The sequence below is a fragment of the Flavobacterium sp. WC2509 genome (assembly GCF_052683105.1).
Genome location: NZ_JBQZFG010000001.1, coordinates 1,038,086 through 1,268,771, shown reverse-complemented (window position 1 = coordinate 1,268,771; position 230,686 = coordinate 1,038,086). Strand labels below are relative to the sequence as shown.

Annotated in this window: 224 protein-coding genes, 4 tRNA genes and 1 riboswitch (2 of these 229 cut by a window edge); of the genes, 143 read left to right on the top strand and 85 right to left on the bottom strand. The window is 32.4% G+C overall.

What is annotated here, in order from left to right; genetic code table 11:
• From gmd to ACUN3A_RS05095, 23 genes are all read left to right on the top strand, one after another.
• Nucleotides 1-636, top strand: the 3' portion of a protein-coding gene (gene gmd / locus ACUN3A_RS05205; protein WP_445550281.1) for a GDP-mannose 4,6-dehydratase. Its footprint begins 459 nt before the window's first position; 636 of the gene's 1,095 nt are visible here — the last part of the coding sequence; its start codon lies off the left edge, out of view; the stop codon is at nucleotides 634-636.
• A 111-nt stretch (nucleotides 637-747) separates the two neighbouring features.
• On the top strand, nucleotides 748-2,277 hold the full coding sequence (locus tag ACUN3A_RS05200) for a hypothetical protein (RefSeq protein ID WP_445550280.1): 1,530 nt from the start codon (nucleotides 748-750) through the stop codon (nucleotides 2,275-2,277).
• A gap of 166 nt (nucleotides 2,278-2,443) precedes the next feature.
• The gene (locus ACUN3A_RS05195) at nucleotides 2,444-3,043 is read left to right on the top strand and encodes an acyltransferase (protein WP_445550279.1); all 600 of its coding nucleotides are present in this window, start codon (nucleotides 2,444-2,446) and stop codon (nucleotides 3,041-3,043) included.
• Between the two features lie 120 nt (nucleotides 3,044-3,163).
• On the top strand, nucleotides 3,164-4,183 hold the full coding sequence (locus ACUN3A_RS05190; protein ID WP_445550278.1) for an acyltransferase family protein: 1,020 nt from the start codon (nucleotides 3,164-3,166) through the stop codon (nucleotides 4,181-4,183).
• Complete coding sequence (locus tag ACUN3A_RS05185) at nucleotides 4,173-5,003, top strand: hypothetical protein (RefSeq protein ID WP_445550277.1); 831 nt, start codon at nucleotides 4,173-4,175, stop codon at nucleotides 5,001-5,003. The genes ACUN3A_RS05190 and ACUN3A_RS05185 overlap by 11 nt, the downstream gene beginning before the upstream one ends.
• Nucleotides 5,003-6,004 carry a hypothetical protein gene (locus tag ACUN3A_RS05180; protein WP_445550276.1) on the top strand — a complete coding sequence of 334 codons (1,002 nt, stop codon included), beginning with the start codon at nucleotides 5,003-5,005 and terminating at the stop codon, nucleotides 6,002-6,004. Before ACUN3A_RS05185 ends, ACUN3A_RS05180 begins: the two co-directional genes overlap by 1 nt.
• A gap of 11 nt (nucleotides 6,005-6,015) precedes the next feature.
• The gene (locus ACUN3A_RS05175; protein ID WP_445550275.1) at nucleotides 6,016-7,041 is read left to right on the top strand and encodes an acyltransferase family protein; all 1,026 of its coding nucleotides are present in this window, start codon (nucleotides 6,016-6,018) and stop codon (nucleotides 7,039-7,041) included.
• Nucleotides 7,038-8,270: a protoporphyrinogen/coproporphyrinogen oxidase gene (locus ACUN3A_RS05170; RefSeq protein WP_445550274.1), complete on the top strand. Its 1,233-nt coding sequence runs from the start codon at nucleotides 7,038-7,040 to the stop codon at nucleotides 8,268-8,270. The genes ACUN3A_RS05175 and ACUN3A_RS05170 overlap by 4 nt, the downstream gene beginning before the upstream one ends.
• Before the next feature lie 272 nt (nucleotides 8,271-8,542).
• Nucleotides 8,543-9,121: a serine O-acetyltransferase gene (locus ACUN3A_RS05165; protein WP_445550273.1), complete on the top strand. Its 579-nt coding sequence runs from the start codon at nucleotides 8,543-8,545 to the stop codon at nucleotides 9,119-9,121.
• 56 nt (nucleotides 9,122-9,177) lie between these two features.
• Nucleotides 9,178-10,119: a hypothetical protein gene (locus tag ACUN3A_RS05160; protein ID WP_445550272.1), complete on the top strand. Its 942-nt coding sequence runs from the start codon at nucleotides 9,178-9,180 to the stop codon at nucleotides 10,117-10,119.
• An 18-nt stretch (nucleotides 10,120-10,137) separates the two neighbouring features.
• Nucleotides 10,138-11,358 carry a glycosyltransferase family 4 protein gene (locus ACUN3A_RS05155; protein WP_445550271.1) on the top strand — a complete coding sequence of 407 codons (1,221 nt, stop codon included), beginning with the start codon at nucleotides 10,138-10,140 and terminating at the stop codon, nucleotides 11,356-11,358.
• A 113-nt stretch (nucleotides 11,359-11,471) separates the two neighbouring features.
• Nucleotides 11,472-12,728: a hypothetical protein gene (locus tag ACUN3A_RS05150; RefSeq protein WP_445550270.1), complete on the top strand. Its 1,257-nt coding sequence runs from the start codon at nucleotides 11,472-11,474 to the stop codon at nucleotides 12,726-12,728.
• Nucleotides 12,729-13,490: 762 nt separating this feature from the next.
• Entirely contained in the window at nucleotides 13,491-14,774 is a 1,284-nt protein-coding gene (locus tag ACUN3A_RS05145; RefSeq protein WP_445550269.1) for a hypothetical protein, read from the top strand.
• Between the two features lie 2 nt (nucleotides 14,775-14,776).
• Nucleotides 14,777-15,637: a glycosyltransferase family 2 protein gene (locus ACUN3A_RS05140; protein WP_445550268.1), complete on the top strand. Its 861-nt coding sequence runs from the start codon at nucleotides 14,777-14,779 to the stop codon at nucleotides 15,635-15,637.
• Entirely contained in the window at nucleotides 15,604-16,491 is an 888-nt protein-coding gene (locus ACUN3A_RS05135) for a hypothetical protein (RefSeq protein ID WP_445550267.1), read from the top strand. The genes ACUN3A_RS05140 and ACUN3A_RS05135 overlap by 34 nt, the downstream gene beginning before the upstream one ends.
• Before the next feature lie 40 nt (nucleotides 16,492-16,531).
• Nucleotides 16,532-17,422: a hypothetical protein gene (locus ACUN3A_RS05130; RefSeq protein WP_445550266.1), complete on the top strand. Its 891-nt coding sequence runs from the start codon at nucleotides 16,532-16,534 to the stop codon at nucleotides 17,420-17,422.
• Nucleotides 17,423-17,721: 299 nt separating this feature from the next.
• Entirely contained in the window at nucleotides 17,722-18,396 is a 675-nt protein-coding gene (locus ACUN3A_RS05125; RefSeq protein ID WP_445550265.1) for an acyltransferase, read from the top strand.
• A gap of 26 nt (nucleotides 18,397-18,422) precedes the next feature.
• A complete protein-coding gene (locus ACUN3A_RS05120) occupies nucleotides 18,423-19,487 on the top strand; it encodes a glycosyltransferase family 4 protein (RefSeq protein WP_445550264.1) in 1,065 nt (354 codons plus the stop codon).
• Between the two features lie 104 nt (nucleotides 19,488-19,591).
• Nucleotides 19,592-20,707, top strand: coding sequence for a glycosyltransferase family 4 protein (locus tag ACUN3A_RS05115; RefSeq protein WP_445550263.1), 1,116 nt, complete (start codon nucleotides 19,592-19,594; stop codon nucleotides 20,705-20,707).
• Entirely contained in the window at nucleotides 20,700-21,440 is a 741-nt protein-coding gene (locus ACUN3A_RS05110) for a WecB/TagA/CpsF family glycosyltransferase (protein ID WP_445550262.1), read from the top strand. The genes ACUN3A_RS05115 and ACUN3A_RS05110 overlap by 8 nt, the downstream gene beginning before the upstream one ends.
• Nucleotides 21,441-21,591: 151 nt before the next feature.
• Entirely contained in the window at nucleotides 21,592-23,013 is a 1,422-nt protein-coding gene (locus ACUN3A_RS05105) for an undecaprenyl-phosphate glucose phosphotransferase (RefSeq protein WP_445550261.1), read from the top strand.
• 181 nt (nucleotides 23,014-23,194) lie between these two features.
• Nucleotides 23,195-23,953, top strand: a complete 759-nt coding sequence (locus tag ACUN3A_RS05100; protein WP_445550260.1) for a polysaccharide biosynthesis/export family protein — start codon at nucleotides 23,195-23,197, stop codon at nucleotides 23,951-23,953.
• 58 nt (nucleotides 23,954-24,011) lie between these two features.
• Nucleotides 24,012-26,408: a GumC family protein gene (locus ACUN3A_RS05095; RefSeq protein ID WP_445550259.1), complete on the top strand. Its 2,397-nt coding sequence runs from the start codon at nucleotides 24,012-24,014 to the stop codon at nucleotides 26,406-26,408.
• A 1,093-nt stretch (nucleotides 26,409-27,501) separates the two neighbouring features.
• On the opposite strand, the gene ACUN3A_RS05090 is transcribed toward ACUN3A_RS05095, so the two are convergent.
• The 6 genes from ACUN3A_RS05090 to ACUN3A_RS05065 form a co-directional block, all read right to left on the bottom strand.
• Nucleotides 27,502-28,428 carry a nucleotidyl transferase AbiEii/AbiGii toxin family protein gene (locus ACUN3A_RS05090; protein ID WP_445550258.1) on the bottom strand — a complete coding sequence of 309 codons (927 nt, stop codon included), beginning with the start codon at nucleotides 28,426-28,428 and terminating at the stop codon, nucleotides 27,502-27,504.
• On the bottom strand, nucleotides 28,419-29,195 hold the full coding sequence (locus ACUN3A_RS05085; protein ID WP_445550257.1) for a type IV toxin-antitoxin system AbiEi family antitoxin domain-containing protein: 777 nt from the start codon (nucleotides 29,193-29,195) through the stop codon (nucleotides 28,419-28,421). Before ACUN3A_RS05085 ends, ACUN3A_RS05090 begins: the two co-directional genes overlap by 10 nt.
• A gap of 325 nt (nucleotides 29,196-29,520) precedes the next feature.
• Entirely contained in the window at nucleotides 29,521-30,531 is a 1,011-nt protein-coding gene (locus tag ACUN3A_RS05080) for a DNA/RNA non-specific endonuclease (RefSeq protein ID WP_445550256.1), read from the bottom strand.
• On the bottom strand, nucleotides 30,518-31,366 hold the full coding sequence (locus tag ACUN3A_RS05075) for a hypothetical protein (RefSeq protein ID WP_445550255.1): 849 nt from the start codon (nucleotides 31,364-31,366) through the stop codon (nucleotides 30,518-30,520). The genes ACUN3A_RS05080 and ACUN3A_RS05075 overlap by 14 nt, the downstream gene beginning before the upstream one ends.
• 2 nt (nucleotides 31,367-31,368) lie before the next feature.
• On the bottom strand, nucleotides 31,369-32,022 hold the full coding sequence (locus ACUN3A_RS05070; RefSeq protein WP_445550254.1) for a hypothetical protein: 654 nt from the start codon (nucleotides 32,020-32,022) through the stop codon (nucleotides 31,369-31,371).
• 30 nt (nucleotides 32,023-32,052) lie between these two features.
• Complete coding sequence (locus tag ACUN3A_RS05065) at nucleotides 32,053-32,967, bottom strand: helix-turn-helix transcriptional regulator (RefSeq protein ID WP_445550253.1); 915 nt, start codon at nucleotides 32,965-32,967, stop codon at nucleotides 32,053-32,055.
• A gap of 139 nt (nucleotides 32,968-33,106) precedes the next feature.
• Between ACUN3A_RS05065 and ACUN3A_RS05060 the strand changes: the two genes are divergently transcribed.
• Both ACUN3A_RS05060 and ACUN3A_RS05055 read left to right on the top strand, forming a co-directional pair.
• Entirely contained in the window at nucleotides 33,107-33,322 is a 216-nt protein-coding gene (locus ACUN3A_RS05060; protein ID WP_445550252.1) for a hypothetical protein, read from the top strand.
• A gap of 60 nt (nucleotides 33,323-33,382) precedes the next feature.
• Nucleotides 33,383-33,634 (top strand): hypothetical protein, encoded by a 252-nt coding sequence (locus ACUN3A_RS05055; RefSeq protein ID WP_445550251.1) that lies wholly within the window; start codon nucleotides 33,383-33,385, stop codon nucleotides 33,632-33,634.
• A gap of 56 nt (nucleotides 33,635-33,690) precedes the next feature.
• Here ACUN3A_RS05055 and ACUN3A_RS05050 read toward each other — a convergent pair whose 3' ends face one another.
• The 8 genes from ACUN3A_RS05050 to ACUN3A_RS05015 all read right to left on the bottom strand — a co-directional run bounded on the left by ACUN3A_RS05050 (nucleotide 33,691) and on the right by ACUN3A_RS05015 (nucleotide 41,527).
• Entirely contained in the window at nucleotides 33,691-34,776 is a 1,086-nt protein-coding gene (locus ACUN3A_RS05050; RefSeq protein WP_445550250.1) for a hypothetical protein, read from the bottom strand.
• 72 nt (nucleotides 34,777-34,848) lie between these two features.
• Nucleotides 34,849-35,598, bottom strand: a complete 750-nt coding sequence (locus tag ACUN3A_RS05045) for a hypothetical protein (RefSeq protein WP_445550249.1) — start codon at nucleotides 35,596-35,598, stop codon at nucleotides 34,849-34,851.
• 85 nt (nucleotides 35,599-35,683) lie between these two features.
• Nucleotides 35,684-35,914, bottom strand: coding sequence for a hypothetical protein (locus ACUN3A_RS05040; protein WP_445550248.1), 231 nt, complete (start codon nucleotides 35,912-35,914; stop codon nucleotides 35,684-35,686).
• A 132-nt stretch (nucleotides 35,915-36,046) separates the two neighbouring features.
• Complete coding sequence (locus ACUN3A_RS05035) at nucleotides 36,047-37,303, bottom strand: PDDEXK-like family protein (protein WP_445550247.1); 1,257 nt, start codon at nucleotides 37,301-37,303, stop codon at nucleotides 36,047-36,049.
• 16 nt (nucleotides 37,304-37,319) lie between these two features.
• The gene (locus ACUN3A_RS05030) at nucleotides 37,320-38,267 is read right to left on the bottom strand and encodes a hypothetical protein (protein WP_445550246.1); all 948 of its coding nucleotides are present in this window, start codon (nucleotides 38,265-38,267) and stop codon (nucleotides 37,320-37,322) included.
• Nucleotides 38,268-38,283: 16 nt separating this feature from the next.
• On the bottom strand, nucleotides 38,284-40,119 hold the full coding sequence (locus ACUN3A_RS05025) for a DUF262 domain-containing protein (RefSeq protein WP_445550245.1): 1,836 nt from the start codon (nucleotides 40,117-40,119) through the stop codon (nucleotides 38,284-38,286).
• A gap of 35 nt (nucleotides 40,120-40,154) precedes the next feature.
• Nucleotides 40,155-40,559 (bottom strand): exonuclease domain-containing protein, encoded by a 405-nt coding sequence (locus tag ACUN3A_RS05020; protein ID WP_445552812.1) that lies wholly within the window; start codon nucleotides 40,557-40,559, stop codon nucleotides 40,155-40,157.
• Nucleotides 40,560-40,627: 68 nt separating this feature from the next.
• Nucleotides 40,628-41,527, bottom strand: a complete 900-nt coding sequence (locus ACUN3A_RS05015) for a helix-turn-helix transcriptional regulator (protein ID WP_445550244.1) — start codon at nucleotides 41,525-41,527, stop codon at nucleotides 40,628-40,630.
• 162 nt (nucleotides 41,528-41,689) lie between these two features.
• On the opposite strand from ACUN3A_RS05015, the gene ACUN3A_RS05010 reads away from it, so the two are divergent.
• Nucleotides 41,690-42,775 (top strand): AAA family ATPase, encoded by a 1,086-nt coding sequence (locus ACUN3A_RS05010; protein WP_445550243.1) that lies wholly within the window; start codon nucleotides 41,690-41,692, stop codon nucleotides 42,773-42,775.
• A 348-nt stretch (nucleotides 42,776-43,123) separates the two neighbouring features.
• Here the strand turns inward: ACUN3A_RS05010 and ACUN3A_RS05005 are convergent, their stop codons facing one another.
• From ACUN3A_RS05005 to ACUN3A_RS04990, 4 genes are all read right to left on the bottom strand, one after another.
• Nucleotides 43,124-44,515, bottom strand: coding sequence for a hypothetical protein (locus ACUN3A_RS05005; protein WP_445550242.1), 1,392 nt, complete (start codon nucleotides 44,513-44,515; stop codon nucleotides 43,124-43,126).
• A gap of 8 nt (nucleotides 44,516-44,523) precedes the next feature.
• Nucleotides 44,524-46,530: a DUF4365 domain-containing protein gene (locus tag ACUN3A_RS05000; protein WP_445550241.1), complete on the bottom strand. Its 2,007-nt coding sequence runs from the start codon at nucleotides 46,528-46,530 to the stop codon at nucleotides 44,524-44,526.
• 189 nt (nucleotides 46,531-46,719) lie between these two features.
• A complete protein-coding gene (locus tag ACUN3A_RS04995) occupies nucleotides 46,720-47,742 on the bottom strand; it encodes a hypothetical protein (RefSeq protein WP_445550240.1) in 1,023 nt (340 codons plus the stop codon).
• A complete protein-coding gene (locus ACUN3A_RS04990) occupies nucleotides 47,739-49,682 on the bottom strand; it encodes an AAA family ATPase (RefSeq protein ID WP_445550239.1) in 1,944 nt (647 codons plus the stop codon). Before ACUN3A_RS04990 ends, ACUN3A_RS04995 begins: the two co-directional genes overlap by 4 nt.
• A gap of 168 nt (nucleotides 49,683-49,850) precedes the next feature.
• Between ACUN3A_RS04990 and ACUN3A_RS04985 the strand changes: the two genes are divergently transcribed.
• From ACUN3A_RS04985 to ACUN3A_RS04975, 3 genes are all read left to right on the top strand, one after another.
• The gene (locus ACUN3A_RS04985) at nucleotides 49,851-51,743 is read left to right on the top strand and encodes an ATP-dependent nuclease (RefSeq protein ID WP_445550238.1); all 1,893 of its coding nucleotides are present in this window, start codon (nucleotides 49,851-49,853) and stop codon (nucleotides 51,741-51,743) included.
• A gap of 2 nt (nucleotides 51,744-51,745) precedes the next feature.
• On the top strand, nucleotides 51,746-53,641 hold the full coding sequence (locus ACUN3A_RS04980) for a UvrD-helicase domain-containing protein (protein WP_445550237.1): 1,896 nt from the start codon (nucleotides 51,746-51,748) through the stop codon (nucleotides 53,639-53,641).
• Nucleotides 53,642-53,893: 252 nt separating this feature from the next.
• Nucleotides 53,894-55,498 (top strand): hypothetical protein, encoded by a 1,605-nt coding sequence (locus ACUN3A_RS04975; protein ID WP_445550236.1) that lies wholly within the window; start codon nucleotides 53,894-53,896, stop codon nucleotides 55,496-55,498.
• Nucleotides 55,499-55,593: 95 nt separating this feature from the next.
• On the opposite strand, the gene ACUN3A_RS04970 is transcribed toward ACUN3A_RS04975, so the two are convergent.
• Genes ACUN3A_RS04970 through ACUN3A_RS04945 form a run of 6 tightly spaced genes read right to left on the bottom strand, consistent with a single transcriptional unit; the run spans nucleotide 55,594 to nucleotide 65,712 of the window.
• Complete coding sequence (locus ACUN3A_RS04970) at nucleotides 55,594-56,544, bottom strand: hypothetical protein (RefSeq protein WP_445550235.1); 951 nt, start codon at nucleotides 56,542-56,544, stop codon at nucleotides 55,594-55,596.
• Nucleotides 56,545-56,554: 10 nt separating this feature from the next.
• Nucleotides 56,555-58,552 (bottom strand): AAA family ATPase, encoded by a 1,998-nt coding sequence (locus ACUN3A_RS04965; protein ID WP_445550234.1) that lies wholly within the window; start codon nucleotides 58,550-58,552, stop codon nucleotides 56,555-56,557.
• A gap of 12 nt (nucleotides 58,553-58,564) precedes the next feature.
• The gene (locus tag ACUN3A_RS04960; protein ID WP_445550233.1) at nucleotides 58,565-59,140 is read right to left on the bottom strand and encodes a hypothetical protein; all 576 of its coding nucleotides are present in this window, start codon (nucleotides 59,138-59,140) and stop codon (nucleotides 58,565-58,567) included.
• A gap of 23 nt (nucleotides 59,141-59,163) precedes the next feature.
• Nucleotides 59,164-60,969, bottom strand: coding sequence for a restriction endonuclease subunit S (locus ACUN3A_RS04955; protein WP_445550232.1), 1,806 nt, complete (start codon nucleotides 60,967-60,969; stop codon nucleotides 59,164-59,166).
• Nucleotides 60,962-62,587 (bottom strand): HsdM family class I SAM-dependent methyltransferase, encoded by a 1,626-nt coding sequence (locus ACUN3A_RS04950; protein ID WP_445550231.1) that lies wholly within the window; start codon nucleotides 62,585-62,587, stop codon nucleotides 60,962-60,964. Before ACUN3A_RS04950 ends, ACUN3A_RS04955 begins: the two co-directional genes overlap by 8 nt.
• 50 nt (nucleotides 62,588-62,637) lie before the next feature.
• Complete coding sequence (locus ACUN3A_RS04945; RefSeq protein ID WP_445550230.1) at nucleotides 62,638-65,712, bottom strand: type I restriction endonuclease subunit R; 3,075 nt, start codon at nucleotides 65,710-65,712, stop codon at nucleotides 62,638-62,640.
• A gap of 382 nt (nucleotides 65,713-66,094) precedes the next feature.
• On the opposite strand from ACUN3A_RS04945, the gene ACUN3A_RS04940 reads away from it, so the two are divergent.
• Together ACUN3A_RS04940 and ACUN3A_RS04935 are read left to right on the top strand one after the other, a co-directional pair.
• Nucleotides 66,095-66,385 (top strand): AlbA family DNA-binding domain-containing protein, encoded by a 291-nt coding sequence (locus tag ACUN3A_RS04940; RefSeq protein WP_445550229.1) that lies wholly within the window; start codon nucleotides 66,095-66,097, stop codon nucleotides 66,383-66,385.
• Between the two features lie 98 nt (nucleotides 66,386-66,483).
• On the top strand, nucleotides 66,484-67,482 hold the full coding sequence (locus ACUN3A_RS04935; protein ID WP_445550228.1) for an ATP-binding protein: 999 nt from the start codon (nucleotides 66,484-66,486) through the stop codon (nucleotides 67,480-67,482).
• Between the two features lie 77 nt (nucleotides 67,483-67,559).
• On the opposite strand, the gene ACUN3A_RS04930 is transcribed toward ACUN3A_RS04935, so the two are convergent.
• From ACUN3A_RS04930 to ACUN3A_RS04920, 3 genes are all read right to left on the bottom strand, one after another.
• A complete protein-coding gene (locus tag ACUN3A_RS04930) occupies nucleotides 67,560-68,807 on the bottom strand; it encodes a relaxase/mobilization nuclease domain-containing protein (protein WP_445550227.1) in 1,248 nt (415 codons plus the stop codon).
• Nucleotides 68,808-69,042: 235 nt separating this feature from the next.
• Nucleotides 69,043-69,300, bottom strand: coding sequence for a hypothetical protein (locus tag ACUN3A_RS04925; protein ID WP_445550226.1), 258 nt, complete (start codon nucleotides 69,298-69,300; stop codon nucleotides 69,043-69,045).
• A 107-nt stretch (nucleotides 69,301-69,407) separates the two neighbouring features.
• The gene (locus ACUN3A_RS04920) at nucleotides 69,408-69,815 is read right to left on the bottom strand and encodes a helix-turn-helix domain-containing protein (protein ID WP_445550225.1); all 408 of its coding nucleotides are present in this window, start codon (nucleotides 69,813-69,815) and stop codon (nucleotides 69,408-69,410) included.
• Between the two features lie 169 nt (nucleotides 69,816-69,984).
• Between ACUN3A_RS04920 and ACUN3A_RS04915 the strand changes: the two genes are divergently transcribed.
• The 5 genes from ACUN3A_RS04915 to ACUN3A_RS04895 all read left to right on the top strand — a co-directional run bounded on the left by ACUN3A_RS04915 (nucleotide 69,985) and on the right by ACUN3A_RS04895 (nucleotide 73,839).
• The gene (locus ACUN3A_RS04915; protein ID WP_445550224.1) at nucleotides 69,985-70,860 is read left to right on the top strand and encodes a hypothetical protein; all 876 of its coding nucleotides are present in this window, start codon (nucleotides 69,985-69,987) and stop codon (nucleotides 70,858-70,860) included.
• A gap of 3 nt (nucleotides 70,861-70,863) precedes the next feature.
• Nucleotides 70,864-71,409, top strand: a complete 546-nt coding sequence (locus ACUN3A_RS04910; RefSeq protein WP_445550223.1) for a hypothetical protein — start codon at nucleotides 70,864-70,866, stop codon at nucleotides 71,407-71,409.
• A gap of 74 nt (nucleotides 71,410-71,483) precedes the next feature.
• On the top strand, nucleotides 71,484-72,035 hold the full coding sequence (locus ACUN3A_RS04905; protein ID WP_445550222.1) for a hypothetical protein: 552 nt from the start codon (nucleotides 71,484-71,486) through the stop codon (nucleotides 72,033-72,035).
• 54 nt (nucleotides 72,036-72,089) lie between these two features.
• Nucleotides 72,090-72,431: a hypothetical protein gene (locus tag ACUN3A_RS04900; RefSeq protein WP_445550221.1), complete on the top strand. Its 342-nt coding sequence runs from the start codon at nucleotides 72,090-72,092 to the stop codon at nucleotides 72,429-72,431.
• 931 nt (nucleotides 72,432-73,362) lie between these two features.
• Nucleotides 73,363-73,839, top strand: a complete 477-nt coding sequence (locus tag ACUN3A_RS04895; RefSeq protein ID WP_445550220.1) for a hypothetical protein — start codon at nucleotides 73,363-73,365, stop codon at nucleotides 73,837-73,839.
• A 7-nt stretch (nucleotides 73,840-73,846) separates the two neighbouring features.
• Here the strand turns inward: ACUN3A_RS04895 and ACUN3A_RS04890 are convergent, their stop codons facing one another.
• A complete protein-coding gene (locus ACUN3A_RS04890) occupies nucleotides 73,847-74,089 on the bottom strand; it encodes a DUF6922 domain-containing protein (protein ID WP_445552811.1) in 243 nt (80 codons plus the stop codon).
• Between the two features lie 251 nt (nucleotides 74,090-74,340).
• Between ACUN3A_RS04890 and mobA the strand changes: the two genes are divergently transcribed.
• The 4 genes from mobA to ACUN3A_RS04870 all read left to right on the top strand — a co-directional run bounded on the left by mobA (nucleotide 74,341) and on the right by ACUN3A_RS04870 (nucleotide 78,825).
• Nucleotides 74,341-74,778 (top strand): conjugal transfer protein MobA, encoded by a 438-nt coding sequence (gene mobA, locus ACUN3A_RS04885; RefSeq protein ID WP_445550219.1) that lies wholly within the window; start codon nucleotides 74,341-74,343, stop codon nucleotides 74,776-74,778.
• Between the two features lies 1 nt (nucleotide 74,779).
• Entirely contained in the window at nucleotides 74,780-76,075 is a 1,296-nt protein-coding gene (gene mobB / locus ACUN3A_RS04880) for a conjugal transfer protein MobB (protein WP_445550218.1), read from the top strand.
• A 636-nt stretch (nucleotides 76,076-76,711) separates the two neighbouring features.
• Complete coding sequence (locus tag ACUN3A_RS04875) at nucleotides 76,712-77,557, top strand: hypothetical protein (RefSeq protein ID WP_445550217.1); 846 nt, start codon at nucleotides 76,712-76,714, stop codon at nucleotides 77,555-77,557.
• A gap of 155 nt (nucleotides 77,558-77,712) precedes the next feature.
• Nucleotides 77,713-78,825, top strand: coding sequence for a tyrosine-type recombinase/integrase (locus ACUN3A_RS04870; RefSeq protein WP_445550216.1), 1,113 nt, complete (start codon nucleotides 77,713-77,715; stop codon nucleotides 78,823-78,825).
• Between the two features lie 355 nt (nucleotides 78,826-79,180).
• Here the strand turns inward: ACUN3A_RS04870 and ACUN3A_RS04865 are convergent, their stop codons facing one another.
• Both ACUN3A_RS04865 and ACUN3A_RS04860 read right to left on the bottom strand, forming a co-directional pair.
• Nucleotides 79,181-79,744, bottom strand: a complete 564-nt coding sequence (locus ACUN3A_RS04865; RefSeq protein ID WP_445550215.1) for a hypothetical protein — start codon at nucleotides 79,742-79,744, stop codon at nucleotides 79,181-79,183.
• Between the two features lie 22 nt (nucleotides 79,745-79,766).
• Nucleotides 79,767-80,195, bottom strand: a complete 429-nt coding sequence (locus ACUN3A_RS04860) for a helix-turn-helix domain-containing protein (RefSeq protein ID WP_445550214.1) — start codon at nucleotides 80,193-80,195, stop codon at nucleotides 79,767-79,769.
• A 64-nt stretch (nucleotides 80,196-80,259) separates the two neighbouring features.
• Here ACUN3A_RS04860 and ACUN3A_RS04855 point away from each other — a divergent pair, with 64 nt between their 5' ends.
• The 21 genes from ACUN3A_RS04855 (at nucleotide 80,260) to ACUN3A_RS04755 (ending at nucleotide 90,882) form a co-directional block, all read left to right on the top strand.
• On the top strand, nucleotides 80,260-80,583 hold the full coding sequence (locus ACUN3A_RS04855) for a hypothetical protein (protein WP_445550213.1): 324 nt from the start codon (nucleotides 80,260-80,262) through the stop codon (nucleotides 80,581-80,583).
• Nucleotides 80,576-81,043: a hypothetical protein gene (locus ACUN3A_RS04850; RefSeq protein ID WP_445550212.1), complete on the top strand. Its 468-nt coding sequence runs from the start codon at nucleotides 80,576-80,578 to the stop codon at nucleotides 81,041-81,043. Before ACUN3A_RS04855 ends, ACUN3A_RS04850 begins: the two co-directional genes overlap by 8 nt.
• Nucleotides 81,044-81,045: 2 nt before the next feature.
• The gene (locus ACUN3A_RS04845) at nucleotides 81,046-81,246 is read left to right on the top strand and encodes a hypothetical protein (protein WP_445550211.1); all 201 of its coding nucleotides are present in this window, start codon (nucleotides 81,046-81,048) and stop codon (nucleotides 81,244-81,246) included.
• 124 nt (nucleotides 81,247-81,370) lie between these two features.
• Complete coding sequence (locus ACUN3A_RS04840) at nucleotides 81,371-81,559, top strand: hypothetical protein (protein WP_445550210.1); 189 nt, start codon at nucleotides 81,371-81,373, stop codon at nucleotides 81,557-81,559.
• A 93-nt stretch (nucleotides 81,560-81,652) separates the two neighbouring features.
• Nucleotides 81,653-82,138, top strand: a complete 486-nt coding sequence (locus ACUN3A_RS04835) for a hypothetical protein (RefSeq protein WP_445550209.1) — start codon at nucleotides 81,653-81,655, stop codon at nucleotides 82,136-82,138.
• A gap of 4 nt (nucleotides 82,139-82,142) precedes the next feature.
• A complete protein-coding gene (locus tag ACUN3A_RS04830) occupies nucleotides 82,143-82,520 on the top strand; it encodes a hypothetical protein (protein WP_445550208.1) in 378 nt (125 codons plus the stop codon).
• A 91-nt stretch (nucleotides 82,521-82,611) separates the two neighbouring features.
• The gene (locus ACUN3A_RS04825) at nucleotides 82,612-83,694 is read left to right on the top strand and encodes a reverse transcriptase domain-containing protein (protein ID WP_445550207.1); all 1,083 of its coding nucleotides are present in this window, start codon (nucleotides 82,612-82,614) and stop codon (nucleotides 83,692-83,694) included.
• Nucleotides 83,681-83,977 carry a hypothetical protein gene (locus ACUN3A_RS04820; protein WP_445550206.1) on the top strand — a complete coding sequence of 99 codons (297 nt, stop codon included), beginning with the start codon at nucleotides 83,681-83,683 and terminating at the stop codon, nucleotides 83,975-83,977. Before ACUN3A_RS04825 ends, ACUN3A_RS04820 begins: the two co-directional genes overlap by 14 nt.
• Nucleotides 83,978-83,990: 13 nt before the next feature.
• Nucleotides 83,991-84,410, top strand: a complete 420-nt coding sequence (locus ACUN3A_RS04815) for a hypothetical protein (protein ID WP_445550205.1) — start codon at nucleotides 83,991-83,993, stop codon at nucleotides 84,408-84,410.
• 2 nt (nucleotides 84,411-84,412) lie between these two features.
• Nucleotides 84,413-85,120: a hypothetical protein gene (locus ACUN3A_RS04810; protein WP_445550204.1), complete on the top strand. Its 708-nt coding sequence runs from the start codon at nucleotides 84,413-84,415 to the stop codon at nucleotides 85,118-85,120.
• A gap of 11 nt (nucleotides 85,121-85,131) precedes the next feature.
• The gene (locus ACUN3A_RS04805) at nucleotides 85,132-85,452 is read left to right on the top strand and encodes a hypothetical protein (RefSeq protein WP_445550203.1); all 321 of its coding nucleotides are present in this window, start codon (nucleotides 85,132-85,134) and stop codon (nucleotides 85,450-85,452) included.
• Nucleotides 85,406-86,221: a hypothetical protein gene (locus ACUN3A_RS04800; protein WP_445550202.1), complete on the top strand. Its 816-nt coding sequence runs from the start codon at nucleotides 85,406-85,408 to the stop codon at nucleotides 86,219-86,221. Before ACUN3A_RS04805 ends, ACUN3A_RS04800 begins: the two co-directional genes overlap by 47 nt.
• Complete coding sequence (locus ACUN3A_RS04795) at nucleotides 86,208-86,663, top strand: hypothetical protein (protein WP_445550201.1); 456 nt, start codon at nucleotides 86,208-86,210, stop codon at nucleotides 86,661-86,663. The genes ACUN3A_RS04800 and ACUN3A_RS04795 overlap by 14 nt, the downstream gene beginning before the upstream one ends.
• A gap of 13 nt (nucleotides 86,664-86,676) precedes the next feature.
• Nucleotides 86,677-87,366, top strand: coding sequence for a helix-turn-helix domain-containing protein (locus tag ACUN3A_RS04790; RefSeq protein WP_445550200.1), 690 nt, complete (start codon nucleotides 86,677-86,679; stop codon nucleotides 87,364-87,366).
• Nucleotides 87,366-88,898 (top strand): replicative DNA helicase, encoded by a 1,533-nt coding sequence (locus ACUN3A_RS04785; RefSeq protein WP_445550199.1) that lies wholly within the window; start codon nucleotides 87,366-87,368, stop codon nucleotides 88,896-88,898. The genes ACUN3A_RS04790 and ACUN3A_RS04785 overlap by 1 nt, the downstream gene beginning before the upstream one ends.
• A gap of 2 nt (nucleotides 88,899-88,900) precedes the next feature.
• Nucleotides 88,901-89,236 (top strand): hypothetical protein, encoded by a 336-nt coding sequence (locus ACUN3A_RS04780; RefSeq protein ID WP_445550198.1) that lies wholly within the window; start codon nucleotides 88,901-88,903, stop codon nucleotides 89,234-89,236.
• A 110-nt stretch (nucleotides 89,237-89,346) separates the two neighbouring features.
• Complete coding sequence (locus tag ACUN3A_RS04775) at nucleotides 89,347-89,808, top strand: P27 family phage terminase small subunit (RefSeq protein WP_445550197.1); 462 nt, start codon at nucleotides 89,347-89,349, stop codon at nucleotides 89,806-89,808.
• A gap of 188 nt (nucleotides 89,809-89,996) precedes the next feature.
• Nucleotides 89,997-90,197, top strand: a complete 201-nt coding sequence (locus ACUN3A_RS04770; RefSeq protein ID WP_445550196.1) for a hypothetical protein — start codon at nucleotides 89,997-89,999, stop codon at nucleotides 90,195-90,197.
• A gap of 58 nt (nucleotides 90,198-90,255) precedes the next feature.
• Entirely contained in the window at nucleotides 90,256-90,438 is a 183-nt protein-coding gene (locus ACUN3A_RS04765; protein WP_445550195.1) for a hypothetical protein, read from the top strand.
• Between the two features lie 26 nt (nucleotides 90,439-90,464).
• Complete coding sequence (locus ACUN3A_RS04760; RefSeq protein WP_445550194.1) at nucleotides 90,465-90,710, top strand: hypothetical protein; 246 nt, start codon at nucleotides 90,465-90,467, stop codon at nucleotides 90,708-90,710.
• Nucleotides 90,711-90,717: 7 nt separating this feature from the next.
• Nucleotides 90,718-90,882 (top strand): hypothetical protein, encoded by a 165-nt coding sequence (locus ACUN3A_RS04755; protein WP_445550193.1) that lies wholly within the window; start codon nucleotides 90,718-90,720, stop codon nucleotides 90,880-90,882.
• A 74-nt stretch (nucleotides 90,883-90,956) separates the two neighbouring features.
• On the opposite strand, the gene ACUN3A_RS04750 is transcribed toward ACUN3A_RS04755, so the two are convergent.
• Nucleotides 90,957-91,187 carry a helix-turn-helix domain-containing protein gene (locus ACUN3A_RS04750; protein WP_445550192.1) on the bottom strand — a complete coding sequence of 77 codons (231 nt, stop codon included), beginning with the start codon at nucleotides 91,185-91,187 and terminating at the stop codon, nucleotides 90,957-90,959.
• Between the two features lie 101 nt (nucleotides 91,188-91,288).
• Between ACUN3A_RS04750 and ACUN3A_RS04745 the strand changes: the two genes are divergently transcribed.
• The 27 genes from ACUN3A_RS04745 (at nucleotide 91,289) to ACUN3A_RS04615 (ending at nucleotide 111,874) form a co-directional block, all read left to right on the top strand.
• Entirely contained in the window at nucleotides 91,289-93,055 is a 1,767-nt protein-coding gene (locus tag ACUN3A_RS04745; protein ID WP_445550191.1) for a terminase large subunit, read from the top strand.
• Nucleotides 93,056-93,076: 21 nt separating this feature from the next.
• On the top strand, nucleotides 93,077-93,331 hold the full coding sequence (locus ACUN3A_RS04740; RefSeq protein WP_445550190.1) for a hypothetical protein: 255 nt from the start codon (nucleotides 93,077-93,079) through the stop codon (nucleotides 93,329-93,331).
• 191 nt (nucleotides 93,332-93,522) lie between these two features.
• The gene (locus ACUN3A_RS04735; RefSeq protein ID WP_445550189.1) at nucleotides 93,523-93,675 is read left to right on the top strand and encodes a hypothetical protein; all 153 of its coding nucleotides are present in this window, start codon (nucleotides 93,523-93,525) and stop codon (nucleotides 93,673-93,675) included.
• Between the two features lie 27 nt (nucleotides 93,676-93,702).
• Nucleotides 93,703-93,972, top strand: a complete 270-nt coding sequence (locus tag ACUN3A_RS04730) for a hypothetical protein (RefSeq protein ID WP_445550188.1) — start codon at nucleotides 93,703-93,705, stop codon at nucleotides 93,970-93,972.
• 20 nt (nucleotides 93,973-93,992) lie between these two features.
• Nucleotides 93,993-94,214 carry a hypothetical protein gene (locus ACUN3A_RS04725; RefSeq protein ID WP_445550187.1) on the top strand — a complete coding sequence of 74 codons (222 nt, stop codon included), beginning with the start codon at nucleotides 93,993-93,995 and terminating at the stop codon, nucleotides 94,212-94,214.
• A gap of 13 nt (nucleotides 94,215-94,227) precedes the next feature.
• Nucleotides 94,228-94,413 (top strand): hypothetical protein, encoded by a 186-nt coding sequence (locus ACUN3A_RS04720; protein ID WP_445550186.1) that lies wholly within the window; start codon nucleotides 94,228-94,230, stop codon nucleotides 94,411-94,413.
• Nucleotides 94,414-94,538: 125 nt separating this feature from the next.
• Nucleotides 94,539-95,783 (top strand): phage portal protein, encoded by a 1,245-nt coding sequence (locus ACUN3A_RS04715; RefSeq protein WP_445550185.1) that lies wholly within the window; start codon nucleotides 94,539-94,541, stop codon nucleotides 95,781-95,783.
• Nucleotides 95,764-96,390, top strand: a complete 627-nt coding sequence (locus tag ACUN3A_RS04710; protein WP_445550184.1) for an HK97 family phage prohead protease — start codon at nucleotides 95,764-95,766, stop codon at nucleotides 96,388-96,390. The genes ACUN3A_RS04715 and ACUN3A_RS04710 overlap by 20 nt, the downstream gene beginning before the upstream one ends.
• Nucleotides 96,391-96,394: 4 nt before the next feature.
• Nucleotides 96,395-97,684 (top strand): phage major capsid protein, encoded by a 1,290-nt coding sequence (locus tag ACUN3A_RS04705; RefSeq protein ID WP_445550183.1) that lies wholly within the window; start codon nucleotides 96,395-96,397, stop codon nucleotides 97,682-97,684.
• A 13-nt stretch (nucleotides 97,685-97,697) separates the two neighbouring features.
• On the top strand, nucleotides 97,698-98,201 hold the full coding sequence (locus ACUN3A_RS04700; protein WP_445550182.1) for a hypothetical protein: 504 nt from the start codon (nucleotides 97,698-97,700) through the stop codon (nucleotides 98,199-98,201).
• Nucleotides 98,202-98,211: 10 nt separating this feature from the next.
• The gene (locus ACUN3A_RS04695) at nucleotides 98,212-98,772 is read left to right on the top strand and encodes a head-tail connector protein (RefSeq protein ID WP_445550181.1); all 561 of its coding nucleotides are present in this window, start codon (nucleotides 98,212-98,214) and stop codon (nucleotides 98,770-98,772) included.
• A gap of 3 nt (nucleotides 98,773-98,775) precedes the next feature.
• Complete coding sequence (locus tag ACUN3A_RS04690; RefSeq protein WP_445550180.1) at nucleotides 98,776-99,108, top strand: phage head completion protein; 333 nt, start codon at nucleotides 98,776-98,778, stop codon at nucleotides 99,106-99,108.
• A complete protein-coding gene (locus tag ACUN3A_RS04685) occupies nucleotides 99,101-99,610 on the top strand; it encodes an HK97 gp10 family phage protein (RefSeq protein ID WP_445550179.1) in 510 nt (169 codons plus the stop codon). The genes ACUN3A_RS04690 and ACUN3A_RS04685 overlap by 8 nt, the downstream gene beginning before the upstream one ends.
• Nucleotides 99,610-99,966: a hypothetical protein gene (locus ACUN3A_RS04680; RefSeq protein ID WP_445550178.1), complete on the top strand. Its 357-nt coding sequence runs from the start codon at nucleotides 99,610-99,612 to the stop codon at nucleotides 99,964-99,966. Before ACUN3A_RS04685 ends, ACUN3A_RS04680 begins: the two co-directional genes overlap by 1 nt.
• 15 nt (nucleotides 99,967-99,981) lie before the next feature.
• Entirely contained in the window at nucleotides 99,982-100,401 is a 420-nt protein-coding gene (locus tag ACUN3A_RS04675; RefSeq protein WP_445550177.1) for a phage tail tube protein, read from the top strand.
• A 41-nt stretch (nucleotides 100,402-100,442) separates the two neighbouring features.
• Complete coding sequence (locus ACUN3A_RS04670; protein WP_445550176.1) at nucleotides 100,443-100,760, top strand: hypothetical protein; 318 nt, start codon at nucleotides 100,443-100,445, stop codon at nucleotides 100,758-100,760.
• Between the two features lie 53 nt (nucleotides 100,761-100,813).
• Nucleotides 100,814-101,128 (top strand): hypothetical protein, encoded by a 315-nt coding sequence (locus ACUN3A_RS04665; protein ID WP_445550175.1) that lies wholly within the window; start codon nucleotides 100,814-100,816, stop codon nucleotides 101,126-101,128.
• Nucleotides 101,129-101,146: 18 nt separating this feature from the next.
• On the top strand, nucleotides 101,147-103,771 hold the full coding sequence (locus ACUN3A_RS04660) for a hypothetical protein (protein WP_445550174.1): 2,625 nt from the start codon (nucleotides 101,147-101,149) through the stop codon (nucleotides 103,769-103,771).
• The gene (locus tag ACUN3A_RS04655; protein WP_445550173.1) at nucleotides 103,771-106,524 is read left to right on the top strand and encodes a PKD domain-containing protein; all 2,754 of its coding nucleotides are present in this window, start codon (nucleotides 103,771-103,773) and stop codon (nucleotides 106,522-106,524) included. The genes ACUN3A_RS04660 and ACUN3A_RS04655 overlap by 1 nt, the downstream gene beginning before the upstream one ends.
• A gap of 4 nt (nucleotides 106,525-106,528) precedes the next feature.
• The gene (locus ACUN3A_RS04650; RefSeq protein ID WP_445550172.1) at nucleotides 106,529-106,747 is read left to right on the top strand and encodes a hypothetical protein; all 219 of its coding nucleotides are present in this window, start codon (nucleotides 106,529-106,531) and stop codon (nucleotides 106,745-106,747) included.
• An 8-nt stretch (nucleotides 106,748-106,755) separates the two neighbouring features.
• Nucleotides 106,756-107,136, top strand: a complete 381-nt coding sequence (locus tag ACUN3A_RS04645) for a hypothetical protein (RefSeq protein ID WP_445550171.1) — start codon at nucleotides 106,756-106,758, stop codon at nucleotides 107,134-107,136.
• Nucleotides 107,137-107,141: 5 nt separating this feature from the next.
• The gene (locus ACUN3A_RS04640; RefSeq protein ID WP_445550170.1) at nucleotides 107,142-108,791 is read left to right on the top strand and encodes a hypothetical protein; all 1,650 of its coding nucleotides are present in this window, start codon (nucleotides 107,142-107,144) and stop codon (nucleotides 108,789-108,791) included.
• Between the two features lie 21 nt (nucleotides 108,792-108,812).
• Nucleotides 108,813-109,370, top strand: a complete 558-nt coding sequence (locus ACUN3A_RS04635; protein WP_445550169.1) for a hypothetical protein — start codon at nucleotides 108,813-108,815, stop codon at nucleotides 109,368-109,370.
• A 35-nt stretch (nucleotides 109,371-109,405) separates the two neighbouring features.
• The gene (locus tag ACUN3A_RS04630) at nucleotides 109,406-110,170 is read left to right on the top strand and encodes a LamG-like jellyroll fold domain-containing protein (protein ID WP_445550168.1); all 765 of its coding nucleotides are present in this window, start codon (nucleotides 109,406-109,408) and stop codon (nucleotides 110,168-110,170) included.
• A 73-nt stretch (nucleotides 110,171-110,243) separates the two neighbouring features.
• Nucleotides 110,244-110,702, top strand: a complete 459-nt coding sequence (locus tag ACUN3A_RS04625; protein ID WP_445550167.1) for a phage holin family protein — start codon at nucleotides 110,244-110,246, stop codon at nucleotides 110,700-110,702.
• A 1-nt stretch (nucleotide 110,703) separates the two neighbouring features.
• Nucleotides 110,704-111,252 carry an N-acetylmuramoyl-L-alanine amidase gene (locus tag ACUN3A_RS04620; RefSeq protein WP_445550166.1) on the top strand — a complete coding sequence of 183 codons (549 nt, stop codon included), beginning with the start codon at nucleotides 110,704-110,706 and terminating at the stop codon, nucleotides 111,250-111,252.
• A 1-nt stretch (nucleotide 111,253) separates the two neighbouring features.
• Entirely contained in the window at nucleotides 111,254-111,874 is a 621-nt protein-coding gene (locus ACUN3A_RS04615; protein WP_445550165.1) for a hypothetical protein, read from the top strand.
• Nucleotides 111,875-111,940: 66 nt separating this feature from the next.
• On the opposite strand, the gene ACUN3A_RS04610 is transcribed toward ACUN3A_RS04615, so the two are convergent.
• Complete coding sequence (locus ACUN3A_RS04610) at nucleotides 111,941-113,167, bottom strand: site-specific integrase (RefSeq protein ID WP_445550164.1); 1,227 nt, start codon at nucleotides 113,165-113,167, stop codon at nucleotides 111,941-111,943.
• A gap of 66 nt (nucleotides 113,168-113,233) precedes the next feature.
• Nucleotides 113,234-113,307: transfer RNA gene (locus ACUN3A_RS04605), tRNA-Met, on the bottom strand.
• Between the two features lie 152 nt (nucleotides 113,308-113,459).
• Here ACUN3A_RS04605 and ACUN3A_RS04600 point away from each other — a divergent pair.
• Nucleotides 113,460-113,852: an START-like domain-containing protein gene (locus ACUN3A_RS04600; protein WP_445550163.1), complete on the top strand. Its 393-nt coding sequence runs from the start codon at nucleotides 113,460-113,462 to the stop codon at nucleotides 113,850-113,852.
• 53 nt (nucleotides 113,853-113,905) lie between these two features.
• Entirely contained in the window at nucleotides 113,906-114,745 is an 840-nt protein-coding gene (locus ACUN3A_RS04595) for an aminotransferase class IV (protein ID WP_445550162.1), read from the top strand.
• Here ACUN3A_RS04595 and ACUN3A_RS04590 read toward each other — a convergent pair.
• The 5 genes from ACUN3A_RS04590 to ACUN3A_RS04570 form a co-directional block, all read right to left on the bottom strand.
• The gene (locus tag ACUN3A_RS04590; protein WP_445550161.1) at nucleotides 114,737-115,297 is read right to left on the bottom strand and encodes a YqgE/AlgH family protein; all 561 of its coding nucleotides are present in this window, start codon (nucleotides 115,295-115,297) and stop codon (nucleotides 114,737-114,739) included. The two genes, ACUN3A_RS04595 and ACUN3A_RS04590, sit on opposite strands and share 9 nt — an antisense overlap.
• A 128-nt stretch (nucleotides 115,298-115,425) precedes the next feature.
• The gene (locus tag ACUN3A_RS04585) at nucleotides 115,426-115,698 is read right to left on the bottom strand and encodes an HU family DNA-binding protein (RefSeq protein ID WP_077375548.1); all 273 of its coding nucleotides are present in this window, start codon (nucleotides 115,696-115,698) and stop codon (nucleotides 115,426-115,428) included.
• A gap of 179 nt (nucleotides 115,699-115,877) precedes the next feature.
• Nucleotides 115,878-116,825, bottom strand: coding sequence for a methionyl-tRNA formyltransferase (gene fmt / locus ACUN3A_RS04580; RefSeq protein ID WP_445550160.1), 948 nt, complete (start codon nucleotides 116,823-116,825; stop codon nucleotides 115,878-115,880).
• On the bottom strand, nucleotides 116,825-118,720 hold the full coding sequence (locus ACUN3A_RS04575) for a RecQ family ATP-dependent DNA helicase (RefSeq protein WP_445550159.1): 1,896 nt from the start codon (nucleotides 118,718-118,720) through the stop codon (nucleotides 116,825-116,827). Before ACUN3A_RS04575 ends, fmt begins: the two co-directional genes overlap by 1 nt.
• Before the next feature lie 52 nt (nucleotides 118,721-118,772).
• Nucleotides 118,773-119,306, bottom strand: coding sequence for an AAA family ATPase (locus tag ACUN3A_RS04570; protein WP_445550158.1), 534 nt, complete (start codon nucleotides 119,304-119,306; stop codon nucleotides 118,773-118,775).
• 306 nt (nucleotides 119,307-119,612) lie between these two features.
• Between ACUN3A_RS04570 and ACUN3A_RS04565 the strand changes: the two genes are divergently transcribed.
• The 4 genes from ACUN3A_RS04565 (at nucleotide 119,613) to ACUN3A_RS04550 (ending at nucleotide 123,022) form a co-directional block, all read left to right on the top strand.
• On the top strand, nucleotides 119,613-119,909 hold the full coding sequence (locus tag ACUN3A_RS04565; protein WP_315199445.1) for a DUF493 family protein: 297 nt from the start codon (nucleotides 119,613-119,615) through the stop codon (nucleotides 119,907-119,909).
• A gap of 2 nt (nucleotides 119,910-119,911) precedes the next feature.
• Nucleotides 119,912-120,619, top strand: coding sequence for a DUF4290 domain-containing protein (locus ACUN3A_RS04560; RefSeq protein ID WP_445550157.1), 708 nt, complete (start codon nucleotides 119,912-119,914; stop codon nucleotides 120,617-120,619).
• A gap of 123 nt (nucleotides 120,620-120,742) precedes the next feature.
• Complete coding sequence (gene murA / locus ACUN3A_RS04555) at nucleotides 120,743-122,059, top strand: UDP-N-acetylglucosamine 1-carboxyvinyltransferase (protein ID WP_445550156.1); 1,317 nt, start codon at nucleotides 120,743-120,745, stop codon at nucleotides 122,057-122,059.
• Between the two features lie 96 nt (nucleotides 122,060-122,155).
• Nucleotides 122,156-123,022: a cation diffusion facilitator family transporter gene (locus ACUN3A_RS04550; RefSeq protein ID WP_445550155.1), complete on the top strand. Its 867-nt coding sequence runs from the start codon at nucleotides 122,156-122,158 to the stop codon at nucleotides 123,020-123,022.
• Nucleotides 123,023-123,101: 79 nt separating this feature from the next.
• Here ACUN3A_RS04550 and ACUN3A_RS04545 read toward each other — a convergent pair whose 3' ends face one another.
• Together ACUN3A_RS04545 and aroQ are read right to left on the bottom strand one after the other, a co-directional pair.
• Nucleotides 123,102-125,567: a DUF5686 and carboxypeptidase regulatory-like domain-containing protein gene (locus tag ACUN3A_RS04545; protein ID WP_445550154.1), complete on the bottom strand. Its 2,466-nt coding sequence runs from the start codon at nucleotides 125,565-125,567 to the stop codon at nucleotides 123,102-123,104.
• 84 nt (nucleotides 125,568-125,651) lie between these two features.
• Nucleotides 125,652-126,065 (bottom strand): type II 3-dehydroquinate dehydratase, encoded by a 414-nt coding sequence (aroQ, locus tag ACUN3A_RS04540; protein WP_445550153.1) that lies wholly within the window; start codon nucleotides 126,063-126,065, stop codon nucleotides 125,652-125,654.
• Between the two features lie 291 nt (nucleotides 126,066-126,356).
• On the opposite strand from aroQ, the gene ACUN3A_RS04535 reads away from it, so the two are divergent.
• From ACUN3A_RS04535 to ACUN3A_RS04515, 5 genes are all read left to right on the top strand, one after another.
• Nucleotides 126,357-126,959 (top strand): outer membrane beta-barrel protein, encoded by a 603-nt coding sequence (locus tag ACUN3A_RS04535; protein ID WP_445550152.1) that lies wholly within the window; start codon nucleotides 126,357-126,359, stop codon nucleotides 126,957-126,959.
• A gap of 78 nt (nucleotides 126,960-127,037) precedes the next feature.
• Nucleotides 127,038-127,934 (top strand): site-specific tyrosine recombinase XerD, encoded by an 897-nt coding sequence (xerD, locus tag ACUN3A_RS04530; protein ID WP_445550151.1) that lies wholly within the window; start codon nucleotides 127,038-127,040, stop codon nucleotides 127,932-127,934.
• 86 nt (nucleotides 127,935-128,020) lie between these two features.
• Nucleotides 128,021-129,523, top strand: coding sequence for a PAS domain-containing sensor histidine kinase (locus ACUN3A_RS04525; RefSeq protein WP_445550150.1), 1,503 nt, complete (start codon nucleotides 128,021-128,023; stop codon nucleotides 129,521-129,523).
• A gap of 102 nt (nucleotides 129,524-129,625) precedes the next feature.
• Nucleotides 129,626-133,300: a hybrid sensor histidine kinase/response regulator transcription factor gene (locus ACUN3A_RS04520; protein ID WP_445550149.1), complete on the top strand. Its 3,675-nt coding sequence runs from the start codon at nucleotides 129,626-129,628 to the stop codon at nucleotides 133,298-133,300.
• A 284-nt stretch (nucleotides 133,301-133,584) separates the two neighbouring features.
• On the top strand, nucleotides 133,585-136,551 hold the full coding sequence (locus tag ACUN3A_RS04515; protein WP_445550148.1) for a sugar-binding domain-containing protein: 2,967 nt from the start codon (nucleotides 133,585-133,587) through the stop codon (nucleotides 136,549-136,551).
• A 484-nt stretch (nucleotides 136,552-137,035) separates the two neighbouring features.
• Here the strand turns inward: ACUN3A_RS04515 and rny are convergent, their stop codons facing one another.
• The 3 genes from rny to ACUN3A_RS04500 form a co-directional block, all read right to left on the bottom strand.
• Nucleotides 137,036-138,598, bottom strand: a complete 1,563-nt coding sequence (gene rny, locus ACUN3A_RS04510; RefSeq protein WP_445550147.1) for a ribonuclease Y — start codon at nucleotides 138,596-138,598, stop codon at nucleotides 137,036-137,038.
• Nucleotides 138,599-138,805: 207 nt separating this feature from the next.
• Nucleotides 138,806-139,099: a cell division protein ZapA gene (locus ACUN3A_RS04505; RefSeq protein ID WP_445550146.1), complete on the bottom strand. Its 294-nt coding sequence runs from the start codon at nucleotides 139,097-139,099 to the stop codon at nucleotides 138,806-138,808.
• A 10-nt stretch (nucleotides 139,100-139,109) separates the two neighbouring features.
• Nucleotides 139,110-139,400 carry a hypothetical protein gene (locus ACUN3A_RS04500; RefSeq protein WP_445550145.1) on the bottom strand — a complete coding sequence of 97 codons (291 nt, stop codon included), beginning with the start codon at nucleotides 139,398-139,400 and terminating at the stop codon, nucleotides 139,110-139,112.
• Between the two features lie 366 nt (nucleotides 139,401-139,766).
• On the opposite strand from ACUN3A_RS04500, the gene ACUN3A_RS04495 reads away from it, so the two are divergent.
• The 3 genes from ACUN3A_RS04495 to ACUN3A_RS04485 all read left to right on the top strand — a co-directional run bounded on the left by ACUN3A_RS04495 (nucleotide 139,767) and on the right by ACUN3A_RS04485 (nucleotide 144,779).
• Nucleotides 139,767-141,464: a M23 family metallopeptidase gene (locus tag ACUN3A_RS04495; RefSeq protein ID WP_445550144.1), complete on the top strand. Its 1,698-nt coding sequence runs from the start codon at nucleotides 139,767-139,769 to the stop codon at nucleotides 141,462-141,464.
• A 21-nt stretch (nucleotides 141,465-141,485) separates the two neighbouring features.
• The gene (locus tag ACUN3A_RS04490; protein ID WP_445552810.1) at nucleotides 141,486-143,942 is read left to right on the top strand and encodes a TonB-dependent receptor; all 2,457 of its coding nucleotides are present in this window, start codon (nucleotides 141,486-141,488) and stop codon (nucleotides 143,940-143,942) included.
• Nucleotides 143,943-144,056: 114 nt separating this feature from the next.
• Nucleotides 144,057-144,779: a hypothetical protein gene (locus tag ACUN3A_RS04485; RefSeq protein ID WP_445550143.1), complete on the top strand. Its 723-nt coding sequence runs from the start codon at nucleotides 144,057-144,059 to the stop codon at nucleotides 144,777-144,779.
• A 168-nt stretch (nucleotides 144,780-144,947) separates the two neighbouring features.
• On the opposite strand, the gene ACUN3A_RS04480 is transcribed toward ACUN3A_RS04485, so the two are convergent.
• The 5 genes from ACUN3A_RS04480 to ACUN3A_RS04460 form a co-directional block, all read right to left on the bottom strand.
• Complete coding sequence (locus ACUN3A_RS04480; RefSeq protein ID WP_445550142.1) at nucleotides 144,948-145,649, bottom strand: DUF2971 domain-containing protein; 702 nt, start codon at nucleotides 145,647-145,649, stop codon at nucleotides 144,948-144,950.
• A 69-nt stretch (nucleotides 145,650-145,718) separates the two neighbouring features.
• Nucleotides 145,719-147,545, bottom strand: coding sequence for an ABC transporter ATP-binding protein (locus ACUN3A_RS04475; RefSeq protein WP_445550141.1), 1,827 nt, complete (start codon nucleotides 147,543-147,545; stop codon nucleotides 145,719-145,721).
• Between the two features lie 79 nt (nucleotides 147,546-147,624).
• Nucleotides 147,625-149,352 carry a phospho-sugar mutase gene (locus ACUN3A_RS04470; RefSeq protein ID WP_445550140.1) on the bottom strand — a complete coding sequence of 576 codons (1,728 nt, stop codon included), beginning with the start codon at nucleotides 149,350-149,352 and terminating at the stop codon, nucleotides 147,625-147,627.
• A 327-nt stretch (nucleotides 149,353-149,679) separates the two neighbouring features.
• On the bottom strand, nucleotides 149,680-150,636 hold the full coding sequence (locus ACUN3A_RS04465; protein ID WP_445550139.1) for a glycosyltransferase family 2 protein: 957 nt from the start codon (nucleotides 150,634-150,636) through the stop codon (nucleotides 149,680-149,682).
• A gap of 3 nt (nucleotides 150,637-150,639) precedes the next feature.
• A complete protein-coding gene (locus ACUN3A_RS04460) occupies nucleotides 150,640-151,182 on the bottom strand; it encodes a DUF4199 domain-containing protein (RefSeq protein WP_445550138.1) in 543 nt (180 codons plus the stop codon).
• Nucleotides 151,183-151,421: 239 nt separating this feature from the next.
• On the opposite strand from ACUN3A_RS04460, the gene ACUN3A_RS04455 reads away from it, so the two are divergent.
• From ACUN3A_RS04455 to ACUN3A_RS04445, 3 genes are all read left to right on the top strand, one after another.
• The gene (locus ACUN3A_RS04455) at nucleotides 151,422-151,673 is read left to right on the top strand and encodes a type B 50S ribosomal protein L31 (protein WP_115814559.1); all 252 of its coding nucleotides are present in this window, start codon (nucleotides 151,422-151,424) and stop codon (nucleotides 151,671-151,673) included.
• Between the two features lie 172 nt (nucleotides 151,674-151,845).
• On the top strand, nucleotides 151,846-153,021 hold the full coding sequence (locus ACUN3A_RS04450; RefSeq protein ID WP_445550137.1) for a GlmU family protein: 1,176 nt from the start codon (nucleotides 151,846-151,848) through the stop codon (nucleotides 153,019-153,021).
• A 191-nt stretch (nucleotides 153,022-153,212) separates the two neighbouring features.
• On the top strand, nucleotides 153,213-154,847 hold the full coding sequence (locus ACUN3A_RS04445; protein ID WP_445550136.1) for an ABC-F family ATP-binding cassette domain-containing protein: 1,635 nt from the start codon (nucleotides 153,213-153,215) through the stop codon (nucleotides 154,845-154,847).
• 52 nt (nucleotides 154,848-154,899) lie between these two features.
• Here ACUN3A_RS04445 and ACUN3A_RS04440 read toward each other — a convergent pair whose 3' ends face one another.
• Nucleotides 154,900-155,202 carry a GNAT family N-acetyltransferase gene (locus tag ACUN3A_RS04440; RefSeq protein WP_445550135.1) on the bottom strand — a complete coding sequence of 101 codons (303 nt, stop codon included), beginning with the start codon at nucleotides 155,200-155,202 and terminating at the stop codon, nucleotides 154,900-154,902.
• A gap of 257 nt (nucleotides 155,203-155,459) precedes the next feature.
• Here ACUN3A_RS04440 and ACUN3A_RS04435 point away from each other — a divergent pair, with 257 nt between their 5' ends.
• A complete protein-coding gene (locus tag ACUN3A_RS04435; protein WP_445550134.1) occupies nucleotides 155,460-156,143 on the top strand; it encodes an alpha/beta hydrolase in 684 nt (227 codons plus the stop codon).
• On the opposite strand, the gene ACUN3A_RS04430 is transcribed toward ACUN3A_RS04435, so the two are convergent.
• Both ACUN3A_RS04430 and ACUN3A_RS04425 read right to left on the bottom strand, forming a co-directional pair.
• On the bottom strand, nucleotides 156,140-156,841 hold the full coding sequence (locus ACUN3A_RS04430) for a TlpA family protein disulfide reductase (protein ID WP_445550133.1): 702 nt from the start codon (nucleotides 156,839-156,841) through the stop codon (nucleotides 156,140-156,142). The two genes, ACUN3A_RS04435 and ACUN3A_RS04430, sit on opposite strands and share 4 nt — an antisense overlap.
• Before the next feature lie 159 nt (nucleotides 156,842-157,000).
• On the bottom strand, nucleotides 157,001-157,516 hold the full coding sequence (locus tag ACUN3A_RS04425) for a DUF2892 domain-containing protein (protein ID WP_445550132.1): 516 nt from the start codon (nucleotides 157,514-157,516) through the stop codon (nucleotides 157,001-157,003).
• Nucleotides 157,517-157,681: 165 nt separating this feature from the next.
• On the opposite strand from ACUN3A_RS04425, the gene rpmH reads away from it, so the two are divergent.
• Together rpmH and carB are read left to right on the top strand one after the other, a co-directional pair.
• A complete protein-coding gene (gene rpmH / locus ACUN3A_RS04420) occupies nucleotides 157,682-157,843 on the top strand; it encodes a 50S ribosomal protein L34 (RefSeq protein WP_008464848.1) in 162 nt (53 codons plus the stop codon).
• 150 nt (nucleotides 157,844-157,993) lie between these two features.
• The gene (gene carB / locus ACUN3A_RS04415; RefSeq protein WP_445550131.1) at nucleotides 157,994-160,849 is read left to right on the top strand and encodes a carbamoyl-phosphate synthase large subunit; all 2,856 of its coding nucleotides are present in this window, start codon (nucleotides 157,994-157,996) and stop codon (nucleotides 160,847-160,849) included.
• Nucleotides 160,850-161,076: 227 nt separating this feature from the next.
• Here the strand turns inward: carB and ACUN3A_RS04410 are convergent, their stop codons facing one another.
• Entirely contained in the window at nucleotides 161,077-161,685 is a 609-nt protein-coding gene (locus tag ACUN3A_RS04410) for a YkgJ family cysteine cluster protein (RefSeq protein ID WP_445550130.1), read from the bottom strand.
• Between the two features lie 104 nt (nucleotides 161,686-161,789).
• On the bottom strand, nucleotides 161,790-162,683 hold the full coding sequence (locus ACUN3A_RS04405; protein ID WP_445550129.1) for a dienelactone hydrolase family protein: 894 nt from the start codon (nucleotides 162,681-162,683) through the stop codon (nucleotides 161,790-161,792).
• 239 nt (nucleotides 162,684-162,922) lie between these two features.
• Here ACUN3A_RS04405 and ACUN3A_RS04400 point away from each other — a divergent pair, with 239 nt between their 5' ends.
• The 5 genes from ACUN3A_RS04400 to guaB all read left to right on the top strand — a co-directional run bounded on the left by ACUN3A_RS04400 (nucleotide 162,923) and on the right by guaB (nucleotide 168,520).
• Entirely contained in the window at nucleotides 162,923-163,942 is a 1,020-nt protein-coding gene (locus ACUN3A_RS04400; protein WP_445550128.1) for a quinone-dependent dihydroorotate dehydrogenase, read from the top strand.
• Nucleotides 163,943-163,998: 56 nt separating this feature from the next.
• Entirely contained in the window at nucleotides 163,999-164,862 is an 864-nt protein-coding gene (locus tag ACUN3A_RS04395) for a hydroxymethylglutaryl-CoA lyase (RefSeq protein WP_445550127.1), read from the top strand.
• 104 nt (nucleotides 164,863-164,966) lie between these two features.
• Complete coding sequence (locus ACUN3A_RS04390; protein ID WP_445550126.1) at nucleotides 164,967-165,518, top strand: hypothetical protein; 552 nt, start codon at nucleotides 164,967-164,969, stop codon at nucleotides 165,516-165,518.
• Nucleotides 165,515-166,918, top strand: coding sequence for a DUF5723 family protein (locus ACUN3A_RS04385; protein WP_445550125.1), 1,404 nt, complete (start codon nucleotides 165,515-165,517; stop codon nucleotides 166,916-166,918). The genes ACUN3A_RS04390 and ACUN3A_RS04385 overlap by 4 nt, the downstream gene beginning before the upstream one ends.
• Before the next feature lie 129 nt (nucleotides 166,919-167,047).
• Complete coding sequence (guaB, locus tag ACUN3A_RS04380) at nucleotides 167,048-168,520, top strand: IMP dehydrogenase (protein ID WP_445550124.1); 1,473 nt, start codon at nucleotides 167,048-167,050, stop codon at nucleotides 168,518-168,520.
• A gap of 113 nt (nucleotides 168,521-168,633) precedes the next feature.
• Here guaB and ACUN3A_RS04375 read toward each other — a convergent pair whose 3' ends face one another.
• The 3 genes from ACUN3A_RS04375 to ACUN3A_RS04365 are packed head-to-tail and all read right to left on the bottom strand — an operon-like array spanning nucleotide 168,634 to nucleotide 171,662.
• Nucleotides 168,634-169,863: an amylo-alpha-1,6-glucosidase gene (locus ACUN3A_RS04375; RefSeq protein ID WP_445550123.1), complete on the bottom strand. Its 1,230-nt coding sequence runs from the start codon at nucleotides 169,861-169,863 to the stop codon at nucleotides 168,634-168,636.
• A 6-nt stretch (nucleotides 169,864-169,869) separates the two neighbouring features.
• A complete protein-coding gene (locus tag ACUN3A_RS04370; RefSeq protein WP_445550122.1) occupies nucleotides 169,870-171,012 on the bottom strand; it encodes a glycosyltransferase family 4 protein in 1,143 nt (380 codons plus the stop codon).
• Between the two features lie 20 nt (nucleotides 171,013-171,032).
• Nucleotides 171,033-171,662, bottom strand: coding sequence for a PIG-L family deacetylase (locus ACUN3A_RS04365; RefSeq protein WP_445550121.1), 630 nt, complete (start codon nucleotides 171,660-171,662; stop codon nucleotides 171,033-171,035).
• A 358-nt stretch (nucleotides 171,663-172,020) separates the two neighbouring features.
• On the opposite strand from ACUN3A_RS04365, the gene ACUN3A_RS04360 reads away from it, so the two are divergent.
• A complete protein-coding gene (locus ACUN3A_RS04360; protein WP_445550120.1) occupies nucleotides 172,021-172,212 on the top strand; it encodes a hypothetical protein in 192 nt (63 codons plus the stop codon).
• A 29-nt stretch (nucleotides 172,213-172,241) separates the two neighbouring features.
• On the opposite strand, the gene ACUN3A_RS04355 is transcribed toward ACUN3A_RS04360, so the two are convergent.
• The 5 genes from ACUN3A_RS04355 to purB all read right to left on the bottom strand — a co-directional run bounded on the left by ACUN3A_RS04355 (nucleotide 172,242) and on the right by purB (nucleotide 178,178).
• Nucleotides 172,242-172,688 (bottom strand): VOC family protein, encoded by a 447-nt coding sequence (locus ACUN3A_RS04355; RefSeq protein ID WP_445550119.1) that lies wholly within the window; start codon nucleotides 172,686-172,688, stop codon nucleotides 172,242-172,244.
• 148 nt (nucleotides 172,689-172,836) lie between these two features.
• The gene (locus ACUN3A_RS04350; RefSeq protein WP_445550118.1) at nucleotides 172,837-173,274 is read right to left on the bottom strand and encodes a VOC family protein; all 438 of its coding nucleotides are present in this window, start codon (nucleotides 173,272-173,274) and stop codon (nucleotides 172,837-172,839) included.
• Between the two features lie 285 nt (nucleotides 173,275-173,559).
• Complete coding sequence (locus ACUN3A_RS04345; protein ID WP_445550117.1) at nucleotides 173,560-175,782, bottom strand: cation:proton antiporter domain-containing protein; 2,223 nt, start codon at nucleotides 175,780-175,782, stop codon at nucleotides 173,560-173,562.
• Nucleotides 175,783-176,023: 241 nt separating this feature from the next.
• Nucleotides 176,024-176,797 carry a polysaccharide deacetylase family protein gene (locus tag ACUN3A_RS04340; RefSeq protein ID WP_445550116.1) on the bottom strand — a complete coding sequence of 258 codons (774 nt, stop codon included), beginning with the start codon at nucleotides 176,795-176,797 and terminating at the stop codon, nucleotides 176,024-176,026.
• A 34-nt stretch (nucleotides 176,798-176,831) separates the two neighbouring features.
• Complete coding sequence (gene purB / locus ACUN3A_RS04335) at nucleotides 176,832-178,178, bottom strand: adenylosuccinate lyase (protein ID WP_445550115.1); 1,347 nt, start codon at nucleotides 178,176-178,178, stop codon at nucleotides 176,832-176,834.
• A 201-nt stretch (nucleotides 178,179-178,379) separates the two neighbouring features.
• On the opposite strand from purB, the gene ACUN3A_RS04330 reads away from it, so the two are divergent.
• The 8 genes from ACUN3A_RS04330 to ACUN3A_RS04295 all read left to right on the top strand — a co-directional run bounded on the left by ACUN3A_RS04330 (nucleotide 178,380) and on the right by ACUN3A_RS04295 (nucleotide 185,820).
• Nucleotides 178,380-179,276, top strand: a complete 897-nt coding sequence (locus ACUN3A_RS04330) for a MerR family transcriptional regulator (protein WP_445550114.1) — start codon at nucleotides 178,380-178,382, stop codon at nucleotides 179,274-179,276.
• Nucleotides 179,277-179,312: 36 nt separating this feature from the next.
• On the top strand, nucleotides 179,313-180,782 hold the full coding sequence (locus ACUN3A_RS04325) for a phytoene desaturase family protein (protein WP_445550113.1): 1,470 nt from the start codon (nucleotides 179,313-179,315) through the stop codon (nucleotides 180,780-180,782).
• Between the two features lie 2 nt (nucleotides 180,783-180,784).
• The gene (locus ACUN3A_RS04320; protein WP_445550112.1) at nucleotides 180,785-181,624 is read left to right on the top strand and encodes a phytoene/squalene synthase family protein; all 840 of its coding nucleotides are present in this window, start codon (nucleotides 180,785-180,787) and stop codon (nucleotides 181,622-181,624) included.
• 36 nt (nucleotides 181,625-181,660) lie between these two features.
• Nucleotides 181,661-182,101, top strand: coding sequence for a sterol desaturase family protein (locus ACUN3A_RS04315; protein ID WP_445550111.1), 441 nt, complete (start codon nucleotides 181,661-181,663; stop codon nucleotides 182,099-182,101).
• Nucleotide 182,102: 1 nt separating this feature from the next.
• Nucleotides 182,103-182,792, top strand: a complete 690-nt coding sequence (locus ACUN3A_RS04310) for a lycopene cyclase domain-containing protein (protein WP_445550110.1) — start codon at nucleotides 182,103-182,105, stop codon at nucleotides 182,790-182,792.
• The gene (locus ACUN3A_RS04305) at nucleotides 182,779-183,261 is read left to right on the top strand and encodes an SRPBCC family protein (protein ID WP_445550109.1); all 483 of its coding nucleotides are present in this window, start codon (nucleotides 182,779-182,781) and stop codon (nucleotides 183,259-183,261) included. Before ACUN3A_RS04310 ends, ACUN3A_RS04305 begins: the two co-directional genes overlap by 14 nt.
• Before the next feature lie 95 nt (nucleotides 183,262-183,356).
• Nucleotides 183,357-184,652 carry a cryptochrome/photolyase family protein gene (locus tag ACUN3A_RS04300; protein WP_445550108.1) on the top strand — a complete coding sequence of 432 codons (1,296 nt, stop codon included), beginning with the start codon at nucleotides 183,357-183,359 and terminating at the stop codon, nucleotides 184,650-184,652.
• Nucleotides 184,653-184,908: 256 nt separating this feature from the next.
• Nucleotides 184,909-185,820, top strand: coding sequence for a TIGR01777 family oxidoreductase (locus ACUN3A_RS04295; protein ID WP_445550107.1), 912 nt, complete (start codon nucleotides 184,909-184,911; stop codon nucleotides 185,818-185,820).
• A 14-nt stretch (nucleotides 185,821-185,834) separates the two neighbouring features.
• Here ACUN3A_RS04295 and ACUN3A_RS04290 read toward each other — a convergent pair whose 3' ends face one another.
• The 7 genes from ACUN3A_RS04290 to ACUN3A_RS04260 form a co-directional block, all read right to left on the bottom strand.
• Nucleotides 185,835-186,374 (bottom strand): YceI family protein, encoded by a 540-nt coding sequence (locus ACUN3A_RS04290; RefSeq protein WP_445550106.1) that lies wholly within the window; start codon nucleotides 186,372-186,374, stop codon nucleotides 185,835-185,837.
• 396 nt (nucleotides 186,375-186,770) lie between these two features.
• On the bottom strand, nucleotides 186,771-187,319 hold the full coding sequence (locus ACUN3A_RS04285) for an acyl-CoA thioesterase (protein ID WP_445550105.1): 549 nt from the start codon (nucleotides 187,317-187,319) through the stop codon (nucleotides 186,771-186,773).
• Nucleotides 187,320-187,323: 4 nt separating this feature from the next.
• A complete protein-coding gene (locus ACUN3A_RS04280) occupies nucleotides 187,324-187,689 on the bottom strand; it encodes a 6-phosphogluconate dehydrogenase (protein ID WP_445550104.1) in 366 nt (121 codons plus the stop codon).
• 8 nt (nucleotides 187,690-187,697) lie between these two features.
• Complete coding sequence (gene rmuC / locus ACUN3A_RS04275) at nucleotides 187,698-189,068, bottom strand: DNA recombination protein RmuC (protein WP_445550103.1); 1,371 nt, start codon at nucleotides 189,066-189,068, stop codon at nucleotides 187,698-187,700.
• A 257-nt stretch (nucleotides 189,069-189,325) separates the two neighbouring features.
• Nucleotides 189,326-191,341 carry a T9SS type A sorting domain-containing protein gene (locus ACUN3A_RS04270; RefSeq protein ID WP_445550102.1) on the bottom strand — a complete coding sequence of 672 codons (2,016 nt, stop codon included), beginning with the start codon at nucleotides 191,339-191,341 and terminating at the stop codon, nucleotides 189,326-189,328.
• Between the two features lie 288 nt (nucleotides 191,342-191,629).
• Nucleotides 191,630-195,115: a T9SS type A sorting domain-containing protein gene (locus tag ACUN3A_RS04265; RefSeq protein ID WP_445550101.1), complete on the bottom strand. Its 3,486-nt coding sequence runs from the start codon at nucleotides 195,113-195,115 to the stop codon at nucleotides 191,630-191,632.
• A gap of 603 nt (nucleotides 195,116-195,718) precedes the next feature.
• Complete coding sequence (locus tag ACUN3A_RS04260) at nucleotides 195,719-196,696, bottom strand: helix-turn-helix domain-containing protein (RefSeq protein ID WP_445550100.1); 978 nt, start codon at nucleotides 196,694-196,696, stop codon at nucleotides 195,719-195,721.
• Between the two features lie 769 nt (nucleotides 196,697-197,465).
• Here ACUN3A_RS04260 and ACUN3A_RS04255 point away from each other — a divergent pair.
• From ACUN3A_RS04255 to ACUN3A_RS04245, 3 genes are all read left to right on the top strand, one after another.
• The gene (locus ACUN3A_RS04255; protein WP_445550099.1) at nucleotides 197,466-198,032 is read left to right on the top strand and encodes a pseudouridine synthase; all 567 of its coding nucleotides are present in this window, start codon (nucleotides 197,466-197,468) and stop codon (nucleotides 198,030-198,032) included.
• Between the two features lie 26 nt (nucleotides 198,033-198,058).
• Entirely contained in the window at nucleotides 198,059-198,511 is a 453-nt protein-coding gene (locus ACUN3A_RS04250) for a tRNA (cytidine(34)-2'-O)-methyltransferase (RefSeq protein ID WP_445550098.1), read from the top strand.
• Nucleotides 198,512-198,917: 406 nt separating this feature from the next.
• Nucleotides 198,918-199,352 carry a hypothetical protein gene (locus ACUN3A_RS04245; RefSeq protein WP_445550097.1) on the top strand — a complete coding sequence of 145 codons (435 nt, stop codon included), beginning with the start codon at nucleotides 198,918-198,920 and terminating at the stop codon, nucleotides 199,350-199,352.
• Here ACUN3A_RS04245 and ACUN3A_RS04240 read toward each other — a convergent pair.
• The 3 genes from ACUN3A_RS04240 to ACUN3A_RS04230 form a co-directional block, all read right to left on the bottom strand.
• The gene (locus ACUN3A_RS04240; RefSeq protein WP_445550096.1) at nucleotides 199,345-200,124 is read right to left on the bottom strand and encodes an ABC transporter ATP-binding protein; all 780 of its coding nucleotides are present in this window, start codon (nucleotides 200,122-200,124) and stop codon (nucleotides 199,345-199,347) included. The two genes, ACUN3A_RS04245 and ACUN3A_RS04240, sit on opposite strands and share 8 nt — an antisense overlap.
• 76 nt (nucleotides 200,125-200,200) lie before the next feature.
• Entirely contained in the window at nucleotides 200,201-201,229 is a 1,029-nt protein-coding gene (locus ACUN3A_RS04235) for an iron chelate uptake ABC transporter family permease subunit (RefSeq protein WP_445550095.1), read from the bottom strand.
• The gene (locus tag ACUN3A_RS04230) at nucleotides 201,230-202,372 is read right to left on the bottom strand and encodes an ABC transporter substrate-binding protein (protein ID WP_445550094.1); all 1,143 of its coding nucleotides are present in this window, start codon (nucleotides 202,370-202,372) and stop codon (nucleotides 201,230-201,232) included.
• A 96-nt stretch (nucleotides 202,373-202,468) separates the two neighbouring features.
• On the opposite strand from ACUN3A_RS04230, the gene ACUN3A_RS04225 reads away from it, so the two are divergent.
• The 8 genes from ACUN3A_RS04225 (at nucleotide 202,469) to ACUN3A_RS04190 (ending at nucleotide 210,566) form a co-directional block, all read left to right on the top strand.
• Complete coding sequence (locus tag ACUN3A_RS04225; protein ID WP_445550093.1) at nucleotides 202,469-202,831, top strand: DUF5522 domain-containing protein; 363 nt, start codon at nucleotides 202,469-202,471, stop codon at nucleotides 202,829-202,831.
• A gap of 17 nt (nucleotides 202,832-202,848) precedes the next feature.
• Nucleotides 202,849-203,358 carry a bifunctional adenosylcobinamide kinase/adenosylcobinamide-phosphate guanylyltransferase gene (gene cobU, locus ACUN3A_RS04220; RefSeq protein WP_445550092.1) on the top strand — a complete coding sequence of 170 codons (510 nt, stop codon included), beginning with the start codon at nucleotides 202,849-202,851 and terminating at the stop codon, nucleotides 203,356-203,358.
• A complete protein-coding gene (locus ACUN3A_RS04215; RefSeq protein ID WP_445550091.1) occupies nucleotides 203,359-204,006 on the top strand; it encodes a Dph6-related ATP pyrophosphatase in 648 nt (215 codons plus the stop codon).
• Between the two features lie 119 nt (nucleotides 204,007-204,125).
• On the top strand, nucleotides 204,126-205,802 hold the full coding sequence (gene cobT / locus ACUN3A_RS04210; protein WP_445550090.1) for a nicotinate-nucleotide--dimethylbenzimidazole phosphoribosyltransferase: 1,677 nt from the start codon (nucleotides 204,126-204,128) through the stop codon (nucleotides 205,800-205,802).
• Nucleotides 205,803-205,938: 136 nt separating this feature from the next.
• Nucleotides 205,939-206,736, top strand: a complete 798-nt coding sequence (locus ACUN3A_RS04205) for an adenosylcobinamide-GDP ribazoletransferase (protein ID WP_445550089.1) — start codon at nucleotides 205,939-205,941, stop codon at nucleotides 206,734-206,736.
• Nucleotides 206,721-207,257: an alpha-ribazole phosphatase gene (gene cobC, locus ACUN3A_RS04200; RefSeq protein WP_445550088.1), complete on the top strand. Its 537-nt coding sequence runs from the start codon at nucleotides 206,721-206,723 to the stop codon at nucleotides 207,255-207,257. The genes ACUN3A_RS04205 and cobC overlap by 16 nt, the downstream gene beginning before the upstream one ends.
• A 103-nt stretch (nucleotides 207,258-207,360) precedes the next feature.
• A riboswitch (cobalamin riboswitch) is annotated at nucleotides 207,361-207,619 on the top strand.
• A gap of 31 nt (nucleotides 207,620-207,650) precedes the next feature.
• Entirely contained in the window at nucleotides 207,651-209,504 is a 1,854-nt protein-coding gene (locus ACUN3A_RS04195) for a TonB-dependent receptor plug domain-containing protein (protein WP_445550087.1), read from the top strand.
• 6 nt (nucleotides 209,505-209,510) lie between these two features.
• Nucleotides 209,511-210,566, top strand: a complete 1,056-nt coding sequence (locus ACUN3A_RS04190) for a YncE family protein (protein WP_445550086.1) — start codon at nucleotides 209,511-209,513, stop codon at nucleotides 210,564-210,566.
• A 221-nt stretch (nucleotides 210,567-210,787) separates the two neighbouring features.
• Here the strand turns inward: ACUN3A_RS04190 and ACUN3A_RS04185 are convergent, their stop codons facing one another.
• Nucleotides 210,788-212,233 (bottom strand): S41 family peptidase, encoded by a 1,446-nt coding sequence (locus ACUN3A_RS04185; protein ID WP_445550085.1) that lies wholly within the window; start codon nucleotides 212,231-212,233, stop codon nucleotides 210,788-210,790.
• Between the two features lie 201 nt (nucleotides 212,234-212,434).
• Between ACUN3A_RS04185 and ACUN3A_RS04180 the strand changes: the two genes are divergently transcribed.
• The 3 genes from ACUN3A_RS04180 (at nucleotide 212,435) to ACUN3A_RS04170 (ending at nucleotide 214,031) form a co-directional block, all read left to right on the top strand.
• Complete coding sequence (locus ACUN3A_RS04180; protein ID WP_445550084.1) at nucleotides 212,435-212,713, top strand: hypothetical protein; 279 nt, start codon at nucleotides 212,435-212,437, stop codon at nucleotides 212,711-212,713.
• An 81-nt stretch (nucleotides 212,714-212,794) separates the two neighbouring features.
• The gene (locus tag ACUN3A_RS04175) at nucleotides 212,795-213,364 is read left to right on the top strand and encodes a DUF4252 domain-containing protein (protein WP_445550083.1); all 570 of its coding nucleotides are present in this window, start codon (nucleotides 212,795-212,797) and stop codon (nucleotides 213,362-213,364) included.
• A 130-nt stretch (nucleotides 213,365-213,494) separates the two neighbouring features.
• On the top strand, nucleotides 213,495-214,031 hold the full coding sequence (locus ACUN3A_RS04170) for a DUF4252 domain-containing protein (RefSeq protein WP_445550082.1): 537 nt from the start codon (nucleotides 213,495-213,497) through the stop codon (nucleotides 214,029-214,031).
• A 255-nt stretch (nucleotides 214,032-214,286) separates the two neighbouring features.
• On the opposite strand, the gene ACUN3A_RS04165 is transcribed toward ACUN3A_RS04170, so the two are convergent.
• The 3 genes from ACUN3A_RS04165 to ACUN3A_RS04155 form a co-directional block, all read right to left on the bottom strand.
• Nucleotides 214,287-214,369, bottom strand: a tRNA-Leu gene (locus tag ACUN3A_RS04165).
• Nucleotides 214,370-214,410: 41 nt separating this feature from the next.
• Nucleotides 214,411-214,483, bottom strand: a tRNA-Lys gene (locus ACUN3A_RS04160).
• 38 nt (nucleotides 214,484-214,521) lie between these two features.
• Nucleotides 214,522-214,594, bottom strand: a tRNA-Lys gene (locus ACUN3A_RS04155).
• 127 nt (nucleotides 214,595-214,721) lie between these two features.
• Between ACUN3A_RS04155 and ACUN3A_RS04150 the strand changes: the two genes are divergently transcribed.
• On the top strand, nucleotides 214,722-215,240 hold the full coding sequence (locus tag ACUN3A_RS04150) for a shikimate kinase (protein WP_445550081.1): 519 nt from the start codon (nucleotides 214,722-214,724) through the stop codon (nucleotides 215,238-215,240).
• 189 nt (nucleotides 215,241-215,429) lie between these two features.
• On the opposite strand, the gene ACUN3A_RS04145 is transcribed toward ACUN3A_RS04150, so the two are convergent.
• Both ACUN3A_RS04145 and ACUN3A_RS04140 read right to left on the bottom strand, forming a co-directional pair.
• Complete coding sequence (locus tag ACUN3A_RS04145; protein ID WP_445550080.1) at nucleotides 215,430-215,930, bottom strand: phosphoribosyltransferase family protein; 501 nt, start codon at nucleotides 215,928-215,930, stop codon at nucleotides 215,430-215,432.
• Nucleotides 215,931-216,021: 91 nt separating this feature from the next.
• Complete coding sequence (locus ACUN3A_RS04140) at nucleotides 216,022-216,411, bottom strand: RNA-binding S4 domain-containing protein (RefSeq protein ID WP_445550079.1); 390 nt, start codon at nucleotides 216,409-216,411, stop codon at nucleotides 216,022-216,024.
• Nucleotides 216,412-216,492: 81 nt separating this feature from the next.
• On the opposite strand from ACUN3A_RS04140, the gene ACUN3A_RS04135 reads away from it, so the two are divergent.
• Nucleotides 216,493-217,521 (top strand): FKBP-type peptidyl-prolyl cis-trans isomerase, encoded by a 1,029-nt coding sequence (locus tag ACUN3A_RS04135; RefSeq protein ID WP_445550078.1) that lies wholly within the window; start codon nucleotides 216,493-216,495, stop codon nucleotides 217,519-217,521.
• Between the two features lie 250 nt (nucleotides 217,522-217,771).
• Here the strand turns inward: ACUN3A_RS04135 and ACUN3A_RS04130 are convergent, their stop codons facing one another.
• The 8 genes from ACUN3A_RS04130 to ACUN3A_RS04095 all read right to left on the bottom strand — a co-directional run bounded on the left by ACUN3A_RS04130 (nucleotide 217,772) and on the right by ACUN3A_RS04095 (nucleotide 224,439).
• Nucleotides 217,772-218,725, bottom strand: coding sequence for a transketolase family protein (locus tag ACUN3A_RS04130; protein WP_445550077.1), 954 nt, complete (start codon nucleotides 218,723-218,725; stop codon nucleotides 217,772-217,774).
• A gap of 74 nt (nucleotides 218,726-218,799) precedes the next feature.
• A complete protein-coding gene (locus ACUN3A_RS04125; protein ID WP_445550076.1) occupies nucleotides 218,800-219,654 on the bottom strand; it encodes a transketolase in 855 nt (284 codons plus the stop codon).
• A 440-nt stretch (nucleotides 219,655-220,094) separates the two neighbouring features.
• Nucleotides 220,095-220,634, bottom strand: coding sequence for a hypothetical protein (locus tag ACUN3A_RS04120; protein WP_445550075.1), 540 nt, complete (start codon nucleotides 220,632-220,634; stop codon nucleotides 220,095-220,097).
• A gap of 375 nt (nucleotides 220,635-221,009) precedes the next feature.
• Nucleotides 221,010-221,597, bottom strand: a complete 588-nt coding sequence (locus ACUN3A_RS04115) for a hypothetical protein (protein ID WP_445550074.1) — start codon at nucleotides 221,595-221,597, stop codon at nucleotides 221,010-221,012.
• Between the two features lie 230 nt (nucleotides 221,598-221,827).
• Complete coding sequence (locus ACUN3A_RS04110) at nucleotides 221,828-222,412, bottom strand: hypothetical protein (RefSeq protein ID WP_445550073.1); 585 nt, start codon at nucleotides 222,410-222,412, stop codon at nucleotides 221,828-221,830.
• 107 nt (nucleotides 222,413-222,519) lie between these two features.
• A complete protein-coding gene (locus ACUN3A_RS04105; RefSeq protein ID WP_445550072.1) occupies nucleotides 222,520-223,017 on the bottom strand; it encodes a hypothetical protein in 498 nt (165 codons plus the stop codon).
• A gap of 216 nt (nucleotides 223,018-223,233) precedes the next feature.
• On the bottom strand, nucleotides 223,234-223,599 hold the full coding sequence (locus ACUN3A_RS04100) for a hypothetical protein (protein WP_445550071.1): 366 nt from the start codon (nucleotides 223,597-223,599) through the stop codon (nucleotides 223,234-223,236).
• A 342-nt stretch (nucleotides 223,600-223,941) separates the two neighbouring features.
• Nucleotides 223,942-224,439 carry a hypothetical protein gene (locus tag ACUN3A_RS04095; RefSeq protein ID WP_445550070.1) on the bottom strand — a complete coding sequence of 166 codons (498 nt, stop codon included), beginning with the start codon at nucleotides 224,437-224,439 and terminating at the stop codon, nucleotides 223,942-223,944.
• A gap of 718 nt (nucleotides 224,440-225,157) precedes the next feature.
• Between ACUN3A_RS04095 and tgt the strand changes: the two genes are divergently transcribed.
• The 5 genes from tgt to dnaB form a co-directional block, all read left to right on the top strand.
• Nucleotides 225,158-226,288: a tRNA guanosine(34) transglycosylase Tgt gene (gene tgt, locus ACUN3A_RS04090; protein WP_445550069.1), complete on the top strand. Its 1,131-nt coding sequence runs from the start codon at nucleotides 225,158-225,160 to the stop codon at nucleotides 226,286-226,288.
• Nucleotides 226,289-226,362: 74 nt separating this feature from the next.
• Nucleotides 226,363-227,451: an LptF/LptG family permease gene (locus tag ACUN3A_RS04085; RefSeq protein ID WP_445550068.1), complete on the top strand. Its 1,089-nt coding sequence runs from the start codon at nucleotides 226,363-226,365 to the stop codon at nucleotides 227,449-227,451.
• Nucleotides 227,438-228,319, top strand: coding sequence for a DMT family transporter (locus ACUN3A_RS04080; protein WP_445550067.1), 882 nt, complete (start codon nucleotides 227,438-227,440; stop codon nucleotides 228,317-228,319). Before ACUN3A_RS04085 ends, ACUN3A_RS04080 begins: the two co-directional genes overlap by 14 nt.
• A 133-nt stretch (nucleotides 228,320-228,452) precedes the next feature.
• Nucleotides 228,453-229,406, top strand: a complete 954-nt coding sequence (locus ACUN3A_RS04075) for an acetyl-CoA carboxylase carboxyltransferase subunit alpha (protein ID WP_445550066.1) — start codon at nucleotides 228,453-228,455, stop codon at nucleotides 229,404-229,406.
• A 139-nt stretch (nucleotides 229,407-229,545) separates the two neighbouring features.
• Nucleotides 229,546-230,686: the 5' portion of a replicative DNA helicase gene (gene dnaB / locus ACUN3A_RS04070; RefSeq protein ID WP_445550065.1), read on the top strand. 401 nt of this gene lie beyond the right edge of the window; 1,141 of the gene's 1,542 nt are visible here — the first part of the coding sequence; its start codon is at nucleotides 229,546-229,548; its stop codon lies beyond the right edge, outside the window.

Below are 230,686 nucleotides of genomic sequence, written 5' to 3'. Positions count from 1 at the left end.
TATGATGAAAACTCACCATTCTACCCTCGTTCTCCTTATGGTGTAGCAAAAATATATGGTTTTTGGATAACAAAGAACTACCGTGAAGCTTATGATATTTACGCTTGTAATGGTATTTTGTTTAACCATGAGTCACCAAGAAGAGGAGAAACTTTCGTAACTCGTAAAATTACAATGGCTACAGCAGCTATAGCGTTAGGAAAACAAGATTGTTTATATCTAGGGAATTTGAACTCACAAAGAGATTGGGGTCATGCAAAAGATTATGTAGAAGCCATGTGGAGAATCTTGCAACAAGATGTAGCCGAAGATTATGTGATAGCTACGGGAGTAACTACCTATATTCGTGATTTTGTACGTTTGTCTTTTGCTGAAGTAGGTATTGAACTGGCTTTCGAAGGAGAAAATGAAGCTGAAACTGCAAAAATTATAGCTTGCAACAATCCTGAATACCAATTGCCAATAGGTACAGTAGTAGTTAGAGTTGATCCACAATATTACAGACCTACCGAAGTAGATTTGTTAATTGGTGATCCAAGTAAATCTAAAAAATTGGGTTGGAAACCTCAATATGACCTAGCTGGATTGGTAAAAGAAATGGTGGCTAGTGATTTGGAAATCTTAAAAAGAGGCTAACTGGTTAGGGTTAACTGGTTAATTGTTTTAAAAAAAAATTAATCGAGTAAATAATTAAACAAATAACCGATTAAACAGTTAACCAATTAACACTACAATCTCAACTAAAAAATGCAAGCAGCACATCGTGTAGCCAAAAATACTGGAATTCTTTATGCCAAGATGGTGATTACCGTTTTCATATCACTATATTCGACCCGATTGATTTTAGCGGCTTTGGGAGTGACCGATTTTGGTTTGTTTAATGTGGTGGGCGGTATAATATCTATGCTGAGTTTTTTAAATGCCTCTATGGCGGGGGCTACCCAACGGTTTATGTCCTATGCGCAGGGTGAAGGTGATTTGGAGAAAGTAAAACGTATTTTTAATATGAGTACTGTTTTGCATGCGGGAATAGCGGTACTAATGGTAGTGGTATTAGAAATCGCGGGTTACTTTTTCTTAAATGACGTATTGAATATTGCTCCTGACCGACTAGCGGTTGCCAAAATTATCTACCATTTTATGGTGGTCAGTACTTTTTTCACAGTCCTGTCTGTGCCTTATGAGGCTGTGGTTACCTCTCATGAGAATATGCTTTTCTATGCTATTGAAGGAATTATAGAAGCGGTGATAAAATTAGGGATTGCCTTATATATTACCTACAGTGCTCACGACCATTTGGTTGCCTATGGTTTTTTGATGGCGGCTTTGTCCATTTTTTTATTGATTTTACGCCGTGTTTATTGTCACCACTACTATGCGGAATGCGTGTTGGATTTTCGTAAATACTACGAAAAAACCTTATTGAAAGAGATAAGTAGTTTTGCAGGTTGGTCGCTTTTGGGATCGGGGAGTAGTATGTTGGCTAATTATGGGCAAGGTATTGTAATTAATATGTTTTTTGGAACTGTGGTCAACGCAGCACAAGGAATAGCTTTACAAATGGGTGGACAATTAGGTGCTTTTGCAAATACTATGATGAAAGCTTTGAATCCTATAATTGATAAAAGCGAAGGTGCTGGTAATAGATCATTAATGCTAAAAGCTACTATGTCTGGAAGTAAAATTTCATTTTATCTCTTAATGTTTTTTTATATTCCTTCTATAATAGAAATGCCTTATATATTTAAATTATGGCTCAAAAACGTTCCAGAATATGCGATATTATTTTGTAGATTGGGGCTGATTCGTAATTTAATTGACCAATTATTTATAACATTAACTAGTGCGATAGCGGCAGTTGGGAATATAAGAAAATACCAAATTTATAATTCAATATTAACCTTCTTTCCTTTAGTTATATCTTATATTTTGTTTTTATTAGATTTTCCGGTTCATACAATATATGTAGTATTTATAATTTATTCCCTAATGAGTGGAATTCTTACTTTATACTTTGCAAAATCTGATTGTGGTTTATCAATTTTCATTTATTTAAAAAATGTAGTTGTACCTTGTGTAGTTTCATTCGTGTTAATTATGTTTTTGTCCTATATTCCTTTACTTTTTAATTTTAATCAAAATATAAGATTATTATCTGTTATTGCCATAAGTTCAATATCCTTTTTAATTGTGTTGTGGTTTATTGGTTTAAACACGCAAGAACGTGTAATCATTAAGCCATTATTAATTAAATTGAAATTAAAGAATAATAAATAATAACAGTACTTCTTTTTGATGAATATATTTATAGGTTATTATTCGTTTTAGGACTATTAATAATTACTTTTTAATTATTATTTTATAAAGTTGGTTTTACAAACATTGAGATAAATAGTGCTAATATCAAATTACATAGTAGTATAAAAAAATAATTAGAATTTAAATGAAATTTTCAGATATTAAGCAAATCTTAAAAGATGGAATAAATGGATTTAGACTATCTTATTTTTCATCTAATAGGTCTAGATATGGGCATATAGACAAATCAGCAGTTGTATTGCTCCCTGGTTTATGTATAAAAAACAATGTTTTTCTATATAAAAATACAGTCATACATGAATATCATAAACTGATTACACCCAAAGGGAGATTTATCATGAAAGATAATTCAATAGCTGCAGCTGGTTTAACAGTTATAACATTTAATCATGGTTATTATAATGTTGGAGACATTCCTAACGGACAAGGATGGACTGATTACTTTGTTGATGATGTAATTGTAGAAGAACATGTTTGGATTGGTGCAAATGTTACTTTGTGTCCTGGAACCCATTTAAATAGAGGGATTGTTGTGGCTGCAGGGTCTGTTTGTATTAAGAATATAGAATATCCCCCTTATTCAATTATTGGTGGAAATCCAGCAAAATTTATAAAATTCAAATTTACACTTGAACAGCAAATTGAACATGAAAAATTGTGTTTTATTGAAAAAGATAGATTACAAATTTCAATATTACAAAACAACTTTGATCGTTTTAGATAATAGCTGATAAAATATTTTTAAATTTTGTATAAAAACCCAAAAAGATATTGAAATTCTTAAGCAAAAAGTATTTTATTAATCTGATAAAAAATATAAGTTTTTGCTAAAAAAAATATTACAATGAGTCTTATAATAAATAATAAATCATCTTCTCGTTTTTTTGAATTAGATGCACTTAGGGGATTAGCAGCAATGGCAGTAGTACTTTTTCATTATACATATGGAATAGATAATGGTAAGAATACTTTTTCAGCGAATAAGTTTTATTTCAGTTATGGCTATTTGGGTGTAGATTTGTTTTTCTTAATTAGTGGGTTTGTAATATTTATGACATTAGATAGGACTAAAAGACCATTTGATTTTGTTGTTTCTCGTTTTTCAAGACTATATCCAGCTTATTGGGCTGCCATTATTACAACAATAACTTTAACATCATTATTAGGCGCTGGTGATTATTCATTAAAACAAATAGTTGTAAATATAACAATGTTTCAGTATTGGTTAAAGATAAAAGATATTGATGGTGCATATTGGACTTTAGCAGTTGAACTAACTTTTTATTTAATAATGTGGGTTTTATTTGTGTGTAAAAAGCTAAATTATATTTCATTTATTTCTATAGTTTGGTTGTTTATATCTGCTGTTTTTGCATTATTCGATGTCCCTTTCGAAAATTATATAAACGTTGTTTTTATATTAAAATATGCACCACTTTTTATAGGGGGTATAGCATTTTACAATATGAAAACTGATGAAAAAAATATAACAAATCACATTTTAGTAATATTAAGTTATATTTCAATTTGTATTGTATTCTATTCTATCCATTCAGATTTAGTAGTTTATCCAATTGTAGCATTGTTTTACGTTATTTTCTACCTTTTTGTTTATGAAAAGCTATTTTTTCTTAACAATAAGGTTCTGTTGTTTCTAGGTTCAATTTCTTATTCAGTGTATTTAATTCACGAAAATGTTGGGATAGCAATAATAAAGCATCTAGAAAATATTATTGATAATCAATTGTTTTATTTGCCTATTACTCTATCAATAATATTAATAGCCGCTACAATTATTAATAAAGCAATCGAAAAACCAGCATTAAAATGGATTCGTAATCAATATAAAAGTCATGCAAAATAAATATTCTATTTTAATAAACACCTGTGACAATTTTGAAGATTGCTGGATTCCATTTTTTAAATTGTTTACGGTTTATTGGCCTGATTTTGAAGGTACAATCTATTTAAATACCGAATACAAGGATTTCAGTTATCCAGGTCTTGATATTGTGTGTACTAAAGTATGTGAAGTAAATAAAATACCACATAATGTACGTGCCACTTGGAGTCAATGTTTGAGATGGGCATTGGAAGCTATTGATACTGATATTGTATTGTATATGCAAGAGGATTATTTTTTAAATGGGAGTGTTAAAACCGTTTGGGTAAATCATTTTTTTGATTTGATAAATACGAATTCTAATATACCTTGTATTCAATTGACTCAAGCTGGAATACCCGCTTTAGAAAAATCAAAATACGATAAATTATTTACGAGCACTCCAGATTATTTTAGTTATGTGTCTTGCCAAGCTTCGTTTTGGCGCAAAGGGGTAATGACTTCAATCATTCGGGATCACGAAACTGCTTGGAATTTTGAATGGTGGGGTAGCAAACGAGCAAAATATATGGGTTACGAATTTTTAGTACTTGATCCTAACTTTTTCAGTCCCAACGAAAGTATTTTTCCTTATGTACTTACAGGAGTTGTTGGTGGTAGATGGTATAGAGAGGTTGTTGCACTTTTCAAAAAGCATGAAATTAATATTGACTATAGTAAAAGAGGATTTCTAGAGGAAAATACTAAGCCCACTATTAGTAAACGAATAAAAACAAAATTAAGTATTTATAAATTGCAAAGTGTAATTGAGATAATCAAAATAAAATATTTTTTGAAATAATGAAAAAGGAAACCTTCTTACAAAAAGTAAATCGACGAGCTTGGTTTGAATTGCAAAGCCGATTGAAAGGCAAAGTTAATTTGTTGATTTATGGTTCATACTGGAATTATTGGATAAATGGATCTAAGTCAAGAGCTGTAAATACAAGTAGTTATTATGCTGCTCGCCCCAATTTAGGAGCAGGTATAGGGCACCAAATGGCTAACTGGATCGCTGGGTATTGGTACGCTAAACAATTTGGGTTACAATTTGCCCATATGCCATTTTCTAATCAAAAATGGGACGATTTTCTTGGTTTTGGAGAGGGAGAGCCAAAAATAACAGATTTAGTTGCTAAAGGTTATAAAAAAGTAAAACTACCTTTATTTAATGAATTCAATGAAGCGGAAGTTAATTTACAAAAAAAAATTATTGCTTCCTATTCCAATCAAAAAGTAGTCTTTGTAGCAGAGCAAGACCAAGGTTACAAAGATCAGTACGGTGTAATTGACTCTATTAAGGATAAATTCAATAATTCTCCTGCTCGCTTAGGTGAAAAAATAATCTATGAGAGTAGTCGTTTTAATATAGCGGTACATGTCCGAAGAACAGTTATTATTGATAACAAAGTAATTTTAGAAGATGAAGCTGCACGTGCAATGCGTTGGTTGTCTAATGATTATTACGAAAAAGTATTGAAGCAGGTTGTTGAAAATCTAAGCATAGCTAAACCCATCAGTGTTTATATTTTTTCAACAGGCAAACCTGATGAATTTGCTGAGTTTGCAAAATATGGAGATGTACATTTCTGTTCGGATATGGATGAGTATGCTACGTTTTTGCATTTGATACGAGCTGATTTATTAATTACTAGCAAAAGTTCATTTTCCTACAAACCTGCTTTAATAAATAATGCTATCAAAGTGTGTCCACGTAATTTTTGGCATAGTTATCCGAAATCAAAAGATTGGATTTTAGTAGAAAATGACGGGAGTTTTGATGTAAATAAATTGATGTTTTAGAATCTGTTTTTATGAAAGAGCACATTGAATACATTGATTTTCAGAAAGGAATCTGTATTTTGTTAGTTGTTTTTGGACATCTATTACAAGCCAATACAACTGAATCATGTCACCATCCTATTTTTAGTTTTGTATATTCTTTTCATATGCCTTTATTTATGTTTGTTAGTGGTTATATTGGATATAAAACGTACAACGTTAACAATATATGGGAGGCAATTTCCGGTCTAGTCAAAAAAACAAGATCTCTTCTCCTGCCATATTTTATTTGGCCTTTAATTGTCTATAACTTGTTTCTGGTGAATGAGTATGACTTCAATATATGGACACAGTTTATTGATTTGTTAACTAGATGGAGTCCATTATGGTTTCTGTGGGATTTATTTTTGTTTTATGTGCTTTACACTATATTTTTGTTGATCTACATAAATGTTAAATTAAAAAAAACAATTTTTATTGATTTTTTTGCTTTTTTTTTGTTTATATCCATGTTGCTCGCCTTAAGGTATTTTCAATTGCCATTTTTGACTGATTTGGATTCATATATATTATATTGTTTGTTCTTTTTTGGCGGAATGTTTGTTTCTAAATATACCTTGATTTCTAAATTGATATTGAATAAATCTGTGTTTTTTATAAGTTTTACCCTTTTTTTAGTTATGGTTGGAAATTATGATTTTTTTGATTTAGGGATGAAGAACAAGCTGATAAAAATCATTATCTCTATTTCTGCTATAATTTTGATTTATAATTTATCCAGATTATATACGGAAAACTCAATATTGCAGTGTAGGTTAAAACATTATGGTAGACATTCATTGGTTATATATGTAACTCACTTTAGCATGTGGACTCTATTGGCAAATACAGCAATTTTTTCTAATTTGAGTAACTTATACACAATAATTGTTATAGTAGCTATGTCGTTGGTGCTTATTGAAACTTGTATTTTGATAAAGAAGATTGTCACTTTCTCCCCTTATCTTGATTTTATTTTATATGGAGAAAAAATAAAAAAAACAAACAGTAAATTATGAAAGTAGCAGTAATCGGAGGTGGTATTTCGGGTTTGTCGATAGCGCGTATGTTAGAAGACAGATCCGAGGTCACAGTGTTTGAAGCAGCAGACCAACCGGGTGGATTGATAAAATGTGAGCGGGTAAATGGAACACTTTATCATATGGTTGGTGGACATGTGTTTAATTCCCGACGGCAAGATGTGTTGGATTGGTTTTGGGGTTTTTTTGACCGTGAGGAAGAATTTACTAAGGCTACTCGAAATGCCATTGTTTATATGGGAAGACCTATTGGGTATCCTATTGAAAATCACATCTATCAATTTGATGCGGAACTACAAAAGAAAATAATTACTGATTTATTGAAAATAGCCCAAAATAAAAATGTTGAGCCGACTAATTTTGAGGAGTTTTTGAAATTTCGTTTTGGAGAAACATTGTATAATGTCTATTTTAAGCCTTACAACGAAAAAGTTTGGAAGCGAGATTTATCACAAGTACCTCTAACTTGGTTAGCTGGAAAGCTACCTATGCCGTCTGTAGAGGAAATTATTTTTGACAATTTTAATAAGGCAAATGAAACGACTATGGTACATAGCACTTTTTATTATGCAAAGAACAATGGATCACAATTTTTAGCTGACCGATTAGCAGAAGGATTGAACATCATTTATAATGCTAAAATTAAAAAATTAGAAAAGAAGGGTGATAAATGGAGTGTAAATGGAATCGAGTTTGACAAGGTAGTGTTTTGTGGCAATATTAAAGATTTGCCTTCTATGCTAGAAGGAGTAATAGAAATTTCATCCTTTACTAAGCCAATTGAGGCTCTTGAATATCATGGTACAACTTCTGTTTTATGTGAAATTGATAAGAATCCTTTCAGTTGGATTTATATGCCCGATGAGACCCATCATTCACACAGAATTATTTGCACTGGTAATTTTTCAGAAACAAATAATGGTCATGATGGATTAACGGCAACTATTGAATTTACTGATGAAGTTGATAAAAATGCTATTTTAGAAAATCTTAAAAAAATACCTTATTCTCCTAAATATCTTAGCCATCGTTATACTCAGTATACTTATCCTATTCAAAATGCTTCGACTAGGGAGGTAATTAATAACCTAAAAGAATTACTGGAGGCAGAGGGAATTTATTTATTGGGGAGATTTGCAGAATGGGAGTATTATAATATGGATGCAGCTATTGGGGCAGCTATAGATTTAAGTAAAACAATTCAATAAATAAGTGGGATTAACAAAAATCATATTGTAGTTTTTTTTGTAAATTTGATTTCATTACTAAAAAGAAAGATAAGTGAATTATCTCATATTTTAATCCTATATTGGATGATTTTATTTTAGTATATGATAATATTATTTTTTAAATTAATAGATTAAAAATATAATTCGTGCAATATATTTTTATAATTTCTCTTAAAATATAAAGTGTTTTTTTAATATAGATGTATCAACTAGCTTATTAATAACTCTCAGATATAATCCTTTTTTTTTAAATGATAAACTCAAAAAAAACATATAGTTTCTATTTAAATGAAGATAAAAAAGCATTAGGTATAAAGAAGTTACCTTTAATGCTTTTTTTTAACCCATTTGATATTGATTTGGAGATATGGTTGTTTCAAAAGGCTTTAAGGAAATGTGAATATTTATATAATGTTGACAAAAAAACTTTTTTTTGGAAATTGCAAAAGTTTATTGCTGCCAGAAGGTTTAAAAGACTATCATGTAAATTAGGATTTACAATTGCCCCTAATAGTTTTGGTCCAGGATTAAGAATTGTTCACAGAGGTACAATAGTTGTGAATGGGCAATGCAAAATAGGAGCAAATTGTACGATAAATGCTTGTGTAAATATTGGAGCTAAAGCTGGTTTTGACGAGCAAGTACCCAAAATAGGAAATAATGTTTATATTGGGCCTGGAGCAAAAATATTTGGTGATATTATTATTGCTGATGGTTGTGCTATTGGTGCCAATGCAGTTGTTAATAAAAGCTGTTCTAAGCCCAATCTGATTTTAGTTGGAGTTCCAGCTATTGAAAAAGGCAAAGTATCAATTAGCTTGTTAAAATAATTTTAAAAAAACGGATAAATTTGAAAATAAATAGATTCATTTTAAAGGTTTTGTCAGTGTCTTATAGGAAGATTATTGGAACAAAAACTTTGGTAAATACAAATAGAGAAAAAGATCCTAATATTATTTCTCAAAACATTTTAGAATTATTAAATGGGGAAAGGTCCGTAATGATAGCTCGTTACGGTGCAACTGAATTAATGTGTATGGTAAATTATTTGGGTGTAAAAAAGAAAAGCACAAATTTTATTTCGTACATACAAGGTAAAGAATTAGATTGGTGGTGGAATAAGTCAAGTTTAAAGCAAATAGAGCAATGGAGTGGTTTTTTTCCTGCGACGGTTCCAAATGTAGAATGTTTTTGTGAACTTATGATTCAGAATTCTGAGAATGTTGATATTCTTGCCTCATGGTTGAATGATGAGTTTTATTTTAAAAAGGAATTGGTAAATGCAAAAAGAATTCAAGGTTTATTTTTAGATCCGTTTTGGAGTGAAATACCTTGGACAACAGCATTAAAAGGTAAAAATGTTTTAGTCATTCATCCTTTTGAAAAGGATATAAAAGCGCAATACAAACGTAGAGAATTATTATTTGCCAATTCTGATGTTTTACCTGAATTTAATTTAATAACAATTCGAGCTGTGCAAAGTTTAGGAGGAGATTGTGAATTTTCATCTTGGTTTGATGCCTTAAATTATATGAAAGCTGAAATTAACAAAGTGGACTTTGACGTTTGTTTAATTGGAGCAGGTGCTTATGGATTTCCTTTAGCCTCTTATGTAAAAGAAATTGGGAAAAAAGCTGTTCATGTCGGAGGTTCTTTGCAATTATTGTTCGGGATAAAAGGTAAAAGATGGGAAAATCCTTTGTACGGAGAAAAAGAATTAGGTATTCAAGGTAAATATCCTGCTCTTATGAATAAATATTGGATTTATCCAAGTGATGATAGCAAGCCTAAAAATGCTAATGTTGTAGAAGACGCTTGTTATTGGTAAATTATAAAATAATCATCTATGCATATTGCAATTTTAGCTCCTTCCCATCAATCATTTATTGTTAAATTTTTACCAGGTCATAATATTAATCAATTACCTGAAGGGGTTTTGACAGCTCCTTTTATCGGAACTATTATCGAAGAATTATTATTAAAAAATCACATAGTCACAGCCATTACAACAACTGTTGCACTCGATGGTGATTATAAAATAAAAAGATTTAAATCAGGAAATTTCGAATGGATTGTTGTTCCATACAGACCTAGATCAGTGAGATTTAATGGAAAAAAAATTGGTAGAATTCTTGATTTATACGATTTAGAGCAACGTAATATGGCTAAATGTATCAAGGAAGTATCTCCTGATATTGTTCATGCGCATTGGTCTTATGAATATGCGGGAGCGGCTGTTCAGTCAGGATTTCCACATTTAATAACCATTCACGATAACGCTTATAGAGTATTTTGGTTTTTTAAAAAAATGTTTTGGTTTGGCCGTTTGATAATGTCTGAGCTGATACTTAATAAAGTTGAATTTGCTTCAACAGTTTCGTCTTATATGTTACCTTACGTTCAGAAAAGATGTAAATCCGTAAAAATTATACCAAACCCTACAATAGTTAGTCAAAATATTTCAGAAATCGAATCAACAATTTTGATTAAATTAGAATCTTTGTCAAATCCTCGCATTATTATGATTAATAACGGATGGGACGTTCGTAAAAATGGAAAAGCTGGCTTGTTAGCTTTTCAACAATTACAAAAAAAAATACCAGACGCAACTCTCCATCTTTTTGGTAATGGATCTGAACTTGATGGCATTGCATATCAAGAGGCATCAAATTTAGGATTGCAAAATGTTTCTTTTTATGGTCTAGTTGGTCATCAACATTTAAAGGAGGAATTAAAAAAGGCTCATTTATTGTTACATCCTTCTTTGGAAGAATCTTTTGGTGTGATTTTGATTGAGGCTATGTCTTTTGGAATTCCAGCAATTGGAGGCATTAGGTCTGGTGCCGTACCATGGGTCTTAAATGACACAAGATTATTGGTAGATGTTTCCAATCCTAAAGAGATTGGTGATAAATTACAAGAATTGTTAACTAATGTAGCATTATATAAACAAATTGCAATGGTCGGATTTGACAATGTCTTATCTCGATTTTCTTCAGAATCTGTTGTAGAAAGTTACATTAAATATTATAATGAAATTCTAAATAACCATAATTCTAAATGTTAATTTATTGGCAAATCGACAGTACATTTTCTATTGAAAAAATATGGACATAAACACAAAATGAATAGGAAATATAGTACGAATTATGGAAAAGTTTTAAAAACAACTTTTAAACTATGAAGTATCTTCTATTTGTTGGAATACTAATTTATATGTTTTTAACTACAACTGTAGCTGTTAAAATTGGAATAAAAGAAGTGGGTACTTATTCCTCATTTATACTTGCTATATTGTTTTTCATTAAATTAATAGGTGATGTTAATAATCTGTTGATTGCTAAATTTAATGAAGAGTTTCGTATAATTTTATTGGCTTTAGTCATTATAGTTATTAAAATATCTTTAGGGCAATTTATTCAAATACAATCAGTATTATTCTTTTTTTTAATTCCTATGATTCTATCGATTATCTTGGGTACTGAAAATAAATCCAATAAAAGAGTAATTCAATATTTGATTCTTGTTTTTTTTATAGTAGAGTGTTTTTTGGCAATTTATGAGCGGGTATTTTTTACAAATATATTCTCTGAAGGTGCAGAAAGTTTTGAATATTTTGGCGAGGATTGGAATTTCAGAAGTACAGCTTTATTAGGCCATCCTCTAAATAACGCATTGTGTATATCAACGATAATGGGGTTTATAGTGATAAGCTCAATTAAAATTCACTATAAAATGTTATTATTGATACTGGGATTTATTTCTTTGTTGTGCTTTAACGCAAGAGGAGCAACTCTTATTTGGATTTGCTTAGCCGTGATATATATAATCAGTCTTGTGACAGCTAAAAAGACAAAAAATGGAATAAGATTTTTGTTGTTAGTTTTTTTATTAGCATCTGCTTATTTTATTAGTTTAGCAGTGGTTAATTATGGATTGGGAGGAAGGCTGGTTAATGAAAAAATTAGTGGTGAGAGTTCTCAGGCAAGGGTAGATGTATTTAAAGCTTTTACATATATTGATGAAAATGAATTTTGGTTAGGAAATTCAGAAAAATATCTTCCCATAATGCATAAATTAGGCGCTGGTGGTATTGAAAATTCTTACATTGTATTTATTATTAATTATGGTATAGTTTTATTTATTTTTTTATGTATAGCTTATTACTTTTGGTTTAAGCGGTTTTTAAAATTATATACTTTATTCAATAAATTTATAATACTTAGCTCTTTTTTATTGGTAGGTTCTACAAACAACGGATTGATAGATTCTGAACCGTGGGGGTTTTTAATATTAGGTTTTTATTGTTTTCCAATAATTGAAAAAAAGCAGAAAAATAATCGGTTCTTTAATAGAAATAAAATTATTTCAGTAGAAAGAGAATCTCTTTTAGTAAGTGAAGTTTCTTCTGACCCTTTGATTAACAATACTCTTTAAATTCTAATGTCATCTATTCCAATAATAGCAGTTTTGCTTACCTGTCATAATCACAAGGAGAAAACCCTACAATGTATTCAGGCTTTATAAGGGCAACAAGATCTGGAAGTAAATTTACAATATTGAAGTTTTTTTTAGATGACGATTCTACCGATGGAACGGCTAAAGTTATTAAGCCTCAATTTCCTAAAATAAATATTATAAGTTGTTATGGTAATCTCTACTAGAATTGTGGGATGTATTTAGCTTGGCAAAAAGGCAGTGAATACTAAAATTAGGATTATTGTTTATGGTTAAACGATGATGTTTTTTTATTTGTAAATGTGATAAAAATGCTTTTAAATGATGCCTAATTATCAAAAAATAAATCATTAATTTGTGGTAGTAGACTTTATCTAGAAAGTAATACTATTTTTTGTGGAGGCTTTTCTAAAGATTCTGAAATTTTAATTCCTAATGGACAATTACAAGAGGCTTTTGTTATTAATGGAAATTGTGTGTTGACCAGTAAGTTTGTTTTAGAAAACCATTGGGATTGTTTATAATCTGGATCCCTTATCAGAAATAATAAACCATTGGATAAAATGCCGCTCTTAAAAAGAGGTTTTTATAGATAATAATGTGTTTATTGGGAGACACATTCAACTCTTTTAAAAGGAGTTTCTATTGGCAATAACTCTGTGATAGTAGCTTCGTTTAACAAAGGATATTCCCGAAAACGAAATTTGGGTAGGGAAAGCTATAAGGTTAATAAAATTCTTCATGATTAATAAAAAAAATATATTAAATTTACTGCCTTATTGTATAATGTTGATCACCCTAAATTCTCATGGTTCAACCATGCAATTAGGGAATACTACTTTTTGGTGGGGTATTCAGTTTTTTATGCTTTTTTTATTTTGGGAAATAAAAAAAAAATACACTTCTAAATTATATAATACTCAACTCTACTTTTTAAATATATATGTCCTATATGTTCTCATTTCATTTGTTAGAGGTATTTTTATAATTGATGGGTATTGGGATTGGAAAAATTTGATCAGTAATACGATGTGTTTATTGATACCTATAGTAGTTTTTGCGATGGAAAGTAAGTTTTTATTGCAATATCTTATAAAAAAATATATTTTTTATACAGCTCCATTATTTTTGATTGTTCAATTTTTTATAGGCAAGGATGAGTTTGGATTTTATTTGGCTCCTTTTTCCTTTCTGTTGATATTTCTTCCAATACTCTCAAAAAAATGGATATTAATACTGTTAGCGATAGCTACATACGTTATTTTGGCAGATTTTGGAGCAAGAAGTAATTTGATAAAATTCATTATACCTATTATAATGTCTTTAATTTATTATTTTAGAAAAATTTTTAGCGTTAAAATGTTTGAATTCCTTAGGATAATCCTAATTGTTTTACCATTTCTCTTTTTTACCCTAGCCGTATCTGCTTCTTATAATATATTTAACCCGAAAGGAGATAAACATAAGGCATTTATAGATAAAAAAAGAGACAGTAATGGCAATATTATTGAAGAAGATTTAATGGCTGACACCAGAACAGCCTTATATGTTGATGTGCTTGTAACTGCTGAAAAATACAATTCATGGGTTTTTGGCAGAAGCCCTGCTAGGGGAAACATTTCTGATTCATTTGGAGAAATTGATATGAATAAGCGTAATGAAAGAAATGGGAATGAAGTCTCAATATTAAACTATTTTATATGGTTGGGATTAGCTGGAGTTGTATTAATTTTTATTTTGTTCTACCAAGCATCTTATTTGGCAATTAATAAGTCTAATAATATTTTTAGTAAAATAATGGGATTATTTATAGCTTTTAGATGGACCTATGCTTGGGTAGAAGATATAAATAATTTTTATATTCAATATGTGGTTTTGTGGTTTTTTATTGGGTTTTGCTATTCTAAATCTTTTAGAGAAATGACAGATAGTCAAATGAAATATTGGGTAATGGGGATTTTTGAAAAGCAAAAAAGAGTTACAAGAAAAATGATGTATAATTTGCCTAATCAGACTTTTAAATGATAATGACATCAATTCCGACAATAGCAGTTTTACTTACGTGTCACAATCGTAAGGAGAAAACTTTACAATGTATTCAGGCCTTATATGAGCAAGAAGATCAAGAAGTAAATTACATTATTGAAGTTTTCTTGGTAGATGATGCTTCTACTGATGGTACGTCTGAAGCTATAAAATTTCAATTCCCTAAAATAAATGTAATAAGAGGTAATGGTAATCTCTACTGGAATCGTGGAATGCATTTGGCGTGGGAAACGGCAGCTGATATTAAAGATTATGATTATTATTTATGGTTAAACGATGATACTTTTTTATTTAAAAATGCAATAAAAATGCTTTTAAATGATGCCCATCTATCAAATAAGAAATCTGTAATTTGTGGTAGTACAATTTCTTTAGAAACCAATACTATTTCTTATGGAGGTTTTTCTAAAGATTCAAAGATGTTAATTCCTAATGGAGAACTCCAAGAGGTTTTTACCATTAATGGAAATTGTGTGTTAATCCCTAAGTTTGTTTTTAAAACCATTGGAATTCTAGATAAAAGATTTCCTCATGCTATAGGTGATTTTGAATATGGGTTGAGAGTAAGAAAAAACAATCTCACTTCTCATATCTCAGGAGATTTTATAGGGAGTTGTGAAGGAAGTGAAAAATTACCGATTTGGTGTTCTCCTTCAGTTTCTTTGTATAAAAGAATTCAAAATTTATATTCCCCATTAGGTAATAGTCATCCGTATTATTATTATTTATTCGAACAGGAGTATTATGGTTCCCTAATAGCAGTAAAACACTTATTAACAATTCATTTGCGATTATTATTTCCAACTTTATGGATAAAAAAGAACCGTTTATTTTCCAAATAGACTCTCCTGCTGTTTTAAAAGCATTTGAGACTAAGAATTATTGTATCGAATATAATACTGAAGAAAAATGTGACTCTAATCTATGTGTTATTTATTTTAGTAGTAATGAAATATATTATCCTAATACACTAAAATCGTTCGATTATTCTATTATTGAAAGAGATAAATACGAATGGAAAAGAAACAAGCACCCATATGCGGGAAAGCATATTTTTATCAGGGATATTCGTAAGCAATGGTATATAGGTGGCATCAATTCTAAATTGGACACTCCTTTAAAACTGACTGATTTTCTAAAAAAGGAAACAGAAGGATTTAAGATTTATACTATAGGAAGTTCGGCAGGAGGGTTTGCTGCAATTTTGTTCGGTAGTTTGTTAAAAGTCAAAAGGATATATGCTTTTAATTCACAGCTAAATCTAGAAGTCACTATGCAAAGTTCAAGTGCTTTAGTTGATCCTATTCTGTTTGATAAAGTTAAAGATAATGAAGTAAAATCTTACTTTGATTTATCCAATTTCATTACTGATAGTGTCGATTATTACTATTTTCAATCTTGCTATTCTAAAATGGATACGGATCAGTACAATTCAATTAGTTCACATTCCAAAAAACATTTGAGAATTATTCGATTCAAAACCTCTAACCACGGCTTCCCTTTTTTAAGAATTAATTTGCCCTACATATTGGCTTTTGACAAAAATAGTTTAGAAGATTTAGTCGGTAAATCTTTTAATCTTATATTTTTTTCTATTCGTTTGATTGGTTTCATTGCTACTATTCAGTTTCTCTTTAAAGCATTAGTTGATAGATATCATAAAAAGAGAATAGAAGCCAGTTTAAAAAAAAAATAGATTACTAAAATGGAATTGCAATAATAAAAAATATTAAGAAATGAGCGGTAAACTATCTAAATTAGCACACAAAATCATTAAAGATGTACTTTATGTGCCGCCAATTGAGGGTGCTATTTGTACTTCTATTATTAGAGAGGAATTAGAAAAAGACAAGCCGTCAATGATTGCTAGATTTGGCTCTACAGAAATTAAAGCTATTTTATACCCTAAAATTCCAGTAATTATTCAGCCATTGATCAAGAATACAGTTTTTACAAATATGCAAATGCTTTCAGGTTTTTTTCCTTCTAACGAAAAAAAAATTCGGCAATTTTCTGAAATGATGTATGAAGATATGAAATTGTTGGATATTTTGGGCTGTTGGCGTATTGAAGAACGATTTTTGCAGAAGGAGTATCCATTAGCTAAAAGAGTAGAATTGTCAACATTGGAATCTTATTTACAAGAAGATCCATGGACATCCGTTTTAGAAAACAAGAAAGTTTTAGTGATCCATCCGTTTAATAACACTATCGAAAGACAGTATAATACTAATAGGGAATTTTTATTCAAAGACAAACGCGTTTTACCTCTTTTTAAGTCACTCCAAACGATTAAAGCAGTGCAGACTGTAGCGGGTAATGATTCTATGTTTTCTGATTGGTTTGAAGCACTCGATTTTATGAAAACTGAAATAGATAAAAAAGATTTTGATATTGCTATTATTGGTTGCGGTGCGTATGGTTTTCCATTAGCGGCTCATGTAAAACGCATGGGCAAAAAAGCAATTCATTTGGGAGGCCCAACACAAATGTTGTTTGGTGTTAAAGGTAAAAGATGGTTGGATTTTGATAATTTTAAAGACATCATTAATGATTATTTTGTATTTCCAGATGATGAAGATAAAATAAAGAATGCTACTAAAGTAGAAGGTGGCTGTTATTGGTAATTAAAAAACTTACAGTCGATTGGTTGATTAAAAGTAATATAAAATGAATTGCGCTACTATAATTTATTTACCTATAATCGGGTGGATATATTCTAAAGTTGTCTTGCCTCTTCACAAAAATGTCGAGGAAGTTCTCATTCGGATTTGATTATTGTTTTAGGTATTTCAAAAATAGTTGATATACTATAAAGTTTTGAAAATATAAAACTTAAATTCCTAACGATAAATGAACATTAATTTAATCAACTTTTTTATTCTACTATTTTATAATTTTATTTTCCTTTTAAAACTAATTACACATGAGAAAAATATTGTTAAATACAATAAAAAGCAATAAATCCATATTGTTCTTAATTTCTTTTTTATATAGTTTATTTTCTATTTTGAATATTAAAGGTGGTTTTGGAAACTCCATACTTTTAAAAGGTGCTTTTTTAAAAAAAACTAAGATTAGGATTAATGGGAAAAATAATAGTATAATAATTCACCCTGAGAATAGGTTGTCTAACTGTTTATTGCATATTTCTGGAAATAATTGTGACGTAATAATTGGAAAACATTGTACATTATCTCGTACGGAGTTATGGATTGAGGATGATGGAGGTAAAATTCAAATTGGATATCGTACAACGATGGAAGGAGGTCATATTGCCGCGACTGAAGGACAGTCTATTTCCATTGGTGAAGACTGTATGTTTTCGCACAGTATTGAAATACGAAATGGGGACAGTCATGTTATTTATGATGAACAATCAAAACTAAGAATCAATTCAGCTGAATCGATATTAATCGGGAATCATGTTTGGTTAGGTGCTGATTCAAAAGTTTTAAAAGGTGCAATTATTGGAGACAATTCAATTGTTGCAACAGGTGGCATCGTGACAGGAAAATGTGAGGAATTAAATACTATTTACGGAGGAGTTCCAGCGAGGAAAATAAAAGGGGGTATAGTGTGGATTAGAGAACGCGTTTAATTAATGAAATTTATAAAAAAAAGTTAATGGCTAAAGTGGTGTTGCTAACGAATATTCCTGCTCCATATAGAGAAAAAATGCATGAATTGGTTTCGGAATATTTTAAGGGTTTTTATACGGTTGTTTATTGTGCAGAAAAAGAATCAAACAGAAAATGGGAAGTTCAATATGGAAATTATGACAAACAAGTTTTATCAAAAATTAATGACAATGCTATTCATAACAATCCTGAAATAATAAAGTCCTTAAATAAACTAAACCCTGATGTGGTTGTTATTATGGGGTTTTATCCATCAATGCTTTATGCTTATTTATGGACGATTTTTAAATCTAGAAAACTAATCGTTTTTACTGATGGGACTTTAATTTCAGAATCTTCTTTGTCGATTATTCATAAAATTGTTCGCAAAATAGTTTTCAAAAAAGCCAAAGCTTTTATTGGGCCAAGTAATGGCTCTGCTGAACTCTATGAAAGTTATGGCATTGATAAAAGTAAATTTTTCAGAACCTATCTTGCCATAAATAATTCATTATTCTTGAAGGAATCTTCTAAGGAAAAAAAATTTGATTTGATGTTCTCGGGCCAATTTATAGACCGGAAAATGCCTCTTTTTTTTGTGGAAATTGCAAGAATTGTTAAGGAACAATATGGCAAATGTAGTGTTCTTATTTTAGGAAATGGGATCCTAGAAAGAGAAATTGTTCAACTGTTAGAAAGTTATAGTATAGAATATAGTTATCCAGGGTTTATTAGTCAAGAAGATTTACCTAGTTATTATACACAAGCTAAATTATTTTTATTTCCTACAAGGAATGATCCTTGGGGCGTTGTTGCAAACGAGGCAATGGCATCAGGTTTGCCAGTCATTACTTGTATGAATGCTGGTGTAGCAAACGATTTGGTGGTTGACGGCTTTAATGGTTATGTTCTTCCATTGTCGGAAAAAGTATGGGCAGACAAAGTTATTTCAATTTTTAATAGTCAGGACGAATATAAAAGACTATCAGAAAATGCCTTGAAACATGTGCAAATTTATAGTTCTGAAAATGCAGCCAAAGGAATATTTTTAGCTGTAAATAGTGTTATTTGAATAAATTGGGGTATTTATATTTACAATCTGTTTCTTTAATTCCAATTTAGTAGTTATGATAAAAAAAAACACTAACATTAATCATTGTCAATAAAAAACACAAAATGAAAATTTTTTTTGATTTTTACGAGATTGCTTTAAATAAAGGTAAAAGTATTGGTATATACAATTATAGTTTGTCAATATTGAAAACGTTAGCAAAAGAAAATGATGGAAATATTGAAATCGTTGTTGCCTGTTCAGGAGAGAACTTAGATGAAATAAAAGAAATTGCAAATATAAAACTAAAAATAGTTTCGATAGAATATCCCAATTTTAAGAAAAGACTTCTGTGGAGATTGGTCAATGCCATTCGATTGGCTAAAAAGCAAAATGCTGATATTTATTTTTCGCCAAAAGGTTTTGCACCTAGTTTGTTTAAAAGAAAAAAAAAGCCTTTTATTGTGCTTACGGTTCATGACATGATTCCATTTTATTACTTGTCTAATTATCCTAATTATTTTAGTTTTTTTGAAAATCACTTCATTACTCAATCTTTAAAACATTCATTAACTGTAGCAAATAAAATAATAACCATATCTGAATTCTCCAAGCAAATGATTTATCAACACCATGAACGGAGAGAAGATATTTATGTAGTTTACAATGGAGTATCAATTTTTACAAAGAACATTGAGTCAAAGAAGATATCTCCATATATTTTTGCAATAACATCAAAGTTGCCCCATAAAAATATGATTAATTTATTGAAAGGGTATACGAAATATAGGGAATTAGTAACTAATCCACTACCATTGGTAGTATGTGGTATAAGGGATTATGAGTTAGTTGGTTTTGAAGAATTTAAGCCGTTTATTGAATGTGTTCATTTTGCAGATGAAAATAAATTTACCACACTTTTTTCAAATGCTACTTTATTTTTGTTCTTGCCAAAAATTGAAGGATTTGGTTTCCCTCCATTGGAATCATTAATGTACGGTGTGCCTAATATTGTTTCAGATATTCCTGTTTTAAGAGAAGTATTAGGTGACTCTGCTTATTTTGTTGATGCTGAAAATCCTGAAAAAATTGCTAACAGTATTATTTCGGTATTGTCAAATCCAATAGTTGGACAAAATATTCTTGCAAGTGGTAAAAAAACAATTTTAAATTATTCATGGGAAAAATGTTGTGACCAAATTTTAAAAATTTTTGAGACTATAAATAAAAATAATGATTAACATATTAAACACCATTCCTTTAATGGACTATTCCATTTATAATGGTAATTTAAACCAAGTAGGGTTTGCCGGCAAGACCCTTATCAATACCATCAACCAATATTCCTTTTGCATTGCTGAAAAGGATGCCGCATTTAAAGCGTCCTTGCAGGGGTCTGATATTTTATTGCCAGATGGTATGGCTGTAGTAGCAGCATTGCGGGTACTTTCGGGAAAAAAAATAAAAAAAATTGCCGGAGCGGATATTCACCTTCACTTGCTCCAAGAATTGGAGAAAAAAGGAGGGAGTTGCTTTTATCTAGGGTCATCTGAAAATACCTTGTTGAAAATCAAGCAGCGAATCGCTATTGACTTTCCTAATGTACGGGTAGGGACTTATTCACCACCTTTTAAGACTGAATTTTTCCATGATAAGAAATCAAAAAAAGTTGCTGAGGTTAATGCTTTTCAGCCTGATGTGTTGTTTGTCGGGATGACAGCCCCTAAACAGGAGAAATGGGCTTACTCTCATAAAGAATATTTAGATACCAAAATCATTTGTTCCATAGGCGCTGTTTTTGATTTCTATGCAGGTACAGTGAAACGACCTAGTCCGTTTTGGATTAAGTTACGGCTGGAATGGTTCATCCGTTTGTTAAAAGAACCCAAACGCATGTGGAAACGCTATTTGTATTATGGACCTGTTTTTGTAGGATTAATTTTGAGAGAGAAGTTTGGTTTGAGGAAAGGTTAATTGGTTTGCTTTTTAAATTTAAATTAAAAAGTCTAGAGTAAAGAGTTTCTCTATAAAAAAGCGGTGCAAATTGTAAAATAGGTATTCAAATAACTACTAATTTGTATTATCCAATAATAGAACAATAAACAATAAACACATTTTAATTAATATGTCAATTCTAAAAATACTCGCCACTTACCGTTTTTCCCGCTACTTCAAGCTTGGTTTTTTGGTTTGGGATTTGGTGTTGTTGAATACTTCCATAGTGGTTTCTTTTTTGTTTGTATATGGGAATTTTGAAAAAGTTGATGTCAAGGGAAGTAAAGCCCTCTCCTTGTTGGCTAACATTTTCTGGATTTCATTGTTGCTGTACAAAGACTCCTTTCGGATTGTCCGAACCGAACGTATCGAAGCCATTCTCTATAGAACCATCCGAATTCTGATGATTCACTCAGCAGTCATTGCCTTGTTTATCGTTGTTTTGGATTATGGAGAAATTTCCCGTTTAAGGATGGTTTATTTCTATTCCACTTTTTTTATTTTATTGATGATATTCCGCATACTGTTTATGAAATTGTTGAAGTATGTTCGATCTCGTGGCTTTAATTTTAGGAAAGTGGTCATAGTTGGCGCCAATCCGATGGGAGAACGTATGAATCGGATATTGTCCAAAGATCTGACTTATGGATACCGAGTGATGGGTTTTTTTGATGATGAAAGCAATGAAACCGAGTTAAAAGCTCCTGTTTTGGGTAAGTTTGAAGATGTGGAAAACTATTTAAGTTCAAATCAAATTGACGAAATGTACGTAGCCCTACATATCAACCAAATTGAAGTGATTAATAAGCTTACTGCCCTTTGCGAACGTTATATGGTTAGAATTAGGTATATTCCTGATTTTCAACAATATACTAAAACAAATAGAGTTGAAGTTGTTTTTTATGGAAACGGAAATATCCCCGTTTTAATGTTGCGAAAGGAACCTTTAGAAATTAATTTTAATCGTATAGTCAAACAAATTTTCGATTTTTGTTTTTCTCTACTTGTTATTGTATTGGTCTTTTCATGGTTGTTTCCTATTTTAATTTTCCTAATTAAAATTAACTCTCGCGGACCTGTTTTTTTTGTGCAAGAGCGCTCAGGTAGGGACAATAAAGCATTCCCTTGTTTTAAATTTAGAACTATGTATGTGAATCATAATGCAGATAGTTTGCAAGCCACTAAAAATGACTCACGTATTACCAAAGTGGGTGCATTTTTGCGTAGAACCAGTATGGATGAATTACCTCAATTTTTGAATGTTTTATTGGGAAATATGTCTGTTGTAGGGCCAAGACCTCATATGTTATCACATACTGAACAATATTCGGAATTAATAAATAATTTTTTAGTGCGTCAATATACTAAACCAGGTATCACCGGATGGGCTCAAGTCAATGGTTTTCGTGGAGAAACAAATCAGCTTTCAGACATGGTAGGTAGAGTAGAACACGATATTTGGTATTTAGAAAACTGGAGTTTTTTACTTGATTTAAAAATTGTATACCTAACAGTAGTGAGTGTATTCAGGGGAGACGAAAATGCCTATTAAAAATTAGTATTTTGATGTTAATATTTTTAATATAAAACTAGAAAGGTTACGTAAAAGTCTCAATACGTTAAAAACAATAATTATGAATTAAAATACTTGCAAACGACCAATAGTTTTAATTAATTTGCAAAAGATAAAAAATCAAATGAAAGTAAATAAATACCTATTAAAAGCAATAATCATGTTTGCAATATTGCTTCAAAGTTGTGGAGACGCCAAGGATGTAGTATACTACCAAAATTACGAAAATAATAAAGTTATTAGCAGCACAAATTCATATGAGATAAAAATAAAACCTGATGATTTATTATTGATTGTAGTTTCTGCTGAAGATCCAGAAATTGCTATGCCGTTTAATTTGACAACCATTTCAGTCCCTAATCCAAATAATTTAAATTCGATAGGAGGACAAGAATCTTTACAATCCTATTTAGTGGATCAAAAAGGAATGATTGATTTTCCAGTTTTAGGAAAGTTACACGTGGGAGATATGACCCGTACCGAGGTAACAGGAATGTTGTATGAAAAAATTAGCAAATACATTAAAAATCCAATTATCAATATGCGTATTACTAATTTTAAGGTTTCAGTTCAAGGAGAAGTGACAAATCCAGGAACATTTGACATTAAAACAGAAAGAGTAACTTTGCCTGAAATCTTGAGTATGGCAAACGATTTGACAATATATGGTAAACGAAATAATATCTTAGTTATTCGTGAAGTTAACGGAGTAAAAACGTTCAATAGGGTTGATATTACTCAATCTGATTTTGTGAATTCCCCTTTTTATTACTTGTCACAAAATGATGTTGTGTATGTGGAACCCAATCAAACTAAAGTAAATGGAACAAAAGTGGGACCTAATACAGGAGTTATTATTTCAATTACATCTCTTTTAATAACTGTTATGACTTTAATTGTTACATCAGTAAATAAATAATACTATAAAGAAGTCAAAAAAACGAATAAATTACATAGCTCCAAACAACCCTAAAAAAATGAATACAAAAGAGTTTTACGACGATGATTTTGAGAACAGCGAAATGGATTTTTCAATTAGAGAACAGCTGGATAAGTACTTGATTTATTGGAAATGGTTTATTTTGGCAGTAATTATTGGCTTGATGTGTGCATGGGTTTATTTGAAGTTTACTACAAACCAATTTCAGGCATCAACTACTGTATTAGTAAAAGACGAAAAAAAAGGAGGGATGATGTCTGAATTAAGTGCTTTTGCTGATTTGGGTTTAGTAGGAAAAGGGGTAAGTAACGTTGATAATGAAGTTGAGATTTTAAAATCCCGTACTGTTATTGAAAGTACCGTACGTCAATTACAATTGGATAAACAGCTATTGGGTATAGGTAATATTAAAGATGAAGAAATTTACAGCAATAAACCCTTTGATGTTGTTTTTGAAAAGCCATTGTATGTTACTAATGGGGAAACAATCATATTAGAAATAAGTGATTGTACGAATCATAATTTTAAAATGCAGATAAATAAGATAGGTAAAGATGGAGAAACTATTTTACAACCATCAAAAAACTATGCTTTTGGAGAAGTTATTTCTACGGTCTTTGGTGGTTTGAAAATTAATAAATTAGTAGTTGAAAAAACGGAAGAAGAATCAAAAATAGAGACTTATAAATACATTATTAGCCCTTTTGATTTAGTTGTGCAAAGCTTTAAAGGTCAGTTAAGCGTAGAAGCATTAAGTAAAACTAGTAGCGTAGTAACACTTTCTATTACAGATGCTGTGCCACAAAAAGCGGAAGATTTTTTAAATGCCTTAGTTGCTACTTATAATCGTGAAGCGGCTGCCGATAAAAGTTTCATTACTAAAAATACGTCCAGTTTTATTTCAGATCGTTTAAAATTAATTACAGTAGAGTTAGAAGGTGTTGAAAAAGATGTAGAACAATTTAAAAAGTCTAATAAGTTAACTGATATCGATTCAGAAGCTACTTTATATATTGAAGGAGCTAATGAATATACTAATAAAAGTATTGAAGCCGAAATTCAGTTAAACGTTGTACAATCTTTATTGGACTTTATGAAAAAAAGCTCTAATTCAGATTTGTTACCAAGTAATTTAACAACAGATAATAACAAAGAAGCATCAGGATTAATTGCCCAATATAATACCTTAGTTTTAGATCGTAACCGTATTTTAAAATCGGCAACTATAGAAAATCCTACTGTAGTTAAATTGGATGCACAGATTAATGCTATGAAAGCAAACGTAACATCTGGTTTGCGTCGTTTACAAAGTAATTTGATTATTGAAAAAAGAAATCTAAATAATCAGGAAGGTGTGTTTAGTGGAAAAATTAATAAAATCCCTCAACAAGAACGTCAATTCAAAGTTATTGCGAGACAACAAAAGGTCAAAGAGGAATTGTATTTGTATTTACTTCAAAAAAGGGAAGAAACGGCTATTACTTTAGCTGCTACAGAACCCAATGCACGTGTAATTGATCAAGCAAGGGCGGATTTAAATCCTGTATCACCTAAGAGAAGAATTGTATACCTAGCAGCTATGTTACTTGGTTTGTTAGTGCCGTTTGGTATTATTTATGGAAAAGGCCATTTGGATAATAAAATCACTAGTATTATAGATTTGCAAAAATTAACCAGTGTTCCTTTTGTTGGTGATTTACCGAAATCTGAATCGCCAAATGAATTGATGCAAAAAAGTAGTAGATCTAGTTCAGCTGAAGCTTTAAGAATTATTCGTACGAACTTAGACTTTATGATTTCTAATTCTATAGATAAGAAGGCTAAAACTATTTTTGTTACGTCTACTTTTCCAAAAGAGGGAAAAACATTTGTATCGGTAAATTTAGCTGCAACTTTTGCCCTTTCAGACAAAAAAATCCTACTAATTGGAATGGATATTCGTAATCCAAAATTAGGAGATTATTTACCTATAGCTCCAAAAGGTTTAACTAATTACTTGTCAAGTACAGATACTGATATAAACCCGTACATTATAAAGCACCCAGATTTTGATCAGTTCTTTATTTTACCATCAGGTATTATTCCACCAAATCCGACAGAGCTGTTAATGAATCAAAAGACTAGTGAGTTACTAGAAAAACTTAAAAATGAATATGATTATATTATTGTAGATACGGCTCCTGTTGGAGTAGTAGTTGATACGTTAGTTAATGCTAAACATGCAGATTGTTTTGTTTATGTAGTTCGTGCCAATTATCTTGAAAAACGAATGTTACATATAGCTAATACGTTTTACAAAGATAAAAAATTACCAAATATGTGTATGATGCTTAATGATACTGATTCGGCCAAAGGTTATGGCTATGGTTATGGTTATGGGGTTGATGAAGAAACAAAGAAAAAATCATGGTATAAAAGATTAGGCAAGAAATAATTTAAAATTAAATTTTTAATATAAAAAAGAGTTTATGAAGGCGTTTTCCTTTGTAAACTCTTTTTTGTTTTAGACAATGTCTCCCATGTGAAACAGGAATACGTTAAAAGTGGATGTGCTTGACTTGGTGAGACTTATTAGTCAAGAGTGAAATCTTAATTTTATACTAAGAAAGAAAAGCGTTAAACTTATGGTTGTATTTTCAAAGAGAAAGGAGTTTTATTTAGCTCCGAAAGGTTAGTGTTCCGACTTCTTCAATGGAATTGTAATAATAGCTGTATTACTTTATAAATGGCATCAAAAGTTGTTAAGAATTTTGGAAGAGAAGTTAGATTGTTCAAAACTATATTCTGAACAAGAAAAATCCATGAACTTGAGGTAAAATTATAAGTAGTAGATTAGAATACGATATTTTAAAAAGGTATCAGAGGTTTTTTCTAGAGAGCTTTATGATATATCTTTGGATAAGAGATGATAAAAAACGACTTTTTATATGTTTTTAAACTAATCTCTAAGTAGTAAATAGAGTTTGAAATTTTTTGAATACATTGAGTTTTGTATAATAAAAAAGAAAGCATCTTTTTTAAACGATAAATTATAGAATAATTTAAGTGATTGCAAAAAAATAGCTTAACTTTTCCCCTGCTTTTTGAATGCATATCCATCACTTATTTTTATTAATCTCAGAGCGAGTTTTTGGTTTTAATTTTATTGAGTTGAATATAATAAAAAACCCTTAATCAATTGATGATTAAGGGTTTGTTTTTGTAGCGAAGACGGGAGTTGAACCCGTGACCTCAGGGTTATGAAAACTGAAATTTGATCTTTTTTGTTTTATAATATATTGATTTACAATATTTTATGATTTTTTAAAATTTGGTTTTGTGTTGTTTTTTGGGTTTTCCTCACTCGAGTTCCTCACTTGAGTATTTAAGCAATCCCGATTATTTTTTACCTTTGTGATAAATGGTTTTATTAACATGACATTTATAACGTGTTAACTTTTTTGGCTTTTTCTAACATGAGAATTTAACATGTTAATTTTTTTAAATATCATTAACATGAGCTAAAAAAAACATTTTAACTTAAGCTATTAAGGGTATAAGACCTTTTTTAATTTATCATAAGCTTCTTTATGCTTTTGTTCTGGCATCCTATTTAAATTTATCATTTTCCAAAGTACAGAAGGAAGATTTGCAATTATTTCAATATTCTCCATTTCTAGTAAACTCCAATCGGGAGTTTTATTTTTAAATGATAAAAGAAATTGCTTTTCATTATCTGTCATTTGAGAATTGATTTGATGAATTAGATCTTCTCTAGTTTCCTCTAATTGCATCAAGGGGACATCTACTTCTGCCATTTGTCTAAATTCCGTTTCATAAATGTCACTGATATCTTTACGATGTGGATCTAATAATTCAGACATTGGTCTTTGGTGACTTATTAGAAATATTAAAAATGTTTTTCTCAAATCATCCGTTAATCCTTCATTTTCCAAAAGAAATTTCACATCAAATAAATCTCTAGGATGTTGCCTATCTAAAGCGGCACATAATTTACCAGCATATAAATCAGGATGCGAAGCCAATTGCATTTCTACATATCCAAATTCTGCTTCTACTTCTTCAACTACTTCCTTTCTTACTTCTGGAAAAACAGTTCCTCTTATAACAGGAGACAATTCTACTTTAATACGTATTTCGCCATGGCTTACAATTAGTCTCAGAGCATCACTTTGGTCATGTGCATCTTGTACTCTGGTTCCAGGTATTCTTTCGTGTATAAGTTTGCTGATTCTAGATAAAGCTGCTCTAATATTGATTAATGCGGTATCGCGATCATCCATCGGAATGTATAATAAATCGATGTCAACCGAAAGGCGGGGAAGTGCTCTGTAAAATAGATTAATTGCAGTTCCTCCTTTTAAAGCGAAACATTTTTCTGTGTCTACTAATGGCAAAATACGAACTAAAAGCTGTACTTGTTTACGATAAATTTCTTTTGCACCTAAAGCCATTCTGGAACTGTTATTTTATATTTAGTATTTAATTTTCCACCCTTTATTATCATACGGTTCCCTGAGCCTAAAGATATTGTTTCTTTATTCAATTTGTCTAACCAAACATAATTTTGACGTTCTGCGAACCAAAAGAAAAGGCGCTTTACTTTTATGTTTTTACAAGATTGTAATGCCTTTTGAAGATTTCGAGGAGACAAAGTTGTTAATCCCTGCATTAATTGATCAGCGTGTTCAAAAGTTGTTTTTTGTGGAACTTCTAATAATACTTCGAGATAAGCTCTTTCTGGCGAGGATATTATTACTTTTCTGTCATCATTATCCCAATCTCTTTTTAATGTAAATTGGTGCATTTCTTGATCTTGTTTTGTAAACAAATTATTACTTGTGTGTCTCACAAATTTCACATTCATGTCTAAATTTTTAACCCATTCAGGAATTAAATCATTACCAAATAAGTAGACTATTTTATTTTCTGAAAGTGATAGGTAATGTGATAATCCCTGCATTTCAAGTGCAGTTAGACCACCAACTACCAAATCTGTTTTTAGTATTGATTGTAACGAAAACACTATCGACTGCCAAGATATTTTGGAAATATTTCGAACATACACACCTTTGCTTATGGATTCCAGTTGATTGCTTTTGACCAAATTGTCTATTGCGTGACGAGTGAAATTATTTTCCATAAGCCACTTATGAGTAGTTATTAAACCCTCTGGCATTATTTCATATAATTCTTTTCGTCGTATTACATTTGTTGCCATAATTTAAATATTTGTCATATTGCGGTGTTTATCGCCGTTATACAAAGGTAATTTAAATTACTTAGTTTGCAAAATATTGTTTTAACGGCGTTTATCGCCGTTATTTTTATATTTATTAAATTTTTAGACTAAGCGTATTTAAAAAAATATAAAAAATATCTACCTAAACTTTTAGTAAAATAGTTAGTTTAGTTTAAAAGGAAAAGAGTTTCAGGATATTATAAAAGTATAAAACTAAATGTTTTGCTATTTTAACAGGATATCACTTTTAATCATCACATTCAAAAGTGTTAATGATTTTAATATTGTAAAATATCAATATAAATTAGTTATTCATAATTTGTTTAGAATAATATTGACCATCAATGTAATATGAAACTTTAAATTTATCTGGTCTACCACTTTTTCCAGTAAATTTTGGAGAGACTGTATAATCTTTTATAGTCTTGCCTTCTGAGAGGGCTTTGGATATTTTATTTTCAATTGCCTTAAAGTGAATTTTATTGGCATCATTAGTCATTGGAAGTACATTTATTTGTTCCGAAATACCTCCGTGAGTATTTGCCAAAAGATGCCCGCCATCATCGCTATATCTATAATATCCTGCTTTAACCTTAATTGGATTTCCAAATTCATCTAAGATAATTCTACCATCTTTAAGTTTTTTGGAAAGACCTTGCTCAATACCACTTCTTGCTACTTTGGTTTCATTAGACATTAATGGACAAACCATTTTTTTAACTCTTCCAAAAGCGTCACTATAAGTAGAATTATTTCCAATCTTATAACGTGTATTAGGCATTAAAGGATGGATGTTTAATAATGGATTTAATTTATTTCCTCCTTCTCCAGCAATAGCTGTAATTCTATCTTTTTCAAATGTGCCTAATAATTTATTGGTTTTCGAGTCTATAAGTTCTACGCTTTGGCCTATTTTTTTAAATGAATACTTTTCTTGATCTATTGCACTATTAATCCAACGTATTTGATTTGGATTTGAAGCAAATTTAGTTTCAGAAAAGGTTTTCCAAGTATTTATAAAAGCAGGATTACTTTTTGCATATGTTAAAAATTTTTTGTTTTCAGAAGCGAGTTTTAAAAATTGTTTAGTTAAATCATCATCAAAATTTTTAGCTACAAATTCAGTAACTTCTTTTGATAAACCTAATTCAGATAATTCCTTTGCTGAATTTTTAGTTATTTTTTCAATAAGTTCTGTGCTAACTTCTTTTAAAGCTGTTTTTTCAAGAATTTCAGTAGAAGTTTTTCTGCAAGATGAAATTAAAAGTATTAGCGATAGTAAGAATATCAGTTTAGTGCTATTAATTAGTTTCATAATTTATTTTTTGAAGTTGAGAATAATAATCAATTGTATTTTTATTGAGTAGGTCTAAATAATCAATTTTAGTGCTGTTTATAGTTTTATTACATTCAGTTTTTAAAATTTCTCTAATTTCATTTTGACGATTATGTGATCTTATCCAAAAAAAAATTGCCAAACAAGCGCCAAATACTATGGGTATTGACAAATGAATCTTGATACCTTTACAAGCTCCAAAAAAAACTAGTATTCCTACTATTATTTCCGGAGAAAAACCTAAAACCGCATCTGCTAATTGCTCAATGATTTCTGTATTAATTTTAGTAATAATATTTTCAACTGTTTCATTTTTAGTGTTGAATGAATTTGATTCTATTATAGGTAGATTTAAATTAGAGGAATATTTTACGTTTAATATTTTAGAAATTCCATTTTCTCGTTGATTATTAACTCCGTCTGTATAAATAGTAACTTCCTTTCTGATATAGGCTAAATATGCAGTGGTTCTAAAATAACGTTCAATTTTTAATTTCCAAAGTGTTTTTCTTTCATTTTCTGATTTAAAAGGGCTGTCCCATAATTCGCCAAATAATTTAAAAAAGCCAGTCTCTTCATCAATAAAAGTTTCAATCACATTGTTATAGTATTCTTTAGATTTTATTTGTAGATCTTTCTGGAATATTTCATTGTATTTTAATTCAAATTCTTGTGAATTTTCAATTAAATTTTCAGATTCTTCAGTATTTACAATGTTTTTTGTATGATATGAGTTTTTTATTACCTCTGTTTGCTTTTGTTTACAAGAAATTACAATGGCTATGATAGCTAAGATTAAAAAGATCTGCTTCATAGTTATTTTAACTGCTCCCAAATAGGGTCAAAAGAATTTACAAATAAATCCTTGTAAATAGTTTCAGTGGACAACCAACCAATTATTACCAAGATGAAATAAACTAAAAGTATTGTTATTATTGCTAAAATTCCAAGACCAGTTAATGGATAAGATTTATCATCATGATCAATGCCAAATCCGAGTGCTGTTTTATCTGTTGATGTTGATGGAAAAACTAACCCAATTATGATAAGACCTAAACATATTAACCCAATTTTAATGTAATTTTGTTCTATTAATCTTTTTATTTTAAATTTTAATGGTTTGTATTTAGGATCTAATTCATCCAAAGTTTTGTCTTTTGTTATTAAAGTTTGATTTAGTACATTTTTAAATTGGTTTTCAGCTTCAGAAGTAGCAAATGTTTCACTCTCTAGGATTCTTTTTAAAGAACTCGGAGAACATTCAAATATTCTTGCTAGTTGATTAATATCATTGTCGTTTTTAATTAATAATTCTCGCAAGATTTCTTTGCTCGACATTGTTTCTAGTTTGTCTTCTATTAAAGATTCTGTTCCATTGTCTTTAGAACAGGAAATCAATATTAAAAAAAAGAGAGTAGTTAATAAGTAGAAATTGAGCTTTTTTGTCATCTTAAAATTTTTAAGTTTCAAATGTAATATTTTTTAACGAATTGCCTTCAATTAATACCCCTCAAACCCCTTCCTCAACTCCTCCTTAATCTCCACCACTAACCATTTCGGTTCAACGACCTTAACCAAACTCCCATACTTCAAAACCTGCTGTCTAAACTCAAAATTGGGATGAATACTTAGCTCAATATCAAAATTGTTTTCGTTATGCGTGATGATTTCCTTTTGAGAATGATGTAAAGGTAGCGAGACAATATATGGTTTTTGTGAAATGTGGAAAGACAGTTGTATCTTTTCCATTTTATGATCAACATAATTTAAACCGATTACATTTCTAAATTTATCTATGGCTTCTTCAGTTTTTTGCTTAAATTTTTTAGTGCCTACTGTAATGTCTTTTAATCGATCAATTCCAAAAGTGCGATACCCTTTCTCAGTTTCACCAATAACGTACCAGCGATTTTGATATTGCTTTAAAAAATATGGCTTCAATGTATAATCTTCCTCTTTTAAGTGGTAAAAACTATAGTGCCCAAAACTAATAGGTAAGGCTTGATGAATAGCTTCCAAAATAACTTTAAAATTTGGAATTGAGGAAATGGTAGCTTTGTTTTCAAATTCAACAAAAGCTAATGCATTATTTGTTTCGTTAAAGCTGGACTTAATTAGTTCAGCTGTTGATAGAATTTCAATATGACTCAAAAAAGATTCGATATTTGCTGATTTTTCTTCGTCTAACCAGTAATGGTTAGTGCTTTTATTAAGCGTGATAATGATACCATAATCTTCATTTAATGTTTTTACATATCGTTGTATTGTACGTACCGATAGATTCTTATTTTCTTTAACAGATATTTCTTTTATAAGAATGTCACGATCCATTGATTGGTGTTTTCTTAATAATTCGACTAGGATTTTAGTGCGATATACTTGCGGTGAATTCAGGTGCGTTTGATTTTCTTCCATTTTCTTTTTTTGATATTTCAAAATTAAAAAACAAAAACGACAATTAGTGTCGCTTGTTACTTCTTTCAAATAAATAATAAGCGACACTAATTGTCGCGTTTGGGCAATAATTTAGCTCCGAAATTTTAAAACAAGAATTATGAAAAATTTATTTAAAAAGAAAGACAGCGAATTAGACTTTAGTAGTCTAGGTACCATTTTAAGTACAAGTGTGGCAACCGGAGTTGCGATTGCTAATTATTCAGGAAAAAATCCTAAAACAGCAGGAATAATAAGTGCTGGGATATCTCTATTGGTTACTGGTTTAATAAGAGCTTTAGATGATGATACTTTTTCCTCGAATTATAAAAGCTAAGATACATGTTTTTTAAATTAATTAATTTTTAATCAGACGCAAGTCATAAAATCAAAATCTATGTTATTTCAAGTATTATTAAATATTGTGGCATTTCTTATAAAATGTATTGTTTGGATAGCTGTAGCTTTTCTTGCAATTCCATTTGGAGTTTATTATTTTCTTTTGAGCTACTTCCGTGAGTTTACATTAGCTTATGGCTTTTCTTTTTGGGCAGTATTTTCAATATTATCAATCATTGGCTTTGTTATATTATGGAAACCAATTATCTGGACAGTTGGTGTTATTCAAACATTAGGCGCTGGAGCATAGTATTCGAAAAGGTTTTGGCTGTATAGGCCGAAACCTTTTTTTGTTATAGGTTTAAATTATTCAGAATCTAAGATTTCGTCAGTTTTATTGATCAGGGGATCCAACCAGTCTGCTTTATCGCTTGCCCATTTTATCCACTCTAATTTTTCGAGGGTTAAATCGTTATGTGAAATTGCGTATTGATGCTCTGCTTTAATATATTCTCTAATTAAAAGAGATTGGTTGTATTGCTTGGAAAGTTCGACAAGTTTATTAAATTTTTGAATTTCCTCATCTTTTCGTTTTTTTATTTGATTTTTTCGCTCTTTTTCTTCTTCATATCTCAGCCAGTAAATTCGAGATTCTTCCTTTCGAATTATTTCTTTGTCGGCATCGATTTCGAGTTTTGCTACTATTTTTGCTATTTGATTTTCAAGTTTAATTGATCCGTCTTTCCATTCTTGAGCTCTAAAGCTTTCTCCAATTTTTAAAACTAGGATACCAGTTGAAAGATATGTTGAACTATATGAATTTTTTTCAGGTGGAATTCTTTTTTTTGCTTCTCGCATGCTAAAAGGAAAAGAAATTTCTTTTATAATGATATGAGGTCCATCGCCATTAATGTCTCTTTTGAATGAATGTCCTCTGTAGCGTAGTAGTTTTACGAACATGTCCATTATTAAGAATGCTCGGTTGAGATTTTCTTTTTCAACTCCATATATTGATAATAAGTCTATTTTACTTGTTCTGTAATTGTAGAAATTATAATCGCCTTTAGATTTTGAGTCTTTTGTCTGGGTTATTAAAATGTCAGGTTTTGTTAGTTTTTCGGCAACTTTCAGGGGAGCATTTTTATCACTCAGAATTTGTTTTGTCAATATAGTTAAGGGAGTTTGATCAATATTGATAATACTTCCTACTTCTCTAATTGTAAACTCAATTTTATTATCTCCATTGAAATCTAAATTGAGTATCTTTTTTTTGAATGGTTTATTGTGTTTTAATTTAAGCCAGTATCCATTCTCGGGGAGAGGGATTTCATACTTTTTGCAAATTTTCTTGAAGCCATCATTTGACAAAGCATATTTTTCTAATATTTTTGAAATAGTGGTAGACCAAACTAAATCATATAATTCTTTTCTAGTCAGCTTAGTAGTTTCCATTTGTCAACATTTTACAAATAAAAGTACTCATAAATTTGATAAGTGGTAAAGGATAATGGTATTGATAAATAACTAGGTAGAAATTTTTTTATGAATAATTTTGTTCAGTTTCTCAAAACATTGTTTTGTATTTAATATTGCATCTAGTTCAATTGTAGTTTCTTCTGATTCTTTTTTATTTTCTAATTCGAACTCGATCATTTTTATTGTTACTGGATTAACAAGTTTTTTAAGGGATTGAATGAATTCTGAACCTGATTCTATAGACTTTAGTTTTTCTTGTAAGTTTTCTATTTTGCATGTATAATAACTATGGAAAAAATCTACTATCAGATTATAATTAATTACTTGCTTACCATTAATTTTTGCATTCGAAAGTAGTATTGCATTAGCTAGTTCAAAATGAATTTCCTCCATTTTAAATATTAATTTTTTTATTTTTTCTTTTATTGTGAAGGCATGATTTAAACGTAATGCTGAAAAAATCCACAAGTCATTTTTTAGTTCATCATATTCCGTTATAAGTTGCATTAAACAATATATTAAATCATCTGCAATAGTTTTAGTTTGATAAAACTTTTTCAAAGACTTTAATTTTGGATTATACAATTTGCTTTCAAGGTAGCGGTCTTTAATTTTCTCTTCATAATATCCGATGTAATTTAGAATCTGCAATTCTATAAGCTGTTTTTGTGATAGGACAATTTTTGCCTTCCTAAAATTTAGATCATAAATCTGCTTTTGTTGTTCTGTTTTAAGTTTAGGAATTTGCTTTTCTATGTTTTTTATGCAAATCATTAGTTCATCATAATTTCGTATCATTGGAAAAAAGGTTAATTTACTATTGAGTAAAAATAAAGCGACACACTGTCAAAGTGCGTCGCTCATAATAATTGTAACAGATTCTTTAATTTCTCTTATGCCAACTTCTTCCGTTGGTAGTTGAATAATAAAGACCTTTTGAGGTACTTGCTAGTATTTCTTTACCATTATCTGTTAAATCTTGAAAATTCCCATATGAAGATCCAGAATACCTTACATGCCATGACCTGCCAGAGGTAGTTGAGTATTCAATTTTATTGCTGTTAGTAGGGTTGATCCTAATTAATTCTTCTCCTTTGGTAATCATTTGTGACATAATTTTTATTTTTAGATTGATTGCCTACTTTTTATGGTTTTTCGGCTTTTCCAAGTACAAAGAAATTAGACTAGTGTGTCAAAATGTGACGGTAAGAAAAGTATATAATAAAAAAAAGCAATCCGCCTCTTTTTATGATTTTTCAATTTCAATAATTTCATTTATTGACGAAATTATTTCCTTGTAAGTTTCTCCAGTTTTACCTTTTGATACGTCTGCCCATATATCGGGTGAATCACCCCAAGTGGCATTTTTAATCCATTTGTAGATCCATCCATTGTGGATTTCAAATCCTGATGCTAAATATTTATCTATATTAGATTGCAATATTTCACCGTTAATTTGATATCCACAAGAAACACTATCGCAGTAATCTTTATCTTTTCTTTTGCCAAAAAGGACTCTTATTTTATTTTCGAAAAGAACATCGACCCCGTAATAGTCTTTATGATCTGTTTCAACAATATCAAATCCTTCATTGTTATTTTTTAAATTATTAATTAAATCATTATACAAACGTTTTTTTAAATTCCATATGGTGCCTGAAATTGCAAAAGCACTTTCTATATTTTCTGTCGTTTCGTTTGAATCGTTTAAGATTGTGTTAACTATATCTTCTTTCATTTCTTCACTTATAGTTTGAAAAGTTATTTTTTTTATTAAAGCTAAATATTGTTTAAGTATCGTTTGAAGAAAAGGGCTATTGTCTGTTTTTTCAATACATCTTGTAATCCAGTCTCGAATGTGAATTTTGTATGAGATAGGGAAATATAAACACTTGAAAAAATTCCCTTTCCTTAAAGTGTTTTCATATGCTTCTCTGTTTTTATAATTGAAATTTTGACCTTCAATATATAAGCCACCTTCACTCGTGTATGGTTTTTCATGTTCTAAGTTTTTGCCATCTAGTGTTAAGTACAACAAAGTATTTTTTTTATCATTTTTGGTTTCTGCGTAATTATTGTATCTTATCAGCTGGTATTCTTGATCAATTGCATCTAATTTATTTTCAATGATTAATAGACTGCGGTAATCTTCGATAATAAGATCAATTCTTCCCCCAGATACATTTTCCCAATTTATTTCTTTTGTTATTGTACGTTCGCAGATCTTATCTCGTACCAAGGGACCAAAATCATCCAATTCAATATCAGAACCGAATGAATTGCGTATTTCTTCAATAAAAAGATCCAAGAAGATTCGTCCTTGGCCGTGCGTGCCATTAGGGTTTAGTAAATCGCCAATAATTGAGGAATGGGTGTTGACTTCACTGCGTTCCATATTCATTACAGTAAATATGTTGTAATTATCTCCAGTTGCCCCCGTTTTATTATCATGCTTACTTTTGATCTTAGTAATTTGATTTAAAAGTTCATTTACTTTATTCATATGCTTGTTATTAGATTCAATTTGAACTTTTATTATTTTCTAATTTCATGTACGCATGTAAGGTTCTTTCTAAAATATCTTTAGTAATTTCATTACTCTCTATTAAAGGTGTTTCATCTTGATCATTGTAGTATGTATTCAAATGAATTTGCTCGTACATTTCGGCAAATCTTGCAAAATTAGTTAATTGGAGCTCTTGATTATGTTCCCAAGCTTTCATGAAAATATTGACCCTTTCAATTGCAAAATTTAGCATTTCTTCATCATCAGAAATTTCATATCGGCTCTTAATGTCCACTAATGAGGAACCGTACTGAAAAGCAAATACATTCGCGTATTCCTCAGGTTTACCCTCACTTAGTGCTTTGTCATATGCGTAAGCATATTCCTCGCAGTAGATTTCATTGAATTCTTCGCAAGATATTAGATCAGCATATTGATGGGCATAGTTTTTTGATTTCCCTTCAGCCAGTTTCTTTTTATAGATTTCAGAATACTTACTAGCTCTTTCTGAATAACGAAAATAATCACAACCTTCTTCAAACTTAGAAATGAAATGTTTTTCAAAAAATTCATCACCTGCATATGATTTGCAAAGAATCAATAGTTCTTTTTTAGCTAATTCTGGATTTGAATTTCTTAAGTTACTGTAAATAAGTATATGGGCACGTTCATCTTCTTCGCTACAATCAGCTATAGCAAATGCCCATTCGTCTCCGTGACCTTTTGTAATTTCTTTCATGATACAGTCCGTATGTAGCATTGTGCTAAAAAGAGCATCCAACTGAACAGATTCTCCTTCAGCAAAATCCTCATCTTTGTACTGCTCGTTCTCTTTCAATAATTCTTTGAAGCGAGTTTTATAATACATTAAAAATTGATCAAAGTATCTTTCAGGTATCCCTCTTTCTTCAAAAATTGCCGTTAATTCAGTTGTAGTGTGCGCTGTTCTTAAATGACTCATGTTATTTTATATTAACCTAGTTCCAAATATCTTCTTTGTTAATTATGCGCTCTTTTACAAACTCTCTAATAGACTCGTTTCTTTCTGTTATTTTTTGAGCAAATTCATTTGGGTTTGTCCAAGTTTCGATTTGTTCTGCGGTTTTGACCAATCCAAATTTTTTGAAAGAATTTAAGTGTTTGCTTGGTGATCTATTTGAATCAGACGAATTAGCACTTGAGGTCGACAAAGAAAGATTTCCGATACCATTGATAACACTATTGATCTCTTTCCATATTATATCTGCGTGGTCTTTATTTTCAAAATAGTTTTCAATTCCTAAGTCTTTCCATTCAATACTTCTAGCAACAATATGGTCTATTGAAATGGAATCTTTTTTGTAAATATTCTTCCTTATATCTTTATAATCTGCGCCATGTTCTATTTCAAATTTATATAGAAAATAGGCAGTTTTATTCCATCCATAAGCATGCTTGACCCATTTCTTTTTCTCAACTTCAAATAACTTATTTGCGTTATTTCCTAAATGCTCCCAATGGTATGAAAATTTTTTTTCTCCTTTGTAGAAGCTTGATAGTAAATCATTACATTTATCTAAATTAGAGCCGTTTTCGATTGCTTTGTAAATACTTTGAAATGTACTTCTGTAGGCTTTTGCGTTATAATAATAACCATTCCAATATATTATTTCATAACAAATTAGAAAATTTTCCCAGCGCTCGATTAATTTATTTTCAGTTGGATTTCCCGATCTGAAAGCTCGCAATAAGAATATAATGCTTCGGTTTTTATCTAATAACATAGCATCGCCAATTAGAGGATTTTCTTCGTCAGCTTTTGGTATTTTGTTTGTAAGAATATCCATTGATTTCTCAAATTGCTCAGCTACATTTATTGCATACTCAACAATTGCAGTCTTTTCATTTTTTTTAGTTAATGCTTTTTTAACATATTCAAATGAACCATTATCGCCAGCTACTCCTTGAGGTAAGCCAAATTCTTCATTTTTATATCCGTCTTCTACAGCTTGTAAATGATACATCAAAATATTGTCTAAAGATAAATCCCCACGTAGCCATACATCACTTGCTTTCTCTTCCATTTCAAAAATACGTGCAAAAGCATTTTGAATTTTCTCAATATCTAAATGTGGATTTTGAGAGTTGATGTAAACATTTTTCATTAATAAAGCTTTCACTTTTTCAGTCTCAGAAAGTGCTATCCCGCGTGTATTATGCAATTCAAAAATCTGTGAAGCAACCGCTTTATCATTATATGTGGCAACAGAACAATGTGCTTTGTCTATTACCTCCACATATTTGTCAATTTCATCAACTTCCAATTTCGGCAACTTTTTCTCTCCTGAAAAAGAATCAATAAATAACTTGATAGCTTCCACCATTCTAATGAAAGACATGGTCCTTGTTTTGGTATCGCTTATTAATTCTGTTAGTTTTATAATTATATTTTCTCCACCTGTTTCTAAGGTATTTATTATAATGTTTAGGCCATCCTTGTCATAAGAAACAGGTATCAAATTAATCTGTTTATAGTATTCGCAATTTTTTTTCAGATAATTGCATACTAACAAAAATAAATAAACAGTAGTAATACGTTGTTGACCGTCTATAATTTCATAATTGTTGGATCCAACTTCTCCTTCCAAAATATAGTGACCCAAATAATAATTTTTATCCTCAGACTCCAGGTCATTAGTTTTATCATAGTATTCTAGTATGTCATTAATGAAAGGAATAAGTTGCTTTTCACCCCAAGAATAAGCTCTTTGATAATCAGGAATGGTAAAGAAATAAGGTTTGATTATCTCTCCAAATGTTTTTTGTTGCTCCAAAATTTTTAGTTGTTTTTATGTTAATGTTTTTTAGTTTAAGTGTTGAAACTCCGCAAATACAGCTCAGCACAAGCCTTAGCATCACTTAAAGCATCATGATGATTAAGGAATATTTGATGTTCTTTGCACAAGTTAGCCAAGTTTGACTTATAAATCTTATAAGTGCAGATTTTATTAAAGTTAGGAATGAGTAAATTATAATAATCTAGTGTTTTTTCCAACACAGGAAAATCAAATCCAAAGCCATTATGTGCCACTACATTTTGATTTTCTATATATGGTCTTATGATATGCCAAACTTGATCAAAAACTGGAGCAGTAACTGTTTGCAGTGATGAGATTCCATGAATTTCGGTAAATCGGCTCCAGTAGAAGTTGCCTGGTGGTTGTGTCAATAAACTAATCTCTTTGATTATGATTCCATTTTCAACTCTAACCAGTCCGATTTAACAAATACTATTTCTATATCCTGTTGCAGTTTCAAAATCTATCGCAGTAAAACTATTCATTAAATATAGAGATTAGCCATTTGTGAAATTTTACTTTTTATTTCATTCTGAAGTCTAATAGGGGAGATTACTTTTACATCTGCTCCGTATTTTAATAGTTCCATTACAATATCATTGGTGGTATGTATATAAATTTCTAAAAGTAGTGTATCGTCATTTTCTTTTATAATCTTTTGAGATTCGTGAAGAGGAAATGTTTTGATATAGTTCCCCTGCTGTTTTGAAAACTGTAAGATTATCTTTTCTGCCGGCGAATACGTTTCGACACCAAAGGCATGTTGGAATTCTTTTTCCACATTATATAGGATCGGTTTGAATTTGGTATTTGTGACAGTTAGGTTTGTTATGCGATCCAATCCAAAAGTTTTTACAATATCGTCTTTTTTATCTAAGGCGACCAAATACCAGCGCTGATGAGATTCTTTTATCGCAATTGGTTTTACTTCACGTACTGAATAATCACTTTCCCAATGTTTTTTATGGGTGAATTTTAGGAGCAACAGATTTTGAATGGCATGTATTATACCGTAAATATGTTCGGTTCCGGATGACTTTCGTTTTTCCAAAAACACACTAGGAGATAATTTGTTTCCTTCTTGTAAGGCATGATGAATAGAAAAGGCATCTATCATTCTGGTAACCGACTGATCTTCTATCTCCTCTTCGTCAATATTATAAGTTTTATCTTTTCGGTTGTAATTTATTACAATACCAAATAATGTTGCAATATCTTTTTTATCACGTTCAAAGGTACGAATCGCGTATTCAAACGTAGTATCAATATCCTCATTTACAAGTTTACGCATTACGTGAACTTGTAAATCTGAGAAGTTACAAGGACGGCTTCTTAGACGATCTATAATGTAAAGATACCTTTTGAAATATATTAGTTTAGACATAATGCTTTATTTGTTTTTCAAAGATAATTTATTTGTCTGCCAATTTATGACGGAGTTTTTAATTTTTCTTAAAATCTTAATTTGTACAAATCAATAATTTATAACGTCATATTTTGGCACTTTGCCCCAGTAATTTTGGTAAGTAAATTAATTATAGATCGTATGGAAAAAAAAATATCAGAACAGGAAGTTCTAAAAGAAATAAGTTTAATAAAAAATAACTTTGAGATTTTGGATGGCCGTGGGTCTTATGTGAATTGCTTTAGAATGTATTTTGGCTATTATAATACATTACCGAACTATATGTCTATTGATAATATTGATATTGTATCTTTTAAGAAGTGGTTTGAAAAGGAATATGAATTTCAGATTATCAAGCAACATTACAGGAAAGATTTTGATTCCGCAAAAAAAGAAATGGAGTTTGTCGATCATTTTTATTTTTTAGATAATGAAATTATGCTTAATGTAGAACTTAGCAATATTTATATTCTATTTGAAAGTGAAGATGAGAAGATCAGTTTGCTTTTCGAAGAATGTAAAAAATTTATAAAAATTCAAAAAAAGTCATCCGATATCAATTTAATTATTGCTCGTGATGGAGATTTGGTGACAAAAGAATTACATATTAAAAAGCCTAAAATTGACTTCAATCTGCATTATAATGAAGATTTTTCATCGATGCATAAAATAATAGTCAAACAGTTAAATAAGATGGATCATACTGGACTGTATCTTTTTCATGGTGATCCAGGTACAGGAAAAAGTACCTATATTAAATATTTAATTCATCAAGTTAGAAAAAAGGTAATATTCATTTCTCCAAAAATGGCAGGAGAGCTTGATAATATTAATATGACGCCGTTTTTACTGGAGAATAGAAATTCAATTTTAGTTATAGAGGATTCTGAAGAACTGATTACTTCTAGGGAGGAGGTTCGCAATTCAAATCTATCGATGTTATTAAATCTGACAGATGGTTTATTAGGAGAGAGTCTCGGAATTCAAATTATTGCTACTTTCAATACAGATGTTAAGAATATTGATAAAGCGCTACTTCGAAAAGGAAGACTTTCTCTAATTTACGAGTTCAAGGCTTTGTCTGTAAAGAGAACGAATATTCTATTGAATAAACTAGGTCATGAGTTGGAAGTAGAGAAGCCTTTATCGGTGGCAGATATATTTAACTTTGAAATCAACACTAATTATGCACCTAAAATAAGAGGAGTTTTAGGTTTTGGAAATTAAATAAGAGATTCATTATTTCGAAAAAAATATAGTGTAGTATTTTTAAACCTAGTACTTTTATCTTGATGGAGAATAAATTAACTGTTTTAAATAGTGGTATTTTTTTACTTTGAAAGAAAGTGTTTCTTGTGCCTAAGCAATAAAAATGGTCATATTTTGGAAATAGATAATACAAGACTAATTGTTTAGGGCTTTTGTGCATATTTGGAGTATAGTTATAAAGTTCACAAGTTTTTGTCACATCTTTTAATAAAATCTATTGAAATTAATGTGCAAACTATATTACTCTAAATTTGCACAATTTTTTTTGGATAATATTTGTAATCAAAATTTCTATAACATATAGACTTAAATGAGTTCAAAGTATTCTAGCTCATTATCTGCATTTGAGTAGTTGTAGAATTTTGCTTGATTAATTACATATCCACTATAACCACAATTCTTTAAAATAAGTTTACTTATTAATGTATAAAGCTTTGCTGTTATATATAGCATATGGTCATCTATCTCTTTGCTGCTCCTAGATATATTAGCATTCATGAGAATATTTCCGTGTAGTAAAGCATTCCGATAATCGATGGCTTTTTCGTCTGAAGCTGAAAGTACGATACCCAACTGGTCAAAGGGCTCACGGAGTTTCATAGCATTGGTAATCTTTTTTGTGTTTATAGGGTGATTCAATGCAGTGAGCCTACGCTTTATTTTAATTATTATTTCTGTATCCAATTTTGCTTTGTATTTGTCCAAAACTTGATTAAGATCACCAATAATCTGTTCTGCCACTTTTTCATCTGATATCAGTTTTGTCTTTATCAACATCGGATTGATAATTACATTGGCTAATGACTCTAATATAACCGAGAGGACGCCAGGCAAAGATACTATTGATTTCATATGTGATACTTCCATCAAAAATAGTATTGCAACAGAAAGTTCTTCATTATTTTTTATTTGAGATACTAATGTGGAGATTACCGATGATGGTAAGACAGTAAGAAGTGTTTCATATTTCTTGGCAATATCCTTATGGTTCTGTAATATTAAAAATGAATAAGGATTTGACATAACTGGGTAATATATTGACTTTAACGCTTCACGTGCTAAACGGTTATACTGAAAATCTGTTCCAGAAAAAATATAATGTTCGCCTCCCGGCATATAGCCACAAAGAAATCCAATTCCTTTCTGGATGGCATATGAATCTTTCTTAAAGCATTCAAGACTTACTGGGTCAAGGTTTTCTATAATTATATAACTAATTTCATCTTGCTTATGTTGAACGATATCATATCGAGACATTTCTATATTTACGCGCGTGCAGTTGAATGCCCCTGGAATTATTCCATCATATTTTGGAGATTCAAGTTTGAAGTGAAATAGATTTGCACTTTTTGACGTGTCGAAGAAAAACATTCGGAACTGAGTCTTTCCATCAACGATGCCTCTTGATATACCGTCAATATCAAAAGTATGCTCGCATGGCACATCATGAAATGGCCTACGGAAAGATGTGTCGAAGTCATATGAAGTGATATTGTATGAGATGCCTTTTATATTTATGTCTACTGCGCCATCAATTGGATATTCAAAAATTCCATTGAATAATAATTTGAACTCCTTATTTATTTTGCTAATATGGGATTTGCCATCCATAGAACTTATTATCACATTTTGTGACAGATTTTCTATTTCCTGTATGGAAGTAATCTCTTGTATAAAGTTTTTAGTTTTTGACTCCATAAATTATATTATAAAGTAATAATATCTGAAAATTCTTTTAATAGAACTTCAATATCAGTATTCGGTCGCGTTTGTCGATTTGATGTTTTTTCACGTAAGATATATGGTGGTGCTGTAATATATGTGGTAGAAAAATTTTGAGTATGTCTCAGGTCCTCGAGTAACTCTATATTTGGATTATTGCAACGTTGGTGAAAAATCTTCATCATTTTTAGGCTATGTATAATATTTACAAGTCTATTTTCCGGAAGTCCATATGCATTCAGCATTTTTTTTGCCATGTCTTCTATTATCTCATCATTGGAGTGCAAAAGTATGGTTCCAGGATCTTGTTTTTTTTGCTCATGAAACCCTGCCAAGTTTGAAATAACTGATTCAAATGTTTGAAAATCATAAGCTAACTCAATTTCTCGCACTATTTTAAGAATATCTTCTGGATTTAAATTGCCAACTAAATTGCCTGAAGACAATAGGCAGAGTTGTTGAATCTCATATGCTGTCGTCAAAGCTTCATGCGCATTTTGAAACATTTGCAAATCTAAAAAACCATTATATCCTATAAGTGCAAGATTATGATAGGCAGAGTACATTTTAATCAATTTAGTCAAATCAATGGCCATTTTATCCTCTGGTGCCACTATCGACAGTGTAGATCTAAGTGATAGAAAATTTTTAGACAACTGATGAGCAGCACTTGCTTTTAGAAGTGGTCTTTTGTTTTTAATACTAAAATAATAGGCTTTTCGAACGGCTTCCTCTGCTGTATTAGTGAGCAAATTGGTTTGTGTTCCACATTGTACTCTTTCAAAATATGGTACAGCTATTTTTAAACTTTCCTTAAGTTTAAAATCATTATAAGTATTTATAAAAGTATGGATAGCAAAATTATGCTGATTCTCTGAATGGAAAACCTTTAATTGGTGCTTCTTTTCAACAGTGAGTTCAGCATTTTCTATTCGTTGTATCAAGCTTGAAATTTTATCTAGAATCTCAGGTTTAAACTTATCTTCAATGACACTAGAGGTAAGCTCAAAAAAAACAATATTAATATCTATGATTAATTGATTTTCAACTCGGTTGGAAGCTACTGATATTTTTTTTAGCTTCTCAAGAAAAGCAATTCGATCAATATTACCTTTCAGAAATTCAATTCTAATTTGTGAGAAGTCAATAATGCTAATTTGCTCTTGACTAAGGGATTCGCAAATTTTCAATGCTTTTCTAATATAATATTCAGCCTCTATAATATTGCCCTGTTGGGTATAAGTGATAGCTGAAAGAAATATTAGTTCTGGACTCTTTAATACATGTTCTTTGTTTACTTTTAAGAGTAATTGAAGTATCCGTTCAAATTCATGCTCGTTATAGAGTACACCGCCAAGTTTTTCTAGAAAATTTGCTACGTCTGCAGAATTATTAATATCTAATTTTAAACTGGTTTGTTGATCCAGAGTATCTAAGACAGGAATATTAAACTTGGAACCATATTCTAACAGTAATAGGTGACTGTTATCATGTCGTACAGTGAATTTTTTATGAATATGTTGTAGCTCATCATCGCTTAATATTTTATTTGGAAGTAGAATTGTTACGCTTTCTTGCTCTCTCCATCCATCACGTGTATCAATATTATCAAGACGTTTAATAATTTCTTCTACATAGTCATAATAACATATTTGAAATTCTTCGTCGTATAAAATAATGATTCCATAGGCTGGCTCTCTACGAGCAAGATAACCAAGGCGTGAGGTTTTAAATTGTAATGTTAAGAATTTTTTTTTACCATATTTAGCGGTTTTCACTGAAGAGGTACTCTTAATTTGAATAGCAAACTTTTTCGAGCTCGCACCTTCACACGAAGTCACGAGTTCTACATCAAAATCAACACCATAGTCAGGGTGTTCTTCACGAGAAATAAATCCTTTTTTTCTTGTAAATAGGCTTTTGACTGCATTTACAGATTCTTCGCTTCGTTTGGAATTTTCATCTACTAATGGATCTTGATAAAAGCTCATGCTATATTAATTTAATAGTTTTTTTATCTTTTGAACTGTACCACTGCATTTGTCAGTAAGTTTAATTGTTTTTCTAACTGAATAGCCCTGTTTTAATAATTTAACTACAACTTTGTATTCTATAAGTAATTACGGGGCGTTTGACACTTAAAAGGTATATTGAGTAAACGCCTCTTGTTAGTATTTTTTTTACAAAACCTTGTCTAATCCAAGATCAAATGCAATATCTCGTGTAAATTTAGCTAAAGTTCTTTTTCCTAATTTTTTTTCTGAAATAAAGCTTCCTAACGCAAATTCTATTACTTCGGTTCGGGATTCAAATAAACTTTTGCCTGTAGCAGTTTTAAATTCAAATAATTCATCAATTTTTGATCGGTCATAATAATAACTTTTCTGAATTATTTCCGCTGCGTAATCTTTATGACCGCTATATAATTCTTTTAATTTAAAAACCTCAGCATTTGCTTTGGCCTTGCGGATTAAATCAATATCAGTGCACACTGCTGATGGTTTTAATGAAATTTCGAACTCTTTAATACCTCCGTCAACAAAATCCACGTTACTTATATCAATAGTAAAATCCAAAACCTCAAACATAGATTCTAAGAAAGGATGAAGATTATTTTCAAACGTAAATTTAGATTTGTTTTTTAAGGAGGAATTGCATGTATAACAGGATGGAATTAAATTGTAAAAAGAGAGTGCGAAGTAAGGATGTTTCCCCTTATCGAAAAAGTGATCTAAGGTAGGTCTGCATTTACCATCTAGCTCCCTAAGAGTAAAAGTATATTGCCTGTTGCAATAAACACAAACATTTATATTGAGATTTTCGGTAAAGTTATATGCATACAAGGCATCTGATTTTTTTATAAATTCACTATAGTCGAAAATTGTAAATATTTTTTCATTTGCTTTTTTTATCGCTGCCTTTTTTTTATTTCCCCATATCCCTTCAGTTTTTTTACTGATGTACGCTTGATAAAGAGGAGTGATTTTTTGTTGTATGATATTTAAGTCTGAGGGCGTACCTACTATGATCTTTCTTAGGTCTCTTTGCAATGCAGAAAAAAGCTTTCTTTCCCAAAGTTTCATCTGTTTGTCATTTAAAAGGACTTCAATTTTATGGGTAATGTTAAAGACACTGTCCAATAAATCAAAATGATTATTGGCCATTTGTTTTATTTCGAAAGGTGATTTGCCAACTTTTATCATAATGATTCTAGATATGAGATTCGTTTTTTCAATATGTGCAATTCCTCTTCTTTACCCAGTTTTTGTATCCATAAGTCCTCTAACTTGCGTTTGATAACAGGCTCACCAATTATTTCAATAATAGAACGGTATTTATTATTTTTTTCGTCTGAAAAATTATTTCCTTTGAGATAATCTATTATTTCGTTTAGGATATCTTTCGAAAAACTTCCTATTGTTGCTCCCTTTAAAAAAAATGCGTCTGAATAAAGCGAGTGAATGTTCGACGCAAAGGTTAATTGATGCTCGCTCAAATCACTAATTTTGGTTTTTTGGTTTTCATCTCTTTCTAGGAAAATGATATTCTCCTTAGGTAAATCGGATGCTAAAAATGGAGAATGAGAAGTAATTATTAATTGTACTTTATTATTTGCAAAGAATTTTTTTATGAAATCTGTAATAAGCTTAAAATATTCTTTTTGCCATTGTGGATGAAAACCTAATTCTCCTTCGTCAATGAGAAATAATATTTCCCTGTTGTCTTTTATATGTTTCTTAATTGAATTAAGCCTTGAAAAAAGAGAGAGAAAATTTCTTTCACCGGAACTCAGCCCATGAAGATCAAACCCAAACATGTTAAGTCTTATCACCCTTTCTTCTTCTTTCCTAGATGTTTTTATCACAAACAAGGGGGCTTGCAGGAAATCTTTAATTATAGACCTGATACTGAATTCAGGTACTGATAATCCATAGTCGCCCTTGCAAATAATTTCACCTGATTTAAATTTTGATTCAAAATAGCTTCTTGCTTCTTGAATTTGTTCAATCATAAAATTCGCATCTTCTTCAGTAAAAACGTCGCCTTTTTTTAAGTATTCATAAATTGACTCATAAAAGCCTAATTTTGGATTATAATTATCTCTTAGATTATTACCTAATCTTTCCAAAGGATATAATTGTTCTTTAGAAAAATTAAAATAATACTTCAACTGATAACTTATAATACAATACATAATTTCTTTTGAAAATTCTGCAAAAAATGCTTCTTCATTATCTAATTGGAAAGGATCAATTTTATCAAAGTCTAATAAGTTACCTATAACTTTTTCTCTATTTGAATTATCGGATACTAAATAATCAACACTATCCCAAAATTTAGAGTTAAATCCTGTAAATCCTATATCAATATTATGGATTGGAAAATTTATGGTCAGATCCAATTCTTTCTCGGTGCTTAAGAAATCCAAAGCCCGCAAGGATTCTAGAAATTTATACGATAGTAATTCGCTTTCACCGGTAATCATATAATCTAAATTATTTTTATGATTATTATAATCACTGACAATAAGTGATTCGGTGGAGATGTCAAAATAGTTTAACTTTTCACTAGGCCAGCGAAAATAGCTGTTTTGCACCCCTTCACTGTTGTAAAAATTGTCCTGATTCAGCGCAGGGGAATAATAGATTAAATATTTTTTTTTAAAGTATGTTTCCATCAAATTACTAGCGATCATTCCGAAAGCTTCACTTTTTTGTACTTTATTTTTGTAGGTATTAATTCTATTAAAATTTACGAGATCTTCTGGTTGGATAAATAATAATTTTTTACCAAATACCTCTTCTGGAAAAGAGATGAAATTTATTTTATCTCTTACTATTATATATTCAGACGTTACTAAAAATCCAAAATTGCGGGTTTGATTGTTCATTATAAAATTGATCAGCCATACAAGCAAATTTGATTTGCCGCTTCCATTTTCTCCTAAAATAGCTTTAACATCAACTATATTTTCAGGGAATATATGTAAAGGGCTTCTTTCTTCTTTTGATAAAATTAGATTTAATGTTCCATCGGGACTGATACTTTCTACCTCAGTGGTAAACGATATTTTACTGGAAAGATCAAAACCTTTATTTTCTATATTCTTATACTCTTTTATCCAAAAATACAAAACATCCATATTTACATTTTATTTTAGAATGACTGCTCTGCAAATTATCAATAAAAAAAATATTTGTAGTTGATCATTAATTTGCATTAAAGATAAAAAAATAGTTCACTTTGCAAGATAAAGCAGACATATTTAGGTTAAATTAGCTATTTTTATCATCTTATCTAACCAACCGCAATGTATTTATCAAAACTTAAGATTAAGGGTTACAAAGCTTTTAATGAAGAATTTCAAATAAAATTCAATCCTGGACTCACCGTTTTAATTGGAGAGAACGGAAGTGGAAAATCAGCTGTAATTGATGCAGTTAGATTACTTCTCAATGAGGACGAATTTGGAAGGATTGGTATAACTGATTCTCAGTTTCATAAGCCAATTACCAGTAAATCTGTTGAAAAAAGTGCTGATTATATAGAAGTAAATGCAGAGTTCTCTGATTTGAAGGATAGTGAGGGGGTTGCTTACTTGCCATGGCTTGATGCATCGGATAATACTAAAGCATACCTAAACAAAAAGATAGCTAATAAACAAAATGGAAGGGGACAGTTCGATCATGCTATTTGGGGCGGGGAATCTACCGTTGGTTTTTTTGAATGGGATCTTCTTAATGCCATTAGTTGTATTTACCTTCCTCCTTTGCGTGATGCCCAAAACAAACTAGAAGCATACAGAGGGTCTAGATTATCACGTCTTTTCAAAAGGCATAAGCCTAAAAAAGGGGAGCAACCGCATAATCTTGAGATACAGTTTAATGCTTTGAATAAAGAACTGCTTAAGGATGATACGATTATAAATGTCAATGATGCTATTAAAAAATATTTAAAAGAAAGTTTAGGCTCCGTACTCGGTCAAGATGCCTTAATTCAATTCTCCGAAGTTAGCTATGACAGAATTGTGGAAAGACTAAGATTACTTTTCTACCCGAGGATTTCAACCGATACTGCACCTGAAAATTTTAGGGATATTTCAGAAAATAGTCTTGGTTACAATAACATCTTATATCTAGCCACTGTTTTGGCTGAGTTGGAGGGATTGGAATTAACCGATACGAAACATAAGATACTGCTTATTGAAGAACCTGAGGCTCACCTTCATCCTCAATTGCAGGTAAAATTATTGCAATACATGGAGGAACAATCAATAACTAATAATATTCAAATTATTCTAACTACACATTCAGCTACCATAACATCGTCTTGTAAATTAAGTTCTTTGAATGTTCTTACAGTAGGGGAAAAAGGAAATCCGTTGGCAACATTAATTTCAGACTGTGAAATCAACAAGGAATCTGCGTACTTTCTTGAACGTTGGCTGGATATAACCAAGTCGACACTTTTCTTTGCGAAAGGTTTAATTTTTGTAGAGGGAATTGCAGAGGCACTGGTTATTAAAGAATTATCGAGAATTGTTATTAAAAATAAATATGCTGCTAGTATGAATGCAAGGTTTTTAGAAGACTTTAGTGTCTCCATTATAAACTTAAACGGAATATATTTTGAGCATTTTATGCAGCCATTCAAAGGATACAAGAATATTGATAATCAGGAGAAAATAAAAAATATTCCATCCATACCCATTCGCTGTGCATGTATAACAGATTGTGATCCGAGGAAAGAAGAAAAACCTACTCAAGAAAAAAAATGTGATTGCTGTAATCCTCAATATTATTTAAAAGAAGAATTTGAAACAAATTCCAAAAACTGCAGAGTTTTTAGTAATCTTAAAACGTTTGAATATGATTTAGCGGTTGAAGGAAAAAATTTATTACCAATGTTAACAATTTTTCTTGATTGGTTAGATACTGCAGGACCGACAAAAACAAAAGTTACTAAATGGAAAGTTGATCTTCTTAAATGGACAGATACAGAATGGAAGGCAAAAAACGAAGAAAAGGCTTCAATCGCCTATGAATTATTGGAGTTCATTGAAACCAGTCAAAATAAGGCTAAACAAAAATTAGGTAAAGGACAATTTGCTCAAAAGCTTGCTTTTAAATTAAGTATTGACAATTCAGGATTTGTTGTCCCCAAATATATAGAAGATGCAATAATGTGGGCAGTAAATCGATAAGGATGGGCAGATTATTAATTGAAGAAAAGCTTAATATCGTGCAATCACGAATAATAAAACTTGATTTGCAGCTTAGCGAAGAACAGCTTGATTTTATCTTGCACCCAATGTTACAAAATTGTTATTTAAGCGCATGTCCTGGAAGCGGAAAAACAGAAGTTGTTGGAATAAAAGCAGCTTATGAAATAGCAGAATGGAAAGATAATTTTTGTGGTATAGCGGTATTAAGCTTTACAAAAAATGCTGCCAAGGAAATTTCAGATAGAATTAAAAAGTATAGCGGTGTGAGTTCTGTACGTCACCCTCATTTTGTCGGCACTATTGATTCATGGCTGCATTCTTACCTTCTTCATCCTTTTGCACATAAGACAGCAAATTATGATAGTAAAAGTGATGATAAAAGCTTTAGAATTATAGACAATGAAGAACGTTATGATTTTTTAACTTCATTCAAAACTGTTCTCTCTGTAAAACCATATAAAGATGCATGGGTTAATGAATATTATTTTGAATGTACTGAGCCGCCCACTCTCCAGTCACAAAGCAGGTATTTAGATTTAAGCAACATATTAAATCCAATAAAAGAAACTTTAGAGAAAAACAAAAAAAAATTACTAAAAGCTGGTCTGGCCACCTATGCGGATGCAGAGTTCCTTTGTTATTACATGTTAAAAAATAGGGCAAGTATTTTATCTTTAATTGTTAAACGTTTTCCTGTGATTTATATAGATGAATGTCAGGACTTATCGCTTAATCAACTGGAAATATTACAGCTCTTAAATGATTCAGGCGCAAAAGTTCACTTTGTTGGCGATCGAAACCAATCAATATACGAGTTTAAAAAAGTATATGTTGAAAAGATAAATAATTTTATTATTAAGAATGGAATGACTGAAATACACTTAACAAAAAATTTCAGGAGCAATCAAAATATAGTAAATGTAGCGATGGGATTGGAGTCTTACAATACTGGTAAAACAGCAAAAAAAATAATCGGACATGAAGTATTACTGACCGAGGAATGTTGTTTAGTATGGGAATACGAACCTAGCGATTTTATCTCTTTACCACAAAACTTCATAAATATCATTAAAGATATAAATCTGAGTCTTAGTGAAGAAAGTGTAAAAATAGAAATTAATAATAGTGTCATATTGGCAAGGGCGCATAGTACACTTTCTTTATTTAAAAATACACCTGGTTCAAAACTTTCCAAAATAGAGCTTATTGCTAATGCCTTAAGTTGCTGGTCCAATACGCCTCGTACTGGAAAGGATATGCAGAATGCATTGCATCAGTTGGGTAAATCGTTATGTATGCTGGGATATAATGGATCAGGAAATCATCAAAACCAATATTGTCCTGAAAATTATACAAATTTTGAATGGAGAGCACTTTTATTTGATTTGATCACAAGTATTAGTACACCTGAAAATAAGATTTTCCCCTTCGATGATGTAAACTGGAAAGACTGGACTGCTTCATTAAAATCCTTCCTTAAAAACTATTGGAATAATCTGCGTGATCCTAATAATTGGGATTCCGTCAAAACAAAAATAAAGTCACCTTCAGGTTTTGCAGACAAACCAGTTGCTGAAACTGTAGCAGCTATACAAAATTCATACACAAATTCGGTTAGGATGACAACCTTTCATGATGTTAAAGGAGAAACTCTGGATGCTGCATTGATTGTATCATCTCCCAATAAAAAAAGTAAAGGTGGGCATTTTGAACATTGGATTAGCCAGAATAGTAGCGAGAGTGAATATGTAAGATTTGCGTATGTTGCAAGTTCGAGACCTAAACATCTTTTAATCTGGGCAATACCTAAAGTCAAAAATAATAAACATTTAAAAAGAATTCAAGAGCTGGGATTTAGCCTCAAATCTTTTACTTAAGCCTTGAGAAAGGGTGCTAACACTATTATAAAATATTAGCATAATGGATATTTTCAAATTTTTTATCTTAACGAAAAAAATATTATGTGACAAAATACATATAGTAAATCTCGAAATCTTATTTTTTCAAAAAATTAAAATATTGATAATTAAGTATTTATAAATTAACTGGATTCTGTTTTTCTTTTTTTTAGCGTGCTTATAAAAGTTATTAAATGAAAAGATAAGGGCAGTGTGACAAATTACAAAATAATGGATACAATAAATAAAAATCAATACGATAAGTATGTGATAGAACTGCTTAAAATAAAAAAGTTTCAGGTTAGCAAAGAGCTGTGTGATTTACTCACTGAAAATTTTTTGGTTACAAATGTATATGCCAGAAAAATAATTGAAAGGGTTGTAAATAAAGGAATCGTAAAGTCCTCATCTCCTCTGACTTTTGGTAAAGGTCAATTTGTTTATTTTCTTGACCCAGAAAAGCTAACTAAAGATACTATAAAGCAAATCGCTAAAAAATATAGACCACCTTTATATCGATTAATAGAAAGTTTAGATATTAATAATGGGGTAATTTCATATTATGAGGCTTTGAAAATTACTGCTTCACCTTTATTAAAAGGAAACTCTAAAAATGATTTACTGGATGACCTGATAGAATTATTGAGAGATAGGGACTTTGTATACATAACGATTGATCAAAATAATATTAAGTATATACTTTATACCAATGTGAAAGAAACAGAAGAACAGTTGATTAAAACCCAGTATTCTAGAATGGTAATTGACTCTCTTTTTGTGAAAGATATTGTAGATTGGCTGTCGAAATCTAATCTTATATTAACTTTAAATAATAGATATAGAAATAAAACAACTCCTTCAATTGGAGCGGCACATAATAATCTTGTATGGGATGCATTCGGATATACAAAAGCAACAGGGTTAAATCCAGTTTCGGCAAGAGTTGCCACAAGTGTAGAAAAACAAACATTAGTTGTAGTTGATGTTGTAATGTCTAGGGAGTATAACCAACTGGATGTAGACGGTTTTTTAAATCGCGTACAAATAAATATTAATTCGGTAACCTCAGGAACGCGTAAAATCATACCCATTGTAATTTATAAAAGTTGCTCTGCGTATGTTTTAAATACTTTAAAAGGACTTGGCTTTTTATGTTATGATATTGGTTCTATTTATGGTTCAAATATTTTTGCTATTCTTGAAAATGTTTCTAAACTACAGTTCAATCAAAAGTTACTGCAAAATGAGGAATTTGAGAAAACGATAGAAGAAACGTTATCCACTATTAAAAATTCGGGACAAGAAGATCAGTTAAAAGCATTAAAAGGTACATTGTTTGAAGTTATGATGTATCAAGTCTTGAAACATCAGTATCCTAATGCAGATATAACTACAAACGTATACTATTCAAAAATGATATTCAATGAGGAAACGAATAAAAATGAAAAGAGAGGATTTGAATATGATTATGTGATTAGGTCGTCAAATCCAAAAGAAATAATTGTCATTGAATTAAAAGGTTATCATTCAGAGTACCAAATTCCTTTAGGTACTTATGAAATTAAAAATACTGTAAAGTGGTTTTTCAATAGGACTTTAACTTTTATAAAAGATAAATTCCAGTTCGAGATAGATAATGGTTATGTATTCAAAGCTGCATATATGACCTCTTGTAAGTTTGAAGACGATGCCTTGGATTATCTAAAAAAATTGAATGAGGGAAATTATAAAGGCAGAAGACTTGATGTTTTTTATGATAGAAAAAAATTAATTACTTTTCTGGAAGCAAATGATTTTATTTCATTAAAAAATATAATTGAAAAGTTTTATTTATAAATGATTCTACAGTTATTTTTTTAGAACAAAAAGTAGTTAATTAGTAACTATTCTTCTTGGCAAATTAGCATGTCAACATTTTTTTTGCGTTAGAATCAAATAATATTTAATTCTGTCAATATATCTTTTTTCATCTTACTAAGAGGTCGTTTATCAAATAAATCTTCTTCAATGTGAGTTCCAAAAGCAAGTCGATATATTTCTTCATCAGAAATATTATTCAATAATATTTTCTTTTTGACCATTTCTAAATATTCAATAGAATAAACATCTCTGATTTTCCGTAAGTCAAGTATTTCATCTTCATGCATCTTGTAGATTTCCTCTAGCTTAAAAGCTTTTGTCGAGTTTTCAGAAAAGGTATTATTATTTATTATTTTAAATGTAAAAGTAGAGTAATCCGTATGTTCAAAACTAAAATTATAAGACAATAGAAGATCAGGATCTGCAGATTTATGGTAAGGATGGAAATGTGTATGAAGTTCAAAAGGTGTGGTACCTTTTGCTCCACTATTACAAATGTTGCAGCTGGGAATTAGGTTTGAAAATGAAAGCGCTAATAAAGGATGTTTACTTTTGGTAAACCAATGGTCGAAAGTAGGTCTTGTTATTTTAGATGGCGATATAACAGTTTTTGTGTAAACTCGGTTGCAATATGGGCAGGTTGGAATATCGAGTTCTTTTGCCAAATGGTATGCATTGTAAAAGTAGTATGTACTTTTAGGATTGTAATCAATCCACATGTCATAATCCAAAAGATTTTTTATGGATGCAATTTGCTTTTTTGTGGTAAATTTATTTTTTATAGTATCTAATTCTTCAGGTGATCCAATCAAAACTTTTTTTAAATTCTTTTCTGCATTTAAAAACCTTTTGACCTCACTATTGATACCATTGACAATTTGTATGGTCTTAATTTCTGGATTAGGTTTAGGTTCTTTAAAATTGGTTCCATTTAATTTCTTTTTAATTACATATCTCATGTATTTGTAATGCAATTCACGTGCAACTTTTATTTTATCCTGCTCGATATCTATGTAATGCATAATTTGGAAATTAATTTAAAGTTTGTCTCTTTTTAATTAAATATTCAATTTCTTGATCGTATATTTTTTTCTGAAAATCTGTATCTCCTTCAATTTCTGAAAGCATTTCAGATAATTTTAATTTGATCACTTTTTCATCAATCAATTCGATTACTTTTTTGTGATAAGCTAATTGTTCTTTAAATAAATCTACTTTTTTTATCCTGCTTTCCTTTTGAGTGTTGATCCAATTAATAGTTTCTTCTATTTTAAGCTTTGCAAAATCTCCTATTAAACCATCACTAATAAAAAATGAGTCCGACAGCAGGTTCGTGATATTAGCACCAAATGTCTTTTTTGGTCTTTCTGGTTCACTTAATGCAAGAACTTTGCTGAATTTGCCATCCCTTTTTAAATAGATTATTGAGTTATTTTGTAAATCTGATAAAGTTAATGGATCATGAGTAGTAAAAATGATTTGTATACTAGGTATAGTGCTCAAATTTTCGAAAAAATAAGGTATTGTATTGATTAGAGATATGATATATTTTTTCTTCCACGTAGGATGAAAACCTAAATCTGCTTCATCCAGTAAGAGGATATAATGTAGCTTGTCTTCTTTAAATTTACTTTTTTCGGTTAAATTTAATTGAATAAAATCGTATAGTTTAGAATAGAAGTTTAATAAGGCATTTTCTCCTGAACTCAATTTTCGATCTGTTGGTCTAAAACTGATGAAGCCATCAATATTACTACTTTGCTGGATAATTCCATCTGTTTTAGGATAGTAATTGAATAAGTCAATTAATACATCTTTGTGTAAAATTAATATCTTTTCAAGATCATTTAAATTTATATGAAATGAACTTTTAGATATATAGCTTTCATCTTTTATATTGTTAATGATTTCAAATATGTAATCAATTAACTCAAAAGATTTGTCATGATTGAAAATTTTAAATTCTGAACCTTTTTTTATATGTCCGAATTCAAGAAAAAATTTAAAAAAATCTAATGCTGTTCCATCCTTTGGTGCTTCTATCTCAATATCATGTTTGAATATACCTTCGTTCAAGAAGGTGTTTTGTTTATTCATTTGTTCGATAATTACAGAGAGAAATGAACTAATGATTTTTCGCTCGAGTAGGTAACAATTGACTTCGGCTTGATTTTTTAGATTATGATTCTCATCAAAAATTCGAACATTTGTCCACAGCTCATTTTCCTCTTCTATTTTTTTAAATATTTCTAAAAAAAAATATTTAAAGTTTCTTGGAACATTCCAATATTCAGGATCAATTTTGTAATCTCTAAAAAACAGAATCCCTTTATTATATTTAGGAATATTAAAAATCTCGCTAAACGTTTTATTATCATTAAAAGTAGGAGAACTTAAGAAATAAATTTGACGCAAGGTATTTTTAAAAACTAATTCTTCAACCGGATGATAAGTGAATCCATTTTCATTCGTGCCTTTTTTGTCAAGATCTTCTAAATCTTTTTCAATAGTTGTATCTATTGAAATGTCGTATTTGTCTAAATCACTGAAATTAAAATTATATTTTAGGTCTAAATGGGGAGAGTAATAGATGGTCTGAATTTTATTGTTTTCAATTGGTTGTAATTCTACAGAATCAGCATCGTCAACTTCATTATTTCTATCAAAATATACAGTGTAATTTGATTCTAAAATTCTTATTTCATCATCTATTTCGACTACAGCGGTTATAATTCCTCCGGGTAAAGCATAAGGGTATTCAATAAACATACTTCTAATACAGTCAAGAATAGATGATTTCCCAGCGCCATTTTCGCCAACAATTGCACTGATTGAATTTAGATTTGATTTTGAATTAGCAATATTGTAAAAAGATTCAATATATTGTTCGTTTTCCTTTCTACTTACAATTATATTTCTTGAATTTCTTTTGCTAAACTTGTATATATACTTCCCGCCAAAATTTATCGTTTGAGGTTTATTATCAAATAGGTATTCATGTTCTTCAATGTATATTGCTGCTAATCTCATATCTACTTTATTTTATTGCTTTCCAATTAACGGATGATAGATTTCCCGTAAAGAACGCTCTATGTGAGGAACTATAAAGTCATAGTTCAATACATCGATCTCTATAGTTGTTACTCTAAATTCTAATCCATGAAGATTAGTTCTATGTCTCAATTTCATGGCATAGGTATTTTTTGTGGGACATAAATCAATATGTTCTTTGATTCGGCCATATATGTCTTTGTTTTTTCCAATGTACAAAGGCAACCACTGCTCATCATAATCTGATCTTAACTGTAATCTCTTTTTAATTACACTTGAAGAAAAGAAAGAATCATTCTTTTTTTTAGACCAAGCTTCTGCAAAATTTTTAATTTTTGTAGCTCTTTTTGTTCCTGTTAAATTTGGACTGTCTAGATTTAATTCAAAAAGATATATGCCTTTTTGTTTATTGTAGGCGAATAATTTTTTACAATCTAACTCATTTGAAACTACAAATCGAATACTTTTTTCTGTATCAAAGGTGATGTTTTTCAGATCATTTTTTAATCTTTCAATATAACTTGATATATCATTATCAAACTCTTCAAGGGTAATTTTATAACTCATACATTCAGATATCTGTTTTGGAATTACTCATTAAGTTTAGTCTTTGGTTCAATACCATTCTTTCTCATCCAAGCCAAAGCTTTTACCAAGTTCTCTTCTTTAAATTTTTCTTTTTCTTTAGACCAGTTATAGAACTTAGTAATTATTAATTTATCGTTGATTAGCTCATTGTTTTCAATAGTTTCTTTCCAACATGCGTACAAAGTAGCGACCGCTTCAATTTGAGTAGAAGTGAAGATTGTAAATTTTTTGATTATGTAATTAATTCCTTCAAGTTGATCTTCAAAATATTTATTAAAATCGTCTTTATGTTTTCCACAATTTTCAAGAGGTTTGAATTTTAATGCCTCTGCTTTTTGATATATAAACCACTTTTTGGTTACAAACTGCTTATCTAATGATCTTGCAAGCTGATTGTCGTAAGGCCCCATAGCTTGTTTTAGAAAGTTCATTGGCAAAGCCATGTTTTCTAATTCTTGACATAGAAATAGCATTTTTTGCAATTTTAAATGACCTAAAGTATAAGTGTCTTTTAACTGGAAAACAATTTCGGCAGCAAGTAATGTTCTTTTGTAAACATCTACAGGGTTTAATTTTATTGCAGTGGTTTTTGCTTTTTTGACTTTTTCGATAATCTTTTTCTCTGTTTTTTCATAAATCTGAGCTGGCTCAGCAACCATACCTAATTCTTCCTCAAGATCTCCAACCGTAACCTGACCATTCATTAACATTGGTAATAACCAATCTCGAAGTGAAGCTAGTTCTTGGTTTTCTTCTTTAATTAATTCTATCTTGTTTATGTAAGACGAAGTTATTTGGTCAAATTTATTTAAAAGATTAGTAGCAGGATATAAAACATCTATTTGAGAAACTTGTGGTGCCGTTAGCTGTTGTTGTACTGAACCAGACTTTTCAAATGGAATATTTTTTATTGTTTCAAATAAATACTTTGTGCTACATGATTCATTTGGAATAATAACAATTAATCTAATAATTGGAACAAACGGATGGTTTCTCAAAACACAAAATCCAATTGTTCCTCTTGCTGAAATGGTTATACTCTGTTTATGAATTTTTGCTTCATTTGTATATCCATATAATCCATCATTCGTTATTCCGTTAGAATAAATTGGAATTGAATAAGTTTTTGATTTTTCATTTGAATAGATTTTCGGTTTATCACCTCCAGCTTTGATTGTTGAAACTTCGCTGATTTTTTTAATCTCCCAACCCTCAGGAATTTCTCTCTTCAACTCTTCATTCCAAACCATTTTCCCACCCGAAGTTTTATACGGTTTTCCATTGTTATCAGGGAAATCAAACTGTACAAACCAGTAATCATAAAGCGTTTTTGCCATCGCCTCAAGCTCAGTATTGATTTTGTTGTTGAGTTCGATTTTGGCATCTAAATCAGAAAGAACTTTAGCTATTTTTTGTTGATCTTCATTTTCTAAAAATGCTCTAACTTCAATAGGATGCAAATGATTCCTGTTCATAGTTGGAACACCAGAGCCACTTTTGTAGTCATTCAAACCTAATGTTTTAATTAGATAATAAATATACCTAGGATTATTTCCTTTGAAATCTTTAATGAATAATGCAGTATTATGAGGAAAGAAGTTTTCTTTTATAAAATGGGGTAAACCAACAGTTCCACTTCTTCCAATTGTTATTCCAGGTCCTTTAACTTTTGATTGATTATGATAGCCTAAAATTCCATTTGACGAGATGACAGGTATTGTACCCTCTTGAAATTGAGATTTTGGCAAATCATATCCTCTTTGAAATTCAACTAAATTGCCAAGAGTTGTTTTTGAAATTCTACTCATATCTCAACCCTTTCAAATTATTATGAATCTCCAATTCCAAAGTTTTACTTTCGTTAAAAAGCTCACTTAAGCTGGTATCAAAAGTTTTCATTTTAGCAGCAAATGCTTCTGGAGTAATATCAGTATATTCTATTTTTACTTCAAAATATTGTCCAGCACTCAACGAGTAGTTTTTAACTTTTATATCTTCATACGAAACGACTACCGAGAAATCTTCTTTGGCTTCGTGTTTATTAAAAGTGTCAATAATATAATCTTCTTCCTGATGTGACAAAAGTGTTTTTTGGTTTTTGCCTTCTTTTACGGTTGTTCCTAGTTTAGATGCATCCATCAAAACAATATCGCCTTTGGTGTTTTCTTTGTCCAAGAACAAAATAGAAACGTTGGTTCCCGTAGTTGCAAAAATGTTTGATGGCATACTTACTACGCCACGCAGCATTTTGCGTTCTACCATTTGCTCACGTATTTTTCGTTCGATACCACTTTGTGCCGTGATAAATCCTGTTGGTACTACAATAGCTGCTTTTCCTTTTGCGGTAAGCGAATACATAATGTGTTGCACAAACAAAGGATAAATGGCCATACTGTCTTTCTTTGCTTTTGGTATGTTTGGCATTCCTGCAAAAAAACGATCGTTGTTTTCTTTGGTATCTAAATCGTTTACATAATCAGAGAAATCTAGTTTAAAAGGAGGATTTGAAACTATGTAATCAAATTGTTTCAATCGTCCGTTTTGCTCTTTATGATACGGTTCGAGAATAGTATTTCCTTTTACAATATTAGGAATCGAATGTACAAGATCATTCAAGATTAAATTCAAACGCAGTAAGTTAGATGATTTTTGAGATATATCCTGAGAGTAAACCGTACATTTTTCTTCGCCAATTTGATGTGCTAAATTCATTAGCAAAGTCCCGGATCCTGCACTTGGATCATAACAAGTTACATTGCTCACACTTTCATCAACTAAACAACGTGCCATGATTTTTGCCACAGCATGCGGAGTAAAATATTCAGCATATTTTCCGCCGCTATTAGTGTTGTAATCGCTGATTAGGTATTCAAAAATGGTAGCGTAAAAGTCAAATTTCTCGTGAAAGATATTCTCAAAACTAAAATTAACCAATTTGTTTATAAGAGCTTTACAAAATTCATCTCGTTTATCGGTTACGTATTTACTAATGTTTTCAAACAAAACAATTTTTTCACCGCTTTCGGTAACAACCGAGAAAACAGCACTGTTTTGTTTAGCAATATCCAACAAAGTATTATCAAATATTTCGGCAAACTTAGGTTCATTTTGACGCTCAAATAGGCTTGAGATCAATTGGTCAGGATGAATGTTAGCTGTGCTTTCACTCATTTGCATGGTCAACATTTCGTAATCATCTGTTGAATAGCTTCGCAAAGTTTTTTCCCAATCATCAGATGCAGCTATTTTTTCATCTAATTGCTTTACTTCATGAACAAATTTATCGTTAAGGAATTTATATAAAAATACTTGGGTAATAATTTTAAACTCATTTCCGTCATTTCCCAAACCATAATTGGCGCATACACTTTTTAAGTCGTCAATTAGTGTTTTGGTTTGCTTTTCAAATTGTATTGTAGTAGTCATTATTATTGTTATTCGTTTTGGGTCTTTGTTTTGTAGAATTAAATGTAGATTTAGGCTGTCCTACCATAAAACTCGTTCATGTATTCTTTTACAACCATTCCATTGATACGTTTAGAAGTTTCAGGATCTAAAGGAATGTTGTTTTTATTTTTGAATTGGTTTATCACAAAGCGGATAATCATTTTCTCAACATAACTCTCATTTTCTAATACTTTTGAGTTTTGTAATAGTTGATCATCGATTTCTTTTTTCAATCCTTTTAAGGCATCAAAAAGTTTACTTTCGCTATCTGTTAATGGATCTTTTTCCATTAGTCGTTTATGCAAACGAGCATATTTCTCGTCATTATCATATTTTGCTCTTAGCAATTGGTTTTTTCTTTCCAATTCTTTGGCTTTGCTATAAATGTGTTCCAATTGTCTGATGTTGGCTTCCATTTCCTCTTTGGTAACTTCGCTTAAATTTTTCTTTTTAAACAAACGTTCCAATTCTTCCCGCAAAGATATAAAAACAGGATCTTTTGGGTCAAAATTGCCACCTAACATTTCGCGTGTTTTTTGCAAGGTCGTTTTTAAAGTATCAGCGAGAACCATTTCTTCTTCCTTAACTTTTACAAAAGCAAAGATCACATCCTCTAAAGCAATGTTTAATAAATTAGTGGTATCAACATTTTTCTCTAGTGCTTCTTTGGTATTAATAAGAGCCAGATGATTGTTAGCTTCCCGAGATAATATCGTTAATTTATGAAAATCAAGACGTTCTAATAATTCATAATTTCCAGACAATCGAATGAGATTATACAAGCTTTTAGCATTATTCAAAACTCTATTAATTTTCAATATTTCGGTTCTATCTTGAATCTGTGAAATTTGCTGCGAAAAGACCTCGGCATTCAAAGTATCGAATGGAAATAGAACTTCTTTAATTTCGTTGATTTCTTCCTTGATTTCCGCTGCTGACTTGAAGATGTTAGAATAATGTTCCATTTCATCTCCTAACTCCGATTGTAACTCGTTAAAATAGTCCTGATTGGTTTTGTCAAACTCTTTTTGAATGTCAGCAAAATCAACTACATATCCGTATCTGAAATCTTTGTAAGTTCTATTTACCCGGGTTAGAGTTTGTAATAAGTTGTGGGCTTTAATTACGCGCCCGATATATAATTTCTTTAATCGGGGAGCATCAAAACCAGTTAGCAGCATATTATAAACAAAGAGAAAATCAATTTTTCCATCTTTGAATTCCTCAACTTTTACCTCACGATCTTTTTTGGTTCCAACATCATGCAGAATTACGGCGGCAGTCGAAACTTTACTTTTGTTTTTCTTCTGATTACCATAACTTTCACGGGGTTCAGCAACCATTTTAAGTATGCTTGAATCGATATTATTTACAGCATATTTAGATTCAAATATTTCAAACAGCATTTTTGCTTGTTCGGATGAATCACAAACCACCATTCCTCCAATCGAGTTGTCATTTGATGCAATACGTGCTTTTTCGAAATCCTGAACTATATAATCCAGCATTGGTTCTACAAATTTAGGATGCGCGTAGACCACTTTTTTATCAGCATTCCCTTTAAGGATTTCAATTTCTTCAAGTGCTTGTTTTAAAGTAAGCTTATAGTTGGTTTCAATCTCTTCGCGAATTAATCGTAAAGTATAACCATCAGCAATTGATGAATTGTAATAGTATTTATGGATGTAACTTCCAAATAGTGCCTTAGAATTATAATCAGATCCTAATAAAGGTGTCCCAGTTAATCCTATTTTTATTGCATTGTTGTCTGATTCATTTAGATTCGCGAGGAAACTTCCTTTTGGGTTGTAACTACGATGAACTTCGTCTAAGAAATATACGCGTTGGATGTTTAAGTTGTAATCTGTATTTCTAATAACATCAGGATCATCTTGGAATTTTTGGATATTCACAACTGTAATTTCAGGCTTTCCAGAATTATTATGAATAACAGATGTAGATTTAATATCTCTGGAGAATTCTTCCCTTGAATTGATATTATGAACCACTAAACCTCGGCTTTTAAATTCTTTTCCAGCTTGAATTAATAAATCTAATCGATCAACGATGAAATAGAATTTTGGAACGATACTTTTCTTTTGAAAATAGTCAGTCAAATATTTGACATTATAGAATGTTAAGGCTGTCTTTCCACTTCCTTGTGTATGCCAAATAATACCTTTTTTGTCACCTTCTTCAAGCTTTTGTTCAATTGCTTTTGTAGCAAATAATTGAGGATAGCGCATGATATGTTTTTGTAAACCGGCACTTTCTTTTACGTATGCTATTCCAAATCGCAATACAAAAGCGAGTCTGTCTTTTTGAAATAGGGAAGTGCATATTCTATTAGTTGGAGTATTATGATGCTTATTAGTAAGGAATTCAGGTGAATTTTTAATACTTAAAAGATTGGTGTCCTTAAGTACAATGTTTTCATCTTGTTCCTCTATATTTTTTAATAAAGTATTAAAATCAAACTTATCTTCTTCTCTAAAATAGTTAAATATTGGTTTGTAATAGGAGGTTGTGGCATAAAAGGCACCTTCAATAGGCAAAGATGAGTTGTCATCATACTCCATATTATTAGAGAATACCATCAATTGAGTAATGTTTACAAATTGGCGGAATTTCTTGTTTTTAAAACGAGTTTGAATGCGTTTATGTTCGGCTATTACACCCTCTTGGTTATTTGGTTTTTTTACTTCGATAAAAACCAAAGGCATTCCATTTATAAGTAAGGTAATGTCGGGACGGAATTCTTCTTCATCCTTTTTATAGGTTAGCTCAGTAACTATATGAAATGAATTATTATTGAAATTTTCAAAATCAATAAGTCGCACGTTTGATTGGTCTACAAGCTTTTCATAAAAAACCTTTCCCAGATCTTCATTTTCAAGACAAAGTGCCACTTCAATATAGGCACGATCAACATCACCTGCTGATAACTCTGGGTTTAGTTGCTTAATTTTTTCGGTGAAGATGTCCGTGAAAATATTGGTAGACTCATCCCATTTTTGATTTGATAATGATAAGTAACTATAACCCAATCGCATTAGGTGCAATATGGTTGGTATTTTAACGCGAGAATCTTCGTTGAAAGCCATTAATATATAGATCTTTAAAATAAGGAGTCGCTAAAATATAGATAAATTATTGAACTTTTTGAATCTTTAGGTCTTTAATTGAGTCTTGGGCATGTATACTGTTTGTTTTTGTTTATATGTTTCTGCTTTTCAAATGTGATCAAGTACTTATGAAGAGGTAATTACTGTCTAATAAAGGATTTTAATCTTTTACAGCAATCTGCAAAACAAACCGTCCTATAAAAAAACATAGCTTTTTATGGGATGGTAGTGGATCATCGCCTTCATTTCGTAAATGTATAAACCCATTATAAAGACTTTTAGTAAATTTTAAATAGTGAAAGAGGCAATATGCTAAAAAGGCACTCAAAAAAATATTACTTTTGAAATTTACTATAACTAGATGCTCAACTCAACAGATATAATTGCAATCGTAAATTCCGGAGAAGGATTCAATGCAGAATTTAAAGTAAATCTTCCCTCTAATCTAAAAAGCATTACTGAAGAAGTATGTGCCTTCGCAAACGCTTCGGGTGGTGTAGTGCTGGTAGGGGTTGATGATAAAAATATCATCAAAGGAGTTAATATAGATAATGCAAAACGTTCAGCAATACAAAACTCGATTGGAGAAATTTCCCCGCAACTGCAATGCGAATTCTACATCATCGAAGTGGATGGTAAAAATATAGGGTGATAGAAGTTCCTTCTGGACAGAATAAACCCTATGTTCTTTCCGGTGCAATTTATGTTCGTCAAGGTCCCAATTCCCAAAAGCTTACAACTGTAGAAGAAATGAGAGATTTTTTCCAGCAGGCTGATCATATTTACTTTGATGAAGCCCCCTGTACAGAAATAAATCTAGCAACCGATCTCGATGCAGAAAATATCGCTGTCTTTAGAAAAGAAGCAGGTTTAAGCGATATCGTTTCAGAAGAGCAAATATTTCAAAATTTAAGGTTAAGCACAAAAGATGGTTATTTTAAAAATGGTGCAGCATTATTCTTCGCCAAAGAGCCAAATTACTTTTTCGAAAAAGCAGTTATCCGTTGCGTTGTTTTTGATGGAACAGATAAACGATACATCATTGACGATAAAGTAATGGCTGGGGCGCTATACCAGCAATTTTTAAAAAGTATGTTATGGCTGAAATCAAAACTTGATATTCGTTACGATATTGAGGGTACAGGTTCTAAACCCAGAGTGGAATTATGGGAAATTCCAGAAACGGTATTCAAAGAAGCAATTATTAATGCACTTGCCCACAGGGACTATTATGATAAAGGCGGGCGCATTACTATTGAATTATTCAATGACCGTGTAGAGATTAGTAATCCAGGCGGTTTAGTAAGTGCTATTTCTAAAAATGATTTTGGAAAAAGAAGTCTAAGCCGTAACCCTTTAATATTCGGATTGTTTGAAAGAATGCGAATGGTTGAACAAATTGGTTCGGGTATCAGCAGAATGCGTGACCTAATGAAAGAAAATGGATTAACCCCACCTGAATTTGATATTGACGGAATGTTTACCATAACATTAAGAAGGTCTTTCGATTTCAATAAGTGGGTGAATAAGTGGGTGAATAATTTATCCGAAAAACAAATAATAATACTTACGGCAATTCATAGAAATAATAAAATTAAAAAATCTGAATTACAACAACTAGTTGATTTTGGTGCCACTACATTGGATAATAATATAGATATTCTTAAGAGAGAAGGTCTATTAGAACGTGAAGGTACAAAAGGAGGAGCTTGGATAATACATTATATCAATCCAAAAATAGGTGAATAAGTGGGTGAATAAATAGATATAAGTTAGGATGTAATTATAGATGTTCTGATATGATACAAGAAGAATTAAAATAAGTATTAGATATTATTAGATAATCCTTTTCTCTTTTTTTTCTTTCTTTTGTTTTTCAATTGATTCGTTATGTAGTCTGACGAATATTCAACGTGTATAAGCATATCCAATGCTTTCACTAAATCAGGAGTAGTAAGAGTATCTTTTTGTTGTTGAAGATTCTCAATCAAGAATTCTTTAGAAGTCAATTTTTCAGAAATCTGACTCCTTTTTCCTTCACCAGCAATCTTTAATCCACAACGTTCTTCAATTGCTTTTGCACTATATTGTTTCCCTAGGCTACTTCCTTTGAAAACGTTTTTTGTTGTATGGTCAATATAGGTAATGCCATAAAGCTGACCTTGGGAACTTCTTCTAAACACAGTGTGAATACCTTCTTTTTCTAATAATTTTGTCAGTTCGTTTATGGATATACGATCTCTTAGTAGAGCCTTGTCAATGATGTTTTTTACTTTTAATTTGTCTGGAATTCTTCTAATTTTATTTTCCTTAAATTTTTCTTCCAAGAATTTCAAAGTCGGTTTGAAGTAAAAATCACTTGCCTTTATCGGTACGCCAATTGGCTTTCCCTGTCCGTCAAGTATTCGATACACTAATCCATTTGCTAAAAATATTTTTGAATTCTCGCTACCACGGTCAGCCAAAATATTATATTGTTTTAGTACAGCATTGAGTTCGTGAAGGCTTGAATACTTGTACTCATTCAGTACCTTATTTAGAACATTGGTTAAGGCTTTCTTTGATTCCATTTTTCCATAGTGAATCCTACCGATAGAAATAGACTGCAAATTAAATGCCTCCTTCTTTTTTCGGCCTTCTGCTTTTACGAGTCCAAACAATTCTTCGATTTCTTTTCGGGCTGGTTCTGATTTTCGAATGCTTAAAAGATGTAAATCTATTTTTTTTCCATTTCGTTGAATATTATTAGTAACTACATGAAGATGTGGATGCCCCGCATCGTAGTTCTGATATACTAAATATGGCTGTTTTCCAAATCCGATTTTCTCCATGTAAGTGTCTGCAATTTCCATAAGCTTTTCTTTAGAATGATTTTCCGAAGGGTCAAAATTCAATGAAATATGCACAGCGTTTCGCTTAACGTTTTCGTTAAGCGAAACCTGTTTTATAAAGCGGTTGAGTTTTAAAGTAAAATTAAGCCTGTCGAGTTCCAGTGTATGGCCGCAAAGCTTCAAAAACGTATTGCAAATTCCAACGATATTGACCACCCAATTCACGCAGTTGCAGATGTCCATATTTAAATTTATTTTCTCTTTTGGCTGGAGAATTATTTAAACTTTTAAAAAAAGTTCAAGAAATTATTTTCAATGTTTTTTGAAAGTGTACGCTTCTTAAAATCATATGAAGCAATAACAGAAAAAAGAAGCGTACTTTTTCAAACAATATTACTTTTGAAATCCACAAAGTTCTGACTCTTTACAGGAAGATTTTTTTGGTTTTCTTAGGGGCATAATGGCAATTAAAAACTTATTAATTCTTTGTGCTAACGAGAGTAATAGTATCGGTGAGATTATGATTTGAAATGTAATCCAAAACAAAGTGTTCCGCCTCTTTTTTATTCTCGGGGGAGGTAGAAAATGAGTTAAGGTAAAAGTCTTCATTTTCATCTGCAATGTGAATGATTTCAGTATACTTTTTAGCAATTAATGCACCTTTTAATTTCAATACTTTAAGCTCGTCACCGTTGCCAATTTCCTTTCTCACACGGAGTTTAATAGTCTTGTCCATTTTGTTGGTTTTTTATTATTGTTGCACCATAAAATAAAATTTTCTGAAACAAAAAAGAGACCCTGTTTAGAGTCTCAATTTTGGAATTAATTTGCCTTCTATAAAGGTTATTTTTCTTTTAGTAATTTTTCCAAATACTCGACTTTATCTTTCTCGGCTTGAACCAAACGTTCGTATAGTTTGATTTGCTGTTCGTGGGATTGGATTAATTTATCTAATGGATTAAATGTGCAGTGATAATTCCCTACAGTTCCCTGACTATTATCGTAAAAATTATTAAAATAGTTGAACACACTTTCTTCCGAAAAATTTTTAATTGCTTCAGGTGTTACACCAAGAGCTTTTGCAACTTCTACAAGTTTTTCTTCATCTATCGTTTCGCTATTCTCCATAGCGGATATTGCCTGTTGGTTTGTTCCCAAAGCCTGCGCCAATGCTTCTTGTTTCATATCTCGAAGTTCACGAATACGGCTGATTTTTCGCCCTATATGATTTGGTTTTGTCAATGTGCTCATAGTTCAAAGATAATAATTCGGAATAAAAAAATAAGCAATCCGTAAAAAACATATTTGGTACTGTACGATACAGAGCAAAATGATTCGGTACAGTACTCATTCTGATTTACTTGCATGTATAAACAAAAATACAATTTTTCAAATAATTATTAACTAAAAATTTAAAATTATGAATGCAATTGAATTTTCACAGCAAAAAGAATTGAAGGAAGTAATTACAGATCACATTAAAACATCTGCTATTTATTGTTTTGGCAAACAGGAAACAGTTTATCGTTCGAGCAGGAAAATTTATCCTGATAAAGAACTACAAAAAGAACATAGTCATTTATATCTCTTAGTTTTTGTACATGAAACCAAAGAGAATGCAGGCAGTGATATAAGTGATAAGATAAACGCAAAGACTCAGGGATCTTTGACCGCAACTGTACTTATACACCATGTACAAAGTCTTAAAGACCCCTGCCAAGACCAGCAGTTTTTCTTTTGGCAGATCATGCAGAACGCAGAGCTGTTATTTCAAGATATTAACAAGCCACCTTATTTAAATATTAGCGAAACTCCAAAAAGAAATTTAAACTCCACATCGCATTATATAGCATGGAGGAATAATAATATTGCTACAATCTGGGGCTGGGTATATAATGATGATGATGCTTCTAGTTCGGATGAAGTAAAAATGTCCGCTCTTCATCAAATAGTGGAGCAAATATGTTTGTCTTTGATCCGTGTCTTTATAGGCTACACTCCCAATCATTTTGCATTGGAGTATCTATTTAATCTCTGCGAATACTTTACTACCATAACTGCAGACTTTTTCCCTCGACAAACTCGGGAAGATAAAACCATATTTAAACTTCTTAAGCAACAGCCCAACACGTTACGCTTTAGTAAGACTAACGATGTTGATTATTTATATTATCAGGTAGTGGAAGAAAGATGTGAAAATTTTAAAAATCAAGCGGAAATTTTGATTCAAAATGAAATCAATCGACAAAATGAAGTTGAAAATGAAGCCGAGAAAACCGATAAAGAACTTGTATAAATTATGAAAAAGAATAGAATATCCTTTGAATCTATTTTTTGGGCTGGTCATGAGATTAAAAGTTCTTCTCAAGTGCTGGAGGCTTTTTTTGACTTTGCCCATCTTGATTGTTATAAAGAGATACTGTGCGAAGCTTTTTTATATGTCCATAAAAAGAAAGTGTATAAAAAAGATTATCCCGGACAGGTAATTGTTTTCTATACTGCTCTGCGCTCTTTTCTTAAAGTTTGTTTTCTCCTGCAGTACAAAAACGAAAAATGGAAAGTGAAAGACTCGTCTAACTGTAAGTCAAAACTTCATCTGGCTTCCCTGACAAAGGAAGAGTATGAGAATCCTTTCCTTGTATTTAAAAAAGCATTTGCCGAGAAAACCATTGATGAATTCGAATTCTTCCTATTTGAAGTTATACACCTGTCACTGTCTCGATGCACCGAAGAATTTGATTATGACTTGATCACACCCTACATCTATTTAATCAAAATGCTGGATGCAAGCCAGCTTATGCGTGAAAGAGGGATTGAAAAGGTCAAAAATAAAGAACAGTCTTAAGGATAATGTCTCCATTAATGAAATAGAATATGCTTTTGCCCATACTAAAATGCACTAATGCTAAATTTTTTAATATGAAAAACAATAAAAATTTTAAGAAAGAAAAAACACTTGTAAAATCAGTAGATCAGGCAAATACAGTACTGCATATGCTCCTGCAGAATTCAAAAAAGAATCTCGAAAGCGGGATTTCAGAACTTCTCAATAAATTGAAAAATCCCAAGCTCGATTTGTTACTTGACAGATATCCCGACCTCCTGCAGGAATACGATCTGGAAGAATTGCTTGCGGGCAGTCTTGAAATCACTGACAGCAAGATGCAGGACGTCAAGACAGCAGGACTGCTGTCGTGCCTGCAATTACTGATACATTTTTGTTATGAACTAAAAGAAAATCCAAATCCAGCTGATAAGCGATTTGATAGTCTCAGGTATATTTTAAAATCCATTACCTGCTGCCAGTTTGTACATGAACTGCTCTTTCTTATTATAATAGAACTGGAAAGCGATCCTGAATTGCATGAACATATTGACCTGATGACATGGTTTGCGTTAGTGAGGCTATTTTTAGAATCGGTTTATTCTTATTTCAATAGTTCTGATAAAAACTTCAAAAACACGACATGATGAAACTTCAAGCAGACCGCTAGATAAATTATTAATCGATTTAAAATATAGATTATGGAAAAAGATAAAATCAAATTAAATGAGTTCATAGAGAACCCAGAGCAATATTTTGTACTGCTCAAGCAGACATTTGAAACAAGAAACGACATACACAATATTGAAATTAGTGTTGAAGGATATAGAGATCTGTTTTGTATGATAATGGATTTGCTTAAAACAGCAAAATTTGCTTTAGACGGAATTGAAGTCAGTACTGAGAGTGCTATACATACCGAAAGATATGTTGGAAGTCTTTTGAGAATAATAGAAACGCTGATTCCATTGGAAGAAGCGGAATTACTGGATATGCTTTACCTAAAATATTTAAATGAAAAAAATAAGAGTGATTCCAATTAACCTGTTTCCAATTGTAATTTTAATAAAACGCCGACTTCGGAGGCGTTTTCCAGCCCCCTGCAAGGGCAAGTTGTTTTGAGATGCAGAAAGTATTTCAAGCATCTCAAAACACAACTTGCTATTTTCTCTCGAAAATATTCTTACCGATGGTTTTAATTGAAAGGGCTTGATGCCCTTTTTTTGTTTTGCTGGTATTTAGGAATGTTATGTACTGTGATTCGTTTGATCAAAATCAGCCTTGATAAGACTGTGCAGAAATAAGATAGTATTGGCAGTCCAGGCTTTAATGCGTTTAAGTCCATAAATTCTAGAGAAATTTAACTGCAATTCTCTGCCGAATTGGAAATATACAGATGTGTACATTAAAATTTAAATACATCTTCTCATGCATATTTAAGTATAAATGCAATTCTGTACGGACGGGCAGATTTACAGATATATTTAATCCTATAAGTAAATGCGCTTGTATAGCTGTATTTATGTACATACGTTTTTACAATTTTACTCTTTTGCATAGGTATGCTTTTACGTATAGAGATGAATGCTCCCTTATGTGAATAAGTAAATAGAGTTTCAGATACGCACATATATCCATATCTAAAAACATAAATATATTTTCAAAAGAAACAGAAAAACCGAAAAAAAGAAAAAGAAAGCAATTTTAAAGGATGGGATGCAGACAGGACAAAAGGAAACGGAATAAGTCCCGAAGGGTGGTTTGTGAGGCACGAGCAAAACATTATGCCGTAGTCTTTTGGACAGGCTGATCCATCACGTCCTACCTTGGTTTTCTTTTTATTATTTCTTTTGGCAGATTATAAAAAGCCATGATAATTAAAAACCTGACATATACTGCCAATCAAAGTCTTAAAGTGCCAAAAAGAAGAATCTAAAAAGTCTTATAATTACCTTTTGCCGTAAAATCAAAATCATGAAAAAAGATAAGCACAAAAATAAAGAGCAGAAAAAAAAGAAAAAGCCTTTTATATCGCCAAAACCTGAGGAGGTAAAAAAGAAGGAAATTAAAAAAAAGGATAAGAACAAAATTCCATTTATACAGGTAGACAGGGGTGGAAACATCTTTACAAATTTCTTCTCTAATTTTCTTAAACAATTTAAAAACCCAACAAAAACAGGACTTGGCGGACTGTTAGATAAGCTATTGATTATTAAAATTAAGGAAAGTGAAAAGAAGCCAGCAGAGAAGCCTGAAAAGCCTTTGGATATAATGGGGTCTGTAAAAACGGTTTTTCGTTATGTAAACAATAATAGCACGGACAATTTAACTCCAAGCGAAAAAGAATCATTGAGACAGCGTACAAACCAGCCACTTAATATTGACATTAAAACCCAGCAGAGTAATGACGAGGAAGTAAATAAACCAAGAAAAACCCGTTTAGGGATTTAGGTATTCACTAAATCCAGTGGTACGGTTTGTTCTTACGGTTCAGGTAGCAGTACATTTCTTCCTTTTTGAGTTCGGGAAAGAATTTAAGGGCATCTTCAATGGAATAATTTGGAAGGAAGTAAATCTCATCCCGGACAGCTGTAATCACTTTTTCAGGACCATAAAAACGGACGATTTCATCAATTTCATCCTGGCCTCCACGCTCTATAATACGAGCAATTACCATTTTATACGAACGTTCCCAATTAATGGAATCAAAGATGAATTACCAAAAGAATGTGGGATGAAGATTGGGGATTTCTTGGTGTTTTTTTGCCTTTTTCATACTATAAATTTAATGATTTTCAGTGGGTTATGCAACGATTTACCTGTGGAAATCGTCCTTTCTTTTAAGAAATAAGAAGCCGATTACTTCCAAATACTTCCACATTGGAGTGTCATTGCTGATAATAAAATATATTAGTTTTTACTTTTTTTAAGCAATACCAGCAATAAAAAATCATGGAAAACAATAGCAAAACCAACCCACACAAAGGAGGCAGGCATCCCAAAAAAGATCCTGCTGTTCACCGCTATTCGATCAGTCTTACCGCTGAAGAAAATGCCCGCTTTCTATCCTTATTTGAACTGTCTGGCATGACTGTAATGGCGCACTTTATTACGGCATGTATTTTCCAAAAAGGCATCACAACAATAAAGGTTGATAAGGCTTCAATCGAATATTATGTGCGCCTGACAGCCTTATTCGGACAGTTCAGGGCTGTCGGGGTAAATTACAATCAGGTAGTGAAGATTTTATACCGTAATTTTTCCGAAAAGAAAGCCTCTGCATATCTCTACAAACTGGAAAAGCAGACTGCTGAATTTGCTTTTTTGTCTCAAAAAATAATACAGCTTACAGTGGAATTTGAAGAAAAGCACCTGGTAAAAAAGTCTTGACATGATAGCGAAAATCGCAAGAGGCACTAATTTATATGGTGCCTTAACCTATAACTATCAAAAGGTTGAGAAAGAAACTGCGCAGGTTTTGTTTGCCCAGAAGATTATCGAAGCTCCCGACGGCAGTAATTCCGTACAACAGCTTACCCGCTCTTTTGAATTATATCTGCTGGCCAATAGAAAAACGGAAAAACCAATACTTCATATTTCACTGAACCCTGACCCGAAAGATAAAGTAAGTGATGCTGATTTTGAAAATATGGCGCAGGACTACATGAAGCAGATGGGGTACGGAAATCAGCCTTTTGTAGTATTTAAGCACACCGATATTGAGCGCACCCACATTCATATCGTGTCGGTCTGTGTGGATGAAGAAGGTAAAAAGATTTCAGATAAGTTTGAGAAAAGGCGTTCGATGGCTGTCTGCCGGACGTTGGAAGAACAGTACAGCCTTACATCTGCTGTGGAGAAAAAGCAAGATTCGCAGTATCAAATATTCAAACCCATTGATTATAGGACAGGCGATATAAAAAGCCAGATGGCATCAGTACTGCGCCATTTACCCCAAAATTATCAGTTCCAAACTTTGGGAGCGTACAATGCCCTGCTTTCCCTTTACAATATTACTGCCGAAGAAGTCAAGGGCGAATATAACGGAATCCCAAAACAAGGATTGGTATATTTTGCACTCAACGAACAGGGAGAAAAAACAAGTAATCCCTTTAAGGCTTCGCTGTTTGGCAAAAATGCTGGCTATACACAACTGCAATCCCAATACGAACAGAACAGGATAAAATTAAAAGATCATCCTGCTAAGGGATCAGTTAAAGACAGGATCGAACGAGTAATGCAGACTGCATCAAACGAATCGCAATTTAAGAAAGAACTGTCGGAACAGGGGGTCAATGTTGTGGTGCGCCGAAATACTGAAGGTCGTATTTACGGCATTACTTTTATTAACCACAAATCCCGCTGTGTGTATAACGGTTCAGAGCTTGGTAAAAACTTTTCGGCAAATGTATTTAATGACTGGTGGAATAACGGTATTAAAACAGACATGCAAGAAAAAGAAAACACGGCTTCACAGAAAAGTGCACATGCAGGCGAACAGATTAGCCAGCCACACAGCCTGTTTGACTTTTTAGGGAAGGAAGAGAAGCTTTACAGCGGGCAGGAAAACAATTTTATTGAAGCATTTGGAAACTTACTGCCCGAAACACAGGGAGAAGATTTTCAGGAAACTGCCTTTGCCAATCAGATGAAACGAAAGAGTAAACACAGAAAACCAAGGCTTTAAGTTGGTCTTTGAGTACGCGTGAAATACAAAAAAAGTATGAAACACGATTTTTCAATGTATCATACATAAAGAATTGATAGGATACATTATTGTAATTTTTTTAATTGTGGGTTATTAAAAAAATGCAATTCCTCGGTTATGTTCCAATGCATCTCTTTAATTTATCCTATTAGATCTCCACCTTATGGTTTTCCGCAATATGAAAACCCACTGTTGGGGTTCAAATTGATTTTACATATACTTTATTGGCAAGTCTGCTGATTGATACTCAGATCTGAAAACCAAAATTGTCTTGAACATTACGACATCAAAAGACAATTAGTGCCGGCAGTACCAATACCACAATAGCTTCAAAAACGCCTTTTTATATTTGTTAGAAGAACCTTATCTCGTCTTTGATATAATGCAGTATTGCCAACAGCTTCGGTTCCTTACCTCCGAAATAATAGAAACCTTACGAAGAAATTATATTGTGCACCGACTGTACTTCACTCCACAAGTTTAATTCAGAGTGAGGTACTGGATCAAAGGGAAGCTGTCGTTGCACTGCAAGACGGGAACTTCAGGAACAGCATTTAGAAGTTATCAAATCATTATATGAATTAGAAGAAATAATAATCTTTAAGCGGTGAGAAAATGAAAAAGATCAGATTACAAATGCAGGAGATCAGACCCGATGTGCCGCTCTCAAAAGAGGAACTTCCTGAGGGGCATAGTCTAAATGACATGAGGGTCAATTATGGAAAGGATGGAATACTGAATCTTTTAAAAAATGCAAAACCAGATAAAGCGGGTATTGGATTACAGATTGTAAACGGCAACGAAATCAGCTTTACAGGAACTGCAGGAGTATTTTATGTTGTAGGCAACATGCCTATGGATTTGGAAAACCTTAGGGTATCACTTCAGATCGTAGCACATACTACACAAAAGAAACACAGGCTGAAAATTAACCTTTTTGACTTTGACAGTGTGCAGAGCCAGTGCGAGGAGCTCTCCGAAAAGCAGGGCTTTGACTTTCAGGAATTGGAAACAGATTTTTTACAGTTAACGGATTTATTGAAACAGCATCGTGAAGAACTTTTTGAAGCTGAAAGAAATTCCGTAACTGAAAACAATCAAGATAATTTAACCAATTTATCAATGCTTACAATTTCAGAGGTAGCTGTTAAATTAAAGTTGACTAATGGTGAAGCGACTAAAAAGTGGCTAGAAAAAAGAGGTATTCAAATTCATAAATTTTCAAAACAAAATTTGGTTTACGAAATTGAAGTTATATGCGAAATCGACAAACCTTTTGTAAAAGGGTTAAAATTAAAATATCCCTTAAAATGGAAAAATATATACAGACGTATAGTTAAAGATTATAATGTGTATGAGCTGTTAATTTTACAATTAGAAGGAGAGTGTGATTACGTTCCAACTACCAAGGTAAAGCGGAATAAAAACGATGAGAAATTATATAATGATTTAATACAATGAGAAAGCTAACAATACCTAAAAATCCATATAAAGGGATTAAGATTTATTGTAAAAAATGTAAAGTAGATAGTCCGAAATGCAATCATTTTGAAAGTTTTACTTACAAAGTAAGAATTCATATCCCTGGAACCAAAAAAAGTGTGAAATCTAAAATCTTGAATTCTACAGTTTATAGTGATGCTGTAACGGAAGCGATAAATTTTGAAAAACACTTAAAATCTAATAATTATGAAACAATAGCAGCTGAGAAGGAAGAAGGAAATGATTATTCTGTTATTGATTCCATAATAAAATATAATCATTATCTAAACGGAGAAAGTGAGTACGCTCAATTTAAAAAAAATGTTACGGTTGAGCATCGAAAGGAATTAATACGATTTTGTAAATATTTCGCAAAGACATTAAAGAAAAATAAAAATATTGAGTTATCTCGGATTAAAGATGTCAATAAGCAAGATGTTTCAAATTTTTATTCTTGGGCTGAGAATCATTACAATCCGAAAACTTTTAATAAATGTTTGAATGGGGTCAAAGGCTTTTTTGATTTCCTGATTGATGTTGAGGAAATTGAAATGAAGAATCCTTTTAGGAAATATTCTAGAAAACAAATACCAAAAACAAATATTAATTCTGTCACTAAAGAAGAGTTTAATGCAATTCTTGAAGCTGTTGATACATATAATCCTTTTATTGTTCTTGGGGGTAAAGGAGAGCGAAAAAATATGTATAAGCCGTATTTGAAAGATGGTTTTAGATTGTTTTTGTTAACTGGTGGAAGGCGGGAGGAAATAGTTGATTTGCGCTGGAGTCATATTTATGTTTCTGTAAGTGGAGTGAAATTTTTTAGAATCCAAAATTTAAAAGTAGAGAGAAATCTTAATATAGATGGATTATACAAGTATATTCCAATAAATTCTGATTTGTTTGACCTATTAGTGGAGATGGGGTATCATGAAAAAAAACAAACTGACGATTATATTTTATTGCCAGAAAGAAAAGTCCAATCAAAAACTATTATGGATTCACTTTCTAAAGCTTTTTCACATTACAAAAATGGGGCTGGTATAGAAAAAGATATTAGTTTGAAAACTTTAAGGAAAACATATATTACATGGGTTCATCAAGTGATGCAAAAAGAAACAGGGGTGCTAACTTCACATTCGACTACAAAAGTGTTGGAATCATATTATATAGACCCGCAAATTTTATCGGTAGTTGAAAAAGGGGCTGTTAAAATAAAAATATTTGGATCAGATTCCTCACTCTAATTCCTCACTTTTTTTCTTTTGGTCTATCTTTTTTTCTAAATTCATACCAATAAAAAACCCTTAAACAATTGATGCTTAAGGGTTTGTTTTCGTAGCGAAGACGGGAGTTGAACCCGTGACCTCAGGGTTATGAATTTAACTTAGTTATTTTTACCAATGTATTTATTGGCTTTGTAAGGTATTAAATTCTATATTTTTACAAAAAACATGTTCAGTTTTATGTTCCGGATTAGAATGATTTTTTAGGTTAATTTTTATTTTTTAATTATTAGTCCGTTTGAGTGAATTAATTCATTTAAACGGATTTTTTATTTATACATCTTTTTAAAGTATTCGGTATAAAGTTTTATTGATGTTATTTGGTAGGTAATTTATTTATTTCGTCTTTTAGTATCAAAAAATGACCTTTTATATACTCTTTAGCGTCTTCTTTAATGATAAAATCTTGAAAAAATTTACTTCCATAAATTCTGATTTTTGATATTTTTTCTTTTGATAATATGTCAAAATTTTCAAATTGCGTGCTTATGGAATCGCTGGAAGTTGCTAAAGTGTATTTAATTGTGTTTCCAGTTTTTTCACATGAAGTATCTGAAAATTGTTTACCTTCTATTGTTTTTCCATTTTCTAATAAGAATATTATTTTACCATCATATTTCGAGAAACATCCTAAATCGTAATTTGAATATAATAGTATGTTAAATAAAAAAATTGATAATTTTTCAGATTCAATATATGATAAATTGAAGTAAACGCTTCCTTTGTCTTGGGAAATATTATCTATCTCTTTGAGTCTTTTTTCTTTAGTTATATTAGTTTCTATGTATCTTACTTTTGTGAATTCGTCGATTTTGTTTTTTATAATGCTTTGTGAGAATCCTGAAAAACTAATTAATAATAACAATGTAATTTTCTTCATAATATTTTTTCATCAAATGTAATTATTTATTATTTGGATCTAAATTGTTTAAAATTTTTATTTCAGCGATATGAGATTGTTTAGCTGTATTTATTAGTTCTGTTTGAATTAATAGTAATTTAAGTATTTCGGTATACAGTTCTTCTTTTTCTTTGTCTTTTACGTTTTGAGAGAGCTTTATTATTTTTTTTGTTTCTTTTATTTTTAAATACACGTTAGATATTTGTTCATCGTATCCATCCATATTTCCATATCCCTCTCCTGGTTCATTTAGTAAATTATTTTCGTTTTTACTTAAAACTTTAAGTAATAATGCTTTTTTACTTTCTGGAATTACTTCTCCACTTTCATAGTTTCCAATTGTTTTTAAGGAAACACCTATTAATTTAGCTAATTCAGCTTGAGTAAGTCCTAGTTTTTTCCTATTTTCTTTAATTTCTAATGCGTTCATTTTTAGTAAGTTAGCTATATTTTATAAAATGTTTGTTAAATATTGCTTATTTAAACATCTATAAATGAGTAATATTACTTATATTTGTATCAATAAACATATATATGTTTTTATTATGGAAATCAAAGATACAAAAACCGTACCTAAATTAACAATTAGGGAAACTGAAACGATAAATAGGTTTGAGACGTTCAATAAATGTTCTGAGATATTACGTGAGTTTTTCCGTATGGGATTTAAATCATTCGATGCTTTAAAATCTATAATGCAGTTTCATTATTCTGATATTGATTTAGTTAAGCTTAAAAGGTTTTGGAATTGCCAGTTGATGGATAAGGAAATTGTTGAGAAAGTAGTAACTGTTTTTGAAAAAATGAAAAATGAGTAATATGACATTAACTGAACGTACTTTGAATCACATCAAATTTCTTGAATCACAAAATAAGTTGATGATAAAATTAGCAACTCCCAAAGGGTTTTATGAGTTGTATAATATAGAATTACAGAAATACGGTTCTCCTGATTTAGCATTTAGGATATGTAATGTTGAATATAGAAGATTGTTTGATACGTATCGCTATGATTCTTTTGAATCTTTTTTAGTAGATATTAAAAAGAATCTTTCTGTGTCTCAATTAAAAATGTCTCCTAAAGATGTTTTAGAACGTGAATTTTTATTGGCTTGGTTTAAGCAATGCGGGTTTGATACATGGACATCATTTAAGGCGGTAGTGCTCCATTATTTCCCTGAAGTTACTGAGGTTAAATTATTGGCTTTTTGGCAAAATACTGCCATCGAGGCTCAGGTTTTAATACGTGTAAATCATGTTAAACAAATACTTGGTTAATCATGCAAGCAGAAACAGCATATGCGGTATTTGAAGCGCTTCCTGAACAGGAAAAGCAACGACTGTTGCGTATGCTGTCGGTTTCGGATGTGAAGGTTAAAAATAAACCTCAAAAAAAACCAATCATTTCTGATGCAGAGGCTCGTGAATATTTGATAAACAAGTTTAAAAAATTTAGTCAAAAATGGAAGGAAAGGAATTGATTACTACTGAAGAACAAAAGCAAATCAACGAGATCGAGGTAAAAGAACCTTGTAGCGAAAAGTGTCCGGTCGGTCGACTGTGTTGTCCAGAATCTTATTTTGAAATGATTGAAATGTGTACGCTATGTGGGAGAATTTTATAAACAGTGAAGTGACGTATTGGGTGCTTTTGGTAGCTGATGTTGTTATGATTTTTGGGGTGTTTTATGGATTTTTTCTGTATGTGGTACAAGAAAAAGAGTATGATAGAAAGTTGGCTGAAAGGCTTAAATATTTTGAGTATTTGGAAACTATTAAAAAAGACAAATTATGAAAAAGTTGCGATTAATTTTTGAAACGGTTTTGATGGTTTTACAGGAATTATCAAAGAATTGTCCTAGAGAAACTAAATTTTAAATAAATATAAATGGAAACACTACAAATTAACAAAGATGCTGCTTTAATAGCGCATGAAAATGCTACCTCGAAAGGGAAGCTGCTTCTTGAAAATCTTTTAGGTAAAAAGGTTTTTGTAAAGTCAATAATGGAAAGAATCACATGTTTTGATGATGTCTTGATTGAATTAAACATCGATAAGCTTGTTTTTGAAAAATCCTGTGAAGGTTTAGAGTCGGATGAAGTTGCTTATAAAATGGCAAAGCTTGTTTCTAAAGCTTTGAATGAAGGTTGGATTCCTGATTGGAGTAATTCAAGTGAATATAAATATTTTGCTTGGTTCAAGATGGGTTCTCCTTCGGGGGTCGGGTTTTCGTCCGACGACTGCGGTAACTGGCTTACGTATTCGCGTGTCGGCTCCCGCCTTGCTTTTAAATCGGCTGAATTAGCGGAGTTTGCTGGTAAGTTGTTTGAGCAATCAATTTACAAACCATTATTAACCATTCAACAGTCATAAGATCATGGATCAAAATGCTACAATAGAACAGATTTTCGAAAGTGAAAATTTAGATGTAAATGCAATTGTTATTTCGGGAATTCCTGAAAGGCACATTGAAGCTGTAAAAGCAATCGCAAAATTAATGGTTGCTACGGATTATCACAATCCAAACTTTCAGCCTGATTTTACAGATTATGATCAGGGTAAATATTCTCCAATTGCTCTCATGGGTTCTCCTTCGGGTGTCGGGTTTTCGTACTACTACTACGGTTTCTGGGATACGCTTTCGGATGTCGGCTCCCGCCTTGTTTCTGAGTCCAGGGAAACTGCAAAACTAATTTTTCAAAATCATGAGGATTTGTATAAAAGATTCATGGTGTACGAAAGGGAAGTAAAGTAAAAAATTAAGGTTGTGCAGTGAGTTGCTGACAGTTCTCCTTCAGGTGTCAGGTTTTCGTACAACAACTACGATAACTGGAATACGAATTCGAATGTCAGCTCCCACCGAGCAAAAAATATTAAATCATTGCAAACCTTGCCAGCATGGCAAAAAATCACATACTAAAAAGGTCGTTGGTACTGCGAGGGAAAACGACCGATTTAAGCAAGGCATGAAAAGAGTAAGTAATTTATACGAAAAGATAATAAGCTTAGAAAATCTCAGAAAGGCTGATGAAGTTGCTCAAAAAGGTAAACAGAATCAATACGGTGTAGTGCTTCATAATCAGAATAAAGAAGCTAATATTTTAAAGCTTCGGGAATGGCTGGTTAATAAGGAATATAAAACTTCTAAATACCAAGTTTTTAAAGTTTACGAACCAAAAGAAAGGGATGTTTTTAAGTTGCCGTATTTCCCTGATAGAATAATGCATCATGCAATAATGATACATCTTGAAAAAGTATTTATGTCTGTTTTTACTGCTGATAGCTATAGTTGTATCAAAGGAAAGGGTATTCATTCGGCATCCAATAATTTGAAGCTGGCTTTAAAAGATGTACCTGGTACAAAGTACTGTTTGAAATTGGATATTAAAAAGTTTTATCCAAATGTAGATCACGATGTTTTGAAAATGCTTCTTAGAAGAAAAATTAAAGATCAGGATTTGCTTTGGTTGTTAGATGAAATCATTGATAGTGCTGAAGGATTGCCGATTGGTAATTATTTGAGTCAGTATTTCGCTAATTATTTTTTGACTGGTTTTGATCACTGGATTAAAGAGAATAAAAAGGTAAAATATTATTTCAGATATGCGGATGATATCGTGATTCTGAATGAAAGCAAAGTTTATCTGCATGCTCTTTTGGGTGATATTAAATCGTATTTGAGCGATAATTTAAAGCTGATTGTAAAGGATAATTATCAGGTGTTTCCTGTTAGTGCGCGTGGGATAGATTTTTTAGGTTATGTGTTTTATCATGAGTATGTGTTGCTTCGAAAATCGATTAAAAAACGATTTGCAAAAGCAGTATCAAAAAAGAAAGATAGAAGTGTTTTAGCATCCTATTGGGGTTGGGCGAAACATTGTAATTCTAAACACTTAATTAAAAAATTAATACCTAATGAAAAATTTTAGTGAATTCAATATTAAACCAATTATCGAAAATTTTGTTGGTGAAAAAATAGCAACATCAAAATTATTGGATAAAGAAATTATTGTAAAAGATTTTAAAATACTGGCTTCAAAATTCGCTGATCGTGGTGATAGGCTGGATATTCAAATTGAATACAAAGACGAAGATAGGATTGTTTTTACAGGTGGTAAATATCTGATTCAAACGATTCAGAAAATAGCAAAAGAGGATTTTCCTTTTAAAACAAAGATTGTAAAAAACGGCGAACATTTAGAGTTTGCATAAATAAATTAAAATTATGGAAAAACAAATTTTACAAAGTGAAAGCCCTGCTGATAGGCTGGAGCAATTAAAAGCGGTTGCTGACAAAAAAGAGAATTTCTCTTATCCTAGGGAATTGTCAGTGGGTGAAATTCAGGAACTGCAAAGCAATTTATCTCAGGATATGATTTTTGTTGATCAGGAAGATCAAAAATTAAAGGTTGCTAAAGAAGTCTTTAAATCGGCAACCAAACCAGTAAAGCAAACCATTGCTAAAAACCTTGGATTAATTCGCTCACAAGTTGAAGAAATCAATGAAGAAGTATATCTGCTTAAAGATCATGCTGAAGGTAAAATGGGGTATTATTCGAAAGATGGGATTCTTCGTTTTGAGAGAAATCTTCGTCCTGATGAAATGCAATATTCAATTAACGAACACTTAAAAAAAGCTAATTAATCATGGAAAATTTTAAAATTGAAATAGGTTCTGAGAATAAAGAACTTGTTATTCTGCAAGGAACTGCTGAACCGGTATTTCATAAAAAAGCGATTGAAGTAAAAGGCGGGGCTATTAATTCGGCTTTAGTTTACTTGTCTAAAAAGGTTGTGAGTGCTGAAATTATTGAGCATTCGAAACTTGAATATTGCTACGATAAATTGTATATCAATTTGCTGTATGATGCCAGGGAAAGAAATCCTGATGTGATTGAAGGTAAATTGAAGCTACATCCCGATTTGGCAAAATTCAACATCAATTCCAGTAAAACCTATTCAACTTTTGAATTGGCAGATTTTGTAAAAATGAATCGCCATTATTTCGAAAACAAAGAGTATGCAATGAAATTGGTTTCGGAATTGCGAAATTTTGAAGGGAAGGTAAATAAGGATATTGAATTAAAAACTGATGATCGTGCGAATAAAAAAGTATTGATTCATCAGGTAGTTGAATCAAATATTCCTTCGGGTTTCTTTTTGGAATTGCCTGTTTTTGTTGGTGAGGGAAATAAACGTTTGGAAGTTGAAATAAATATCACAGCTTCTTTTGAATGTTCGTTGGTTTCGCCTGATTTGAAGCAATTTATTGATTTGGAATCCAAAGCGATTTTGAATGAGCAGTTAGTGAAAATTAATGAACTGCATCCTGAATTAAAAGTTTTTGAATATTAAAAACTAAAAAGATGAAAACAATCACTTTCGATACCGAAAACGCAAAAATAGTAGAGCAAGCCATAAGCTCTGAATTTGGATGTAGAGTGTCGGAAATTGTGAGCCTTCGGGATTCATTGGTAAAGAAAGTGATTGTTTTTCTTTTGTCTAAAACAAAAAAATATGATGCTCGGACTTTGGGTCATAAATACCAAATATCTTATTTGTATGTGCCTACGGTTATTGCTGAAATGGAATATATGATTAAGACAGTTCCAGTTTTTGAAACTAAAATTAATAATGTCTATGAACGAATTGGATTTGAAAGTAAAGAAAAAGCGTGTTCCGCATAATTTGATTGTTCTCACTGAGTTTCAGGAAAAATTTATTCGTAAAAACTTCTTTAAGCTTACTAATCCACAAATTGCGGAAGCTATTGGGTTGAATTTAACCACAACTCGAAAGCATTGTTATAGGATGGGTTTTAAACGGATGGATTTGGAATATTGGTGCGAAACTGCTGTAAGGTTCTTGAGGTTATATTATCGAAAAATAGGCGATACGGAAATTGCAGAAATTTTTACTAAACATTTCCCAAAGGAGAAAAAGTGGACTAAAAAGCATATTGAAAAAAAAAGAAGGTATTTGTTTTTGAAGCGAACTGAAAAAGAAATATCGGCGATTAAAGAAAGAAATAGGGTATTGGGCAGGTTTTCGATGTGTGCAACAAATATGTGGAAAACTAGAGGTGTTGCAAAAATTGGGGATGTTAGGATTTGGAATCATACCAATGGTGTTGAAATGGCTTTTGTGAAACTTGAAAATGGTTTTGTTCCAAGAAATCGATGGTTGTGGGTTCAAGCGTATGGCGAATTGAATGATGATGATATTATACGCTCAAAACCAGGTGCGCCATTGATTGCAGAATTGAGTGATTTAGTAAAAATTGACAGGCTTGAAAATGCTAGTTTGAATAAAATGCTTCCTAGATCAATAGTTAAAACAATGTTTAAAATTAAGGATAATGTATTAGCACAGCAAATCGCTGATGAGTATCCGGAATTGATTGAAATGAAATTAAAAATGTTAACTCTAAATAAAAAAATAAATGGACGTAATTGAAAAATTAACCGTATTACTGACAGGAAAAACTTTTTCGCATAATGGCAAAGAATATTGTTTTCAAAGCTGTAAAAAAGTAGTGTCGAATATTATGATTTTGACAAATAAAGAAACGTTGCAAGTGCCTGAGAGTAGTTTTATCAACTTCTATGAAAAAGTGGAAAAGAACTGCTTTGATGCATCGAATTTGCCTGAAAAACAAAGTTTTGTTCCTGCTGAATTGCCATTGAAGCAACAGAAAGTTATTCTTCCAGAAATGTCAACCACGTATCAAAAATTGAACGCTTCTTTTGATAGCTTAATTGATCAGATTGATAAGGCTACTAATGATGATATCTCTTTTCTTGAAACAAAGGCTAAAATGCTTACTTCGGTGGCGCAAACCGCTATTGGAATGGAAAATAGCCGTGTAAACTTGATTAAAATATTTCAAGGTAAATAATAAAAGAAACGCTATGCAACCAAATTTCTATGCCATCATTCCTGCAACGGTTCGGTATGATAAAAACCTACGTCCAAACGCTAAATTGCTTTATGGTGAAATAACTGCTTTGTGTAATCAGGAAGGCTTTTGTTGGGCTGATAATGCGTATTTCGCCAACTTATATAAAGTTGATAACAAAACGATTTCTCGTTGGATTTCTTCGCTAGAAAAAGGCAGGTATTTGGCTGTTGAGCATTTTCCAAATAATGGAAATACACGCAAAATTTACATAGAGAATACGGCTCAATCCCTAGTGACTAAAAAGTCACTACCTAGTGATAAAAAAGTCACTACCCTAGTGATTAAAAAGTCACTACCTAGTGACGAAAAAGTCACTCCAATATATGAGAATATTACAATTAATAATACAATGAATAGAGAAGAGAAAGCTCTCGCTTTTTTTGAATATAATTCTCCTGAAGCTTGGAATGTTTTTAGGGCTAGGTTTGAAAAACAATTCGATGAAAAAGAGTGGTTAAAATTCAAAGAATTATTCGATTGTAAAGTTGATGAAGAAGGTTTGGAATTCACGACTAAAATTATTGGGGCAAGATTAAACCGATTTGCGATAAATTATTGCGAGAATTTAAGCAAACGAGTTGTTAAAGAAATTTCAATTGAATCAGGAGTTAATCATCCATCAAGAAAAAAAATAGCATAATGGAAGGCAAAGCAAAACAATGGATTGATTATAAAGCGAAAAATACGGCTGTAATTAATTTAGAAAAAGGAAAGTTACCGCCACAAGCGATAGAATTGGAAGAAGCAATTTTGGGAGCGTTAATGATTGATTCTCGTGCAATTGATGAATTGTTTCAGGTGTTTAATGATTCTAATGTTTTTTACAAAGAAAGTCATAAAGTAATTTTTGAAGCAATAGTAGATCTGATTTCTCTTTCACAGCCTGTTGATTTGTTAACAGTGTCAAATCAGTTGAAAATTAAAAAAAGCCTAGATATAGCGGGTGGAGATTTTTATTTGATTGGCTTAACTCAAAAGATATCATCCGGTGCGCACATTGAATTTCATGCTAGAATTGTGCTACAGATGTACATGAAAAGAAAAGCAATCACTTTGGGTAGTCAAATGATTGAAATGGCTTATGATTCGGATATTGATGTGTTTAAGTTGTTTGATTTCATTGATGGGGAAACATTGATGATTAATGATATTGTGGAGAAAGGGAAGTCTGAGTTGAGTTATTCTGATGCTTTGGATTTAGTTGTTGAGCGTGTAAAAATGTTGACAGATAATGAAGGTTGTGTGACTGGTATTGATACTGGTTTCAAGAAAATAAATAAGCATTTTGGAGGCTGGCAACCTACCGATTTTATTGTAATTGGAGCACGTCCGGGAATGGGGAAAACAGCTTTTGTTGTAAATACAATGATGGGATGTGCAAAAAGCGGTCATGCTGTTGGGTTTGTTTCTTTAGAAATGAGTACACAACAATTAGCGACTAGAACTGTTGCGGGTGAAAGTAATTTTCATTTAAATCAGTTGACTAAAAATGGATTTGAAAAGCCTGAGTATTTTTCGGGATTGTTAAGAAAAGTAAAAGAATTGAAAAGTCTCCCAATTCATATAGATGACCGTCCGTCTTTGTCTATTGGGGAGATTAAGAGAAAAGCTAGGTTGTATAAAAGAAAATTCGATATAAAAGTGTTGATAGTTGATTATATACAATTGGCAGGAAGTGATAAAGATGAAGATATTAGAATTAGGGTAGGAAAGATATCGAACGGATTGAAAGCTATTGCTAAGGAGTTAGATATTACTGTGATTGGTTTAGCACAATTATCTAGGGAAGTTGAGAGAACTCCTTACAAAAGACCTGCTTTGCATCATTTAAAAGAGAGTGGTGATATAGAGCAAGATGCAGATGCAGTATGTTTTTTATATCGACCTGGGTACTATGGGATTGATGTTGATCATGATGTGATTGATGATAATTGTAATACTGAATTTATTATTGCTAAGTATCGACACGGTGGTGTTGGAACAATCGGATTACATTATGATGAGAATAAGACTAAGTTCACTGATTTTGAGGGGTCGGATAATGTGAATGGTTCTGATGTTGAGCATAGTAATGATATACAGGATATGCCAAAGATGAATCCTGCTGATGTATTTGGTGAGTCTATAACGAATGATAACAATGATGATAACGATGACGATAATCCTTTTTAATCATGGCAAACAAACCAAACAAAGTAAACAGAAGCTGGGTGCAACCTAGAGTAGCATTCGAGCGTAAGGTAAGTTACCAAAGCTTTTATAACGCTCGTAAGTGGCGCAACACATCAAAAGCCTATCGTGAAGCGAATCCTATTTGTGAGTGTGAAGATTGCAAGCGTGATGATATCGTAAAGAAAGCTGATGTGTGTGATCACATCAAAGGTTTAGGTTATCTGTTGGACAACGGGCTTGATCCGTATGATTGGGATGAACTTCAAAGCATGAATCATGAATGTCATAATAAAAAATCGGGAAGCGAATCACATCGTTCAAAGAGGGGTATGGGGTAAAATCTCTAGAGTTCTGAACATGCGTACATCGCTGTTTAGCTTGAATTTTACTCGGAGTGTTGTTTTGGGTAGGGGGGTCTAATGTATTAATAATTAAGGATATGTCTAATATGAAAATTATAAAAGGTGATAACGAAATTGTTGAAGTAAATAAAAATCTTTACGAGATTTTATACAAACTTCCTGCATCAAATTCGAAAATTACAATGTCTAAAGATCAGTTGTATTGGTATAAATATTTTGGTCAACAATTGGTTGATACAAAAAAATTAACGAAACCTGATTTGATTCATTTAATTCGTTTAGCAAAATCTGTTGATTATTACATTCAGGCTGAAGAAAAAATAAGTGAATTAGGTTTCGATGGTGGTTTGATTCAAACTTTCAAAGGTGGTGCAACAAACGTTTCGGGTTATGTCACCGTTCGTGAAAAAATGATAAAAGAAATTGATGAGTTATCAAAACATTTTGGTTTCAGTTTCAAAGACAGAAGCAAACTTATTGAGCATAAAGAAACTGATACTGGTCAGGGAGATTTATTTAAAGATTTTTTAAACGCTAATCATGGGTAACGTTGATTCTTTGCGAGGTTTTTCGGAGTAGCACAAAACCAAGTTTCGGATTAAGCCCCAAACAAAACAAGTACACAACCAACAATAAATTTATAAACCAAGCCGAAAATCATCGCAAAGAAATTGTTATCGTTTCGGCTTTTTTTCTAAGTATAACTAAAAAGAACAACTAATAAACAACTAAAAAAATGGATTTAGATAAACTAATAAAAGCTGTTGAACAAAAAACAGTAGAAGAAATAGTAGATGTTACTATTCAAAAAACAAATGTATTAGCTAACTTTTTATGTAAACTCGGTTTTCATAAATGGTATGTGAAAAGCGGAGAAGGGCATTTTTGTAAAAATCAATGTTTTAATTGCGGAAAATATGGATTGCCTCCTAATTAGCCGTTCCAACCAAGCTGAACGATAACTATCTGCTACACGTTATAAAAGTATTACAATTATGGAACAATATACCGAAGTTACTACGATTAAGCTTTCTAAAATTCAAAAGCAAACATTAGTTAAATTGAAAGAAATAAAAATCAAAGTGTCTCAATTTATTCGGGATACAATTAGCGAAAAACTAAAACGTGATGTCTCAGAATTAATAGTGAAACCCACTAAAGTATATATCCCTTTCTAAAACCAACTTAGTATAAAATTTAACCAATGGCACTAAAATCAAACAACCCAACAAACGCAATCATAAACCGTAATTTCATCATACGAGTTTTAGAAAACCCGCATGAAAACCATGTTAAAAACACAAAATTAACATCGGCAAACAAGCTTTCGGGGTACATAAAAGACGAAGAACTAAAAATAAAGCTTTTTAATAAAGTATTATTCGGTGACAAAGATAAATACACGTTTGCAATAAGAAGTAGGCTTAAAATCGATTTTCAGTCAAAATAACTAAAAAATGAAAAAAAAGATAAAAATAACAAGCTTAATCGATAAACAAGGTTTTGGAATTAATTTAATTCCAGTGGTTTATATTGGTTATGAAAATTATAGTTATAGTAAAGTACTTATGTTTTATGTTAGTTGGTTTTTTTGGGAATTTACTCTTGAATTACATTACTAAATCGATTTTCAGTCAAAATAACAAATAGTACTAATTATTATATGATAAAAGTCATTTACAACTTAAACTTTAGATTATATGTTTGATTTAACCAACTCACTAACCTCAATCCCTAAAACCTTGCAAATTTTGAAAAGCATCCCGATAGAAGTATTTATTTCACCTCTCTCAATTCGTCCTATTTGACTGGGTTGAAGATCACAGTCGATGGCAAGTAGTTTTTGAGAAATATTTCTAGATAATCTTTTCTCTCTAAGTTTTTTGCCAACGTTCTTAATGAATATTTTTTCGCTATTATCTATCACGCAATAAAATTGCGGTAAACTTTCAAAAGATAAGAGCGCAAATCTGCGCTTTTTTAAACTATTTAATGCAATTTTAATAACCCAAAACAGAATAATCTAAAATGCAGATCACACCTCAAATGCTAGCTTCGATTCCTTTTCAATATGCAAATGATGTGCGTACCGGAAAGATCGTAACCGGAAAAAGGATAAAGCAAGCCGTGGAGCGTTTTTATAAGTGGATAGAAACCGCTGATCAGGATGGTTTTTATTTGGACCACAAAAAAGGAATGCAGATTATAGATTTCTATCCTACATTTTTAAATCACACAATCGGAAAACTAGCGGGACAGCCTTTTGTATTAGCTCCTTTTCAGCAGTTTACAATGTATAATTTGTTTGGTTGGATAAAAACTGAGACAGGAAAACGCCGTATAAAAACCGTTTACGACAAAAGAGCTAAAAAAAACGGAAAAACAGCTGAAATGGCGGGACTAGCTTTGTATTGCTTGTCTTTTGATTTAGAAATGGCAGCGCAAATTTACGTAGGTGCAACCAAAGAAGAACAGGCTAAAATATGCTGGGAACAGGCAAAAATGTACATCGAAAGTCCAGTAGCAAATCCCGCATTGCGAAATATGGGATTTTATTGCCTTCAAAAGATTATCGGATTTAAAAGAACAGGTTCTAAAATGATGGCTTTGGGTGGTGATTCCAAAACACAAGATGGAATTAACTGTCATTTGGGGATAATAGACGAATATCACGCCCATAAAGATGATACTGTCAAAGAAAATTTAGAATCTTCTACAGTACAAAGATCACAGCCTATTATTTACCAAATCACTACAGCAGGTGCAAATGTGCAATCAGCCTGTAAACGTTATGAGGAATCAGTAATAGAAATTCTAGAAGGTCGAAATATCGATGACAGGCTTTGGATAATGATCCATGATATTGATCAGGAAGATTTGGAAGAACCTAAAACCAAAAAGAAAAAAAACAAAGACGAAAAAGAAACATGGGAAAATAAAAAAATTTGGATAAAAGCAAATCCATTACTTGGAAATGGTTTATCGATTGAAGGAATTGAAGACGAATATACCAAAGCAATTAATCAATCAACTAAAATCCGAAACTTCAAAACTAAGAATTTGAATATGTGGGTCGATCAGCAATTCGACTGGATTCAAACGGAAATTTGGAATAAAAATAAAGTTGATGAAATCCCAATGGAAAAATTTTCGCTTTATGGTTCATATGCTGGATTAGATTTGTCTAAAACTAGAGATTTAACCGCATTTGTGGCACTATCGGAACCTGATGAAGATCAAAACCGATATATTAAAATTTGGATGTTTATGCCAAAAGATACAATTGTGATTAGATCTAAAGAAGATAGAATACCCTATCAGTATTGGGCTGATTGTGGATATATTATTGCTACACCAGGGAATGTTGTTGATTATAATGTTGTTGAGGATAAAATCAAATCTGAATGGTTAAATCTTAATATAAACAGAATGGAATATGATTCTTATAACGCTACTCAAATAACCCAAAATCTTTTAGCAGAAGGATATAATGTTTCTGAGTTTAATCAAGGAATTGGAACGATTTCTACTCCAACAAAGGAGTTTGAAAGATTGGTTTTAAAAGGCAAAATAAAACACGATGGAAACCCTGTTTTGGCATGGATGCTTGCATCGTGCGATATATATACAGATGCTAATTTGAATATAAAAGTACATAAAGGACGGTCTTCGATAAATGGAAGGCGTGTCGATGGTATTATTGCGACAATTATGGCATTAGGTGGTTCAATGTCTGAGCCTGAAGAAACTAATGAAAGTTATTACAACCGCGATGATGCGGAATTTGTTTGTTAACCAAAAAAAAGAAAATAAACTATGTTAACACCAGCTGAAGAAAATGCCCTAAGAATTTACGTTGCAAAATTGGAAAAAGAAAACGAAGAAATGAAAAAACTCTCTACCCTGGAGGGATTTTATTCTGTGTTTTTCCAAAAATTAAAAAACGCCCCATCCAACAAATCCGCTTTTGATGAAGTAAACGAAACCTACCATAAACTATTCGGAAAGTATCGCTATTCCGATTTTAATGCATTTCAAACAGTGATGAATCGTAACAATAAAAAAAAATAACAAATGAAAATTTTAGCAATAATTGTACTCACATTTATAATCGCCTTTGTAACCAGTTCGCTTTTAGAACTCGATTTTTTTAGTAAAAATCCCGTCCGGTATGCGTTGTTGGTTTTGCTGATAATTATCGAATTGGCAACAGGGTATTTTTACATAAAGTCCGAAATTAAAAATCTGAAATCATAAATAAAATGTCTGAAAACCTAAAAGCCGAAAATCTAGCCAAAGCAATAAGATTGCTCCCAATTGCCAAAACCTATCCACCAAACGTAATAACTGTAGCAGTTGGAAAGCTAAAATACACCTTCGAAAAAACAGACAAGGATTGGTATTTTAAATTTTAGTATTAATTTTATAAAAAAAATATAAATATGGGAAAGTCTGTTTTACAAAGAAAAATAAAAAAAATTATTGTAGAATTTGAGGATTCAGATAATTTGGAATTAGATTTTAATAATAATGAATCATTTATTATTTCTGGTACAAATGGAAGTCATGTTATTCCTGGGAAATTTAATGAAATGGAAAGGGTGTCTAATGGTTTGTCAGTTATGAATATATTGATAGGTCCTGATTTTGTTATTAATCCTTTGAGTGTATCTTTTAATAATGAAATTAGTATGAGTTTGAATAATTATTAATTTTATAAAAAAAAAACAAAATGGATTTTAATCTAATAAATGAAATTAAGTTAGAATTACCTGATGCTAATAGTTACGAATTAAATGAATGTCATTTTCCGTTAATGAAAGCTCCTGAAATTATTGCGACCAATTCTGTTTATTCCTCACAAGAAAAGAAAAATGATATTTATATATTTGAAAAAAGATATAATAGAGATCACGGTTTTTTTTGGGAATTCAAGAGAATTGAAAAATTTTAAAATAAAAAAAAAGATGAAACCTAAAAAAATAGATATTGATATTTCTCTTCCTGAAATACCAGGAGAAAATGAAATGTTAGATTTTTTTATTAAAAACATTTCACAAGATATGATTTCAGATATTGACGAAATGATGGAAAAGACAGTAGAATCAATATTGAATAATAAAGAGCCAGATTTAAGAGGTCTTTTTAATTAAAAAAAAAATAAAACATCAAATCCCTTTCCTATTCCGAAAGGGATTTTTCTATTTAAAGAAATACAACAATGTAGTATATTTAAGAAGCACCGTTAAAATAATTTTACCCAAAATAAAAAGGTAAAATGAGTTTAAACGGTGCTTTTAGCGAAATGTTCACACCTCAAAAAAGAAGTGCATCAGATGCTTCTTATTTTAGTGGGTTTAGCAGTTTCTTCTCTACAGGCAACGGAAATTTTTCCTCAATGCCATACAAAAAAGCATTAACGCTAACAGCGGTCTTCAATGCAATAGAGCAAATCTCAAATGACATAGCGAAAATCCCTTTTTCGGTAAACCGTAAAGTGGGAAATAACAGGGAGTCGCAACCGAATCACCCGGCACATCGATTGATTTCGTATGCGCCAAATTCGCTAATGACAACCTTTATTTTCCGCAAAACAATGGCAATTTCTTTGTTAACCCGTGGAAATGCTTTAGCTAAAATTGTTTATGACAGTATAGGAAACCCGATAGAAACCATTTTTATTGACTGGGGCAAAGTAACAGGCATTCGCGTAAAAAACGGTGAAAAGGTTTTTGATGTAACCGGTTACGGAACCTTATTAGCTTCTGAGGTTTTGCACTGGATGCATTTCACACTCGATGGAATCGTTGGAGTTGCACCAATAACTTATGGAGCGCAACAACTAGGATTAGCAATCGAGGTGCAAACCTATTCTGCAACAAATTTCGCAAACAAAGGAGTTCGTCAAGGAGTTGTTGAAAGTGATAAGACGATTACTAAGGGGAAAGATCAAATTATTGCTGGTGTAAAAAAAGCATTCTCCGAAAAAGACCCAACACGTGTAGCGGTTTTGGATGAAGGTATGAAGTGGAAAGCAATTACTATTACTCCACAAGAATTGCAGATCATCGAAACGGCAAAATTTACAGTCGAAGAAATCGCCCGTATATTCAACATTGCACCTCATAAAATCAAGTCTTTAACACAATCTACGGACAACAATATTGAACAACAGTCATTGGATCATCAGTCTGATACAATACAGCCATATGTTACCAATATTGAACAGGAATATGCTATAAAACTGTTTACTAAAAAAGAAATCGAAAACGGATACTATGTTCGTGGAAATATGAATGTTTTGCTTCGGGCTGATATTAAATCGAGGGCAGAATATTATTCAAAAGCAATAAATGCAGGTTGGAAAAACAGACAGGAAGTTCGTCAGTTAGAAGATGATAATGATGGTCCCGAATTCTTGAATGAATTTTTAACACCAGTTAACACTTTTACAGAACAGCAACTTAATGCTAATATTCAAAATACCTTAAAAAATACCAAAGATGGAAATTCAACTAAATAAACCCGTAATCCGTGAAGCGGTTGTTCGTGCTTTATCCGATAAAAATAAAGAAAACCGTGAAGCTGAATTTGTGATTTCAACTGAAGCACCTGATACCTACGGAACAGTTTTTAAAATTTCGGGTTGGGATTTAAAACGATACGAAAATAATCCGGTTGTTTTTTATGCACACAAATCCTATTCTGATAATCCTGATATGGTGATCGGAACGTCAACAGTTCGTATAGAAGATAATCAACTAGTGGCAATCGTTCGTTTCGAATCTGCTGAAATTAATCCCGTTGCTGAAAAAGTATTTCAAAAAATACAAGCAGGAACTTTAAGAATGGCTTCTATTGGTGCGAACCCAAAAAGAGGTCATTGGGGTGACGAAAAACTAGGTGAAGATCGTGACGTGATTTATTTCGATGAACAGGAATTATTAGAATGGTCTATTGTGCCAATAGGTTCAAATCCTGAAGCATTAAAAAGAGAATCCCAAACCATTGACGAGATTCGAGGTATAATCAAAAAAGAAAATCCTGTAATCGAAGAAGTTCGAACAGATGAAAATAAAGAGTTCCAAACTTTTGAGGCTCAATTAATTATTAACTCTAATTTATTATAAGCAAATGAAAAAATCTGCTGAATTAAAACAAGAACGAGCCTTAAAAATTAAGGCTCAACAAGATTTAACAGCTTTGGCAACGACTGAAACTCGTGCGCTGAATACTGAAGAAGCAACCGCTTTTCGTGCGGTTCAAATAGAAATTGATGATTTAACAGGTCAAATCGAAATAGCTGAAACTGCTGAAAGAAACCAGCGTTCTTTAGAAGGTTCTCAGCCTACTGGTTTTGTGCCTGAAGGACAACAAAGACAAGCTGAAAAGCCTGTATTTTCCTTACACCGTGCTATCCGTTCTCAAATGGTTAACGGTGATATGAAGCTGGAAGGTCCTGAATTAGAAATGCATCAGCGTGCTTCTAAAAGAGGTTTGGCGTTGGGTATAGCTGTTTCAGGTTTTGCAATCGAAACTAGAGCGACATCACAAACAGTTACAGGAAATTCAGGTGCTGATGGTGGTAATTTAGTTGCTACTGATTTACAGTCACCAATTGATTTCTTGCGTCCAGAGCCGTTAATGAAAAAATTAGGTGCTGTGTATCAATCAGGATTGACAGGGAATTTACGTTACCCAAAAAATGCGGGTGGTATTGTCGCTTCTTGGGAAGGTGAAACTGACGAAGTTGATTCAACTGCAAACGCTTACGGTTATGTAGATTCAATCCCAAAAAGATTGGCAGTTACCGTGCCTATTTCATTGCAGAACTTAATGCAGTCATCAATTGATTTAGAAGCTTACACGGCTAAAGAAATCAATGCAGCAATCGAAAACGCAATTGATGCAGCAGCGGTTAATGGTTCAGGAACAGGACAGCCTTTTGGTGTTTTAAATGTTTCGGGTACAAATTCAGTTGCTACTGGAACAGATGGTTCAGCTCCTACTTGGGCAAATATTGTCGATATGGAAACTGGAATCTTTGTACAAAATGCAAGTGCGGCAAAGATGTCATATATCGTTAATCCTCAAACTCGTGGTAAGTTGAAAAAAACCAAACATGAAGCGGGTGATTTAGGGTATATCATGGATAAATCAGGAGAAATCAATGGATATCCTTCTGTGACTTCAAATCATGTTCCTGCGAACTTGACAAAAGGAACTGGAACGGCTTTGTCTGCTGCTGCTTTTGGTGACTGGACTCAATTGTTAATTAATCAATGGGGTTATATGGATTTTTCAGTAGATGAATTTTCTCGTAAAAAAGAAGGTTTTGTCGAAATCACTGTAAATGTTTTCTTGGATGTTTTAGTAAAACAGCCGAAAGCATTCTCTGTTATTAAAGGATTGATAACTGCTTAATTCGTAAAAGAAAATGAGTAAAGGAAAAAACAATACAGCTACCGTATCGGTGGCTGTATTAAAATCAAATTTTGAAGCTTCAGAACTGGCTTTAAATGCGATTACGGAAACAGCAACTGCTGAAGAAAAAGAAGCGGCACAAACTGCTTTTGATGAAGCAAAAAAAGTATTGGATGCGCTTAATGATGTTTCAACTGATAAGGAAGGTGAAGATGCTCAAATTGCATTTGAAGAATCGGCAAAAGCTTTAGAAGTTATTACTGCATTACCAACACCTGAAGAAAAAGCTTTGGCTCAAACTGCTTATGATGAAGCGAAAAAAGCTTATGAAACTGCAACTGCTCCAAAGGCTTCAACTGTTCCAAAAGCAGAAAAGGAAAAGTATTTAAAAGGTGTTTTTGTTGTTTCTCCAACAGGCAAATATAATTTGGCTTACAATGTTGGTGAATCAGCTTCTTTGCCTGAATTACAGGCTTTAGAATTGGAAGAAGCGGGCTATTTCAAGTTAGATAAATAATTCAATCATCATGGTAACACATTCTTATACAGAGATAACCGCGACAGCTCCATTAATTACTTTGGCAGCAGCCAAAAAACAACTTCGTCAAGGAGTTGAATTTACTGCTGAAGATGATTTGATAGTGGAACAAAGCGAAGCGGCTCAAGTAGCTTGTGAAGATTACATCAATAGAGGAATTTCAGAACGTAAGTTTGTTATGGAATTATCTGTTTTTGAATCTCCTTTGACTTTCGCTCGAAACTATGAGAATGACGAAATCGAAAAGGTTGAATATTATGCACCTGGAGAAATAACACTAACGACTTTGCCAGCTGATCAGTATAAATTGAGAAAATCAAACATAATCGAATGTTTCGATATTAAGTTTCTTGCAATGCCAGCAACAGAAGTTCGTGACGATGCAGTGATAATTACTGTAAAACAAGGATTTACATTGGCAAAATGTCCAAAACCTATTTTACAGGCTATAAAATTACGTATCTCCGATTTCTACGAACGCCGTGAAGATCGTGAGCAAGGAAATTCACCAGCATCAAACAATTTACTTCGTCCATACCGTAAATTCTAAATCATGGAAAAGAATCCTTACATAGGTCAGATGAATAGTGTTATCCAGTTAGTTGAAAAGGTTAAAACCCGAACAGAAACAGGTTCTGAGATTTCGACTAATGCTCCTGTTTGTTCGCCATTTGCAAAGATGACAGATATTTCAGGAAACGAAGTGGTTGATGGAAAGGTAAAACATTTGGTAAATAGGATTTATGTAGTTCGTTTTAATGATGTTATTAAGAGTAAAGGAACGGCTCTCGTTTTAATAGACGAAGGCCGTGAATTTGAAGTAATTCACATCTTAGAATTAGGACGTAGACAGCACCTCGAAATTAGAGTTAAAATCTATGAATAGTCCATTAATGCAAGTCGAAGGCTTTGCGGAATTGCAGGCGAAAATCAGGCTTTTAGCCGATGATAAAGACAAACGAAAAGAAGTCTTAGTCATCTTGCGGGAAGTAGCAAAACCAACATTGCAAGCAGCTAAAAGTTTAGTTCCAATTGCTTCAAAAAGGCATAAGGCTAGAGGTAAATGGATTGATCCTCGTAACCTTCAAAAGTCACTGGGTAATATCACAGGGAAACAAGATAATCCAACGGTTTATGTTGGTCCACGTGCAAAAGGATCTTTTGATGGATGGTACGGTCATTTTGTCGAAAAAGGTGTAAATGTGTACCGAAAAGGTTTTAAGAGAAAACGTAAAGCAGGGGCAAACGATCATGCATCGGTTGGAAAAACCAAAGCAAATCCATACATGGCTAAAGCTTATGAATCAACGAGCGGACCTGTAACAGCTGATGCAGAACGTAAAATGGCAGTGTTTATACAACGTAGAATAGATAAATTAAGTAACTGATGTTTAGTAGTCTCTCAAAGGAAATATATAGCTTTTTTTCGGCTTTACCGGAGTTTAATGCGGTAATGCAAAGGGATGGTGAGACTTTATTGTTTCCTATCGTGGCTTTAGAAGGTAATACATTACCGCTTACCACTTATTATTTAGACGAAATAACACCGGAAACCAAAGATCGTTCACAACTTGAGATCAGTGTTATGTTTTGGTTTAACCAGGGTAGTTATGATACGTGTTGCTCTTTTACGGATGTGATGATTGAAAAGATAGACGAAAAATACAATTTTCTGTCTTCAAAAATAGAATACAATGAGGAAAGTTTTACTTACTCAGGAATAGTGACTTTTAATTTATTATAAAAAAACTTAGAAATTATGCCAAGCGAAATTTACAACGGAAAACTATTGCGATTCAAATTTGATGCTAAAAAAGTATTACACGCAACATCGTGTAAGCTAGATTTTTCTACCAAATTAGAAGAAATCGCCACAAAAGACACAGATGGAACTATTTCGATTCCTGGGAACTACACTTGGAGCGGAAGCACCGAAGCGTTATTGGCAAACTTACCAACTGGTGATACCACGCACGTAACCTTCGATGATATTTTGGCTAAAAAATTAGCAGGTACCGAAATCGATGTTGAGTTTACAACAGATGCAATTGGTGATATTCTATATACTGGTAAAGCATATATCGAAAACGCCAGTATTACAGCTGATACAGGTTCCTCTACGAAAGTATCTATTTCATTCAAAGGGAATGGAAACTTAACTCAAGATGTAGTAGTATAATGAAAGATATTACGGTAAAAATAAATGGAAGCTCATTCAAAATGAGCTTCTCTTTAAAGGTATTTCGTGTTTTGGGTCAAGTCTGGAATTTGGAAACCTTGCCTGAAGTGATGCAGAAAGTCGCTTTGATTGAACAGATAGACACTGGTAGGCTTGAAATCTATGATGTTTTATTTGAGCTTCTTTTTCAATCGATAGATTGTCATCCTGATAATACTGTAAAAATAAAGATATCAGATGTCGAAAATTTATCAATAGATGAATTGATGGTATTGGCTAATGAAATGGCAAAAGGTATCGCTGAAGCTTTCAAGCAAACGGAACAAACTGAAAAAAAGTTGAAGGCTCCGAAGAAGTAGATTCGGAGCCTGAAACATGGGATAAACTTGAAGAATTAGCCTTAGGACAATTAATGTTGTCAGTTACTTATTTCTACAGTCTTACGTATCGGGAATTTCAAAATACTGTAAATGGTTTTCGAAAGTATGAAGATGCAAAAAGCAGAGAACAATGGGTAATGACTCGTAAAGTAATGTGGTCTGCTTTGAGACCGTATCAAACCGAAAGTTTTAAAGAAACTGATGTTCAGGAATTCCCTTGGGAAAAAGATCTTATAAATAAAATTTCTGAAAAAGAGTATCAGGAAATGTTAGAAGTAGAGCGAATCAGTAAAGCTTTTTTTGACAAATACGATTCGAAAAAATTAGGTAATAAACCACAGGCTTAAATATAAAAACCTTTATCAATGGCTAGCTTAGCAACAATTAACGTAAAATTTCAAGTCGATTTAAAGCAGTTTTCTACGGGAATGCAAAACTCGTTGCGTGAAATTGACAAGTTTGGTCAAAAGATGCAAAAAGTAGGTCGTGGAATGACAACTTATTTCACGGCTCCAGTTTTAGCGGCTGGAATTGCTGCGACAAAAATGGCTTCGGATTATGCTGAAAGTGTTAATAAAGTTGATGTTGCTTTTGATTCTTCTTCAAGTACTGTAAAAGATTTTGCGAAAACCTCATTAGAATCTTTTGGTATTGCTGAAGGTACGGCTTTAGATCTTGCGGCAGCTTATGGTGATATGGGTACGTCGATGGGGTTAACTACTACTGAAGCTGCTAAAATGTCAACTTCTTTGGTTGGTTTGGCAGGTGATTTAGCCTCGTTTAAAAACATCGGTATAGATCAGGCAAACACGGCGTTGTCTGCTATTTTTACTGGTGAAACAGAGTCTTTAAAAAAGTTAGGGATTGTAATGACAGAGCAAAATTTACAGCTTTTTGCTATGTCAAAAGGAATCCGCACTTCTATTAAAGATATGGATCAGGCTTCTAAGGTAAATCTTAGGTATGCTTATATTATGAGTGTAACTACAAATTCCCAAGGGGATTTTGTTAGAACCGGAGCTGGTGCAGCGAATCAGTCACGGGTTTTTATGGAATCGCTTAAACAGCTTGGACAGCAATTTGGACAAGTTATTTTGCCATATTTTACCAAATTTATTACTACGATAAACGGAATGGTAAAAGGATTGTTAGGTCTTTCTGAAGGTACTAAAACGACTGTTTTGGTAGTTGCTGGGTTGGTTGCTGTGGCTGGTCCATTGTTAGTTGTGATTGGTTCTATTGCTGCGGGAATACCGCCTTTGGTGGTTGGATTTACCGCCTTACGAACTGCTTTTACTGCTCTTTCTGCTGCAATGATTGCAAATCCTTTAACGGCTTTGGCTTTAGTAGCAACAGCGGCGGCAACTGCTATTATTTTATTAAATAATAATACTGAAAAAGCAGTTACTTCACAAACGGCTTTAAATGAAGCTGTCAAAAAAGGAACTGAAAATGCGACCGCTGAAGTTGGTGCGCTGGATAAAGTATATGCATCAGCTACTAATGTGAAATTATCTACTAATGAACGTAAAAAGTCAGTTGATGATTTGCAGGCTTTGTATCCGGCTTACTTTGGAAACCTGAAAGATGAAATTATTTTAAACGGAAAAGCTGAAACTTCATATAAAAATTTGCGTGAAGCTATTTTTAATAAAAGCCGTGCTACTGCTGTAGATAATGAATTACAAAAACGCGCCAATGATCGTGTGGCTCAGGAAATGGAATTGCGTAATAAAATCGTTGCTACTGAAGAAGAAATTTCAAGAATAAGAAAGGGTGCAAATGTAATTGTTTTGCAGGAGGCAAGTGCTTCTGAAAAAACGGCTGCGGTTACGATTACAAAATCCGAATTGATAAAAGCGCAAACTGATTTATTACGAATCCAAAATTCGGATCTTAAAAAATTCACTCAAGATAATTTAAAAGCTGATCAGGTTTTATTTTCGGCAAAAGAGGAATACTTGAAAAAAACTGGCAAGCTTGAAGAAAATGAAGCTTTGAAATTGCAAAATATCAAAATAGGTACTGATGCGATTAAAGACAGTATTGATGAGTTACGTCCTGGTACTATTGCGTATTATGAAAGCTTAATCAAGTTACAGCAAGAAGACCAAAAAAACAATGCGTTAAGCAATGCTGAGTGGTTAAAAAAGCAAGCTTTAATTGATGGTTATAAAAAAAAGATAGACGAATTATCAAAACCAAAACAAATAAAATTACCAAAAGCACCACTGGCAGATGATGCTCAAACAAATATTGCGATTCCTGAATTTTCGTTAGATGAATTAAAAAGCCAGCAATCATACTTTGAAAAATTAAGAGAACAATTTGCGACTACTTCAGTTGAATATGCAAAATTAAGTGAGCAAGTAAATAATACTCAATTAAAAATAAAAGAGATTGAAGGTGTTGATGAATTAAATACAAAAGTGGTTGAGCTTACTGAAAGTCAAAAGCGTTTAATTGAAACAGCAGATTTAGCTGGTCAATCCGTTGCAGGTGCTTTTTCGACTTTATCAACTTCTATTGTAGAATCGTTGGGGCTTGCTCAAAATGGTTTTGATGGTTTTATTGCAGGAATGATTCAAACGGTAACCAAATTAATTGCAATGATGTTGGCTTCGGCAATATCACAATCAATTGCAGGTGCAACATCATCGGGAACTGCTACAGGACCAGCGGCAATATTTACAACTCCTGCATTTATAGCAACAGCTGTAGGTGGTGTTTTAGCGGCTTTTGCATCTATCCCTAAATTTGAAACAGGTGGTATAGTTGGTGGCTCATCTTTCTACGGTGATAAAATCATGGCTCGAGTAAACTCAGCTGAAATGATTTCTAATACAGATCAGCAAAGAAAAATTTGGGGCGCAATGAATAACGGCGGCGGTTCGTCTGAAGGTGGTTTTGTAGCTTCTACAGTAATGAAAGGATCTGATATGTTGATACTAATCGAACGTGCTACGGCTCGTAAAAACCGTATCGGATAATGGCAAATTATTATATAGACATAATCGACCAGGAACTTAGTCAAAGTCTTTTTGTGATTGAGGTTGCTTCAAGGGAAGGAATTACGCTTTCGTGGAATGGTTCGGATAAAAAAGACGAACTTAAAATAGTAGGTTCTAGCCTTGCATTTGATATTGCTCATACAGAATTAAAAGACGCAAAATTTATAAGATATTTTACAGGTAATGAAATCCGTTTCAAAACTGAATTGCGTCAATATTCAGATAACGCATTGTTGTGGACAGGTTTTTTAGTTCCTGATACATACTCTGAGCCGTATACTAACAGCGTTACGTTTGTAGAAATGACAGCCACATGCGGGTTAGGTCGTTTAAAAGGAAAATACCTTCCTGAGAGTTATTACCGTGACGAAAAAAGTATAATTGATATTCTTTGTAAATCACTTTCGCTAACAGGCTTGCAACTTGATTTATTTTTTAATCCGGCTATCGAAAACAGTGTAGAGAAAAGTTACAAAAATATCTTTATCGATACAGCGAGTTTTGTAGATAAAAGCAAAAAGCAGGATGTGTATAAAATCCTTGAAACCCTGATGAATGATATGCTGTGTGTGTGTTATCAAGCTGATGGGCGTTGGAATATCGAAGGAATTAATCAACGGTCCATTCGTGGGTACAATGCAAAGTTATACGATTACCAGGGGAATGATTTAGGAGTTTTGTCAGGAAATAAATTGTATAAAAAAATTAAGGCTTTGGTAACTCCAAATGTTACAATGATACCGCCTTATAATATGATTACGGTTACACATGAAAGAGTACCACAAGGTTTTCCTGAAACCATCGCAAAAGAAAAAAACGAAGGTTGGGCAGTAATTACAGGTGTGAAGGGCGAAATATATGCAACAGATTGGAATGGTAATAATGGGTATTATGCAAAAGCAATGGTACCTGATTATTATGTTTCATTAATGAAGTATTATACTCCTCAATTTATTCCACCTACGACAACTCCATTTGATGCAAATGATTTTGTAAATCTTAAGAATAAGATTTTTGTTTATAAATATCAAAAAATTAAGATTTCAATTTCTTTTAAGACGTTAACATGGTTGGAGGGGTATACTCCTTCTGTTCCGGCATCAAATAGTAATCCTTTTTTGTATGAGATTATATTAAATAATACAGTTCTTTTTTCAAATAATAAAACTACAATTCCAGAGAATGAAAATATAATTTTTGTTGATGGTCAGGCGAAGTTGGATTTTGAATTTATTGTACCAACACAAGGTTTAATTGATATAAAAATTTATCGTTCGGGTCAAGATGTTTATTTGTCAAATATTAAAGGTTTTGAAATCCGTGAACTGGAAATCAGTCCGGTGGCTTTTGAAGAAAATTTGATATTTACTGATTTGATAAATGGTGAATATACAGTTGATGCAGATATTGAATTGACTTATGCTGATGATGATACGGCGTTTAGTAATGGTTTTCGTTTGGCTAAATTAAAAGAAGCGACAACAACTTATAATACAATTCAAATCCCTGTCATTAATGGGTTTACTCAAAACGGAAATTACTATTCCAGAGTTGCTTTGGACGGTGCGAATTTGATTAAAGATAATATCAATACTACTATATATGGTGGCGGTGTTTTAACAAATTTGGAAGTGATTTATAATTATAAATCTTCCGGAGATATGGTTGTAAAAACTGATTTTCCAATCACGTCTGGAAGTTTTTCTGTAAAAGTCTATAAAAATAATGATTACGTAGGTAGTCGTGATTCATGGATGCAATGGACGGATGCGATTTATAAAATAGAAACCAATCGTTATGTAAAAACTGTTGCTAATATCATACGTAGAATGTTTAGTGAACCAATGGAAAAATTGGATTTAGTCGCTAAAAATGCAGTTAAGTTTAATGATTTAATTGCTTTTCATTATGTGGATGATAAAATGTTTACGATTACGAATTGCTCTTGGAATTTGGATACAAACAAAACAACTCTTACGCTTTCTCGTGCTATTTATCGCGATAGTGATGGTGGCGGTGGTGGCACAAGTCCTGATAATATTCCTCCAATAGTAAATGCAGGTTTGGATATCGAGTTAACTAATAGTCAAACTTCGGCTTCATTGTTAGCAGTTGCTTATGACGTGGATGGTGTTATAGTTTCTCAGGTATGGACCAAAGTTGTAGGTGGTTTTGGTGATGTTATAATGACGCCTTTGCAGTTAGCTACTGATTTGCAAAATTTGACCGAAGATTTGTATGAATATAAAATTCAGGTTACTGATAATGATGGCGCAACGGCTTTTGATACTGTTAGATTGGTACGAAGAAAAACGCATGTAGTTTCTTTAGAGTTGACTGTGGTTAGAGAGGCTCCATTTCTGTATTATAAATACAAGTTTAAAATAGATCCAAATATTGATCCGTCATTCAATTTAGTATTAAATGGTAAGGTGGGATTGATTTCTCCGACTTCTCAGCCTGCTACTATTCGAATTATGAAAAACGGGGTTTTATATCATGAATACAATTTGATGTATTTAGCTAATTATGAAGAGACTAGTTTTTCTGTAGGGTATATGTCTACAGATGAAATAATTTTTGAAGTAGAGCAACAGTATGAAGCGGATTGGTTGGCTTTAGGTAGCTCTCGTTTTCAAATAACAAGTGTGAATTTTATAACTGGTGCGGGAGATATTTCGGGGCTTCCGTTAACTGGGCAGCCGGTGCCTGGTGCTTTCCCTCCTTGGTAAAATTATGGAAAAAGATGTACAAAGAATAGGAATAGGAAACAATAGGTATCCTAATGTTAATGAGAGTATAGGTCTTGATGAGGCTGGGTATTTCACATTTGACAGTACAACAGTACGGTTTGATAGCGTACTAGATACGTTTGATTTTGATATCATTCCAATACCGCCTGTTGTTGTAAGAGATTATTCAGCAACAGATTATTCAACAACAGATTATAAATAAAAAGCGATATGACACTTACAGAATTAAGAGATTTTAGCAATACAAAATTAGGTGATGCTTCAGATATTACGGCAGCTGAGCACCGTGAGGTAAACAATGCGATTTTTGATTTTATAGGAACGTTATTGCCGTTGGCTGAAGGGTCGTTTGATATTGGTGATGTTACTACAACTGATAATGTAAGAACAGTGACTTTTTCCGATGTAGGAACTGATAACTATAGAATTCGTGGCAGTTTGGTGTATAAGGGTACTGATTTTAATAATAGTAATGATGTGTCTTATGTTACTGGTGAATATACGCGAACTTCTTTTAAAATAGGTTTGCGTGAAATATCGCCAAATATTCAAAACTTAAGATTTGACTGGGAGTTAAAACCTAATAATTAAAGATTATGATTCAAGATATATATTTAGGTGCGGCACCGAATGATAAAACAGGAACTCCAGCAAGACAAGCCGGGCAAATCATAAATGCAAATTTTGCGTATTTGGATGCAAAAATCAGTAATGTAAACGAGATAATTGCCCAAACAGGACATTTAAAAGTGGGTCAGGATTTGACTTATTACGCTGACTGGGTTTGGAAAATTAACGGAGCGGTATATACTAATCCTGTAGATGTAGTGACTATAATACCATTTACATCTACAGGAAAGGAAAGGTTTGATTTATTTGCTTTGAATACATCTAATACTTTTCTACGAATAGAAGGTACTGAGACTGATCCTGGTATTGTTGATATTCCTGATTTACCTATAGATATGATTCAGGCAGGAATAGTAAAAGTTACTGATTCAAGTGTTGGTGATCCAACATCGCCAATAGTTGGAGGTGATTATGTTGAGAAATCCGAGTATTCAGAACTTTTTGTACCATCTACAGAATTAGGACATATAACTCATTATGGATTTAATAGTGTTGCTTCGGGTATAAGATGGAATGGATCAGAAACTCATATAGATGGTGTATCTATTTATTCTGATTACAAAGCTTATACTGGAAAGATTTTTACACTTAAAAATTTCCAAACTACAGAAATTATAATAAAACATTTAGCGGTAAACCCGGCTAATAATACTCAGTTTTGGTTCCCAAATGAGCAAGATTATGTTTTAAAGCCTGGTCAAATAATTGAGTTTTCATATTCTTTTAGGACACTATGTTTTGAGTTTATTGGTGATGCAACGGATTTAGCGACTAAAGCAGATTTAGTTTCGGGTAAAGTTCCAGCTTCACAATTACCAAGTTATGTCGATGATATTTTGGAAGGATATTTACTTTCTAATGTATTTTATGTTGAAAGTAGTCATACAACAGTTATTCCTGCTGAAACAGGTAAAATTTACATTGATATAACTACTGGTCAGAAAAACAAAGAATATCGCTATTCAGGATCTACTTATATTCAAATAACTAATGGTTTAATTGCATCTACTGATGATGTGCCTGAGGGTTCTAATTTATATTTCACAACTGCTAGAGTTTTAGCCACGTTATTAACTGGAATATCATTCGCTACAGGCGGTGCGATAGTTTCTACTGATTCTGTTTTGGTGGCTTTTGGGAAAATTCAAAAACAGATAACGGATGGTTTTACAACATCTAATATAAGATCACTTTTAGGAATTACCACATTATCAGGAAGCAATACAGGTGATGAAACTACAGCCACTTTAAAAACGAAATTCGATGTAGAGCTGGCTTATGCTTTATCTGATGAAACCTCAAATTTAACAGTTGGAAACTTAATTTCATTTAGAATGCCTTACGCTATGACTCTGAGTGATGTTCGTATAAGTGTAAATGATGCACCAACATTAAGTAGTTTGATTGTTGATGTTAAAGAGGCGGGTGCTTCGATATTTAGCACACTATTAAGTATTGATGCTTCTGAATTGACAAGTGTGACAGCTGCTACTCCTGCTGTAGTTTCGGATGTTAATCTAGCTGATGATGCATTGATAACTGTAAGTACTACTCAAATTGGAAGCGGTAATACAGGTAAAGGATTAAAAATAGTATTTAAAGGGAAAAAAGCATAACAATTTAAAATTAAATATATCATGAGCGTACCAGCGGTTTTAATTAGAAAAAGCACAAAAGAAATTATTAAACAAGCTTCATATCCTAGAGCTGATATGTTGCCTGTTGAAGGACTAGATCCTGATTATGAATGGTTAGTAAAAAATATTCCATATCCTGAACCTGATTATGATTCTCGCATCTTTATTATGCAAACTAATTTGCCTGATTTAGCATATTTAGATTCTTTTCAAGAACATCCATTATATTCAGGTGTGAGAGAATATAGAATTACTTATTCTCCTGTTAAGCGACCTAATGATGATATTATCAGAGCTATTGAAAATGCTGAAAAAGAAGCGAATCAGGGCGTTTTTCCTGAAACTATTCATAAAGATGAGTTTTCATTGATGTTAAGCAGTGTTAGAAAAGACGCAAAAAACCTTGAATTAACAAATGCTGAACAAATTAAACTTGAACAAATAGATAATGTTGCTGTGAAAATATCAAAGAATAAAGATACTGCATCTATTAAAATTGAACAGGTTATGGCAGGTCAAGAACCTAATATAGATGAAGGATGGGAGAGAAATCAATAAATCTGAAATATAATATTTATAGAAAATATCGACAAATGAATTTAGTTAATCCTTATTTATTCGGAAAGAGTTTAAATCAAAAGTTTACTAGTTATTATAAGATGGATTTTACTGGTGATCCTAATAGTACTAATGAGAGTGTTGTAGGAACAGCTGGGGGGACATTGCTTGGTGGAGTCACCTACGCAACAGGTAAATTAGGTGATTGTGTAGGTTTTAATGTTGATAATTCTCGTATGATAGCAACTTATGCTGGAGATTTCTTTTCATTTACAACTGGTAGTGGTAATGATATGTCTTTTAGTATTGTTATGTGGGTAAAAGTTTCTGCTTTGTCTAGTATTGGAAATTGGTTAGTAACGAAAAGAGGTAACACCACTAGTACTGATGAATGGCAATTTATTTTATTAAATTCTGGACAACTAGCTTTTGCAAAATTTGACCAATCAAACAATTCTATTTATCAATCAGTTGCAACAAGCAATCCTGTTGTGACAAGTTTAAATACATGGTATCATATAGCTTATACAGATAATGGTTCTAAAACCGCTTTAGGGGGTAATTTTTATGTTAATGGAGTAAAAGTTCCTGTTATTGATAATAGCTCAGGCATTTATACAGGTATGGAGATAAAGCCTACTATTTTGGCAGTTGGTGCTGCTATTTGGGATTCAGACAATACTGATTTAAAACATAGAGGGTATATAGACGAATTAGGTTTTTGTAAAGGTTATGAACTAACACAAGCAGAAATTGATATTATTTATAACTCAGGATCTGGTAATACATATCCTTTTTAGAATGAAGCGTAATTGTAATCAATAAAAATACAACCTTAAATCTATAAATTAATTAAAAACAACAAACCCTACTATGGAAAAAATTATCGTTACATCTTGGATCACATTCGGATTATATTTTTTAGTTCTAATTGCTATTGTCGCAGATTTATGGAGCGGTGTCCGGAAAGCAAAAACAAACGGTGTGGCAAGATCATCTTATGGTTACCGTAGAACAGTCGATAAAATTTCCAGATATTATAATGTACTTCTTGCTTTGACTGTTGTTGATGCTATGCAAATGAGTTCTATTTGGTATTTAGATACTTATTATCATTATGATAAGCTGCCAATGTTTCCTTTTATCACATTGATTGGGGCAATTGGACTTTGTTTGATTGAAATCAAAAGCATTTACGAAAAAGCTGAAGATAAAGTTAGAATTGAAAATGTTGCTCATATGGCGGGAAAGATAATTGCAAACAAAGATGATATATCTGAGATTGTCAAAGCAGTTGTTACATATATGGAAGAACCTGAAAAAGTAAAATAATATGACAACATTTATAAGTGCGGGACATAACCCGAAAGGAATTAAAATAGATCCAGGAGCAATTGGAAACGGATATCATGAAGCTGATTTGGCTGTAGAATTTCGCAACTTGGTTGTAGTAGAATTGCTGAAAAGAAAAGTAAAAGTTATCACTGATAATGATGATGAAAGATTGGGTGATTATTTGAAACGAATTCAAACCGGTAGCGGTTCTGTAGTGTTGGAATTTCATTTTGATGCAGCAGAATCACCAACAGCTACAGGAGCAACGGCATTAATCGGAAATGATGCTGACAGATTAGATAATGCTTTTGCTAAAGAATTAGTAGAAATTACATCTTCTGTACTTGGAATCAAAAACAGAGGTGTGTTATCTGAAAAAGATAGTCATAGAGGTAGTTTAGGATTGATGCGTGAACAGGGTATGGTTTCGTTATTGGAATTGTGCTTTATTTCGAATCCTGATGATTTAAAAAAGTATCAAGCTAATAAAAAAGCTTTGGCTGTTAAGATTGCTGGAATTGTTGAACGTTATGAAAATTTGATGTAATATGATAAATGCAGTAATCATTTGGAAAAACATAAAACTAATATTCATTATTTTTTTGATTGGTATTGCGATTTGGTTTTATAAGGATTATGAGTTTCAAAAAATAGAAAATAAACGTCAAACTGAAAACATAAGTGAGTTAAGAAGATCGGATAGTTTGCGTCTTACAAGTCAAACATTAACACCTTCTGAAATTAAAGAATATTTAAAATACCAAAATCCTGATTTAGAAAAGAAACTTGAAAACAGCAATATTAAATTAAATCGGATTGAAAGTGTTGTTTCCAATATATTTAAGTTTCGTGATACTTTAAAACAGGAAACTGATGTTTCTGAATTGGTTGATGCAATCAAAAATAGTGTACCTAAAGAGCAAAATTGGATAGATACAACTAAATGCATGACTACTAAAGGAACCGTTTCTTTTGATGGTCAAAAATTGAAAGTAGTTGTCAATGATCGGGAATTTAAAAATAAGACTGATGCTGTGGCTTATTGGGAGCGCCGCCAATGGAATTTTTTAGGAATAAAAACCCGGTTGTTTGGTAAAAAGCAATTCACAGCAAAAGTTTTTGATGAATGTGGCGAAAGTCGGATTTTGAAAATTGAGAAAAAGGAATAGTTTTATTTATATTTAGTTAGGGAGTGGTTACCCAGTGAAAAGCATCTCGTTATTGAGATGCTTTTTTTATTTTTTAAAATATTTTGAATAATCCTCAGATCGGTATGCGTTAATTTCTCTTAGATATTTTCGTAAAGCGTCACGGGTGGCGTGTTGTGTGAAAGTCATTAATCTGCTTTCGGCTTCGTCTGGAGTCATTTCTTTAATCAGGTTATTGTAAACCCGTGTAATATTGGTATGGCGAAAGGAGTAAAAACCGTATTCCCTTCCTTTAATTCCAACGGCTTTTTTTACTTCAAGGAATAAGGCGTTGTAATGATTTCGGCGATTGGATTCTTTGGCTTCCCAATATTGTCCAAAACCATTAAAACCAAAAACAAAACTATCTTTTGGGTAAATGGATAAATCGGGTATTTTTTGCAGTAAAATATCAGGTATTATTTTGATTTTAAAACCTGTTTTTGTTTTAATATGAAAAATCTTTTCATCTAAAATCACATCGGCTACTGTAAGTCTGTTGCATTCTACCGGGCGAAAAAAGGACCATGAAATATGTTGTATATATAGGTATAATAAATCAAGATTATTTTTGGCGATATAGTCAAAAATTAATTTCTCCTGGTCAAAAGTAAAAGGCTTATTTTTTACAGGAGTTGAGCCAATGGCATCTATTTTTAAAACAATGTTTTCTTTAATGATTTCGTTTTTTTCTAAAACGGTAAACAAGCTGCTTAAATCTAATCGGGTATTGTCGCTATTTCGTGCTGAAGTTTTTTCAAGAATTGAATTAAGGTAATTATTGGTTATTTTTTTTGTAATCGAATCAATTGTTTTGTTTTCAAAACCATTTTCGTTAAGCCATGTTTCAAATTTTTTAATTCTGTTTTTGAAATTGGTATGGGTAGTTTCGGATTGAGTTTGTTTTTTTAGGTTAATACCGAACAAAAAAGCTTCTTTGATAGTTAATTTTTCTTCCTCTATTTCTAAAATAGTTTCAACTGGATTTGTGGTTTCAAACGGATTGAAATTTTCTTTTAACATTTCCGAAAGGTTTTTTCGGTAAATCTTTAATAGATCAAATCGTTGTTTGGTGTTTAGTTTTTGGGAAACATAAATATTAGGCATCCTTTCAAGGTATCCGGTAGCAGGATTTCGGAACGAAAAATACACATACCAGCGCTTCGAAATATCACCGTTTGCATCATAAATTTCAGGTTCTGAGTATCTTACTTTTTCTTTCAAATCGTGTTCAGTTTTGTGTTCTAAAAGTAATGATTTAATTTTTAAGCGCATAAAAAAAGGGATTAAAATTGCTTCTAATCCCTTGTAAAACTTATGTTTTTTGTTTTTTAAACCTTGTAGCGAAGACGGGAGTTGAACCCGTGACCTCAGGGTTATGAATCCTGCGCTCTAACCGACTGAGCTACCTCGCCATATTCGGGATAAATCTTGTCCCTGAATGCGGGTGCAAATATAAAACAATAATTAGAGTTTGCAAGCAAAAAACAATAAAAAAAAATTTTTTTGAAAAGGTTTTTTTTTTGGAGTAATAATCTATATATTTCGGAAACAAAAAACAGTATTCATGAATTTAAAAGTGCGTTACGAAATCGAATTCCCCATAAATTCTTCACCTCAATTGTTGTATCAATATATTTCAACTCCCTCAGGCTTGTCTGAATGGTTTGCAGATAACGTAAATTCAAGAGGAGAGTTTTTTACTTTTATTTGGAATGATTCTCAGGAAAAAGCAAGACTGGCTTCTAAGAAATCGGGTGAAAAAGTGAAATTTAAATGGGTAGACGAAAATAATAAAGATACAGAATATTTTTTCGAATTGAATATTTTAGTAGACGAATTGACCAAAGATGTCTCATTGATGGTTGTAGATTTTGCTACTCAAGATGAAATCGAGGAAGCTTCTCAATTATGGAGCAATCAAATTACAGATCTAAAACATGTCATAGGTTCTGTATAGTAGAATTGTATATTATAACTTATATTTGCCTGAATTAATTCAGGCTTTTTTTTATGATAAATTTTAATGGTGCAATTGTATCTGAGGATGCAAATGTTTTAGTGCAAAATAGAGGTTTCTTATATGGTGATGCGGTTTTTGAAACGGTAAAAATTGCGAATAATAAAATCTTGTTTTTAGAAGATCATTATTTCCGACTAATGTCTTCTATGCGTGTAGTTAGAATGGAAATTCCAATGAATTTTACTATGGAATATTTTGAAGAACAAATACTTTCATTAGTTGAAAATAATGATATTGTGGTTTCTTCTAGAGCCCGAATTACGGTTTATAGAAATGATGGAGGATATTATTTACCTCAAAATAATACAGTTTCATTTTTGATAAAAGTTATTCCGCTTGAAAATAAAGAATATTTGCTTAATGAGCAGGAGTATGAAGTTGATTTATATAAAGATTTCTATATAACCAAGCAATTATTATCTTCGATTAAAACTACTAATCGTTTGATAAATGTTACAGGAAGCGTTTACGCACATGAAAACGGACTGGATAATTGTGTTTTATTAAATGATAGTAAAAATGTTGTTGAAGCGTTACAAGGTAATATTTTCATGCTTATGGGTAATAAATTAATTACTCCACCTGTTTCAGAAGGTTGTTTAAATGGAGTGATGAGAAAGCAAATTTTAGAATTGGCAAAAAAAATAGAAGGTATTGAAGTTGTCGAAGAAATAATTTCTCCATTTGATATTCAAAAAGCAAATGAATTGTTTATTACGAATGTTATTAAAGGCATACAGCCAATTACAAAATACAGAAAAAAAGAATTTTCAATGGAAATTTCCAAAACTTTAGTGATAGCACTAAATAAAACTTTGGATTTAGTTTAGATAAGGATTCTCGGGGGCGTTTGACCAAATGAGGTATTCGCCTCCTAATTCCATAATTTGTTCTTTCCAGAAATGAACAGTTGATTTTCCTATTATTTTATTCTCATAACTATTTTTTGTAATAATCCAGGAATTGGCTTTCATTTCATTTTGAAGTTGTTCTTCTTCCCATCCAGTATAGCCTAAAAAGAAACGGATGTTTTCTTTTTTAATTTCACCATTATTGATAAGATCTTTGGTTGATTCAAAATCACCTCCCCAATAAATTCCATTGGATATTTCAATACTGTTGGGTATCAAATCTGGAATATTATGGATAAAATATAAGTTGTCTTGTTCTACAGGACCACCATTAAATATTTTGAAACTGGCATTGATTTCAGGAATCAAATCGTTTATAGTATATTTCAGTGGTTTGTTCATGATGAAGCCTACGGAACCATCTTGATTGTGATCGGCTAACAGGATTACGGATCTATTAAATGATAAATCTCCTATTATCGATGGTTCAGCAATAAGTAAATACCCTTTTTTTAATTTTTCTGAAATCATAAGGCTATATTTTTAATTAAATTTAAGAAAAATAAAATTAAATAACCAAACTTTTTTAATCTTAATCGTTAAAAAGCAAAAAAAAACCTTCCAATAGGAAGGTTTAATTATATAAAATTAACTATAAATTAGTTTACAGCTCCTTCTAAATCAGCTCCAGCTTTGAATTTTACAACATTCTTAGCAGCGATTTGAATAGTTTTTCCAGTTTGAGGATTTCTTCCGTCTCTTGCAGCTCTTGAAGATACAGACCAAGATCCAAATCCTACTAAAGATACTTTACCACCTTTTTTCAAAGTACCACCTACATTTCCTAAAAATGATTCAAGTGCCAATTTTGCAGCAGCTTTAGTAATTCCTGCATCTGCAGCGATAGCGTCAATTAATTCTGATTTGTTCATAATAATGGATGTTAATTGTTGGTTAAAATAATTGTTAATAGAACAAAATTAGCAGGAAATACGGTGTATGCAAGTGTTTCGTACAAAATTAGCATATTTTGTTAATAACTTGTTTTGATTGTTTATAAAGTGGGGTAAAATTCTGAATGAATAATACTTAACTCCTGTTTTTATTGATGTTAGTGAGCTTTTGCATTTTCTGAAAAAGTAAGCCCATTTAACAATTCGGCAGTGGTCATTTTCTTTTTACCAGGGAATTGTAAAGACAGTATTTGAATATAACCTTCGTCTGTTGCTATTTTTATTTCTTTTTTACTACATATTAAAGTGCCGATTGCATGGTTGTGTGTTTCTAAAATTGCTTGGGCTTCGTAAATTTTTACATTCCATTCTTCATTGTTATCTGAAATATAACACCAAGCTGTTGGATAAGGGCTTAATCCTCTAATGAGGTTGTGTATGTCTGTAGTCGATTTTGTCCACTCAATTTTGCAATTCTCTTTATTTAGTTTGTAAGCCGTTTTGATATCTGAAGAGTCATTCTGAATAGTAGTACTTACTTTTCCGCTTTCAATCAATTTTAAAGTATCAATAACAGTATTACATCCTAAATGCATCAGACGATCATGTAGATGTCCAGCATTTTCAGTAGTATCGATTGCTGTTTCAGAACTTATTATCATCGCTCCAGTATCTATTTTATCATCAATAAAAAAAGTAGTCACACCTGTTTTGGTTTCTCCATTAATGATTGCCCAATTTATTGGAGCGGCTCCTCTGTAATTTGGAAGCAATGAAGCGTGTAAATTAAATGTTCCCAGAGCTGGCATTTCCCATACCACTTTTGGTAACATTCTAAAAGCAACTACGATTTGTAAATTAGCTTTCAATGATTTTAATTCTTCAAGAAAAGCTTCGTCTTTTAAATTAGTAGGCTGTAATAAGTGTAAATTGTTCTCTAAAGCATATTCCTTTACTGCTGAATATTTTATTTTTTGTCCTCGGCCTGCGGGTTTGTCTGCTGCGGTAATTACACCAACTACTTCATAATTGTTTTTGATAAGGGTATCTAGAATTCCAACAGCAAATTCTGGAGTTCCCATAAATATAATTCTTAATTTTTCCATCAGGTTTTTAAAGTGTATTTGTTGTTGTTTTGAATTATTAGAAAATTATCTTCTAATAATTGTTGCAGTACAAAGATAACATCGTCTGCAGTATTTTTAGTCTTGTTTTGGATTTCTCTAGAACTTAAGTCTTCATTTTGTAATAAAGCCATAATTTTGTTAGAAAGAGTACTGAAATCTTTTTTAGGTTTTGCCTGTGTGATGCAATAGGAGCAAATACCACAATTAGTAGTTGCTTTTTCGCCAAAATAATTCAAAATCATTTTGCTTTTGCAAGTATTTTTTTCGGCAACATAATTCAATACCGATTGTAATTGCTCTTTTTTGAGTTCGTTTTGTCGAATCAAATGTTTAGAAACTTTGTTAATAGTTCTCTCGTCTTCCCGAATTTCATTAAAAATTAAAACAGCATCATTATTTTTCGAATGATAGTCAATGATTCCTTTTTCGTTTAATTTATGTAAAACTGCAAGTATTTCAGCTTCCGAATGATGTGATTTTTTGGCAATTAATGGTAAATTGAATGCCGCTTGTATTTCATAAATGCCAGGATAAGTTCTTAGGATAGTCAAAATTATCTCTTCATCATTGGGATTCAAACTCGTGTATCGAATAACTTCTTTTGATGGAATTAAAAATTGCAATGTTATTTTTTCGGAAAATTCTTTTAAGAAAGTTATAATCCCTTGTCCGTCTAAAAATTGTATTGCATTATACGTTTTTAGTGTAGGGAATCCATATTTATGGCAAAAATGATTTAGATTAAAAGTGAATTCTTCATTTATTCCTTCTCCATAAGCTATCTGAAGATAATTGCAAAGTTTATTGTACATACTCATCAAAAACGCTTTGTCAGGTAATACATTTATGAATTGACTTTCTGCCTGAATACTATCAGATGGACTAGTCAATAAAACGGCAAAAGCTTTCTCGCCATTTCGTCCTGAGCGTCCTGCTTCCTGATAATAATTTTCTATGTTTTCGGGAAGTTGAATATGAATTACAGTTTTAACGTTAGGTTTGTCAATTCCCATTCCAAAAGCATTTGTGGCAACAATAACTTGTGCTTTTTCCTCCATCCAGAGTTGCATATTTTTGTCTTTCTCTCTAGAGGTAAGACCTCCGTGGTAGAAAGTTGCTTTGAAACCTAAGGTTTGTAGTTGTGATGAAATTTCCAAACAGGATTTTCTATTTCTAACATAAATAATAGAAGGTTGTGGATTTTTTTTAAGAATCTGTTCAATTTTAAAAAGTTTGTCTTCAACTTCAAAAACCATATATGCGATATTCTTTCTGGCAAAAGATTTTTCAAATTGAACAGGATTGTGCATTCCTAATTCGGTAATAATATCTTCTTTTACCCGAGGTGTTGCAGTTGCGGTTAAAGCTAAGAAAGGGATTTTTGGGAAATGCTTTTTTAATTCTGAAATTTTCAAATAAGCAGGTCGGAAATCATGCCCCCATTGCGAAACACAATGTGCTTCATCAATAGTAATCAAATTGATGGAGAGATTTTTTATTCGGTCCAAAATCCAGTCCGATTGCAAACGTTCGGGAGAAACATATAGAAATTTATAATTCCCATACTGACAATTATCTAATAAATCGATGATTTCATCTTGCTTTATGCCGCCTGTCAAAGCGATGCCTTTGATACCTCGATTTTGCAAATTAGCCACTTGGTCTTTCATCAGTGCAACTAAAGGCGAAACAACCAAACAAATGCCTTCATTCATAAGTGCTGGCACTTGAAAACAAATCGATTTTCCACCACCTGTTGGCATCAACGCAAAAGTATCGTGACCGCTCAAAACAGAGTCAATAATTTCTTTTTGTAACGACCTAAAAGTATCGTGTTGCCAATATTTTTGAAGAATAGCTAATGCTTCTGGCATTATTTCTAGTTTAGATTTGTACTAATTTACAACCTTGATTTTTAATAGATTGTTAAATTTTATCTAATATAAAAAGAATTCTGTTATCAATACTATCTTTTGGTACTTCAATTAAGTTGTAACCATAATTAATATAGGTTTGTTTGAGGTGTTCTTGTATTTCTTGAGCCTGTTCAAAGTTTTCATAACGCTCACTATCGCTTTCATAAATTTCTTCCCAAGGCGGAAGAATAAAAATTTTAGTATATACTTTATCCAAACAAGCTTGCTTAAAATGAGCTGGATAATCATCTCCAATGTAATCTAAATAAGCAACAACATCAGGAATTCCGCGGTCGATGAATACCCATTGATGAGATTCCTTTTGGGCATTATCAAATTGCTTGATTCTTCCGTCAAGCAACATTTGGCTAAATAATAAAGGGTCTTCTAGGAACAATTGTTCAATACCTCGTTTTTGAGCTTCAAGAGTAACTTCGCGAGAAATTTCAGGATAACAGCAATATCCTTTAGCTACCAAACCTTTAATAATAGAACTTTTTCCCGTACCAGGGCCACCAATGATAACAATTATTTCTTTCTGCACGATCTGTAATTAAACGGCAAAAATACTCAAACTTATTGGTATTTAAAAACGTTTGTTTTTTGCAATATTGACTTTGTTAGAAAAGAGAATTTTTGCTGTGCTCTATATTTTTATCTCGAAAAAAAAATTAGGATAAGAGGGCAATTGTGAGGGATATTTAATTATCTGGGTTAGGGAGAAGTCATGTTTTTTTTAGGAAACTAAACGCCAAAAATAGAGTTTCTAAAATCTTTATTCTATGTTATATATTCTTTATTATAAAATCTAAAATCTAAAATGTATATTTGCGTTTATTTTTATTTAGGAATGAGCGACGACAACGAAAAAAAGACTGCAGAGTTTTACGAAAGACTTAAAGCCGAATTAGACAATAGTAATTCTTGGCCTGCTCCATATTTGTTTAAATTTATAGTACCAACAAACGAAGAAAATATCCTAAAAGTGGAAAATGCCTTTAATTGTATGGGAGCTGTAATTAAAACAACAAAATCCAAAACCGGAAAATTTACTAGTATTTCAGTAGATGTTACGGTAAAAGATTCTCAAGAAATAATAGATAAGTACCAAGAATTATCCACAATAGAAGGTATAGTTTCCTTATAATTATGATCGAAAAATATAAAAAAGAAAATGCGAATGATGTTGTTTTCAATTTAGAATATAATTCTGAAAGAGAGCATTTAATCATTCCTGAGTATGGTCGTCATTTGCAAAAACTGATCGAGCAAGCTACTATTATTGAAGATGATGAAAAACGCAACAAAGCGGCAAAATACATCATTCAGGTAATGGGAAGTTTGAATCCACATTTACGTGATGTACCCGATTTTCAGCATAAACTTTGGGATCAGCTCTTTATCATGTCTGATTTTAAATTAAAAGCAGATTCTCCTTATCCAATACCGTCAAGAGAAGTTTTGCAACTCAGACCAGATGTTTTGAAATATCCACAAAACTATCCGAAATACAGGTATTATGGAAACAACATTAAATATATGATTGATGTTGCCAACAAATGGGAGGAAGGTGAAATGAAAAGCGCATTGGTAAAAGTAATTGCCAATCACATGAAAAAATCCTATTTGAGTTGGAATAAAGATACCGTAAAAGACGATGTCATTTTTGAACATCTTTATGAGTTATCGGATGGGAAATTGAATTTATTACAAAGCACAGAAGAATTATTAAACACTACCGATTTACTTAGGACAAATAAAAGAGTTTCTAATAAAACGGGTGTTTTAGGGCAGCCAAAAATTCAAAGTAATAAGAATATTAAAAACGGAAAGCCAAAACCGTTTCAAAAAAAGTAATAATAAAAGAGACTAAGTTACTAAGTCGCTAAGTTACTAAGATGTTGGACAGAATTGTTCATGGAACTCTTAAGAAAAACTTAGAAACTCAGAAACTCAGGAGCTCAGAAACTTAAAATAATTATGGAAGTTTTCAAAATAGAAGGTGGAACTCGTTTAAAAGGAGAAGTAATACCACAAGGTGCTAAAAATGAAGCATTGCAAATTTTATGTGCTGTACTTTTAACAACCGAAAAAGTAACAATCAATAATATTCCTGACATTATCGATATCAATAAACTGATAACGCTTTTGGGAAATTTGGGTGTTAAAATTGAAAAATTAGGACATGGTTCTTATACTTTTCAATGTGATGAAGTAAATGTTGGATACTTAGAAACAGAAGCTTTCAAAAAAGAAGGAGGCGCACTTCGTGGTTCTATTATGATTGTTGGACCGCTTTTGGCTCGTTTTGGAAAAGGATATATCCCAAAACCAGGAGGAGACAAAATTGGACGTAGACGTTTGGATACTCACTTCGAAGGTTTTATTAATCTTGGAGCTAAATTTAGATACAATAAAGAAGATCATTTTTATGGAGTAGAAGCCCCAGATGGACTTATAGGTGCAGATATGTTACTTGATGAAGCATCTGTAACTGGGACTGCAAATATTGTGATGGCAGCTGTTTTGGCCAAAGGAAGAACAACAGTTTATAACGCTGCTTGCGAGCCTTATTTGCAACAACTTTGTAAAATGCTGAATTCTATGGGAGCCAAAATCACAGGAGTTGGTTCTAATTTATTAACCATAGAAGGAGTTGAAAAATTAGGAGGTTGTGAGCATAGAATTTTACCAGATATGATTGAAATTGGTTCTTGGATTGGTCTTGCGGCTATGACAAGAAGCGAAATCACTATTAAGAATGTGAGCTGGGAAAATCTAGGAGTTATTCCAAGTGTTTTCAGAAAGCTAGGAATTACCCTTGAAAAAAGAGGAGATGATATCTATATTCCAGAACATAAAGACGGTTATGAAGTAAAAACAGATATCGATGGTTCAATTCTTACTATTGCCGATGCACCATGGCCTGGATTTACTCCTGATTTATTGAGTATTGTTTTAGTAGTTGCTACGCAAGCGAAAGGCGATGTTTTAATTCACCAAAAAATGTTTGAAAGCCGTTTGTTCTTCGTGGATAAATTAATTGACATGGGAGCAAAAATCATGTTGTGTGATCCACATAGAGCAGTAGTTATTGGGCATGATTTTAAATCTACTCTAAAAGCAACTACAATGTCTTCACCAGATATTCGCGCAGGAATTTCATTATTGATCGCAGCACTTTCTGCAAAAGGAACTAGTACTATTCAAAATATTGAGCAAATTGATAGAGGATACGAGCGTATAGACGAAAGACTAAGAGCAATTGGAGCTAAAATAGTTAGAGAAAAACAATAAAAAATAAAAATCATCAATTTTGAAATCGCTTAAATAAATTTAATTTTCTACTGAAAACAATTTTTTTAAGCGATTTTTAGTATAAAAAAGTCAGATATGTCTAATGAAGAGAAAGCCATAAAAGCCACTTATTTTAGTATAATTGGAAATACAAGTCTGGCACTAATAAAAGGCCTTGCTGGGGTTTTTGGTAATTCTTACGCTTTAATTGCTGACGCTATAGAATCAACGGCGGATATTTTTGCATCCTTGTTGGTTTTATTTGGTATAAAATATTCCAGCAGACCAGCAGACGATAATCATCCTTATGGACATGGAAGAGCAGAGCCTTTGATTACTTTTTTGGTGGTTGGTTTTTTAATCACTTCGGCTACAATTATTGGATATGAAAGTATTGTAAACATTCAAACTCCCCATGATCTGCCAAAACCATGGACGCTTTTTGTTCTTGGGGGAATTATTCTTTGGAAAGAGTATTCTTTTCGATTGGTAATCAAAAGAGCGAAAGAAACCAATAGTTCTTCTCTTAAAGCCGATGCTTGGCATCATAGGAGTGATGCCTTGACCTCGATTGCTGCTTTTATTGGGATTTCGATTGCATTGTTCTTAGGAAAAGGATATGAATCTGCCGATGATTGGGCTGCTTTATTTGCCGCTATTTTTATACTTTACAATAGTTATTTGATTTTTAGACCAGCCCTTGGGGAAATCATGGACGAACATTTATATGATGATTTGGTTGAAGAAATTAGACAAGTTTCTCATCATGTTGATGGAATTATTGATACTGAAAAATGCCTTATTCGTAAAGCTGGAATGAAATACCATGTTGATCTTCATGCTCGGGTAAATGGAGATATATCTGTAAAAGAGGGACATGATTTGTCTCATAAACTCAAAGATACCTTACGAGATGAAATTCCAGAATTAGGGAATGTTTTAATTCATATTGAACCTAATTAAATAGAATGTAATTCAAAAAAACAAAACCAATACAAGTAAAAAGTATTGGTTTTTTTATGGATTCAGTTTGTATGTGATTTTAATTCAAAAATTTTAAACCAACAATAATTCCGTTTTTTTGGAATCCATTTTGGTAGGAACGTACATAATCCAATCGAAACATTTTAAATTTTCCAAAACCTAGATTATCCAAGCCTATCGTGTATTCCGAATAGGGGTTTTTATTAGGGATTGCCAATAAGTGATATCCTAAAACTAAGTTTGATTTTAGTAGGTTTAACAATGGAATTTTATTCATTATATAGCCTTTTTCATTGTACTCTGTATGAAATTCAAAGTAACTATCATTGGTGCTGTTGGTGTAATAAGGCATCAGATTAAATACATTCAAATAGCTGTTTGAAAATCCAATATAAGTTTGATTTCCATTAAAATGTTCGTAATCGACAAACGAAATTTGATTGGCATTAAAGAATTTACCTCCTTTTGCATTCAAAGATAAGTCTCCTTTGTTACCCAATTTTAAATCATAATAAATCTTCGCTTTTAAATAGTCGAACTCATATTTTTTTTCACTTCCAGCCAAACCTTTTTCGAAACCTAATGTCAATTCAGGATAATTCTCATTCGAAACATTATATTTTCCATCTGGACGTGAATAGTAGCTTTGGTCAAAATTAATTTTAGCATCTATTTTGGCTTTCACCAAATTATATTTCTCGAATGCTGGCGTTGTAAAGTCATTTGGTGCCCATGGATTATTAGAGGTGTAGGCTTTGTCTTTTTGTATAAACGTATAATCGGTGGTATTAGATAAAGGTTTGTTTTCCAAATAATCTACTTTGGCTTTCATGAAAATTCCATTAGTGATTTCACGTTGATACAACATGGAGATATAATTATTTTCATAAATCTTCATGAAATTTTCTTTAAAAAACAGTGTGGTAATTGAGTTTAGCAACTCTTTTATCGGTCTCTCTTCATTAAATTGAGCTACACGACTTCCTCCTGAAATTTGAATTTCACTTTTATTGACATTATTAAATTTATGGTTAAAACTTCCGGTTGATCGAAATTTATTTTCAGAAAAACTATAATCAAAATTAGTACCAACTCGTGTGTATTTACCTTCTTCGCGATTGTTTTTGGTATAGGATAATCCCGTGCTGATTTTCCAGCCTTGCACAGTATTGAAATTGATTCCAGTTAATACGCCATCATATTTTGTAGACCATTTTTGGAAAGAATTTTTATAGGTGTAGCCAGTAATAATTTCTAAAGGACGGAAAGTATTGTGCTTTTTATCTATTGAATCTAAATATACTTGTGATTTTTTCTTGGTTTGTAAAATGTCTTTTTTGGTGTAATCGGTACTTTCTTCGATAGTTAAAGGGATTGGTCGGATAGTATTCCAATAATCATCATCCTTTTTGTTGGCATTTTCTTCAAAAGCTAATACTTCTTTTGTAAATGTCTTTTTAGTGAATGTTGGCTCAAATTCAAAATTAGAAAAGACATAGGTGAATTTTCCTGAAACATTAATACCTAACATTCCGAAGATGAAATCGATTGTCTGAGTGTTTTTTACCCAAATTTTGGTCTCCGAATTATAACTAAAATTTTGTTTTAAAGTCAATAAATTTAATGCAGGATTTTGCATCTGATCTCCTGTAATCTTAACATCAACTGCATAAATTGCCCAACTGTCATCAACTATGTAAATATATCCTTCCATGACAGGATCAGATGATCTTTTTGGAGTAATTTTTATTTTATTGATTTGTTGGTTGTTTTCATTGTAATAAGAACCTTCAAATTTGTATTTATAATAGTTAAATGCATTGTCTGCGATTGGAGAAACTACATTTACATCAAAAGTCAAATAATTATCATAAAAGTCAAAATTGGCCGATGCGGCACTGTTAAAGCTAAATCCGCTATCATTACCGCTTACTTTGGAAGCAATAATGGTTTCCTTCATTTTGTTGGGTTTTTGATAAGAGATTTTAGAAACAGTTTCGGATAAATAAAGAATACCGCTTCGGGTTGAATCTAAGGCTTCATCAAACATATCTAGTTTTTTTCCTAGAATTTTTTTAGGAGCATCTTTGATTCTAAAAATACCTCGCGAATAAAAATCAGCTTTGTATTTTGCTGTTTTTTCGATGTTTGCCTTTTTATTAGCAATGGCGTTTTTTATAATTTGATTGGCAGGATTATCTTTTGAATTAATGACAACTTCATTTAGGCTGAAACTTTCTTCGGCCATTTTCACATCCAAATTATAAATAGAAGAAACTATATTGATGGCTATTTTTTGAGTTTTAAAGCCTAAAAACTGAAACACAATATACTGTTTTCCTTGTTTTTTGGTGTTTAATTCATAATAGCCTTGATCATTGGAAGTGGTTCCATTATAAGTAATGTCTTCGGATATTGTGACAGAGGGTAATGGATTTCCTTTTTCATCTGTAACTCTACCTTTTATTTGTGCAAAATTATAAAGACTAGCAAGCAAAAAGAAGAACAAAAAAGCGTTTTTCATAGTTATGAATTTTATGTATGACGCTTTTTTGTAAGTAATGTTACGTAAATACGTGGAGATTTTTATAATAAATAAAAAGAAATACTATAAAAAAGACTGGATTGCCAAATCATAACTTTTTAATCCAAAACCTAAAATTACTCCTTTAGCATTTCCTGAAATATAAGATTGATGTCTAAAGCTTTCACGAGCATAAGTGTTTGAAATGTGTACTTCTATTACAGGAGTAGTTACTGCTTTTATCGCATCACCAATTCCAACAGAAGTATGCGTATATGCACCTGCATTAAGGATAATACCATCGTAGTTAAAACCCAATTCTTGAATTTTACCAATTAATTCTCCTTCGATATTACTTTGATAATACGTTAATTCTATTTGAGGAAATTTGTTTTTTAGAATTTCAAAATAATCTTCAAATGTTTGAGAACCATAAATTTCGGGTTCTCTTTTTCCAAGTAAATTTAAATTTGGACCATTAAGGATGGCAATTTTCATAATTTTTGTTTTTTGTAAAAATAAATAATCCCCATTGAATTTAATGCTGTTTTTATAAAAATCTATAGTTTTATAAATTTAACTACTCAGTTTTATTTTGTTAAGTATAAACCTTCTTTTGTTTCTTGTGAAAATCTATTTTTGAACTAAGTGTCTTATTATTAGTGTCTTATTGTTTGTAAAATATTCAGTTTCCAAAATTTTGCCTAATTGTTAAAATGTATTCGGTTAACAGATAATAGTTAGTTTTTCGTACATTTACTTTTATATTAATAAACAAAACAAAAAAAAATGAAAAAAATTATTGTATTACTAGTAACTGTATTTGCGATTAATTTTGCAAATGCTCAAGATTCAGGATCGCCTAAAGCTACTTTTTCGAAAGGAGATATGTGGATTGAAGGAGGGATTAGTTTAACAACTGGAGACAGTAGTGATGACTATTTTGCTGTAACTCCAAAAGTTGGATATTTTTTGGATAATAAATGGGCAATAGGTGCTGATATTAATTTTTCGACAGTTTCTTATTTACCAAATGCTAATGGCTATGATAATTCAGCCTCATTTGGAATTGGAGGATTTGCAAGATATTATTTCTTGAGTTTAGGTAATTTTAAAGCTTTTGGTGAAGCTGGATTAGGTTATAATCATACAAAAATGGATTATCTAAATGGTGGCTCAAATGTTAATAATGGTATAAAAGCTAATCTTGATTTAGGAATCAATTATTTCTTTACTCCAAAATGGGCTATGACCTTTACTTTAGCTCAAATTTTGAGTTACAACAACGTTAGTCCTGAAAATGGAGACAATACAAATGATTTAGTAATCAATGTAAATTTGTTTAATAACATTTTTGCACAACCAAAATTTGGATTACTATACAAATGGTAGTTTAGAATATTTTGAAAATAGGAACCTCTCAATTTTTGAGAGGTTTTTTTATGCCTAAAAAATACGTTTCTTTGTTCTATGAGCTGGGGAACATATATTAAAAATTATCAATCGTATCTTAAGATTGAAAGAGGATTGTCGAAAAATACCGTTGACAATTATTCTTTTGATATTGAACGTTTATGTCAATTTTTGATTCAAAAAGAGATTCAGGTTTCACCTTTAATTATTAAAGAAGAAACACTTCAAGAATTTATTTATACTGTATCCAAAGAAGTAAATCCAAGATCACAAGCTAGAATTATTTCAGGACTAAAAAGTTTTTTTTCCTATTTAATATTTGAAGATTTACGAAATGATAATCCTTTAGAATTAATTGAGTCTCCAAAAACAGGGCGAAAATTGCCGGATACTTTGACTGTTGAAGAAATTGATGCGCTTATAGCAGCGATTGATTTGAGTTCGAATGAAGGGGAGCGAAATCGGGCTTTATTGGAAACATTGTACGGTTGCGGACTTCGAGTTTCGGAATTGGTAGCCTTGAAAATTTCAGATTTGTTTTTTGATGAAGGTTTTATCAAGATTACTGGAAAAGGGAATAAGCAACGTTTTGTGCCAGTTGGGGAACTGACTCAAAAATACATGGAGATCTATAAAAACACAACGCGAATCCATTTAAATATTCAAAAAGGATTTGAAGATGTGTTGTTCTTGAATAGAAGGGGGAGACAATTGACTAGAGCAATGATTTTTACGATTATCAAAGATTTGGCAGTAAAAAACAATTTGAATAAAAAAATTAGCCCACATACATTTCGACATTCATTTGCTACTCATTTATTAGAAAATGGTGCCGACTTACGTTCCATCCAATTAATGCTGGGACATGAATCCATTACTACAACTGAAATTTATGTTCATTTAGATAGGAAATATTTAACAGAAGTTATTAATACTTACCATCCTAGAAAGTAATTTTTTAAAATAAATTATTAAGTTTTTATAATAGTATCTATATAAGTTTCGATATTTTTGCAATTACATTAAGAAGTTTATAAGTTATGATCTTTACAGCCAATAAAAATCCCGAAGATTTAAATAAATTATACGAAAGTCTAATTAAACAACTTCCCAATATTATTTTTCAAATAAGAATAAATTCTGATAAACAAATTGCAGTTGATTTTTTGAGTAAGCCTATTGAGTTTTTAGATGAATTCTCAATAAATGAATTCCTTCAGGATTCCTATAAGTTGTCTAATTATAAAATTTATGAGCCTGATTTTAAAATGTTTTTAGATTCATATGAAAAGGCTATCTCTAGTAATGAAAAATGGGAAATTGATTTTAGATTATTGTTGCCTGAAAGCGGATATAAATGGATTCGTATAGATGCTACCCCTAAAAGGAATGATAATGGTGAAGTAGTTTTTTATGGACTTATTTCGGATATAACTGAAGTGAAAGAGCAAGAAATTAGACTGAAAATTGCTGATGAAAGATATCATTTTGCGGTGCAGGCATCGGACAGAGGCGTTTGGGATTGGGATTTGATTACAGATAAAGTGTATTATTCTTCTGAATCAATGAAAATATTAGAGCTTACTGAATCTGATTTGGTGGCTACTCCTGAAGAATGGGACGAAAGGGTACATCCAGATGATCGTGAAGAATATTATGGAAATATCAATTTGCATTTTGAAAACAAAATTCCTTTTTATGAGACCTGCCATCGTGTAATGTGCTCTGGGAAATACAAATGGATTCTAGATAGAGGAAAAGTTATTGAAAGAGATGAAAATGGGAAACCTTTAAGAATCGTAGGGACTCATACCGATATATCTGAACAAAAAGAGAAGGAAATCGAGTTAGCCAAAATGCTCGAAATTGTAAATATTCAAAATAATAAGTTACTTAATTTTGCGCATATTGTTTCTCATAATCTAAGAACACATAGTGGTAATATAAAATCATTATTGGATTTGCATAAAGAAGCACTTTTGTCAGAATCGGATACGTTGAGCAATATTCAAATTGTATCTGATGAGTTGTTTTCGACCATTGAAAATTTGAATGATTTGGTAAGTATTTATGCCGAGAGAGAAGATAATTTGCAACTTTTAAAAATAAATAGCTTTATAGACAAAGTGTTGGATGTTTTATATGAGTCTATAAAATTAAAAGGAATTCAAGTATTGAATTACGTTCCCAATTCGATTGAAATAAATTGTATACCAGCTTATTTAGAGAGTATTATGTTGAATTTGGTGACTAATGCTATTAAATACTCGGATCCAAATAAAGACCCAAAAATTATATTTACATCTGAGACAAATAATGATTACATAATTTTAAATGTAAAGGATAATGGATTAGGAATCGATTTAGAAAAATATAAAGACTCTATCTTTGGACTTTATAAAACATTTCATAGAAATAAAGATGCACGAGGAGTAGGTTTGTATTTGACTAAAAACCAAATAGAAAATATGAACGGAAAAATTGAAGTTGAAAGCACACTTAACTTTGGAACAACTTTTAAAGTTTATTTTAAAAAGGCCTAATTTTTTTATTAGTGTTGGTGCTAATCTTAAGTAATGTTTCATAAATTTTTTAATACTCTTAAATATAATACCCTTCTATTATATCAATTAAAAATCTATATTTTGAAAATATTTATTAAAAAAACAATTGCTTCAAAAAAGCGATTGTTTGTTTTTATCGTTTTGTTTTCTTTTTTTTCGAATAATCTAAGATCTCAAGAACTTTTTTTTGAAAAAATTATAGGGCGTGAAATAAATCCAGTTACCCAAATACATGGGATAGCTAAAGATTCTGTTGGTTATATCTGGATTGGGAGTTGGAATGGAGCGTACCGTTACGATGGTAAAACATTCGACTTTTTTTATCATAACCCTAATGATAAAACATCGCTACCAAATAATCGAATACGAAATATTTTTTCGGATAAAAAACTGGGACTTTGGTTTTTAACTTTTGATAATAAGTACGTTCGGTTTAATTATAAGTTAAATTCCTTTAAAATTGTTACTAATAATAAAGTGCCAAAGCTTATAATTGAGAAGTTAGGCAGTAATTCAAATTTGTTAAATAAAAATAGGATCGTAAATGGAAAAAGGTATTTAATATCCTCGCACCTATTTACTTCTCAAGATATAAAATCGGGTAAAGAATATAGTTATACGGCCAATATTAATCATCCGGGACAATTATTGGATGATTATATTACTGATTTTTTTGTAGATGATGAAAATATAATTTGGTTAGGTACCAGAGGAGGAGACGTTTATAAAGCAAATCCTAATCGGAACCCTTTTGAATTGCATTATAGTTTTAGAAAAGGTAGCGATAATACAAAATTGGCTACCGCCAAAGCAATATTAAAAGTAGATGATAAAATATGGTTAGGAACTGATGAAGGTATATTAATTTACAATAAAGATGGCTTAGACTATAATCATCCTTTTTATAAATCGAATAGTCAAATTAAATTTATACGAACTTTATTAAAAGATAGTAAAGGGAGAATTTGGATAGGTGGAGTTAATGGACTTGAATGTTATAATCCCAATAACAATCAATGTAAAGTAGTTATCAATAAAGATTTATGTCCAAATTTATTGACTTGGTCTGTATATGCCTTAAAAGCATCCGGGACTAATTATTTATGGGTTGGTTTGTATAATGGTATTGGGCGTATTAATGTGAGCAATGATTCTATTGACTTTATTGATTTGACAAGTAAAATTAATAATCATAGTGTTATGGATATTTTATCTGTTAAGGATCATGAACTTTGGTTAGCAACAGAAGGGACTGGTGTTATTAGGATAAAAATAAATGATAAGGGTACTGTTTATGATGAATTATTATTAAATACTTTCCAGAAAAATCCCAAATATAGAATTTTAGGAAACCTTATTTATGCATTACATAGAGACAAACGAGGAAATATTTGGGTTGGTACTAGTGAAGGGTTGAATAAAATTCACGCTAAAACAATGCAAATTGAGAAGATACAATTGTTATCGGAAACTCCAAATCTTTACATTTCTTCTATAACAGATGATGATAATGGAAATCTGTGGATTGCCCATAAACAAGGGATTTCGATGGTTAATATTGTATCTAATAAAATTTCTAATTATAGGAAAGATGATCAATTTGGGTCTTGGACTTTTTCAGAAAGAGCTTTTTATAAGGATGGAGTAAGTCAGAAAATATATTTTGGGGATAAAAACGGTTATTTAGCTTTTAATCCAAGTGAGATAAAGACTGTTGTAGCAAATAATAAATTGATTTTTAAAACCTTGTATTTATCGAATGAAAAAGTGATTCCGATGGATACTATCAATGGGCGATCTATTTTAACCCAAGATTTGTCGCAAACCCAATGGCTTCAATTAGATAATGAAAATCGAAATTTTACTATAGAATTAGCTTCTTTGAATTATAACAAAACGAATAAAGAGGTTTATGAATATATGTTAGAAGGTTATGAAGATAAATGGATTAAAACCGGTAGCAGTAAAATTACTTATAATAAAGTACCTCCAGGTAATTACGTTTTTAAGGCTCGAATCGTTTCGCTTAATGATACAAAATCTCCAATAAGTACTTTAGAGGTAATCATTAATGCTCCTTGGTATGGGACTTGGTTGGCGAAAATGTTTTTTTTAGTTTTATTAACAGGTATTGTTTTTTGGATTTTCACAGCCATACTTTATAGAGATCGCTTGAAAAATGAAATTAAATTAGAACGATTGAATGCTGAAAAACAAGAAGAGTTAAATCGAGAAAAATTGGAATTTTTTACCAATATTTCACATGATTTAAAAACACCTTTAACACTTATTGTTGACCCTTTAAAACAACTGGAAAATAAAAACTTGTCAGACAATGATAAAACATTGTATTTTTCTATAATCAATAGGAATTTAAATTTTTTGACTAAATTAATTCATCAAATTTTGGATTTTAGAAAATCAGAAATTGGAAAATTAAAGTTAAAACCAAGTACGCAAGATTTTAATGTATTTATTGAAGAATGCTATAACACGTTTAAATTTATAGCATTAAAACGTAATATCGATTTTAAACTTCAAGTTGAGGAAGCACCATTAAATTGTTATTTGGATTTCGAAAAAGCAGAGCAGATTATAATTAATGTATTGTCTAATGCGTTGAAATATACTCCAGATGGAGGTGTTGTTTTGTTTTCGGTACATTTGAACAAAGATAAAGATGCTATAGAAATTATTGTAGAGGATAATGGTATTGGAATTGATGCAAAGGAATTAGAAAAAATATTCGAACCATTTAATAATGTAGGTCCAAGTCCTTTTCATGGCTATTCGTCTGGAATAGGCTTGTCTTTGACCCAAAGTTTGGTTCACTTTTTAAATGGAAAAATTGTTATAGAAAGTGTTTTGAGTCAGGGAACTAAAGTGTTTATTTCTTTGCCTTATGAGGTGTCTCAAGAAATTCCTTTGGTTGGAAATAAAGAAGAATTTGCTGAATCATTGGAATTTAAAGATCAAAAAGAAGTACAAACACCAGAATTTGAAACTAATAGGCTTACAGTACTTATTGTAGAAGACAATCCAGATGTTCAGATGTATTTGGGTAATGAGTTGAAAAATGATTATATATTAATTCAGGAGTACAACGGGAAAAAAGGACTTGAAACAGCAATACAGAGCATTCCTGATATTATTATTTCGGATGTTATGATGCCCGAGATGGAAGGAACAGAGCTATGCAAAGAGCTAAAAAGTAATGAAAACACCTGTCATATTCCAATTATTTTATTGACTGCAAAAAGTTCTGATGAAAACCAAATTGAAGGCTACGAACTAGGTGCAGAAGCTTATGTGATGAAACCTTTTAGTGTGGAAGTTTTAAAAGCACAAATTAAAAGCGTTTTAGAAAACAGAATGATTTTATTAAATCGACTGTCTGGAATTAAGAGTATCGATCAGCTTCAAGAAGAATCACCCAACTTAGATAAAGTTTTTCTAAGTAAAATGGTTGAATTGATCACTAGCCATATAGAAGAAACAGATTTTAATTCCGATATATTGGCGCAGGAATTGAAAATTAGTCAAAGACAGCTTTATCGAAAAATAAAAGCAATTAGCGGTTGTACCGTGCATGAATTTATTACAAAAGTTAAGATGGATCAAGCCGAATATTTGCTTAAAAATTCAGATCTTAGTGTTTCTCAAATTGCTTACAAAGTAGGTTTTTCTGAAGCTTCTAATTTTTCCAGAACATTTTCGAAACACTTTGGATGTAGTCCATCGCAATATGTTAAGTGATATTTTATTCCTTTTCTATTTTAATTTTGCTTTAAAAAAACTTTCAACTACTAATGACATAGAAATCTCAGATTACTCAGTTATTAGTAGTTTTTTGATTTCTATTATTTATTGATTTGCAATAAAATAAGTTATAGGTTTTTATCAAATTTTGCCATGTCAAATTTTGATAAGAATTGGCAGTCTTTGATAGTAAGAAAAAGAATCATGCAACTAAATTTGCTACGCTTCTATTTCTTTTGAGGTAGAAGTTTTGAAAAATTAATAATTTATAAAAAACTAAAATGAATAAGAAGTTATTTTATTGTGTATTCAGCTTATTAGTGCTGTTTGTAAATGGGCTTTTTGCTCAGAATAACAACAGTGAGGGAATTAAATTTAATTTTAATTATGATTGGAAATTGCATGTTGGTGATGAGGCAGAAGCTAAAAATTCAACTTATAATGATAAAACTTGGGCAGATGTGAATCTTCCTTATGCTTGGAATCAAGCCGAAGCATTTAAATTAGATATTGCTAATTTATCTACAGGTATTGCTTGGTACCGCAAAACATTTCAAATTCCGGCTGACGCAAAAGATAAAAAAGTTTTTATCGAATTTGAAGGTATTCGTCAAATGGGAGAAATCTATGTGAATGGAAATTTTGTTGGTAAACATGAAGATGGTATTACTGCTTTTGGTCTTGATATTACATCATTTTTAAATCCATTTCCACAGGAAAATGTGATTTCAGTAAAAACAGATAATGATTGGAAATATAAAGAAAAATCTTCAAACTCTGGATACCAATGGAATGATAAAAATTTCAATGCCAATTATGGAGGGCTTTCTAAAAATGTATTCTTGCATATTAAATCTAAAACATATCAAACTTTGCCATTATTTTCAAGTTTGGGTACAACAGGTACTTATGTTTATGCTACTGATTTCGATATTGCAAACAGGAAAGCTTTAATCAATGTTTCTTCTCAAGTTAAAAATGAGAATACATCAGCTGTAAACGCACAATTAAAAATTAGTGTTTCGGATATGGATGGAAAAGTAATTGCTACTTTTATTGGAGAAACTGCTACAATTGCTCCTAATCAAGTAAAAGATTTAAAAGCGTCTAAGGCTTTAAATAATTTGAATTTCTGGAGTTGGGGTTATGGTTATTTATATAATGTAAATAGTGAGTTATTGGTAGATAATAAAACTGTTGATAAAGTTACAATTCGCACTGGATTCCGTAAGGCTAAGTTCGAAAAAGGAATGGTTTGGTTGAATGATCGTGTTATCATGATGCATGGTTATGCACAACGTACGAGTAATGAGTGGCCATCTCTAGGAATGTCTGTACCTGCTTGGATGAGTGATTACAGCAATAGTTTAATGGTAGAGAGTAACGGTAATTTAGTTCGTTGGATGCATATTACTCCTTGGAAACAGGATGTAGAATCTTGTGATAGAGTTGGTTTAATTCAAGCTATGCCAGCAGGAGATTCAGAGAAAGATGTTACAGGCAGAAGATGGGAACAACGAACTGAAGTAATGCGTGATGGTATAATTTATAATCGTAATAATCCAAGTATTTTATTCTACGAATGTGGAAATAATAGCATCTCTGAAGAACACATGGCAGAAATGAAGGTTATTAGAGATACTTACGATTCTTATGGAGGGCGTGCTATAGGAAGTAGAGAAATGTTAGATAGTAAAGTTGCTGAATATGGTGGAGAAATGTTGTATATCAACAAAAGTGCAAAACTTCCTTTTTGGGCTATGGAATATAGTCGAGATGAAGGTCTTCGTAAATATTGGGACGATTTAACTCCTCCTTTTCATAAAGATGGAGATGGACCTATGTATCAAAATAAAGAAGCTTCTATTTATAATAGAAATCAAGATACTCATGCTATTGAAAATGTAGCGCGTTGGTATGATTATTGGGAAGCAAGACCAGGAACAGGTAATAGAGTGAGTTCAGGTGGAGTAAATATCGTATTTAGTGATACCAATACGCACCATAGGGGAGAAGAAAATTATAGAAGAAGTGGTGAAGTAGATGCGATGCGAATTCCTAAAGATGGTTTCTTTGCACATCAAGTAATTTGGGATGGATGGGTAGATACCAATACTCCTAATATTCATATCATTGGGCATTGGAACTATGATAAAAAAATAACTAAAAAAGTTACAGTAGTTTCAACTGCTGATGCGGTGGAGTTATTTGTAAATGATAAAAGCCTTGGAAAAGGAATTCAAGATAAAAGATTCTTGTTTTCGTTTGATAATGTTCAATTCAAAGCTGGAAGTATTAAAGCTGTTGGATATGATAAAACAGGAAAAAAAGTTTGTGAAGATGTAATAAAAACAGCAGGAAAACCAGTTGCTGTTAAGTTAACTTCTATTCAAAGACCTGGAGGTGCTGTGGCTGATGGAAGCGATGTTGTAATTGTACAAGTTGAGGTTGTAGATGATAAAGGAAATCGTTGTCCTACAGCATTGGATATGATTAATTTTGATGTTCAAGGACAAGGTACTTTTATTGGAGGAATTGCACAAGGACCAGATAATTATATTGGGTCTAAAAATCTTCCAGTAGAATGTGGAGTTAACCGAATTTTGGTAAGAGCTACAGATAAACAGGGAGAAATTAAAATAAAAGCAACTTCAAAAGATCTTAAAACAGGAGAATTGGTGATTAAAACTATTGTGATAGATAATGGAAAATTATCTACAGTTTTGCCAGATGCTAATTTGCCTTCTTATGTTAAAAAAGGACCTACGCCAAATACACCATCATTTAAGAAAACAAGGACTCCAATTGCTATTATTGGTGCTAAAACAGCTTCGAATCAAGCCGATGCAATTAAAAGCTATGATGACAATGAATTAACCGAATGGGCAAACACTAAAGATGGTAGTCCTGTAATTGAATATGAATTAGAACGTGATGCTACAATCAATCAGATTGTTTTAAAGCTTTCCGGATGGAGAAGCAAAAAATACCCTGTTAGAGTTTTTGTAGATAACAAAGAAGTATTTAATGGGACAACACCAACAAGTTTGGGTTATGTAACTTTGGATTGTAAACCTACAAAAGGTAAAAAAGTGAGAATCGAATTGGCGGGTGCTTCAAAAGACAGTGATGAAATAAAACTTGTTGAAATTACTGGAAAAGTTGATCAAGCTGGGTTGAAAAAAGGAAATAATTCTAATCAACAATTAAGAATTGTTGAAATAGAAATATATGAACCACTTCAATAAAATCTTTTTTTAATTTATTAGGATACAATTGTGAAATAAGCATATTTTCATTGGTAGAAACGCCAATGAAGATATGCTTATTTTTGTATTGCATAAAAAAGGTTTTAATTGGTAATCATACTTTGAAGGATTTAGGTTCAGTTGTACTTCATCCAGATTATTTAACTACTGAGTTCTTAAGGGAATTATTAGATCTTAAAAAAAATAAATAGGAGGTTGTTGCCATGAGAGAAATCTTTAAAGATGGAAACAGGAATTTGAATCTCATAAAGCAATACCAGAAAGAAGCCGTTAAGCAGATAAGGATGTGTGAAATTTCATCACTTTAAAAAGACTTGTATAGTCTGTAAAAATATAATTCAATAAGGTTTTATCTGAAGTAAAGATTGCTTTTTGACTTATAATAAAAAATCCAAATTCCAATTATAATAAAAGGAATTTGGATTTTTTGTATTTTATGCTTTCTTAATAGAAAGGATACTTTTTATTTTGCAATATTTACTGCTCTAGTTTCTCTAATTACAGTAACCTTAACTTGACCAGGATAAGTCATTTCAGTTTGGATTTTTTGAGAAATTTCGAAAGATAGATTAGCTGCATTATCATCAGATACTTTTTCGCTTTCTACGATAACACGAAGTTCTCTACCCGCTTGAATAGCATAGGCATTTTTTACACCGCTAAATCCGTATGCCACTTCTTCAAGATCTTTTAGACGTTGAATATAAGAATCTAAAACTTGGCGTCTAGCACCAGGTCTTGCTCCTGAAATAGCATCACAAACTTGAATAATTGGAGATAATAATGATTTCATTTCTATCTCGTCGTGGTGAGCACCAATTGCGTTGCAAACCTCTTCTTTTTCACCATATTTTTCGGCCCACTGCATTCCTAATAAAGCGTGTGGTAAATCACTTTCTGCATCTGGTACTTTACCAATATCGTGAAGTAATCCAGCTCTTTTGGCTAGTTTAACATTCAATCCTAATTCGGCAGCCATAATTCCACAAAGTTTAGAAACTTCGCGAGAGTGTTGTAACAAGTTTTGACCGTAAGAAGAACGGTATTTCATTCTACCTACTACTTTTATTAATTCAGGATGTAATCCGTGTATGCCTAAATCTATCACAGTACGTTTACCTACCTCAATAATTTCATCATCTATTTGTTTGGTTGTTTTAGCAACCACTTCCTCAATACGAGCAGGGTGAATACGTCCGTCAGTAACTAATTTGTGTAATGCTAAACGGGCAATTTCTCTACGAACTGGATCAAAACAAGAAAGGATAATCGCTTCTGGAGTATCGTCAACAATAATCTCAACTCCGGTAGCAGCTTCAAGAGCTCTGATATTTCTACCTTCACGTCCAATGATTCTACCTTTTACATCATCTGATTCAATGTTGAAAACAGAAACGCAATTTTCTACCGCTTCTTCAGTTCCAACTCTTTGAATAGTATTGATGATGATTTTTTTAGCCTCTTGTTGTGCTGTTAATTTAGCCTCCTCGATAGTATCTTGGATATGAGACATTGCTTTACTCTTAGCTTCAGCTTTTAAACCTTCTACAAGTTGGTTTTTAGCTTCTTCGGCAGATAATCCAGAAATCACTTCAAGTTGTTGTAATTGACTTTTGTGTATTTTGTCAACTTCCTCTTGTTTCTTTTCTAAATTTTCTATTTTAGAGTTATATTCTGCTGTTTTTGCTTCAAAATCATCATTTACTTTTTTAGCTTTTGATAATTCATTTGAAATTTGAGATTCTTTGTCACGAACTCTCTTTTCAACTTCAGCGACTTTTTTGTCTCTGGCTAAAATTACTTGTTCATGCTCTGATTTTAATTCAATAAATTTTTCTTTTGCTTGAAGAATTTTATCTTTTTTGATGTTCTCAGCCTCAAGATTAGCATCTTTTAAAATTGAAGAAGCTTCTTTTTTTGCGCTTTTAATTAAATTAGAGATGTTGCTTTTTTCTATGATTTTGGCAATACCAAATCCAAGTGCAATACCTGTAATTCCTGAAATAATTATCGTTATGATGTCCATGTTTATTAAAAATTTATATATAAAAAAAGCCTACATTAGAAGTTGTATAAACTCGAAAAGACAAGTTTTGAGCTAACTCACTGTTCAAGTTTCCTCGCCGAAGCGTGGCATGCTTTAGTAGTGATGATTTGCTCATTCTAAATTGTTAGTGTTGAGTTTACCAATATGAACTAATGTAGGCAGTATCTTAGTCTTTGTAAAGAACGTTTATTTTTCGAGATATTCGTCTAAAAGCAAATTGATTTTGTTTAATCTATCGATGGATTCATCGCCATTTATGGCATTATCAATTTGTTTTTGTTCCACTTGAGAGGCAAATTGCAAAGCGCACATCGCTAGTACATCTTGTTTGTCTCGAACGGCATAATTTTCTTCAAATTGCTTAATCATAGCATCAATTTTTTTTGAAGCACTTCTAAGTCCTTCTTCTTGAGAAAAATCTACCGTTAAAGGGTAAACTCTGTCTGCAATTGATATCTTAATTTTAAGCTTTTCGTCCATGTCTTTTATATTAATCTGATAGCTGGGCTATACAGTAATCAATTTCACGAATTATTGAATTTATCTTAAGCTTTGTATCTCTTTTATTGTCGTCACTGCCTAATAATGCGTTGGCTATTTTGAGTGTCTCTAATTGTGTTTTTAACGCCTCCATCTCTTTGGATTGATCTTGTAATAACACTGCAGTTTTTTTTAATTCTGAACGTAAGTCTTGATTGTTTTTTTCTAAAAAATCTATTTTTAGAAAAAGTTTTCCAATCTTACTTTCAAGAGTATCAATTATTTCTGCAATCACACCCATTATAATTCCAATTCATTTCTTAATCTTACAAAGTTAGTATTCCTTTTTATTATTGCAATATTTTATTGATTTTTTTACGTTAAAATAATCAATTTGCTGTAAGTCAGGTTATTGTGTTTTTGTGTTTTGTCTTGTGAATTAAATTTGAGTGTAATAGCAAATGATTGTAAAAATAATCAATGTTTATCCTTAGTCTTGATTGAAACGGTACTTTTTACTTTTTTGTTGCCAAAAAGCAATGCTGTAGTAGCAATCAATTACGATAACTCTTAAAAATGAGTTAGGTGTATATTCTAAAAAATTAATAAGCGAATTGAGGTTTGTGGGTTTTGCTGGCTTTTTTTATCTTAGCAAAAATGTTTTTCTATGAAATTTTCCTTTTTTTTTCTATTGTTCTCCGTAACTCTTTTTGCACAAGTGGAGTATCCTAAAAACTATTTTCGTTCGCCTCTTGATATTCCGCTAAAATTATCAGGGAATTTTGGAGAATTGCGTCCGAACCATTTTCATGCAGGTTTTGATATGAAGACGCTTCAAAAAGAAGGATTAAATGTGTATGCAGTTGCTGATGGATACGTTTCCAGAATTAAGATTTCTACTTTCGGTAATGGAAAAACGATTTATATTGATCACCCAAACGGATTTACATCGGTATACGGCCATTTGCAAAAAGCAACTGATTCTATCCAAAGTTATATTAAGAAGACACATTATAATGAAAAGTCTTTTGAAATTGAAATGTATTTTAAACCGAATCAAATGCCTGTCAAAAAAGGACAGTTAATTGCGCTGTCTGGAAATACAGGTGCTTCCGAAGGTCCACATTTACATTTTGAATTTCGAGATACCAAAACGGAGAAAATAATCAATCCAATGTTTTTTGGATTCGATGCTTTGATGCAAGATACCAAGAAACCTATTGTCTCTAATTTGTATGTTTATCCAATTGATCCTAAAACAACGGTAAATCATTCGCAACGTCGTATTCCTATTAATATATCTTTGCAAAAAGACGGAACCTATCTGGCTAATAAAGTTATTGCTAATGGTAAAATTGGTTTTGGAATTACAACTTATGATTATGATGATGTGTCGTTTAATAAAAATGGTGCTTTCAATGTGGATTTGTCTAACAATGGAAAATCTGTTTTTGGTTACCAATTCAATACGTATGCTTTTGATGAAATGCGTTATGTAAATGCTTTAATCGATTATTCATTTTATAAAAAAACAAGTCAAAGGATTCAAAAGTTGTTTATGAACCCTCCTTATAATTTGAGTATTATTAAAGCCGATGATTCTAAAGGTGTAATTACGGTCACTCCTAATTTAACTAATGTCTGTCGTTTGGAAGTTTCCGATTTTTATGGAAATAAAACAACAATCGCTATTCCGATAGAATATGATTCACTTTCAACTATAATCGAAAAAGAAGCTGTCGTTGCCAATTATGTGGTAAAATCATCGAAAGATTCTTTTTTTGAAAAAGATAAAAATTCTGTTTTCTTTCCTGCTGGAACTTTTTACAATGACTTTGATTTGAATTTTGGTTTTAGTAATAATGTATTGACAGTTCATGATGATACTGTTCCTGCGCATTCTAATTTTACAATTACAATGGAGAATAGTAGTTATGATGCAAGTAAAAAGGATAAAGTCTTTATAGGTCGAGTAAGTGGTGGAGGAATAAGTTATAATGCAACTCGTGAAAAAAACAATGTTTATGAAACAAAAGTAAAAACGCTTGGTCAGTACAAATTAGCGATAGATACGATTGCTCCTATTATTAAAATTTCGAAACCTATTGAAGGAAAAAATTTAAACAATCAAAAAGTTCTTCAAGTTCGTATTTCAGATGGTTTGTCGGGTATAAAATCATATAATGGTTATCTTAACGGGAAATGGATTTTGATGGAATACGATAATAAAACAAGTCTTTTGACTTATGATTTCAATGACGGAATTTCTGTAGAAGGCAAAAATGAATTAAAAGTTGTTGTTGTTGATAATGTTGGGAATTCTGCTACCTTTGAAACTCATTTTTTAAGAAATCAAAAATTATAAAAACCAAATCAATTGAATAGTATTAAATCTCTGTGTTGTTTTATTTTTTTTTGGGTAGGAGTAGCTTCATTTGCTCAAACAGCTACTGTTAAAGGAGTTGTTTTAGATAAAAAAAACAGTCCTGTTGAAGGCGTAAATGTAATTTGTAATGATAATGTTGTTCAAACTGATGCAAAGGGTTTTTATCAAATTACTATTCCATCCAATCAAAATGTTACATTAGAATTTACCCATGTTTCTTTAAAAAAAGCCAGTCTAAAAGTTTCTCTAAAATCTAAAGAGGTATATGTATTTAATATGTATATGAGTGATGAAGAAGAACAAATGGGCGAGGTTATTGTCAATAATAATAGGAAAAAATCGGTTCAAGGGATTCTTACTTTTGAAGCTAAAGACATTCGTTTTATTCCTGGTGCCAATGCAGGTATCGAAAATGTTTTGAAAACCCTGCCAGGTGTAAATTCAAATAATGAATTAAGTACTCAATACAGTGTTCGAGGTGGAAATTATGATGAAAATTTAGTTTATGTTAATGAAATAGAAGTGTATCGTCCCTTTTTGATACGCTCAGGACAACAAGAGGGATTGAGTTTTGTTAATACTGATTTGGTTCAGAATATTGATTTTTCTGCGGGAGGTTTTCAAGCGAAATATGGTGATAAAATGTCTTCGGTTTTAGATATTACCTATAGAAATCCAACGCAGTTTGGCGCATCACTCGAAATGAGTTTTCTAGGAGGAAGTCTCTCAGTTGATGCTGTTTCTAAAGACAAAAAATGGTCTGCAATTACTGGAATTCGCTATAGAAATAACAGTCTTCTTGTGAATAGTCAGGACACACAAACGAATTACACTCCTACTTTTGCAGATATTCAAACGAATATCAATTATAAAGCTTCGTCCAAATGGAATTGGAGTTTTTTAGGAAATATTTCTCAAAACAAATATTTATACCAACCGCTTACACGTCAAACTAATTTTGGTACAATAGATAAACCTATGGCACTTGCTGTTTATTATGAAGGAAAAGAGAAAGACTTGTATACTACTTATTTTGGAGCTTTAAAAACTACTTATAAAGTGAATGATACTTTTTCTTTAAAATTTATAGGCTCTTTATTTCATACTATTGAGCAAGAATATTTTGATATTTATGCACAATATAGATTAGGAGAAGTAGATACTAATATCGGTTCAGATTCGTATGGAGATATTGAGTTTACCAGAGGAGTTGGTTCTCAACTTACTCATGCCCGTAATGATTTGGATGCTTTAATTGCTAATTTAGAAATTAAAGGATTCAATAACTGGAAACAAAATCAAATCGAATGGGGAGTAAAATATACTAGAGAATCCATTCGGGATCGAATTTCAGAATGGGAGGTAATTGATTCGGCAGGTTTCTCAATAAGACCACCTGTTATATTACCTAAAAATGACGAACCTTATCAACCGTATTCAGGGGCGTTAGTTCCGTATCAATCTGTACGAGCGATAAATTTTACTGATATTGATCGATTTTCTGCTTATGCACAATGGAGCCGAAAAGACAATTTAGGAACTAATGAAATATGGTACAATCTTGGTGCTCGTATGCAAAGTTGGGAAGTTTCGGGTGAAAATATAAATGGTAAGATGCAAACTGTTTTTAGTCCAAGGGCTCAGTTTGCTATAAAGCCTGATTGGAAAAAAGAAATGCTTTTTAGATTTACTATTGGTATTTATAATCAACCTCCATTTTATAGAGAATTACGGGATTATAATGGAGTAGTTCAACCCGATACCAAAGCGCAAAAATCGCTGAATATTGTTTTAGGAAACGATTATAGTTTTAAAATGTGGGAACGCCCTTTTAAGCTTATTACTGAGGCCTATTATAAAGATATGACAGATGTCAATCCGTATACAATTGATAATGTGAGAATACGTTATATGGCGAACAATAATGCTACTGCTTACGCAAAAGGACTAGATGTTCGGCTTAATGGGGAATTCGTTCCGGGAACCGATTCTTGGATTAGTTTTGGCTATTTAAAAGCGGAAGAAAATATTGATAACAAAGGAAATATCGCCAGACCAACAGATCAACGATTGAAATTTGGTCTTTTGTTTCAGGATTATATGCCAAAGATTCCAAGTTTAAAATTGTATCTTAATTTAGTGTACAATACAGGATTACCAGGAGGATCTCCATCTTATTCGGATCCGTATTTGTATCAAAATCGATTGAATGACTACCGTAGAGCCGATGTTGGTTTTTCGAAAGTTTTTATAGATCAAAAAGTAGGGATGTCTACGAAGAAATTTTTTAAGAATTTTAAAGAACTCTCTTTAGGGTTTGAAATCTTTAATCTCTTTAATAATCAAAATGCAATAACAAATACTTGGATTCAAGATGTGTATACTAAATCAGTATATGCTATTCCTAATTATATGACAGCTCGAGTTTTTAATTTGAAATTAACTGCAAGGTTATAATAATTTTCAAAAGATAAATGTGAACTTATTAGCATGAATAAATCTATAGTTGATTGCCTTTTCCATTTTTAAAAATGATTACATTTGAGTTTATATTTTAATATTAAAATTATTATGAGAACATCACATTTTGTTTGTATCGGAATCTCGCTTTTATTTTTGGCCAGCTGTAAAGAAGAAACAGAAAAGCCAAAAGTGATTTATGATGCCTCAAAAGCAGGAAAAGAACTTACTAAAGCAGATTCGACTCAAATAAAAATTGCCGATTTACCCATACAAATGCAAGGGACAGACTATTTGATTCATCCTGTTGGGGACTTGAGTGTTTATGAAAAAGGTTCCAAAAACAAATATGGCTCTTCGAGTGTGAATGATTTGAGTTTCACGATATCAAACATGTCCGAGTTTCAGATTACGGGATATTTGCAGAATATTAAATTCCAAAAAATTGGCTCAGATTCTATAAAAGCATTGACAGATAAGCCAGTTTTGATTCAAACGGCAACCTACTTAAAAACGGTTTCGGATAAAATCAATAAGCAAATTATGGTATATTCACTGATGGATATGGATACCAATAAAGATGGAAAACTCGATGTAAGTGATATCACAACATTGTATTTGAGCAAAATCAGCGGAGAGAAATTCACCAAAGTTTCAGTTGATTTTCAAGAATTGATAGATTGGAACTTAATTGAATCTCAAAATCGTTTGTACTTTAGAACTGTTGAAGACACTAACAAAAACGGAAAATTTGATAGTAAAGATGTAGTGCACTACAATTACATCAATTTGGCTGATAAAGACTGGAAAGTGGAAACGTATAATCCTATTTAAAATATATCCTTTTGATTTTTTAAAGTTAATTTCTGCGTGAGGGATTGCAGTGGAGCTCTTTTTTTATTTGGCGATTTTTATGCCAAATAAAAAAAAGCGGGAACGTAAAGCCCGACCCGGAGTTTTTTACGGAGGGTCACGCTCAAATGAAAATATTATTCTAAATTTTTAAATCAAAATATCACTTTCTAAATCTGATTTCTCAATTTCGAAATCAAATCCCAATTGTTTTACCAATTGAATCACTAGATTTTTGTACCAATTCTCGGATTTGGGATGAATGTAAATTTTCTCGATCAATTGAGTGATATCAACGTTTATTTTCAAACCATCATTTAATTTGATATTACCTTCGGTTACGTCGGTAATGATGCGTACTTCACGTTCGTATTGGAAACTTTTTCTTTTGAACAAAAAGGGGAAAAACAAATCATCAAATGGAATGTATTCTTTTTTGTAATCGATATAATTGACTTCTCCGATATACTGATCAAAATTATTCTCAGGATTTAATGCTTTTTGCAATCTTCCAATTGTAGATTGTATGGCTAATCCTTCACTATCTTGAGTGAAAATTTGCCACATCGCAAACGATTCGTATTCGTTGATGTGCCAGCTACTAATAGCGACTTTTTCCCGATGTGTTTTATAGTAACTTAAAAAGTCTGGATTGTTTATAGAAAGTTTTTTAATTTCTTCAAATGTGGGTTCACTAAATGTACCTTCGTATTGATCTTCAAATTTGTCCGAGCGTGACATGAATAGTTTTCGCGAAAGCAATAAATCTAAAAACTTCGACAAGTCCAAATATTTCCATACAATGGTATCTTGGTCTTGTGGAAGTTTTATGTTGGGATTGTTCAGGTACATATTGCTTTTTGGATTTAAAAATTTTAGTTTGTCAAAAATCTAAAATCAGCATTCTGAAATCTAAAATCATTATTCAAGCGACTGCATTGTTACTAATTTGTTATAACTGCCATTCATTGCAATAAGTTCTTCATGCTTACCTTGTTCAACAATTTTTCCTTTCTTCATGACAACAATCAAATCTGCTTTTTGAATGGTAGAAAGACGGTGTGCAATAACGATCGATGTTCTGTTTTGCATCATGTTTTCTAGAGCCACTTGTACAAATTTTTCGCTTTCGGTATCTAAAGCTGAAGTTGCCTCGTCCAAAATCATAATTGGAGGGTTTTTCAATACAGCACGAGCAATGGAAAGACGTTGTTTTTGACCACCAGAAAGTTTGTTTCCACTATCACCAATATTCGTGTAGATTCCAAGAGGTAAATCTTGGACGAATTCATAGGCATTGGCAATTTTCAAAGCTTCTATAATTTCGTCATCGGTTGCATTCAATTTTCCTAATGAGATATTTGCTTTTATAGTGTCATTAAATAAAATACTGTCTTGTGTTACCAATCCCATCAAACCACGTAGCGATTGTAGATTCAGGTCTTTTATGGGAATTCCGTCGATAGTAATTGTTCCTTCATTAACATCATAAAAACGGGTCAATAAATTAGCAATAGTACTTTTTCCGCTTCCTGATTGTCCGACAAGGGCAACGGTTTGGCCTTTTTTGACCGTAAGAGAAAAGTCTTTTAAAACGTTTTCATCTTCATATTTAAAATTGATATTTTGAATCGCAATTTCCGAATCGAAAGTGTTTTTTTCTATTGCATCGATTTTACTAGTTATTGGGTTTTCTTGGTCTAAAATCTCTAAAACACGTTCTGCTGCCGCGTTCCCTCGTTTTACTCCGTATGAAGCTTTAGAAATGGCTTTTGCAGGTGTCAGAATGTTATAGGCTAGTCCCATGTAGGCAATAAAGTCAGCCCCTTCAAGCGTTTTATCAATCAGAACCATTTGACCTCCGTACCAAAGCAAAATGGCAATTACAGTAATTCCCATAAATTCACTCGCAGGAGAGGCTAAGTTTTGGCGATTACCAATACTGTTTGATAAAGTAAAAAAGCGTTCTGTAGAATTTTGAAAAACCGTATTAAAATAATTTTCAGAATTATATCCTTTTACCACTTTCAATCCGCCAATGGTTTCTTCTATAGTCGATAAAAAAGTACCTTGTTCCTGTTGTGCTTTCGATGATTGTTTTTTAAGTTGTTTTCCAATCAATGAAATTACATACCCTGAAACTGGAATAAAAATAAAAACAAATATGGTCAATTGAGCACTAAGAATAAGCATGGCAATTATTGTAAAAACAATGGTAAGAGGTTCTTTTACAATAAGTTCAAGTATAGCTAAAAAGGAGTTTTGTACCTCGTTAACATCGGCAGAGATTCTCGAAATCACATCTCCTTTTCTTTTCTCAGAATAAAAAGCTAATGGCAGTTCAAGTGTTTTTTTATACAAAGCATTTCGCATGTCTCTTAAAACACCATTTCGTAAAAAAGTGATGAAGAACATAGCGAAATAATCGGCTAAGTTTTTTAACAAAAAGATTGAAATGATAATGGCAACCATTATAAATAAAATGTAACCAGACTCATGAGTATCTTTTGTTGAGGTAACGTAATAGCTTAAATAGTCATTGCCATATTCTTTAATTTTCAGAATACCTTCATATACTGGTTTTACTTTGTTTTCTTTTGTTTTGTCAAACAATACCTGAAGCATAGGTATTAAGGCAATGAAAGAAAGTGTACTAAAAATGGCATATAAAACATTAAAAAAGATGTTTAAGAAAGCATATTTTTTATACGGATATATGAAAGGAACTATTTTTTTAAAATTGCTCATTATTGAGTTGTTATTTAGGCATTAAAACCCGACAAATTTAGAAAATGTCGGGTTTATTTTTATTTAAAGCAATAGTTTTTTAGCTCAATTGCATTGCAGTAATTATATTTTTGATTTTTTCATCTAAGACCTGCTCAACTTTAGTGAAGTTTTCAACTGAGTCTAATTCTGTTTTTACGCTGATGTAAAATTTGATTTTAGGCTCTGTTCCACTTGGTCTGGCACAAATTTTAGAACCATCTTCAGTGTAGTAAATCAATACATCAGCTTTTGGCATATCAATAGTTTCTTCTTCTCCAGTAAACAAGTTTTTGGCAATTGATGATTTGTAATCTTCCACCAATACAACTCTTTGACCGTTAATTTCTTTCAAAGGATTTTCACGCAAAGAAATCATCATCTTATTGATTTCAGCTAAACCTTCCATTCCTTTCTTGGTAATCGAAACCAAATGCTCTTTATAAAACCCGTGTTCTACATATAGTTTTAATAATTCTTTGTAAACCGTACTTCCTTTAGCTTTGGCTTGAGCAGCTAATTCGCAAATTAATAAAGTAGCTGCAACAGCATCTTTATCACGTACGGCATCGCCAACCATGTATCCAAAACTTTCTTCTCCACCACCAATGAATTCCAATTCTGGGAAATCTTTAATCATTTTGGCAATCCATTTAAAACCAGTCAAACCAACTTTGAATCCAACTTCATAAGCCGAAGCTAATTCCATAATCATTGGAGTAGACACAATAGTAGAACCTACAAATTGTTTTCCGTTAATTTTTCCTGCTTTTTTCCATTCTTCCAATAGAAAAGCAGTCATCAAAATCATGGTTTGGTTTCCATTCAATAAAGTCATTTTACCTTCATTGTTTCGAACTGCAACACCTAATCTGTCGCAATCAGGATCTGTTCCAACAACAATATCTGAATTGGTTTTGTCTGCCAATGCCAATGCCATTGCTAAAGCTTCTGGTTCTTCAGGGTTTGGAGATTTTACTGTTGGAAAGTCGCCATTTGGAACTCTTTGTTCTTCAACAATGTTTACATTTTTATAACCTGCTTGTTTAAAAGTTTCAGGAACAGCAGTAATCGAAGTTCCGTGTAAAGAAGTAAATACAATGTTCAAATTGTCTTTAGCTTCCTGTGATGTTCCAAAACTAGCGTTTTCGATAGTTGATTTTATAAAAGCCTGATCAACTTCGGTATCTATATATTGAATCAAATCTTCGTTTGCGTCAAATTTGATTTGGTTGTAATTTAATTTTTCAATAGTATTGATAATATCTCCATCTTGCGGAGGAACAATTTGTCCACCATCTTCCCAATATACTTTGTAACCATTATATTCTGGGGGATTATGAGACGCCGTTAATACAATTCCACATTGGCAGCCTAAATATTTAAGAGCAAAAGACAATTCTGGCGTAGGTCTCAAATCCGAAAATAAATAAACCTGAATACCATTGGCAGAGAAAACATCAGCAACTACTTTTGCTAACGATTTACTATTATGACGACAGTCAAAAGCAATAACCGCTTTCAAAGGTTGGTTTGGAAAAGCAATTTTCAAATAATCAGAAAGTCCCTGAGTGCTTTTTCCAAGCGTGTATTTATTGATACGGTTGTTTCCAACACCCATTACACCACGCATTCCACCAGTTCCAAATTCCAAATTTTTATAAAAACTCTCTTCTAAATCTTTTGGCGAAGTCGTCATTAATTCTTTTATGGCAACTTGAGTTTCATTATCGAACGTAGGCGTTAACCATTCGTTTACTGCGTCTAAAATGTTTTGTGCTATGTGCATTATATATTTAGTTTTAGGTTGTTAATCTGTTTTATTTAGGAGCTATTCCTGTTATTCGCTGCAATCTTTTTCTCTTAAATCTTTTTTTCTAAGAACTGTCAGGAGCTTCCTTTGGTCGCTCTGCCTGTTCAGGAAAAAATAGATTTATTCAAAAAAGGATTTTCGCTACTATCAGGGCTAGAATCCGTAATACAGGAAAATTAGTTTTTATAACTTATATTTATTTTATTCCTTTTTGTTTATTTGTCCTAAATAGGGACAATTTAATACTCTGAATCCTTGCTGTTTTCTACTTTATAGAGTTCTGTCACACGGAAAATATTAGGGTTAAAAATTCACTTCAGTCGATACTTTGTAGCGCTCCTCATTATTTTTGGTTCTCAAAATTATTTCACCCAGAAATCCTGCCAAAAATAATTGTGTTCCCAAAACCATCGTTGTCAAGGCTATAAAAAACCATGGATTATTTGTAACCAAAGTATATTTCATACCATTATACATATGATATAATTTTGAAAAACCAATATATCCTGCTGCAAAAAAACCAATGATAAACATTAAGGAACCTATGGCGCCGAATAAATGCATGGGTCTTTTTCCAAATCGGGAAAGAAACCAAATCGTAATCAAATCTAAGAAACCATTGATGAAACGTTCCATTCCAAATTTGGTTTCTCCATATTTTCTGGCTTGATGCTGCACTACTTTTTCACCAATTTTACCAAAACCGGCATTCTTGGCCAAAACTGGAATGTATCGATGCATTTCGCCAGATACTTCTATGTTTTTTACCACTACATTTTTGTAGGCTTTCAATCCGCAGTTAAAATCATTCAATTCCACTCCAGATGTTTTTCTGGCAGCCCAATTAAATAGTTTTGAAGGAATATTTTTGGCTACAACTGAATCGTATCGTTTCTTTTTCCAACCTGAAACCAAATCATATTTTTCTTTGGTAATCATTTCATATAAACCTGGAATCTCATCTGGGCTATCCTGTAGATCGGCATCCATAGTAATGATTACATCACCTTTTGCCTTAGCAAAACCTGCATGCAATGCTTGTGACTTTCCGAAATTTTTCATGAAGCGAATCCCTTTTACATTAGGGTTTTCATTGGCAAATCCTGAAATAATATTCCAGGATTCATCAGTACTTCCGTCATCCAGAAAAATGATTTCATAACTATAATTGTTAGACTTCATTGTCGAAATGATCCAAGTGTACAATTCTTGTAAAGATTCCTCTTCGTTTAGAAGTGGTATGAGGATTGATAAATTCATTAATTAGAGACTTTGAGGTTTATCGTTTTTTAAAACCATACCTATTATAAGAGAGTAAAATAAACCAATGAAAGAATACATTGCGAGTGTTACTGGAAAAACAATAAAAGGATTTGTAAATTTTTTCATCATCGCCAAACCAGATTCTATTTGTTCGCTGGTAAGGTTTGGATTACTCTTTAGCATACCATCTCTTGTAATTGCCACCATTTCATCAACAAATTCAGGGAAAATTAAATTAAAGATCACACTAAAAGCAGCGTATATAAGTGCAGCAATAAATGTAATAGAAACTCCAATTTTAAGGCATTCACCAAAAGAGACAAAACCATTATTTATGTTTTTCTTGTAGTTGTTGCAACCTAAAAAAATGAATGCAATAGGTAGTATAAGATAATTGGCTATGTTTACAACAGTTCCAAACATGGTATTTACCAACGATTTCATGCCAATTACATACATAATTGTAAATTCCAAAACCATAATTACACCGAACAAAACGCCAAAAATAATTCCGGATTTTGCAGGAGATGTATTTTTTTCCATAAAGACTCTTTTTTTTTAATCTACAAATATAGCAATTCCCAATATAATGGAGTGTAAAAAATGATTTTTGAGCCGATATAAAAAAAGTAGCGCTTAAGGTTTGTATATTAAAAAATAAGTGTAAATTTGCAAACTCAAAATAATATTGTAAAACAAAAAGTTATAATAAGTTTATACCTTTTCTGTTAGAAGAAAAGCTTCAAGACAAGTTATAACCAAACAAATAAAAAAGATTCAAGATGAAAAAAGGTGTACACCCAGAAAATTACAGATTAGTTGCTTTTAAAGACATGTCAAACGAAGATGTTTTTATCACTAAATCTACTGCTGATACTAAAGAAACTATCATTCACGAAGGTGTTGAATATCCAGTTGTGAAAATGGAGATTTCTAGAACTTCTCACCCTTTTTACACAGGTAAATCTAAACTTATCGATACTGCAGGACGTATTGATAAATTCAAAACTAAATACGCTAAACACGCTAAATAATTTTAGCTGGTTCAAAATATTTCTAAAGCCTCGTAATTTACGAGGCTTTTTTATGTTTTTTAGTTTCTAAATTCTCGATGTTTGGATCAGTGTAGCTCCGTAAACATTTAAAAATAATTGTAACTTTGCGGTGATAACCAAATCCCTTTTTAATAATTTATTAATTTAATTTATGAACTACATACTTTTTGACGGTCCCGCTCGAAATGCATTGTTACCTTTTACTTTTACCCGACCGGTTGCCGACATTTTAGTTGGTATTATGACAATTCGTCAAAAATGGGAAGCGCATTTGGGATCTACAACGACTACACTTACCGAGGAATATTTGTCAGAGAAATTCCCAATGGTTGAATTGGAAGAGAATGTAATGATCAATGCTTCTTTTTTGCCTAATGCTATTTTAGCTGATATGGTTAGTGATTTAGGTCCTAATCAGGCTATTTTTAGAAGGGATGATGTAGTTGCTTTTTATGCAAATGATGAACAGGAATCAGTTGATTTTGATGATTATGAAATAATAGAATATAAGGGAGAAGTAATTACTATTGAAAATACTTGGGATATATTCTCGAATAATGGCGCTGCGATTCGTGAAGATTTCCAATTTTTGACAGAAGATAGAAAATCTCAACCTATACCTAAAAGTGTAAATGTAATTGCTCCAGAGAATGTTTTTATTGAAGAAGGAGCTAAATTAGAGTTTGTAACCTTAAATGCTTCTACAGGTCCTATATATATAGGTAAAGATTCTGAAATTATGGAAGGGTCAATTATTCGTGGGCCATTTGCTTTATGTGAAGGAGCAGGAGTGAAAATGGGAGCCAAAGTCTATGGAGCAACTACTGTTGGGCCTTATTCTAGAATTGGGGGTGAAGTAAAAAATGCAGTTCTTTTTGCGTATTCAAATAAAGGGCATGATGGATTTCTTGGAGATTCGGTATTAGGAGAATGGTGTAATATTGGTGCTGATAGTAATAATTCTAATCTAAAAAATAATTACGAAGAAGTAAAATTGTGGAGTTATGAAACGGAAAGTTTTGCAAAAACAGGTCTTCAGTTTTGTGGTTTGATGATGGGTGATCATAGTAAATGCGGAATTAATACAATGTTTAATACTGGAACGGTAGTAGGAGTGAGTGTTAATATTTTTGGAAGTGGTTTTCCTCGTAATTTCGTGCCAAGTTTTTCTTGGGGTGGATCAACAGGATTTACGACTTATGTTACCAAAAAAGCATTTGAAACTGCAAGATTAGTAATGAGCCGAAGAAATGTAGAGTTTGATGAAAAAGAAGAGGCAATCTTGGAACATATTTTTGAGGAATCAAAAAAATGGAGAAAAGAGTAAAATAATAAGATAATTAGACAATTTGATAATTAGATAATGCTCCGTAAGGCTGAATGCTTTGCGGAGTTTTTTGTTTTGAAATTATCTAATTATCAAATTGTCTAATTATCTAATTAATCTATCTTTGCGCTTTCAAAAAAATACTTGCTAAGAGTCTAAAAATCTAAGCAGTCTAAAATCTAAAAATCTAAATGATTACAATTAACGATATTTCGGTTCAATTTGGAGGAACTACACTTTTTAGTGATGTTTCTTTTGCAATAAATGAAAATGACAAAATTGCCCTTATGGGTAAAAATGGTGCTGGTAAATCAACACTTTTAAAAATTATTGCAGGACAAGGAAAACCTTCTACTGGAAATGTTTCTGTGCCAAAAGATGCAGTTGTTGCTTATTTGCCACAGCATTTATTGACTACAGATGGTGCTACGGTGATGGAAGAAGCTTCAAAAGCTTTTGGTGAAATCTTTAGCATGAAATCCGAAATAGATGAAATTAATGAGCAATTGACTATTCGTACCGATTATGAAAGTGATGCGTATATGAAATTAATCGAAAGAGTTTCAGACTTAAGTGAGAAATATTATGCAATTGAAGAGGTAAATTATGAAGCTGAAGTAGAGAAAATTCTAATTGGTCTTGGTTTTGTTCGTGAAGATTTTGCTCGTCAAACTTCTGAATTTTCTGGAGGATGGAGAATGAGAATTGAATTAGCTAAAATCCTTTTGCAAAAACCTGATTTAATTTTGCTGGATGAGCCTACGAATCACATGGATATCGAAAGTATTCAATGGTTGGAAGATTTCTTGATTAATTCGGCTAAAGCGGTTGTTGTTATTTCGCACGATAGAGCTTTTGTGGATAATATTACCAATCGTACTATTGAAGTGACAATGGGGCGTATTTATGATTATAAAGCAAAATATACTCATTATTTAGAGTTGAGAAAAGACCGTCGTCTTCATCAGCAAAAAGCCTATGATGAGCAGCAAAAAATGATTGCTGATAATAGAACTTTTATCGACCGATTTAAAGGGACATTTTCTAAAACAGATGCGGTTCAGTCGAGAGTGAAAATGCTTGAAAAATTAGTTATTGTGCAGGTCGATGAAGTAGATACTTCGGCATTGAAGTTAAAATTCCCACCAGCTGCACGTTCTGGGCAATATCCTGTTATTGTAAAAGATATGTCTAAATCGTATGGCGATCATGTGGTTTTTAAAGATGCAAATATTGTTATCGAAAGAGGTCAAAAAGTAGCCTTTGTTGGGAAAAATGGAGAAGGTAAATCTACTATGATTAAAGCTATAATGAAGGAGTTTGCTCCTGATAATGGTTCTGTAGAAATTGGACATAATTCTCAAATTGGATATTTTGCTCAAAATCAAGCGGCTTTATTAGATGAAAATGCTACTATTTTTGAAACTATAGATGATATTGCAGTTGGTGATGTGAGAACGCAAATAAAAAACATCCTTGGAGCTTTCATGTTTCATGGTGATGATATTACTAAGAAAGTTAAAGTGCTTTCTGGAGGAGAAAAAACACGTTTGGCAATGATTAAATTATTGCTTGAACCTGTGAATTTATTGATTCTCGATGAGCCTTCGAATCACTTGGATATGAAAACTAAAGATATTATCAAGGATGCTTTACGTGATTTTGACGGAACTTTGATATTAGTTTCCCACGATCGTGATTTCCTTGACGGATTGGCTACCAAAGTTTTTGAATTTGGAAACAAACGTGTTGTAGAACATTTTGAAGATATAACCGGTTTCTTGGCTCACAAGAAAATGGATAGTATGAAAGAAATTGAAAAATAAATTTTAGATTAAAAGTAAAAGAGGCTGTTTTGTATAAAACAGCCTCTTTTTTTTATATTCTTATTCCAGGTGGAAGTAATTCTTTGTAAATAGGATTTTTTTTAATGAAAGCTACTGTTTTTGGTAGAATAGGTACTACTTTCCATTTTTTCTCAATGGCAATTTCCATTATATTCTTTAGGAAATTTGAAATAAACGCTTCGTCATCGTAATTTTCGGGAACATTAATTTTAGTTAAAAATATTTTTTTCTCTTGAAAGGAATATTCCAATGAAATTATTCCAGTCTCTACTTTTGTTTCAAATTGTCTGGCAAAAGCATTGTCTTTTATTTCTAATTTTGTTATTGTTTCCATTTTTTTGGTATTTGAGAAGTAAATTGAATAGAGTATTCAATTGGAGATGCAAATGTAATCATTTGGTTTTCAGTATTAATTGTTTTTAAGACTAATTTAGTATACATATTGAAGTGTATATTCGTTTGAATAATATTATTTTATAAATGCTGTCAGAAGTAATCGATAAAAGAGAATAAAATTTTAATTTTAAAGAATTATAAATAGAGAGAAGAGTTGGTCTCCATATCTCAAAATAAAAATCAATTTACATTTATATGAATAAGATTCCAGTTTATTTTATGCCAGGTTTAGCAGCAAGTGTGGCTATTTTTGAGCGAATAAAACTTCCTGAGTCTGAGTTTGAAATGTTTTTTTTAGAATGGGAAATTCCAAATGAAAAGGAAACTTTAAAAGAGTATGCCAAGCGAATGGCTCAAAAGATTGTTCATGAAAACCCAGTTTTGATAGGTGTTTCTTTTGGAGGTATTTTGGTTCAGGAAATGGCTAGTTTTATTAAGGTTCGGAAAGTTATAATTATTTCGAGTGTAAAAAGTTGCTTGGAGTTTCCAAAAAGAATGATTTTAGCAAAAAAGACAAAAGCTTATAAGTTGATTCCTATTGGTTTGGTTCAAAATATTGAAAGCTTGGTTAGATTTTCTTTTGGAAAAAAAGTAAATAAAAGACTTAAATTATATGAAAAATTTCTTTCTGTGAGAGATGTGCATTATTTGGATTGGGCAATTGAGCAAGTGATTTTATGGGAGAGAAAAGTTGTTAATCCTGATGTGATTCACATTCATGGAGATGCGGATGATGTTTTTCCAATAAAATACATTGAAAATTGTATTGTTGTAAAGGGAGGAACTCACATTATGATTCTAAATAAATACAAGTGGTTAAATGAAAATTTACCTCAGATTATTTTGGGTAATAAATTGATTGAAAAACCTAGTAGTTAATTACTTGTAGTGGTAAAGCTTTTGTTGTTTGATGCTGCACTAACAAGGTTTTCATTGATGTCTTTGCTAAAGTAGTTGTAGCTAGAGATTATCGCTTCTTTTATAGGTGTTTTTATTTTTGTGTTGTTTTCAAAATGTTTAACACTGATTACATTTTTATTTTCATCAATAAATATAGATGTTGGGAAGCCAAGAGTATGTTTGATAGATGAAATAATATGTGAGTCTTTTGAATAATATTCATTTGCATAACATACTTTGATATTGCTGCTAAATTTATAAGCAATGTTTTTTAAGTCACTTTTTTTATCCCAAAAAACTACAATAAATTGCATGTCGTTACGATGTTCTTTTGCTAATATGTTTAGGGCAGGAATTTCTCCTTTTGGAATTACACACCATGAAGAATAGGTTATTATAAATATAGGTTTATTGATTCGGTTTATTTTTACATTTTTTTCTTTGTAAACTTTTAGGTTAAAATCATCGAATTTTGTTCCTACAAGTTTTGTTTTTACCAAAGAATCGAAAAGCATTTTTCCTTCTGTAATGTTATTGCTTTCGTAAGCTTTATTTGAAGCTATTTTGTAAGGTGTTATGTTTTTTTTTATTGCATCAGTAAAATACGTAATTGTGTCTTGACTATATGAGGAATACAGATTAAAAAGAAACAATAGAGTAAGTAATGATTTTTGCATAAACCTTTGGAATTAAGTAATCTACGAAAGTAAATAAATTTTATTATGATTTTACAGCTAATCGATTAAAGGCAAATAAATCCGTTTAAGTGAGTTAAAGCCATAAAAAAAGCGTTCTAATTAAAGTTAGAACGCTTTTTTATGAAATTAATTGTAGGATTATATCTTTTTCATTTGCTCTTTCATCATAACAATTTGATCCTTAAGCATATTTTGTTTATCTAATTTTTTTGCTTCATTTAGTAAAGCAGTAGCTTCTAGTTTTCTTCTGCGGGTCATGGCAACTCCAGCTAGATTTAATTTAGCGACAGCTAAATCCATATCCATTGATAGACCAAGTTCGATTGCTTTTTTGAAATATTTTTCCGCTTGATTGATGTTAGTTTGCGAAAGCATAATTCCGTGTAGGTAATTGAAATATCCTTGTTGTTTTCTAACTAAGGCAGTTTCTGGGTTTTTAATGTAATTTAGCCATTTTTTAGCGCCTTCAAAGTCTTGTTTTCTGAGTTTTAAAAAGGCAAGAAGAATAAATTCGTTTTTGAAGTATAGAAAAATAGGGATTCCAGACAATAAAATCAGGAAGATTCCGTTCCCAATATTACTTTCGGTAAATTGCCAGATGCTAGTAATTATAATAAGCCCAGCGATAATAAGTTTAATATTTTTATGAAACATAATGTATAATTATTTATGGTTGCAAAGATAGTAAAAGGAATTAAAAATATTTTTTAAAAACTGCTTGCCAGAAAAAAAAGTCTTTGTATATTTGCACTCGGTTTTAGAATAACGGTTATTCAAAAATAAACAGACACTTAATTAAGATTTTAAATATACAAAGCAATGAGCAAAAGAACGTTTCAACCATCGAAAAGAAAAAGAAGAAATAAACACGGATTTATGGATAGAATGGCTTCTGCTAATGGAAGAAAAGTTCTAGCGCGTAGAAGAGCTAAAGGAAGACATAAATTGACTGTTTCTTCTGAACCAAGACACAAAAAATAATGTTTGTATAAACATCTATAAGGCGTTACTTTTTTTAGTATCGCCTTTTTTTATACCCAAGCGGTACTACTGTTTAAAAGTTTGATTTTTGTTTTTTATAACAAATTTCAGATTCTAAGTGATAAAATATAACTCCAATAATAAAAAAAAATGCCAAAAGACACATCCATTAAATCCGTTTTAATAATTGGTTCAGGTCCGATTGTAATTGGTCAAGCATGCGAATTCGATTATGCTGGATCTCAATCTGCCCGTTCGATCCGTGAAGAAGGAATTGAAGTAATTTTAATTAACTCCAATCCAGCTACAATTATGACAGATCCTTCAATGGCGGATCATGTTTATTTGAAACCTTTAACGACAAAATCGATTATTGAAATTCTGAAGGAACATCCACAAATTGATGCAGTTTTGCCAACAATGGGAGGACAAACGGCTTTGAATTTATGTTTGGAGGCTGACGAAAAAGGAATTTGGCAAGATTTTGGAGTACGAATGATTGGTGTAGATGTAAATGCCATCAATATTACCGAAGATAGAGAGCAGTTTAAACAATTGCTTCAAAAAATAAATGTTCCTACTGCACCAGCAAAAACAGCTACTTCTTTCTTGGAAGGAAAAGAAATTGCACAGGAATTTGGTTTTCCATTAGTAATTCGTCCATCTTTTACTCTTGGAGGAACTGGAGCAGCATTTGTACATACAAAAGAAGAGTTTGACGAAAAACTTACTTACGGATTAGAAATGTCTCCTATTCACGAAGTTTTGATTGACAAAGCTTTAATTGGATGGAAAGAATATGAATTGGAGTTGTTAAGAGATAAAAATGACAATGTTGTAATTATCTGTTCTATCGAAAATATGGACCCGATGGGAATTCATACGGGAGATTCAATTACTGTAGCGCCAGCAATGACATTGTCTGATACCACATTCCAAAAATTACGTGATTACGCTATCTTAATGATGCGTAGTATCGGAAATTTTGCAGGAGGTTGTAATGTACAGTTTGCAGTTTCACCAGACGAAAAAGAAGATATCGTTGCGATTGAAATCAATCCTCGTGTATCTCGTTCATCTGCTTTGGCATCAAAAGCAACTGGATATCCAATTGCAAAAATCGCTTCTAAACTTGCTTTAGGATATAATCTTGATGAATTGCAAAACCAAATTACAAAATCTACTTCTGCTTTATTCGAGCCGACTTTAGATTATGTAATCGTAAAAATACCACGTTGGAACTTTGATAAATTTGAAGGAGCAGACAGAACTTTAGGACTTCAAATGAAATCGGTAGGTGAGGTAATGGGAATTGGACGTTCGTTCCAAGAAGCTTTACACAAAGCTACTCAATCATTAGAAATCAAAAGAAACGGTCTTGGTGCTGACGGAAAAGGATATACAAACTACGAGCAAATTATCGAGAAATTGACTTTTGCAAGCTGGGATCGTGTTTTCGTAATTTATGATGCAATCGCAATGGGAATTCCATTGAGTCGTATTCATGAAATTACCAAAATCGATATGTGGTTCTTGAAACAATACGAAGAACTTTATGTTTTAGAAAAAGAAATTTCTAACTACACTATACAATCTTTACCAAAAGAATTATTGCTTGAAGCGAAACAAAAAGGTTTTGCTGACAGACAGATTGCTCACATGATGGGGGCAAAGGAGAGTGAAGTGCATTCTTTGCGTATGTCAATGGATATTAACCGTGTATTCAAATTGGTTGATACTTGTGCAGCAGAATTTAAAGCTAAAACACCTTATTATTACTCTACTTTTGAAGCTGAAATTGAAAAAGCTAACGGAGAGCGTTATGTGGATAATGAAAGTATTGTAACTGATAAAAAGAAAATTATAGTACTAGGTTCTGGACCAAACCGAATTGGACAAGGAATCGAGTTTGATTATTCTTGTGTTCACGGAGTTTTGGCAGCCAAAGAATGTGGTTATGAAACCATCATGATTAACTGTAATCCAGAAACGGTTTCGACTGATTTTGATACAGCGGATAAATTATATTTCGAGCCAGTATTTTGGGAGCATATTTACGATATCATCCAACACGAAAAACCAGAAGGTGTAATCGTGCAATTAGGTGGTCAAACGGCTTTGAAATTAGCTGAAAAATTATCTAAATACGGAGTAAAAATTATAGGAACAAGTTTCGATGCTTTGGATTTAGCCGAAGACAGAGGACGTTTCTCAGATTTATTGACAGAATTACACATTCCTTTCCCGAAATTTGGAATTGCTGAAACGGCAGATGAAGCTTCTGCGTTGGCTGATACTTTAGACTTCCCGTTATTGATTCGTCCTTCTTATGTATTGGGTGGTCAGGGAATGAAAATCGTAATCAATAAAAAAGAATTAGAAGAGCACGTTATCAACTTATTGAAACAGATTCCAGGTAATAAATTGCTGTTAGACCATTATTTGGCTGGAGCAATCGAAGCGGAAGCAGATGCAATTTGTGATGCTGATGGTAATGTGTATATCATAGGAATTATGGAGCATATCGAACCTTGTGGAGTTCACTCGGGAGATAGTAATGCTACTTTACCACCGTTCAACTTGGGTGAATTTGTAATGCAACAAATAAAAGATCATACTTTTAAAATTGCTAAAGCATTAAAAACTGTTGGTTTGATTAATATTCAGTTTGCGATAAAAGACGATACTGTTTATATTATTGAAGCAAATCCTAGAGCGTCTCGTACGGTTCCGTTTATTGCAAAAGCTTACGGAGAGCCTTATGTGAACTATGCTACTAAAGTAATGTTGGGTGAAAAGAAAGTAACTGATTTTGATTTCAATCCACAATTAAAAGGATATGCAATTAAACAACCAGTTTTCTCTTTCAGCAAGTTCCAAAATGTGAATAAAGCATTAGGGCCAGAAATGAAATCTACAGGAGAAAGTATCTTGTTTATTGAAGACTTGAAAGACGATCAATTCTACGAATTGTACTCTAGAAGAAAAATGTATTTGAGTAAATAAGATTCAAATTCTGATATAAAAAAAGCCTCGTTTTCGAGGCTTTTTTGTTGGAATGTTGTTTTGTGTTTTATTCTTATATAGAAGAAAAATTTATTATTCAAGTATAATCTTTCGTGCGTTGTTCTATTAAGACTTTTTAAATAAAAGTTGACTTCTAGGCAAGTTGAAAAGGGATTCTTTGCTAGAATTCGGTTTTGCAATTCCTTCAGAAATTTATTATATTGATTCTAAGCAATATTTTCTAATCCGCCAGGAAAAGGTCTATAAGCGTAATAATGTAGAACTTCTTCGATAGCCATTTTTAAGGCTTCATTTATAGGAAGTAGAATTGTTGCCAGTCTATAATCTATGGTTGAAAGACGCATATAATAATCAGAGAAAATAGGAACATAAAGTCCGTTACTAATAGCTTCTTCGGTGTTGTTGTAGCTTTCTTGTTGATTCTCTTTTATAATTTTGCAGGTGTTTAATCGCAGTTTGCCATATTTGTCTCTACTAGCGGCATATCCAAAAAGCCTGCAAATTAATCCTCGGTATTTGTAATTAGTGCATCTGCCTTTTTTATTGTTTACAATAGAAAGAGATTGGTATAAATGGCAAAAGGTATTGGTTTTGGAACTGAGTTCTTCTAAAGTAATTTCGGCTGTGCCATTCAAAAATAAATAAAAGGCCCAAGGTAAAAATTCCAAAGGCGAAGCATCTATATTTGGTTTTGAACAGCATTGACCACAGCCATTATTGCAATGTAAATTAGTTTCGGATTTGAAATTAGTTATTTCGTTTTCGAGGCGATCGAATAATTCTTCAACCAATTGAACTTTGTGTTCTATAGACATTATTTTTTGTCTAATGTACGCTATTAAATACCGTTATGACTGTAATCTGTTTTTACTTACTGTTTTATTGGAATATTTTGGTTTTAAATGAAAAAAGGGTGTAATTATTTCTTTTTAAGCTTCTCTTTGAAAAAATCAATGGTTCTAGTCCATGATAAAGTAGCTGATGCTTCATCGTATCGGGGAGTAGTATTATTGTGAAAACCGTGATTGACACCTGGATAGAAATAAGCGGTATTTTCGACTTTATTTTTTTTGAGGATAGCTTCATATGTAGGCCAGCCCTCATTGACACGAGTATCTAAACCGGCATAATGCAATAGGAGTGGAGTTGTTATTTTTTCGGCTTCTTCAGCAGTGGGCTGTCCTCCGTAATAAGGAACGGCTGCTGATAAAGTAGGGATTTTGACAGCCATCATATTGGCAATCCAGCCTCCAAAACAAAATCCGACAACACCAACATAACCATTGCAGTCTTTATGTGATTTTAGATATTCGTAAGCAGCAATAAAATCTTCGAGCATTTCTTCGCGGGTACGTTTTTTTTGAAGTTCTCTTCCAGCATCATCATTTCCGGGATAACCTCCTAGTGGAGATAACGCATCTGGAGCTAAGGTGATGAAGCCTTCAATTGCACCCCTTCTTCCAACATCTTCTATATAAGGATTGAGTCCTCGATTTTCATGAACAACAATTATTCCAGGTAACTTTTTTTTAGTTTCTGTTGGTTGTGATAAAAGCCCTTTGATTGCTCCACCACCTTTTGGAGATTGATAGGTAATATAATCGGATTTTAGCCTTGGATCATCGGATTTGATAGTAATTGAGTCCACATAATTGGGAGTCATAAAATTTAGGAGTGTGGGAACGGTTAAGGTTCCTATTGCAAAAAGTGACAACTTCTCAATAAATTGTCTTCTCTCGATTTTGTTATGGGCGTAGTCATCGTATAGGTCAAAAATTTCTTGACTGATATCTTCTTTGGTTATTTTTTGCATCGTTTTTTATTTAGGCCAACTAATTTATGAAAAAAGGTGATACCATTTCCTGAAATTTCATCTGAAATTCAAAGTTGTATTTTTATAAACTGTATATAATTAAAAATTGAAATCTGTTTTATAAGCGATTTGTTTTGATTTTTTGTTTATTATTTTAACAAAAGAAAGGCTTTAAATATAGTTGCATGCTCGTAAACTAAAAACATTTCTTTACTTTTGTGCCAATCAATTTTTTAACTATGTACAAGCTTTTTATACGCCCTATCCTTTTTTGTTTTGATCCAGAAAAAGTACACTATTTTACTTTTTCATTAATTAGAATAGTTTCAAAAATACCTGGATTTCCCTCTTTATTTAGATTTTTATATCAAGTAAATGACAAGAGATTAGAAACCGAAGTTTTTGGATTAAAATTTAAAAATCCTGTAGGTTTAGCAGCTGGTTTTGATAAAAATGCAAGCTTGTATAATGAACTTTCAAATTTTGGTTTTGGATCTATCGAAATAGGAACATTAACACCAAAAGCACAGCCAGGAAATGATAAAACGCGTTTGTTTCGTTTAAAAGAAGATTCGGCTATTATTAACAGAATGGGCTTTAATAATGAAGGAGTTCTTGATGCTGTTGAGCGCTTAAAGAAAAATAAAGGAGTTTTAATAGGTGGTAATATTGGAAAAAATAAAATCACTCCAAATGAAGAAGCAACGTCTGATTATGAAATTTGTTTCGATGCATTATATGATTATGTAGATTATTTTGTTGTTAATGTGAGTTCTCCTAATACTCCTAATCTTAGAGAATTGCAAGAGAAAGAGCCACTTACTCAATTATTGCAAACGTTGCAAAATAAAAATTTAGCTAAGCCAAAACAAAAACCAGTTTTACTTAAAATTGCTCCAGATCTTACTGATGAACAATTGCTGGATATTATTGATATTGTAAATGAAACAAAAATTGCAGGAGTAATTGCAACCAATACGACTATTTCTCGAGCTGGATTGCGTTCTTGCAACCAAACTGAAACGGGAGGTTTGTCTGGTAAACCATTAACATCTAGATCTACCGAAGTGATCCGTTTTCTATCTGAAAAAAGTAATAAAGCCTTTCCTATTATTGGAGTAGGAGGTATACATTCTGTTAAAGATGCTTTAGAGAAATTAGAAGCGGGTGCTAGTTTACTTCAATTATATACTGGTTTTATTTATGAAGGACCTGCATTGGTAAAGGATATAAATAAAGCTATTTTATCAAAAAAATAATGAGATAACGATTTCTTTCTTTATAACTCAAAACCTTTTTTATATATTTGATAGTTATGGAGGCAATAAAAATTATCGAATGTCCGCGAGATGCTATGCAAGGCATAAGAGCCTTTATTCCTACTGAAAAAAAGGCTGCTTATATTCAGGCTTTGCTTAGAGTAGGTTTTGATACAATTGATTTTGGTAGTTTTGTTTCTGCAAATGCTATTCCGCAAATGCGAGATACTGCTGAAGTTTTGGAACAACTTGATTTGTCTAAAACGAGAAGTAAATTGTTGTCTATTGTCGCTAATGTTCAAGGAGCAACTCTGGCTTCTCAATATGCTCAAATTCAATATTTAGGTTTTCCATTTTCTATTTCAGAAAATTTTCAAATGCGGAATACGCACAAGACAATTGCTGAATCTTTGGTAACCTTAGATGAGATTTTAAATATAGCTGACAAAACAAATAAAGAAACGGTTGCTTATCTTTCGATGGGATTTGGAAATCCATATGGAGACCCTTGGAATGTTGAAATCGTTGCAGAATGGACTGAAAAATTGGTTGGAATGGGAGTAAAAATTTTATCCCTTTCGGATACCGTAGGAAGTTCTACACCTGATGTAATTGAGTATTTATTTTCTCATTTAATTCCACAATATCCTCAAATTGAATTTGGAGCTCATCTCCATTCAACACCCAATAAATGGTTAGAAAAAATGGAGGCTGCTTACAAAGGTGGTTGTCGCCGTTATGATGGGGCAATTCAAGGTTTTGGAGGATGTCCTATGGCTTCTGATAATCTAACAGGTAATATGCCTACAGAAAAATTACTGTCTTATTTTACAGTTCAAAAGGAAAATACCAATTGCAGTCCAATGAGTTTTGAAAGCGCTTACAACGAAGCTTCAAAATTATTTGGTGAATTTCATTAATGTTAACTTTGTTTTAAGTATTTAATAGTGAGGTAGTTTAGTTTTTTTTAATTACCTTAGTGGGACTCCTGCGCCTCAGTTATTCTACTATTAAAATACATAATATGGAATCTACTTTTGTCAAAAAAACTGTTTTAATTGTTATACTAGTTAAGATTTTTTTTTCTTGCAGTAGTGACTTGGATTTCGATCAAGCGAATGATTTGAATGTACACCCCATTGTTGCATCTAATCTTGCCTATATTAATCTAAATGCTTCTGATTTTGTTGTAAACGGCGCTGAATCTCCTGTTTTTTCTGACACAACCGATGTTGACTTTTTTGGACATCCATTTATTGAAGATAATTTAGCTAAAGCTGAATTGTATTTTAGAATTAAAAATACAATTGACAGAGCCTATATTTTTAATGTTGCTTTTTTGAATAAAAATAATAACCTTATTTATAATATAAAGATAGAAGTTCCAAAGTACAGCGGGACTGAAGTTATGGTCGAAAAAACAGTAATCTTTGCTGCGGCTAACTTGGTTACATTGGAGAATACAACCAAAATGATTTTTTCAGTTAGGATGCTTTCTGGGACACTCATAACAAATACTACACCCGGAAGAGTAGAATTGAGCTCAAGTTTAACTGCTTATTTCGATGTAAAATGAGAAAAATAACGATCACTTTGTGTTTCTTTTTCTCTTTTTCTTGTTTTTCTCAGAATAAAGAGATTTTATATAATTTCACTCCTCAACCTCAAAGTCTATTGCTGAATCCTGGGGCTGATGTAAAATTTAAATGGTTTTTTGGCGTGCCTTTACTTTCTGGTATTTCGGCTAATGTGGGTTCGACAGGTTTTGATGCATACAGTTTGTTTGCAAATAATGGAGTGGATTTTAATACCAAAGTAAAAAATGCGGTTGCTTCAGTCGATAGGAATGATTATGTTACAGCCAATCAGCAGCTTGAAATATTTACAGCAGGATTTCGGTTAAGTGGATTTAAGGGTGATTCCTATATTTCTTTTGGAATGTATCAGGAGTTGGATTCTTTTATTTATATCCCAAAAGATTTGGCGATATTGTCTTTATATGGGAACAAAGATTATATTGGGAAGTCTTTTAATTTAGGGGATTTGAGTGCTAAAGCTGAGTTGTTATCTGTTTTTCATGTTGGATTTACTAAACCAATCAGCGAGAAGCTTATTCTTGGTGTTCGAGGAAAAATATATTCCAGTATTTTTAATGGAACATCAAAGGATAATTCGGGTTATTTTGTGACGACTCAAGGAGATAATTTAATTTATAATCAAGTAATCCATTCCAATTTAGAGCTTAATACTTCTGGTTTGACAAAGTATATGGATGAAAATTATGATGGTGATGTTGCAAGTGATATGAAAGATGATGCGATTCACAGAGCTTTTCTGGGAGGAAATTTGGGATTCGGACTCGACTTGGGATTTACGTATTATCCCAAACGAAACATACAAGTAACGGCTAGTTTAGTTGATGTAGGTTTTATAAATCATTCTAAAGATGTTGAAAGTTTTACTTTTAAAGGAGAATATAATTTTAAGGGAGTCATTACCGATTTTAATTCAGAAGGTACAATAGATGATGCTTACCATGATTTTGAAGAAGCAATTCCTTTTGATACTTTATATCATAAATACACAACGTTTCGCCCTTTAAAATTTTACTCTTCATTTCAGTATTCATTTGAAGAGGAACGACCAACAGAATGCAATTGTACTGCCGATGAAGATTTTGGGTATCGAAGTGCTTTAGGAGTTCAGCTTTTTGCAATGAGTACGCCTCGACAGCCTCTGTTAGCTTTGACGGGGTATTATAGAAGAAGAATATTAAAAGGATTGCAAATGAAAGCCACGTACACTATCGATTCGTATTCTTATTCGAATGTTGGTTTAGGATTGACAACTAAAATAGGTATAGTTAATTTTTATGCAATGGCAGATAATCTTTTGGCTTATAAAGATGTTTCTAAGGCAAATGCTCTCACGTTTCAAATAGGATTTAATATTATTTCTGGAGGGAGTAATAAGTAGAAACTTTTCCTATAATACTTCCGATTTTATTCTTTTTTAGAATAGGTTTTAAAAAAAAAATAGCCTAGTAAAGTGTTTTTTAGCTTAAGATTATGTATATTTGCACGCAATTCAACTAGAAATTGCAACATGAAAGCACACGACTCTAAGATTATCGGCGAAGGTTTAACTTACGATGATGTATTATTAGTTCCAAATTACTCCAATGTACTTCCTCGCGAAGTGAGTATCAAATCAAAATTTTCCAGAAATATTACACTTAATGTTCCTATTGTATCTGCAGCTATGGATACAGTAACCGAAAGTTCTATGGCAATTGCTATGGCACAAGAAGGTGGAATAGGTGTTTTACATAAAAACATGACCATCGAACAACAAGCAGCCAAAGTACGTCGAGTAAAACGTGCTGAGTCTGGAATGATTATCGATCCGGTTACTTTACCATTGACTTCTACTGTTATTGATGCTAAAAATGCTATGAAAGAATATGGCATTGGTGGTATTCCAATTGTAGATGAAAACAAAATCTTAAAAGGAATTGTTACTAATAGAGATTTACGTTTCGAAAAAAACTTAGCAAGACCTATTGTTGAGATTATGACTAAAGACAATTTGGTAACTGTTGCCGAAGGAACTTCTTTAGCTGAAGCTGAAGTAGTTTTACAAGGTTATAAAATTGAAAAATTACCTGTTATCAATGCTAATAATGAGTTAGTTGGTTTAATCACTTTTAGAGATATTACCAAATTAACACAAAAACCAAATGCCAATAAAGATAAATTTGGCCGTTTGAGAGTAGCTGCCGCTTTGGGTGTTACTGCCGATGCTGTTGAAAGAGCAACTGCTTTGGTAAACGCTGGAGTTGATGCTGTAATTATTGATACCGCTCACGGGCATACTCAAGGTGTGGTAGATGTATTAAAAGCTGTAAAAGCTAAATTTCCAAAATTAGATGTCATTGTTGGTAATATTGCTACTCCAGAAGCAGCAAAGTTTTTAGTAGAAAATGGTGCTGATGGTGTAAAAGTTGGAATAGGACCTGGTTCTATTTGTACAACAAGAGTTGTTGCAGGGGTTGGGTTTCCTCAATTTTCTGCAGTTCTTGAAGTTGCAGCTGCTATAAAAGGAACAGGAGTTCCTGTAATTGCCGATGGTGGAATTCGTTACACAGGTGATATTCCTAAAGCGATTGCAGCAGGAGCTGATTGTGTAATGCTAGGTTCATTATTAGCAGGAACAATGGAATCTCCAGGAGAAACTATTATTTTTGAAGGAAGAAAATTCAAATCATACAGAGGAATGGGTTCTGTTGAAGCGATGCAGGAAGGATCAAAAGATCGTTATTTCCAAGATGTAGAAGATGATGTTAAAAAACTGGTTCCAGAAGGTATTGTAGGTCGTGTACCATATAAAGGAGAGTTGAACGAAAGTATGCAACAATTCGTAGGTGGACTTCGTGCTGGTATGGGATACTGTGGATCAAAAGATATTGCTACTTTACAAGATACAGGACGTTTTGTTCGTATTACTGCAAGCGGAATTAACGAAAGTCATCCTCATGATGTAACTATTACTAAAGAAGCTCCGAATTATTCGAGATAAAATAGTCTTAATGGCGAAAGTCTAAAAGTCAAAAGGTGCAGGATTTAGTTCTTGCACCTTTTTTTATTAGATTTAATTATGTTAACGTTAGCTTTTAGTTTACTATCATTAAATTATTTCTCACGCATTTCATGAAAAAAAGGAGTTGTTTTTTCTTCAACGCATTTTGCCGCATATAAAAACATAGCTGCACTCCAAGTCTGCCAATTTTGACCTTTGGGTTCTCCATCCTGTGCTTTTATCCATTCATTAAAACCAAACTCCATATTTTCCTCATTTATATAATTAGGGAATTTTTCGTTATTCTGGGCAGCAGATTCAGTTGAAGGATTTATTTTTTTTAAACAGTCTGCTAATGCTATTAATTTTTTTTCAGCCAATGTAAATCTTTTTGCCGCCACTAATGCTGCGATATAAAAACCACATATAAACGGCCAAATACCACCATTGTGGTACTCACCAGGATTATTAAATTCAGAATACCTATCGTGCCAATCTGGATCGTCGGGATAAGTAAAAGGGAAAAAATTTGGGGGTAAATCAACGGCCAATAATCCTTTGTTTTTCATTGCTTCACATTCGGCTTCTATCCATGAAACCATTTCATCGGCTCTTGTTGGCGAAGCAATTCCTGATAAAATAGCAAGACTATTTCCTAACAAATCAAAACGTTCACTACTATACACTTTATACGCCCAAAAGGCATAATATGGTTTGTCCTTTAATGTCAAACCTTCATGCACATGATGATGAATTACACCTCCTGTAATGGTAAAACGTTTCATTTCATCATACAGATTCTTAGCTCTTTCTGATTGATTTAAAATCTTCAAAAAACTATAAGTCAAAGTATTCACAAATAACCCATAACCCAGTACCCATTGTTCATCGCGCCAGTCACTGGTGGGCTGTTGGGCAATCAGAGACATATCGGAGGGGCTTTGATATTCCATCCAGACTAACGCTTTTTGAACGGCCTCTTTTAAAAAATCCGGTTCGTTATTTATTTGTCTGTAAATACCAACTCCCAATAAAAATAAAGGTGTTGTATCGCTTGCTCCTCTATCATCAGCATCATGAACCAAAGAGGGAATGTGCCCCCTTTCTGACTGAGTTATCGCTAAAGTTTCCAAAACTTTCCAAATACTATTTAATAGCTGTTCATTTCCAGAAACTGCAATTCCGAGAATAGAAATTAATAAATCTCGGGTATAGGGTTCAGGATATCCCCAACCAGCAGTTCGGGGAAGCCCGTCAAAGGGGCCGTGCATGTTGTGCAAAAGCACTTCAAGAGCGGCTTTTTTGGCTGCATTTATTGCTGAAGTGTGTTGAGAATTAATCATTGCAGTTTATTTTATGCCTAATTTATCATTCATTATTTCTATAAATCTTTTGGCAACAATTTTGTAATCAAAATTTTCGACTACTCGTTTTCTGCCAGCTTTTCCCATTCTTTGCCTTAGTTCTGCATCGTTCATCAAGCTTAATAATCCAGTGACAATATCTTGAACATTAGCGCGATAATCGACAGTTCTGGGTTCTTTAAATTTAACTTTATAATTACTTTCAAATCCTGATTCATAACCAAGGATAACTTCGTCTACCACAATTTTTTTTGCAACATTGGCTAAAAATGCAGTTTCGCCATCAATCAAGGTGTCCAGCATTCCCATAGCTTTAATGCCAATAACAGGTTTTTCGCATGCACCCGCTTCTACTTGTGGCATTCCAAATCCTTCCAATCGAGATGGCGCGGCATAAATATCGCAGGCAGCGATGAGGTATGGCATAAAATTTCGAGAAATGGTGTTGGTTGCATAGGTAACGTTCTTTTCAATACCCAAGTCGGATGCCATTTGCAGGTCATCGAGGTTTTGAGATTTTGTTCTTGGTTGAGGCCAAACTTTGCAGACATATTTCCAGTCTGGAGCAATATTATCAATAATTGCCAAAGCTTGCATAACTTCTTGAGCACCTTTGGATGCGGCATCACCACCTACGGTCAGAATCATTAATTGATCTGGAGAAATACCTAAAGATTCCCGAACAGCCAGTATTTTAGGGTTATTTTTATCGTAAGGTTTGAAAGAATCTGTATTACAGCCCACAGGGAGCACTTCAATTTTGTCACCATTGATTCCGTCTCTAACATACATTTCTTTTACCCAATGGGAAGTGACCAGTATTAAAGGAAGTGCATTTAAAACTTCTTGATAATTAGCAATATAACCATCTGCAACCAACCATGGAACTGGCTGAATACCATACCGCTGTGGATGTAAAATTAACTGTGGTGTATGACCCCAGTAGCCAATGCCAACCACTACATCAGGTTGAAACCAGCGGTAATACCACTCTTTTTCTTGTGCCGATTCAAAATGGACGGCATGTGCGTCAACGCCTAATTCTAATAAGCCTTTGTACAAAAGATCCCCTTGAGTTGCTAATCCGCCTGGCGAAGGAGGATAGTCATAAAGCACTAATACTTTCATAAAAAAATAATTTTATTAAATTATCTATTCAAAAAATCAATCGCATCATTTCTTTTATTGAAAACCCAAAAGGCTTCTGCTTTTGGCGTTGCCTTTGCTTCCCAACTGCTTTTCTCAAAACCATAAGTATCTGTTATTAACTTATGTTTTTCAATCCAAATTTCGTTATCAAGCGTTTCAAAATAGGAAGCCTCTTCAATTGGTTTTGGAAAATAATTTCTATTCCCATCTTCGTAGGCAAAAGCCCAAAGCTCATTGGCATCAATTTTACCCTTATTCCAAAGCATTATTACAGCTTTGCTAACTTCTTCGTGTCGCAAATGTTTGGTGTATTCTCCCTTTGGACTATGGGTTATTATTAAATCAAAATGCCTTTGGGGTAGTAAATCCAATAGTTGTTGCTCAACTTCAATAGTATTCAAAGGGGTTTGTTCGGGTTCATCATCAAGATCACCCATTATTCCTTGTGCTTTTATAATTTTTAAAACCTTGTGAAATTTAGACGAACGGTCTGCATCATTTTTTCTGCAAAGACTGATAATAAAAATATTCCATTGGGGATTATTCAGTATGGTTCCGCCTGCCCAAAGGATTTCGTCGTCGGGATGAGCAACTATAATGGCTACAGTTTTATGCGGTTTACTATCCATTTTCAAAATTATTTTAAACTGGATTTATTTCAGTGAATACTATTTTTCATTTTATTGAAAGGAATAAATGTACCAATATTTATTCTTTTTTTGTAACTATTAAGTAATTTTTATTTTGTAATTATCTGATTTTTAATATTTTCTATTTTTAAAATAGCAAGAACATAGCTGTTTATAAAGTTTGTTTCAACAGCCATATGTAAAACCAATTGGGTGTATATATAAGAAAGATTATATGTTGTATGTTTAAAAGTGTGCCTATTTTTGACTGGATTTTTTATGGTAAGGGGCTCTTGTATTTTTGGTAGGACCTCCTATGGTTTTGGAAGGAGCACCTATATTTTAGGTAGGTTCTCCTATGATTTTGATAGGAGCACTTATGTTTTTGGTAGGAGCTCCTACAGTTTTGATAGGACCTCCTATGATTTTGATAAGAGCACCTATGTATTGGGTAGGTTCTCCTATGATTTTGGCAGGAGCTCCTATGGTTTTGGTAGGACACCTAAAGTGTGAGTGGGCGTTGTACTATTTACAGGAGAGTATCCACTAAACAGTGTAAATTTTTGTCAGGACGAGACATTATTTAAGTGGTTCTGCAATTCCGATTAAAATACCTTCGGGACCACGAATGTAACAAAGTCTATAAGAATCTTGGTATCGAACAACTTCTTCGACAAGTTCTGCCCCGTGCTTGTAAAGTCTTTCGAGCGTATCGTCTATATCGGCAACGGCAAACATAACGCGTAAATACCCTAAGGCATTTACAGGAGCGTTGCGATGGTCTTCGATTATTTCTGGATTAATGAATTTGGATAATTCCAGTCGGCTGTTTCCGTCGGGTGTAACCATCATGGCAATTTCTACGGATTGATTACCGAGTCCTGTTACACGGCCAGCCCATTCGCCTTCAATTATTGCTCTTCCTTCTAATGCTAAGCCGAGTTCAAGAAAAAAAGCAATAGTTTCGTCAAGAGATTCTACCACAATCCCTACATTGTCCATTCGAAGCAAATTATGTTTTGTCATAGTCTGAAATTTATGATTAAACGATTTTCTTTAAGTTGCATAAAACTGTTTGTAATTTTTGCTAACGTGAGCGTTCCGCTCGTGCCTATCTAAGATCACGAGCGGGACGCTCGCGCTAGCAGATAGCAGTTCATTGTTTTTCTTCGAGTTAAATTTGCCCGTTATAGTTTGGGTCAAAATCTACCATCCATTCAATACCGTATTTGTCTCTAAACATACCAAAATATGAACCCCAAGGGCTGTCTGCAATTGGTACTTCAATTTGTCCGCCTGCTGAAAGTCCATTGAATAATTTATCTGCTTCTTTTTTGCTTTCTGCGCTTATTGAAATTTTACTTCTATTTTCGTTTTCATTTGTACGTCCCATACTTTCAGGAACGTCGTTGGCCATTAAAACATTTTTACCGATAGGTAAAGCAATGTGCATTATTTTGTTTGCTTCATTTTCTGCTATTGGATAGTCAGTGCTTGCAATATCTTTGAAACGCATAATCTTTGCGAACTCTCCACCAAATACTGATTTGTAAAAATTGAATGCTTCTTCGGCATTTCCGTTGAAATTAATGTAAGGATTGATAAGTGCCATGATTTTATTTTTTTTATTTTCAAATGTATAAAAAAGCATTATATTTTTTAATATTTTATGCTTTGAAATAAAGGTAAAAGTATTGATTATTAGTCTTTTGAGGTGTTTTTAGGATGATAAATATGTCGCCTAGCCCCGATAGAAGTGGAAATCCTTATGTGCCGGGGTTCGGCACATAAGATTGAAACGGAAAGCGGGAGTGAAGTTGTACTGAAAAACTAGGGCTGTGCTCCTAAAAAAAAAACACCAGCCTTTCGACCAGTGTTTTTGTTAGATAGGAGAAGTTTAATCATGCGCCAAATCCGCCAATAGTTTTTTGTCGCCAACAATCCATAAAATATCATCCTTTTCTAAGATTATATTTGATTCAGGATTTAAGGTTCGGATTCCTCTTTTTTCGATACCGACGATCAGTCCTTGTGTTTTTTCTCGGAGTTTAGATTGGAGAATACTTTTGCCTAAAAAAGTGTGGTTCTTTAATTCAATTTGTCTCAAAACAATATCTGGTTCAACGATTGTTGGAGAAAGATCCATTTCATGTTGGTCTAAGTATTTTTTAAATTCTTGTACCTGCGCATCAGTTCCAATAACGCATACTTCATCCCCTGGGAAGATACGCTCGTTTGCATTTGGAATGTGAATCATAACATCACCTCTTTTTATAGAAACAATGTTAATTCCTAACTTTTCTCTAATTTGTAATTTCTTCAAAGTTTCGCCAGCAATATTTGATTCTGCAGCAATATCAAATACAGCCATGTGCCCGTCCCAAGGTGATAAATCACTTCGGCTTCTTTTGGCTCTGTCAATTTCTCTATCATTTAAATTCTTTAAAAAATGATTTTCAATTTTATGATACTGCATGTGTAGTTTTTTTTGAAAAATCAAATAAAGCACCACCGCAATGACTAATACCATAAAGGCTATTTTTGGAGAGAAGAAGATGTTTACTAATAAACCAATAAAGAAAATAGACAATAGAATACGAATAAAAAAGAGCATGGTCAATGGTCCACGAGATTTGCGGTCGAGCATTAATTGTTCTACTTCTTTGGTAGCAACTCTTCGAAAGGCAAGCGCCCATAAAAAAGGGGATAATATTCCTAAAATTATCAAAGCGCCTATTGAGTTTCCTAGATGATAATCATTTACTAACGGGAGAATAAATCGTGACGAAATCAGTATAATGGCAAGAATGATTACCACAAGGATAACTACTTGTATCAAAAAAGCATTGATTACTGTTTGCCATAAACTGACTGTTTTTATCGCTTGTGTACTGGCAGAGTAGCGTTCGATTCGTTTGGTCCATTTACGAGGTAATTTGTGAGCAAGGTATTCGGAAAAAGGTAACGAGTATTTAATCATAAATGGAGTGGTAAACACCGTCACTGCTGAAACTGCAACCACTATTGGATATAAAAAAGTATTGGTGACTTTTAATGTTACTCCCAGTGTAGCTATGATAAAAGAAAATTCCCCAATTTGAGATAAACTCATTCCTGTTCTAATCGAATCTTTTAAAGGTTGTCCAGATAATAAAGCGCCAAAAGTAGAGCTAATAGATTGCCCCAAAATAGTCACTACCGATAGAATAATAACAGGAACGGCATGCTGATACAATACATCAGGATTAATTAACATTCCAACCGATACGAAAAAAACTGCGCCAAATAAATTTTTGACAGGTTTTATTAAATGCTCAATATGTTCGGCTTGAGTAGTTTCGGCAATTATAGAACCCATTATAAAAGCGCCAAGAGCTGGAGAAAAACCAACGTTTGAGGCAAAAATAACCATCATCAGGCATAATGCTATTGATAGAATAAGTAGCATTTCGTCTGTCAACAAATTTTTAATTTTTTTGAGAAAGGTTGGGATAATAAAAATTCCGCCCAAAAACCAAAGCACAAGAAAAAATACAAGTTTTACCACCGACATTAAAAGTTCGCCACCCGATATTTGATTACTCACCGCAACGGTAGATAATAAAACCATCATTAATATGGCAAGAATATCTTGAACAATGAGAGATCCAACAACAATTCCTGCGAATTTTTGAGTTTTAACCCCTAGTTCGTCAAACGATTTTAAAATAATAGTTGTCGAAGATATCGAGAGAATAACCCCCAAAAAAACACTGTCCATCGTAGGCCAACCTAACCATTGACCAACAGCATAACCAATAATACACATCGTTACAATTTGAACACCAGCAGTTATGGAGGCGGTGCCACCAACTTTCATCAGTTTTTTAAAACTAAATTCCAATCCCAAACTGAACAACAAAATGATGATTCCAATTTCAGCCCAAATTTCAACGCTTTTAATATCTTTTATTGATGGGAAAAAATCAAAGTGATTTCCAGCCAAAAAACCAGCAATCAAATATCCTAATACTAAGGGTTGTTTTAGTTTTTTAAAGATTAAAACGGCAATTCCAGCCGTCATTAATATTAATCCTAAATCGGTTATTAAAGGTTCTAAATGTTGTGTTGTATCCGCCATTGTACGCTGTGTTTTTATTTTTAGGAACTAATCCAGCCATTTGTTTCAAGTTCTAGGTTATCAAACTTTTTCTAAACACTGACAGGATTTTCTTCCAATCGTTTTGTTTCAGTATAAGAAAAGAAATAGTTTTATTACACCTCAAAGCTTTTTACTATAGTTTGGCTAAAAAAGCATAGGAATTATAGGGTTGGATATAAAAATAATACATTTTCTGCATGAAAAGGCATGAAAAAGCACTTTAATTTAAATTATCCAAATCAGACAAGGTGTAAAATTTCATGTTGTTACGTTCGATGTATTGACAAATCAGTTCCAATGTTGCCTTCTTTGTCTGGTAATCCCCAGTTACATTTTTTACTATATTGTGGCTATTCAAAATAAGAATCTTATTGTTCTTTTTTGCATAATCTAATAGCTTCAAAAGATGAGGAATGCTAAAATGATTATGAGTGTCATCAACACTAAAGCTAAAGACAGTTCCAGTTTTATTAAAATAGCAACCTTGTTTAGAAGCATCTTTTTCGCAAAATGCTCTTCCGCGTATTATTTTAAATTTTTTTAATAATGTGGTATCCAAGGATTTGGTTCTCCCGCCATAAGGATAAGCAAAAGAGGTAACTTTTAAACCATAAAACGACATTAAATCCAGCATCGGATTTATTTCTTGGTCTAAATATTCATCTATAGTGTGATCGCAGAGAAAAGTATTGGCATTATAATGATTAAGTCCATGACCTCCAATTTCGTTTCCTTCCTTTTGTAATTTCAAGAGTTTTTTAATTTCTGAAAGACTTAAAGTGTTTATTTTACAAACAAAAAAAGTGCCTTTCCAAGAATATTTTCTCAATTCTCGGTCTGTAGCAAACCATTCATTTATATATGCATCGTCAAAAGATAAAATGACCCCAGCGATATTCGGTTTAGTTTTTGGTTTTAATTTCTCTTTTTCAAAGGTGAAGAAAAGAAAAAAAGCACAAAGCAATATGGTTATTAGAATATAATTCCTCCTCATTGTTTTGTGCTTTTATAAATGCTTTTTTATAGTATTAAATTCCCAAGAAATTACTTGGAGTGATTTGCAATAATTCTGCTTTAATTTCATCCGAAACATCAAGCGTAGCGATAAAACTGTGAATAGCATTTTTATCAATCGCTTCGTTGGTTCTTGTCAAACCTTTCAACGCTTCATAAGGATTTGGATACGCTTCTCTACGTAAAATTGTTTGAATAGCTTCGGCTACAACAGCCCAGTTTTTCTCTAAATCTTCGTGGAATTTAGACTCGTTCAATAATAATTTGTTCAAACCTTTCAAAGTCGCTTCAAAAGATATGATAGTATGTCCCATTGGCACACCAATATTTCTCAAAACGGTACTGTCTGTCAAATCACGCTGTAATCTTGAAACTGGTAATTTAGCAGATAAATGTTCGAAAATAGCGTTTGCTATCCCTAAGTTTCCTTCAGAGTTTTCAAAATCAATCGGATTAACTTTGTGTGGCATTGCCGATGATCCAATTTCTCCCGCTTTGATTTTTTGCTTGAAATATTCCATTGAAACATACGTCCAAATATCTCTGTCTAAATCGATAATGATTGTATTGATTCTTTTCAACGCATCAAAAAAGGCAGCGAAATGATCGTAATGTTCGATTTGTGTTGTTGGGAAAGAATGGTGTAATCCCAAGTTTTCCTGAACAAATTTGGTTCCAAACTGTTTCCAGTCAATTTGTGGATACGCTACATGGTGCGCATTGTAATTTCCTGTTGCACCACCAAATTTAGCAGCAAACGGAATATTGAACAACAAACGCATTTGCTCTTCTATACGCTCTACAAAAACAGCAATTTCTTTACCTAAACGAGTAGGCGAAGCAGGCTGTCCATGAGTACGTGCAAGCATTGGAATATCCTTCCATTCTTGCGCTAATTCCTTTAATTTGGAAACTAAAGTGATTAACGATGGCATGTAAACTTGCTCAAACGCATCTTTAGTCGAAAGCGGAATGGCAGTATTATTAATGTCTTGAGAAGTTAATCCAAAATGGATAAACTCTTTATATTCGGATAATCCCAGTTTTTCAAAAGCATCTTTGATGAAATATTCAACAGCTTTTACGTCGTGGTTAGTTACTTTTTCAGTTTCTTTTATCCAAAGAGCGTCTTCGGTAGAGAAATTTTTATAAATAGAACGTAAACTTTCGAATAAAGAAGAATCAACGTTTTTTAATTGAGGTAGTGGCACTTCGCATAAAGCAATGAAATATTCAATTTCAATTAATACGCGGTATTTGATTAATGCTTCTTCAGAGAAAAAAGGAGCTAATGATAATGTCTTATTTCTATAACGACCGTCGATTGGTGATATAGCATTCAATTCGTTTAGAGTAGTCATTTTTTGTTGTTTTTTCGAAAGGCACAAATATAAACAGAATTTAGGGATTAGGGAGTACGAAATTTAAGGTTTGATAAAGAAATTAGTTATAAAAAACAGAACTGTTTAATGAAATTAAAAGATTTAAACATTGAGAAGGCATTTTGTCTGAAATTTAATTTAAAATAAAGTTATATTTGTTTAATAAATTACGCAATATAGATGAACAATATAAAAAATATTTTCAGTATAAAGGATCTTGAAAATCTTTCGGGTATCAAAGCACATACAATCCGAATTTGGGAAAAACGATACAATGTTTTACAGCCCATGCGTACCGATACCAATATACGTTTGTATTCTTTATCAAGCCTCCAAAAACTATTGAATATTACTCTGTTGCATGATCATGGGTATAAGATTTCTAAAATTTCAACCTTTACAGATGAAAAAATAGTCGAAATGACACGTCAAATTGTTTCGAATAAAAATGCAAAAAACCATGCTGTCAATGCTTTTAAGATGGCGATGATGAATTTTGACCAAGATCTTTTTTCTAATACTTACAATTGGTTGCTGGAAGAAAAATCTTTTAAGGAAATGTTTCATCAAGTGTTTATTCCATTAATGGAAGAGATTGGTTTATTGTGGCAAACCGATACAATTACTCCTGCCCACGAACACTTTATTAGTTGTTTGATATTAAAGAAAATCTTGATTAATATTGAACAAGTAGAAGTGAATAAGCCCGTTAATAACAGCAAAGTTTATGTTTTGTCACTTCCTCTTAATGAAATTCATGGATTAGGATTAATGTATTTGCATTATGAAATTGTTTCAAGAGGATACAGGGTTGTTTATTTGGGGGAGAGTATGCCGATAGTTAATTTGAAAGATTTGAAGAAACATTATAATTCAATTATTTTCCTGTCCTATTTTACGATTCAGCCGGAGAGAGATTATATCAATGATTATGTTAGTAACATGGTAACAGAACTTTTAGGTGACGGTTCTCAAATTTGGTTGATTGGTAAAATGACCCAGTACATTGATCAAAATTTATTACCTGCTGATGTTAAAGTTTTTAATTCCATTCCAGATTTAATAGAAATGGTTTGATTTTTTGTTTAAGATTTTTGTACATTTGTTAAACAAATGAAAAAAACAATCTCAATAATAGGTTCTGGATTTTCGGCTATGGCTGCAGCATGCTATTTGGCTAAAAGCGGTCATGAAGTAACGATTTATGAAAAAAATGCTTCAATAGGAGGTCGAGCCCGCCAATTGAAAGCCGAAGGGTTCACATTTGATATGGGACCTAGCTGGTATTGGATGCCCGACGTTTTTGAACGTTTTTTTGCTGACTTTGGCAAAAAAACTACCGATTATTATGAGCTTGTAAAACTTTCTCCAGCTTATCGTGTTTATTATGGTATTGATGATTTTATAGCTATTGCAGATAATTTGCCTCAAATCGTGGCTGATTTTGAAGCTATTGAAAAAGGAAGCGGTCAAGTTTTAAAGGAATTTATGGCTGAGGCCAAAAGCAATTACGATATAGCCATCAAAGAATTAGTGTATCGTCCGGGTGTTTCTCCAATGGAATTGGTAACTGTTGAAACGGCCAAGAAAATCCGTCAGTTTTTTAGTAACATCAGTAAAGACATTAGAAAGAAATTCAAAAACGAGCGACTCATTCATATCTTGGAATTTCCCGTTTTGTTTCTTGGTGCAAAACCATCCGATACGCCTTCTTTTTATAATTTCATGAATTATGCCGACTTTGGTTTGGGAACTTGGCATCCCAAAACTGGGATGTTTGATGTTGTTCGGGCAATGGAAAGTTTGGCGAGAGAATTGGGTGTAACTTTTGTAACCAATGCCAATATTGAAAAAATTAATGTCGAAAATAAAACAGCTCGTTCTATAGTAGTTAATGGAAAAACGATTTTATCCGATATTATTTTGAGTGGTGCCGATTATCATCATACCGAAACTTTATTAGACCAGCAATACAGAGCCTATTCAGAGGATTATTGGGATAGCAGGGTTTTTGCGCCGTCTTCATTATTGTTTTATGTAGGGTTCAATAAACGATTAAAAAATATTTCGCATCACGCTTTGTTCTTTGATGTCGATTTTGAACAGCATGCCAAAGATATTTATGATGCCCCACAATGGCCGGTAGCACCTTTGTTTTATGCTAATTTCCCATCATTGACGGATAGAACTTCTGCTCCAGAAGGTATGGAATCAGGCTTTTTTCTTGTACCGCTTGCACCTGGAATAGACGATATAGAGGAGTTAAGAGAGGAATATTTCGATAAAATAATTGAGCGTTTCGAAATTTTAACCCAACAGACGGTAAAAAGCAATATTATATTCAAACAGTCTTTTTGTAAAAATGATTTTGTTTCAGAGTACAATTCATACAAGGGAAATGCTTACGGAATGGCAAATACACTTTTGCAAACTGCCTTTTTGAGGCCAAAACTCAAAAGTTCCAAAGTGAAGAATTTATATTTCACGGGGCAGTTGACCGTTCCTGGGCCCGGTGTTCCTCCAGCGTTAATTTCTGGAAAATTGGTATCGGAATTAATTGATAAACAACTTTTAAATTCATAGTCATGAAAGAATTATTTGATGATGTGTCCTTTAAGTGCAGTAAATTGGTCACCAAGAATTACAGTACTTCGTTTTCTATGGCGGTTTATATGTTGGCACCCAGCATTCGAGATGCGATTTACAGTGTCTATGGATTTGTGCGTTTTGCCGATGAAATTGTGGATTCCTTTCACGGTTATGACAAAGCATATCTAATTAATGATTTTGAAGCCGAATATTACAAAGCCATGAAATCGGGCATCAGTTTGAATCCAATTTTGAATTCCTTTCAACAAACAGTTAAGGAATATAATATAACTGATGAAATGATTCAGTCATTCCTCAAAAGCATGAAACTCGATTTGGTCAAATCCGATTATCACACCACGGAAGAATACAACGAATATATTTATGGTTCTGCCGATGTAGTGGGATTGATGTGTCTCAAAGTTTTCGTCAAAGGGGATGAAGCCAAATACAATCTCTTAAAAGATGAAGCCATGCGATTGGGTTCTGCTTTCCAGAAAGTAAATTTTCTTCGTGATTTAAAAGATGATAATTTAGTACTTAATCGAAACTATTTTCCAGGAGTCGATTTGAAGTCTTTTGACGAGAAATCAAAAAAAGCGATAATCGAGGAAATCGAGGAAGATTTTAGAATTGCCTATCAAGGAATCATAAAATTACCTTTGGAAGCTAAATTTGGAGTATATACAGCTTATGTTTATTACAAAAAACTGCTCAAAAAACTGGCACACACACCTTGTAATGAAATAGGAAATTCAAGAATCCGAGTTTCCAATTATTCCAAAGCAGGATTGTTGGCGCAATCGTTCGTATCTTACAAGCTGAAATTGGTCTAGAAAAACTGCATAAATTTTTAATTTAATAAAAAGAATATGATTTCCTTTTTGATTTTTTTAGGCGTTTTTTTATTCATGGAATGTGTCACATGGCTTACGCATAAGTACATTATGCATGGACTCATGTGGTATTTTCACTCTGATCATCATCAGCCAAAATATGAACATACATTTGAGCGCAACGATATATTCTTTCTGATTTTTGCCACACCCAGTATTGTTCTTTTTTATTTTGGAGTGCAGGGCGGAATGAATTATTTGTTTTTCATCGCACTAGGCATAACCACTTACGGTTTTTGCTATTTTATGATACATGACGTATTGATTCATCAACGGTTCAAATGGTTTAAGAATACTAAAAACAAATATTTAGTTGGTTTGCGTAAGGCTCACAAAATGCATCATAAGCATTTGGGAAAAGAACACGGAGAATGTTTTGGAATGTTATTTGTGCCTTTTAAATATTATAAAATCTAATATGTCACTATATCTTTTTTTGAATATTGCCTCGTTCCTTATTCCGTTTCTGTATAGTTTTGAAAAAAGAATGAAATACAGTAAGCGTTGGAAAGTGATTTTCCCTTCTTTGATTATTACGGCTATCTTTTTTATTGTTTGGGATATCATTTTTACCCAAATGGGAGTTTGGAGCTTTAATCCAAGATACCATTCCGGGATAGAATTTTTTGGTTTGCCAATAGAGGAGTGGCTTTTTTTTATTTGCATTCCTTACGCTAGTATATTTATTCATTTTTCCTTTCAGTATTTCCTGCCGAAAGTGGCTTTGAGTGATACTGCGGTAAAAATAATTTACTCTGTTTTGTTACTAATTACTATCCCTGTAATTGTATTTAATTATGATAAATGGTACACTTTTATAGATCTTAGTTTGTTTGTAGTTGTTATGACAATTGCCGTTTTTAATGGGGAAAAAATTCTCAATACCTATTTTATTACTTTTCTAATTATACTGATTCCATTTTTACTCGTAAATGGAATTCTCACAGGTAGTTTTATTGAAGAGCCGGTTGTTTTTTATAATGATAATGAGAATTTGGGTATTCGATTGGGAACAATACCTATTGAAGATATTGGTTATGCTTTTACAATGTTGTTGATGAGTTTAATTCTGATGAAAATAATTGATATAAAAAATGAAAGTATATAAAAAAGAAACTGTTCAACACATTAATGCTTCGCTTGAGGAATGTTGGGCTTTTTTCTCTAGTCCAAGAAATTTACAAAAAATAACCCCCAAAACGATGGGTTTCGAAATCACCGATTTTGACAACCAGTTGATGTATGCGGGGCAAATTATTCAATATAAAATTTCGCCTCTTTTGGGATTAAAATTGAATTGGGTCACCGAGATTACTAAAGTAAAAGACAAGGCTTATTTTATAGATGAACAACGTTTTGGGCCTTACAGTTTTTGGCATCATAAGCATTTTTTTGAAGCCACTGCAAACGGAGTCAAAATGACGGATGTAGTACATTATGCTTTGCCTTTAGGATTTTTGGGACAAATCGTGAATGCTTTATTCGTCAAAAAACAACTGAAAGAAATATTTGATTACCGTTTTGTAAAGGTTGATCAGATTTTTAACAAAGAAGATTCTAAGTTGCTAAGATTCTAAGCAACTAAGATTTATTAAAAGGGTAAAAATATTTTAAAAATGAGAATAGAAACTTAGCATCTCAGTTACTTAGTTTCTCAGCAACTTTAAAAAAAATGACAAAACAGCAAGTATCTATTTTTTGGTTCCGACGAGATTTGCGTCTCGAAGATAATGTGGGGATGTATCATGCTTTGCAATCAGAGCATCCTGTAATTCCGTTGTTTATTTTCGACACGGATATTCTGAATAGTTTGCCAAAAAATGATGCTCGTGTTGGTTTTATACACGAATCACTCAGTAAAATAAATACAAAATTGAATGCCATTGGGAGTTCAATTTTAATTAAGAAAGGAACAACAATCGAGGTTTGGAAATCCCTTTTTGAAGAGTTTGCCATTTCGGAAGTTTTCTTCAATAAAGATTATGAACCCTATGCTATTAAGAGAGATTTAGCCATTGAGGTATTAGCAAAAGAGAACAATGTTTCTTGTTTTTCTTTCAAAGACCAAGTGATTTTTGAGGAAAAGGAAATCACAAAATCCGATGGTTTGCCTTATACCATTTATACACCGTACAAAAATAAATGGCTGGAAAAATACAAATCGATGGCTCCGCTTCAAGAGTATATAACTCTAAATTACTTGTTCAATTTTCACAAAAGTAATTTTGATTTTCTCACTTTAGCGCAAATAGGTTTTGATAAAAGTGATATAAAAGTGATTCCGCATAATCTCACTCAGATTTCCAATTACCACGAAACTAGAGATTTTCCTGCTATTGACAGCACTTCGTATTTGTCACCTCATTTGCGTTTTGGTACGGTCAGCATCCGGAAATTGGTCAATTGGGCAGTTCGAAAAAACGATGTTTTCTTGAGCGAATTGATATGGAGGGAATTTTTTATGCAAATATTATTCAGCTTTCCAAAAGTGGTCACCCATAATTTCAAATCAGCTTATGATGGAATTCAGTGGCGCAACAATGAGGAAGATTTCAAGCGATGGCGCACAGGAACTACCGGTTATCCTATGGTCGATGCAGGAATGCGACAGCTTAATGCAACGGGCTATATGCACAATCGAGTGCGTATGGTAGTGGCGAGTTTTTTGTGCAAACATTTATTGATTAATTGGCAGTGGGGCGAAGCTTATTTTGCCGTAAAACTGTTGGATTATGATTTGTCGGCAAATGTAGGGAACTGGCAGTGGGCTGCAGGAACAGGTTGTGATGCGTCACCTTATTTCAGGGTTTTTAATCCCGATATTCAACTCAAAAAATTTGACGAAAAAGGAATCTATATCCGTAAATGGATTCCTGAATTTGATTTGGGTTACGCACAACCGATGATAGAACATGCTTTTGCCAGAGATAGAGCAATTGCAACTTATAAAGCGGGAATATTGAAATGATCTTAATAATCTTTTCGAAGGCTAATGTCTAGCCAAGATAGCCGAATTGCTTTTGTAATTGTCTCATTCATTTTTCCTTAAAAAAAAGAAAAGATAGAACGAATAGCTAGATTTTGCTCCTAAGTATTAATAATCAGCTTATTTTAAGTTTAATTTGGGTTTAATGGCTTTACGTTTAACTTCTTATTAATACTGTTAAAAAAGGCATTGGCTTATATTTGTAATGTTGTAATTGATTTTCATTAATTTATAAACCATGGGAAAAAATGTTTTGATAACAGGTGGTACCGGTTTTATAGGAAGGTATTTAACCGAAAAATTAGTGAAAAAAGGCTATAAAGTTTCAATACTTACCAGAAACAGTAAACCCAATACAGAAAACGTTTCCTATTATATTTGGGATGTTGCTACACAAAGTATTGAAGAAGAGGCTGTACAAAATGCTGATTACATTATCCATTTAGCGGGTGAAAATATAGCCGAAAAAAGATGGACTGCTAAAAGAAAAGTTGCAATTCGAGACAGCAGAACACGATCTGCCCAATTGATTTATGATACTTTAAAAAAGCTGGATAAAAGAATTGATGCGTTTGTTTCGGCTTCGGGTATTGGGTATTATGGAGCTGTTAATGGTGAAGGTATTTGTACCGAAAATACTTTGCCTGCCAATGATTTTGTGGGAACTGTTTGTAAGGAATGGGAAAAATCAGCTGATTTGATGGCTGGGTTAGGTATTCGTACCGTAAAGATCAGAACAGGTTTGGTTTTAGGGAAAAATGAAGGAATATTAAAAAAATTAGGCCCAATTTTCAAAAGAGGTTTTGGAAGTGTTTTGGGTTCAGGAAAACAGTATATGCCTTGGATTCATGTGCATGATTTGTGTTTGATGTATATTGAAGCTATTGAAAATGAAAAAATGACGGGTGCCTATAATGCAACAATTAACGATAGCACAACAAATTTAATTTTCTCTAAAGAATTGGCAAATTCTTATGGTTTTTCGATTTGGTTACCCAAAGTCCCAGCTTTTTTAATCCGATTGATGCTAGGGGAAAGAGCATCACTGCTTTTGACAGGAAGAAGGGTTTCATCAGATAAAATAAAAAAACTGGGGTTTAGATTTCAGTTTAAAAATCTTCAACAGGCATTAAAGTATTGCCGAAAATAAATAGTTTCTATTAGTTAGTTTAAAACACACTCCAGTTGTGTATTTACCTTTTTTGAAATTTTGGCAACAACAATATTTGGAATTTCTATATTGAAATCATCCGTGTTTAATATGAAATTGGAGTTTACTTGGATTCCGTTGCCTGCCTTTTTAATTTTTGCAAGAACAGTAATCATTCGGGTTTGTCCGTGAATCGTTATTTTTCCTTTTATCAAAAAATCTTTCTCTTCTTCGGTAATAAGTTTTAAATCAAATTTTTCGATGTAACCTTTAAAAACAGCTTTAGAATAGCGGTCACTTTCCATGTAATTACTATTGAAATGTTCTTGCATCAAATTTCTTTTGAATTGAAATTTTTTGATGACTGCCGTAAAGGTTATTTCGCTTTTATTTGGGATTAAAGTACAGTCCACTGCATCATTTTTAGCTTCTACGGCTTCGAACAATGGCACTGATGCTTCAAAATAAATAGAACATTTGGATGAGCTAAATTTATTTTGTGCATTAATGGGATAAAGGACTAATAATAGAGCTAATAGAGTAAATTTTTTCATAATCTTTTCTATTAAAGGGTGTACTTAAAGTTACGATGTTTTAATGACAACTGTCTTAAAATTGCGCCAAAAAAAAGGTTGATATTAAAAGATTTTGTCTTTTAATGTCAACCTTTTTTATTAGATTTTAATACCTTAAAAAGGAGTTTTTTTTTATGAGATGATGATGAAAAAATAAAATATTATCTCTTAGCCCCGATTGCTTCGCCAGTTCGCTTCGCTCGTGTGTAGTGAAAATCCTTATGTCCCGGGGTTCGGGATAGAAGATTGCAACGAATAGCGGGACAACTGTTGATGAAAAAACTAATCTTTCTGCTCCTAAAAATAATTATATTTTCAGATGTATTCAACTTAGAATCTTAGTTGCTTAGTCTCTTAGCATCTTTAGAAAAAAAACTAATCTAAATTGATTTGAATATTATACTTTTTCAGACTTTCCAGTGTTTCTTTTGAAGTATAATTAAATTCTTCTTCATGTAGTTCACGTTCTTTTTTTAGAGCGATTTGTTTTAATGAATTACAAAAACGTTTTACATCTTCAAAATTGGACAGAATTAAACCTGGTACAGGCATACTGTTGCCTTCGTTATCTTTGGCTACCATGGTAAAATAAGAAGAGTTGCAATGTTTTTTAAAGCCTGTCTGGATATTTTCGGCTTCTACTCGAATACCAACTATCATCGAACTTTTTCCAACATAATTTACAGATGCTTTCATTGTCACTAATTCTCCTACTTCGATAGGCTTTAAAAAATTTACAGTATCTACGGAAGCCGTTACACAATAATTTCCAGAAAATTTAGAACCACAGGCAAAAGCGATTTGATCTAAGAGTGATAAGATGTAACCACCGTGAATTTTTCCACTAAAATTGGTATGAGAAGGTAACATTAATACTGAAATGCTAATATGAGAGGAAGCAACTGTTTTGTAAATTTTGTCCATAAGTTTATTTTTGGTTAAATGGAGAATTTTCTTTTTGTATTGTTTTTATAAAATATCTGGTTTCTCCCCACCAGAAAAAGGTTCTGTATTTTTCTTTGTAAGTAAGTTTGACATATTGCCCTTGAAGAGATTTCATTTTGTCAATCACTTCTTTGTCGCTATCCAAAACTGAAAATTTAAAAATTTGTGCACCCGAAATTCCTTGGCTTAATTCTCCTTCCCAAGTTTTTACGATAATTCCTTTATGACTTAATCGTATTAATTCCCCAGATCGAATGCCTTCGCTAACGGATACATAATAGATGAAAGCAAAATAGCCTGCAAAACCTATACTTATTATTACAATAATAAATGCTAGTATTTTTCTCATTTTGTTTTTTAATTTAGAAGTGAATGTTCATCTGTTTCGGCTCTTTTTAAAATGCTATCTGGAAGTGCTTTTTTAGCTTTGGCTCCCATTTTTTTGAGTTTTTCGACGCTTATGATGAGGTTTCCTTTTCCTTCCACGAGCTTATTCATGGCTCCTTGGTATTCGACTTTACTTTCTTCGATTTTTTTACCAATTTTAATCAAATCAGCTACAAAGCCTTCAAATTTATCATATAAAGCACCGGCTTGTCTTGCTATTTCAAAGGCATTTTCCTGTTGTTTTTGATTTGCCCACATACTATCAATCGTGCGTAAAGTTGCCAATAGAGTAGAAGGAGTAACAATTACAATATTTTTTTCAAAAGCTTTGTTATATAAAGTAGTATCTTCATTAAGTGCCAATGCAAAAGCGGGTTCCATAGGGATAAAAAGCAAAACAAAATCAGGGCTTTCTATTTGGTATAAATCGTGATAATTTTTCCCTCCCAATTGATCTACGTGGCTTTTTATCGAATTGACATGTTCTCTTAAATAGGTTTTCTTTAAAATTTCATCTTCCTCGTTAATGAATTTTTCATAAGCTGTAAGGGAGACTTTAGAATCGACAATCATCTTTTTTCCATCAGGAAGATTGATAACAACGTCTGGAAAAACACGATTGCCTTCCTCTGTGGTGTGACTTTGCTGTACGTGGTATTCTCTGTCTTTTTCTAATCCCGATTTTTCCAACACACGTTCTAGTACTAGTTCGCCCCAGTTTCCTTGCATTTTGCTGTCACCTTTTAAAGCTTTAGTCAAGTTTAAGGTTTCTTTGCTCATTTGAATGTTCATTTCGCTTAGGCCAATAATTTGTTGACGCAAAGCTGCATGGTAATCAATACTTTCTTTGTGTGTATCTTCGACTTTCTTCTCGAATAATTGAATTTTATCTTGCAGTGGAGTCAAGATATTTTTCATATTTTCTTTGTTTTGCTCGGTAAATTTATTAGATTTTTCGTCTAATATTTTATTGGCAAGATTCTCAAATTCTTTGGTGAATTTTTCTTGTAGTTTTTCAACTTCCTCTTTTTGTTCTTTGTTACGTTCCCAAAGATTTTCAAAATCGACTTCTTTTTTAGAAAGTTGAATAGCTAAACTATCTTTCTCATTTCGGATATTTTCTTTTTCAATATTGGATGACTCCAATTGTTTTTCGAAAGCATTTTTATCTAATAAGAATTGCTCTTTTTGTTGATTAATTTGCGAATTAAAAGCGATTAACTTCTCTTCCAAGCTTACTTTTTCGGATTGAAATCGAGCCGAATAGATGAGTTTTCCAATGAAGGTACCTATTGCAAGTGCAATAATAAAAACTATTAATAGCGGAAGAATTGTTAACATGATGTTTTTTTTAAGAATGTAAAAGTACGCATTAATACGTAGTACTTAATTCTAAAAAATGAAATTTCACTAATTATTAAAAATTCTATGCTAAATAAACAACTTTCCTATAGTTTCACGCGAGAGTAAAAGAAACATATTACTCCTTTCTTGTAGTTTATAACTAGAGTATAATTCAGTTTGTTTAAATATTAAAGAAAAAAAAACTGCCCGAAAAATAATTTTCGAGCAGCTTAATTTTAATTGAATTATTGAAGCTATTTCTTAATGATTAATTTGCTTGATTTGTTGTTAGTGTTACTAATTTCTTTTATGAAATATACACTGTCATTCAAATTTTGTAAATCAATAGTGTTAATGACATTAGCTTCAATTTTGAATGTTTTCACAATTTGACCTTGTTGATTTACCACAAGATAATCACCATTTGAATCAGATTCCACATTTATAATTCCTTGACTTGGATTAGGATAAATAGAAAGTTTAGAATTAGTTTCAAAACGAGTAGTTCCTAATGTTGCAACCGTGATACAATTTGATGTTAATGTACAACTTCCTAAAGTAATGGCTACTTTATAATCACCTGACTGACTAGGTGTGAATGTGCTACTGTTAGTTCCAACAGGTGAATTGTCAGAACACTTGTACCATTGGTAAGTAGCTCCTAATTGAATTGCTGTTAATGTAACTCCTGTTGATGTAACTGTTAAGTCGATAGGAGCTGGTTGTGTTATTGTTACCGTTGCAGTTTTTGTACAACTATTAGCATCAGTTACAGTCACAGTATATGTTCCTGCACTCAATCCAGTTGCTGTAGCAGCTGTTCCCCCTGAAGGCGACCACGAATAAGTATAGCCTGGAGTTCCGCCTGAAGGTGTTACTGAAGCGGCCCCGTTAGTTCCCCCATTACAAGACACATTAGTTTGAGAACCGATTGCCGTACTGATAGCCGTTGGTTGCGTAATTGTAAAATTACGAGTAGCCGTACAAGAATTAGCATCGGTTACCGTTACGGTATAACTTCCAGCTGCAAGTCCAGTAGCAGTAGCAGTCGTTCTACCCGAAGGCGACCAAGAATAAGTATATGCACCAGTACCTCCCGAAGGAGTAACTGAAGCTGAACCATTAGTTCCACCGTTGCACGACACATTGGTTTGCGAAGCAGTTGCCATATAGATAGCCGTTGGCTGTGTAATAGTAACGTTTCTTGTAATTTGTGTTGATTCATTATCTGTAATAGTACAGGTATATGTTGTGGCGCCTAATCCAATAGCAGAGGAGCCACTTCCTCCCGATGGAGACCAGGCATAAGTATATGGAGCAACTCCTCCCGAAGCAGTTACCGAAGCCGTACCATTATTGCGTCCATTACAAAATATATTTGTTTGACTAGTAGTTGCCGATAAAGCAGCATTCGTCGTGAAAGTTAAATCGGAGCCATAACCTGTTCCCTCAGTATTGGTTGCATAGGCTCTAAAGTGAACAAGTGTTCCTGGAGGTAAAGAAGAAATTAGTGCACTGAAACTTCCAGTTCCAGTTCCATTGGTAACTTTGGTATTTGCAGTTGTAGGATTTGCAGTTGTCGCCCAAACAATACCTCGCTCTGTTACTGCTGATTCTCCGATTGATGTAACATTTCCTCCAAGGGTTGCTTTTACAGCACCTACTCCAGTTGCTGTTGTTGTAGTAACTGTTGGAATATTTTTTTGCCATGTCATAGCATCTAAAGAAACATAAGCTATATTTCCTGTAGTCGAAATTACATATTGGTCTATAGCAATATTGGAATTATTCTGTGCTCCAAAAGTTGCCATGTTTATAAGAGTAAAACCATTTGCAACTCCCATGCTTGTGTTGAATCCAGAGCTCGAAGTTGCTGTAAACTGGGTTGCTCCTGCCAGTTTTCCAGTAATTGTAACCGATCCTGTAACATTAATATTAGCAGTATTTGTCGCTAGATATAAATAAATATTTTTCAATGCAAATGCTGTATTTCCTGCTGAAGAAATTGTAAACTGTACAGGTTGACCAGAAATGGTGTAATTGTTATTGTCTATATATTTATTATCAGCAGCTGAGCCGTTCCATCCAGTACCTGGAAAGGCACCTTGAATGGCGAAAGTAGATGACTGGCTGGTAATATTGAATACCTGTCCGTTGTCTGTAAAGTTAGTTGCACTTTGGGTTTCGGTTTCAAATGTCTCTGTTGTTTGTGCCCTAAGGAAATTGGACATAAAAAAAACACATAAAATAAATAAGTAGTTTTTTTTCATAGCTAATTAAAATTTAGTTAGTTTTCCTACTCGATATGGCTTTTCGGTTACGCCCCATTTTTATAGTGATTTTGGATTCCACTTTAAACATGAGACAAAATTATAACAAGGGGTATGCTCTGGAATACTCCAAAAAGTTTTTCCAAAGAAAATCTATAGCCCGAAAAGTTTTTTTTTTGGGGAAACCAAGGATAAAAAAATAAAATCTTGCTTAACATTTAATATAAGAAAAGCTGTCCGAAAATTTTTTTCGGACAGCTTTTAATTAATGTTCAAATATTATTAAAACTATTTTTTGATAATAAGCTTGTATGCTTTGGCTTGGTTTAAATCTTTTATGAAATAGATACCATCTGCAAGATCTTCTATATTTATAGTGTTAATTTCATTAGCCTTTACTTTTGATGTTTTAGCAGTTTGTCCTAATTGGTTAATAAATTGAACATCAGCATCTGTATCAGGATTTATATTTACTGAATAAGAGCTTGGATTAGGATAAATCAAGAATTTGGATTTCTTTTCAAAATCACTAACGCCTAAAGAGACAACTGACACACAATTTGAAGTCATTGTACATCCGCCAAGAGTAATTTCTACTTTATAATCACCAGATTGTGTAGGTGTGAAAGTATTGCTATTGGTTCCAACAACGGAATTGTCTGAACATTTGTACCATTGGTATAAAGCTCCTGATTGAGTTGTTGTTAAAACACCTGAATTTTGAGTTACACCATTATCGATAGGTAACGGTTGCACAGGAATGGTTACCGAAGCTGAAGCCGCAGATGTACATGTTGAAAGATTTGTAGCTGTAAATGTATAAGCAGTTCCCGCAGTTCCCGAAATTAGCCCTGATGCTCCCACAGTAGCACCTGCTGGTGTTGATACATAAGTTAAACTTGGAGAATAATTTACTATTGAAGCGGTTCCGTTAGCAGAACATGTTGCAGCAGTTGAAGTAACCGTTGGTGTTGCTGGTGCAACATTCACAGTTAATGCTGCTCCGTTTGAAGTTGCCGCTGGTGTACATGTTCCCGTCGCAATAGCTCTGTATAAATAGCCATTCAAACCTGCAGTTGCACCAGTAATAGTCAATGTAGCAGTAGTTGCTCCAGAATAAGGTGCACCATTAGAAATGTTGGTATAACCAGCACCTTGATCTACCTGCCACTGATACCCTGTTGCATTAGATGTTGCAATACTGAATGTAGTATTTGCACTGGCACAGATTGTGCTCACGCTTGGTTGTGCTGTAATTGCAGGTGCAGCATTCACAGTTAATGCTACTCCGTTTGAAGTTGCCGCTGGTGTACATGTTCCTGTCGCAATAGCTCTATAGGAGTAGCCATTCAAACCTGCAGTTGCACCAGTAATAGTCAATGTAGCAGTAGTTGCTCCAGAATAAGGTGCACCATTAGAAATGTTTGCATAACCAGCACCTTGATCTACCTGCCACTGATACCCTGTTGCATTAGATGCTGCAATACTGAATGTTGTAGTTGCACCGGAACAAATAGTGCTTGCACTTGGCTGGGCCGTAATTGCTGGTGCCGAGTTAATCGTCAAGCTTGCAGTATTGGATGTTGCGTTCGGTGTACATGCTCCTGATGCTACAACACGATATAAATATCCGCTTAATCCTGCCGTTGCGCCTGTAATAGTTAACGTAGCTGTTGTTGCCCCGGAATACGGTGCACCGTTGCTGATATTAGAAAAACCTGCTCCCTGATCTACCTGCCACTGATAACCTGTTGCATTCGATGCTGAAACGGTAAATGTAGTGTTAGCGCCCGAGCAGATCGTACTCGCCGATGGTTGGCTTGTAATTGCAGGAGCTGCGTTGACAGTTAATGCTGCATTGTTTGATGTGGCATTCGGTGTACATGCTCCTTTTACTACTGCACGGTAAACATACCCACTTAAAACTGCTGTTGCGCCAGTGATGGTCAATGTTGCTGTTGTTGCACCTGAATATGGCGCACTATTGCTAACATTTGAAAAACCTGCTCCCTGATCTACCTGCCACTGATAACCGGTAGCATTCGATGCTGTTACCGAAAACGTTGTAGTAGCTCCTGCACAAATAGTACTTGCAGACGGCTGGTTCGTAATTGCCATCGCCGAGTTAATCGTTAAGGCTGCGCTATTAGATGTGGCATTCGGTGTACACGCTCCTGTTGTTACTGCACGGTAAACATACCCGCTTAAAGCTGCTGTTGCGCCTGTGATAGTTAATGTTGCTGTTGTTGCACCTGAATATGGCGCACTATTGCTAACATTTGAAAAACCTGCGCCCTGATCTACCTGCCACTGATAACCCGTAGCATTCGATGCTGTTACCGAAAATGTTGTAGTTGCTCCAGCACAAATAGTACTTGCAGACGGCTGATTTGTAATTGCCGGCGCCGAGTTAATCGTTAAGGCTGCGCTGTTTGAAGTAGCTGCAGGCGTACACGCTCCCGTTGCTACTGCACGGTAAACATACCCACTTAAAGCTGCTGTTGCGCCTGTGATAGTTAATGTTGCTGTTGTTGCACCTGAATATGGCGCACTATTGCTAACATTTGAAAAACCTGCCCCCTGATCTACCTGCCACTGATAACCAGTAGCATTCGATGCTGAAACAGTAAATGTAGTAGTTGCTCCAGCACAGATCGTACTTGCCGACGGTTGCGTAGTAATAGATGGTGCTGCATTGATTATTAATGCTGCGCTATTCGATGTGGCAGCGGGAGAAGTAGATCCTGTTGCTACCACACGATAGGTATATCCGTTCAAAGTTACTGTTGCACCTGTGATGGTTAATGTTGCGGTTGTTGCACCTGAATATGGCGCACCATTGCTAACATTTGAAAAACCTGCCCCCTGATCTACCTGCCACTGATAACTGGTAGCATTCGATGCTGTTACCGAAAATGTTGTAGTTGCCCCTGAACAGATCGTACTTGCTGATGGCTGGGCAGTAATAGATGGTGCTGTAGCTGCTGTAAAAGTCGTTCCTGTTGAAGTTGTAAATGTGACCGTATTCGTAGTACCTACTGTTGACCAGTTTGCAGTGTTTGCAACCAATGCTTTATAAGCAGCTAAAGAAACTTGTCCGCTTGTAGGTCCTGTATATTGACCGGCCACAACATTGGGCCCTAAGAAAATCTGACTTGTACCTGAAAGGTCACTAGGTAAATAAGAGGTAGATCCGTTAATCGCTCCTGTTGTTACCCAGCTGGTTGCTGTTCCGGCAGAACCGGACAAGCCTATTCCAAACAATAATGTTCCGCTAAAAGTTGTAGAATTAGTACTGGGACCACCTGCGCCTTGAAAAGCAAAAATCTGATCACCGGATGTGTTGGTTAATGACATGTTCGTTGCAACACTTCCATTAGAGGAATTGGTAACAGATGTAACGGTACCGATATTTGTTACTGATCCGGTTGGAACTGTAGCAGAATTCGCCTGAATCGTAATAATAGTACCTGCAGCTATCGTGCTACCTGTATTATTCGTCCATACAGTGTATTGTTCCTGCTCTCTGTATATACCAGCAGTATTACTGTTTGTATTATTGCTGAACCCATTATCGGTAAACTTAATAACTGTATTCGGAGCCAGGTTTACCCAGGTAACAAATGCAAAACCATCTGGCGCATTTGCATTAACTCCCACAATAGACAAATCTCCGGTAGCAAGTGTTGTCTGGGCAAATAATTTAACAGTACTTACAAGAAGAAGAGATAGTAATGGAATGACCCATTTACTCAGATTGTAGATTTTTTTCATAGATTGCTGATTTAGTATTAAAAGTAAAAACGATTATTATCTGGTTATTTATTGATTATATACATAAGTATGTGTTCGTCCATTTTGAAAATACACCATCTGGTTTGTCTGCAACGTACTGTTCAAATTCTTCCATTACTGAATGCGCTTCTGAAATACGTTTAAGTCCGCATGTACCACCTTCATTCTTTATAACTTCAACCAAATACATGGGTGCTATAAAATGATGTTAAAATGAGATTTTGTGTTTTTTTATAGGTATAATGTTTTTTGAAAACATTAAAACAAAATTGCTTTGCATTAAAAATCAATAATGCACCAACATTTCATTCTTTTTAAATAGTTAGGTGAGCCAATTTATTGATGGATTAATTAATTTGTGTACTTCTTGCTGACATAATAATAAATTTAGCAATTGGTCCTACTCGTTGGTTTTTCGGTTGCATCCCATTTTTATAGTAGTTTTGAATTCTACTTTAAAAATCGGACAAATGTATAACAAGAGACATGGTCAGGAGTACTCCAAAAAGTTTTGGCAAAGAAAATCTATAGCCCGAAAAGTTTTTTTTGGGCGAAACAAAGGATAGAAAAGAAAAGAGTTGATTATTCTGCTATTTCAAATTCCTGCTTTTGCAGGTCACTTGGCAGAATATTGTGGTGTTTTCTAAAGGCTGCAGAAAATTTACTGGTATTATCGTAGCCAAATTTATACGAAATCTCTTTTATCAGAAATTTGTTTTCAAGAATAAGTTCTTTTGCCTGCTGCATTTGTTTTTCCTGAAAATATTTATAAATAGGTTTTCCAAAGAATTGCTTAAATTCAGATTTCAGCTTACTTTCTGAGATTTTAAATTTTGCTGCCAGTACATCGATACCCGGAAATTTATCAAACAAATGATTTATTAAATAGTCTTCAACTTTGTTGATGATGAATTTATCTTCATAGTCTATAGCAAAATATGACTCTATAATTTTCTGTTCCTTACAAAGCCTGAAAAAGTCGAAAATAAGATTGATCGTTGAGAATTTTAATTGCAGAAAGTCTATAGAAGCCGCTTCGCTATTAAGATTCATAACATCGTCAAAATGGTTAAAATTTTTAATTACTTCTTCATTACCCGTTAAAGGCCAGGCAATATAGGGTTCATCTGAAGCAATAAAATCGGCAAGACCTCCTTCAGAGAAAAGGCTATTCGTAGCAAGATTGCGCTGCAGCCATTCTTCATTAAAATACAGTGTAATATATTTGTTATCCGAACCTTTAAAATTTAGATCGCAGTTCCGTTCTTTTGGTTTAAAGAATGTCCAGCTATAGTTTGAAAAACAAAGCTGTTTTTCACAAATTTTTTTATCAAGATCTACTTGTTTTGAAATGTGATTCAGGCTTAACATATAGTAGCCTTTATCTTCTACTTTCTTCTCTTTTGGATTATCATAAACAAGGTCAAATGCAACATTGGTTTTATACCTCATTTTAGAGTAAATAATCCAACATCCTTCTTCAAGATTCTGGTAACTGAAACCTCCGTCGCAAAAAGGCGTTTTTGCATAAATGCATTGCCTTTCTATATTATGTTTCATAAATGGGTATTTGGCAAAACTCTCCACCAAGTCCTTGGGAGATTTGCTGCTGTAAGGGAGATGATAAAATCCATTACTGTACGTAAAAAAGTACTGTTTGAACTGGTTAAGCCAATTCTTTAAATTAAGTAGAACCATAAAAGTAGAAAAAAAGGGGGGAGCAAAGATAATATTAATTTACTAACTTTTATTTAAGTAGTGATAAATTTGAATTGACTGTTGAATTAAATATTTCTAGTCATCTTTTAGGAATAGGATAATAATGTTTTATATTACCCGTTGGGTGTAATTATTTTTAACACATAGAAACATAGAATTTATAGGGGATTAAAAGAGTTTGATAGAAGTTTTACTTCTCTCATAGTTCATCTATGTGACCCGAGACCGAAGGGCGAACTGACGAAGTAAAAATAGTGCTATTTCTATTCATTCTTTAGTGTTTCGTCATTAAATCTATGTGTCTATGTGGTTCATTTTTTATTTATACAGAATTACACCCAACGAGTTTTATATTTTTTAATTCTTTAAAAGTAAGAGTGTGTTAATTATTAATGAATAAATACTAATTATTTGAAATTCAGACTTATGGGATGGGTTCTGTTTTTTACTCTGTTTTTTAGGTTAAAATTTGTTTATAAATCAATCAGAATTGCTGCAATGAGGATATTTTGCTTCTTATTATTTTAAAAATGTTTGTCCTGTTTTAAAAGAGAATGTTTTTTAAAAACTTAAAAAACAAATCTATCTTTGTCCTCTCAAAAAAAACAGAATGTCTCACCATCATTTCATCATTCATAAACCTTACGGATATTTAAGCCAATTTATTTATGAATTGAAACGCAAGAAAAAACTCTTGGGCGAATTGCACGATTTCCCAGAAGGCACTATGGCAATCGGTCGGTTGGATGAAGACTCAGAAGGTTTATTGTTATTGACTACCGATGGAAAAGTGAGTGAACAGATTCGGTCTAAAAAAGTAGATAAAGAATATTATGTACAAGTTGATGGAGTAATTACTCAGCAAGCAATAGATTTATTAAAAGAAGGAGTTGAGATCGGATTTGATGGAGGCAAATACAAAACCAAAAAATGTGAAGCCAGATTCATTACTGAAATTCCTGATTTTGGGCCTAGAGGTAAAAAAATTCGCGACGAACGTCATGGACCTACTTCTTGGGCTTCTATAACAGTCAACGAAGGGAAATTTCGTCAAGTACGTAAAATGACAGCAGCCGTTGGTTTTCCAACCTTGAGATTGGTACGTGTCAGAATAGGAAACGTACACTTAAATAATTTAAAAGCCGGAGAAGTCTTGGAAGTCGATAACTTTAATTAATCATTTAATTTTTTCAATTTATAAACATGTTAAACATCGTTCTCGTAGAACCCGAAATACCAAATAATACCGGCAACATTGGTCGTTTGTGCGTAGGTACCGAAAGCCGTTTGCACTTAGTACATCCTTTTGGATTTGTTATTAATGACAAAAACCTAAAGCGTTCTGGACTTGATTATTGGGTGCATCTTGATGTAACTGAATATCAAAATGTATCTGAATGGATGTCTCAAATACCTGATCATTCAAGAGTTTTTTTGATGAGTTCCCATGCGGAAAAGTCTTATTTGGATAATCAATTTCAAGATGGAGATTGGCTAGTTTTTGGTAAAGAAAGTGTTGGCTTAAGTGCTGAAGTTTTGGCTTTATTTGAAAATCATTTAACCATTCCGATGTCAAAATTAATAAGAAGTTTTAATATAGCCAATTCGGTTGCTTTTGTAGTGGGCGAAGCAAAAAGGCAAATTAATATAAAATAGTTTTTTGGAAAATTCAGTTACTGTTAGCGAGGCGATACAAAGAGGGAAAAGAATAATAACTTATCCTTCGAGACTAATGATTTTTTTGCCTATTCTTATTTGTATTCTTTTTGCCTTAGGTCATAAAAATTTAAATTTTATATATGCCGGAATTCTATTAGCTGTAATACTTCCATTTGCTTATAAATTTATTATGATTACACGATGGAAAATTTAGGCATTTGAGAATGTTAGAAACCTACATCAATTAAGACAAAAAGCATACGAGGAGGGTATAATATTTAGTCAGGATAATGCCAGTCTTTTTGAATTCAGAAGTGCAAGTCAAAAGGAAAAATTAGAAAAATTAGAACAAAAGTTTCTACAAGAAGATGTTTTTCAGGATGATGTATCACTTCCAAAGGAAATGATTATTCATTTCTCAATTTTTAAAGCGGTTTTTGGGATTATTATCTGGGGTAGTGCCTTATGCATGGGGATTCACTTTTTCAATACAATTACAAAGGCTGTAATTATCATATTATTATTGGCTCCTTATTTGTTATTCTTAAAAGTTAAAAATTTATTGAACCGAGAGCCACAAATTTTGATAAGTGATAAAGGAATTCAATTGGAAAACGAAAGATTAATAAGTTGGAGAAATATTAAAGATGAAAAATTAGTTGTGGAAAAATACTATGGAAGATACCCAATCGGGCATATCAGAAAAAAATATTTGTCTTTTTCTACTGAATATTCTAATTACAATATATTAATTAATCCTTTAGATATTTCATTTACCAATTTAGAAAATGCTCTCCAAGGATATCGAGCTCGTTACGAAAACGATCATCTTAACTAATTACAAACTTCCCTTTTTCGCTGTCAAAAACAATATGTTCATCTTTAAATAAAGTATTAAAACTTCCTTTGGCAATCAAATGGCAAGGTTCATCCTGCACTACTGATTCAGGAGTCATGATGATCATTTCGTCACTCAACTGTATTGCCATATCAATATCATGAGTCGAAAATAAAATACATTTTCCAGTTTCGTGCGTTAGTTTTTTTAAAAGTTTGAGCAAAGAAACTTTATGTAATAAATCCAAATGGGTTGTGGGTTCATCTAGAATAATTAAAGGCGTGTCCTGTGCCAATGCTCTGGCAATTAAGACTTTTTGTAATTGCCCGTCACTTATTTCGTAATGCTTTTTTTGAGATAAATGTTCTATTTGTGTTTGTGCTAGAGCGTCTTGAACTATTTGAATGTCAATATCTGACAAGGTTCCAATCCAATTAGTGTAAGGCTGGCGTCCCAGCGCCACCAATTCAAAAACGGTTAAATTACTTGGAGGCAATTTTTCAGTCAAAACCATGCTTAAATTTTGAGCGAGTTCCAAAGGTTCATAACTGCTTATCTTTTTATCATTTAATAAAACAGTTCCCAGTAAAGGTTTTTGAATTCCGGTAATGGTGCGTAATAAAGTCGATTTTCCTATACCATTTGCTCCAATTAAAGCTATTAGTTTTCCTGCTTGAAGATTCAAGTTGAGGTTTTTGGCTATGGTCACAGTTTCTTTTTTGGAAGCGTATCCAATGCTTAAATTAGAGGTGGTGAGGATATTGTGTGACATATTTATTAATATTTTTTTTTCAATACAAAGCTTAGCGAACTTTGCGTAATCCTTTGTGAACCTAGCGGTTAATTTTTTACTTAAAATTCCTCTTTCGAACCAACAGCCAAATCACAACAGGCGCACCCAATATTGAAGTAATAGCATTAATCGGTAAAGTTACTTCCATTCCTGGCATTTGAGAAACTACATCACATACTAACATAATAGCAGCTCCAAAAAGTAAAGTACTCCAAAATAAAACAGTATGATTACTAGTTTGAAATACTAATTTAGCAATGTGAGGGACTGCCAATCCAATGAAGGCGATAGGTCCAGCGTAAGCAGTAATACTTCCTGCTAAGATACTGGTTGCTAATATGATGATAAATCGAGCTTTGTTGAAATTCAACCCCATGCTCTTGGCGTAATTTTCACCCAAGAGTAATGCATTCAAAGGTTTGATACTCAATAAACTCAGGAATAATCCCAATATTACGCAAACAGTTAAAATGAGAATGGATGTCCAAGACAAATTGCCAAGATTTCCCATAGACCAAAAAGTGAATTTTTGTAATTGTTCCGCCGAACTAAAATAAGTAAGAACACCAACAATTGCACTGGTAAAACTTCCAAACATGAGTCCAACTATAAGTATAGCCATAGTGTCTCTCAAACGTTGGGAAACTAATAAAACTAATACTAAAACGGAGGTACTTCCTAATGTGGATGCCAAAACAATTCCGTAGGGAGATAACAAAACACCACTCAAAAACGAAGGCAATATACTCGCACCTAAAATCACAAAAGCAACTCCCAAACTTGCTCCAGAACTGAGTCCTAAAACATAAGGTCCAGCAAGTGGATTTCTAAATAAAGTTTGCATTAACAAGCCGCTTATAGACAATCCCATTCCAACCAAAACGGCTGTAATGGCTTTTGGTAATCGGTAGTTGATGACGATGTATTCCCAAGTCGATTTACTGGCATGACCACCTGTCAAACTCGTGTAAACATCTTTAAAAGGAATAGTAATAGAACCAAAACTAATGTTCACAAAAAACAAAACAATTAGCCCTGCAAAAAGCAATGAAAATAAGGTTATATTTCGTTTAGGATTGTTCAATTAGTTTAGTTTTGTAGCAAAAGTAAAAGCATAATTAGGAAGTAATTCAGGATGAAAAATTTTGATGTAATCTTTCAATACCAAATCAGGTCTGGAAGGTGATAATTCATAGAAAATAGTACCTCCAGTCGCTCCCAGTTTTCCTTCAAAAGTATAAATATTTTTAGTATTAAAAGCATCAAATTGACTGTAATGAGGGTTGGCATTTTTCAATTCCGCTAATGATTTGAATGAACCGGTTGCAATCCAAAAAGAAGCCGTTTTGGCTTTGTCCAAAATGTTTTCAAAAGACAATCCAAGACTTCCAGTTCCTTCTAAATCTTTCCAAAGATAATCACCTTTAGCATCTTTCATAAATTGGGCAACCCAGCTACTGCCTTTGGCTACATACCATTGATCCTGATACATAGAACCGTACAATACAGTTGAGGTTGGTTTTTGGTTCGCAACCAATTTTACCGCATCATTGTATTCTTTTACGATATTGTCAAATAATTGGTTTGCTTCTTTTTCTTTGCCAAATAAAACGCCATATAATTTTAACCACTCTGCTTTTCCCAGTGGAGATTGCTCCATCCAATCGGCTTGAATTAATACTTTTAAACCACTTTTTTGTAAATTTTCAAGAGTTGGATTATTGTTGTCAATACCAAAAGTCACAATAAGTTCTGGTGCTAATTCAATAAGTTGTTCAATATTAAGTTTTTCGTTTTGTCCCACATTTTTAACCGAACCAGCGTCAATTAAAGCTCTGGTTTTTTCGGAAGAAATATAATCGGTATGAGGAAATCCAATTAATGTTTTTTCTACACCCAACATTTCAAGAAATGGAATATTTGTAGTAGAAGTCACTACGATAGATTGTAAAGGAACATTGATTTGAGTATACTTTTTTAAGCTATCTGGAACAATTCCGTTTTTTTCTTTTAGAATGTATTTGAAATTTTTAACAGCATCTGGCCAAGGATTAGAAACCGTTACTACCGTATAACCGTCCTGTTTATGAATAGCCAAACTTTTAGAATATTGAATGCTGTTTGTAGTGTTAACAGTATTTATAGCCTCTTTTGTTTCATTTTTTTTACATCCAATAAAAGAAAAGAGAACACTGATTAAAAGAACTTTGTAGAATGAAAATCGCATATTATTTTTTTTTCAATAAGGGCAAAGGTATAGTAAATTATAAATTTCTTGTTTAATTTTTACAGTAAAAAATAAGACAAACGCTATCTTTACAAAATGAATGTTATAAAACAGAAGCATTGTTCGACCTGTCAAAAGCCTTTTAATTGTGGAGATACTCCTGAAGGGGAAGCTTGTTGGTGCAATGATTTTCCTCCCATTTTCAATCCGTTTGACATTGCCGATTGTCTTTGTTCCAGCTGTTTTAAAAAAGCCTGTGCGGATAAAATAGATGAATTTGTAGCCACAATAACTCCCGAAACAGCAATAGGAAATAAAGCTTCGTTATTGCCAGAAACTGCCCAAATTATAGAAGGAATTGATTATTATTTTGAGGATGGTAACTATGTTTTCAAACCTTGGTTTCATCTCAAAAGAGGCTATTGCTGTAAAAGCGATTGTACGCATTGTCCGTATTGATTAAAAAAGAAAACAAAATGATTTATTTGATTACAGGCGGAGAACGCTCAGGAAAGAGCAGTTATGCCGAAAATTTAGCCAAAGAATTAGCCGATAATCCAATGTATGTTGCAACAGCTCGAAAATGGGATGATGATTTTCAAAAAAGAGTTGACCGCCATCAAAAAGATCGTGACGAACGATGGATTAATATTGAAAAAGAAAAACATTTAAGTGAAATTGATTTTTCAGGAAAAGTCGCAATTGTTGATTGTGTCACACTTTGGTTGACCAACTTTTTTGTAGATAATAAAAACGATGTTGCTTTGTCTTTGAAACAAGCCAAAGCCGAATTGGATGCCATTGCAAAACATGAAAATGCCACGATAATTATTGTGACAAACGAAATTGGAATGGGCGTTCACGCCGAAACACATATCGGTAGAAAATTCACAGAATTGCAAGGCTGGATGAATCAATACATCGCCAAAAATGCAGACACAGTAGTATTAATGGTTTCAGGAATTCCGCTAAAAATAAAAGGATAAATGATGAATTTTGTAAGTTCTTGGAGCGGAGGAAAAGACAGTTGTTATGCCATGATGCAAGCAGTAGCGCAAGGATTTGTTCCAAAAGTACTGTTGAATATGATGAACGAAAATGGTAAAATATCTCGTTCTCACGGATTGCCTTTGTCGATTTTAAAACAACAGGCTCAAAAAATGAATTTGCCTCTTGAAGCCGTTCCTGCGACTTGGAACGATTATGAAGCCAAGTTTATCGCGATTTTAAAAAGACTAAAAACCAATTATAATCTCGAATCAGCCGTTTTTGGAGATATCGATTTACAACCACACAAAGATTGGGAAGACAAAGTTTGTCACGCCGCTTCGTTAAAAGCAATACTTCCTTTATGGCTGCAAGACCGTATCGTTTTGGTCAATGAAATGCTGGAAAATGGTATTAAAACCATGATTGTTTCCTGTAATCCAACGATGGGAGAAAGCTATTTAGGTAAAATTTTGACCAAAGAGTTAGCACAGGAATTACTTAAAAAAGGCATTGACCCTTGCGGAGAAAATGGCGAGTTTCATACCTTGGTGCTCGATTGTCCACTGTTTTCAGAAGCAGTAGAATTGCCTAACTTTACAAAAATTACCCACAACGATTATTGTTTCATTGTTTGGGAAGAATAAAAATATACTAATTATTTTGGCGTTACCACAAGGGTCGGGCTGTACGCTATATATATTGTGGCGAACCCCGCCACAATAGGATGCCGCTTCCATCCCTAACGCAAACACACGATACGACAATGACTTTAGATGAAATTATAAGATCCCGTCGAGACACCCGTCATTTTACAACTGATGCTGTACCAGATGAAGTAATCCAAAAAGCACTTCAAGCGGGACATCATGCACCATCTGTAGGTTTGACCGATGCTACAAAATATTATCTCATCAAATCCACTGAAATCAAAAAAGCAATAAAAGAACTATTTTTAGCCTACAATCAAAAAGCCGAAAATCAAACCGATGATGATTTACAAAAATCGCAATACCAAGCCTTAAAACTAGAAGCGATTGAAGAAGCACCCCTCGGATTAGTAATTTGTTACGACCGTTCGGTGTTGAATCATTTTACGATTGGTACAGTCGGCAGTAACGAAGCGGTAAAATTTAGTTCGGTTTGCTCTGCTCAAAACATTTGGCTGTCACTCACAGAACAAGGGTATTCGATGGGTTGGGTTTCGATTCTAAATTATTACCAGTTCAAACAGCTTTTGGGATTACCAGAACATATAGAGCCGTTGGGCTATTTTTGCGTAGGCAAACCTGCTACAAATTATGATAACCAACCGATGTTGCAACAATTGAATTGGAAGCAAAAATCAGCTAATCCTTTTGTTGAAGAGATTTTGGTTTCTGCTACACTCTCAATTCCGGAGTCTTTGCGAGGAACGGAGCAATCACAATCTGGTGATTCTAAAATAAGCGAGGCACTCCAACAAAAAATCGATAATAAAACGAAACCAACTGGTTCACTAGGTATTTTGGAAAATCTGGCGAAACAAATCGGAACTGTTTATCAAACTTTGGAACCCAAAATAACAAAACCTAATATGGTGGTTTTTACTGGAGACCACGGAATTGCAAATCATGGTGTAAGTGCCTATCCGCAAGATGTTACCCGACAAATGGTGACCAACTTTCTGGAAGGAGGAGCAGCTATTAATGTGTTTTGTAAACAAAATAATATTGCGCTAACTATTGTAGATGCAGGAGTAAATTATGATTTTCCAACAAATGCTAATCTGGTTTCGGCTAAAATAGGGAAGGGGACACAGTCGTTTTTACATACTTCGGCAATGAGTAAAACAGAATTTGATTTGTGTTTTGCCAAAGGAGCAGCAATTGTAAATACTATTTTTGAAACTAGTTGCAATTGCATTGGTTTTGGAGAAATGGGGATAGGAAATACATCGACAGCTTCGGTTTTGATGAGTATTCTGTTGGATTTACCTATCGAAGATTGTATTGGAAAAGGAACAGGGGTTATTGACGAAAAGTTAATTCAGAAACAAAATATCCTCAAAAAAGCACTTGAAAATTATAATGGGCCAAATGATTTAGAGAGTAAATTAGCTTATTTTGGAGGATTTGAAATTTTACAAATAGCAGGAGGAATGCTTCAAGCCAAACAAAATAATATGCTTATTCTGGTAGATGGTTTTATTTGTACTGTCGCTTTTTTAATCGCTTACAAATTGAATTCAGAAATAAAAGAAAATGCAATTTTCTGTCATTCTTCCGCGGAGCAGGGACATCAAAAAATATTGGATTATTTGAATGTTCGTTCGTTATTACAATTAGATTTGCGATTGGGAGAAGGAACGGGTTGTGCCGTAGCCTTTCCAATTATACAATCCGCAGTTTCTTTCCTGAATGAAATGGCAAGTTTTGAATCGGCTGGAATTAGCCGTTCGTAGATTCGCATATTGTAGAGACGTTGCACTGCAACGTCTTCACGCAATGTATATAAAAATCGTTTTGAAAACGTTGTGTGAAAAACGTTGGCGGAGACGTTGCAGTGCAACGTCTCTACGGCAATAACAAATAAAAAAAATGAAAAAACAATTACATATATTTTTTACAGCTTTGATGTTTTACACCCGAATTCCGTGTCCAAAAAACATTGACCACAATCCTGATTATTTAAACAAAGCATCCCGGTATTTTCCTTTGATTGGTTGGATAGTTGGAGGTATTTCGTTTGTTTTCTATTCTATTGGAACTTTTTTATTTACAAATGAAATCGCTGTAATCTTAGCAATCATTGCAGGAATTCTAACTACAGGAGCTTTTCATGAAGACGGATTTGCCGATGTTTGCGATGGTTTTGGCGGCGGTTGGACCAAAGAGAAAATCCTTCTAATAATGAAAGACAGCGCCATTGGTGCGTATGGAGCAATTGGCGTGGTTTTATTGTTTTTATTAAAATTTCAAGCTCTTTATAATCTGCTGAATACATCTGAAATCGTTAATCAGCAATCATCAATCAAAAATCTTTTGCTCTTTATCTCAGGTCATTCTGTTAGCCGTCTAGCTGCAATCTCCATTGTTTTTACACATCAGTATTCAAGAGAAGATGCATCGAGCAAAAGCAAACCAATTGCCCAAAATTTCACTTGGAAAGAAATGATTGGAGCTATGTTTTTTGGATTGTTGCCTCTTGTGGTTTTGTCTTTTTTTCAATGGCAATTGTTGTTGGCTTTAATTCCTGTTTTTGTAACACGGCTTTTTCTAGCTCGTTATTTTCAGAAATGGATTGACGGTTATACTGGAGATTGTTTAGGCGCAACACAACAAGTATGTGAAGTGATTTTTTATCTGTCAATTATCGGAATATGGAAGTTTATTTAGTCCGTCATACCGAAACGGTTTGTGAAAAAGGAATTTGCTACGGTCAGAGTGATGTAGAAATCAGAGCGCCTTATGATGCTGTTTTTGAAATTATTATCAGTCAACTGCCAAAAGAGGCTATTTTATATTCGAGTCCGTTACAGCGTTGTGTTGTTTTGTCCAAACATATTCAGGATAATATTCAAATTGATTCTATTATTGAAGATTCAAGATTAATGGAAATGAATTTTGGCGATTGGGAATTAAAAAGCTGGGATGATATTCCACAAGAAGTTTTAAATCCTTGGATGACTGATTTTGTAAATGTGCGTGTACCTAATGGCGAATCTTTCGTTGACTTGAATGAAAGAGTAGTAGATTTTTTAGAAAATGAAGCTTCAAAACCTAATGAAAAACCATTAATAATTGTCGCACATGCGGGAGTTATCCGAAGTATTTTGTGCAAAATAAATGATCTTCCTTTGCAAGATGCTTTTAAATCAAAGTTGGATTTTGGAGCTGTTGTAAAAATTGAAATTTAGAATCGTACTTTTTTGGGGTTTAAAATTATGAAAAACAATTAGTTGTAGGGGTGTTAAAATTAAAATGCTTCATTAACTTTACTTTTCAATATTTTTAACTTTATATTTGCACCCGAATTAAGGTTGTGTTTTACTTTTTACGAAAACACATTAAAAGGGAATTAGGTTCAAAACCTAAGCTGTTCCCGCAACTGTAAGCTATCAAGCTTGTTGTTATCTACAAAGCCACTGTTTTAAATTGTAGATTTTAGAATTCAGATTTTAGAGTTAATCTAAAGTCTAAACTCCGAAATCAAAAATTGTAATGGGAAGGTGAACAACAAGACGCAAGCCAGGAGACCTGCCTTTTTTCTTAACAAATATCGAACTTTCGGGAAAAAAGGTTCAGAAATTATGACTTTAAGAAAATTAATACTAGCCTTTTTTGTACTAATGTGCCAATTTGTTTCGGCGCAGAATGATTCTATTAACAAATTAAAAGAAGTTATAGTTTCAGACCGTACTTTGTATTCTAGTAATAAATCACAATCGATTCAGATTCTTAATGATTCAGTTATTGGCAAAAATCAATCTACTCTTACTAATTTATTGAATTATAACAGTGTTTTGTATTTCAAGGAATACGGGCGCGGAATGACTTCTACGGTTTCTTTTAGAGGAACTACCGCTTCGCAAACAGCAGTAGTTTGGAACGGAATTAATGTCAATTCTTTACTTAACGGCAGTGCTGATTTTAATACATTCACGTCATCTGATTTTAGTGCTATTAGCGTAAAAGCGGGTGGTGGAAGTGTAAGTTATGGTAGTGGAGCGATAGGAGGAAGTGTTCATTTGAATAATAATTTGGTTTTTAAAGACAAATTCGAAAATGATTTGCGTCTGGATTATGGAAGTTTCAATACCATAGGAGCGAATTATAAAATGAATCTTTCGAGTCAAAAATGGAGTACTCAAATTGGCTTTTCCCGTAACAGTTCTGATAACGATTATGATTATATCGGGCTCTATACTTGGAAAGGAGTTCAACGAAAAAATGAAAACGGTCAATATGCAACAACCAGTTTGTCTGCCAATGTGGGATATAAAATTAAACCCAATGCTGTTCTTACCTTATACAGCCAATCTTCAAATACCGACAGAAATCTTTCATTAGTGTCGGAATCCGATTCGAAAACAAAATATATCAATACTTTTAGTCGTAATCTTTTGGAATATTCAGAAACCGAAGGACGTTTTAGCAGTAACTATAAAGCAGCTTATCTAACAGAGCAATATCAATATTTTGCCGATATAGAAAGTAATTATTTCACTTTTGGAAAATCAGAATCGTTTATCGCAAAAATGGATTTTGGATACCAATTAATAGAATCTATCAAACTAAACGGAATTGTAGATTATAGCAGTACGAAAGGTTTTGGGACTAGTTTTGGAGATAATACAAGACATATCGGAGCTGTTGCTTTAAAAGTAGTGGAAAAGGCAAATTCTAAATGGCAAAACGAGTTGGGCTTTAGGAAAGAAGCGAGTTCAGATTATGATAGTCCCTTTTTATTTTCATTGGGTTCGTCGTATGCTTTTAGTTCTTTTTATAATTTAAAAATCAATTTTTCTAGAAATTTTAGAATACCAACTTTTAATGATTTGTATTGGGAAGAAGGTGGGAATCCTGATTTAAAACCTGAGAGCTCTTATCAAACGGAAATTGGAAATGTTTTTAAATATAAAAAAATCACTTTGTCGGAGACTATTTATTATAACAAAATTGACGATTTGATTCGTTGGATTCCGATGAATGGAGATGTTTGGTCTCCAGAAAATACTGATCGGGTGAACACATATGGTTCTGAAACGATTTTGGGTTGGGCAAATTCCTATGGAAAAAATAGTTTTGCCATAAATGGAACGTACGCATACACTATTTCAAAAAATGTAGAGACTGGTAAGCAATTGTTTTTTGTTCCTTATCATAAAGCAACAGCTTCATTGGCTTATTCTTATGGTAAGTTCTCTGTCGATTATCAGTATTTATACAACGGATTTGTATATACAAGATCTGATAATGATCCTAATGAAATTATTGACGCTTATCAGGTGTCGAATGTTGGTCTTAGTTATGATTTTAAGTTTTTAGAATCTTCCAAAATAGGCTTTCAGGTTTTGAATGTTTTTAACGAAAAATATGAAAGTGTTGAAGATAGACCTATGGCAGGTCGCAATTTTAATATGTATATAACCCTTAAATTTTAAAAAGTTATGAAGTTTAGTAAGTCCTTTTTTGTTGCTCTAGTGAGCGTTCCTCTATTTGTTTCATGTAACAATGATGATGATAAAGTAGATTCTGGTGATTATAATGAAGGAATTTTGGTCTTGAATGAAGGAGGCTCTGGGCAAGGTTCGGTTTCTTATATAAGTAATGACTTGAGTACTTTTACACAAGATGCTTATACTTTAGTAAATGGTTCTGATTTATTGGGTAAATATGTGCAGTCAATCTTTTTTGACGGAGACAATGCTTATATTATTTCAGGTGGTTCAAATAAAATCACAGTTGTAAATAGAAATACTTTCAAGATTGTTGCAAAAATTGAAACAGGACTTGTGAATCCAAGATATGGAGTAGTAAAAGATGGTAAAGCGTATGTAACTAACGCAAATACTTATTCTTATGCAAATCCTGCAACTGGAGACACAGATGATTATGTTGCTGTTATTAATTTGACAACCAATTTGGTGGAATCAAAAATTGAATTGAAAGCAACGGCTAATAGAATTGTTTTGGAAAATGGAAAATTATACATTACTGAGCCATTTACAAGTGATAAAGTATTAGTGGTAAATCCAACTACAAAAGCATTAGAAACTCCAATAAATGTTGGTTCAGATGCAGATACGATGGAAGTTAAAAATGGGGTTTTATATGTTTTAAGAAGTCCTTATGGAATAGCTAGTGAAATCGTAAAAGTGAAATTATCGGATAGTAGTTTAAGTAAAATTACTTTTCCAGCTGATTTACAAGATGCTCAAAATTTAGATATCGAACAAAGTAAAATTTATTATACGGTTGGAACTTCAGTTTACGGTATAGATCTAGCTGCAACAGTAGCTTCAAAAACGGCTATTTTAACTTATACTTCTACTTCAAAATATGGTCAAATGTATGGTTTCGCTGTAAAGAACAATCACATTTTTATTGCTGACGGTGGAGATTTTACAGCTAATAGTAAATCTTACGTTTATTCACTAACTGGAACTTTACAAAAAGAATTTACAGTTGGTGTTGGTCCAAATGGATTTTATTTTAACGATTAATTCACGCCATTAGCCACATTATATTGGCTATAATGGTATTCAGTATAATACTGTGTGTTATTTGTGGAAATTTTATTACACTAATAATAGTATTATAAATAGTTTTTGGGAAAAAAAAGGCTTTCAGAAATGAAAGCCTTTTTGATTTAATTTTGTTTATGGAGTATTTTGATTTTTTTTTAATATAATTATTAGATTCAGATGGATATTATTAATATTCCTTACTCCAAAGATTTCAAAAGTCCTGCAGGTACTTTATCAATATACATTTGGTTTTGTTTTATAATTGATTTTGCATCTTTAAAATAAGGGAATGTTTTGCCTTGCGTTGTTTTGACCATTTTAGCAGTTCCTGTAATTTTTCCAATTGCTGTACTTAATAAAGGTTCTGTACTGTTTCCAAGTTCACCCAAATTAGCTAGATTTTCTTTTAACGTATAAGTAGGAGTCAAGCCATTTAGATAGTCGCCAAAACCATCAGCATTAACAATTTTTAAAACAATAGGTTGCATGGCATAGCGATGATTTGGGTTTCTATTTTTTTTCCCAAAAGTGGGAGAGTCATAGATTGTGATTGAGCCTACATTTTTTCCAGTAGTCATATCACCAATTTGAACAACAGTAATATATGGTTTTAAACCATTGATAACTAATTCGCTTGCCGAAGCAGTACTTTTGGTAGTTAAAATATAAACTTTGGTAAGATTTAAACTGTTCAAAGGAGTTGATCCTACTGTGTTTGTAAATAAATTTATTAATGACGTTGGATCTTCAGACTCAAAATAAGAATTAATTTTATCATTCCATCTTTCTTTAGAAAATACCTTGCCTGTAAATTGTCCTGTTATCATACTGGCCAATCGTGTAGCAGATTCTATCGAGCCTCCTGAATTGTACCTTAAATCTAAAACTAAATCGGTTACACCTTTTGATTTTAATGAACTAAAAGTAGTATTCAGTTGTGTGTCATAGCTTGGATAAAAACCATTGTACATTAAATAGCCTATTTTATGTCCACCAGTTTCGATTACTTTATTTATAAAAATTGGGTTTTCTGCAAGAGTGGTTTTTGTAAGGCTTACTGTTTTTCCATTCGGAGTAATAGCACCATTGTTGTAATCGGCTAAATTGAGGTTGTAATTTTCCGAGTTTAAAAATAAATCCTTATAATTTTTATCTGTGAGTTGTGTTCCGTTTACGCCATAAAAGATATCTCCTCGCTTGATGTCTTTAGTTGAAGCGTCTGAATTTGGGATTATATAGCTTACAAATCCAAAAATAACACTAGAATTTGCGGATTTATAATAAAGACCATATTCCATTCCATTATTTTTTGTAGTTCCTTGAAGCTGACCTTCCAATGTCAAATAATCGCTTACAATCCAGCTGAATCGATCGATGCTTTTATCTACTCTAAGTGCGTTAAATAAATCTTCCGGTTTTTCATATTGTTGCAAAAAGGAATTTAAATCCGCCTGATTGGCAAAACGCTTGTCAGCTAAATTAGGAACATCGGCTTGCCATAAATAATATAAATTAAGACCTTTCCAAATAAAATCATTAGTTTCAATAGTGGATGATGGATAGCCATCGTCCATATCATCACAACTCTGTAAAGTTAAAAAGGCTAAGAATATTAATAAGGTAACTTTGAAACAAGTTTTCATATAACTTTGGTTGTAGATATACAACGTAAAAATACTAACTTTAGTTTGATTTATTTTGTTTTGTAACAAATAATCTAGTATTACGTACTGATTGTATATCGTAATTAATAAAACTATTTTTTATCATCAAAAATTGCGATACATTTAGAAAAATATAAACCTTTATTTACGTGCTTTACTGAAGTAAAAAATGAAAAGTTAATGGAAAATAGTCTAGTAATTCCTAAAAAAAGAAATTTGGCATGGTTGTCGATAGTAGCATCTATTGTAGTTTTGCTGGGAGTTGTAACGTATGCTTATTTTTATATCAATAAGGAGCAGCAAAATAAAGAATTAGGAACTTTTGATGATCCTAAAGAAGCTTTGGAGGCAACTCAAAAAGCATTAGGTATATTGTCTAAGAATGTAAATGTTGGTATCGTGGGAACTCAGTATATTAAAGTGTATGAAGTAACCAAAAATAAAATATTTGTTGAATAAAAATAAAGCCAAAGTGCTTGTAGGGAATTCAAGTTCAATTACAAAATTTAAATTTTAAAAATAATCGTTAAATAAAATAAAATGAAATCACAGACACACGAAAATCAAAATAATAATAAAATAGGTTTAAGTAAAAAGGTAATAATTACATTGTTGATATTGTTAGTGTCAAGTCCGTTTTTTGCACAATCAGCATTTGATAAATTTGATGGTCAAGAAGAAGTAACATCAATAGTCGTAAACAAAAAGATGTTCGAATTGATGAGTAAGGTAAAAGTAGATACTTCTGATAAAGAAGCGCAACAATACATGAATTTGATTAAAAAATTAGACAATTTAAAAGTCTTTACCACTCAAAGTGACAAGGTAGAAGCAGATATGAAGTCTACATCTGAAAAATATAGTAAAACGGCAGGTTTGGATGAGTTGATGCGTGTAAATGATAAAGGTAAAAATGTCAAAATTATGGTTAAATCAGGGGCTAATGATACACAAATAAAAGAACTATTAATGTTTGTTGAAGGAGGAAAAGGTGAAGATACGGTCTTGATGTCATTGACTGGTGATTTTAATCTGAGTGAGATTTCGGTCTTGACAGATAAAATGAAAATTCCTGGCGGTGATGATTTAAAAAAAGCAACTAAAAAGTAAAATAAGTGTTGTCGAAAATTGATTGCAAATATCTATAACAACTATGTGAAATGAAGTTAAACAACTTTGCTAAAAATAATAAAAAAGGAGTTAATTTCGTGTTCCAATAAAAAAACAATAAAAGCAATATATGAAAACAGTATTATTTTTAATTACATTACTCAGTGGTTTGATCTTTGGAAGTTGTAGTTCAGAGCCTTCTTTGCAAAAATACTTTGCCGAAAATATCAAAAATAAAGATTTTGTAGCTGTGGATATCTCATCCGATATTATGAATATTTATTTAGGTAACTTGGAAGCGGGTCAAGTCGAAGCATTACAATCTATTGATACAATTAATGCTTTAGTTTTCAAATTGAATGCGAAAAACAAATCACAGTTCGAAATAGAACGAGCTAAAGTAAATTTGATTTTAAAAGATCCAAAGTATAAAATGTTAATTGAATTTGATTCTGGTAAACAAGGAGCATCTGTGAAATATGTTGGAACTGAAAAACATATTAATGAATTTGTATTTTTTGCAAATAATAAGGATACAGGATTTGGGCTTGTTAGGATTTTAGGGAGAGATTTGAATCCAAAGAATATAATTAATATGGTTTCAGTTTTGAAAGAAGAGGGAATTGATTTTGAGCAATTAAAACCATTGAAGGAATTAAATAAATAGAAATCTTTATTTTTAATTTTAAAAAGCGTTTCGATAGTTTTCGAGACGCTTTTTTTATGATGTTATATTTTGGATGGGACAAAGTATATAAATAAAGGGGAAGTTGTTATGGTTTGCCTTTTATTATTCAAAGCGGTCTGTGAATCTGTTGAATTGGGATTTAAAAAAAAAAACACTCTAAAACAGAGTGTTTGATAACTGCGTTAAGAATGTTGTGCAAAACCCTTGTAATTGCTTTTAAATAGGTTTAAAAAGTGACCACGGTGGGATTTGAACCCACACGCCCTTGCGAGCACCACCCCCTCAAGATGGCAAGTCTACCGTTTCTCCACGTGGCCTAAAAAATAAAAGGTCAAGTAATAAATTACTCGACCTTTTGTGACCCGACTGGGGCTCGAACCCAGGACCCCATCATTAAAAGTGATGTGCTCTACCAACTGAGCTATCGAGTCATTGCTTCAAGGAAATTATGTGTTGATCACTAAAATTGTGACCCGACTGGGGCTCGAACCCAGGACCCCATCATTAAAAGTGATGTGCTCTACCAACTGAGCTATCGAGTCATATTCTTTCCTTGAATGCGGGTGCAAATATAAGGACTTTTTTTAGAAGTTTCCAAGCATTTTTATTATAAATTTGTCTTTTTTTAATTAAAATTCTTAACGTCTTAATTTGTAAGGTCTTATTCAAATGAAAAAAATTATATTATTAGGTTATATGGGGTGTGGTAAGTCTACAATCGCCCAAAAACTATCTGGAATGATCAATACTCCTTATGTTGATTTGGATGAATATATCGAAAATAAAGCAAAAATGTCAATAAATGATATTTTTGAAAAGGATGGAGAGATCCATTTTCGAAAGTTAGAACACACTTATTTTCTAGAATTATTAAATTCTCCCGATGAAATTATTATTGGTTTAGGAGGAGGTACTCCTTGTTATGCTAATAATCATGAATTGTTAATAGGGGATGGTGTAGCGTCTATTTATCTAAAAGCGTCTATTGAGACCTTATTTAATAGATTGATGCCGAATAAGAGCAAAAGACCGCTTATTGCAGATAAAAGCGAAGAAGAAATGAAAGAGTTTATAGCTAAGCATCTTTTTGATAGAAGCTTTTATTACAATCATTCGCAATATAAAGTGAATGTTGATGGTAAAACCATCGAGGAAACAGTAAATGATATCTTGAATCTAATAAGTTGAGTTCGATTATTGCTGTTGTTTAACCGCAAAGGCCGCAAAATTTTTTATTTTTTTTCTATGATGGAAAAACAGAAGGTTCGCAAAGCTTTGCGAACCTTCTGTTTTCAAGTCTTTACGAATCTTACGGTTAAAATCATAATGATAAAAGCTAAAATCTTTCTGCTTCAAAAAATGATTGAAATCAGATTATTAGCTTAAGCTGGCATAACTGTTGCCATTGTTGTCGAATACAACGTCAACATGCTCTAATAAGGAAGTTGAAAGTGATATTCCTTTAAAATCGGCTTTAATCGGAAATTTTTTGTGGTTTCTGTCAACAAGAACAACGGTTTTGAATTTTTTTAAAGGAACATCTAGAAAATGTTTTACTGCATATATTAAAGTGGTTCCAGAGCTCAATACATCATCTACTAATACTAAGCCTTTGTTACTGTATTGTTCTTTGGTTAATGAAGTTGTTATTGGTTGTTCTGGGCTTTGTTTGTTTGTGTGAACTTCGCAAAGCGAAATTTTAATTGGTGAAATGGTAGCTAATGTTTGAGCAATTTTTTCAGCAAAAACATAGCCGTTGACGGTAATTCCAGCAATCACAATTTCTTCTTCCTCTACAAAAGTTTCATAGATTTGGTAGGCTATTCTTTTGGTAGTATGTTCTATTTGTTGATTGGTAAGAATTATATTTTTGCTCATGGCGTATTTTTTTGTTTTTTCAAAGATAAAAAAGTTAGATGAAATTGATGTCATTAATTCAATTTCAAAAGCAGAAAGCTAAAAGAGATTTTTAGTCTGTTTCGTCTTCATCGGTAATATCATTTCCAAATTCATCGATATCTCTTCTGTCTTTTTTGGTAGGTCTCCCGGTTCCAGTTTTTCTATAATGCTCTTTGGATAGTTTTAGTAATTCTAAGTGAGCATAAACTTCGTCAGGAGTTTCATTTTTTCGATAGATATCAACGAGTTTAGCACCCACGCGATTTTCGGGGATGTCTAAAACGGTAATGATTTGTGTAATTTGATCCTTTCTAAAAGTAATTTTATCGGTAGGAAAAACTTCTTTCGAAGGCTTGGCAACAATACCATTTACTGTGATATGATTTTTTTTACACGCCTCGGTTACCATATTTCTGGTTTTATAATACCGAACACACCATAAATATTTGTCTATTCTCATGAATTTTCTAAAATCGAAGTTAAATACTTTACAAAAGTAAATCATTAATGTATATTTGCGACCTAAACCATACCTTAAATAATGAGCAAAATTAAGTTTTATTTTATTGTTTTGATTGCAATGATTACAGTGAGTTCTTGTAACAAAGATAATAATGATGAAGAAATAATTCCACCAAAACCTTATGCTGAGCAATATCCTATAGATATTGCCGCGATAGAAAATTATTTGAATACTCATTACATAAGTGACGTAGTTAATAAGCCTGGTTTTCCGGAAGATCAGGATGTAACAATATCAGAAATTACCGACGCTTCAAGTCCTGATCAAAGGTCTTTAATGTCTTATTTGAATAGTAATACACTTCCAAGATTAACCAGTAGAAATGTAGAAACTAGTAATGAGGTAGGTTCTCCCTTAGGAGGTCTTACTTATAAAATTTATACATTGGTAATTAGGGAAGGGGTTGGTAATGTTGGAGTTGGAGGTGAATATCCTTGCAATATGGATGCTGTTTTCGCTGGTTATAAAGGTACTTTATTGGATGGAACAGTATTTGATTCTTCAAATAATGGTCAGACCCCATTCGATTTAAGTTCAGCAGGAATCATTCGAGGTTGGTCTGAGGCATTTCCTCAATTTAAGACAGGTTGGGTTTCGTCAAATCAAGATGGGACAGTGAATTATAATGATTTTGGTGTAGGTGTAATGTTTCTTCCTTCTGCTATGGGATATTATGGTAATGCTCAAGCCGGTATTCCAGCATATTCTCCTTTAGTGTTTAGTGTAAAATTATATGCTTTGAAACGAGCAGATCACGATGCAGATGGTATTCCTGATTTTCAGGAAGATGTTGATCCTTCGCATAATCGTTATATGTATGTTTTTGCAACGGGAGTTGCTAATCCAGATGACAGTGATGGTGATGGTATTCCTGATTTCTTAGATATTGATGATGATAATGATACTTATTCAACAAGAGGAGAAATCAAAGATAAAGACGGTAACTATTATGCATTTGATAAAATTCCAGATTGTTCAGGAGATCAAACAATTGCAAATAGACTAAAACGACATTTGGATAAAAATTGTACCAAAATGAATCAATAATATAAATATCCCATTCTATACTAGACTGGGATTTTTTTTGGATTCTACCTTCCTAAAATAATCGTACAAAAAAAATCTGTTCAAATCAGTAGAATCGTTGTAAAAAGAAATACTTAGTAATTCTTGTCAAAGTGCAAAACCTACTTTAGTGAAATCTGTAGCAATATTCATCCAAGAAAATCTTAGGCATAAAAAAAAATCCCATCTCATTTTTTACAACGAGATGGGATTTTGTATTTATAGCGAAAGATTACTTTCTTTTGATCACTCTTTCTACAGCTTCAACAATCGCTTGATTGTTCAATTTGTATTTCTCCATTAATTGCTCAGGAGTTCCAGACTCACCAAAGCTATCATTTACAGCTACGAATTCTTGTGGAGCAGGTTGATTTAAAGTTAATACTCTAGAAACGCTTTCTCCAAGACCTCCAAGAATGTTGTGCTCTTCAGCAGTAACAACACATTTCGTTTTAGCTAATGATTTTAAAATAGCTTCTTCGTCTAGTGGCTTAATAGTATGGATATTGATTACTTCAGCAGAGATTCCTTTAGCTTCCAAAGCTTCTGCAGCAACTAAAGCTTCCCAAACTAAATGTCCAGTAGCGATAATTGTTACATCTGTACCTTCGTTAAGCATGATCGCTTTTCCAATTACGAAAGGTTCGTCAGCAGGAGTAAAGTTAGGTACTACAGGACGACCAAAACGCAAGTAAGCTGGACCTTGATGATCAGCAAGTGCTATTGTAGCTGCTTTAGTTTGATTGTGATCACAAGTGTTGATTACAGTCATTCCAGGTAACATTTTCATTAATCCAATGTCTTCTAATATTTGGTGAGTTGCACCATCTTCTCCAAGAGTTAATCCTGCGTGAGAAGCACATATTTTTACATTTTTCTCAGAGTAAGCTACTGATTGACGAATTTGATCGTAAACACGACCTGTCGAAAAGTTAGCAAAAGTTCCTGTAAAAGGAATTTTTCCTCCAATAGTTAATCCAGCTGCAATTCCAATCATGTTAGCTTCTGCAATTCCGATTTGGAAAAAACGCTCTGGGTGATTTTTTTTGAAATCATCAAATTTTAATGAACCAATCAAATCCGCACAAAGTGCCACAACTTTTTCATTCTTTTGACCTAATTCAGTCATTCCCACTCCAAAACCAGAACGGGTATCTTTACTTCCTGTATTTATATATTTTTTCATTTTTTTTTAAAAGCTATAAGCTGTAGGCTATAGGCAATAAGCATAGTGCTTAAAGCATAAAGCATAAAGCATTTTTAATAATCTGTATTACCTCCAGTATTATAATTTTGTTCCAAAGCATTTGCAAGTTGTGCATCATTTGGTGCTTTACCATGCCAAGCATGACTGTACATCATATAATCTACACCATTACCCATTTCAGTATGAAGTAATACGCAAACCGGTTTTCCTTTTCCTGTTCTTGCTTTTGCTTCATTCATTCCTCCAATGATAGCTTCAATGTCATTTCCTTTTGTAATTTCGATAACCTCCCAATCAAAAGCTTCGAATTTAGCACGGATGCTTCCCATTGCCAATACTTCATCAGTAGTACCGTCAATTTGTTTTCCGTTAAGATCGACAGTTGCAATAAGGTTGTCTACTTTTTTAGCAGATGCATACATAATTGCTTCCCAGTTTTGACCTTCTTGCAATTCACCATCTCCGTGAAGTGTATAAACAATATGATTGTCGTTGTTTAATTTTTTAGCTTGTGCAGCACCAATTGCTACAGATAATCCTTGTCCTAGTGATCCAGAAGCAATACGTACTCCAGGTAAATGGTCGTGAGTTGTAGGGTGACCTTGTAATCTTGAGTTAATAAGACGGAAAGTTGCTAATTCCTTTACTGGGAAATAACCACTTCTTGCCAAAACGCTGTAAAATACAGGCGAAATATGTCCGTTTGAAAGGAAAAATAAATCTTCTCCAATTCCGTCCATGTCAAATCCTTCTTTACGATCCATAAGGTTTTGGTACAAGGCTACTAGAAATTCAGTACATCCTAGAGATCCCCCTGGGTGACCTGAATTAACAGCGTGAACCATTCGAAGAATATCTCTTCTTACTTGGATAGTTAAATCGTTTAATTGTTGTGTGTTAGGCTTCATTTTGTGTGTAAAAGTTAAACTCCTGCAAAAGTAATTTTTATTTTGGCGTAAGACAAATGATTTTAAAGGCAATTTCAAACAAATTGTTATTTTATTGCTGATTTAAAAATAAAACACCGAATATATTTCTTTTATGAAAATAGTATATTGAAATTCAAATCATCTGCTTCGTCAGTTCGAAAAAGCTCTTCTGGGCGTGCCACCATAAGAAAAAGGGGCTGACTTATGCTACCGCTTAGTCGCCCCTTTTCCTTATGCTGTCGGGCTATCCACGCTACTTTGGTAGCTAGTTTCTATCCCTCACGCAAACGTAAAACCAGATATTTAGTAGATTGAGAAAGCCTTATTTTTCGTTTAAAGACTTCACTTTACGAGTATAAAATTGTTTTTCCATTAAGTCAATTGCCCAAATCCGTTGTAGCTGTTGGCGGCTGCATTTTTTATTCAGTTTGTTCAAATTCTAACCATTTTTTTTCAAAATAGACGACTTCTTTTGAATTTTCTTTCTGTATTTCAATTTTTGCAAAATCACCAATATTTTCTTTAAACTTAAGAGTGATGTTTTTCATTCCACTTGTTTCATAAAATGCTCCATAAGGACAGTTAAACGGATTATTTTCAACGTCTTTTGTGAAAATTGATAAAAGTATCATTCTTTTTGATTTTACATCTGGTTTTTCAAAACCAAATATTCTATGGTCACGTTTCATATTTACAGTAAGCCATATTAAGCTATCATTTTGCTCAATAGCTGCTTTGTTAATATATTCTTCATCTTGTTCAATTATTTCCGAGTTTTCTTTTTCAATTGCTTCAAGTTTATCATCTTGATTTTTTTCAACTTTCGGATTTCCTGAACAATCAATTTCCAATTTTTCAATACTATCAGGTTTTGGTTTTTCGATAACTTTTAATTCTTTTTCATTTTTGCAAGAAGAAAAAACGAATATTGTAATAACTAAAATTATGATTTTTTTCATTCCTATTTTTTTTAATGTTGCCGCCAACGTTCCCGACCGCTTGGATATATAAAAAATCAGTTGAGTACGATAGCGCGGATTTGTAATCCGTGCCCACAAAGATTGATTTTTTTGTTCTGTGTATTAGCTTTGTAGCTTATGATTGCGGGCACGGATTACAAATCCGAGCTATCGGGGTAAATCACCGTTATCTTTCGGATTTACCAAATCTTCCAAATTCAATCCCGACCGCTCGGATATTTAAAAAATTAGTTGAGTACGATAGCGCGGATTTGTAATCCGTGCCCACAAAGATTGATTATTTGTCCTGTGTCTTAACTTTGTAGATTATGATTACGGGTACGGATTACAAATCCGCGCTATCAGCTTTTTAAATTATTCGTTATTTTCGTCGCAATACTCGTTATAATAAAATACCATATCTGGAATGTTTTTTCTGGTAAATTTTCCATTATTAATCTGTTTTATTATTTTTTCGCAATCTGAAAAATATTTTTTGGAAGTTGTTTTAAAACTAAAAGAAATATCAGTTGCAAACTCTTCGCTTTTCTTTTTTACATAAAAAGTTTCTGTTGTAAATTCATATATTGAGAAATTTGTAGGGAGTTTTTCAGCGGTAATATTGCTTTTACTAGTATAATACATTCTTGACTCTCTATATAAATTTATATTGCCTTCCTCTATAACCTCAAATATTTTTGGTTTTGAGTGTTTTCCATATTTTAGATATTCAAATTTTTCAGAAAATCCATATCCAGAAAAAATTATTCCTTTAGCAATATCGTAGCTCCATTTATCTGGTTTATCTTCTTGTTCTAGTTTAAAGTAAATTTCATTATTTTTAATCTCCGCAAAACCTTTGATAGAAGTATTGTCATTAAAAATAATTGTAGCTTCTCTATAATCTTGACTAAAAGTAATATTGAAAAAAAGAAAAAAGAAAAGTGGCATTATTAATTTCATTAATCTTAAATTTTTTGTTTGATTTTTTTAAGCTTTTCTGGAGATAAACTAACCCCGACCGCTCGGATATATAAAAAATTAGTTGAGTACGATAGCGCGGATTTGTAATCCGTGCTCACAAAGATTGATTTTTTTTGTCCAGTTTCTTAGCTTTGTAGCTTATGATTGCGGGCACGGATTACAAATCCGCGCTATCGGGTATCGGGGTTTTCTTAGTCATCTGTAGTTTTCTAAAATTTCTTTTTAGCAAGTTTCTGCAAATATTCAAAACATTCTAGAAACTGATTTAAATTTCTTTCTGTTGTTTTATAGTCTGGACTCCAAACAAAATAGGATACTGAACCTGTTGTGTATCCAAATTCAATTTTACAAGATGTTCCGTCTGTTACCAATCCCATGTTTGAGTTTTCATTGATAATATCTGAACTCGATATCTTTCTAAAAAGCTGAATTGCTTTTTCATACTCAGAAAATGAAATATTAAATGTTGTATCAATTATTGATTGACTCCATTCTACTTTATATCCAGTTGGAGGTTCTGATTTTAATTTAAGCTGTACGCCTTTTTCATTGAGATTACTTATAAAAACGGATATATGATGATCTGGAATTCTTAAAGAATTATAAAAATCCACAGATATATAATCTCCTTTGATTGGTTTTACTTTTTCAAGGTCTTCAATTGTGATTGTTTTAGATTCACTTTTTTTACGATCTTGAATTTGCAAAAGACCACTATTTTGTCCGTATGTTGAAATACAACCTGTCAAGAGTAAAAGCACCAATAAAATACTACCTACTGTTATATGTTTCATCAATTTATTTTGTTTTTGCTGGGTATTGTGTCTTAGCTTTATAGCTTATGATTGCGGGCACGGATTACAAATCCGCGCTATCGGTTTTTTTTGATTTATCCTCAGTTTTAATCTTTATAATATTCTTCAGGTTTTGTTTTATTAAAATATGTTTCTGTTCCTTCTGAATTTTTAAATGAGTTCTGAATTTTAGTTGTTTTTCTTTTAAAAGTTCCATCAGCGTATACAGCGTGTCCAAAACCACATTCATATTCATTATCAAATGTTTTAATTGTCAAACTATTTTGGGTAAAAGTAAAAGTCCATTTGCATCCATTGTCAGCATAGTTAAATTTTGTATAAAATACTCCAATGTTATTCGTGATTTTAACTCGACCGTATAATGAACCCATATTGTATGAAGGTGCGCCTCGATTTAAATCAATATAAAAAAGAATTGTATTGTCTGTTTCAGGATAAATATAAATTGTTCCAACTCTTCCTTTTTCTATACCTGTTCCAAAACTATATTCTCCAGCATATTTTACTGTCAAAATCTTATTTTTTGTCTGAGCAGAACTTGTGAATGATAACCACAAAAGGCCAAGTATTATTATATTTTTCATAAATTCATTGTTTTTTATAGGAGGTTTTTATAACACAATTCTATTTAATATTTTTGCAAATATTCCGTTATATTCTCGATTCTGATTGGTGCTTGCAGGTAACTGGTTCATATGCGCAACTCTGTCACGCATACCCACCCAAATCTAGGTAGCTTTGTCTGACAAACATAATCTTAATTTTTCAAATTTACACCTGCATATATCCATTTCTAGGTTTTATTGCTTCCGCATCATCTCCCTAAACGCCTCCAACTGGATTTCCATTTTTTGTATGATTATCTCTTTCTGGGCTAGTTCTTCTTTTAGGGCTTTTTCACGAATTGTTTCAAAACGATAGGGCAGGTATTCGCCCAATTGAGCGATAAAATTGTGTTTCAATACCAGGCTGAGCTTCCATAAAACGGCAAACTGCAGCGTATCTCTTTTACAATAGGCAGCCAGTCCTTTTGGATCTATGTTTAGCGCTCTGGCTACAGCTGCTTTGCTTACAAGCTGCTGCGAAATGTGATAATTGATAAAATTCCCCACCAGCGGGTACTGATCGCCTCTGTCGTGGCTGTATTTTTTATTGTTGTTTATCATAATAGTCGTTTTTAAATAGTGTATAGTATCAAATTAGTAATCAAAGCACCCCATTATCCCCCCTAATACTACCTATAAACAGTCCCTCTAGGGATGGTTATTGGGTGTATTACTGGTGCAAAGTGGTTGTCTTGTTACCTCAAAACAGGGACTATACACCCTATAGTCAGGGGTTTTGCCCCTTGTTTGTAGGAGGTATAGGGTGCTTTTATAGGTGTAAGAATGACTAAAAGCACCACTATTGGTAATGGAAAACATCCCGTATAGTCCCTTTTTTGAGTCATTATTGCGACAAAAAAAGGCCCCATAGCATAATGGGGCCAGTTAGCATGGTAACGGTTGTTATTGAACGGGGGCAGGAGGTGCTGCAACAGTTCCTGAACTGCTGTTGCTGGCAAAACGTTTTTTGAGTTGCTCTACAATACTGTCGGCACCAGAAACTCCGGCATCGGCAGCTGATCCAAAAATTTTGTACATCGCAAGAGCCGATCCATAGGCTTCGTTTCCTGCCAGCATTTTAGTGTCTTCTATACGTTCGCAAAGTTGGTTTGCTATTCCAGAGAGTTCATCCAATTGGGCAAAAAGGGTTAGATCGCTTTGCATATTCGGTAACGAAATGTAGGTTGGGATAAGCGTGGGGTTGTTTACGCTGGCATTGATAGCATCCTCGGTAAAGGCTTTGTTGTTGACATCAATACTGTTTAATGTTTTTCTTTCATCGGCGGTTAGACCTACCAAAAACGGTAGATTGGTCAAAATAGTTTGAAACGCAGTTTTGACTGCTGTTACTTGTGCTGCTGTTGCAGTAACGCTTACGCGGTTGTTGAGCAAATTTGCCATAAATAGTTTTTTTAATGGGTTTCTGTAGAAATAGACTACAAAACAAAGCTATACTATTATTAATTTATATAATAATGTTTTTCTTACTTTTTATGAATTATTTGTTAAAAACATATAGAAATTACTTTCAATTTTATATGAATTGTCTTTTTGAAAGGGGTTGCGGGCTTGTGTGTGATTTTATTAAGGTGAGGAATTGCTATTTTTATTGTCACGCAGATTTTACAGATTTATGCAGATTTTTTACTCATTTATCTGTGTAAATCTGTTGAATCTGCGTGCTGTTTTTTTGTTTGACATTTGGCTTGAGGGAAATGCCATCGATTTGTCATTCCGAAGAATGAGGAATCACACCAGTGACTCACGTTATGTGATTCCTCATTCTTCGGAATGACAAAAAAATACTTAATTTAATTACATTGGGTTCGCGTGAGGGATAGCAGCTGGCTACCGAAGTAGCGCGAATAGCCCGGCCGCAATGGAGAATGGCCCGTATATGCGCAAACTAAATTAGGGCCATTTTCTATTGTGGTCACGCCCAGATGATTTTTAGATTTGTATTCGTAAACATTTTTGGGTTTAATAATTATCTAATTTTATTCCGAGGAGAATTTAAATTTTGGTTGTCATGAACCCGCTTTTCATGCATAGGAAGGGAAATATTTTTTTGATGCGGGTTTTAAATTAACCTATCTTTGCCGACTGATAAAAAGACTATATGAAGTTTGATTTACTAAAAACAGATCCGCAGTCGAAAGCGCGTGCGGGAAGTATTACTACTGATCACGGTGTGATCGAAACACCAATTTTTATGCCTGTTGGTACAGTAGCTTCGGTAAAAGGAGTGCACCAACGAGAATTAAAAGAAGAAATAAATCCTGATATTATCCTGGGGAATACCTATCATTTGTATTTGCGACCACAAACCGAAATTCTTGAAAAAGCGGGTGGTTTGCATAAATTTATGGGTTGGGACCGTAATATTTTGACAGATTCGGGAGGGTATCAAGTATATTCTCTTTCGAATAATAGAAAAATTAAGGAAGAAGGTGTGAAGTTTAAATCGCATATTGATGGTTCGTACCACTTTTTTACGCCTGAAAATGTAATGGAAATTCAACGTACCATTGGAGCTGATATCATCATGGCTTTTGATGAGTGTACGCCTTATCCTTGCGATTATCGTTATGCACAACGTTCGATGCACATGACGCACCGTTGGTTGGATCGTTGTATCAGCCATTTGGATAAAGTTCCTTTTAAATATGGATATGAGCAAACGTTTTTCCCGATTGTACAAGGAAGTACGTATAAAGATTTACGCCGTCAGTCGGCTGAATATATTGCGAATTCTGGTCAACAAGGAAATGCCATCGGTGGACTTTCGGTAGGGGAGCCAGCGGAAGAAATGTACGCGATGACCGAAGTGGTTTGTGAAATTTTGCCAGAAGACAAGCCTCGTTATTTGATGGGTGTTGGAACTCCTATTAATATTCTGGAGAATATAGCTCTTGGAATTGATATGTTTGATTGTGTGATGCCAACGCGTAATGCCAGAAACGGTATGTTGTTTACGGCAAACGGAACAATCAACATCAAAAATAAAAAGTGGGAAGCTGATTTTTCGGTTATAGACGAAATGGGGCATACTTTTGTAGATTTAGAATACAGTAAAGCGTATTTGCGTCACTTGTTTGCTGCCAACGAATACCTTGGGAAACAAATTGCTACCATTCATAATCTAGGTTTCTATATGTGGCTGGTTCGCGAAGCTAGAAAACATATCCTAGAAGGTGATTTTAGACCATGGAAAGAAATGATGGTGAAAAATATGAGCCAAAGACTGTAAATTAGTTGATGGTTGATAGTTGATAGTTGTCAGAATTCTATCAACTGACAACCAATAACCAACAACCAAAATATATGCTAACAATAATTGACAAATACATTTTAAAAAGATATTTAGCCACTTTTGCGGTGATGCTTTTGTTATTTGCTCCTATTGGGATAATTATCGACATATCGGAGAAAATCAATAAAATGATTGAGAATCATGTGCCAGTTTTAAAAATTGCCATTTATTATTATCATTTTACAATCTACTTTATGAATAACCTCTTTCCTATATTTTTGTTTATATCGGTGATTTGGTTTACCTCTAAGTTGGCAAATGATACTGAGATTATTGCTATTTTGAGTTCTGGTATTTCGTTTACGAGATTTTTAAGACCTTATATTATAGGAGCTTCAATAATATCGGTTATTGTTTTACTGATGGGTTTTTATGTGATACCTGTTTCTAGCGAGGGTTATAATAATTTTAGATATACGTATCTCCGGAATGACGGAAAGGCATTGATGAGGGGAGATAATACGGATGTTTACAGACAGATTAATGATCATGATTTTATCTATGTAAACAGCTTTAATAATGAGTCCCAAATGGCTTTTAATTTTTCGTTAGAACGTTTTAAAAAGGAAAAATTAGAATATAAAATTACGGCTAGCAGAATCAAATGGAATCCTAAAGAAAAGAACTATTCATTATTTGATTATACAAAAAGAACGGTTGGTCCTGAAAATGATGTGATTGAAAAATCACCCGAAAAGAAGATGAAATTTAGTTTTGATCTTCAGGATTTGGCACCTGTAGTTTATATAGCGGAGACTTTGAGTCTGGGAGATTTGAATGCGTTTATCGACAAAGAAAAAAAACGAGGCTCATCAAATATCAATGTGTATTTAGTTGTTTTGTATAAAAAGTATAGTGTGCCAGTTTCGGCATTTATATTGACGATTATTGCGGTTTCGGTATCTTCTATGAAGCGAAGAGGAGGAATGGGAGTTAATCTGGCTATAGGAATTGCTGTGGCTTTCTCATTTGTCTTTTTTGATAAAATATTTGGTGTATTGGCAGAAAAATCAGCATTTTCTCCACTTTTAGCCGTATGGTTGCCTAATATAGTTTTTGGAATATTAGCTGTTTATTTACTACGAAATGCGAAACGATAATTTAAAAAGTTACCTTAATTTACATTTAATTGTTTTTATTTGGGGTTTTACAGCAATTTTAGGCGCATTAATAACGATTCAGTCTGATTTTTTAGTTTGGTATCGAATGTGTTTTGCAGCTATTTTTTTGGCTGGTTTTATTGTGCTAAAGAAAAAATCCTTTACAGTAACTCCCAAAGTTTTAATTAAGTTTTTATTTGTCGGGCTTTTAATTGCCTTGCATTGGATTTTCTTTTTTGAAGCTATAAAAATCTCTACGGTTTCTATCACCTTATCAGTTTTTTCATTGGGAGCTTTTTTTGCGTCTTTACTGGAACCTTTGTTTTATGGACGTAAAGTGCTTTGGTATGAAGTCTTTTTTGGATTGATTATTATTGCAGGCTTAGGACTGATTATGCAAGTGGAGATTAATTACTGGAACGGAATGATATTGGCATTAGTTTCTATTCTATTAGGGGTATTGTTTACTTTAATGAATGGAAAACTAATCGTGAATCATGATCCTTCGGTAATTTCATTTTATGAGTTTTTGGCGGGGTTTATTTTCATTTCGATCTATTTTTTATTTAAAGGTTCTTTCACCGCAGAATTTTTTACATTGTCTGCCAAGAATTGGATTTTGATTTTAATTTTAGCTTCGATTTGTACCGCTTATGCCTTTACAGCTTCTGTAAAAGTAATGCGACAATTATCGCCATATACTGTTATGTTAACCACTAATTTAGAGCCAGTTTACGGTATAGTGTTGGCTTTTTTTATCATTGGTGGAAAAGAAAAAATGAGTACTGAATTTTATATAGGCGCCATTGTAATTGTAATTACAGTACTCTTGAACGGTATTATAAAACACTATAGAAAGGAAGATTGATTGTAAGGTTTTTTGTTATTGTAAAATCTATTTTTTTCTACTTAAGTAAAAAAGTAAGTGTATAACGAGATTAAATTTTATATTTGCAGTTCCAAATTGAAAATTGAAAAAATAATAAATTCGCACGAATCCTATGGAATATTTAGATTTTGAGCTTCCTATAAAAGAACTTGAAGAGCAATTAGATAAATGTGTTGTTATTGGTCTAGAGTCGGATGTTGATGTTACTAATACTTGTAAACAAATCAACAAAAAATTAGAGGAAACTAAAAAGAGCATTTATAAAAACTTAACCGCTTGGCAACGTGTACAATTGTCAAGACATCCAAGTAGACCTTATACTTTAGATCATATTAGAGGGCTTTGTGGAGATACTTTTTTAGAGCTTCATGGAGACAGAGGTTTTAAAGATGATAAAGCCATGATTGGTGGTTTAGGTAAAATAGGCGATCAATCGTTTATGATTATTGGGCAGCAAAAAGGGTTTAATACAAAGACTCGTCAGTATAGAAATTTTGGGATGGCAAATCCTGAAGGCTATAGAAAAGCGTTGCGTTTGATGAAAATGGCTGAGAAATTTGGAATTCCTGTTGTTACTTTAGTTGATACTCCGGGTGCCTATCCAGGTTTAGAAGCTGAGGAACGCGGACAAGGAGAAGCTATTGCCAGAAATATTTTTGAAATGGTTCTTTTGAAAGTGCCAATCATAACTATTATTGTTGGTGAAGGTGCTTCTGGTGGTGCATTAGGAATAGGTGTTGGAGATCGCGTTTATATGCTTGAAAATACTTGGTATTCTGTAATTTCACCAGAATCTTGTTCTTCTATTTTATGGAAAAGCTGGGACTACAAAGAACAAGCTGCTGAAGCTTTGAAATTAACTTCTGCTGACATGAAAAAACAAAAATTGGTAGATGATATTATTCCAGAACCTCTTGGAGGAGCTCATTATGATAGAGAGACTACGTTTAAAACAGTAGAGCAATATATATTGAAAGGATATAACGAATTAAAAGACTTATCAACAGCTGATTTAATCGCCCAGAGAATGGAGAAATACAGTAAAATGGGTGAGTTTAAAGAATAACGACCATTATTAAGTTCTTAATCCGAAGCCTTACAGTTTCGGATTTTTTTTTGGTTATAAACAAAAAACGAGTATTTATAAACAATAAATTGTAATAACTCAATTGTGATTTTTTTTTAATTTTAGTTACTTTCGCTAAATGGAAAATTTTAAAAATGTGAGCCCATTTAAAGTGGACAAGACTACAATAATAAGCCTGGAAAAAGGAAAGTTACCCCCGCAAGTATTAGATTTAGAAGAAGCTGTACTTGGGGCAATGATGATTGATAAAAAAGGTGTTGATGAGGTAATTGACATCTTGCAACCCGATGCGTTTTATAAAGAAGCTCACAAATATATTTTTGAAGCCATAATTCAATTATTTAATGATACACAGCCTATCGATTTATTGACTGTTTCGGCTCAACTTCGAAAAAACGCAAAATTAGACCTTGCAGGCGGTGATTTTTATCTAATTCAGCTTACACAAAAAATTTCCTCATCTGCGCATATTGAATTTCACTCCAGAATTATTCTTCAAAAGTTTATTCAACGAAGTCTAATTCGAATTTCATCTGAAATTATTGAAGCTTCATATGATGAAACTGCCGATGTATTTGATTTATTAGATCAAGCCGAATCTAAACTTTATGAGGTTACGCAAGGGAATATTAAACGTAGTTCCGAAACAGCTCAGAGTTTAGTGCTACAAGCCAAAAAGCGTATTGAAGAAATCGCAGGACAAGAAGGACTTTCTGGTGTGGCGACTGGTTTTGATAAATTAGATAAACTTACTTCGGGCTGGCAGCCTAGTGATTTAATAATCATTGCGGCAAGACCTGCGATGGGAAAAACAGCTTTTGTATTATCTATGGCTAGAAATATTGCTATAGACTTTGGGCATCCTGTGGCTTTGTTTTCTTTGGAGATGGCATCAGTACAGTTGATTACGAGGTTGATTTCTTCTGAAACTGGATTATCTTCTGAGAAATTGCGTACTGGGAAATTAGAGAAACACGAGTGGGAACAGCTTAGTACGAAAGTTAAGAACTTAGAAAAAGCACCACTTTTTATAGATGATACGCCTTCGTTATCCATTTTTGACTTAAGAGCAAAAGCAAGACGTTTGGTTTCGCAACATGGTATAAAAATTATTATTATTGATTATTTGCAATTGATGACTGCGGGTGGAAATGGTAAAGGAGGAGGAAATCGTGAACAGGAAATTTCTACGATCTCTCGAAATCTAAAAGCATTAGCCAAGGAATTGAATGTTCCTGTAATTGCACTTTCACAATTAT

Coding starts and splice junctions, on each gene's coding strand:
- ACUN3A_RS05195 (WP_445550279.1), top strand. CDS start 2,444: ATGAAATTTTCAGATATTAAGCAAATCTTAAAAGATGGAATAAATGGA.
- ACUN3A_RS04705 (WP_445550183.1), top strand. CDS start 96,395: ATGAAAAAATCTGCTGAATTAAAACAAGAACGAGCCTTAAAAATTAAG.
- ACUN3A_RS04935 (WP_445550228.1), top strand. CDS start 66,484: ATGAGAGATTTTTTCCAGCAGGCTGATCATATTTACTTTGATGAAGCC.
- ACUN3A_RS04190 (WP_445550086.1), top strand. CDS start 209,511: ATGAAGTTTAGTAAGTCCTTTTTTGTTGCTCTAGTGAGCGTTCCTCTA.
- ACUN3A_RS04615 (WP_445550165.1), top strand. CDS start 111,254: ATGATAAATGCAGTAATCATTTGGAAAAACATAAAACTAATATTCATT.
- ACUN3A_RS04710 (WP_445550184.1), top strand. CDS start 95,764: ATGGAAATTCAACTAAATAAACCCGTAATCCGTGAAGCGGTTGTTCGT.
- ACUN3A_RS04205 (WP_445550089.1), top strand. CDS start 205,939: ATGAAAAAACAATTACATATATTTTTTACAGCTTTGATGTTTTACACC.
- ACUN3A_RS04985 (WP_445550238.1), top strand. CDS start 49,851: ATGTATTTATCAAAACTTAAGATTAAGGGTTACAAAGCTTTTAATGAA.
- ACUN3A_RS04640 (WP_445550170.1), top strand. CDS start 107,142: ATGATTCAAGATATATATTTAGGTGCGGCACCGAATGATAAAACAGGA.
- ACUN3A_RS04095 (WP_445550070.1), bottom strand. CDS start 224,439: ATGGCAAATTTGCTCAACAACCGCGTAAGCGTTACTGCAACAGCAGCA.
- ACUN3A_RS04645 (WP_445550171.1), top strand. CDS start 106,756: ATGACACTTACAGAATTAAGAGATTTTAGCAATACAAAATTAGGTGAT.
- ACUN3A_RS04215 (WP_445550091.1), top strand. CDS start 203,359: ATGATGAATTTTGTAAGTTCTTGGAGCGGAGGAAAAGACAGTTGTTAT.
- ACUN3A_RS04670 (WP_445550176.1), top strand. CDS start 100,443: ATGAGCTTCTCTTTAAAGGTATTTCGTGTTTTGGGTCAAGTCTGGAAT.
- ACUN3A_RS04740 (WP_445550190.1), top strand. CDS start 93,077: ATGTTAACACCAGCTGAAGAAAATGCCCTAAGAATTTACGTTGCAAAA.
- ACUN3A_RS04325 (WP_445550113.1), top strand. CDS start 179,313: ATGAAAAAAACAATCTCAATAATAGGTTCTGGATTTTCGGCTATGGCT.
- aroQ (WP_445550153.1), bottom strand. CDS start 126,065: ATGAAAATTGCCATCCTTAATGGTCCAAATTTAAATTTACTTGGAAAA.
- ACUN3A_RS04760 (WP_445550194.1), top strand. CDS start 90,465: ATGGCACTAAAATCAAACAACCCAACAAACGCAATCATAAACCGTAAT.
- purB (WP_445550115.1), bottom strand. CDS start 178,178: ATGACTACTCTAAACGAATTGAATGCTATATCACCAATCGACGGTCGT.
- ACUN3A_RS04480 (WP_445550142.1), bottom strand. CDS start 145,649: ATGTACCTGAACAATCCCAACATAAAACTTCCACAAGACCAAGATACC.
- ACUN3A_RS05190 (WP_445550278.1), top strand. CDS start 3,164: ATGAGTCTTATAATAAATAATAAATCATCTTCTCGTTTTTTTGAATTA.
- ACUN3A_RS04105 (WP_445550072.1), bottom strand. CDS start 223,017: ATGAAAAATATAATAATACTTGGCCTTTTGTGGTTATCATTCACAAGT.
- ACUN3A_RS04910 (WP_445550223.1), top strand. CDS start 70,864: ATGAAAAAGAATAGAATATCCTTTGAATCTATTTTTTGGGCTGGTCAT.
- ACUN3A_RS04930 (WP_445550227.1), bottom strand. CDS start 68,807: ATGGACATCTGCAACTGCGTGAATTGGGTGGTCAATATCGTTGGAATT.
- rny (WP_445550147.1), bottom strand. CDS start 138,598: ATGGACATCATAACGATAATTATTTCAGGAATTACAGGTATTGCACTT.
- ACUN3A_RS04795 (WP_445550201.1), top strand. CDS start 86,208: ATGGACGTAATTGAAAAATTAACCGTATTACTGACAGGAAAAACTTTT.
- ACUN3A_RS04920 (WP_445550225.1), bottom strand. CDS start 69,815: ATGAGCACATTGACAAAACCAAATCATATAGGGCGAAAAATCAGCCGT.
- ACUN3A_RS04395 (WP_445550127.1), top strand. CDS start 163,999: ATGGAGGCAATAAAAATTATCGAATGTCCGCGAGATGCTATGCAAGGC.
- ACUN3A_RS04900 (WP_445550221.1), top strand. CDS start 72,090: ATGGAAAAAGATAAAATCAAATTAAATGAGTTCATAGAGAACCCAGAG.
- ACUN3A_RS04625 (WP_445550167.1), top strand. CDS start 110,244: ATGGAAAAAATTATCGTTACATCTTGGATCACATTCGGATTATATTTT.
- ACUN3A_RS04340 (WP_445550116.1), bottom strand. CDS start 176,797: ATGAGGAGGAATTATATTCTAATAACCATATTGCTTTGTGCTTTTTTT.
- ACUN3A_RS04410 (WP_445550130.1), bottom strand. CDS start 161,685: ATGTCTATAGAACACAAAGTTCAATTGGTTGAAGAATTATTCGATCGC.
- ACUN3A_RS04460 (WP_445550138.1), bottom strand. CDS start 151,182: ATGGAAAAAAATACATCTCCTGCAAAATCCGGAATTATTTTTGGCGTT.
- ACUN3A_RS05035 (WP_445550247.1), bottom strand. CDS start 37,303: ATGAATAAAGTAAATGAACTTTTAAATCAAATTACTAAGATCAAAAGT.
- ACUN3A_RS04385 (WP_445550125.1), top strand. CDS start 165,515: ATGAGAAAAATAACGATCACTTTGTGTTTCTTTTTCTCTTTTTCTTGT.
- ACUN3A_RS04525 (WP_445550150.1), top strand. CDS start 128,021: ATGATCTTTACAGCCAATAAAAATCCCGAAGATTTAAATAAATTATAC.
- xerD (WP_445550151.1), top strand. CDS start 127,038: ATGAGCTGGGGAACATATATTAAAAATTATCAATCGTATCTTAAGATT.
- ACUN3A_RS04950 (WP_445550231.1), bottom strand. CDS start 62,587: ATGACTACTACAATACAATTTGAAAAGCAAACCAAAACACTAATTGAC.
- ACUN3A_RS04185 (WP_445550085.1), bottom strand. CDS start 212,233: ATGAAAACTTGTTTCAAAGTTACCTTATTAATATTCTTAGCCTTTTTA.
- ACUN3A_RS04255 (WP_445550099.1), top strand. CDS start 197,466: ATGTCTCACCATCATTTCATCATTCATAAACCTTACGGATATTTAAGC.
- ACUN3A_RS04905 (WP_445550222.1), top strand. CDS start 71,484: ATGAAAAACAATAAAAATTTTAAGAAAGAAAAAACACTTGTAAAATCA.
- ACUN3A_RS05055 (WP_445550251.1), top strand. CDS start 33,383: ATGTTATTTCAAGTATTATTAAATATTGTGGCATTTCTTATAAAATGT.
- ACUN3A_RS04375 (WP_445550123.1), bottom strand. CDS start 169,863: ATGATTAATTCTCAACACACTTCAGCAATAAATGCAGCCAAAAAAGCC.
- ACUN3A_RS04560 (WP_445550157.1), top strand. CDS start 119,912: ATGATCGAAAAATATAAAAAAGAAAATGCGAATGATGTTGTTTTCAAT.
- ACUN3A_RS04450 (WP_445550137.1), top strand. CDS start 151,846: ATGAACTACATACTTTTTGACGGTCCCGCTCGAAATGCATTGTTACCT.
- ACUN3A_RS04080 (WP_445550067.1), top strand. CDS start 227,438: ATGCGAAACGATAATTTAAAAAGTTACCTTAATTTACATTTAATTGTT.
- ACUN3A_RS04805 (WP_445550203.1), top strand. CDS start 85,132: ATGAAAACAATCACTTTCGATACCGAAAACGCAAAAATAGTAGAGCAA.
- ACUN3A_RS04850 (WP_445550212.1), top strand. CDS start 80,576: ATGAGTAATATGACATTAACTGAACGTACTTTGAATCACATCAAATTT.
- ACUN3A_RS04500 (WP_445550145.1), bottom strand. CDS start 139,400: ATGGGTGTGATTGCAGAAATAATTGATACTCTTGAAAGTAAGATTGGA.
- ACUN3A_RS04675 (WP_445550177.1), top strand. CDS start 99,982: ATGCCAAGCGAAATTTACAACGGAAAACTATTGCGATTCAAATTTGAT.
- ACUN3A_RS04790 (WP_445550200.1), top strand. CDS start 86,677: ATGCAACCAAATTTCTATGCCATCATTCCTGCAACGGTTCGGTATGAT.
- ACUN3A_RS04125 (WP_445550076.1), bottom strand. CDS start 219,654: ATGAAGCCTAACACACAACAATTAAACGATTTAACTATCCAAGTAAGA.
- ACUN3A_RS05110 (WP_445550262.1), top strand. CDS start 20,700: ATGATTAACATATTAAACACCATTCCTTTAATGGACTATTCCATTTAT.
- ACUN3A_RS04600 (WP_445550163.1), top strand. CDS start 113,460: ATGAATTTAAAAGTGCGTTACGAAATCGAATTCCCCATAAATTCTTCA.
- ACUN3A_RS04845 (WP_445550211.1), top strand. CDS start 81,046: ATGCAAGCAGAAACAGCATATGCGGTATTTGAAGCGCTTCCTGAACAG.
- ACUN3A_RS05175 (WP_445550275.1), top strand. CDS start 6,016: ATGAAAGAGCACATTGAATACATTGATTTTCAGAAAGGAATCTGTATT.
- ACUN3A_RS04960 (WP_445550233.1), bottom strand. CDS start 59,140: ATGAGTTATAAAATTACCCTTGAAGAGTTTGATAATGATATATCAAGT.
- ACUN3A_RS04630 (WP_445550168.1), top strand. CDS start 109,406: ATGAATTTAGTTAATCCTTATTTATTCGGAAAGAGTTTAAATCAAAAG.
- ACUN3A_RS05115 (WP_445550263.1), top strand. CDS start 19,592: ATGAAAATTTTTTTTGATTTTTACGAGATTGCTTTAAATAAAGGTAAA.
- ACUN3A_RS04130 (WP_445550077.1), bottom strand. CDS start 218,725: ATGAAAAAATATATAAATACAGGAAGTAAAGATACCCGTTCTGGTTTT.
- ACUN3A_RS05015 (WP_445550244.1), bottom strand. CDS start 41,527: ATGTCTAAACTAATATATTTCAAAAGGTATCTTTACATTATAGATCGT.
- ACUN3A_RS04265 (WP_445550101.1), bottom strand. CDS start 195,115: ATGAAAAAAATCTACAATCTGAGTAAATGGGTCATTCCATTACTATCT.
- cobC (WP_445550088.1), top strand. CDS start 206,721: ATGGAAGTTTATTTAGTCCGTCATACCGAAACGGTTTGTGAAAAAGGA.
- ACUN3A_RS04425 (WP_445550132.1), bottom strand. CDS start 157,516: ATGTTTCATAAAAATATTAAACTTATTATCGCTGGGCTTATTATAATT.
- ACUN3A_RS05185 (WP_445550277.1), top strand. CDS start 4,173: ATGCAAAATAAATATTCTATTTTAATAAACACCTGTGACAATTTTGAA.
- ACUN3A_RS04865 (WP_445550215.1), bottom strand. CDS start 79,744: ATGAAGAAAATTACATTGTTATTATTAATTAGTTTTTCAGGATTCTCA.
- ACUN3A_RS04400 (WP_445550128.1), top strand. CDS start 162,923: ATGTACAAGCTTTTTATACGCCCTATCCTTTTTTGTTTTGATCCAGAA.
- ACUN3A_RS05075 (WP_445550255.1), bottom strand. CDS start 31,366: ATGAAGCAGATCTTTTTAATCTTAGCTATCATAGCCATTGTAATTTCT.
- ACUN3A_RS04250 (WP_445550098.1), top strand. CDS start 198,059: ATGTTAAACATCGTTCTCGTAGAACCCGAAATACCAAATAATACCGGC.
- ACUN3A_RS04445 (WP_445550136.1), top strand. CDS start 153,213: ATGATTACAATTAACGATATTTCGGTTCAATTTGGAGGAACTACACTT.
- ACUN3A_RS05155 (WP_445550271.1), top strand. CDS start 10,138: ATGCATATTGCAATTTTAGCTCCTTCCCATCAATCATTTATTGTTAAA.
- ACUN3A_RS05080 (WP_445550256.1), bottom strand. CDS start 30,531: ATGAAACTAATTAATAGCACTAAACTGATATTCTTACTATCGCTAATA.
- ACUN3A_RS04715 (WP_445550185.1), top strand. CDS start 94,539: ATGAGTTTAAACGGTGCTTTTAGCGAAATGTTCACACCTCAAAAAAGA.
- ACUN3A_RS04300 (WP_445550108.1), top strand. CDS start 183,357: ATGACAAAACAGCAAGTATCTATTTTTTGGTTCCGACGAGATTTGCGT.
- ACUN3A_RS04440 (WP_445550135.1), bottom strand. CDS start 155,202: ATGGAAACAATAACAAAATTAGAAATAAAAGACAATGCTTTTGCCAGA.
- ACUN3A_RS04455 (WP_115814559.1), top strand. CDS start 151,422: ATGAAAAAAGGTGTACACCCAGAAAATTACAGATTAGTTGCTTTTAAA.
- ACUN3A_RS04650 (WP_445550172.1), top strand. CDS start 106,529: ATGGAAAAAGATGTACAAAGAATAGGAATAGGAAACAATAGGTATCCT.
- ACUN3A_RS04860 (WP_445550214.1), bottom strand. CDS start 80,195: ATGAACGCATTAGAAATTAAAGAAAATAGGAAAAAACTAGGACTTACT.
- ACUN3A_RS05060 (WP_445550252.1), top strand. CDS start 33,107: ATGAAAAATTTATTTAAAAAGAAAGACAGCGAATTAGACTTTAGTAGT.
- ACUN3A_RS04945 (WP_445550230.1), bottom strand. CDS start 65,712: ATGGCTTTCAACGAAGATTCTCGCGTTAAAATACCAACCATATTGCAC.
- ACUN3A_RS04495 (WP_445550144.1), top strand. CDS start 139,767: ATGAAATTTTCCTTTTTTTTTCTATTGTTCTCCGTAACTCTTTTTGCA.
- ACUN3A_RS04855 (WP_445550213.1), top strand. CDS start 80,260: ATGAGTAATATTACTTATATTTGTATCAATAAACATATATATGTTTTT.
- ACUN3A_RS04925 (WP_445550226.1), bottom strand. CDS start 69,300: ATGGACAAGACTATTAAACTCCGTGTGAGAAAGGAAATTGGCAACGGT.
- guaB (WP_445550124.1), top strand. CDS start 167,048: ATGAAAGCACACGACTCTAAGATTATCGGCGAAGGTTTAACTTACGAT.
- ACUN3A_RS05180 (WP_445550276.1), top strand. CDS start 5,003: ATGAAAAAGGAAACCTTCTTACAAAAAGTAAATCGACGAGCTTGGTTT.
- ACUN3A_RS04360 (WP_445550120.1), top strand. CDS start 172,021: ATGATTTTGATAGGAGCACTTATGTTTTTGGTAGGAGCTCCTACAGTT.
- ACUN3A_RS04320 (WP_445550112.1), top strand. CDS start 180,785: ATGAAAGAATTATTTGATGATGTGTCCTTTAAGTGCAGTAAATTGGTC.
- ACUN3A_RS04135 (WP_445550078.1), top strand. CDS start 216,493: ATGAGCAAAATTAAGTTTTATTTTATTGTTTTGATTGCAATGATTACA.
- ACUN3A_RS04965 (WP_445550234.1), bottom strand. CDS start 58,552: ATGAGATTAGCAGCAATATACATTGAAGAACATGAATACCTATTTGAT.
- ACUN3A_RS04405 (WP_445550129.1), bottom strand. CDS start 162,683: ATGCAAAAAATAACCAAAGAAGATATCAGTCAAGAAATTTTTGACCTA.
- ACUN3A_RS04660 (WP_445550174.1), top strand. CDS start 101,147: ATGGCTAGCTTAGCAACAATTAACGTAAAATTTCAAGTCGATTTAAAG.
- ACUN3A_RS04390 (WP_445550126.1), top strand. CDS start 164,967: ATGGAATCTACTTTTGTCAAAAAAACTGTTTTAATTGTTATACTAGTT.
- ACUN3A_RS04245 (WP_445550097.1), top strand. CDS start 198,918: ATGATTATTCATTTCTCAATTTTTAAAGCGGTTTTTGGGATTATTATC.
- ACUN3A_RS04820 (WP_445550206.1), top strand. CDS start 83,681: ATGAAAAATTTTAGTGAATTCAATATTAAACCAATTATCGAAAATTTT.
- ACUN3A_RS05135 (WP_445550267.1), top strand. CDS start 15,604: ATGGATAAAAAAGAACCGTTTATTTTCCAAATAGACTCTCCTGCTGTT.
- murA (WP_445550156.1), top strand. CDS start 120,743: ATGGAAGTTTTCAAAATAGAAGGTGGAACTCGTTTAAAAGGAGAAGTA.
- ACUN3A_RS04175 (WP_445550083.1), top strand. CDS start 212,795: ATGAAATCACAGACACACGAAAATCAAAATAATAATAAAATAGGTTTA.
- ACUN3A_RS04800 (WP_445550202.1), top strand. CDS start 85,406: ATGAACGAATTGGATTTGAAAGTAAAGAAAAAGCGTGTTCCGCATAAT.
- ACUN3A_RS04955 (WP_445550232.1), bottom strand. CDS start 60,969: ATGAGTAGAATTTCAAAAACAACTCTTGGCAATTTAGTTGAATTTCAA.
- ACUN3A_RS05125 (WP_445550265.1), top strand. CDS start 17,722: ATGAGAAAAATATTGTTAAATACAATAAAAAGCAATAAATCCATATTG.
- ACUN3A_RS04430 (WP_445550133.1), bottom strand. CDS start 156,841: ATGCAAAAATCATTACTTACTCTATTGTTTCTTTTTAATCTGTATTCC.
- ACUN3A_RS04765 (WP_445550195.1), top strand. CDS start 90,256: ATGGAACAATATACCGAAGTTACTACGATTAAGCTTTCTAAAATTCAA.
- ACUN3A_RS04970 (WP_445550235.1), bottom strand. CDS start 56,544: ATGCATTACATAGATATCGAGCAGGATAAAATAAAAGTTGCACGTGAA.
- ACUN3A_RS04180 (WP_445550084.1), top strand. CDS start 212,435: ATGGAAAATAGTCTAGTAATTCCTAAAAAAAGAAATTTGGCATGGTTG.
- ACUN3A_RS05050 (WP_445550250.1), bottom strand. CDS start 34,776: ATGGAAACTACTAAGCTGACTAGAAAAGAATTATATGATTTAGTTTGG.
- ACUN3A_RS04515 (WP_445550148.1), top strand. CDS start 133,585: ATGAATAAGAAGTTATTTTATTGTGTATTCAGCTTATTAGTGCTGTTT.
- ACUN3A_RS04150 (WP_445550081.1), top strand. CDS start 214,722: ATGAAAAAAATTATATTATTAGGTTATATGGGGTGTGGTAAGTCTACA.
- ACUN3A_RS05065 (WP_445550253.1), bottom strand. CDS start 32,967: ATGGAAGAAAATCAAACGCACCTGAATTCACCGCAAGTATATCGCACT.
- ACUN3A_RS04550 (WP_445550155.1), top strand. CDS start 122,156: ATGTCTAATGAAGAGAAAGCCATAAAAGCCACTTATTTTAGTATAATT.
- carB (WP_445550131.1), top strand. CDS start 157,994: ATGCCAAAAGACACATCCATTAAATCCGTTTTAATAATTGGTTCAGGT.
- ACUN3A_RS04725 (WP_445550187.1), top strand. CDS start 93,993: ATGGATTTTAATCTAATAAATGAAATTAAGTTAGAATTACCTGATGCT.
- ACUN3A_RS04995 (WP_445550240.1), bottom strand. CDS start 47,742: ATGATAAAAGTTGGCAAATCACCTTTCGAAATAAAACAAATGGCCAAT.
- cobT (WP_445550090.1), top strand. CDS start 204,126: ATGACTTTAGATGAAATTATAAGATCCCGTCGAGACACCCGTCATTTT.
- ACUN3A_RS05000 (WP_445550241.1), bottom strand. CDS start 46,530: ATGAGCTTTTATCAAGATCCATTAGTAGATGAAAATTCCAAACGAAGC.
- ACUN3A_RS04975 (WP_445550236.1), top strand. CDS start 53,894: ATGGATACAATAAATAAAAATCAATACGATAAGTATGTGATAGAACTG.
- ACUN3A_RS05010 (WP_445550243.1), top strand. CDS start 41,690: ATGGAAAAAAAAATATCAGAACAGGAAGTTCTAAAAGAAATAAGTTTA.
- ACUN3A_RS05040 (WP_445550248.1), bottom strand. CDS start 35,914: ATGTCACAAATGATTACCAAAGGAGAAGAATTAATTAGGATCAACCCT.
- ACUN3A_RS04470 (WP_445550140.1), bottom strand. CDS start 149,352: ATGCACATAGCACAAAACATTTTAGACGCAGTAAACGAATGGTTAACG.
- ACUN3A_RS04260 (WP_445550100.1), bottom strand. CDS start 196,696: ATGAAACATAATATAGAAAGGCAATGCATTTATGCAAAAACGCCTTTT.
- mobA (WP_445550219.1), top strand. CDS start 74,341: ATGGAAAACAATAGCAAAACCAACCCACACAAAGGAGGCAGGCATCCC.
- ACUN3A_RS04465 (WP_445550139.1), bottom strand. CDS start 150,636: ATGAATTTATCAATCCTCATACCACTTCTAAACGAAGAGGAATCTTTA.
- ACUN3A_RS05165 (WP_445550273.1), top strand. CDS start 8,543: ATGATAAACTCAAAAAAAACATATAGTTTCTATTTAAATGAAGATAAA.
- ACUN3A_RS04475 (WP_445550141.1), bottom strand. CDS start 147,545: ATGAGCAATTTTAAAAAAATAGTTCCTTTCATATATCCGTATAAAAAA.
- ACUN3A_RS05030 (WP_445550246.1), bottom strand. CDS start 38,267: ATGAGTCATTTAAGAACAGCGCACACTACAACTGAATTAACGGCAATT.
- ACUN3A_RS05140 (WP_445550268.1), top strand. CDS start 14,777: ATGACATCAATTCCGACAATAGCAGTTTTACTTACGTGTCACAATCGT.
- ACUN3A_RS04485 (WP_445550143.1), top strand. CDS start 144,057: ATGAGAACATCACATTTTGTTTGTATCGGAATCTCGCTTTTATTTTTG.
- ACUN3A_RS04700 (WP_445550182.1), top strand. CDS start 97,698: ATGAGTAAAGGAAAAAACAATACAGCTACCGTATCGGTGGCTGTATTA.
- ACUN3A_RS04505 (WP_445550146.1), bottom strand. CDS start 139,099: ATGGACGAAAAGCTTAAAATTAAGATATCAATTGCAGACAGAGTTTAC.
- ACUN3A_RS04315 (WP_445550111.1), top strand. CDS start 181,661: ATGATTTCCTTTTTGATTTTTTTAGGCGTTTTTTTATTCATGGAATGT.
- ACUN3A_RS05170 (WP_445550274.1), top strand. CDS start 7,038: ATGAAAGTAGCAGTAATCGGAGGTGGTATTTCGGGTTTGTCGATAGCG.
- ACUN3A_RS05100 (WP_445550260.1), top strand. CDS start 23,195: ATGTTTGCAATATTGCTTCAAAGTTGTGGAGACGCCAAGGATGTAGTA.
- ACUN3A_RS04745 (WP_445550191.1), top strand. CDS start 91,289: ATGCAGATCACACCTCAAATGCTAGCTTCGATTCCTTTTCAATATGCA.
- ACUN3A_RS04350 (WP_445550118.1), bottom strand. CDS start 173,274: ATGGCACTTATCAATCCTTACATTAATTTCAACGGAAATGCCGAAGAA.
- ACUN3A_RS04565 (WP_315199445.1), top strand. CDS start 119,613: ATGAGCGACGACAACGAAAAAAAGACTGCAGAGTTTTACGAAAGACTT.
- ACUN3A_RS04085 (WP_445550068.1), top strand. CDS start 226,363: ATGCTAACAATAATTGACAAATACATTTTAAAAAGATATTTAGCCACT.
- ACUN3A_RS05200 (WP_445550280.1), top strand. CDS start 748: ATGCAAGCAGCACATCGTGTAGCCAAAAATACTGGAATTCTTTATGCC.
- ACUN3A_RS04285 (WP_445550105.1), bottom strand. CDS start 187,319: ATGGACAAAATTTACAAAACAGTTGCTTCCTCTCATATTAGCATTTCA.
- ACUN3A_RS04685 (WP_445550179.1), top strand. CDS start 99,101: ATGAATAGTCCATTAATGCAAGTCGAAGGCTTTGCGGAATTGCAGGCG.
- ACUN3A_RS04290 (WP_445550106.1), bottom strand. CDS start 186,374: ATGAAAAAATTTACTCTATTAGCTCTATTATTAGTCCTTTATCCCATT.
- ACUN3A_RS04370 (WP_445550122.1), bottom strand. CDS start 171,012: ATGAAAGTATTAGTGCTTTATGACTATCCTCCTTCGCCAGGCGGATTA.
- ACUN3A_RS04110 (WP_445550073.1), bottom strand. CDS start 222,412: ATGAAACATATAACAGTAGGTAGTATTTTATTGGTGCTTTTACTCTTG.
- ACUN3A_RS04195 (WP_445550087.1), top strand. CDS start 207,651: ATGACTTTAAGAAAATTAATACTAGCCTTTTTTGTACTAATGTGCCAA.
- cobU (WP_445550092.1), top strand. CDS start 202,849: ATGATTTATTTGATTACAGGCGGAGAACGCTCAGGAAAGAGCAGTTAT.
- ACUN3A_RS04585 (WP_077375548.1), bottom strand. CDS start 115,698: ATGAACAAATCAGAATTAATTGACGCTATCGCTGCAGATGCAGGAATT.
- ACUN3A_RS04140 (WP_445550079.1), bottom strand. CDS start 216,411: ATGAGAATAGACAAATATTTATGGTGTGTTCGGTATTATAAAACCAGA.
- ACUN3A_RS04345 (WP_445550117.1), bottom strand. CDS start 175,782: ATGGCGGATACAACACAACATTTAGAACCTTTAATAACCGATTTAGGA.
- ACUN3A_RS05085 (WP_445550257.1), bottom strand. CDS start 29,195: ATGGCAACAAATGTAATACGACGAAAAGAATTATATGAAATAATGCCA.
- ACUN3A_RS04115 (WP_445550074.1), bottom strand. CDS start 221,597: ATGAAATTAATAATGCCACTTTTCTTTTTTCTTTTTTTCAATATTACT.
- ACUN3A_RS04270 (WP_445550102.1), bottom strand. CDS start 191,341: ATGAAAAAAAACTACTTATTTATTTTATGTGTTTTTTTTATGTCCAAT.
- ACUN3A_RS04735 (WP_445550189.1), top strand. CDS start 93,523: ATGTCTGAAAACCTAAAAGCCGAAAATCTAGCCAAAGCAATAAGATTG.
- ACUN3A_RS04365 (WP_445550121.1), bottom strand. CDS start 171,662: ATGGATAGTAAACCGCATAAAACTGTAGCCATTATAGTTGCTCATCCC.
- ACUN3A_RS04940 (WP_445550229.1), top strand. CDS start 66,095: ATGCTCAACTCAACAGATATAATTGCAATCGTAAATTCCGGAGAAGGA.
- ACUN3A_RS04230 (WP_445550094.1), bottom strand. CDS start 202,372: ATGCGATTTTCATTCTACAAAGTTCTTTTAATCAGTGTTCTCTTTTCT.
- ACUN3A_RS04100 (WP_445550071.1), bottom strand. CDS start 223,599: ATGATAAACAACAATAAAAAATACAGCCACGACAGAGGCGATCAGTAC.
- ACUN3A_RS04810 (WP_445550204.1), top strand. CDS start 84,413: ATGGAAAATTTTAAAATTGAAATAGGTTCTGAGAATAAAGAACTTGTT.
- ACUN3A_RS05090 (WP_445550258.1), bottom strand. CDS start 28,428: ATGGCTTTAGGTGCAAAAGAAATTTATCGTAAACAAGTACAGCTTTTA.
- ACUN3A_RS04310 (WP_445550110.1), top strand. CDS start 182,103: ATGTCACTATATCTTTTTTTGAATATTGCCTCGTTCCTTATTCCGTTT.
- rmuC (WP_445550103.1), bottom strand. CDS start 189,068: ATGTTAACAATTCTTCCGCTATTAATAGTTTTTATTATTGCACTTGCA.
- ACUN3A_RS04770 (WP_445550196.1), top strand. CDS start 89,997: ATGGATTTAGATAAACTAATAAAAGCTGTTGAACAAAAAACAGTAGAA.
- ACUN3A_RS04780 (WP_445550198.1), top strand. CDS start 88,901: ATGGCAAACAAACCAAACAAAGTAAACAGAAGCTGGGTGCAACCTAGA.
- ACUN3A_RS04915 (WP_445550224.1), top strand. CDS start 69,985: ATGAATGCAATTGAATTTTCACAGCAAAAAGAATTGAAGGAAGTAATT.
- ACUN3A_RS05130 (WP_445550266.1), top strand. CDS start 16,532: ATGAGCGGTAAACTATCTAAATTAGCACACAAAATCATTAAAGATGTA.
- ACUN3A_RS04170 (WP_445550082.1), top strand. CDS start 213,495: ATGAAAACAGTATTATTTTTAATTACATTACTCAGTGGTTTGATCTTT.
- ACUN3A_RS05105 (WP_445550261.1), top strand. CDS start 21,592: ATGTCAATTCTAAAAATACTCGCCACTTACCGTTTTTCCCGCTACTTC.
- ACUN3A_RS04990 (WP_445550239.1), bottom strand. CDS start 49,682: ATGGATGTTTTGTATTTTTGGATAAAAGAGTATAAGAATATAGAAAAT.
- ACUN3A_RS04695 (WP_445550181.1), top strand. CDS start 98,212: ATGGTAACACATTCTTATACAGAGATAACCGCGACAGCTCCATTAATT.
- ACUN3A_RS04295 (WP_445550107.1), top strand. CDS start 184,909: ATGGGAAAAAATGTTTTGATAACAGGTGGTACCGGTTTTATAGGAAGG.
- ACUN3A_RS04120 (WP_445550075.1), bottom strand. CDS start 220,634: ATGAAAAAAATCATAATTTTAGTTATTACAATATTCGTTTTTTCTTCT.
- ACUN3A_RS04075 (WP_445550066.1), top strand. CDS start 228,453: ATGGAATATTTAGATTTTGAGCTTCCTATAAAAGAACTTGAAGAGCAA.
- ACUN3A_RS04545 (WP_445550154.1), bottom strand. CDS start 125,567: ATGAAAAACGCTTTTTTGTTCTTCTTTTTGCTTGCTAGTCTTTATAAT.
- ACUN3A_RS04720 (WP_445550186.1), top strand. CDS start 94,228: ATGAAACCTAAAAAAATAGATATTGATATTTCTCTTCCTGAAATACCA.
- ACUN3A_RS04980 (WP_445550237.1), top strand. CDS start 51,746: ATGGGCAGATTATTAATTGAAGAAAAGCTTAATATCGTGCAATCACGA.
- ACUN3A_RS04815 (WP_445550205.1), top strand. CDS start 83,991: ATGGAAAAACAAATTTTACAAAGTGAAAGCCCTGCTGATAGGCTGGAG.
- ACUN3A_RS04875 (WP_445550217.1), top strand. CDS start 76,712: ATGAAAAAGATCAGATTACAAATGCAGGAGATCAGACCCGATGTGCCG.
- ACUN3A_RS04690 (WP_445550180.1), top strand. CDS start 98,776: ATGGAAAAGAATCCTTACATAGGTCAGATGAATAGTGTTATCCAGTTA.
- ACUN3A_RS04830 (WP_445550208.1), top strand. CDS start 82,143: ATGGATCAAAATGCTACAATAGAACAGATTTTCGAAAGTGAAAATTTA.
- ACUN3A_RS04330 (WP_445550114.1), top strand. CDS start 178,380: ATGAACAATATAAAAAATATTTTCAGTATAAAGGATCTTGAAAATCTT.
- ACUN3A_RS05005 (WP_445550242.1), bottom strand. CDS start 44,515: ATGGAGTCAAAAACTAAAAACTTTATACAAGAGATTACTTCCATACAG.
- rpmH (WP_008464848.1), top strand. CDS start 157,682: ATGAGCAAAAGAACGTTTCAACCATCGAAAAGAAAAAGAAGAAATAAA.
- ACUN3A_RS04730 (WP_445550188.1), top strand. CDS start 93,703: ATGGGAAAGTCTGTTTTACAAAGAAAAATAAAAAAAATTATTGTAGAA.
- ACUN3A_RS04145 (WP_445550080.1), bottom strand. CDS start 215,930: ATGAGCAAAAATATAATTCTTACCAATCAACAAATAGAACATACTACC.
- ACUN3A_RS04355 (WP_445550119.1), bottom strand. CDS start 172,688: ATGACAAAACATAATTTGCTTCGAATGGACAATGTAGGGATTGTGGTA.
- ACUN3A_RS04575 (WP_445550159.1), bottom strand. CDS start 118,720: ATGCCAGAAGCATTAGCTATTCTTCAAAAATATTGGCAACACGATACT.
- ACUN3A_RS04825 (WP_445550207.1), top strand. CDS start 82,612: ATGTCAGCTCCCACCGAGCAAAAAATATTAAATCATTGCAAACCTTGC.
- ACUN3A_RS04305 (WP_445550109.1), top strand. CDS start 182,779: ATGAAAGTATATAAAAAAGAAACTGTTCAACACATTAATGCTTCGCTT.
- ACUN3A_RS04655 (WP_445550173.1), top strand. CDS start 103,771: ATGGCAAATTATTATATAGACATAATCGACCAGGAACTTAGTCAAAGT.
- tgt (WP_445550069.1), top strand. CDS start 225,158: ATGAAGTTTGATTTACTAAAAACAGATCCGCAGTCGAAAGCGCGTGCG.
- ACUN3A_RS05045 (WP_445550249.1), bottom strand. CDS start 35,598: ATGATACGAAATTATGATGAACTAATGATTTGCATAAAAAACATAGAA.
- ACUN3A_RS04785 (WP_445550199.1), top strand. CDS start 87,366: ATGGAAGGCAAAGCAAAACAATGGATTGATTATAAAGCGAAAAATACG.
- ACUN3A_RS04590 (WP_445550161.1), bottom strand. CDS start 115,297: ATGATTTCAGAAAAATTAAAAAAAGGGTATTTACTTATTGCTGAACCA.
- ACUN3A_RS04620 (WP_445550166.1), top strand. CDS start 110,704: ATGACAACATTTATAAGTGCGGGACATAACCCGAAAGGAATTAAAATA.
- ACUN3A_RS04240 (WP_445550096.1), bottom strand. CDS start 200,124: ATGTCACACAATATCCTCACCACCTCTAATTTAAGCATTGGATACGCT.
- ACUN3A_RS05150 (WP_445550270.1), top strand. CDS start 11,472: ATGAAGTATCTTCTATTTGTTGGAATACTAATTTATATGTTTTTAACT.
- ACUN3A_RS05120 (WP_445550264.1), top strand. CDS start 18,423: ATGGCTAAAGTGGTGTTGCTAACGAATATTCCTGCTCCATATAGAGAA.
- ACUN3A_RS04635 (WP_445550169.1), top strand. CDS start 108,813: ATGAGCGTACCAGCGGTTTTAATTAGAAAAAGCACAAAAGAAATTATT.
- fmt (WP_445550160.1), bottom strand. CDS start 116,825: ATGGAAAAATTAAGAATTATATTTATGGGAACTCCAGAATTTGCTGTT.
- ACUN3A_RS04595 (WP_445550162.1), top strand. CDS start 113,906: ATGATAAATTTTAATGGTGCAATTGTATCTGAGGATGCAAATGTTTTA.
- ACUN3A_RS04665 (WP_445550175.1), top strand. CDS start 100,814: ATGTTGTCAGTTACTTATTTCTACAGTCTTACGTATCGGGAATTTCAA.
- ACUN3A_RS04435 (WP_445550134.1), top strand. CDS start 155,460: ATGAATAAGATTCCAGTTTATTTTATGCCAGGTTTAGCAGCAAGTGTG.
- ACUN3A_RS04280 (WP_445550104.1), bottom strand. CDS start 187,689: ATGAGAAAAATACTAGCATTTATTATTGTAATAATAAGTATAGGTTTT.
- ACUN3A_RS05095 (WP_445550259.1), top strand. CDS start 24,012: ATGAATACAAAAGAGTTTTACGACGATGATTTTGAGAACAGCGAAATG.
- mobB (WP_445550218.1), top strand. CDS start 74,780: ATGATAGCGAAAATCGCAAGAGGCACTAATTTATATGGTGCCTTAACC.
- ACUN3A_RS04895 (WP_445550220.1), top strand. CDS start 73,363: ATGAAAAAAGATAAGCACAAAAATAAAGAGCAGAAAAAAAAGAAAAAG.
- ACUN3A_RS04680 (WP_445550178.1), top strand. CDS start 99,610: ATGTTTAGTAGTCTCTCAAAGGAAATATATAGCTTTTTTTCGGCTTTA.
- ACUN3A_RS04225 (WP_445550093.1), top strand. CDS start 202,469: ATGAATGTTATAAAACAGAAGCATTGTTCGACCTGTCAAAAGCCTTTT.
- ACUN3A_RS04835 (WP_445550209.1), top strand. CDS start 81,653: ATGGAAACACTACAAATTAACAAAGATGCTGCTTTAATAGCGCATGAA.
- ACUN3A_RS04840 (WP_445550210.1), top strand. CDS start 81,371: ATGTGGGAGAATTTTATAAACAGTGAAGTGACGTATTGGGTGCTTTTG.
- ACUN3A_RS05145 (WP_445550269.1), top strand. CDS start 13,491: ATGATTAATAAAAAAAATATATTAAATTTACTGCCTTATTGTATAATG.
- ACUN3A_RS04775 (WP_445550197.1), top strand. CDS start 89,347: ATGAAAATTATAAAAGGTGATAACGAAATTGTTGAAGTAAATAAAAAT.
- ACUN3A_RS04755 (WP_445550193.1), top strand. CDS start 90,718: ATGAAAAAAAAGATAAAAATAACAAGCTTAATCGATAAACAAGGTTTT.
- ACUN3A_RS04610 (WP_445550164.1), bottom strand. CDS start 113,167: ATGCGCTTAAAAATTAAATCATTACTTTTAGAACACAAAACTGAACAC.
- ACUN3A_RS04535 (WP_445550152.1), top strand. CDS start 126,357: ATGAAAAAAATTATTGTATTACTAGTAACTGTATTTGCGATTAATTTT.